Source organism: Acidisoma sp. 7E03 (genome assembly GCF_054665075.1).
On record NZ_BAAFHE010000002.1, the window covers coordinates 277,334 to 501,121 of the forward strand.

General features: G+C 67.6%; 214 protein-coding genes and 3 tRNA genes (2 of these 217 only partly in view). 116 read left to right on the forward strand and 101 right to left on the reverse strand.

What is annotated here, in order from left to right; genetic code table 11:
- The 8 genes in view from bchZ to ACYQ6W_RS04185 are tightly spaced (at most 57 nt apart) and all read left to right on the forward strand, a layout consistent with a single transcriptional unit that may run on beyond the window.
- Positions 1-1,084, forward strand: the 3' portion of a protein-coding gene (gene bchZ, locus ACYQ6W_RS04150) for a chlorophyllide a reductase subunit Z (RefSeq protein WP_459673748.1). It extends 380 nt beyond the left edge of the window; the window shows 1,084 of its 1,464 coding nt (coding positions 381-1,464); its start codon lies beyond the left edge, outside the window; it ends in the stop codon at positions 1,082-1,084.
- A gap of 35 nt (positions 1,085-1,119) precedes the next feature.
- The gene (gene pufB / locus ACYQ6W_RS04155) at positions 1,120-1,374 is read left to right on the forward strand and encodes a light-harvesting antenna LH1, beta subunit (RefSeq protein WP_459673749.1); all 255 of its coding nucleotides are present in this window, start codon (positions 1,120-1,122) and stop codon (positions 1,372-1,374) included.
- Between the two features lie 12 nt (positions 1,375-1,386).
- On the forward strand, positions 1,387-1,590 hold the full coding sequence (pufA, locus tag ACYQ6W_RS04160; RefSeq protein WP_459673750.1) for a light-harvesting antenna LH1, alpha subunit: 204 nt from the start codon (positions 1,387-1,389) through the stop codon (positions 1,588-1,590).
- A 57-nt stretch (positions 1,591-1,647) separates the two neighbouring features.
- Complete coding sequence (pufL, locus tag ACYQ6W_RS04165) at positions 1,648-2,472, forward strand: photosynthetic reaction center subunit L (protein ID WP_459673751.1); 825 nt, start codon at positions 1,648-1,650, stop codon at positions 2,470-2,472.
- A gap of 4 nt (positions 2,473-2,476) precedes the next feature.
- Positions 2,477-3,484: a photosynthetic reaction center subunit M gene (pufM, locus tag ACYQ6W_RS04170; RefSeq protein WP_459673752.1), complete on the forward strand. Its 1,008-nt coding sequence runs from the start codon at positions 2,477-2,479 to the stop codon at positions 3,482-3,484.
- Positions 3,481-4,734, forward strand: coding sequence for a photosynthetic reaction center cytochrome PufC (gene pufC / locus ACYQ6W_RS04175; RefSeq protein WP_459673753.1), 1,254 nt, complete (start codon positions 3,481-3,483; stop codon positions 4,732-4,734). The genes pufM and pufC overlap by 4 nt, the downstream gene beginning before the upstream one ends.
- Complete coding sequence (locus ACYQ6W_RS04180) at positions 4,731-6,323, forward strand: c-type cytochrome (protein ID WP_459673754.1); 1,593 nt, start codon at positions 4,731-4,733, stop codon at positions 6,321-6,323. Before pufC ends, ACYQ6W_RS04180 begins: the two co-directional genes overlap by 4 nt.
- A 2-nt stretch (positions 6,324-6,325) precedes the next feature.
- Positions 6,326-6,529, forward strand: coding sequence for a hypothetical protein (locus ACYQ6W_RS04185; RefSeq protein ID WP_459673755.1), 204 nt, complete (start codon positions 6,326-6,328; stop codon positions 6,527-6,529).
- On the opposite strand, the gene crtI is transcribed toward ACYQ6W_RS04185, so the two are convergent.
- A complete protein-coding gene (gene crtI, locus ACYQ6W_RS04190) occupies positions 6,526-8,040 on the reverse strand; it encodes a phytoene desaturase family protein (RefSeq protein WP_459673756.1) in 1,515 nt (504 codons plus the stop codon). The genes ACYQ6W_RS04185 and crtI overlap by 4 nt on opposite strands.
- A gap of 133 nt (positions 8,041-8,173) precedes the next feature.
- On the opposite strand from crtI, the gene ACYQ6W_RS04195 reads away from it, so the two are divergent.
- Positions 8,174-8,482: a hypothetical protein gene (locus tag ACYQ6W_RS04195; protein ID WP_459673757.1), complete on the forward strand. Its 309-nt coding sequence runs from the start codon at positions 8,174-8,176 to the stop codon at positions 8,480-8,482.
- 35 nt (positions 8,483-8,517) lie between these two features.
- Here ACYQ6W_RS04195 and hemC read toward each other — a convergent pair whose 3' ends face one another.
- Genes hemC through ACYQ6W_RS04225 form a run of 6 tightly spaced genes read right to left on the reverse strand, consistent with a single transcriptional unit; the run spans position 8,518 to position 14,663 of the window.
- Entirely contained in the window at positions 8,518-9,483 is a 966-nt protein-coding gene (gene hemC, locus ACYQ6W_RS04200) for a hydroxymethylbilane synthase (protein WP_459674047.1), read from the reverse strand.
- 53 nt (positions 9,484-9,536) lie between these two features.
- Positions 9,537-10,046: a TspO/MBR family protein gene (locus tag ACYQ6W_RS04205; protein ID WP_459673758.1), complete on the reverse strand. Its 510-nt coding sequence runs from the start codon at positions 10,044-10,046 to the stop codon at positions 9,537-9,539.
- Positions 10,043-11,233: a geranylgeranyl diphosphate reductase gene (locus ACYQ6W_RS04210; protein ID WP_459673760.1), complete on the reverse strand. Its 1,191-nt coding sequence runs from the start codon at positions 11,231-11,233 to the stop codon at positions 10,043-10,045. The genes ACYQ6W_RS04205 and ACYQ6W_RS04210 overlap by 4 nt, the downstream gene beginning before the upstream one ends.
- A 34-nt stretch (positions 11,234-11,267) precedes the next feature.
- Positions 11,268-12,194, reverse strand: coding sequence for a chlorophyll synthase ChlG (chlG, locus tag ACYQ6W_RS04215; RefSeq protein ID WP_459673761.1), 927 nt, complete (start codon positions 12,192-12,194; stop codon positions 11,268-11,270).
- Positions 12,191-13,657, reverse strand: a complete 1,467-nt coding sequence (gene ppsR, locus ACYQ6W_RS04220) for a transcriptional regulator PpsR (protein ID WP_459673762.1) — start codon at positions 13,655-13,657, stop codon at positions 12,191-12,193. Before ppsR ends, chlG begins: the two co-directional genes overlap by 4 nt.
- Positions 13,658-13,712: 55 nt before the next feature.
- A complete protein-coding gene (locus ACYQ6W_RS04225) occupies positions 13,713-14,663 on the reverse strand; it encodes a cobalamin B12-binding domain-containing protein (RefSeq protein WP_459673763.1) in 951 nt (316 codons plus the stop codon).
- Between the two features lie 212 nt (positions 14,664-14,875).
- Between ACYQ6W_RS04225 and bchF the strand changes: the two genes are divergently transcribed.
- The 26 genes from bchF to ccmI are packed head-to-tail and all read left to right on the forward strand — an operon-like array spanning position 14,876 to position 41,496.
- Entirely contained in the window at positions 14,876-15,445 is a 570-nt protein-coding gene (bchF, locus tag ACYQ6W_RS04230) for a 2-vinyl bacteriochlorophyllide hydratase (RefSeq protein ID WP_459673764.1), read from the forward strand.
- Positions 15,442-16,716 (forward strand): ferredoxin:protochlorophyllide reductase (ATP-dependent) subunit N, encoded by a 1,275-nt coding sequence (locus tag ACYQ6W_RS04235; RefSeq protein ID WP_459673765.1) that lies wholly within the window; start codon positions 15,442-15,444, stop codon positions 16,714-16,716. The genes bchF and ACYQ6W_RS04235 overlap by 4 nt, the downstream gene beginning before the upstream one ends.
- A 5-nt stretch (positions 16,717-16,721) precedes the next feature.
- Complete coding sequence (gene bchB / locus ACYQ6W_RS04240; protein WP_459673766.1) at positions 16,722-18,242, forward strand: ferredoxin:protochlorophyllide reductase (ATP-dependent) subunit B; 1,521 nt, start codon at positions 16,722-16,724, stop codon at positions 18,240-18,242.
- Positions 18,232-21,834, forward strand: a complete 3,603-nt coding sequence (locus tag ACYQ6W_RS04245) for a magnesium chelatase subunit H (RefSeq protein ID WP_459673768.1) — start codon at positions 18,232-18,234, stop codon at positions 21,832-21,834. Before bchB ends, ACYQ6W_RS04245 begins: the two co-directional genes overlap by 11 nt.
- A complete protein-coding gene (gene bchL / locus ACYQ6W_RS04250; RefSeq protein WP_459673769.1) occupies positions 21,831-22,751 on the forward strand; it encodes a ferredoxin:protochlorophyllide reductase (ATP-dependent) iron-sulfur ATP-binding protein in 921 nt (306 codons plus the stop codon). Before ACYQ6W_RS04245 ends, bchL begins: the two co-directional genes overlap by 4 nt.
- Positions 22,751-23,449 carry a magnesium protoporphyrin IX methyltransferase gene (gene bchM, locus ACYQ6W_RS04255; RefSeq protein ID WP_459673770.1) on the forward strand — a complete coding sequence of 233 codons (699 nt, stop codon included), beginning with the start codon at positions 22,751-22,753 and terminating at the stop codon, positions 23,447-23,449. Before bchL ends, bchM begins: the two co-directional genes overlap by 1 nt.
- On the forward strand, positions 23,446-24,897 hold the full coding sequence (locus ACYQ6W_RS04260; RefSeq protein WP_459673771.1) for a BCD family MFS transporter: 1,452 nt from the start codon (positions 23,446-23,448) through the stop codon (positions 24,895-24,897). Before bchM ends, ACYQ6W_RS04260 begins: the two co-directional genes overlap by 4 nt.
- A complete protein-coding gene (gene puhA, locus ACYQ6W_RS04265; protein WP_459673772.1) occupies positions 24,894-25,682 on the forward strand; it encodes a photosynthetic reaction center subunit H in 789 nt (262 codons plus the stop codon). Before ACYQ6W_RS04260 ends, puhA begins: the two co-directional genes overlap by 4 nt.
- The gene (gene puhB / locus ACYQ6W_RS04270) at positions 25,679-26,380 is read left to right on the forward strand and encodes a photosynthetic complex putative assembly protein PuhB (RefSeq protein ID WP_459673773.1); all 702 of its coding nucleotides are present in this window, start codon (positions 25,679-25,681) and stop codon (positions 26,378-26,380) included. Before puhA ends, puhB begins: the two co-directional genes overlap by 4 nt.
- 6 nt (positions 26,381-26,386) lie before the next feature.
- Positions 26,387-26,911, forward strand: a complete 525-nt coding sequence (gene puhC, locus ACYQ6W_RS04275; protein WP_459673774.1) for a photosynthetic complex assembly protein PuhC — start codon at positions 26,387-26,389, stop codon at positions 26,909-26,911.
- Complete coding sequence (locus ACYQ6W_RS04280; protein ID WP_459673775.1) at positions 26,908-27,186, forward strand: hypothetical protein; 279 nt, start codon at positions 26,908-26,910, stop codon at positions 27,184-27,186. Before puhC ends, ACYQ6W_RS04280 begins: the two co-directional genes overlap by 4 nt.
- On the forward strand, positions 27,183-28,253 hold the full coding sequence (gene acsF, locus ACYQ6W_RS04285; protein ID WP_459673777.1) for a magnesium-protoporphyrin IX monomethyl ester (oxidative) cyclase: 1,071 nt from the start codon (positions 27,183-27,185) through the stop codon (positions 28,251-28,253). Before ACYQ6W_RS04280 ends, acsF begins: the two co-directional genes overlap by 4 nt.
- Before the next feature lie 24 nt (positions 28,254-28,277).
- Positions 28,278-30,092 carry a putative photosynthetic complex assembly protein PuhE gene (gene puhE, locus ACYQ6W_RS04290; RefSeq protein WP_459673778.1) on the forward strand — a complete coding sequence of 605 codons (1,815 nt, stop codon included), beginning with the start codon at positions 28,278-28,280 and terminating at the stop codon, positions 30,090-30,092.
- Between the two features lie 28 nt (positions 30,093-30,120).
- Positions 30,121-31,323, forward strand: coding sequence for a 5-aminolevulinate synthase (hemA, locus tag ACYQ6W_RS04295; protein ID WP_459673780.1), 1,203 nt, complete (start codon positions 30,121-30,123; stop codon positions 31,321-31,323).
- A complete protein-coding gene (gene bchI, locus ACYQ6W_RS04300) occupies positions 31,320-32,408 on the forward strand; it encodes a magnesium chelatase ATPase subunit I (RefSeq protein WP_459673781.1) in 1,089 nt (362 codons plus the stop codon). The genes hemA and bchI overlap by 4 nt, the downstream gene beginning before the upstream one ends.
- Positions 32,405-34,156: a magnesium chelatase subunit D gene (locus ACYQ6W_RS04305; protein WP_459673782.1), complete on the forward strand. Its 1,752-nt coding sequence runs from the start codon at positions 32,405-32,407 to the stop codon at positions 34,154-34,156. The genes bchI and ACYQ6W_RS04305 overlap by 4 nt, the downstream gene beginning before the upstream one ends.
- A complete protein-coding gene (gene bchO, locus ACYQ6W_RS04310; RefSeq protein ID WP_459673783.1) occupies positions 34,156-35,076 on the forward strand; it encodes an alpha/beta fold hydrolase BchO in 921 nt (306 codons plus the stop codon). Before ACYQ6W_RS04305 ends, bchO begins: the two co-directional genes overlap by 1 nt.
- Positions 35,073-35,339 (forward strand): hypothetical protein, encoded by a 267-nt coding sequence (locus ACYQ6W_RS04315; RefSeq protein WP_459673784.1) that lies wholly within the window; start codon positions 35,073-35,075, stop codon positions 35,337-35,339. The genes bchO and ACYQ6W_RS04315 overlap by 4 nt, the downstream gene beginning before the upstream one ends.
- A complete protein-coding gene (locus ACYQ6W_RS04320; RefSeq protein ID WP_459673785.1) occupies positions 35,336-36,379 on the forward strand; it encodes a phytoene/squalene synthase family protein in 1,044 nt (347 codons plus the stop codon). The genes ACYQ6W_RS04315 and ACYQ6W_RS04320 overlap by 4 nt, the downstream gene beginning before the upstream one ends.
- Positions 36,333-37,124, forward strand: a complete 792-nt coding sequence (locus tag ACYQ6W_RS04325; RefSeq protein ID WP_459673786.1) for a heme ABC transporter permease — start codon at positions 36,333-36,335, stop codon at positions 37,122-37,124. Before ACYQ6W_RS04320 ends, ACYQ6W_RS04325 begins: the two co-directional genes overlap by 47 nt.
- Positions 37,121-37,279, forward strand: coding sequence for a heme exporter protein CcmD (locus tag ACYQ6W_RS04330; RefSeq protein WP_459673787.1), 159 nt, complete (start codon positions 37,121-37,123; stop codon positions 37,277-37,279). The genes ACYQ6W_RS04325 and ACYQ6W_RS04330 overlap by 4 nt, the downstream gene beginning before the upstream one ends.
- A 2-nt stretch (positions 37,280-37,281) precedes the next feature.
- Positions 37,282-37,800: a cytochrome c maturation protein CcmE gene (ccmE, locus tag ACYQ6W_RS04335; protein WP_459674048.1), complete on the forward strand. Its 519-nt coding sequence runs from the start codon at positions 37,282-37,284 to the stop codon at positions 37,798-37,800.
- Between the two features lie 21 nt (positions 37,801-37,821).
- The gene (locus ACYQ6W_RS04340) at positions 37,822-39,807 is read left to right on the forward strand and encodes a heme lyase CcmF/NrfE family subunit (RefSeq protein WP_459673788.1); all 1,986 of its coding nucleotides are present in this window, start codon (positions 37,822-37,824) and stop codon (positions 39,805-39,807) included.
- Complete coding sequence (locus ACYQ6W_RS04345) at positions 39,804-40,400, forward strand: DsbE family thiol:disulfide interchange protein (RefSeq protein ID WP_459673789.1); 597 nt, start codon at positions 39,804-39,806, stop codon at positions 40,398-40,400. Before ACYQ6W_RS04340 ends, ACYQ6W_RS04345 begins: the two co-directional genes overlap by 4 nt.
- Complete coding sequence (locus ACYQ6W_RS04350) at positions 40,397-40,873, forward strand: cytochrome c-type biogenesis protein (protein ID WP_459673790.1); 477 nt, start codon at positions 40,397-40,399, stop codon at positions 40,871-40,873. The genes ACYQ6W_RS04345 and ACYQ6W_RS04350 overlap by 4 nt, the downstream gene beginning before the upstream one ends.
- On the forward strand, positions 40,870-41,496 hold the full coding sequence (gene ccmI, locus ACYQ6W_RS04355) for a c-type cytochrome biogenesis protein CcmI (protein ID WP_459673791.1): 627 nt from the start codon (positions 40,870-40,872) through the stop codon (positions 41,494-41,496). Before ACYQ6W_RS04350 ends, ccmI begins: the two co-directional genes overlap by 4 nt.
- 134 nt (positions 41,497-41,630) lie before the next feature.
- Here ccmI and ACYQ6W_RS04360 read toward each other — a convergent pair.
- Positions 41,631-41,705 (reverse strand) — tRNA-Gly (locus ACYQ6W_RS04360).
- Between the two features lie 214 nt (positions 41,706-41,919).
- On the opposite strand from ACYQ6W_RS04360, the gene ACYQ6W_RS04365 reads away from it, so the two are divergent.
- The 3 genes from ACYQ6W_RS04365 to ACYQ6W_RS04375 are packed head-to-tail and all read left to right on the forward strand — an operon-like array spanning position 41,920 to position 43,779.
- Positions 41,920-42,852: a tetratricopeptide repeat protein gene (locus tag ACYQ6W_RS04365; RefSeq protein ID WP_459673792.1), complete on the forward strand. Its 933-nt coding sequence runs from the start codon at positions 41,920-41,922 to the stop codon at positions 42,850-42,852.
- Between the two features lie 2 nt (positions 42,853-42,854).
- Positions 42,855-43,538: an LON peptidase substrate-binding domain-containing protein gene (locus ACYQ6W_RS04370; protein WP_459673794.1), complete on the forward strand. Its 684-nt coding sequence runs from the start codon at positions 42,855-42,857 to the stop codon at positions 43,536-43,538.
- Between the two features lie 13 nt (positions 43,539-43,551).
- On the forward strand, positions 43,552-43,779 hold the full coding sequence (locus tag ACYQ6W_RS04375) for a Trm112 family protein (RefSeq protein WP_459673795.1): 228 nt from the start codon (positions 43,552-43,554) through the stop codon (positions 43,777-43,779).
- A gap of 6 nt (positions 43,780-43,785) precedes the next feature.
- Here the strand turns inward: ACYQ6W_RS04375 and ACYQ6W_RS04380 are convergent, their stop codons facing one another.
- Both ACYQ6W_RS04380 and acnA read right to left on the reverse strand, forming a co-directional pair.
- Positions 43,786-45,879: an FUSC family protein gene (locus tag ACYQ6W_RS04380; RefSeq protein ID WP_459673797.1), complete on the reverse strand. Its 2,094-nt coding sequence runs from the start codon at positions 45,877-45,879 to the stop codon at positions 43,786-43,788.
- 128 nt (positions 45,880-46,007) lie between these two features.
- On the reverse strand, positions 46,008-48,701 hold the full coding sequence (gene acnA / locus ACYQ6W_RS04385) for an aconitate hydratase AcnA (protein ID WP_459673798.1): 2,694 nt from the start codon (positions 48,699-48,701) through the stop codon (positions 46,008-46,010).
- Between the two features lie 226 nt (positions 48,702-48,927).
- Between acnA and ccmA the strand changes: the two genes are divergently transcribed.
- Together ccmA and ccmB are read left to right on the forward strand one after the other, a co-directional pair.
- A complete protein-coding gene (gene ccmA / locus ACYQ6W_RS04390; protein ID WP_459673799.1) occupies positions 48,928-49,521 on the forward strand; it encodes a heme ABC exporter ATP-binding protein CcmA in 594 nt (197 codons plus the stop codon).
- Positions 49,518-50,183 carry a heme exporter protein CcmB gene (ccmB, locus tag ACYQ6W_RS04395; protein WP_459673800.1) on the forward strand — a complete coding sequence of 222 codons (666 nt, stop codon included), beginning with the start codon at positions 49,518-49,520 and terminating at the stop codon, positions 50,181-50,183. Before ccmA ends, ccmB begins: the two co-directional genes overlap by 4 nt.
- 116 nt (positions 50,184-50,299) lie before the next feature.
- Here the strand turns inward: ccmB and ACYQ6W_RS04400 are convergent, their stop codons facing one another.
- Together ACYQ6W_RS04400 and ACYQ6W_RS04405 are read right to left on the reverse strand one after the other, a co-directional pair.
- Positions 50,300-51,565, reverse strand: a complete 1,266-nt coding sequence (locus ACYQ6W_RS04400) for an ammonium transporter (protein ID WP_459674050.1) — start codon at positions 51,563-51,565, stop codon at positions 50,300-50,302.
- Positions 51,566-51,648: 83 nt separating this feature from the next.
- Positions 51,649-51,987 carry a P-II family nitrogen regulator gene (locus ACYQ6W_RS04405; RefSeq protein ID WP_459674051.1) on the reverse strand — a complete coding sequence of 113 codons (339 nt, stop codon included), beginning with the start codon at positions 51,985-51,987 and terminating at the stop codon, positions 51,649-51,651.
- 258 nt (positions 51,988-52,245) lie between these two features.
- On the opposite strand from ACYQ6W_RS04405, the gene ACYQ6W_RS04410 reads away from it, so the two are divergent.
- Complete coding sequence (locus tag ACYQ6W_RS04410) at positions 52,246-53,460, forward strand: UbiH/UbiF/VisC/COQ6 family ubiquinone biosynthesis hydroxylase (RefSeq protein ID WP_459673801.1); 1,215 nt, start codon at positions 52,246-52,248, stop codon at positions 53,458-53,460.
- A 6-nt stretch (positions 53,461-53,466) separates the two neighbouring features.
- Here the strand turns inward: ACYQ6W_RS04410 and gpt are convergent, their stop codons facing one another.
- Both gpt and ACYQ6W_RS04420 read right to left on the reverse strand, forming a co-directional pair.
- Positions 53,467-53,958, reverse strand: a complete 492-nt coding sequence (gene gpt / locus ACYQ6W_RS04415; RefSeq protein WP_459673802.1) for a xanthine phosphoribosyltransferase — start codon at positions 53,956-53,958, stop codon at positions 53,467-53,469.
- Positions 53,958-54,302 carry a tRNA-binding protein gene (locus ACYQ6W_RS04420; RefSeq protein ID WP_459674052.1) on the reverse strand — a complete coding sequence of 115 codons (345 nt, stop codon included), beginning with the start codon at positions 54,300-54,302 and terminating at the stop codon, positions 53,958-53,960. Before ACYQ6W_RS04420 ends, gpt begins: the two co-directional genes overlap by 1 nt.
- Before the next feature lie 205 nt (positions 54,303-54,507).
- On the opposite strand from ACYQ6W_RS04420, the gene ACYQ6W_RS04425 reads away from it, so the two are divergent.
- The 4 genes from ACYQ6W_RS04425 (at position 54,508) to ACYQ6W_RS04440 (ending at position 59,314) form a co-directional block, all read left to right on the forward strand.
- On the forward strand, positions 54,508-55,599 hold the full coding sequence (locus ACYQ6W_RS04425; RefSeq protein ID WP_459673803.1) for a S1C family serine protease: 1,092 nt from the start codon (positions 54,508-54,510) through the stop codon (positions 55,597-55,599).
- 57 nt (positions 55,600-55,656) lie between these two features.
- Positions 55,657-56,343, forward strand: a complete 687-nt coding sequence (locus ACYQ6W_RS04430) for a response regulator transcription factor (RefSeq protein ID WP_459673804.1) — start codon at positions 55,657-55,659, stop codon at positions 56,341-56,343.
- Between the two features lie 25 nt (positions 56,344-56,368).
- Positions 56,369-57,868, forward strand: coding sequence for a sensor histidine kinase (locus tag ACYQ6W_RS04435; protein ID WP_459673805.1), 1,500 nt, complete (start codon positions 56,369-56,371; stop codon positions 57,866-57,868).
- A 78-nt stretch (positions 57,869-57,946) separates the two neighbouring features.
- Positions 57,947-59,314, forward strand: a complete 1,368-nt coding sequence (locus tag ACYQ6W_RS04440) for an MFS transporter (RefSeq protein ID WP_459673806.1) — start codon at positions 57,947-57,949, stop codon at positions 59,312-59,314.
- A gap of 262 nt (positions 59,315-59,576) precedes the next feature.
- Here ACYQ6W_RS04440 and ACYQ6W_RS04445 read toward each other — a convergent pair whose 3' ends face one another.
- The 5 genes from ACYQ6W_RS04445 to ACYQ6W_RS04465 form a co-directional block, all read right to left on the reverse strand.
- Positions 59,577-60,656 (reverse strand): OmpA family protein, encoded by a 1,080-nt coding sequence (locus tag ACYQ6W_RS04445; RefSeq protein WP_459673807.1) that lies wholly within the window; start codon positions 60,654-60,656, stop codon positions 59,577-59,579.
- A gap of 296 nt (positions 60,657-60,952) precedes the next feature.
- Positions 60,953-61,546 carry a DUF2155 domain-containing protein gene (locus tag ACYQ6W_RS04450; protein ID WP_459673808.1) on the reverse strand — a complete coding sequence of 198 codons (594 nt, stop codon included), beginning with the start codon at positions 61,544-61,546 and terminating at the stop codon, positions 60,953-60,955.
- 5 nt (positions 61,547-61,551) lie between these two features.
- Positions 61,552-61,809, reverse strand: coding sequence for a hypothetical protein (locus tag ACYQ6W_RS04455; protein WP_459673809.1), 258 nt, complete (start codon positions 61,807-61,809; stop codon positions 61,552-61,554).
- A complete protein-coding gene (mlaD, locus tag ACYQ6W_RS04460) occupies positions 61,806-62,330 on the reverse strand; it encodes an outer membrane lipid asymmetry maintenance protein MlaD (protein WP_459673810.1) in 525 nt (174 codons plus the stop codon). Before mlaD ends, ACYQ6W_RS04455 begins: the two co-directional genes overlap by 4 nt.
- Positions 62,331-62,332: 2 nt before the next feature.
- A complete protein-coding gene (locus ACYQ6W_RS04465; RefSeq protein WP_459673811.1) occupies positions 62,333-62,704 on the reverse strand; it encodes an NADH:ubiquinone oxidoreductase subunit NDUFA12 in 372 nt (123 codons plus the stop codon).
- Between the two features lie 173 nt (positions 62,705-62,877).
- On the opposite strand from ACYQ6W_RS04465, the gene ACYQ6W_RS04470 reads away from it, so the two are divergent.
- Positions 62,878-64,416, forward strand: a complete 1,539-nt coding sequence (locus tag ACYQ6W_RS04470; RefSeq protein ID WP_459673812.1) for a TSCPD domain-containing protein — start codon at positions 62,878-62,880, stop codon at positions 64,414-64,416.
- 82 nt (positions 64,417-64,498) lie between these two features.
- Here ACYQ6W_RS04470 and ACYQ6W_RS04475 read toward each other — a convergent pair whose 3' ends face one another.
- The 4 genes from ACYQ6W_RS04475 to ACYQ6W_RS04490 all read right to left on the reverse strand — a co-directional run bounded on the left by ACYQ6W_RS04475 (position 64,499) and on the right by ACYQ6W_RS04490 (position 70,160).
- Entirely contained in the window at positions 64,499-65,278 is a 780-nt protein-coding gene (locus tag ACYQ6W_RS04475; protein WP_459673813.1) for an ROK family protein, read from the reverse strand.
- On the reverse strand, positions 65,263-66,795 hold the full coding sequence (zwf, locus tag ACYQ6W_RS04480) for a glucose-6-phosphate dehydrogenase (RefSeq protein WP_459673814.1): 1,533 nt from the start codon (positions 66,793-66,795) through the stop codon (positions 65,263-65,265). The genes ACYQ6W_RS04475 and zwf overlap by 16 nt, the downstream gene beginning before the upstream one ends.
- Positions 66,792-67,805, reverse strand: a complete 1,014-nt coding sequence (gene gnd / locus ACYQ6W_RS04485; protein WP_459673815.1) for a phosphogluconate dehydrogenase (NAD(+)-dependent, decarboxylating) — start codon at positions 67,803-67,805, stop codon at positions 66,792-66,794. Before gnd ends, zwf begins: the two co-directional genes overlap by 4 nt.
- Positions 67,806-67,904: 99 nt before the next feature.
- Positions 67,905-70,160, reverse strand: coding sequence for a DUF6600 domain-containing protein (locus ACYQ6W_RS04490; protein ID WP_459673816.1), 2,256 nt, complete (start codon positions 70,158-70,160; stop codon positions 67,905-67,907).
- A gap of 257 nt (positions 70,161-70,417) precedes the next feature.
- On the opposite strand from ACYQ6W_RS04490, the gene ACYQ6W_RS04495 reads away from it, so the two are divergent.
- Positions 70,418-70,993: a hypothetical protein gene (locus ACYQ6W_RS04495; RefSeq protein WP_459673817.1), complete on the forward strand. Its 576-nt coding sequence runs from the start codon at positions 70,418-70,420 to the stop codon at positions 70,991-70,993.
- 77 nt (positions 70,994-71,070) lie between these two features.
- Positions 71,071-72,528 (forward strand): dihydropyrimidinase, encoded by a 1,458-nt coding sequence (gene hydA / locus ACYQ6W_RS04500; RefSeq protein ID WP_459673818.1) that lies wholly within the window; start codon positions 71,071-71,073, stop codon positions 72,526-72,528.
- Here the strand turns inward: hydA and ACYQ6W_RS04505 are convergent.
- A complete protein-coding gene (locus ACYQ6W_RS04505) occupies positions 72,518-73,555 on the reverse strand; it encodes an LLM class flavin-dependent oxidoreductase (RefSeq protein ID WP_459673820.1) in 1,038 nt (345 codons plus the stop codon). The genes hydA and ACYQ6W_RS04505 overlap by 11 nt on opposite strands.
- A 51-nt stretch (positions 73,556-73,606) precedes the next feature.
- The gene (locus ACYQ6W_RS04510) at positions 73,607-74,419 is read right to left on the reverse strand and encodes an EAL domain-containing protein (protein WP_459673821.1); all 813 of its coding nucleotides are present in this window, start codon (positions 74,417-74,419) and stop codon (positions 73,607-73,609) included.
- A 276-nt stretch (positions 74,420-74,695) separates the two neighbouring features.
- Here ACYQ6W_RS04510 and rpsB point away from each other — a divergent pair, with 276 nt between their 5' ends.
- The 20 genes from rpsB to add all read left to right on the forward strand — a co-directional run bounded on the left by rpsB (position 74,696) and on the right by add (position 96,668).
- On the forward strand, positions 74,696-75,484 hold the full coding sequence (gene rpsB / locus ACYQ6W_RS04515) for a 30S ribosomal protein S2 (RefSeq protein ID WP_459673822.1): 789 nt from the start codon (positions 74,696-74,698) through the stop codon (positions 75,482-75,484).
- A gap of 177 nt (positions 75,485-75,661) precedes the next feature.
- The gene (gene tsf, locus ACYQ6W_RS04520; RefSeq protein WP_459673824.1) at positions 75,662-76,570 is read left to right on the forward strand and encodes a translation elongation factor Ts; all 909 of its coding nucleotides are present in this window, start codon (positions 75,662-75,664) and stop codon (positions 76,568-76,570) included.
- Between the two features lie 198 nt (positions 76,571-76,768).
- Positions 76,769-77,491, forward strand: coding sequence for a UMP kinase (gene pyrH, locus ACYQ6W_RS04525; protein WP_459673825.1), 723 nt, complete (start codon positions 76,769-76,771; stop codon positions 77,489-77,491).
- A gap of 59 nt (positions 77,492-77,550) precedes the next feature.
- Positions 77,551-78,072, forward strand: coding sequence for a ribosome recycling factor (gene frr, locus ACYQ6W_RS04530; RefSeq protein WP_459674053.1), 522 nt, complete (start codon positions 77,551-77,553; stop codon positions 78,070-78,072).
- A 12-nt stretch (positions 78,073-78,084) separates the two neighbouring features.
- A complete protein-coding gene (gene uppS / locus ACYQ6W_RS04535; protein WP_459673826.1) occupies positions 78,085-78,861 on the forward strand; it encodes a polyprenyl diphosphate synthase in 777 nt (258 codons plus the stop codon).
- On the forward strand, positions 78,851-79,726 hold the full coding sequence (locus ACYQ6W_RS04540) for a phosphatidate cytidylyltransferase (RefSeq protein WP_459673827.1): 876 nt from the start codon (positions 78,851-78,853) through the stop codon (positions 79,724-79,726). Before uppS ends, ACYQ6W_RS04540 begins: the two co-directional genes overlap by 11 nt.
- Entirely contained in the window at positions 79,717-80,880 is a 1,164-nt protein-coding gene (locus ACYQ6W_RS04545; protein WP_459673828.1) for a 1-deoxy-D-xylulose-5-phosphate reductoisomerase, read from the forward strand. Before ACYQ6W_RS04540 ends, ACYQ6W_RS04545 begins: the two co-directional genes overlap by 10 nt.
- A 31-nt stretch (positions 80,881-80,911) precedes the next feature.
- Positions 80,912-82,024, forward strand: a complete 1,113-nt coding sequence (gene rseP / locus ACYQ6W_RS04550) for an RIP metalloprotease RseP (RefSeq protein WP_459673829.1) — start codon at positions 80,912-80,914, stop codon at positions 82,022-82,024.
- 273 nt (positions 82,025-82,297) lie between these two features.
- Positions 82,298-84,652 (forward strand): outer membrane protein assembly factor BamA, encoded by a 2,355-nt coding sequence (gene bamA, locus ACYQ6W_RS04555; protein WP_459673830.1) that lies wholly within the window; start codon positions 82,298-82,300, stop codon positions 84,650-84,652.
- A gap of 31 nt (positions 84,653-84,683) precedes the next feature.
- Positions 84,684-85,523: an OmpH/Skp family outer membrane protein gene (locus ACYQ6W_RS04560; protein ID WP_459673831.1), complete on the forward strand. Its 840-nt coding sequence runs from the start codon at positions 84,684-84,686 to the stop codon at positions 85,521-85,523.
- A gap of 14 nt (positions 85,524-85,537) precedes the next feature.
- Positions 85,538-86,584 carry a UDP-3-O-(3-hydroxymyristoyl)glucosamine N-acyltransferase gene (lpxD, locus tag ACYQ6W_RS04565; RefSeq protein WP_459673832.1) on the forward strand — a complete coding sequence of 349 codons (1,047 nt, stop codon included), beginning with the start codon at positions 85,538-85,540 and terminating at the stop codon, positions 86,582-86,584.
- Between the two features lie 25 nt (positions 86,585-86,609).
- Complete coding sequence (gene fabZ, locus ACYQ6W_RS04570) at positions 86,610-87,110, forward strand: 3-hydroxyacyl-ACP dehydratase FabZ (RefSeq protein WP_459673833.1); 501 nt, start codon at positions 86,610-86,612, stop codon at positions 87,108-87,110.
- Complete coding sequence (lpxA, locus tag ACYQ6W_RS04575; protein WP_459673834.1) at positions 87,107-87,922, forward strand: acyl-ACP--UDP-N-acetylglucosamine O-acyltransferase; 816 nt, start codon at positions 87,107-87,109, stop codon at positions 87,920-87,922. Before fabZ ends, lpxA begins: the two co-directional genes overlap by 4 nt.
- Positions 87,923-87,932: 10 nt before the next feature.
- Positions 87,933-88,766 (forward strand): LpxI family protein, encoded by an 834-nt coding sequence (locus ACYQ6W_RS04580; RefSeq protein WP_459673836.1) that lies wholly within the window; start codon positions 87,933-87,935, stop codon positions 88,764-88,766.
- Positions 88,767-88,895: 129 nt separating this feature from the next.
- Positions 88,896-89,291: a lactoylglutathione lyase gene (gene gloA / locus ACYQ6W_RS04585; RefSeq protein ID WP_459673837.1), complete on the forward strand. Its 396-nt coding sequence runs from the start codon at positions 88,896-88,898 to the stop codon at positions 89,289-89,291.
- Positions 89,292-89,312: 21 nt separating this feature from the next.
- Positions 89,313-90,041, forward strand: coding sequence for a hypothetical protein (locus ACYQ6W_RS04590; protein WP_459673839.1), 729 nt, complete (start codon positions 89,313-89,315; stop codon positions 90,039-90,041).
- Between the two features lie 317 nt (positions 90,042-90,358).
- Entirely contained in the window at positions 90,359-93,976 is a 3,618-nt protein-coding gene (locus tag ACYQ6W_RS04595) for a vitamin B12-dependent ribonucleotide reductase (protein WP_459673840.1), read from the forward strand.
- Positions 93,977-94,195: 219 nt separating this feature from the next.
- Positions 94,196-95,035, forward strand: a complete 840-nt coding sequence (gene olsC / locus ACYQ6W_RS04600; RefSeq protein ID WP_459673841.1) for an ornithine lipid ester-linked acyl 2-hydroxylase OlsC — start codon at positions 94,196-94,198, stop codon at positions 95,033-95,035.
- Positions 95,036-95,064: 29 nt separating this feature from the next.
- A complete protein-coding gene (locus tag ACYQ6W_RS04605; RefSeq protein ID WP_459673842.1) occupies positions 95,065-95,664 on the forward strand; it encodes a nitroreductase family protein in 600 nt (199 codons plus the stop codon).
- Positions 95,661-96,668 carry an adenosine deaminase gene (gene add, locus ACYQ6W_RS04610; RefSeq protein ID WP_459673843.1) on the forward strand — a complete coding sequence of 336 codons (1,008 nt, stop codon included), beginning with the start codon at positions 95,661-95,663 and terminating at the stop codon, positions 96,666-96,668. Before ACYQ6W_RS04605 ends, add begins: the two co-directional genes overlap by 4 nt.
- 3 nt (positions 96,669-96,671) lie before the next feature.
- Here the strand turns inward: add and ACYQ6W_RS04615 are convergent, their stop codons facing one another.
- Both ACYQ6W_RS04615 and ACYQ6W_RS04620 read right to left on the reverse strand, forming a co-directional pair.
- Positions 96,672-97,862, reverse strand: a complete 1,191-nt coding sequence (locus ACYQ6W_RS04615) for a BaiN/RdsA family NAD(P)/FAD-dependent oxidoreductase (RefSeq protein ID WP_459673844.1) — start codon at positions 97,860-97,862, stop codon at positions 96,672-96,674.
- Positions 97,859-99,034, reverse strand: coding sequence for an AI-2E family transporter (locus ACYQ6W_RS04620; RefSeq protein WP_459673846.1), 1,176 nt, complete (start codon positions 99,032-99,034; stop codon positions 97,859-97,861). Before ACYQ6W_RS04620 ends, ACYQ6W_RS04615 begins: the two co-directional genes overlap by 4 nt.
- A 186-nt stretch (positions 99,035-99,220) precedes the next feature.
- Between ACYQ6W_RS04620 and ACYQ6W_RS04625 the strand changes: the two genes are divergently transcribed.
- Both ACYQ6W_RS04625 and ACYQ6W_RS04630 read left to right on the forward strand, forming a co-directional pair.
- Entirely contained in the window at positions 99,221-99,631 is a 411-nt protein-coding gene (locus ACYQ6W_RS04625) for a rhodanese-like domain-containing protein (protein ID WP_459673847.1), read from the forward strand.
- A 23-nt stretch (positions 99,632-99,654) separates the two neighbouring features.
- Entirely contained in the window at positions 99,655-100,200 is a 546-nt protein-coding gene (locus tag ACYQ6W_RS04630) for an ester cyclase (RefSeq protein WP_459673848.1), read from the forward strand.
- Positions 100,201-100,234: 34 nt separating this feature from the next.
- Here the strand turns inward: ACYQ6W_RS04630 and ACYQ6W_RS04635 are convergent, their stop codons facing one another.
- The 9 genes from ACYQ6W_RS04635 to ACYQ6W_RS04675 form a co-directional block, all read right to left on the reverse strand.
- On the reverse strand, positions 100,235-101,095 hold the full coding sequence (locus ACYQ6W_RS04635; RefSeq protein ID WP_459673850.1) for a DUF2272 domain-containing protein: 861 nt from the start codon (positions 101,093-101,095) through the stop codon (positions 100,235-100,237).
- A gap of 13 nt (positions 101,096-101,108) precedes the next feature.
- On the reverse strand, positions 101,109-102,194 hold the full coding sequence (mtnA, locus tag ACYQ6W_RS04640; RefSeq protein ID WP_459673851.1) for an S-methyl-5-thioribose-1-phosphate isomerase: 1,086 nt from the start codon (positions 102,192-102,194) through the stop codon (positions 101,109-101,111).
- Positions 102,195-102,205: 11 nt separating this feature from the next.
- Positions 102,206-102,712, reverse strand: a complete 507-nt coding sequence (locus ACYQ6W_RS04645) for a UPF0262 family protein (RefSeq protein WP_459673852.1) — start codon at positions 102,710-102,712, stop codon at positions 102,206-102,208.
- 871 nt (positions 102,713-103,583) lie between these two features.
- The gene (locus ACYQ6W_RS04650) at positions 103,584-104,465 is read right to left on the reverse strand and encodes a hypothetical protein (protein ID WP_459673853.1); all 882 of its coding nucleotides are present in this window, start codon (positions 104,463-104,465) and stop codon (positions 103,584-103,586) included.
- Between the two features lie 289 nt (positions 104,466-104,754).
- The gene (locus tag ACYQ6W_RS04655; RefSeq protein ID WP_459673854.1) at positions 104,755-105,777 is read right to left on the reverse strand and encodes a glycosyltransferase family 4 protein; all 1,023 of its coding nucleotides are present in this window, start codon (positions 105,775-105,777) and stop codon (positions 104,755-104,757) included.
- 8 nt (positions 105,778-105,785) lie between these two features.
- The gene (locus tag ACYQ6W_RS04660; protein WP_459673855.1) at positions 105,786-106,379 is read right to left on the reverse strand and encodes an N-acetyltransferase family protein; all 594 of its coding nucleotides are present in this window, start codon (positions 106,377-106,379) and stop codon (positions 105,786-105,788) included.
- 14 nt (positions 106,380-106,393) lie between these two features.
- A complete protein-coding gene (gene rpoD, locus ACYQ6W_RS04665) occupies positions 106,394-108,346 on the reverse strand; it encodes an RNA polymerase sigma factor RpoD (RefSeq protein WP_459674054.1) in 1,953 nt (650 codons plus the stop codon).
- 96 nt (positions 108,347-108,442) lie between these two features.
- Complete coding sequence (gene dnaG, locus ACYQ6W_RS04670; protein ID WP_459673856.1) at positions 108,443-110,290, reverse strand: DNA primase; 1,848 nt, start codon at positions 110,288-110,290, stop codon at positions 108,443-108,445.
- Positions 110,291-110,299: 9 nt separating this feature from the next.
- Complete coding sequence (locus tag ACYQ6W_RS04675) at positions 110,300-110,758, reverse strand: GatB/YqeY domain-containing protein (protein ID WP_459673858.1); 459 nt, start codon at positions 110,756-110,758, stop codon at positions 110,300-110,302.
- A gap of 87 nt (positions 110,759-110,845) precedes the next feature.
- On the opposite strand from ACYQ6W_RS04675, the gene carA reads away from it, so the two are divergent.
- The 4 genes from carA to ACYQ6W_RS04695 all read left to right on the forward strand — a co-directional run bounded on the left by carA (position 110,846) and on the right by ACYQ6W_RS04695 (position 117,331).
- Positions 110,846-112,270, forward strand: coding sequence for a glutamine-hydrolyzing carbamoyl-phosphate synthase small subunit (carA, locus tag ACYQ6W_RS04680; RefSeq protein WP_459673860.1), 1,425 nt, complete (start codon positions 110,846-110,848; stop codon positions 112,268-112,270).
- A 4-nt stretch (positions 112,271-112,274) separates the two neighbouring features.
- Positions 112,275-115,517 (forward strand): carbamoyl-phosphate synthase large subunit, encoded by a 3,243-nt coding sequence (carB, locus tag ACYQ6W_RS04685; RefSeq protein ID WP_459673862.1) that lies wholly within the window; start codon positions 112,275-112,277, stop codon positions 115,515-115,517.
- A 128-nt stretch (positions 115,518-115,645) separates the two neighbouring features.
- Entirely contained in the window at positions 115,646-116,119 is a 474-nt protein-coding gene (gene greA, locus ACYQ6W_RS04690) for a transcription elongation factor GreA (RefSeq protein ID WP_459673863.1), read from the forward strand.
- Positions 116,120-116,131: 12 nt separating this feature from the next.
- On the forward strand, positions 116,132-117,331 hold the full coding sequence (locus tag ACYQ6W_RS04695) for a threonine ammonia-lyase (RefSeq protein ID WP_459673864.1): 1,200 nt from the start codon (positions 116,132-116,134) through the stop codon (positions 117,329-117,331).
- Between the two features lie 30 nt (positions 117,332-117,361).
- Here ACYQ6W_RS04695 and ACYQ6W_RS04700 read toward each other — a convergent pair whose 3' ends face one another.
- Together ACYQ6W_RS04700 and ACYQ6W_RS04705 are read right to left on the reverse strand one after the other, a co-directional pair.
- Entirely contained in the window at positions 117,362-118,084 is a 723-nt protein-coding gene (locus tag ACYQ6W_RS04700) for a M24 family metallopeptidase (protein WP_459673865.1), read from the reverse strand.
- A complete protein-coding gene (locus tag ACYQ6W_RS04705; protein ID WP_459673866.1) occupies positions 118,081-119,073 on the reverse strand; it encodes an ABC transporter substrate-binding protein in 993 nt (330 codons plus the stop codon). The genes ACYQ6W_RS04700 and ACYQ6W_RS04705 overlap by 4 nt, the downstream gene beginning before the upstream one ends.
- A gap of 257 nt (positions 119,074-119,330) precedes the next feature.
- Between ACYQ6W_RS04705 and ACYQ6W_RS04710 the strand changes: the two genes are divergently transcribed.
- The 5 genes from ACYQ6W_RS04710 to ACYQ6W_RS04730 all read left to right on the forward strand — a co-directional run bounded on the left by ACYQ6W_RS04710 (position 119,331) and on the right by ACYQ6W_RS04730 (position 124,485).
- Positions 119,331-120,419 (forward strand): LacI family DNA-binding transcriptional regulator, encoded by a 1,089-nt coding sequence (locus tag ACYQ6W_RS04710; protein ID WP_459673867.1) that lies wholly within the window; start codon positions 119,331-119,333, stop codon positions 120,417-120,419.
- 133 nt (positions 120,420-120,552) lie between these two features.
- Positions 120,553-122,310, forward strand: a complete 1,758-nt coding sequence (locus ACYQ6W_RS04715) for a cation:proton antiporter domain-containing protein (protein ID WP_459673868.1) — start codon at positions 120,553-120,555, stop codon at positions 122,308-122,310.
- Positions 122,276-123,460 (forward strand): benzoate/H(+) symporter BenE family transporter, encoded by a 1,185-nt coding sequence (locus tag ACYQ6W_RS04720; protein WP_459673869.1) that lies wholly within the window; start codon positions 122,276-122,278, stop codon positions 123,458-123,460. The genes ACYQ6W_RS04715 and ACYQ6W_RS04720 overlap by 35 nt, the downstream gene beginning before the upstream one ends.
- Before the next feature lie 79 nt (positions 123,461-123,539).
- Positions 123,540-124,160: a PadR family transcriptional regulator gene (locus ACYQ6W_RS04725; protein WP_459673870.1), complete on the forward strand. Its 621-nt coding sequence runs from the start codon at positions 123,540-123,542 to the stop codon at positions 124,158-124,160.
- A 4-nt stretch (positions 124,161-124,164) separates the two neighbouring features.
- Positions 124,165-124,485, forward strand: coding sequence for a DUF2218 domain-containing protein (locus tag ACYQ6W_RS04730; protein WP_459673871.1), 321 nt, complete (start codon positions 124,165-124,167; stop codon positions 124,483-124,485).
- Here the strand turns inward: ACYQ6W_RS04730 and xth are convergent.
- Both xth and erpA read right to left on the reverse strand, forming a co-directional pair.
- Entirely contained in the window at positions 124,482-125,270 is a 789-nt protein-coding gene (xth, locus tag ACYQ6W_RS04735; RefSeq protein WP_459673872.1) for an exodeoxyribonuclease III, read from the reverse strand. The genes ACYQ6W_RS04730 and xth overlap by 4 nt on opposite strands.
- Positions 125,271-125,291: 21 nt before the next feature.
- The gene (gene erpA, locus ACYQ6W_RS04740) at positions 125,292-125,636 is read right to left on the reverse strand and encodes an iron-sulfur cluster insertion protein ErpA (protein ID WP_459673874.1); all 345 of its coding nucleotides are present in this window, start codon (positions 125,634-125,636) and stop codon (positions 125,292-125,294) included.
- Positions 125,637-125,688: 52 nt separating this feature from the next.
- On the opposite strand from erpA, the gene ACYQ6W_RS04745 reads away from it, so the two are divergent.
- From ACYQ6W_RS04745 to ACYQ6W_RS04770, 6 genes are read left to right on the forward strand one after another with little or no spacing between them, the layout of a single operon-like run.
- Complete coding sequence (locus ACYQ6W_RS04745) at positions 125,689-126,837, forward strand: deoxyguanosinetriphosphate triphosphohydrolase (protein WP_459674056.1); 1,149 nt, start codon at positions 125,689-125,691, stop codon at positions 126,835-126,837.
- 9 nt (positions 126,838-126,846) lie between these two features.
- Positions 126,847-128,634, forward strand: coding sequence for an arginine--tRNA ligase (argS, locus tag ACYQ6W_RS04750; RefSeq protein ID WP_459673875.1), 1,788 nt, complete (start codon positions 126,847-126,849; stop codon positions 128,632-128,634).
- On the forward strand, positions 128,635-129,468 hold the full coding sequence (locus ACYQ6W_RS04755) for an SPOR domain-containing protein (RefSeq protein WP_459673876.1): 834 nt from the start codon (positions 128,635-128,637) through the stop codon (positions 129,466-129,468).
- Positions 129,469-129,476: 8 nt separating this feature from the next.
- The gene (gene nagZ / locus ACYQ6W_RS04760) at positions 129,477-130,472 is read left to right on the forward strand and encodes a beta-N-acetylhexosaminidase (RefSeq protein ID WP_459673877.1); all 996 of its coding nucleotides are present in this window, start codon (positions 129,477-129,479) and stop codon (positions 130,470-130,472) included.
- Positions 130,469-131,170 (forward strand): site-2 protease family protein, encoded by a 702-nt coding sequence (locus ACYQ6W_RS04765; RefSeq protein ID WP_459673878.1) that lies wholly within the window; start codon positions 130,469-130,471, stop codon positions 131,168-131,170. Before nagZ ends, ACYQ6W_RS04765 begins: the two co-directional genes overlap by 4 nt.
- Positions 131,171-131,225: 55 nt before the next feature.
- Complete coding sequence (locus tag ACYQ6W_RS04770) at positions 131,226-132,014, forward strand: segregation and condensation protein A (protein WP_459673879.1); 789 nt, start codon at positions 131,226-131,228, stop codon at positions 132,012-132,014.
- Here the strand turns inward: ACYQ6W_RS04770 and ACYQ6W_RS04775 are convergent.
- The 31 genes from ACYQ6W_RS04775 to ACYQ6W_RS04925 all read right to left on the reverse strand — a co-directional run bounded on the left by ACYQ6W_RS04775 (position 131,920) and on the right by ACYQ6W_RS04925 (position 160,054).
- The gene (locus ACYQ6W_RS04775) at positions 131,920-132,375 is read right to left on the reverse strand and encodes a hypothetical protein (protein ID WP_459673881.1); all 456 of its coding nucleotides are present in this window, start codon (positions 132,373-132,375) and stop codon (positions 131,920-131,922) included. The genes ACYQ6W_RS04770 and ACYQ6W_RS04775 overlap by 95 nt on opposite strands.
- A 25-nt stretch (positions 132,376-132,400) precedes the next feature.
- The gene (locus ACYQ6W_RS04780; protein ID WP_459673882.1) at positions 132,401-132,859 is read right to left on the reverse strand and encodes a hypothetical protein; all 459 of its coding nucleotides are present in this window, start codon (positions 132,857-132,859) and stop codon (positions 132,401-132,403) included.
- Between the two features lie 22 nt (positions 132,860-132,881).
- Positions 132,882-134,969, reverse strand: coding sequence for a hypothetical protein (locus ACYQ6W_RS04785; protein WP_459673883.1), 2,088 nt, complete (start codon positions 134,967-134,969; stop codon positions 132,882-132,884).
- A complete protein-coding gene (locus ACYQ6W_RS04790) occupies positions 134,969-136,882 on the reverse strand; it encodes a phage tail protein (RefSeq protein ID WP_459673885.1) in 1,914 nt (637 codons plus the stop codon). The genes ACYQ6W_RS04785 and ACYQ6W_RS04790 overlap by 1 nt, the downstream gene beginning before the upstream one ends.
- Before the next feature lie 63 nt (positions 136,883-136,945).
- Positions 136,946-137,998 (reverse strand): hypothetical protein, encoded by a 1,053-nt coding sequence (locus ACYQ6W_RS04795; protein ID WP_459673886.1) that lies wholly within the window; start codon positions 137,996-137,998, stop codon positions 136,946-136,948.
- Positions 137,999-138,019: 21 nt separating this feature from the next.
- Positions 138,020-140,575 (reverse strand): right-handed parallel beta-helix repeat-containing protein, encoded by a 2,556-nt coding sequence (locus ACYQ6W_RS04800; RefSeq protein ID WP_459673887.1) that lies wholly within the window; start codon positions 140,573-140,575, stop codon positions 138,020-138,022.
- A gap of 187 nt (positions 140,576-140,762) precedes the next feature.
- Positions 140,763-141,254: a phage fiber-tail adaptor protein gene (locus ACYQ6W_RS04805; protein WP_459673888.1), complete on the reverse strand. Its 492-nt coding sequence runs from the start codon at positions 141,252-141,254 to the stop codon at positions 140,763-140,765.
- A gap of 1 nt (position 141,255) precedes the next feature.
- Entirely contained in the window at positions 141,256-142,497 is a 1,242-nt protein-coding gene (locus ACYQ6W_RS04810; RefSeq protein ID WP_459673889.1) for a glycine-rich domain-containing protein, read from the reverse strand.
- A 9-nt stretch (positions 142,498-142,506) separates the two neighbouring features.
- Positions 142,507-143,181 carry a hypothetical protein gene (locus ACYQ6W_RS04815; RefSeq protein ID WP_459673890.1) on the reverse strand — a complete coding sequence of 225 codons (675 nt, stop codon included), beginning with the start codon at positions 143,179-143,181 and terminating at the stop codon, positions 142,507-142,509.
- 12 nt (positions 143,182-143,193) lie between these two features.
- Complete coding sequence (locus tag ACYQ6W_RS04820; RefSeq protein ID WP_459673891.1) at positions 143,194-144,318, reverse strand: baseplate J/gp47 family protein; 1,125 nt, start codon at positions 144,316-144,318, stop codon at positions 143,194-143,196.
- A gap of 27 nt (positions 144,319-144,345) precedes the next feature.
- Positions 144,346-144,711 carry a hypothetical protein gene (locus tag ACYQ6W_RS04825; protein WP_459673893.1) on the reverse strand — a complete coding sequence of 122 codons (366 nt, stop codon included), beginning with the start codon at positions 144,709-144,711 and terminating at the stop codon, positions 144,346-144,348.
- A gap of 6 nt (positions 144,712-144,717) precedes the next feature.
- Positions 144,718-145,290, reverse strand: a complete 573-nt coding sequence (locus ACYQ6W_RS04830; protein WP_459673894.1) for a phage baseplate assembly protein V — start codon at positions 145,288-145,290, stop codon at positions 144,718-144,720.
- A complete protein-coding gene (locus tag ACYQ6W_RS04835; RefSeq protein WP_459673895.1) occupies positions 145,287-146,399 on the reverse strand; it encodes a hypothetical protein in 1,113 nt (370 codons plus the stop codon). Before ACYQ6W_RS04835 ends, ACYQ6W_RS04830 begins: the two co-directional genes overlap by 4 nt.
- Entirely contained in the window at positions 146,386-146,571 is a 186-nt protein-coding gene (locus tag ACYQ6W_RS04840) for a hypothetical protein (RefSeq protein WP_459673896.1), read from the reverse strand. Before ACYQ6W_RS04840 ends, ACYQ6W_RS04835 begins: the two co-directional genes overlap by 14 nt.
- Positions 146,568-147,314, reverse strand: coding sequence for a hypothetical protein (locus tag ACYQ6W_RS04845; protein WP_459673897.1), 747 nt, complete (start codon positions 147,312-147,314; stop codon positions 146,568-146,570). Before ACYQ6W_RS04845 ends, ACYQ6W_RS04840 begins: the two co-directional genes overlap by 4 nt.
- Before the next feature lie 22 nt (positions 147,315-147,336).
- Positions 147,337-148,506, reverse strand: a complete 1,170-nt coding sequence (locus ACYQ6W_RS04850; RefSeq protein ID WP_459673898.1) for a hypothetical protein — start codon at positions 148,504-148,506, stop codon at positions 147,337-147,339.
- Positions 148,503-148,808, reverse strand: coding sequence for a hypothetical protein (locus ACYQ6W_RS04855; RefSeq protein WP_459673899.1), 306 nt, complete (start codon positions 148,806-148,808; stop codon positions 148,503-148,505). Before ACYQ6W_RS04855 ends, ACYQ6W_RS04850 begins: the two co-directional genes overlap by 4 nt.
- Positions 148,796-148,924: a hypothetical protein gene (locus ACYQ6W_RS04860; protein ID WP_459673900.1), complete on the reverse strand. Its 129-nt coding sequence runs from the start codon at positions 148,922-148,924 to the stop codon at positions 148,796-148,798. The genes ACYQ6W_RS04855 and ACYQ6W_RS04860 overlap by 13 nt, the downstream gene beginning before the upstream one ends.
- A gap of 17 nt (positions 148,925-148,941) precedes the next feature.
- Complete coding sequence (locus ACYQ6W_RS04865) at positions 148,942-149,301, reverse strand: hypothetical protein (RefSeq protein ID WP_459673901.1); 360 nt, start codon at positions 149,299-149,301, stop codon at positions 148,942-148,944.
- Entirely contained in the window at positions 149,298-149,729 is a 432-nt protein-coding gene (locus tag ACYQ6W_RS04870; protein ID WP_459673902.1) for a hypothetical protein, read from the reverse strand. The genes ACYQ6W_RS04865 and ACYQ6W_RS04870 overlap by 4 nt, the downstream gene beginning before the upstream one ends.
- Positions 149,730-149,744: 15 nt before the next feature.
- Complete coding sequence (locus ACYQ6W_RS04875; RefSeq protein WP_459673903.1) at positions 149,745-151,304, reverse strand: phage tail protein; 1,560 nt, start codon at positions 151,302-151,304, stop codon at positions 149,745-149,747.
- A gap of 15 nt (positions 151,305-151,319) precedes the next feature.
- On the reverse strand, positions 151,320-152,150 hold the full coding sequence (locus ACYQ6W_RS04880) for a hypothetical protein (protein WP_459673904.1): 831 nt from the start codon (positions 152,148-152,150) through the stop codon (positions 151,320-151,322).
- Positions 152,150-152,803 (reverse strand): hypothetical protein, encoded by a 654-nt coding sequence (locus tag ACYQ6W_RS04885; RefSeq protein WP_459673905.1) that lies wholly within the window; start codon positions 152,801-152,803, stop codon positions 152,150-152,152. The genes ACYQ6W_RS04880 and ACYQ6W_RS04885 overlap by 1 nt, the downstream gene beginning before the upstream one ends.
- Positions 152,803-153,180, reverse strand: coding sequence for a hypothetical protein (locus tag ACYQ6W_RS04890; RefSeq protein WP_459673906.1), 378 nt, complete (start codon positions 153,178-153,180; stop codon positions 152,803-152,805). The genes ACYQ6W_RS04885 and ACYQ6W_RS04890 overlap by 1 nt, the downstream gene beginning before the upstream one ends.
- Before the next feature lie 11 nt (positions 153,181-153,191).
- Positions 153,192-153,500, reverse strand: a complete 309-nt coding sequence (locus ACYQ6W_RS04895; protein ID WP_459673908.1) for a hypothetical protein — start codon at positions 153,498-153,500, stop codon at positions 153,192-153,194.
- Between the two features lie 5 nt (positions 153,501-153,505).
- Positions 153,506-154,828, reverse strand: a complete 1,323-nt coding sequence (locus ACYQ6W_RS04900; protein WP_459673910.1) for a DUF4043 domain-containing protein — start codon at positions 154,826-154,828, stop codon at positions 153,506-153,508.
- A gap of 33 nt (positions 154,829-154,861) precedes the next feature.
- Positions 154,862-155,272: a phage scaffolding protein gene (locus ACYQ6W_RS04905; protein WP_459673911.1), complete on the reverse strand. Its 411-nt coding sequence runs from the start codon at positions 155,270-155,272 to the stop codon at positions 154,862-154,864.
- The gene (locus ACYQ6W_RS04910; RefSeq protein ID WP_459673912.1) at positions 155,259-156,668 is read right to left on the reverse strand and encodes a phage portal protein; all 1,410 of its coding nucleotides are present in this window, start codon (positions 156,666-156,668) and stop codon (positions 155,259-155,261) included. The genes ACYQ6W_RS04905 and ACYQ6W_RS04910 overlap by 14 nt, the downstream gene beginning before the upstream one ends.
- Positions 156,669-156,698: 30 nt before the next feature.
- Positions 156,699-158,051 (reverse strand): phage terminase large subunit, encoded by a 1,353-nt coding sequence (gene terL, locus ACYQ6W_RS04915; protein WP_459673913.1) that lies wholly within the window; start codon positions 158,049-158,051, stop codon positions 156,699-156,701.
- Between the two features lie 142 nt (positions 158,052-158,193).
- Positions 158,194-159,441 carry a sulfotransferase family protein gene (locus tag ACYQ6W_RS04920; RefSeq protein ID WP_459673914.1) on the reverse strand — a complete coding sequence of 416 codons (1,248 nt, stop codon included), beginning with the start codon at positions 159,439-159,441 and terminating at the stop codon, positions 158,194-158,196.
- 25 nt (positions 159,442-159,466) lie between these two features.
- Complete coding sequence (locus tag ACYQ6W_RS04925; RefSeq protein WP_459673915.1) at positions 159,467-160,054, reverse strand: DUF6362 family protein; 588 nt, start codon at positions 160,052-160,054, stop codon at positions 159,467-159,469.
- A 195-nt stretch (positions 160,055-160,249) separates the two neighbouring features.
- Between ACYQ6W_RS04925 and ACYQ6W_RS04930 the strand changes: the two genes are divergently transcribed.
- Positions 160,250-160,690, forward strand: a complete 441-nt coding sequence (locus tag ACYQ6W_RS04930) for a helix-turn-helix domain-containing protein (protein ID WP_459673916.1) — start codon at positions 160,250-160,252, stop codon at positions 160,688-160,690.
- 366 nt (positions 160,691-161,056) lie between these two features.
- A complete protein-coding gene (locus ACYQ6W_RS04935) occupies positions 161,057-161,908 on the forward strand; it encodes a hypothetical protein (protein WP_459673917.1) in 852 nt (283 codons plus the stop codon).
- Positions 161,909-161,952: 44 nt separating this feature from the next.
- On the opposite strand, the gene ACYQ6W_RS04940 is transcribed toward ACYQ6W_RS04935, so the two are convergent.
- Positions 161,953-164,010: a hypothetical protein gene (locus ACYQ6W_RS04940; RefSeq protein ID WP_459673918.1), complete on the reverse strand. Its 2,058-nt coding sequence runs from the start codon at positions 164,008-164,010 to the stop codon at positions 161,953-161,955.
- Positions 164,011-164,390: 380 nt separating this feature from the next.
- On the opposite strand from ACYQ6W_RS04940, the gene pstS reads away from it, so the two are divergent.
- The 3 genes from pstS (at position 164,391) to pstA (ending at position 167,464) form a co-directional block, all read left to right on the forward strand.
- A complete protein-coding gene (pstS, locus tag ACYQ6W_RS04945) occupies positions 164,391-165,491 on the forward strand; it encodes a phosphate ABC transporter substrate-binding protein PstS (RefSeq protein ID WP_459673919.1) in 1,101 nt (366 codons plus the stop codon).
- Positions 165,492-165,589: 98 nt separating this feature from the next.
- A complete protein-coding gene (gene pstC, locus ACYQ6W_RS04950) occupies positions 165,590-166,531 on the forward strand; it encodes a phosphate ABC transporter permease subunit PstC (RefSeq protein ID WP_459673920.1) in 942 nt (313 codons plus the stop codon).
- A gap of 48 nt (positions 166,532-166,579) precedes the next feature.
- Complete coding sequence (gene pstA / locus ACYQ6W_RS04955) at positions 166,580-167,464, forward strand: phosphate ABC transporter permease PstA (protein WP_459673921.1); 885 nt, start codon at positions 166,580-166,582, stop codon at positions 167,462-167,464.
- Between the two features lie 89 nt (positions 167,465-167,553).
- Here the strand turns inward: pstA and ACYQ6W_RS04960 are convergent, their stop codons facing one another.
- Positions 167,554-168,711 (reverse strand): pyridoxal phosphate-dependent aminotransferase, encoded by a 1,158-nt coding sequence (locus tag ACYQ6W_RS04960; protein ID WP_459673922.1) that lies wholly within the window; start codon positions 168,709-168,711, stop codon positions 167,554-167,556.
- A 9-nt stretch (positions 168,712-168,720) separates the two neighbouring features.
- The gene (locus tag ACYQ6W_RS04965; protein WP_459673923.1) at positions 168,721-170,211 is read right to left on the reverse strand and encodes a gamma-glutamyltransferase; all 1,491 of its coding nucleotides are present in this window, start codon (positions 170,209-170,211) and stop codon (positions 168,721-168,723) included.
- Between the two features lie 161 nt (positions 170,212-170,372).
- Here ACYQ6W_RS04965 and ACYQ6W_RS04970 point away from each other — a divergent pair, with 161 nt between their 5' ends.
- Positions 170,373-171,140, forward strand: a complete 768-nt coding sequence (locus ACYQ6W_RS04970; protein WP_459673925.1) for a DsbA family protein — start codon at positions 170,373-170,375, stop codon at positions 171,138-171,140.
- Here ACYQ6W_RS04970 and ACYQ6W_RS04975 read toward each other — a convergent pair.
- Positions 171,137-171,823 carry a DUF1045 domain-containing protein gene (locus ACYQ6W_RS04975; protein WP_459673926.1) on the reverse strand — a complete coding sequence of 229 codons (687 nt, stop codon included), beginning with the start codon at positions 171,821-171,823 and terminating at the stop codon, positions 171,137-171,139. The two genes, ACYQ6W_RS04970 and ACYQ6W_RS04975, sit on opposite strands and share 4 nt — an antisense overlap.
- Entirely contained in the window at positions 171,820-172,959 is a 1,140-nt protein-coding gene (locus tag ACYQ6W_RS04980; RefSeq protein ID WP_459673927.1) for an alpha-D-ribose 1-methylphosphonate 5-triphosphate diphosphatase, read from the reverse strand. Before ACYQ6W_RS04980 ends, ACYQ6W_RS04975 begins: the two co-directional genes overlap by 4 nt.
- A gap of 160 nt (positions 172,960-173,119) precedes the next feature.
- On the opposite strand from ACYQ6W_RS04980, the gene ACYQ6W_RS04985 reads away from it, so the two are divergent.
- Complete coding sequence (locus ACYQ6W_RS04985) at positions 173,120-173,923, forward strand: peptidoglycan-binding protein (RefSeq protein WP_459673928.1); 804 nt, start codon at positions 173,120-173,122, stop codon at positions 173,921-173,923.
- A 13-nt stretch (positions 173,924-173,936) separates the two neighbouring features.
- Here the strand turns inward: ACYQ6W_RS04985 and ACYQ6W_RS04990 are convergent, their stop codons facing one another.
- Complete coding sequence (locus ACYQ6W_RS04990) at positions 173,937-174,620, reverse strand: lipid-binding SYLF domain-containing protein (RefSeq protein ID WP_459673929.1); 684 nt, start codon at positions 174,618-174,620, stop codon at positions 173,937-173,939.
- A 190-nt stretch (positions 174,621-174,810) separates the two neighbouring features.
- Between ACYQ6W_RS04990 and ACYQ6W_RS04995 the strand changes: the two genes are divergently transcribed.
- Entirely contained in the window at positions 174,811-175,713 is a 903-nt protein-coding gene (locus tag ACYQ6W_RS04995; RefSeq protein ID WP_459673930.1) for a lysophospholipid acyltransferase family protein, read from the forward strand.
- A gap of 6 nt (positions 175,714-175,719) precedes the next feature.
- Here the strand turns inward: ACYQ6W_RS04995 and ACYQ6W_RS05000 are convergent, their stop codons facing one another.
- The 4 genes from ACYQ6W_RS05000 to ACYQ6W_RS05015 form a co-directional block, all read right to left on the reverse strand.
- Complete coding sequence (locus ACYQ6W_RS05000) at positions 175,720-176,184, reverse strand: hypothetical protein (RefSeq protein WP_459673931.1); 465 nt, start codon at positions 176,182-176,184, stop codon at positions 175,720-175,722.
- Position 176,185: 1 nt separating this feature from the next.
- The gene (locus ACYQ6W_RS05005; protein WP_459673932.1) at positions 176,186-176,380 is read right to left on the reverse strand and encodes a hypothetical protein; all 195 of its coding nucleotides are present in this window, start codon (positions 176,378-176,380) and stop codon (positions 176,186-176,188) included.
- Positions 176,381-176,506: 126 nt separating this feature from the next.
- Positions 176,507-177,943 carry a phosphatase PAP2 family protein gene (locus tag ACYQ6W_RS05010; RefSeq protein WP_459673933.1) on the reverse strand — a complete coding sequence of 479 codons (1,437 nt, stop codon included), beginning with the start codon at positions 177,941-177,943 and terminating at the stop codon, positions 176,507-176,509.
- Positions 177,944-178,118: 175 nt separating this feature from the next.
- Positions 178,119-178,194, reverse strand: a tRNA-Asn gene (locus tag ACYQ6W_RS05015).
- Between the two features lie 144 nt (positions 178,195-178,338).
- Between ACYQ6W_RS05015 and ACYQ6W_RS05020 the strand changes: the two genes are divergently transcribed.
- Together ACYQ6W_RS05020 and ACYQ6W_RS05025 are read left to right on the forward strand one after the other, a co-directional pair.
- A tRNA-Leu gene (locus tag ACYQ6W_RS05020) sits at positions 178,339-178,422 on the forward strand.
- Between the two features lie 54 nt (positions 178,423-178,476).
- Positions 178,477-179,568 carry a zinc-binding metallopeptidase family protein gene (locus tag ACYQ6W_RS05025; RefSeq protein ID WP_459673934.1) on the forward strand — a complete coding sequence of 364 codons (1,092 nt, stop codon included), beginning with the start codon at positions 178,477-178,479 and terminating at the stop codon, positions 179,566-179,568.
- 55 nt (positions 179,569-179,623) lie between these two features.
- Here ACYQ6W_RS05025 and ACYQ6W_RS05030 read toward each other — a convergent pair whose 3' ends face one another.
- The 3 genes from ACYQ6W_RS05030 to xylB form a co-directional block, all read right to left on the reverse strand.
- The gene (locus ACYQ6W_RS05030; RefSeq protein ID WP_459673935.1) at positions 179,624-179,803 is read right to left on the reverse strand and encodes a CsbD family protein; all 180 of its coding nucleotides are present in this window, start codon (positions 179,801-179,803) and stop codon (positions 179,624-179,626) included.
- A 177-nt stretch (positions 179,804-179,980) separates the two neighbouring features.
- On the reverse strand, positions 179,981-180,238 hold the full coding sequence (locus tag ACYQ6W_RS05035; protein ID WP_459673936.1) for a GlsB/YeaQ/YmgE family stress response membrane protein: 258 nt from the start codon (positions 180,236-180,238) through the stop codon (positions 179,981-179,983).
- Between the two features lie 100 nt (positions 180,239-180,338).
- Positions 180,339-181,799 (reverse strand): xylulokinase, encoded by a 1,461-nt coding sequence (gene xylB / locus ACYQ6W_RS05040; RefSeq protein WP_459673937.1) that lies wholly within the window; start codon positions 181,797-181,799, stop codon positions 180,339-180,341.
- A 329-nt stretch (positions 181,800-182,128) separates the two neighbouring features.
- Between xylB and ACYQ6W_RS05045 the strand changes: the two genes are divergently transcribed.
- The 3 genes from ACYQ6W_RS05045 to nagA all read left to right on the forward strand — a co-directional run bounded on the left by ACYQ6W_RS05045 (position 182,129) and on the right by nagA (position 185,583).
- Positions 182,129-182,980 carry a hypothetical protein gene (locus ACYQ6W_RS05045; RefSeq protein ID WP_459673938.1) on the forward strand — a complete coding sequence of 284 codons (852 nt, stop codon included), beginning with the start codon at positions 182,129-182,131 and terminating at the stop codon, positions 182,978-182,980.
- Between the two features lie 159 nt (positions 182,981-183,139).
- The gene (locus ACYQ6W_RS05050) at positions 183,140-184,435 is read left to right on the forward strand and encodes an NAD(P)/FAD-dependent oxidoreductase (RefSeq protein WP_459673939.1); all 1,296 of its coding nucleotides are present in this window, start codon (positions 183,140-183,142) and stop codon (positions 184,433-184,435) included.
- A complete protein-coding gene (gene nagA / locus ACYQ6W_RS05055; protein WP_459673940.1) occupies positions 184,432-185,583 on the forward strand; it encodes an N-acetylglucosamine-6-phosphate deacetylase in 1,152 nt (383 codons plus the stop codon). The genes ACYQ6W_RS05050 and nagA overlap by 4 nt, the downstream gene beginning before the upstream one ends.
- A 38-nt stretch (positions 185,584-185,621) precedes the next feature.
- On the opposite strand, the gene ACYQ6W_RS05060 is transcribed toward nagA, so the two are convergent.
- From ACYQ6W_RS05060 to ACYQ6W_RS05070, 3 genes are all read right to left on the reverse strand, one after another.
- Positions 185,622-186,965 (reverse strand): GntT/GntP/DsdX family permease, encoded by a 1,344-nt coding sequence (locus tag ACYQ6W_RS05060; RefSeq protein WP_459673941.1) that lies wholly within the window; start codon positions 186,963-186,965, stop codon positions 185,622-185,624.
- 265 nt (positions 186,966-187,230) lie between these two features.
- The gene (arfB, locus tag ACYQ6W_RS05065) at positions 187,231-187,653 is read right to left on the reverse strand and encodes an alternative ribosome rescue aminoacyl-tRNA hydrolase ArfB (RefSeq protein WP_459673942.1); all 423 of its coding nucleotides are present in this window, start codon (positions 187,651-187,653) and stop codon (positions 187,231-187,233) included.
- Between the two features lie 73 nt (positions 187,654-187,726).
- Positions 187,727-188,785, reverse strand: a complete 1,059-nt coding sequence (locus ACYQ6W_RS05070; protein WP_459673944.1) for a glycosyltransferase family 4 protein — start codon at positions 188,783-188,785, stop codon at positions 187,727-187,729.
- 370 nt (positions 188,786-189,155) lie between these two features.
- Between ACYQ6W_RS05070 and ACYQ6W_RS05075 the strand changes: the two genes are divergently transcribed.
- The 3 genes from ACYQ6W_RS05075 (at position 189,156) to ACYQ6W_RS05085 (ending at position 194,314) form a co-directional block, all read left to right on the forward strand.
- Positions 189,156-191,003: an ABC transporter ATP-binding protein gene (locus ACYQ6W_RS05075; protein WP_459673945.1), complete on the forward strand. Its 1,848-nt coding sequence runs from the start codon at positions 189,156-189,158 to the stop codon at positions 191,001-191,003.
- 57 nt (positions 191,004-191,060) lie between these two features.
- Positions 191,061-192,509, forward strand: coding sequence for an alpha,alpha-trehalose-phosphate synthase (UDP-forming) (gene otsA / locus ACYQ6W_RS05080; protein WP_459673946.1), 1,449 nt, complete (start codon positions 191,061-191,063; stop codon positions 192,507-192,509).
- 116 nt (positions 192,510-192,625) lie between these two features.
- On the forward strand, positions 192,626-194,314 hold the full coding sequence (locus ACYQ6W_RS05085; RefSeq protein WP_459673947.1) for a glycosyltransferase family 39 protein: 1,689 nt from the start codon (positions 192,626-192,628) through the stop codon (positions 194,312-194,314).
- 30 nt (positions 194,315-194,344) lie between these two features.
- Here ACYQ6W_RS05085 and ACYQ6W_RS05090 read toward each other — a convergent pair whose 3' ends face one another.
- The 4 genes from ACYQ6W_RS05090 to ACYQ6W_RS05105 form a co-directional block, all read right to left on the reverse strand.
- Entirely contained in the window at positions 194,345-194,908 is a 564-nt protein-coding gene (locus tag ACYQ6W_RS05090) for a NifU family protein (RefSeq protein ID WP_459673948.1), read from the reverse strand.
- A gap of 179 nt (positions 194,909-195,087) precedes the next feature.
- On the reverse strand, positions 195,088-195,894 hold the full coding sequence (locus ACYQ6W_RS05095) for an ATP-binding cassette domain-containing protein (protein WP_459673949.1): 807 nt from the start codon (positions 195,892-195,894) through the stop codon (positions 195,088-195,090).
- On the reverse strand, positions 195,891-196,910 hold the full coding sequence (locus ACYQ6W_RS05100) for an ABC transporter permease (RefSeq protein ID WP_459673951.1): 1,020 nt from the start codon (positions 196,908-196,910) through the stop codon (positions 195,891-195,893). The genes ACYQ6W_RS05095 and ACYQ6W_RS05100 overlap by 4 nt, the downstream gene beginning before the upstream one ends.
- An 80-nt stretch (positions 196,911-196,990) precedes the next feature.
- Positions 196,991-198,091 (reverse strand): substrate-binding domain-containing protein, encoded by a 1,101-nt coding sequence (locus ACYQ6W_RS05105; protein ID WP_459673952.1) that lies wholly within the window; start codon positions 198,089-198,091, stop codon positions 196,991-196,993.
- A 234-nt stretch (positions 198,092-198,325) separates the two neighbouring features.
- Here ACYQ6W_RS05105 and uraD point away from each other — a divergent pair, with 234 nt between their 5' ends.
- The 6 genes from uraD (at position 198,326) to ACYQ6W_RS05135 (ending at position 201,849) form a co-directional block, all read left to right on the forward strand.
- Positions 198,326-199,204, forward strand: a complete 879-nt coding sequence (gene uraD, locus ACYQ6W_RS05110) for a 2-oxo-4-hydroxy-4-carboxy-5-ureidoimidazoline decarboxylase (RefSeq protein ID WP_459673953.1) — start codon at positions 198,326-198,328, stop codon at positions 199,202-199,204.
- Positions 199,205-199,353: 149 nt separating this feature from the next.
- Positions 199,354-199,659: an AtpZ/AtpI family protein gene (locus tag ACYQ6W_RS05115; RefSeq protein ID WP_459673954.1), complete on the forward strand. Its 306-nt coding sequence runs from the start codon at positions 199,354-199,356 to the stop codon at positions 199,657-199,659.
- 21 nt (positions 199,660-199,680) lie between these two features.
- The gene (locus ACYQ6W_RS05120; protein ID WP_459673955.1) at positions 199,681-200,433 is read left to right on the forward strand and encodes a F0F1 ATP synthase subunit A; all 753 of its coding nucleotides are present in this window, start codon (positions 199,681-199,683) and stop codon (positions 200,431-200,433) included.
- Between the two features lie 27 nt (positions 200,434-200,460).
- Positions 200,461-200,694 (forward strand): ATP synthase subunit C family protein, encoded by a 234-nt coding sequence (locus ACYQ6W_RS05125; protein WP_325354058.1) that lies wholly within the window; start codon positions 200,461-200,463, stop codon positions 200,692-200,694.
- A gap of 25 nt (positions 200,695-200,719) precedes the next feature.
- Entirely contained in the window at positions 200,720-201,313 is a 594-nt protein-coding gene (locus tag ACYQ6W_RS05130) for a F0F1 ATP synthase subunit B family protein (protein WP_459673956.1), read from the forward strand.
- A 14-nt stretch (positions 201,314-201,327) separates the two neighbouring features.
- A complete protein-coding gene (locus tag ACYQ6W_RS05135) occupies positions 201,328-201,849 on the forward strand; it encodes a F0F1 ATP synthase subunit B family protein (protein ID WP_459673957.1) in 522 nt (173 codons plus the stop codon).
- A gap of 62 nt (positions 201,850-201,911) precedes the next feature.
- Here ACYQ6W_RS05135 and cls read toward each other — a convergent pair whose 3' ends face one another.
- Together cls and ACYQ6W_RS05145 are read right to left on the reverse strand one after the other, a co-directional pair.
- Positions 201,912-203,336: a cardiolipin synthase gene (cls, locus tag ACYQ6W_RS05140; RefSeq protein WP_459673958.1), complete on the reverse strand. Its 1,425-nt coding sequence runs from the start codon at positions 203,334-203,336 to the stop codon at positions 201,912-201,914.
- Positions 203,337-203,374: 38 nt separating this feature from the next.
- Positions 203,375-204,136 (reverse strand): DUF4410 domain-containing protein, encoded by a 762-nt coding sequence (locus tag ACYQ6W_RS05145; RefSeq protein ID WP_459673959.1) that lies wholly within the window; start codon positions 204,134-204,136, stop codon positions 203,375-203,377.
- A gap of 155 nt (positions 204,137-204,291) precedes the next feature.
- Here ACYQ6W_RS05145 and ACYQ6W_RS05150 point away from each other — a divergent pair, with 155 nt between their 5' ends.
- On the forward strand, positions 204,292-205,764 hold the full coding sequence (locus tag ACYQ6W_RS05150; RefSeq protein ID WP_459673960.1) for an AMP nucleosidase: 1,473 nt from the start codon (positions 204,292-204,294) through the stop codon (positions 205,762-205,764).
- 39 nt (positions 205,765-205,803) lie between these two features.
- Here ACYQ6W_RS05150 and ACYQ6W_RS05155 read toward each other — a convergent pair whose 3' ends face one another.
- The 3 genes from ACYQ6W_RS05155 to ACYQ6W_RS05165 all read right to left on the reverse strand — a co-directional run bounded on the left by ACYQ6W_RS05155 (position 205,804) and on the right by ACYQ6W_RS05165 (position 207,936).
- Positions 205,804-205,968 carry a hypothetical protein gene (locus tag ACYQ6W_RS05155; protein ID WP_459673961.1) on the reverse strand — a complete coding sequence of 55 codons (165 nt, stop codon included), beginning with the start codon at positions 205,966-205,968 and terminating at the stop codon, positions 205,804-205,806.
- An 87-nt stretch (positions 205,969-206,055) separates the two neighbouring features.
- The gene (locus ACYQ6W_RS05160) at positions 206,056-206,994 is read right to left on the reverse strand and encodes a bifunctional riboflavin kinase/FAD synthetase (protein ID WP_459673963.1); all 939 of its coding nucleotides are present in this window, start codon (positions 206,992-206,994) and stop codon (positions 206,056-206,058) included.
- 30 nt (positions 206,995-207,024) lie between these two features.
- Entirely contained in the window at positions 207,025-207,936 is a 912-nt protein-coding gene (locus ACYQ6W_RS05165; protein ID WP_459673965.1) for a tyrosine recombinase XerC, read from the reverse strand.
- A 68-nt stretch (positions 207,937-208,004) separates the two neighbouring features.
- On the opposite strand from ACYQ6W_RS05165, the gene ACYQ6W_RS05170 reads away from it, so the two are divergent.
- From ACYQ6W_RS05170 to atpC, 6 genes are all read left to right on the forward strand, one after another.
- Entirely contained in the window at positions 208,005-210,251 is a 2,247-nt protein-coding gene (locus tag ACYQ6W_RS05170) for a primosomal protein N' (protein WP_459673967.1), read from the forward strand.
- A 225-nt stretch (positions 210,252-210,476) separates the two neighbouring features.
- The gene (locus ACYQ6W_RS05175; RefSeq protein WP_459673968.1) at positions 210,477-211,019 is read left to right on the forward strand and encodes a F0F1 ATP synthase subunit delta; all 543 of its coding nucleotides are present in this window, start codon (positions 210,477-210,479) and stop codon (positions 211,017-211,019) included.
- 1 nt (position 211,020) lies between these two features.
- Positions 211,021-212,556 carry a F0F1 ATP synthase subunit alpha gene (gene atpA, locus ACYQ6W_RS05180; protein ID WP_459673969.1) on the forward strand — a complete coding sequence of 512 codons (1,536 nt, stop codon included), beginning with the start codon at positions 211,021-211,023 and terminating at the stop codon, positions 212,554-212,556.
- A gap of 21 nt (positions 212,557-212,577) precedes the next feature.
- The gene (locus ACYQ6W_RS05185) at positions 212,578-213,468 is read left to right on the forward strand and encodes a F0F1 ATP synthase subunit gamma (RefSeq protein ID WP_459673971.1); all 891 of its coding nucleotides are present in this window, start codon (positions 212,578-212,580) and stop codon (positions 213,466-213,468) included.
- Positions 213,469-213,493: 25 nt separating this feature from the next.
- Positions 213,494-214,915 (forward strand): F0F1 ATP synthase subunit beta, encoded by a 1,422-nt coding sequence (gene atpD, locus ACYQ6W_RS05190; RefSeq protein WP_459673972.1) that lies wholly within the window; start codon positions 213,494-213,496, stop codon positions 214,913-214,915.
- Positions 214,916-214,940: 25 nt separating this feature from the next.
- A complete protein-coding gene (gene atpC, locus ACYQ6W_RS05195; RefSeq protein ID WP_459673973.1) occupies positions 214,941-215,354 on the forward strand; it encodes an ATP synthase F1 subunit epsilon in 414 nt (137 codons plus the stop codon).
- A 67-nt stretch (positions 215,355-215,421) separates the two neighbouring features.
- Here atpC and ACYQ6W_RS05200 read toward each other — a convergent pair whose 3' ends face one another.
- The 4 genes from ACYQ6W_RS05200 to ACYQ6W_RS05215 are packed head-to-tail and all read right to left on the reverse strand — an operon-like array spanning position 215,422 to position 219,343.
- A complete protein-coding gene (locus ACYQ6W_RS05200) occupies positions 215,422-216,045 on the reverse strand; it encodes a LysE family transporter (protein WP_459673974.1) in 624 nt (207 codons plus the stop codon).
- A 57-nt stretch (positions 216,046-216,102) separates the two neighbouring features.
- Positions 216,103-217,218 (reverse strand): glycosyltransferase, encoded by a 1,116-nt coding sequence (locus ACYQ6W_RS05205; protein WP_459673975.1) that lies wholly within the window; start codon positions 217,216-217,218, stop codon positions 216,103-216,105.
- Positions 217,215-218,603, reverse strand: a complete 1,389-nt coding sequence (locus ACYQ6W_RS05210; RefSeq protein ID WP_459673977.1) for an ATP-binding protein — start codon at positions 218,601-218,603, stop codon at positions 217,215-217,217. The genes ACYQ6W_RS05205 and ACYQ6W_RS05210 overlap by 4 nt, the downstream gene beginning before the upstream one ends.
- Positions 218,604-218,617: 14 nt before the next feature.
- The gene (locus tag ACYQ6W_RS05215) at positions 218,618-219,343 is read right to left on the reverse strand and encodes a response regulator (protein WP_459673979.1); all 726 of its coding nucleotides are present in this window, start codon (positions 219,341-219,343) and stop codon (positions 218,618-218,620) included.
- A 137-nt stretch (positions 219,344-219,480) separates the two neighbouring features.
- Here ACYQ6W_RS05215 and ACYQ6W_RS05220 point away from each other — a divergent pair, with 137 nt between their 5' ends.
- Entirely contained in the window at positions 219,481-220,032 is a 552-nt protein-coding gene (locus ACYQ6W_RS05220) for a hypothetical protein (protein WP_459673980.1), read from the forward strand.
- A 96-nt stretch (positions 220,033-220,128) separates the two neighbouring features.
- Positions 220,129-223,146: a glycosyltransferase family 2 protein gene (locus ACYQ6W_RS05225; RefSeq protein WP_459673982.1), complete on the forward strand. Its 3,018-nt coding sequence runs from the start codon at positions 220,129-220,131 to the stop codon at positions 223,144-223,146.
- Here the strand turns inward: ACYQ6W_RS05225 and ACYQ6W_RS05230 are convergent.
- Positions 223,117-223,788, reverse strand: partial view of a YihY/virulence factor BrkB family protein gene (locus ACYQ6W_RS05230; protein WP_459673983.1) — the 3' portion only. Its footprint extends 312 nt past the window's final position; the window shows 672 of its 984 coding nt (coding positions 313-984); the start codon falls outside the window, past its right edge; its stop codon occupies positions 223,117-223,119. The genes ACYQ6W_RS05225 and ACYQ6W_RS05230 overlap by 30 nt on opposite strands.

Genomic DNA, 223,788 nt, shown 5'->3' on the forward strand with positions numbered 1-223,788 from the left:
CGACCGTGCCTTGTTCTGGCTCTACGGCCAGTTCGGGCAGAAAAAGGGCGCGCGCGTCACCAGAAATGCGAAGGAGCCGGCGACCGCGACGGTTGGCAAGCCGCTCGTCAACATCATCGGCGCCATTCACGGCACTTTCAACATGCCTTCCGATCTGGCCGAAATCCGGCGGCTGGTGGAAGGGATCGGCTGTTCCGTCAACCTCGTCTACCCGATGGGCGCGCATCTCGACGACACGCCGAAGCTCGCCGATGCGGTGGTCAATGTCTGCCTCTACCGCGAATTCGGTCGGCAGTTGTGCGAGGAGCTGGGCAAGCCCTATCTCCAGGCACCGATCGGTCTCTTCGCGACGACGAATTTCCTTCGCGCCCTCGGGGACCTCGCCGGCGTCGATCCCGAGCCCTTCATCGAGGCCGAAAAGCAGGCGACGATCAAGCCGATCTGGGATCTGTGGCGCAGCGTGACGCAGGATTTCTTCGCGACCGCGAGCTTCGCGGTGGTGGCGTCGGCAACCTATGAGCACGGCTTGCGTCAGTTTTTGGGGGAGGAGCTGGGCATTCCCTGCACCTTCTCCCAAGCGCGGCGCCCCGGCCTGAAGACGGACAATCAGGCAGTGCGGGCGGCTTTGAAGCAGACCCCGCCGGTCGTGCTCTTCGGCTCCAACAACGAACGCATCTACGCCGCCGAACTCGGCCTCCGCTCGATCTACGTTCCGGCCTCCTTTCCCGGCGCCATCATTCGACGGGCCACCGGCACGCCATTCATGGGCTACGCCGGGGCGACCTACATCCTTCAGGAATTTTGCAACGCACTTTTCGATATGCTGTTCAACATGCTGCCGCTCGGCCGCGACCTCGATCAGGTCGAACCGACGCTGGCGTCGGGCGAATTCGCCGCTCCGGTCTGGGAATCGGAGGCGCGCGCTCTGTTCGACGAGCATGTCGACGCGGAGCCTTTTCTCATCCGCATTTCTGCCGCTAAGACGTTGCGTGATCGGATTGAACGAGATGCGCGGCGAGAGGCAGAGCCGTGCGTCACCGCCGCCCGCGTCGCGAGTTCGCTGGCTGCGATGGCCATGTCGTGACCAGCGTGCAACCGACTTTATGAGGAGACACATCCATGGCGATCGATCCTGAAAGGCGGTCGACCCTCTCGGGTCTGACCGAAGGCGAGGCGAGGGAATTCAACCGAATCTTCGTCATCAGCTTTCTCATATTCGTGGGGATAGCCATCATCGCCCACATTTTGGCCTGGTCCTGGCGGCCTTGGCTGCCCGGCGTCCATGGCTATCAGACGTCCATGCTGCTCGATCATCCGGCAGTTCATGGTCTGGCGGCGGTCGGCAGCCATGCCGCTGCCGTTCTGCTGACCTGAGAGGAGGAGGCCATGTATCGCATCTGGATCCTATACGACCCGCGTCGCGCATTGACGACGCTGTTCGTCTTCCTTCTGATCCTGGCTCTCGTGATCCACTTCATTCTGCTGAGCACGAGCCGCTTCAACTGGCTTGATGGCCCCAATGCGGATCGCTACGGCGGTCCGTCTCAGGTCCAGCAGATGACGCCTCTGCCGTCCTCGAAAACGCCCTGAACATGGGTTCGGCTGGAGGCCGGCAAGCGCCGGTCTCCTCCGAGCGGAGATGCCGCAATGGCCATGATGAATTTCGAGTACAAATACCGCATCCGTGGCGGAACGCTGATCGGCGGTGATCTGTTCGACTTCTGGGTCGGCCCGTTCTATGTCGGCTTCTTCGGCGTCACGACGATTTTCTTCACGCTCATCGGCACCGCCCTGATTGTCTACGGCGCGGCGATCGGCCCGACCTGGAATGTCTGGCAGATCAACATCCCGCCGCCGGATCTCAAATACGGCCTGGGTTTCGCGCCGCTCGCGAGCGGGGGCTTGTGGCAATGGATCACCTTCTGCGCGCTCGGGGCCTTCATATCCTGGGACCTGCGCATGATCGAGATCGCCCGCAAGCTCGGGATGGGGCTGCACGTGCCGATTGCCTTCGCTTGCGCGATCCTCGCCTATTTCACGCTCGAGGTTATCCGGCCCGTCATGCTCGGCGCCTGGGGGAACGGCTTTCCCTACGGCATCATGTCGCATCTCGATTGGGTCAGCAACGTCGGCTACCAGCACCTCGCCTTTCACTACAACCCCGCCCACATGATCGCGGTCAGCTTCTTCTTCACGACCACCTTCATCCTCTCGATGCATGGCGGCGTGATCCTGTCGGCGCTTAATCCGGGTGGCGACGACACCGTCAAACCCTCCGGCTACGAGGACAGCTTCTTCCGCGACTTGATCGTCTATTCGATCGGCCCGCTCGGCATTCATCGTCTCGGCTGGTTCTGTGCCATGAACGCGGGCGTCTGGAGTGCCATCTGCATCGTCATCAGCGGCCCGTTGTGGACGCATGGTTGGCCGCAGTGGTGGAACTGGTGGCTCAATCTCCCGATTTGGGGCTAAGGCGATGTTCGACTATCGGACGGCTTTCGGACTTCAGTATCAAAACATCTTCAACCGCATTCAGGTGCGCGGCCCGTTCGATCCGGGCGCGCCGCTGAACAATAACCAAGAGCACAACCGTCGCGGCAAGCCGTTCCATTCCTATCTGCTCGGCCTCATCGGGGCCGCGCAGGTGGGCCCCTTCTATCTCGGCACCTGCGGCTTGCTCTCGATCGTTTGCGGGTTCATCGCCTTCGAGATCATCGGCCTGAACATGCTGGCCTCTGTGAACTGGGATCCGGTGCAGTTCATCCGCCTGCTGCCTTGGCTCGGGCTGGAGCCGCCGGCCCCTGTCTGGGGCTTGCGCATCCCACCCCTCAACCAGGGCGGCTGGTGGCTGATGGCCGGCGCCTTCCTCACTGCTTCGCTGATCTTCTGGTGGTTCCGCGTCTATCTCCGGGCCAGGGCGCTCGGCCTTGGCACGCATGTCGCCTGGGCTTTCGCTGCCGCCATCTGGCTCTATCTCGTCTGTGGCTTTTTCCGGCCGCTGCTCATGGGATCATGGGGAGAGGGCGTGCCCTTCGGCATCTTCCCGCATCTGGACTGGACCGCCTCGATCTCCATCCGCTCGGGGAACCTCTATTACAACCCCTTCCACATGCTCTCGATCGTCTTTCTCTACGGGTCGACGCTGCTCTTCGCGATGCATGGCGGCACCATCCTCGCCACCAGTCGCTACTGGGGCGAACGCGAGCTGGAACAGGTCACCGATCGCGGTACGGCGGCTGAGCGCGGCGCCATCTTCTGGCGCTGGATCATGGGCTTCAATGCCACCTTCGAATCGATCCATCGCTGGGCCTGGTGGTTCGCCGTTCTCTGCCCGCTCACAGGGGGCATCGGCATCCTGCTGACGGGGACGGTGGTCGACAACTGGTATCTCTGGGGCGTCAAGCACGGCCTGGCACCCGTCTATCCTGCCGTCTATCCCTACATCGCGGCCCCCCTCACTCATTTGCAGGGTGTTGTCAAATGACGAACATCCTTTTGGCCCCCTTCCGCTTCACGGCCAGCCTGATCGTCGGCGCCGTCGCCTCCGCCCGGGCGCATCCCTACAAGACGGGCGGATGGGTCACCGGCATCGTCGTCGCCGCCATCGCTTGGGGGCTTGCGAGCACCCTGCAGACCCTGCCGATGGCGAGCGTGCAGCTCGGCTATCGCGGCACGGGCATGATCGAGCAGTATAACGTGGCGGCCAGCGAGGCGGCGGCACCGCTCAACACGCCGCCCGCCACCTTCCCGTCGGTGACGGCTGCCGGCAAGCCGGCAAGCGCGGTCTACAAGAACGTGCAGATCCTCAAGACGGTGGACGCCAACGACTTCCTGCGTGTCATGGCCGGGATGACCCAGTGGGTCGCACCGCAAGTGGGGTGCGCCTACTGCCACTCGGTCGCCAACATGGCTTCGGACGCGGTCTACACCAAGGAGATCGCGCGCCACATGCTGTTGATGACGCAGTACATCAACGAGAACTGGAAGAGCCACGTGGGCGCCGCCGGCGTCACCTGCGGCACTTGCCATCGCGGCCAGGGCGCGCCGCAGTTCACCTGGACCATGCAGCCGCCGCCCGGCGGGCTGCACGGCTATGCCGCTACCACGACGGGAGAGAATTATCCCTCGGCGGCCGCCGATCTCTCGGCGCTGCCCTCCGATCCCTACACGCCCTTCCTGCTCAATGCGGCGCCCATTTCGGTACAGGGAGCCACGGCACTGCCGGATGGCAACCGCACCTCCATCGAGCAGACCAACTGGACCTATGCGCTGATGATGCATTTCGCGCATTCCCTCGGCGTGGGCTGCAACTACTGCCACAACAGCCGCGCCTTCTCGGTCTGGGACCAGGGCACCCCCAACCGGGTCACCGCCTGGTACGGCATCCAGATGGTGCGTGACCTGAACGCTAACTTCATGGTGCCCATCACCAAACTCCTGCCCCGTGTCCGGCTTGGTGCGCTAGGTGACGTGCCCAAGATCAATTGCGAGACCTGCCATCAAGGCGCCTACGCACCCTATTACGGCGCGCATGTCGTCGACGGTTATCCGGCGCTCACCCATTCCACGGGTGGCAGTGCAGGGACGGCAGAGACCGGGACCCCGCCGCCCTTCGTCCTGCCGACCGCCGCCAAATCGGCGGCGGCGGGGCCGGCGGCCGGGCCCGCAGAAGCCAGCCTGGCTGCACCAGTGTCCTCTGGCGCGGTCGCTCAGTCGGGAGGTGCGACGCCATGAAGAAGAAACTCATCGGCGGGGCGTTCGGCACGTTGCTCGCTGCCGGGCTGCTCGCGGCCCATGGCTGGGGCGCGACGCAGGTTCCGGTGCAGACACCGGGGCAGGGGCCGGCCCAGGCGCCGACTGCGGACGCGGCCCTTCTGGCGAAGGGAAAATATCTGACGACCATGGGGGATTGCGTCGGCTGCCACACCGCCAATGGCGGCACGCCCTTCGCCGGCGGCCAGTATATGGCGATGCCCTTCGGTCAACTCTCCACCCCCAACATCACGCCGGACGTCGCCACCGGCATCGGCAAATACAGTGATGCCGACTTCATCCGCCTAATGCGCGGCGGTGTCACGCCCAGCGGGCAGCACGTCTATCCGGCCATGCCCTATCCCTGGTATGCGACCCTGCAGGATGACGATATTCTCGCGATCAAGGCCTATCTCTTTTCGCTCGCACCCGTCCATGCGCCGCGACTGCCCTATTCGGTCTGGTTTCCGTTCAATCTCAGGCCGGCGATCATGGGCTACAACATGTTCTTCGTCGGCGACCGCTTCCAGCCCGATCCGAAGCTGACCGCCGAGCAGAACCGGGGCGCCTATATCGTCAACGGGCTCGAGCATTGCGGCGAGTGCCACAACCATCGCAACTTCCTCGGCAACAGTGCCGTGGCGCTTTCCGTCCTCGGCGGCCCCATCACGCAATGGTACGCGCCGAGCCTGCGGTTCGATCCGATGACCGGTCTCGGGCGCTACAGTGATGCCGACATCGTGCAGTTTCTGCACGAAGGGCACGCGCCGTCGATGGGTACTGCGGCCGGTCCGATGGCGGAAGTGATCGACTACAGCACCAAATACCTGAGCGACGCCGATTTGCATGCGATCGTCGCCTATCTCCATACCCTGCCTGCAACGCCGAGCTATTACGGCTGGAAGCGCAATCCCGCCAACGCGGCGCTGGTGGAGGGGCAGCAAGTCTATCTCAGCCACTGCGCCTCCTGCCATCAGCCGAACGGCGCCGGCATTCCCGGCAAGATCCCGGCGCTCGATGGCAACGGCATGGTGACGGCGACCGGGCCGCAGAGCGTGATCCGCGTCGTCCTCGGTGGCCTCGAAGCGCGCGGGCCCTATGCGCTGATGCCGGGGGTCGGGGCGACGATGACCAACGACCAGATCGTCGCCGTGACCAACTACATCCGCCAAGCCTGGAGCAACGCGGCTCCGATGAATGCGACGCCCAAGCTCGTCCAGATCATCCGCGAGGATACCCACACCTTCACCAATGGTCAGCGGCCCGATGGCTGCCCGACGTTGGAACAGGCGCAGCTGAAGACGGTTCTGGCCGACAAGAGCAACGGGCTGGAAGATCTGCTCGCCTCCACGACGATGCCCAACTTGCTGAACAACGTGAATGCCATCGTGCAGAAGCTGCACAGCCTGGCGCCCGACCTCTCGCGCGCGGATGCGGTGAACGGGCTGACGATCGCCTATTGCCCGGTGGTCTATGGCGACGCCAGCGTCCCGCCCGATCAGCGCGGTTGGCAGCTCACGCACTTCGCCGATCGGCTCTACACGCAGCTCTCGCAGAATGGGAGTGACTGAGGATGTATGTCTGGTGGTTCATCCTGATCGTCCTGATCTGGGCCTGGCTGACCGGCGGCTCCCTCTACGGCTGGCGGAATAGGCAGCTGGGGGGCTGGCTGACCTTGGGTTCCGTCGCCGTCTGGACCGGCCTTGCCGGCTGCGTGGTTCTCTTCGTGCTGCCCTACTGGCGGGTGGTTTATCTGGTCCTGCTGCAGCCCGGCTAAACCGGGCTGCGGCGCTGCCGAAGCAGCATCTCGACGACTTTGGCCGAGGTCAGGACGCCGGGCAGGCCGGCACCCGGATGCGTGCCGGCGCCCACGAGGTAGAGCCCGTCCAGCTCTTCGGACGCATTGTGGAACCGGAACCAGGCCGATTGGGTGAGGCGTGGCGAGATCGAGAAGCCCGCACCGTAGCGGCTGCGATAATCCTCCCGGAACGTCTCCGGCGTCATCCAGCTTTCGGTGACGATGGCGTCGGAGAGGCCGGGCAACTCCCGCTCCTCCATCATGGCGACCAGGCGGTCGCGCAGCCGCGGTCCGGCCGAGGTCCAATCGATGCCTGCACGCAGATTCGGCACTGGAGCGAGGACGTAGAAGGCATCGTGGCCGGCGGGCGCCATGGCTGGGTCGCTCGCCGTCGGCCGGTGAAGGTAGAGGCTGAGATCCTCCGGCACCTCCGTGCCGCGCCCGAAGATCTCGTCGAGCAGGCTCTTGTAGCGCGTGCCGAGCAGAATCGTGTGGTGGGCTGTCTTCTCGTAGCGACGGTTGGTGCCGAAGTAGAAAACGAAGAGACCCATGGAATAGTCAAGCCGCTCCAACCGGCGGTCCGTCCAGCGGCGGCGCGTCCGATCGGGCAGCAGATCGGCATAGAGTGCCGGCGCATCGGCATTGGCGATGACGATCTCCGCCGTCAAGACTTCGCCTGTCGTCAGTGCAACACCCGTCACCCGCGCCGCGTCGTGAAGGAGCCTTGCCACGTCTGCCTGCAAGCGTATGTGGATGCCCTGGCGCTGCATGAGCGCGCCCAGTGCGGCGACGAGTGCCCCTGTGCCGCCTTCCGGGAACCAGACCCCATGCGCGCGTTCGAGATGCTGGATCAGGGCATAGATGCCGCTGGTGTGAAACGGATGTCCGCCCACCAGCAGAGGCTGGATTGTGAAGACACGGCGTAGGCTTTCGTCGCGAAGATAGTGCTGAACAAGGCCGTAGACGCTGCGATGGCCGCCCAGCCGGATGATCTGCGGAAAGGCAGCCAGCATGGTGGTGAAGGCGTCAAACGGCTGGGCGGCATAGCGCTCATAGCCGATGCGGTAGAGCTCTGCCGCATGTGCCAGCATCTTTTCATAGCCAGCAACGTCATCCGGCGAAAACCGCATGACTTCAGCCCGCATCGCCGCCGCATCGCCGGTGAGGTCGAAAGTTCTTCCGTCCACGAAACGGATACGATAAAACGGCTTGACCGGGAGCAGTGTGAGGTAATCGCGGAGGTCTTCCCCGAAGAGGGCGAAGAGCTCGTCGAAGAGAAAGGGCGCGGTGATGACCGTTGGCCCGGCATCGAAGTGAAATCCGTCATGACGGACCACGCGGCCGCGCCCGCCGAGCTGATCAAGACGTTCGACGAGCGTGACCTCGTAACCCATTGCACGCGCCCGCAAGCTCGCGGCGATGCCGCCGAAACCACCGCCAATCACGATGGCGCGCTGCCGGTTCGGACGAGCTTCTTGAGGTGTCGGCATTTATTGGGTAACGTTCCTGTCAGAGGTTAGTTCGATCGTCATAAAAACAAGAGACCTGACGGCGCCTCTCCCGTTTTGCTCCAGATGTCGTCGGCGTGGACATAGGGGCTTGAGAGCGAACGGATTAAACGAGATGACGAACACCTTAGAGGACGCTTTGTCCGGGGTATCATCGTTCGATCACGACAGTGGTGGCGATGTGTGGTGGGCGCTGCTCGGCAGCGGCTTGCATGGAACCCCACCGATGGAGAATGCAACGCTGACGGCGCTGCTTCTTCTTCTGGTGGCGGCGGCTGAGCGCCGGCAAGCCTTGCCGGCAACTGGGCGCATCGTGAACCTCGTGTGCGCTCTGCGCGAGACGAGCGAGGACGCGACGGTGCGCGCCTCCGTCGTATCGCGGCTGAGCGAGGCCCTGGCCTGCCTGCGTGGCACGCTGAACTGAACGTGCCGCCGCAGCGCGGCGTGCATCCCCCCTCATCACGCAAAGACTGCGGCCGGCGCTCCTGCCTTGAGGCTGGCACCGAGCTCTCGTCCCATCTGCGCGGCATCCGCGGCGGCGCCTTCGATCGCATCCCGCCGGAGGAAGCGGCCGTCGACCGAAGCGAGAAGGCCCGTCAGCCGTAGGCGGCGGCCAGGCAAAAGCTCACCGAAGGCGCCGATCGGCGTGGAGCAAGAGCCGTCCAGCGTGCCGAGCAAGGCGCGCTCCGCCGTCGCCGCCACGCGCGCGGCTTCGTCTTCGATGATCTTGAGCAGGTCGCGCAACTCCGTCGCATCTTCCCGCGCCGTGACGCCGACGATGCCCTGGCAGGCAGCGGGCAGCATGATCTCGGGTCCGAGAGCGACCGAGGCTTCGGCCTCCAGCCCCAGACGTCGGAGGCCCGCCATCGCCAGCAGGCTGGCGGTGCAGTCGCCATGGCGGATCTTGTCGAGGCGCGACTGCACATTGCCCCGCATCATGGTGATGGTCAGGTCCGGCCGAGCCGCCAGCAACTGGGCTTGCCGCCGGACGGAGCAGGTGCCGACGACGGCACCGTGTGGCAGGCTGGCATAGGGATCGCTCGGGTCGACCTCCGCGCAACTGTCGCTGAGAATCAGTGCATCGCGTACATCCTCCCGCGGCAAGGTGCAGGCCAGCACGATGCCGGGCGGCAGGCTCGTCTCGAGGTCCTTCAGGCTGTGCACGGCGAGATCGATGCGGCGGTCCAGCAGCGCCTCGTGAATCTCCTTGGCAAACAGGCCTTTGCCGCCGATCTCGGCGAGGCGCCTGTCCTGGACCGCATCCCCGGTGGTGCGGATCACGTGCTCCTGGAACACGTCCATCTGGTGCAGAACCGGGCATACCCGCGTGAGGGTTTTCAGAAAGCTGCGGGTTTGCTGCAGGGCGAGCGGGGAGGCGCGTGTGCCGACCCGCAACGGCAGGCGGGGATGGTGCGGGGGCGCCATGGGCCGCGCGCCGAGCGGGTCCTCCACCGTCGTCCGCAGCCGCACCGCGTCCATCAGCGTTGCCCCTTGGCGATGTCGCCGCGGTATGCAGGTCCCGGGAAGGGGCCATTCAGACGAACCATGGCGCGGTTGAGGACGGAGGCGATGCTCACCCAGACGAGATACGGCACCAGCAGCACGGCCGCGAGCAGCGCCCGCGGGGCGCAGGCGATGATCAGAGCGAGGATCGAGAGCCAGAGAAAGACCACCTCGATCAGGGCCCAGTCTGGCCGGCGCAGCTTGAAGAAGAACAAGCTCCACAGGATGTTGAGCACGCCATTGACGATGAAGAGGAGGAGGATGAGCAGCCTGCCGCCCTCGTCCGGCGTGGCGCGCCAGGCGAGAACGGCCGCCGCACAGGTCAAGGCGCCGATCACGCTCCAGATTGGCCCGAAGGACCAGTTGGGTGGTCGCCAGGGCGGGCTGCGCAGGCTGTGATACCAGGGGCCGATTTCGGTCAGCGCGCCGCCCGCACCCAGCACGCCGATGGTCGCGACCACGGCGATGACGATTGTCTCGATCACGCGGAGAGAATCCCGGTCAGATGCCCCATGCTCTTGCAGAAGATCCGCAGATGCGTGAGCGGTTTTGTGCGGACAAGTTCCTTGGTCATGTAGGCGGCCCAGGTCAACCGCTGCACGTCGGCGTCGCGACAGATGGTGACGAAGCGCTCGCGCCGGCCGTCGTTGGTGTACCAGTAACGCTGCATGATGCCGAGGACGGCGAAGACCTGACCGTGGCTGCGCATGAAGCGGCGCCGCGCCTCGCGCAGAAGGCGGGCGTCGCCGGTCACCAGAAAGGCGTCCACCGCCTCGGCGGCGAGCTGGCCGCCCAGCATGGCGTAATAGATGCCTTCGCCCGAGGCCGGCGCCACCACGCCGGCCGCATCCCCCGCGAGCAGCACGCTCTGCCCGTCGTCCCAGCGCCGCAGCGGCTTCAGCGGGATGGGCGCGCCTTCGCAGCGCAGGGTTTCAACCTGATCGAGGCCCGTCGCGGCGCGCAGTGCGGCGGTGGCGCGGCGAAGGGCGAAACCCTTCTGCGCACTGCCGAGACCGACGCTCGTCGTCGGCCCATGGGGAAAGACCCAGCCGTAAAAATCCGGCGAGACCTGACCCTTATAATGCACCTCGCAGCGTGCCGGGTCGAAGTCGCCGGGCGTGGGAGAGCGGACGATCTCGTGATAGGCGAAGACGTAGCGCATGCGGTCGGCGCCGCGGACGCCGGCGGCGCGGGCCACGCCCGAGCGGGCGCCATCGGCCCCGACCACGGAGCGGGCGCGCAGCGTGAAGGCAGTGCCGTCCGCGCCCGTCGTCCGGCAGTGCAGATGGACGATGCCATCGGCGTCGCGGCTCAGCCCCTCGAACAGGCCGGTGCGCAGTTCCGCACCATCGGACGCAGCCCGCGCCCGTAGCCAGGCGTCGAACGCCTCCCGGTCGACCATCCCGACGAAGCCATTTTCGATCGGCATGTCGGCGATCCGGTCGGAAGGGGCGAACATGCGCGCCGAGGTGACGCGGGCCATCAGCAAGTCGTCCGGAATGGCGAAATCCTGAATCAACCGAGGTGGGATGGCGCCACCGCAGGGTTTTACACGGCCGCCGCGCTCGAGCAGCAGCACCCTGCGCCCGGCCTTGGCCAGGCGCGAGGCGGCGGTCGCTCCCGCCGGCCCTCCGCCGACCACCACGGTGTCGTACACTGGTTCGCTCGTCATGACGCACCTCCCGTCAGGAAGGGCGCCGCGATCATCACGGCGCCAAGGCGAAGGCGGTGGCCAGCATGCCGAGCACGTAGAGCGTGGTGCCGGTGGCATTGTACCAGGGAGCGCGGCCGCGGGGGTCGTCGAGCAGCCGGCGCATGAGAAGGAGCTGCGCCACCAGCAGAGCGGTGACGAGGCCGGCGGCGATGGGCAGCCGCCAGGAGAACAGCAGAAGCACGACGGCGGCCTGCGCGCCCGCCATCGTCAGACAGGCGAGGCGGCAGGCGCGGGCAGGGCCGAAGCGGGCCGGCAAGGTCGCGAGACCCATCTGGCGGTCGCCCTCGATCGATTTGAAATCATTGAGCGTCATGATGCCATGCGCGCCCAGGCTGTAGAGGAGGGCCACCAGAATGATGGCCGGCGAGGGGCGCATGCCGAGGCAGACGGCGGCGCCCGCAAACCAGGGCAGCCCCTCGTAGGACAGGCCGACGGCCAGGTTGCTCCACCATCCGTTGCGTTTCAGGCGGATCGGCGGGGCGCTGTAGATCCAGGCGAGCAGCAGGCCGATCGCGGCGGCGATGGCAACCATGGGGCCGAGGGCGAGGGCGGTCGCGGCCGTGAGCAGCGTGCCGGCGATGGCGATGCCGAGCCCCCAACGGCCGGGCACGCGCCCCGAGGGGATCGGCCGCTCCGGCTCGTTGATGGCGTCGACGTGCCGGTCGTACCAATCGTTGATGGCCTGGCTGGTGCCGCAGGCGAGCGGTCCGGCCAGCACGGCACCCAGCGCGACGACCGCCCAGCCGCGATGGCCGGGGCCACCGGCGGAGACGACGCCGCAGCCGAAGGCCCAGATCGGCGCGAACCAGGTGATGGGCTTGAGAAGTTCGAGGACGGCGCGCGGGCTCGGCGTGCGGCCAGCGGGAGGACGCTCCGCCGCAGGCCGCATCAGCCCCAGCGTGCCGCCCTGCTCGCTCATGCGGCGGATTCGCCGTCGCCGTCGCCGTCGTTCGGATCACTCAAACCGTATCGGCGAAGCTTCACATAGAGGCTTTGCCGGCTGAGCCCGAGCATTTCCGCGGCGGAGGCGCGGTTGTTACCGGTCAACTCCAGCGCGGACTCGATGCAGAGCCGCTCGATCACGTCGATCGCGTCGCGCACGAGGTCCTTCATGGACACGCGGCCGATCAACTCGGTCAGCTGCTCGATCGAATGGGGCATCGCGCGCGGCGCTTGAGCGCGCGATGCCGTCAGCCGGCGGCCGACGTCGCGGATCACGAAGCCGAAGCACTGCCGGCCGTCGAGCAGCACGGTATTGGCCGAGATCTCGACGTCGCTGACGCCGCCCATCTCACCGCGCACGCTGGTCGCGAACAGCCGCACCACGCCGCGCTGCTTGAGATTGGCGAGCAGAACGTCGACGTCGATGCTGGATTGGCCGATCCAGTTTTCGATGGATTGGCCGAGCGCGCGGGACGGGGAGCCGAGTTGCGCCATGGCGACGAAGGCGGCGTTAGCGTTCACGAGGCCGCCGTCCGGCGTCGTCAGGATGAAGCCGTCCGGCGCCTGCTCCAGCGCCGTCAGCAGCAGCTGGTCGATCTCGGATGCCGCGGGGCGGCGGATCGCGTCGCTGAGACGCAGCACCAGGATCGCGGTCTTCTCTTCCTGCAGCAGCGTCGCGGACAGCGTGACGCTGACCTCCTGGCCCGCGTCTTCGTCGACGGAATCGGGATTGAGGCGCACGACCAGAGATTGCGCACCCCCGGCCTGGCGCAGGTTGCCCAGCACGCGCTGCGCTCCCGCACGGTCCTCCGGATGCAGCAGATCGAGGATGGGGACGCCGACGGCCCGCCGCCCTTGCTCGATCAGCTTGAGACCGGCCGGGTTCGCCTCCGTCACACGCAGGCTATGCGCATCGAGCACCATCAGCGGCTCAGGCGCCGTCTGGAACAGGCCCCTGTAGCGCGCCTGGGTCTGGCGCAGGCTGGTATAGTCCCGTTCCAGCGCCTGCTGCGCATCCACCAGCCGCTGCTGCAGCGTGGCGAGCCGCCGCAGATCGCGGCCGAAGGCGATGACGGAGCCGTCGCTATTGGCGCGGACCGCGGCATATTCGATCGCGACGTCTGGGCCGTCGAGCGCGGCGGGGTGGTTGAGGTGGCGCGGATAGGGCTCGGCGTCCTTCAAGGCGCTGTCGAGCAAGGCTTCCACTTTTGGGCGGCTCTCCACCGTCACCGTGTCCGTCCACCGGCGGCCGGCCCAGGACCCCGCGTCGTCCAGGGCGTTTTCGAGTTCGCGGGTGCGGAAGGCGCAGTCCTGAACGATGCCGTCGGGGCTGACGATCAGGGCGACATCGGCCGCGGCGGCAAGGATCCGCGAAGCGTCCACTGCCGCGAGGGCGCCGATGGAGCCGTTATCCCTGGAAAGCCACTTACTCGCCCTCATAACGGTATTCTTGCATTGGCCCGAGTCGGCGGGCGCGGTTTGAGCAAAACGGTTGTCATCCGGCACTGGATGGAGGCCCCTTCGGCCGGCGGACGCTGGATAGCAGTTCTTCTGCTCGTTCGGTGGCCTCGGCGGCGCTGGCGCCAGTCCCGTCCGCCCCCAGTGTCTCGACGAGCGACGGGGTCGCCAGGATCATCGCCCCGCCGACCATGATGATGACGTTCCTGTTGTGGGACGCAGCGCGGATCGCCTTGATGCAGTGGTCGACGTGACTGACCTGCACATCGGTCGCCATGGACAGCCCGACCACGTCGTAATCGGTTGTGGAAACGAGGCTGGCCACATCGTCTGAACTGGATACCTGGATGTGCGATACCTGCCACCCTGCGCTATCGAAACAATTGGCAAGTAACGAGGCACCGAACCTATGTTGCTCCCCCTGCAAAGTCAACAATAACAAAGTTTTTTGCGCCTCCCCGGGGGGCGGCACGATGCGGCGCGTCATCGGAGCGATGTCGTGGGCCATCCGCTGCAGATGGAACATGCCCAGGGTGACCTCCTCGAAGCCGGCACGGTCTTCGACCCAGAGAAAACCGAGGTGGCGCGCGGCATCGGCGATCAATTCCAGACAGGCGGCATTGCCGGCTTCACCGTCCTTGACGAGGCGCGACAGCACTGACCGTACCGCGCCCTGGGGATCGGGGCCGATGACACCCTCGGCGAGACTGACGGCCTCGTCGTCACGATGTCGTCTGGCCGGGCGGGCAGCAGCAGGTGAGGGGGGCGGCGGTGCGGCCGTTGCGGCACGCGCCCGGTAGCTCGCGAGCAGCCGCGGGATGATGTCGGCCTCGATCACCCGTTCGATGGCAGCCTGCCGCCGCTGCGGCGTGCGTTCGTCGCGCAGGATCCGGACGACGGCGGCTTCGACGGACGAGTCGTTGAGCGTGCAGGCGCCTTGCCCGCCGGCTCCCGTATCCGATGTTCCTTGTTGATCCAGACTGGACATCAGCCGTCCCCTGTACCTCCCGCCATGAAAGCCGCCACCGGCCACGACTGTCAATCCGAATTTACGTCTAGAATGCTTGACAGTGCGAAGGGGGAGTCCTAGCGTTTCCGTCAAGAAGACGACGCGTCCGATGCGGGTCGTGAGAGAAGAACCCCCTCCGGTCGGTCGAAACTTCGGGCCTTCGCCCAGCGAGCGAAGCGTAAGGGGGAGCGATGATCACGAGTTTCAGCGATCTACTCAATACCTTCGACAGCTCGCCCTGGTCGGCGACCAGCGGGCGGTCCTGCTGTGGCCAGCAAAACCAGGTGACAAGCCTGGTTTACACCCCCGACCAGCGCCGTCGCCGTGACGATACGCCCTGGACCCGGGTGCAGGGTATCCTCGCCCCGCTGCAATTCCTGGCCTTTCTCGTCAGCACGGGCCTCGTGCTCCGCTACCTGGTGGTGGGCCATGGCTATGAGGCGGCGACCATTTCGGTCGTGATCAAGACCCTGTTTCTCTACGCCATCATGATCACCGGCTCGCTTTGGGAGAAGGCTGTCTTCGGCCGCTACCTGATGGCGCCCGCCTTCTTCTGGGAAGATATGTTCAGCTTCCTGGTGATCGGGCTGCACACCGCCTATCTCCTGGCGCTAGCAACCGGCGCGCTCACCGGCCGGGAGATGATGCTGCTGGCTTTGACCGCCTTCGCCGCCTACCTCGTCAATGCCGTCCAGTTCCTTCTGAAATTCCGTGCGGTCCGGCGCGAGGCGCCCGTGCACGGTCTGGCGGCGGTGAAATGAGCGCCACGCTCCGCTCCGAGGCCGCTGCCGGCTGCATCGCGCCGCCGGTTCTGCGGGAGCGGGGGCAGCGCGAGGTTTTTTGCGGCCTGACCGGCATCGTCTGGCTGCATCGCCGTATCCAAAACGTCTTCTTTCTTGTCGTCGGCTCGCGCACCTGTGCGCATCTGCTGCAATCCGCCGCAGGCGTCATGATCTTCGCGGAACCGCGCTTCGCTACGGCGATCATCGAGGAGCGCGACCTCGCCGGCCGCGCCGACATGGATGACGCGCTCGATGGCGTGGTGGCCCGCCTGTTGGAGCGCAGACCCGAGATCCGCTTGCTCTTCCTCGTCGGCTCCTGCCCGTCCGAGGTGATCAAGTTTGATCTCGGTCGCGCCGCGGCACGGTTGACGCGGCAATATCTGCCGCTCACCCGGGTGTTGAGCTATTCCGGCAGCGGCATCGAAACCACCTTCACCCAGGGCGAGGATGCCTGCCTCGCGGCGCTCGTGCCCGAACTGCCGGCCAGCGAGGCGCCCCAGTTGATGGTGGCCGGCGCGCTACCCGATGCGGTCGAGGCGGAGTTCGCCGCCATCTTCGCGCAAGCCGGGATCGGGCCGGTGCAATTCCTGCCGGCCCGAGATGCGACGGCGCTGCCGCCCGTGGGGCCGGGCACCGTTCTGATGCTCGCACAACCCTTTCTGACGGAGACCGCCCGCCTGCTGGAAGGGCGCGGCGCCCGTCTCGTCGTCGCGCCCTTCCCGCTCGGCGCCGAGGGAACCCGTCTCTGGTTTGAAGCCGCGGGGGCAGCGATGGGTGCGGCGCCGTCCCGTTTGGCGGCTGCCATGGCCCCCGGCCTCGCCCGGGCGGACGGCGCCATCGCCCGCCATCGGCCCATGCTCGTGGGCCGGCGGATCTTCTTCTTTCCCGATTCGCAGCTGGAAGTGCCGCTCGCCCGCTTCCTCGCGCGGGAACTCGGCATGGAGTTGGTCGAGGTGGGCACGCCCTATCTCAATCGCCAGCATCTGGCGGCCGATCTCGCTCTGCTGCCGCCCGCCACGCAGCTGAGCGAGGGGCAGGATGTCGACCGCCAGCTCGACCGCTGCCGCGCGGCGGCGCCCGATCTCGTGGTCTGCGGTCTCGGCCTCGCCAATCCGCTGGAGGCGGAGGGTACGGCCACCAAGTGGTCGATCGAGCTGCTCTTCAGCCCAATCCACGGCTTTGAGCAGGCTGGCGATCTGGCCGGGCTCTTCACCCGTCCGCTGCGGCGCCGCGTGGCTCTGGAGGTCTGAGGGCCATGCAGCTCACCCTCTGGACCTATGAAGGACCGCCTCACGTCGGTGCCATGCGCATCGCGGCGGCCATGACCGGGGTCCACTACGTGCTCCACGCCCCGCAGGGCGACACCTACGCCGATCTGCTCTTTACGATGATCGAGCGGCGGGACCGCCGGCCGCCCGTGACCTACACGACCTTTCAAGCGCGGGATCTCGGCGGCGATACGGCGGAGCTTTTCAAGACTGCCGCACGCGATGCGGTGGCCCGCTTCCGGCCGGAAGCCCTGCTGGTCGGAGCCTCCTGCACCGGAGAGCTGATTCAGGACGATCCCGCGGGCCTCGCCCGCGGGCTCGACGTGCCGGTGATCGCGCTCCACCTGCCCTCTTATCAGCGCAAGGAAAATTGGGGCGCATCCGAAACCTTCTACCAATTGGTGCGGCGCTTCGCGGCGGGCCAGCCACTGCCCCGTGAAGGCCGGCAGCCCTGCTGCAACCTGCTAGGACCGACGGCGCTTGGCTTCCGCAACCGGGACGATCTGCGGGAGATCGAGCACCTGCTCGGCCGCCTGGGTGTCGCCATCAACGTCGTCGCCCCCCTCAGTGCAAGCCCGGCCGATCTCGCCCGGCTGGGCGAGGCCGATTTCAACGTCGTCCTCTATCCTGAGATCGCCGATACAGCGGCGGCTTGGCTGGAACGGCAGTTCGGCCAGAAGCGGGTGAAGACGGTGCCGATCGGCGTCGGCGCTACGCGGGATTTTGTGGCCGAGGTCGTGGCCCTGGCGGGCCTCGCGCCGGCGGCGTGCGAACACAACAGCCACCTTCCCTGGTATTCCCGCTCGGTCGACGCGAACTACCTGACCGGCAAGAAGGTCTTCATTTTCGGCGATGCCACCCACGCGGTCGGTGCCGCGCGGGTCGCGGTGAAGGAACTTGGCTTCGCCCTGGTCGGCCTCGGTACTTATTCGCGTGAGCAGGCGCGCAGCCTGCGCGAGGCCGCCGCCGCCTACGATATCGCCGCCCTGATTACTGACGATTATCTGGAGGTCGAGGCCGCCATCGCGGCGGCGGAGCCCGACCTCGTGCTCGGCACGCAGATGGAGCGGCATATCTGCAAGCGGCTGGGTATTCCTTGCGCTGTCATCTCTGCGCCCATCCATGTGCAGGATTTTCCGGCTCGCTACTCCCCTCAGATGGGTTTCGAAGGAGCCAACGTGCTCTTCGATAGCTGGGTGCATCCGCTGATGATGGGCCTCGAAGAGCATTTGCTGGCGATGTTCCGCGAAGACAGCGAGTTCGGCGAAGGCGCGGCGCCCTCGCATCTCGGTGTCGCGGCGATGCCGTCGGCCGAGCCCGACCTGAGGGCGGAGGCCATGCCGGCGGAAGCGATCTGGCTGCCCGAGGCCGAGCAGGCCCTGAAGAAGATTCCGATCTTCGTGCGCGGCAAAGCGCGCCGCAACACCGAAAGCTTCGCGAAGGCTACCGGTTGCGCCAGCATCTCGCTCCAGACCCTCTATGATGCGAGGGCGCATTATGCCCGCTGACCGCGCATCCCGGGGCGTGACGCCGATCCGCATCGTCATCGTGACGATGGACAGCTACCTCGCTCATGCGGCGGAGGCGGCCGAGCAGGTGCTGCGGCGGGACGTCCCGGGGCTGGAGCTGCGCGTCCATACCGCCGACGAATGGGGCCAGGACCCCGCCTTGCTCGACGCCTGTCTCGCCGACATCGAAACGGGTGACATCGTCGTCGCGGCGATGCTCTTCCTGGAAGACCATATCCGCCCCGTCATGCCGGCCCTGCAGGCGCGGCGCGCGCAGTGCGACGCGATGCTCGGCCTGATGTCGGCGGGCGAGGTGGTGCGCCTCACGCGGCTCGGCAAGTTCACCATGGACGGTAAGGCCGGCGGTGGCCTTGCCTTGTTGAAGCGGCTGCGCGGCGCGAGCCGCAAGGAAGGCCGGTCCAGCGGTCAGGCCCAGATGAAGATGCTGCGGCGCCTCCCCGCGCTGCTCAAGTTCATTCCGGGCACGGCCCAGGATGCGCGCTGCTATTTCCTCGCGATGCAATATTGGCTCGGCGGGTCCGAGGCGAACCTCGTCAACCTCGTGCGCCTGCTTGTCGATCGCTATGCCGCGGGCGACCGCCAGACCATGGTCGGTACCGTGCGGGCGGCGGCCCCCATCCAGTATCCCGAGGTCGGGCTATTCCATCCTGACATCCCGGGTAGCGTCACGACCGATCTCGCCCGGCTGCCACGCCGCCCGGGCAGCCGCGGCACCGTGGGGCTGCTGCTCCTGCGCTCCTATGTCCTTGCCGGCAACGCGGCCCATTACGCCGGGGTCATTGCGGCACTGGAGGCGGCCGGGCTGCATGTGATTCCGGCTTTCGCTGCCGGGCTCGATGGCCGCCCGGCGATGGAAGCCTACTTCATGCAGGAGGGCGCGCCGGCGGTGGACGCCATCGTCTCCCTCACCGGCTTTTCTCTCGTGGGCGGCCCCGCCTACAACGATGCGAAGGCGGCGCAAGAGATCCTGGCCCGCTTTGATGTCCCCTATGTCACCGCCCATCCGGTCGAGTTCCAGACCTTGGAGCAATGGCAGGGCGATGCGCGCGGCCTGATGCCGGTCGAAGCCGCCATGATGGTGGCGATCCCGGAGCTCGACGGCGGCGTCTGGCCGATGACCTTCGGCGGTCGCTCCTCCAGTGGAGAAAGTCATCGCCGGCAGATGGTGGTGCATGAGGAGCGGGCGCGGATGCTCGCCGCGCGCGTCGCACGGCTCGTTCGCCTGCGCCACGCGGCGCGGGCCGAGCGGCGTGTCGCGATCGTGCTCTTCAACTTCCCCCCGAATGCCGGCGCGACCGGTACCGCCGCCTATCTCGGCGTCTTCGAATCCCTGCACAATACGATGCGGGCCCTCGACGCCGCGGGGTATCAGGTCACCGTGCCGCCGACGGTCGATGCGCTGCGCGACCGCATCCTTCAGGGCAATGCCACGCGCTTCGGCACGGATGCCAATGTCGCCGCGCGCATCCCGGTTGCCGATCATCTGCGGCGGGAGCCCTGGCTTGCCGAGATCGAAAAGACCTGGGGGCCGGCACCCGGCCGCCAGAACAGCGACGGCAGCAGTCTTCATGTCCTGGGCGAGCAGTTCGGCAACGTCTTCGTCGGTGTCCAGCCTGCCTTCGGCTACGAGGGCGACCCGATGCGCTTGCTCTTCGAGCATGGCTTTGCGCCGACGCATGCCTTTTCGGCCTTTTATCGCTGGCTGCGCGAAGATTTCGGCGCGCATGCCGTCCTGCATTTCGGTACCCACGGGGCGCTGGAATTCATGCCCGGCAAGCATACGGGCCTCTCCGCCGCCTGCTGGCCTGATCGGCTGATCGGCGATCTGCCGAACCTCTATCTCTACGCCTGCAACAATCCCTCCGAAGGGGCGCTGGCCAAGCGCCGCTCCGGCGCCGCGCTGATCAGTTATCTCACCCCGCCGGTCGGCCGCGCCGGCCTCTATCGCGGCCTGCTCGACCTCAAGACCTCCATCGATCGCTGGCGCGGGCTGGAGCCTGAGGCGGACCCGGTGCAGCGGGCCGATCTCGAAGCGCTCATCCAGGCGCAGGCGGCGCTGGTCGATCTGGCACCGGAGGCGCCGGCCTGGACGGAGGCGGCGGAGGCGATCACGCAGCTGCGGCAGGCGCTGCTCGAGCTCGAGCTCACCCTGATCCCGCATGGCCTGCACGTCGTGGGCCAGGCGCCGTCCGCCGAAGCTCGGGCGGACATCATTGAGGCTGCGGGGGTGACCGATCCTGCCGAACGCGCGGCGATGGACCGGGCACTGGCGGAGGAGACGGAACTGCCCGCCATCCTGCATGCGCTGGACGGCGGCTATATCCGCCCCGCGCCTGGTGGCGACTTGCTGCGCAATACCGAGGTGCTGCCGACGGGCCGCAACCTGCATGGGCTCGATCCCTTCCGCATCCCCAGCGCCGCGGCCGTGCAGGATGGCGCCCGCCAGGCCGAGCGTCTGCTCGCCCGCCATGCGGCGGACGGTCACGGCTTGCCGGAGACGGTGGCGATGGTGCTGTGGGGCACTGACAATCTGAAGACCGAGGGCGGCCCCATCGCGCAGGCGCTCTGGCTGCTCGGCGCCGAGCCGCGCCACGACAGCTACGGTCGCCTGACCGGCGCGCAGCTCATTCCGCTGGAGCGACTGGGGCGGCCGCGTGTCGACGTGGTGCTCACGCTCTCGGGCATCTTCCGCGACCTGCTGCCCATGCAGGTGAAGCTGCTGGCGGAGGCGGCCCTCCTCGCGGCCAGCGCCGAGGAGCCGCTGGAGTGCAACCCCGTGCGCGCCCATGCGCTCGCCTATATGGCCGAGCATGGCGGCGCGCTGGAGACGGCGGCCCTCCGGGTTTTCGGCAATGCCGAGGATGCCTATGGCGCCCATGTCAACCATCTCGTCGACAGTGGCGCCTGGAACGACGAGGACGAGTTGGCGGAGGCCTTCGTGCGCCGCAAGGGCTTCGCCTATGGCATGGCGGGCTGTGCCGCACGGCAGGATCAACTGATGGCTCATGTCCTGAAGCGTGTCGACGTCGCCTACCAGAATCTCGAATCGGTAGAGCTCGGCGTCACCACCGTCGATACCTATTTCGATACGCTGGGCGGCATTGCCCGGGCCGTGCGGCGGGCCAATGGCGGCCAGGCGGCCGCCGTCTACATTGGCGATCAGACCCGCGGCGACGGGCTGGTGCGCAGCCTGTCGGAACAGGTTGCGCTGGAAACACGCACGCGGGCGCTCAATCCGAAGTGGTATGAAGCCCTGCTGGCCCACGGCTACGAGGGCGTGCGCCAGATCGAGGCGCAGGTCACCAATACGCTCGGCTGGTCAGCGACGACGGGCCAAGTGGCGCCCTGGGTCTACGAGAAGCTGAGCGAGACCTTCGTGCTGGAACCGGGCATGCGGGAACGCCTCTGCGCCCTTAACCCGGCGGCCTCGGCCAAGATCGCGAGCCGTCTGCTCGAAGCCAATGATCGCAAATACTGGAGCCCCGATCCCGGGGTTCTCGAACAGCTGCGCCAGGCGGGCGAAGCGATCGAGGACCGCCTGGAAGGTGTGGGCGTGGGAGTTGCCGCATGACGATCGTCAGCAAGCCCGATCTTCTTCGCAAGGCCGCCGGCTGCTCGACCTGCGAGCCGGATGGCGAGGGCAGCGTGCAGGTGCGGATGGAAGCCCCGCGCCGTACCGGGTCGGCCAAGGTCTTCGCCGTCTACGGCAAGGGCGGAATCGGCAAGAGCACGACCTCGTCCAATCTGTCGCTGGCCTTCGCCCGTCTCGGCCACCGGGTGCTGCAGATCGGCTGCGACCCCAAGCATGACAGCACCTTCACGTTGACCAAGCGCCTGATCCCGACGGTGATCGACGTGCTGGAGGGGGTGGATTTCCATCCCGAAGAGCTGCGGCCGGAAGACTTCGTCGTCGCCGGCACCGGTGGCGTGATGTGCGTCGAAGCCGGCGGCCCACCGGCCGGCACCGGCTGTGGCGGCTACGTGGTAGGGCAGACGGTCAAGCTGTTGCGCGATCATCACCTGCTCGAGGATACCGACGTGGTCGTTTTCGACGTGCTGGGGGATGTCGTCTGCGGCGGCTTCGCGGCGCCCTTGCAGCATGCCGACCAGGCGCTGATCGTGGCCGCCAACGATTTCGACAGCATCTTTGCGATGAACCGCATCGTCGCCGCGATCGCGGCGAAGGCGCGCAACTACGACGTGCGGCTCGGCGGCGTCATCGTCAACCGCAGCGCGGGCACGGACCAGGTGGACAAATACGCCGCCGCCGCAGGTCTCGCGACGCTCGCGCATTTTCCGGATCTCGACGCCATCCGGCGCAGCCGGCTGAAGAAGGCGACGCTCTTCGAGATGGAGAACGCGCCCGATGTCGCGGCGGTACAGGCCGAATACATGCGCCTCGCGGCGCAGTTGATGGCCGGGGTCCCTAATCAGGAGGCCAAACCGCTCCGCGACCGTGACATCTTCGATCTGCTGGGATTCGAATGATGATCAGCCTCACCTACGAGCGCCGGCGCGGCGAACTGGAAACCTATTTCGATCGCACGGCCGCGGCGGCCTGGGCGCGCCTCACCTCCGATGCGCCCGTCAGCCGTATCCGCGCCACCGTCCGCGCCGGTCGGGAGACGATGCGCGCCACGCTGCTCGACTGGCTGCCGCAGGATCTCACCGGTTGCCGTCTGCTCGATGCCGGTTGTGGCACGGGCGCCGTCGCCGTCGAGGCGGCGCGGCGGGGGGCGACCGTCGTCGCGGTCGATCTCGCGGGCAGCCTGCTCGACCTTGCCCGCACGCGTATTCCGGCGGCGCTCGCCGGCCGCGTCACCTTCGTCGCCGGAGACATGCTCGATGCTGCCTTCGGCCGCTTCGATCACGTCGTCGCCATGGATTCGCTGATCCACTACCCGGCACGGGAGATGGTCTCCGCCCTTTCGGCACTCGCCGTGCGCACCGATGTCAGCCTGCTCGCGACCTTCGCGCCGCGGACGCCCGCTCTCTCGGCGATGCACGCGGTCGGCAAGTTCTTTCCGCGCGGCGACAGGGCGCCGGCGATCGAGCCTGTCGCCGAGCGTCGGCTGCAGCGCGGGCTGGATGCGGCGCTCGCGGGCGAGGGCTGGATGCGGCACCGCAGCCGGCGGGTCGCCACCGGATTCTACACCTCGCAGGCACTGGAATTGGTGCGGCGATGAGCAGTTCCTCCTCCTCCACGGGTTCCCGCGCCTTCCGCTTCTGGAACGGGCTTGGCCTCGGCTGGCTGCCGATCGCCGAGGTGGTGTCGGAGGAGTTGCCGCTGTCCCGCCTGCTGCGGCTCGCGCTGTTTCAGGTCTCCGTCGGCATGGCGGTGGCGCTGGTGGTCGGCACGCTCAACCGGGTGATGATCGTGGAACTCGGCGTCTCCGCCCGGCTCGTCGCGATCATGGTGGCGCTGCCGCTGGTCTTCGCCCCCGCCCGCGCACTGATCGGCTTCCGCTCGGACAACCACCGCTCGCTGCTCGGCTGGCGTCGGACGCCCTATCTCTGGTTCGGTTCCCTGCTGCAGTTCGGCGGCCTCGCGATGATGCCCTTCGCCTTGCTGCTGCTCTCCGGGGCAGGCGGCGGCCATGCCGCGCCCTGGGCCGGCTCCTTCGCCGTCTCGATGGCGTTTCTGCTCACCGGTGCCGGGTTGCACACGACGCAGACGGTGGGGCTCGCGCTCGCGACGGACATCGCGCCCGAGCGCTGCCGCCCGCAGGTGGTGGCCGTGCTCTGCGCCATGCTGCTGGTCGGCGTACTGATCAGCGCTTTGCTCTTCGGCGTGCTGCTGTCGCACTTCACCGTTCAGAAGCTCATCCAGGTCATCCAGGGTGCGGCGCTGATGACGATGATCCTCAACGGCGCCGCGCTGTGGAAGCAGGAGCCGCGCCGCGCGCTAAGCGGAACGGCGGAGGCTGCGGGTTCCTTCAGGGTGTCGATGGCCGCCATGCTCGCCGAGCCGCAGGCGCGCCGCCGGCTGCTTGTGGTCACGCTCGGCACCATGGCCTTCAGCCTGCAGGACGTGCTGCTGGAACCCTATGGCGGCCAGGTGCTTGGCCTGCCTGTCGCCGCGACGACGGCGCTCACGGCCCTTTTGGCGGTGGGCGGCTTGTGCGGCTTCGCCATCGGCGGGCGGCTGCTGTCTCGTCATGCCGATCCGCATCGCGTCGCCGCCTATGGTGCGCTCGTCGGGCTCTTTGCCTTCAGTTGCGTGATCTTCGCCGGCCCCACCCGGGCGGCCATCCTCTTCGCGGTCGGCACCACCCTGATCGGCGCCGGCGCGGCACTCTTTCTCGTCGGCACCCTGGCGAGCGCGGTGGACGCCGCCGGCGACAGCCGCGTCGGGCTCAAGCTCGGCGCCTGGGGTGCGGTGCAGGCTTGCGCTGCCGGCGCCGCCATCGCGCTCGGCGGCGTCCTTCACGATGTCATTGCGCAACTTGCCCTGCGCGGTGCGCTGGGCGCCGCCGTAGTTGGCCCGGCAACCGGCTACCAGGCCGTTTACGGCTTGGAGATGGTCATCCTCTTTGTCACGCTCGTCTGCCTTGGGCCGTTGGTGCGCTTCTCGTCACCCTCGGCCCCGCTGACCCCTTTTGAACGCCGTTCCAGGAAGGAGCATCCCGCATGATGACCGGCGCTCTCGGCCACTACATCGACGTCGCCCAGGTCACGCTCTACGCGTTTTGGGCCTGCTTCGCCGCGCTGATCATCTATCTGCGGCGAGAGGACAAGCGCGAGGGCTATCCGCTCGTCTCGGAGTTGCTCGGGCAGAACGACATCGCGGTGACGGAAGGTTTTCCCGATATGCCGAGGCCGAAGACCTTCCGGCTGTATCACGGCGGCCTGTCCTTCGCGCCGCGCCCCGAAACGCCGACGGTGCCCAACGGCGCCCGCTCGGCCGCGCTCTTCCCAGGCGCGCCGCTCGAACCCACCGGCAATCCGCTGATCGACGGCCTGGGACCCGCCGCCTATGTCGAGCGTGTCGATGAGCCGGATCTCACCATCGACGGGCAGTACAAGATCGTGCCGATGCGTGACGGCGTGGAGTATTATCTGCATCCGTCTTCGCCGGATCCGCGCGGCTGGCGCGTGGTTGCCGCTGACAGGCGCAGCCCGGGCATCATTTCCGACATCTGGCTCGACGAGATCGAGGAGTCGGTGCGCTATCTCGAAGTCAGCCTGACCCTTCCGGGCTACGAAGGGCAGCGCGTTCTCATCCCGCATGGCTTCCTGCGCTTTCGCCGGCAGATGCGGGAGGTGTTCGTCAACGCCATCCTTGCCCATCAGTTCGCCGACGTTCCGCGCACCCGCAGCGACGCCTGTGTGACACGGCTCGAAGAAGACAAGCTGGTCGGCTATTTCGGTGGCGGACAGCTTCTGGCGACGCATGAACGGTCGAGGCCCGTGCTATGAGCGCGCCGCTTCGCGTCATTCGCGCGGCCGGCCGCTCCGAGCTCGGTCGAGTGCCCTATGGCTTGCCGGCGCCGCTGCCGAAGGGCGAGCAGATGCTGTGGCAAGGAGGGCCGAGCTGGCAGAGCATCGCTCTCCGCGTATTGCACGTGCGGAAACTCGGCATCTACTTTGGTGTGCTCGCCTTGATCTGTCTGGGCCGCGCCCTGATGGTGGAGACGGCGCAGATGTGGTGGTCGCTCTTCGCTCTGCTGTTTCTCGGCGCGGTCGCGATCCTGCTGCTGGTCGGCTTCGCCTGTCTGGTGGCGCGCACCACCGTCTACACCATCACCGACAAGCGTGTGGTGATGCGGGTCGGGGTCGCCATCAGCATGAGTCTCAATCTGCCTTTCGTGATGATGGAATCGGCGGATCTGCGGCTCTTCCGTGACGGCAGCGGCGACATTGCCCTGCTGCTCTCGGGGGAGACGCGGGTGGGCTACATCACCCTCTGGCCGCACGTGCGGCCGTGGCGCACCCGCCGCGTCCAGCCCATGCTGCGCGCGATACCCGAGGCGGCGCGCGTCGCGCAGCTCCTTGCCCGCGCTCTGGCGGCGAGTGCGGGGCAGCGTGTCGTGGTTTTCGCGTCGGCGAGCGCTGGTGAGACCAGTCCGGCCGCCGCTGGCGCCATCCCTGCTTCGGCCGCGATGACGGGAGATTGAGCGGTCATGAGCGCGACATCGAAGATCGGACGGACGCCGCCTGGGATTCCTCACTACAAGCTGCCTTGGAGCAAGTCCTTCGTGGCGCCGGAAGGCGCTCCGGGCCATCGTCGCATCGCGCTGCCGCCTATCCTCGCGGCCATCATGATGGCCGCCGCCGGCATCGTCATCCTATTGCCGGGGAAGCCCGCACCGAGCGGGGCGACCGTCTCCGAACGCTCGTTCCGGATCGACCAGCAGGCAGACGGGCTGATCGTGATGCGTGACGCGACGACCGGTGCTGCGCTCGATATCCTGCGCAAGGACGGGGACGGTTTCACGCGCGGGGTGCTGCACAGCATCGCGCTGCGGCGGGCCAAGCTCGGCATGAGCCAGGAAACGCCGCTCACCTTGCACGCAACCGCGGACGGGCGGCTGATCCTCGCCGACCCGCCGACGGAGACGGTGATTGATCTGGAAGCCTTTGGTTCGGCGAACGAAGCGGCCTTTGCCGCCTTGCTGCCGCATCCGGTTCGGGAGGTCGCGCCATGAAGATCGTCCAAGCCCGTTGCCTGCTCGACCTCGGGCAGACGCCCGCGAGCTTTCACGCCTATGCCATTCCACTCGACATCGAGATCCGCCCTGGGGACCAGGTTCTGCTGCACGACGCACCGGGCGGCATCGCCTTCAATGAGCAGATGGTGCGGGAATGCCGCATGACGGTGCGGCGCGCCGGCCCGCTGCGGCGGGCCTGGACGAAGGCGGTCGAGATTTTCGCTCTGACGGAACTATACGAAGTCGGCTTTGACGCAGGGGGCGCACAATGAGTACGACGGAGCGCGCACGCGCGCAGGCGATCAATGAGAGCACCAAGTCGGCGGTCGAGAACACGGTGCTGAGCCCGCGCTTCTACACCACCGATTTCGACTATATGGACAAGCTGAACGTCGATCGGGTGAGAGGCGAGTGGGACGGCCTGATCGCCGAGATGCGCAGCGACCCGAACCGCAACCACTTCATCCGCGATCAGCGCTTCGACGAGGATTTCTCGGCGATGGAGCCGGAGCTGAAGCGCGAGTTCCTGGACTTTCTGGTGAGCTCAGTGACGGCCGAATTCTCCGGATGCGTGCTTTACGCCGAAATCAAGAAGCGCATCACCAACCCCGATGTGCGCGAGCTCTTCAGCGTCATGGCGCGGGACGAAGCGCGGCATGCCGGCTTCATCAACGACACGCTGAAGGATTTCGGCGTCGGCGTCGATCTCAGTTTCCTGACGAAGGCGAAAAAGTACCACTACTTCCGGCCGAAGTTCATCTTCTACGCCACTTACCTGTCCGAGAAGATCGGCTATGCGCGCTACATCACCATCTACCGGCAGCTTGAGCGGCACCCCGAGAACCGGATCCACCCGATCTTCCAATGGTTCGAGAATTGGTGTGGTGACGAGTTTCGGCATGGCGAGGCCTTCGCCCTGCTGATGCGCGCCGATCCAAAGTTGACCAGCGGCATCAACAAGCTTTGGATCCGCTTCTTCCTGCTCGCGGTCTTCGCGACGATGTATGTGCGCGATCATGCCCGGCCCGTCTTCCACAAGGCGCTCGGTCTCGATCCCACCGACTATGATTACCAGGTGTTCCACGTCACCCAGGCGATCGCCCGCCAAGTCTTCCCCGTAGAGCTCGCGATCGACGATCCTCGGTTCCGTGCCGGTCTGGAGCGGCTGCGGCGCATCGGCCTCAAGATGCAGGCGGCTAAGCGGCAGGGTTTTCTCTTCGGCCGGGCGCGGCGTCTCGCGCTGATGGGCCAGGCGGCGGTGACCTTCCTGCGGCTCTTTCTCTTGCCGACGAAGCGGAACGCCATGCCGGCGCAGATCCGCATGGCGCCGGCCTGGTAGGCGCGGGCAGGAAAGGAGAGATCCATGGTCCTTTATGTGTGGCCGGCGCTTTACGCTCTGTTCCTCTGGTGGTTCAGCACCGGCGTTATCATGTATCTCGACGGTCTGCCGCAGCGAACCTTCAAGTGGAGCATTCTCGGCGCCACCGCACTGATGGTCTTCTCGCTCTGGGGCATCTTTGCCAGCCGCAACGACGCGAGCGTCTTCGGCGCCTATTGTGCCTTTTCCTGTGGCCTGCTCGCCTGGGGGTGGCAGGAAATCAGCTTCTACATGGGCGTGGTCACCGGGCCGCGCAAGCAGCCCTGCCCGGAAGGCTGCGGCGGCTGGCGCCACTTCGGCCACGCCATTCAGACCAGCCTCTGGCATGAACTGGCGATCATCGCCTCCGGCGCGGCGATCGTCGCCCTCACCTGGGGGGCGGCCAATCAAATCGGCATGTGGACCTTCATGGTCCTGTGGTGGATGCATCAAAGCGCCAAGCTCAACGTCTTCCTGGGCGTGCGCAATCTGAACGAGGAATTCCTCCCCGAACACCTCCAGTTTCTGAAGTCCTTCCTCACCAAGAAGCCGATGAACCTGCTGTTCCCGGTCTCGATCACGGTTTCTACGGTGATCCTCGTCAAGCTGGTGCAGGCCGCGCTACATGCCACCGGCAATGGCTTCGCGGCGGCAGGCTTCAGCTTCCTCGCCATGCTCATGGGCCTCGCCATTCTCGAACATTGGCTCTTGATGCTGCCGCTGCCGGCCGCGGCGCTCTGGGGCTGGAGCCTCAAATCCCGGCGGGCCGCCAAGCCCTTCGACGCGGAAGTGGTCTCGGGCTTCCTCGGTGCCGGCAAGACCACCTTCATGCGGGCCCGGCTGCAGACGGCCGGGCCGCGCACCGTGGTCTTGGTCAATGATTTCGCGAGCGTGGGGGTGGATGGCTCTCTTCTGCGGGAGCGCGGCGCGGACGTCGTGGAACTGCCCAATGGCTGCATCTGCTGCAGCCTCCGCAAGGACCTCGCCGCACAGCTGAAAGCGGTGGTGGCCCAGTGGTCTCCCGAGCGCGTGCTGATCGAACCGAGTGGCGTTGCGGATCTCGCCTCGCTGCTCGGGGTGATGCGTGCCCCCGATCTGGCGCCCTTGGTGCGCAGCCTCGCCGTCACCACCGTCATCGACGGTGGCGCCTTCCTGCGCGACTACGGCCGCCTACCGGCGCAGCTCGATGCTCAGGCGCGGCTGTCCTCGCTGCTCGTGGTCAACAAGGTCGATCTCGTGGGGCCCTCGGAACTCGCGATGGTGGAGACGACGCTGCGCAGCCTCAACCCTATGGCGCCGATCCTGCGCGCGCGTTTCGGCCTGGCTGCGGCAGGGCCGATCCTGCCGCAGGTCCTGCCGGCGGAGGCGCCGGCCCATGACCATGACGATGGCCATCACCACGAAGCCGTGCAGCATCACGACCATGCGCACGGTCACGCCCATCACCATGACCATCATCACGACGACGATCATCATGCCCACGATCATGTGCATGGCGATGCCCTCTCCTTTGACTCGTGGAGCGGACTGATCCAGGCGCCGGTCGAGCCGGAATCGCTGCTCATGCTGCTCGGCCGGCTGGCGGATGGCGTGGCCGGGGACATCGAGCGGCTGAAGGGAATCGCCCGCATGGGTGACGGCTGGGTGCGCTTCGATATCGCAGGCGGGCGGCCCTCCATGGCCGCCTTCGCCCCCAAAAGCGAGGAGACGGCGCGGGTCATCGCGATCGGGCGGCACCTCGACCATGCCGTGCTCTCAGCGCTCTTCGGCGCGCAGGGCGCGCCGGACGACCGGACCTTGCCGCTCTCGGCGGTTGCCTGAACAAAATCCCAGAAAGGGAGACGAGGCGATGGATTACCAGGAGTTCTTCCAGCAGCGGATCGAGGATCTCAAGCGGAACGGCAACTATCGCCGCTTCGCCGAGCTGGAAAGATCGCCTGGAACCTTTCCCCACGTCTCGCTCGCCGGTGGCCGGCCCGTCACCGTCTGGTGCTCGAACGACTATCTCGGCATGGGACAGAATCCGCATGTCATCGCCGCCATGCATGCGGCGCTCGATCGGAATGGCGCCGGCGCCGGAGGCACGCGCAACATCTCGGGCACCAACGCGACCCACGTCGCGCTCGAGCGCGCCCTTGCAAGCCTGCACGGCAAGGAAGCCGCCCTCCTGTTCAACTCAGGCTACATGTCGAACTGGGCGAGCCTCAGCACGCTCGCATCGAAGATTCCGGGTTGTGTCGTCTTCTCGGATGCTTCGAACCACGCCTCGATGATCGAAGGCATCCGCCACAGCCGCGTGCGCTGCGAGGTCTTCGCCCACAACGACGCCGCCGATCTCGACCGCCGCATGGCCGCGTTTCCGGCCGAGACGCCGAAGCTCGTCGCCTTCGAATCCGTCTATTCCATGGATGGCGACATCGCGCCGATCGCGGCCATCTGCGACGTCGCGGAGCGGCATGGTGCGATGACCTATCTCGACGAGGTCCATGCCGTCGGCATGTATGGACCGCGCGGCGCAGGAATCGCGGCGCGCGAGGGGCAGGCGCATCGTCTGACCATCATCGAGGGCACCCTTGCCAAGGGGTTTGGCGTCATCGGCGGCTATATTGCGGGCTCCGCCGCGGTCTGCGACTTCGTCCGGTCCTTCGCCTCCGGCTTCATCTTCACGACTGCGCTGCCGCCGATGATCGCGGCGGGCGCGCTCGCTGCCATCCAGGAGCTGGCCGGGCGGGACGATCTGCGCGCCCGCCATGCCGAGCGCGTCGCCCGCGTCCGCGCGGCGCTCGAGGCGGAAGGCGTGCCGCATTATGCGAATCCGAGCCACATCGTACCGGTGATCGTCGGTGACCCGGTGAAATGCCGCGCGATGACGGACATCCTGCTCGACGAGTTCGGAATCTACGTGCAGCCGATCAACTACCCCACGGTGCCGCAAGGCACGGAACGGCTGCGCATCACGCCGTCTCCCCTGCACAGCGATGCGGACATCGCCCATCTCGCGGCATCGCTGGGTCAGGTCTGGTCCGCCTTCCAGCTGCGCCGGGCCGCATGAGCGCGGTCCTCGCCGCCGCGGGCGAGCGGGCAGCGCCGGCCGCCATGGCGCCGGCGCCGCGGCAGGGTGCCTATCCCTTCAGCGCCATCGTCGGCCAGGCGGAAATGAAGCTCTGCCTGATCCTGGCCGCGGTCGATCCCGGCATCGGCGGCGTTTTGCTGATGGGGGATCGCGGCACCGGGAAATCGACGGCAGTGCGGGCGCTGGCCGGGCTGCTGCCGCCGATGCGGGTGATCGCAGACTGTCCCTACCACTGCGATCCGGCGGGGGATCGCGCGTCTTGCCCCGTCTGCGGGGGCACGGCAGCCGCGCCCCGCCGCGAACATCTGGCGCCTGTCCCGACGGTCGATCTGCCGCTTGGCACGACGGAAGACCGGCTGGTCGGCGCGCTCGATCTCGAACGTGCTCTGGTCGACGGGGTGAAGCAGTTTCAGCCCGGCCTTCTGGCCCGCGCCCATCGCGGCTTCCTCTACATCGACGAGGTCAACCTGCTCGAAGATCATCTCGTCGATCTGCTGCTGGACGTTGCGGCCTCGGGAGAGAACGTCGTCGAGCGCGAGGGGCTCAGCCTGCGGCATCCCGCGCGTTTCGTGCTCGTCGGCAGCGGCAATCCGGAGGAGGGTGATCTTCGCCCGCAGCTGCTCGATCGCTTCGGCCTGGCGGTTGAGGTAACAACGCCCACGGATCTTGCGGAGCGCGTCGCGGTGTTGCGCCGGCGCGATGCCTTTGACGTCGACCCGGCAGCCTTCCGCGCGGAATGGGCGGAGGCGGAGCGCGATCTCGGCCACCGCATTCTGGCGGCGCGCGTGCGGCTCGGCAGCATGGACACGCCGGATGCCGTGGTGGAGCTGGCGGCGCGGCTCTGCATTGCCCTCGGCACCGATGGTCTGCGCGGCGAACTCACCCTGCTGCGCGCTGCCCGTGCGCTCGCTGCCTTTGAAGGGGGGGCCGGCGTGGGTCCCGCGCATGTGCAGCGGGTGGCGCTGCCGGCATTGCGGCATCGGCTCCGGCGCAGTCCGCTGGACGAGGCCGGGGCAGGTCCGCGGGTGGACCGTGCGCTGGCCGAGGTTTTCGGCGCACCATGAACGGCAGCTCCCCTGCCGCCGCGCCCTGGGCGCTGGCATGCACGGTGGCGCAGCTCTTCGCCTCCGATCCCTGCGGCACGGGCATCCATGTCCGCTCGGCCGCGGGGCCGGTGCGAGACCGCTTCCTCGCGCTGCTTCGGGCGCTGCGACCGGCGGGCACGCCGTGGCGGCGCTGCCCCGCCAGCATCGGGGACGACCGGCTGCTCGGCGGCCTGGATCTCGCGGCGACCCTCGCGCAGGGGCGGGCGGTCGTGGCACGCGGCCTGCTGGCCGAGGCGGATGGTGGCATCGTAGTCATCGCCGCGGCTGAGCGACTGGATGGCGGCTCCGCCGCCCGTCTCGCGACCGCTCTCGAGACCGGCCGCGTGGTCGCCGAGCGGGAGGGCGTCGCGCTGAGCCATCCGGCCCGGTTCGGTCTCGTGCTGCTCGACGAAGGCACGGAGGACAGCGTGCCGTCTGCCTTGAAGGACAGGCTGGCCTTTCGCGTCGATCTCGACGGCATCCGCGTCTCCGAAACCGCCACGGCCCTGTCGGAGGTGCAGAGCGCGACCGGACAGGTTACCGCTCCGCTTGTGATGTTAGAGGCGCTGTGTGCGACTGCGGCGGCGCTGGGCGTCCGCTCGCTTCGGGCCGAGCGTCTGGCGCTCCGCGTCGCGCGCACGGCGGCCGCTCTGGCCGGGCGCGCAGCGGTGACGGAGACGGATGCGGAATGTGCCGCCCGCCTCGTGCTCGCCCACCGCGCGACACGGCTGCTGCAACCGGCCGCATCCTCCGGTGACGCCGCGGGGGAGGAGGCGGGCGATCCGCCATCGGCCACGCCCGGCGAGACGGCGGAGGGTGAAACGGCCGAGGCGCCGGAGATGGACGAGGCTTTGGCCGAGGCCGTGCTCGAAACCGCGGTCGCCGCCCTGCCGCCCGATTGTCTCGCCCAGCTCGCCGCGGGCAGCCAGGGGGCGCGGGCAGGGGGGCGGCAGTCGGGCCGGTGCACGGCGCGCGGCGCTTTGGCCCGGCCTGTGCTGTCCCGTCACGGCCGCCCTCTGGCCGCGCGGCGCGGACGGCCCGGTAGCGACCTGCGGCTCGATCTCGTCGCCACCTTGCGTGCGGCAGCGCCCTGGCAGCGCCTGCGCGGCCGGCCGGACGGCCGGGCGATGGCGTTCCGTGTGGAGGATCTGCATCTGCGCCGCACGGTGTCTCTGCCCCGCACCACGACGCTCTTCGTCGTCGATGCGTCAGGCTCCGCCGCCTTCCATCGTCTCGCGGAAGCCAAGGGCGCGGTCGAGCTGATGCTGGGCGAATGCTATCTGCGGCGCGATCAGACGGCACTCCTCGCCTTCCGCGGCACCGAGGCGTCTCTGCTCCTGCCGCCGACCGGTGCCTTGGCACGCGCCCGGCGCAGCCTGAGCGCCCTGCCGGGCGGAGGCGCGACGCCGCTCGCCGCTGGCATTGCCGCCGCCACCACCCTGGCCGAAAGCCTGCAGCGCCGGGGCGAGACGCCCAAGGTCGTACTGCTGACGGATGGCCGCGCCAACGTCGCGCTGGATGGCACGCTGGACCGCACCCGCGCCTTGGCCGATGCCGAGCGTGTGGCGCGGGTCCTCCGCATGCGGGGCACGCCTGCGCTCGTCATCGACATCTCACCGCGCCCGCAGCCGGAGGCCGGGCGCATCGCCCAGGCGCTGGGCGCCCGCCTGCTGGCGCTGCCGCGCGCTGATGCGGCTGCCCTCAGCCGCGCGGTGAGGGCTGCGTGATGATCGGGGCACCGGATTGGACGAGGGATGGTCGGGACTGGCCCAATCGGGCCACCAGCCGTTTTCTGCTCGCAGGCGGCCTACGCTGGCACGTGCAGGTGATGGGGCAGGCGCCTGATCGGCCGCGGCCCGTGCTGCTGCTGTTGCACGGCATGGGCGCCTCCACCCACTCCTGGCGCGGTCTCGCGCCGCTGTTGGCGGAGCGTTTCACGGTCGTTGCCCCTGATCTTCCGGGCCATGGCTTCACCAGCCATCCGGTGGCGGCGCAGATGACCTGCAGCGGCATGGCGCGGTCCGTCGCCGCCCTTCTGAAAGCACTGGGCACGCCGCCTGCGATGATCGTCGGCCATTCCGCCGGCGCCGCGGTCGCCGCCCGGCTGGTGATGCTGCGCCTCGTCCCCCCGGTGCCCATCGTCAGCCTCAACGGCGCGCTGGCGCCGATGCCGCAGCATCAAGGCGCGCTCTATTCGCTCATGGCCCGGCTGCTGACGAACAATCCCGCGGTATCGTGGATTTTTGCGCTGCAGGCACGACAGCAGAAGACGGTGGACCGGCTGCTCTCCGCAACCGGGTCCCGTGTCGACGGCGATGGGCGCAAATTCTACGGCCGGCTGATGAGCCGCCCGGGTCACGTGGCGGGGGCATTGTCCATGATGGCACGCTGGAACTTGGACGATCTCGACCTGCGGCAGCTCACCGTGCCGGTGACCTTGGTCGTCGGTGACAAGGACGGCATGGTGCCGCCGAAGGATGCGCCACGCTTGCAGGCGCTGCTGCCGCAGGCGCGGATCGTCTCGCTGCCGGGTCTCGGCCATCTCGCGCATGAGGAAGAACCGGCGCTGTTGGCCCGGCTAATCGTGGGGGCTACACCCGCCCACCCCACGCAGCCATCGCCGCTGCCGCTGGCGGATTGCGCATGACCGCGCTCTTCGCTCAGGGCCGGGTGATCGACGTCATCCTGCTCCTCGTCCTCGCCGAGGCGATCGGCCTGGTGCTGCTGCGCCGCGCGACGGGCAGGGGCCTGTCCCCCGCTGCGGTGCTGGCCAATCTCGCAGCGGGTGCCTTCCTGCTCGGCGCACTCCGCTTCGGGCTGGCCGGCGCCGGGGCCGGCTGGGTCGCGCTCTGTCTCGCCCTCGCGCTGGTCGCGCATCTCGCTGATCTCCGCACGCGGTGGCTCGCATGATCGCCGCCGCGGACCTTGCCGCCTGCAAGGCGAGCCTGCACACCGGGTCGCGCTCCTTTGCGCTCGCCGCGCATTTCCTGCCGGCGCGTGTGCGGGGCCCGGCGACCGCCCTTTACGCCTTCTGCCGCGCGGCCGACGACGCGATCGATTTGAGCGATGATCAGGCGACGGCGCTCACCCGGCTGCGTGCGCGGCTGGACGGCATCTATGCCGGACGGGCCGCATCGGCGGTGGATCGGGCTTTCGCTGGTGCGGTCGCCGATGCGGGGCTGCCCCGCGCGCTGCCGGAGGCGCTGCTCGAAGGCTTCGCCTGGGATGTCGAGGCGCGGCGCTATGAGGATTTGCCCGCCCTCATCGGCTATGCGATGCGCGTTGCGGGGTCGGTCGGCGTGATGATGGCGCTGCTGATGGGCACCCGTGATCCGGCGATGCTGTCGGCCGCCTGCGATCTCGGCTGCGCCATGCAGCTCACCAACATCGCCCGCGACGTGGGCGAGGACGCGCGGGCGGGCCGGCTTTACCTGCCGCTCGCCTGGCTGCGCGAGGAAGGGATCGACGCCGACGCCTTCCTCGCCGCGCCGTGCTTCTCGCCCGCCCTCGGCCGCGTCGTCGCCCGGATCCTGGCCGAGGCCGCGGCGCTCTATGAACGCGCGGAGCCGGGGATCGACCGCCTGCCGGCGCGAAGCCGCCCCGCCATTCGTGCCGCGCGCCTGCTCTATGACGGGATCGGCGAGGCCGTGGCCCGTTGCGGCCATGATTCGGTCTCGCAACGGGCGGTGGTGCCCGGCATGCGCAAGCTGCGGCTGCTGTCGGCCTGCCTCTTCGCCAGCGGCAAGCCGCTGCTGGCGCCCGCGGCGGCGGGCCGGTTCCTCGTCGATGCGGTGTGGCCGGACTCCCCGGCTGCCCCGGCGCAGCCAGCCTGGCAGAAGGTGGACGACAAGATTGGATGGGTGGTCGAGCTTTTCGCTCGCCTCAATGAACTGGATCGGGCCCATGAACGTTCTGAACCCAGCGCTGCCAAGCACGCGGCAGAAGCCTAGCCGCAGCCTGCACCGCTTCGCCAATCCGGGGCGGTTCCTGCGGCTCTCCGGCCGGGTGTTGCCCTGGCTGGCGGTGAGCGCGGCCGTCGTTACGCTCGTCGGCCTCGTCTGGGGACTGTTCTTCTCTCCCGTCGATTGGCAGCAGGGCGATGCGGTGCGGATCATGTATGTCCACGTGCCTGCCGCCTGGCTTGCCTCCATGGGTTATGGCGCGCTTGCGGTCTGCGGCTTGATCTCGATCGTCTGGCGGCATCCCCTGGCGGATCTCGCCGCGATGGAGATCGGCCCCATCGGTGCGGTCTTCACCGCGGTTTGCCTCGTCACCGGCAGCCTCTGGGGCAAGCCCATGTGGGGCGCCTGGTGGGTGTGGGACGCGCGCCTCACCTCGGTGCTCGTGCTCTTTTTCCTCTATCTGGGCCAGATCGCGCTGATCCGCGCCTTCGACAACGAGCAGCGCGGCTTTCGCGCCGCGGCCATCCTCGCCCTCGTCGGTGCGGTCAATCTTCCCATCATCAAGTTCAGCGTTGACTGGTGGAACACGCTGCACCAGCCGGACACGATCCATCTCTTCGGCCAGACGACGATGCCGCCCTCGATGCTCGACCCGCTTCTGGTCTCGGCGTTGGGCTTCACCCTGCTCTTTGCCGCCCTCGTATTGACGAGGCTACGCGCCGCAGTGATGGAGCGGCGCATACGGTCGCTGCTGATGGCGCGGATGCAGCGGTCCGAGGGAGGTGTTGCATGACCAATCTCCCCTATATCCTGGCGGCCTATGCGGTGGTCGTCGTGTCCTGTCTCGCACTCTCCGGCCAGGCCTGGGCGCGTCACCGGACCGCGCGGCGGCGCCTCGCGGCGCTGGAGGCGGACAGCCCGCGCCGCCGGATGGGGCGCCCCGCATGATGATGAAACGCAAGCATCGCCGGCTTTGGCTGGTCGGCGCCTGCCTGGTCGGCTTCGGCAGCGCGACTGCGCTCGCCCTCTCCGCCTTCAGTGGCGACATCGTCTACTTCATGCTGCCGGGGGCGGTGTTGACCCAGCATCCGCCGCCGGGCCGCGTCTTCCGTCTGGGCGGCATGGTGGCGGAAGGCAGCCTCCATTACGTGACGATCGACGGCCAGCCCGGCGCGCGTTTCGGCGTCACAGATGGGCGCGGCCATGTCGTGCCGGCCAGCTATGTCGGCGTGCTGCCCGATCTGTTCCGGGAGGGGCAGGGCGTCGTCGCCGTGGGTGCGATGAACCGCGCCGGCGCCTTCCAGGCGAGCGAGGTGCTGGCCAAGCACAGCGCCGACTACATGCCGCCCGAAGTGGAGCAGGCGCTGAAGAAGGACGGGCTGTGGAATCCGGCCACGGGCAGGCCGCCACCAGCGGCAGCCTTCAACGGCGGTCTGGCGAAATCCGAAACCAAGCTTGCAGGCGGCTGAGGGCGGGGAGGGAAGAGGCGCATGATTCCGGAACTCGGCCATTTCGCCATCGCGCTCGCCTGCGTCATCGCGGCGGCTCAGGCGGCGCTCTCCATCTGGGGCGCGCATCGGCAGGATGCGCGGCTGATCGCGGCGGCCCCGGCGCTCGCACTCGGCCAATTCATCGCCGTCGGCTTTTCCTTCCTGGCGTTGATCTGGAGCGGCGTCGTCTCCGACTTCTCGGTGATGAACGTCGCCGAATATTCCAGCGCGCTCACACCGCTGATCTACAAGATCACCGGCACCTGGGGGAACCACGAAGGCTCGATCCTGCTGTGGTGCTTCATCCTGGCGCTGTGCGGCGCCGCCATCGCCGTCTTCGGCCGTGGATTGCCCTCCGCGCTCCGCGCCCGGGTGATCGGCGTGCTGGGCGCGGTCGCCTGCGGCTTCCTGCTCTTCACGCTCACCGCCTCCAACCCGTTCAACCGTGTCTGGCCGCCGCCCGCGGACGGGCAGGGCGTCAACCCGCTGCTGCAGGACCCGGGCCTCGCCTTCCATCCTCCCATTCTCTACGCCGGCTATGTCGGCTTCTCGATCGCCTTTGCCTTCGCCGTCGCCTCTCTGCTCGAAGGCCGCGTCGATGCCGCCTGGGGCCGCTGGGTGCGGCCCTGGACGCTCGCTGCCTGGTGCTTCCTCACCGCCGGCATCGCGCTCGGTTCCTGGTGGAGCTATTACGAACTGGGCTGGGGCGGCTACTGGTTCTGGGACCCGGTCGAGAACGCCTCGCTGCTGCCCTGGCTCACCGGCACCGCGCTGCTGCATTCTGCGATCGTGGTGGAGAAGCGCGAGGCGCTGAAGATCTGGTCCGTCTTGCTCGCCATCATCACCTTTTCGCTAAGCCTCTCCGGCACCTTCCTGGTGCGATCGGGCTTGCTCAACTCGGTGCATGCCTTCGCGACCGACCCGACGCGCGGCATCTTCATCCTCGCTTTGCTCGGCCTCGTCATCGGCGGCTCGCTGTTGCTCTTTGCGCTGCGCGCGCCGATCCTCGTGCCGGCGGGCCTCTTCTCCCCGATCTCGCGTGAAGGTGCGCTCGTGCTCAACAACATCCTGCTGTGTTCGATCATGGCGGTGGTGCTGGCGGGGACGATGTATCCGCCCTTCGTCCAACTGCTCTTCGGTCAGCAGATCAGCGTCGGCGCACCCTTCTTCAACAGCACCGCCATTCCTCTGGCGGTGCCGGTGATGGCGGCGATGGGCTTGGGGCCCGTGCTCTCCTGGAAGCGTGCGGCGCTCGCACCCGCGCTGATCCGCCTGTGGTGGGCGGTGTTGATCGCCTTCGTCCTGACCGCGATCACCTTCCACGGCCTGGGCGGCGTCGCCGCCGTGGGCTTCGGTTTCGCGCTCTGGATGGTGCTCTCCGCCGCCGCCGAACTGGTCGAGCGCAGCCGCCTCTTCCGGGTGCCGCTCGGCGTCAGCTGGTCCCGCCTGCGCTTGCTGCCGCGCGCAAGCTACGGTGCGGCCATCGGCCATGCCGGGCTCGGCGTCACGGTCGCCGGCATGGTCGGCATGACGCTCGCGACGCATACGATCCAGCTCGTCCACCCGGGGCAGACGGTGAAGAGTGGCGGCTATGACTGGACGCTGCTATCGCTCAGCGACGTGCCCGGGCCCAATTTCATGGCGCGAGTGGCGACCTTGCAGGTGACGGATCCAAAGACCGGTGCGCTGATCGCCACCATGCATCCCGCCAAGCGCGCCTTTCCCGTGCAGCAGCAAACGACGACCGACGTCTCCATCCAGACGAACGGCCTGCGCGACCTCTATGTCGCCATGGGCGATGAGCGGGACGGCGGGGTGGTGCTGCGCATCCACGTCAATCCTCTGGCACCTTGGATCTGGTTCGGGGCGATGATCATGGCGGCGGGTGGCGCGCTGTCGCTCTCCGACCGGCGGTTGCGGATCGGTGCGCCGGTGCGCTTGCGCCGTCGCGCCCCCCGCGCGGATGCCGTGGTGGCTGCCGAATGAGCGATGTGCCGCACAGCCTGCCGCGTCCCTCTCTCCTGGGCCGGCGCCTTCTGCTGGGCTCGCCGCTCGCCGTGTTGGCGGCAGCGGGCGGTGGCTGGGCGATGATGCTGGCCCGCATGCAGAAAGGCGAGTTCGACCCGCACAGCCTGCCGAGCCAGCTCATCGGACGGAAGGTGCCGGCGTTCACCCTGCCGGGTCTCGCAGGCGGGGGATTCACCAGTGCCGAGCTGCAGGCGCCGGGCCGGCCGATGCTGGTCAACTTCTTCGCCTCCTGGTGCGCGCCCTGTGCGCAGGAAGCGGCCGTGCTTGCCGAAGTTGCGCGCCAGGGGCTGCCTGTCTGGGGCATCGCCTACAAGGATGCGCCCGCATCGACCCGTGCCTTCCTCGCCCAGCATGGCAATCCCTACGCCCGCGTGGCTGTGGACAGGCCCGGCTTGGTCGCGATCAACTGGGGCGTGTACGGGGTGCCCGAGACCTATTTCATCGATGCCGGCGGCATCGTCCGCTGGCGCTATGCAGGCGCGCTCACCGATGCCGTGGTCCGGCGCGATCTCGTGCCGCTGCTGCAGCGGGCGGAGAGGACGGCATCATGACGCGCGGCGCGCTCTCCTTTGCGACCTTGTTGCTAGGTCTCCTGCTGGCGCTGGGCGCCGCGCGCGCGGTGAGCGATCCGCAGGAATTGCTCGCCAATCCGGTACAAGAAGCGCGGGCCGAAGCCATCGGCGAGCAGCTGCGCTGCCTCGTCTGTCAGAACGAGAGCATCGAGGCGAGCGACGCCGACCTCGCGCGCGACATCCGCACCCTCATCCGCCAGCAGGTGGTGGCGGGCCGGTCCGATCGGCAGATCATCGATTACATGGTGCAACGCTATGGGGACTTCATCCTGCTCAAGCCCCCCTTCGACGCCATGACCGCCCTGCTGTGGGCGACGCCGGTCCTCGCCCTGCTACTCGGTCTCGGCGTCGCCTTCTTCGCCCTGTGGCAGCGCAAGCGCCGGCCCCAGCAGGGGCCCATGCCGCTGACCGAGACGGAGCGCGCTCACCTCGAACGGTTGTTACGCCCATGATCTGGATAGGCTTCTTGCTGCTGTCGCTGGCGGTCATGACCCCCTTCCTGGTGGCGCAGACGCGCACCCGTCTGCGCGGCAGGCGGGAGGCCGCGCTCGGTCTCTATCGTGCGCAGCTCGGGGAATTGGCCCAGGAGGCCGATCGCGGCCGCATCGGTGCGGCGGAATTCGCCCAGGCGCGGCTGGAGATCGAGCGCCGGCTGCTCGCCATGGCCGAGATGGCGGAGGAGGCGCTGCCGCGGCCGGGCCGGATCGGCTGGCTGCTGCCCGCGCTCGTGGTAATTTTGCCGCTGGCGGGTTTGGCCCTCTATCTGCCGGGGGCGACGCCCGAGATGCCGGCCGCCCCGCTCGCACCGCGCATCGCGGCGGCCGAGGCGCAGATGCAGCAGGCGCAGGCGATGCGCGCCATGCTGGAGGCGAAGCTCGCGACGCTCGATCCGCATGGCGAACAGGCGCGCCAGGGCTTCGTGCTGCTCGGCAATCTCGCGGCCAGCATGGGGGATCCGGTCGCCGCCTCTGCGGCCTGGGCCAAGGCGCTTGCCATCCGCTCCGATCCGCAACTCGCGGCGTTGAAGGCGCAAGCCGATGCGACCGCGGCAGGGCAGTCTCCGTCCGCCCCGTAGGCTGAGCGGCCTGCCTCCCCTCGAGGCGTCTACTGCGCCACGCGCATCATCTGCGGGCGGCAGCGCGCACTCGACCAACAACAAAAACGGCCCCGAAGGACCGTTCCAGACCGTCTGATTTCCTTGTAGGAAATTGGAGCGGGCGAAGGGATTCGAACCCTCGACCCCAACCTTGGCAAGGTTGTGCTCTACCCCTGAGCTACGCCCGCGCTCCGTTGAGGCGGTTTCTATGCGGGTTACGAAGTGATTGCAAGGGGTGTCCGGCCATGCCGCCATGCATTCGCCCCTCTAGCGCGAATCACCGTTTTCCGATCCGCCTTGCGGCAGGCGCGATGCCGCCCGGCCGTGCGGGCAGAGGTTTGGGCTTGCGCCGGATGGCAGTATGATCATGTGAACCAGCATTCAGAGACGGACGCTCCACCTATGGACCTGACATTCGGCCAGTCCCCGGCCCCCGGTGCCGCCGCTCCCGCCATCATCGACGGCAGCCAGGCGACCTTCATGCAGGACGTGATCGAGGCGTCGCGCACGCTGCCCGTGATCGTCGATTTCTGGGCCACCTGGTGTGGCCCCTGCAAAACCCTCACCCCCGCGCTCGAGAAGGTGGTGACGGCAGCAGGCGGCCGCGTTCGCCTCGTCAAGATCGACGTCGATGCCAACCGCGCCCTCGTCGCCCAGCTCAGCCAGCTCGGCCTGCCGCTGCAATCCGTGCCGACGGTCGCCGCCTTCTGGCAGGGGCAGATTGCGGATCTCTTCCAGGGCGCCCTGCCCGAGAGCGAGGTCCGCCGCTTCGTCGAGGCGCTGCTGAAGATGGCCGGCGGCACCATGCCGGCGGCCGATCTCCTGGCGGCCGCCCGTGCGGCGCAGGAGGAAGGAGACATTGAGGGCGCGGCCGAACTGTTCCAGGCCATGCTGCAGGAAGAGCCCGAGAAGCCGGAAGCCTGGGGCGGGCTCATCCGCTGCTTCCTGGCCGCCGGCCGGCTGGAGGAGGCGGAGGCGCTGCTCGGCGAAGTGCCGCCCAAGATCGCGGAGCACGCCGAGGTCTCAGGTGCCCGCAGCGCCTTGGCCCTTGCCCGCGAAGGGGCGGCGGCACGCGGCCATCTGGCGGAGCTCGAAGCCAAGCTCGCCGCCAATCCGGACGATCTGGCCGCGCGCTACGAACTGGCGACGGCCTACAACGCCACGGACCGGCGCGAGGAGGCGGCCGCCGCTCTCCTCGACATCATGAAGCGCGAACGCGGCTGGAACGGCGATGCGGCTCGGCTGCAACTGCTGAAATTCTTCGAGGCCTGGGGTTTGGAAGATCCGGTGACCATCACCGCACGGCGCCGTCTCTCCGCGCTGCTGTTCAGCTGACGATGGCATCCGGCCTGCGTCCCTTCCACCCCGCCTTTGCCGAATTGCAGACGGCGATCGCGGTCTTCCCGCTGCCGGGCGCACTGCTGCTGCCGGGCGGCCGCCTTCCCCTCAACATCTTCGAGCCGCGCTACCTCGCCATGGTCGAAACGGCCATGGCCGAAGGGCGTCTCTTCGGCATGATCCAGCCGGATGCGCGACGGCCGGAGGGTCCGCAGGGGCCGGGTCTGTTCAGCGTCGGCTGTCTCGGGCGGATCACCTCCTTCGCCGAGACGGAGGACGGCCGGCTGGTAATCTCCCTCCTTGGTCTCATTCGTTTCCGTGTGGTGGAAGAGCTGGAGATGCAGCGCGGCTTCCGCCGTCTGCAGGTTGATTACGCCCCGTTCCAGGAGGATCTGCAGCCCCCCACCGAACCCTGGGCGCTCGACCGGGAGCCGCTGCTCTCGGCCTTGCGCGGCTATTTCGACCGGCAGGGACTGAGCGCGGACTGGGACGCGATCGCCGCCCTGGATGACGAGGCACTGGTCACCGCGCTCTGCATGATCTGTCCCTTCAGCCCCTCCGAAAAGCAGGCTTTGCTCGAGGCCGAGACCGTGCCCCGGCGCGGGGTCATCCTGCTGCAGTTGCTGACTTTCGGGCTGCACGGTCCGGAGGCGGAGGGCGATGGCGCGCCCCGCCTCAGTTGAAGGAAAGATCCGCATGAACGAACGCTTGACTATCGAAGATGCGGCAGCACAGGCCGCGCCCATCCCGCAGCCCGTGGATCCGCGGCTGCTCGAAATCCTGGTCTGCCCGCTCAGCAAGCAGCCCTTGGTCTATGACCGGGAGAAGAACGAGCTGATCAGCCGGGCCGCAGGCCTCGCCTATCCGATCCGCGGCGGCATCCCGATCATGCTGCCCGAGGAGGCGCGCGCCTTGGAGAGCTGAGCCCGCTCAGCCTTCCAGCTTCGGAATGGCGCCGGCGATCAGCTCGATCTGCCGGCTGATGCGGATCAGCGCATCGGCCATCGGCTCCTCCGGCCCGGCCCCGATGGGCGGCCGGGGCGGTAGGGCGATGGGCAGGTGGCTGCCCGGCGGATAGCCGAGCAGCATCTCGCAACATTGCGCGATCCAACTGCGCCAGAGTCGCAGCGTCGCGGGGGAGACGGCAGGCGTGTCCTCGGCCGCCCATGTCACCCGCATCACGGTCAGACGGCCGGATATCCGCCGCAGCGCCGCATCGATCGTCAGCGCCGCATTGAGGTGGCGTCCCGCCACCAGCCGCGGCTCCAGCATGCTGCGGCTCAGCGCGGATTCCAGGGTATTGCTGGCAAGCCCCGCTTGGCGGCGCGCGGCGTCCGATTGGGCGGCATCGGCCTCGCCCAGCAGCTCGGCAAGCACCGTCTCCGCCATCCGCGCATGGGCGCCGATCGCGTCCTGCACCTCCACCACCGCACGCTGCGGCTGTCGACCGGGCCAGAGGGCGAGGCTGCAGAGCAGCGCCAGCACGCCGCCGATCACGGTGTAGAGGGCGCGCAGCATCGCGATCTCGACCTCCGATGCCCCGGGCGTCCCCGATTCCACCAGCAGCACGATCATCGGCGTCAGCGCGGCCAGGAACAGGCCGAAACTGACCTTGCGGAGCATGAAGGCGATGACGGCGAGCGGAAACATGCCGAGGCTGACCGTCAACGGCGTGTGCAGCAGCAGGCCGAGGCCGGCCGCGATCAAGCCGCCCAGCACGGTGCCGCCGATGCGCTCCAGCATGCGCTGCCACGTCAGGCTGAAATGCGGCTGCATGGTCATCAGCAGCGTGATGGTCAGCCAGCGTTCGTATTCGTGCTCGTGGCGCAGGGTGTAGGAGAGGCAAAGCGCAGCCGCGATCCCCGCCATGCCGGCATGGCGCAGATGGGCGGAATGGCGTGTCAGATTGGCCCGGATTGGGCTGACAAGCCGCTCTTCCCAGCCCAAGGCGGGGCGGCCGCCCGGCAGCGCCCCCGGCCGCAGATTGTCCGGCGATGCGAGCGTCACCACGACGGAGAGACGCTCGGTGATCGTCTCCACCAGCTTGCGCACCGGGTCGTAGTCGCTGAGGCCAGCGACATAGCCGCGCATCGTGTCCAGGCTGCGGGTCATGCGGGGAATGTCCGGCGGCACATCCTCGTCGATGCTATGCGCGAGGCTGCGCATTTCGTTGCGCAGGTGGCGGAGCAGGCGCAAGGCGGTCAGGCGATTGCGCACATGGCCCGCTTCCAGGATGTCGGCGAGGCCGCTCAAGGCGGCGAAGGCCTGGTCCGCGGCCTCGAGCCGCAGCCAGGCTCGGGCGACGCGCGGCGTGTTGTTCCCTTGGGCACGGGCCAGGGCAAGGATCTGGTCGCGGGCGGTCTCGATCGCGATTCGCCCGTTGCCGCGGAAGACGCGGGCATTTTCTTCCCAGCGTGCGGCGCGCGCCCGGTCATCCAGTGGGCTCGCCAGGATTTCGCGCATGTCCTGGGTCATGGCGGCGAGCGCGCGGTAGCAGTCCCCAATGGCGTGGCGGAACGGCGCCGTCGTCTGAATGCGCCAGACCAGGCTGGTGAGCACGATGGCCCAAAGGCAGCCGGCGGCGAACATGCCGCCGGCGACGAGCGCCTGGCGCAGGCTCGGCTCCGGCAGATCGACCGCAAGCACGATCCAGACCGACAGCAAATTGCCGACCTGCATGCCGGATGGGCCGTAGATGCGGGCGAAGCTCGCGCAGAAGATGGCGAGGCCGGCCAGCGGCACGGCGATCCAGAGGCCTTGCGCCCGCGCCCAGCCGAAGACGATGCCGATGGCGAAGCCGAAGGCGGTGAAGGCGAAGAGCGGCGGCAACCGCTCCTCGCCCGGCGTGCCGGCGTCGGCGAGGCAGGTGAGCAAGGCGCCGAGCGCCGTCATCAGCAGCAGCGGGAAATGCAGGAAGGCGTGCAGCACCACGAGGGCGGCGACGGACAGGCCGGCGCGCAGGCCCTCCTGCACGCTGAAACCCGTGAAGTCGAGGGCGAAGGAGGAGCGGTTCAGCGCGGTCACGGCAGAGCCAGGGTCGGGGGAGGTCGCGGCTTTTATGAGGCAGGGCAGGGCGGCGCCGGCCTTGGTACACGCAAAGGGCCGCGCGGCGAACCGCGCGGCCCTTCACGAAGTCGATCAGCGGCCTAGGGTCAGGCAGCCTTGGCCATCTCGCGCAGCACGTAATGCAGGATGCCGCCATGCTGGTAGTAGGCGACTTCGTCCAGCGTATCGACGCGGCAGAGCAGCTTCACCTCGTCGGTCTGGCCGTTCGGGCGATGGATGACGAGCGTCAGGTCCATGCGCGGGCGCAGCTCTTCCAGGCCCAGGATGTCCAGGGTTTCCTGCCCGGTGATCTGCAGGGACTTGCGGTCCATCCCATCTTTGAAGGTGAGCGGCAGCACGCCCATGCCGACGAGGTTGGAGCGATGGATGCGCTCGAAGCTCTCGGTGATCACGGCCTTGACGCCGAGCAGCATGGTGCCCTTGGCCGCCCAGTCGCGCGAAGAGCCGGTGCCGTATTCCTTGCCACCGAAAACGACCAGCGGCGTGCCCTCTGCTTTGTAGAGCATGGCGGCATCGTAGATCGGCATGACCTTGCCCGAGGGGTAGTGGGTCGTCACCCCGCCCTCGGTGCCCGGAGCCATCTCGTTCTTGATGCGGATATTGGCGAAGGTGCCGCGCATCATCACTTCATGGTTGCCGCGGCGGGCGCCGTAGCTGTTGAAGTCCTTCTGCTGCACTTGGTACTGCAGCAGATATTCGCCAGCCGGGGAGCTCTTCTTGATGCTGCCGGCGGGGCTGATGTGGTCGGTGGTGATGCTGTCGCCGAGCACCGCCAGGATTTTTGCGCCCCGCACGTCCGAGATCGGCTTCGGCGTCGCCTCCATGCCTTCGAAATAGGGCGGGTTGCGCACATAGGTGGAGCTGTCGTTCCAGGCGTAGGTCTTGCTGCCGCTCTCGACCTCGATCTCCTGCCACTGGCGGGGGCCCTTGAAGACGTCGGAATAGCGCGACTGGAACATCTCGCGGCTCAGCGTACCGCCGACGATCGAATTGATTTCCTCGGCGGTCGGCCAGATGTCCTTGAGGTAGACGGGCTTGCCGTCCGGCGTGGAACCCAGCGCCGAGGTGGTGATGTCCTCGTTCATCGTCCCGAGCAGCGCGTAAGCCACGACGAGCGGCGGGCTCGCCAGGTAGTTCGCGCGCACGTTCGGATGCACGCGGCCTTCGAAGTTGCGGTTGCCCGACAGCACCGAGACGGCGACGAGCTTGTTGCTCTCGATGGTCTCCACGATGTCGTCGTCCAGCGGGCCGGAATTGCCGATGCAGGTGGTGCAGCCGTAGCCGACGGTCTGGAAGCCCAGCGCATCGAGATCGGCCTGCAGGCCGGACTTTTCGAGGTATTCAGTCACCACCTGGGAGCCGGGAGCGAGCGAGGTCTTCACCCAGGGGCGGGGGCTCAGCCCAAGGGCGCGCGCCTTGCGCGCGACGAGTCCGGCCGCCACCAGCACATAGGGGTTGGAGGTGTTGGTGCAGCTGGTGATGGCCGCGATCACCACGTCGCCATGGGTGATGGTGTAGTTGCGCTCACCCACCTTGGCATGCACGTCGACGTCGTTCGCCGGAACGCCGAGGCCTTTGGTGAGTTCGGTCTTGAAGGCGGAAGAGGCGTCTTTCAGGGCCACGCGGTCCTGCGGGCGCTTCGGGCCGGCGATGGAGGGTTCGACGGTGGAGAGATCGAGTTCCAGCGTGTCGGTGAAGACCGGGTCCGGCGTCGTCGTGTCGCGCCACAGCCCCTGGGCCTTGGTGTAGGCTTCGGCAAGCGCGATCGCCTGTTCGCTGCGGCCGGTCAGACGCATGTAGTCGAGCGCCAGCTTGTCGAGCGGGAAGAAGCCGCAGGTCGCGCCATATTCGGGGGCCATGTTGGCGATGGTCGCGCGATCGGCGAGCGGCAGGTGGTCGAGGCCGGTGCCGAAGAATTCGACGAACTTGCCGACCACGCCCTTCTTACGCAGCATCTGCGTCACGGTCAGCACGAGGTCGGTCGCGGTCACGCCTTCCTTCAGCTTGCCGGTGATGCGGAAGCCGATGACGTCAGGGATCAGCATGGCGATGGGCTGGCCGAGCATCGCGGCTTCAGCCTCGATGCCGCCCACGCCCCAGCCGAGCACGCCGAGGCCGTTCACCATGGTCGTGTGGCTGTCGGTGCCGAAAAGCGTGTCGGGGTAGACGAGGGTTTCGCCGTCGGCGTCCGCCGTCCAGGCGTTCTGCGCGATGTATTCCAGGTTCACCTGGTGACAGATGCCGGTGCCCGGGGGCACGACGCCGAAATTGTTGAAGGAGCCCTGGCCCCAGCGCAGGAAGGTGTAGCGTTCGCCATTGCGCTCGAACTCGATGTCGACGTTCTTCTCGAGGCTGTCGGCCGTGCCGCTGACGTCGACCTGGACGGAGTGGTCGATGACGAGGTCGACCGGGATGAGGGGGTTCACCTTGTCGGGGTTGCCGCCGAGCTTGACGATGCCGTCGCGCATGGCGGCGAGATCGACCACGGCCGGCACGCCCGTAAAGTCCTGCATCAGGATGCGGGCGGGGCGGAAGGGCACTTCCTTGGTGGAGGAGCCGGCGGCAAGCCATTCGGCCATCGCCTTCGCGTCATCCACCTTGTAGGAGCGACCGTCCTCGAAGCGCAGGATGTTTTCCAGCAGAACCTTCAGGCTGACCGGCAGGCGGGACAGATCGCCGAGGGTCTTCTCCGCCTCCGGGATGGAGAAGTAGCTATACGTCTTGCCGCCGACGTCGAGGGTCCGTTTGGTCCCGAGACTGTCCTGCCCGCTCATTTTCATGCTGCTGTGTCCCTATAGGAGGAGCCCTCCCGCGCGGGAGGCGCCAAGAATCCTACAGCGGCTTAAACCATACCCACCCGCCGGGGTCCACGCCGCTCACGCATGGAAAGGCCGTGTTTGCTGCGGGGGCGAAGCGCGCTCCGGGCAGGGCGCTTCCCCGCCTTCCGCCGACCCCCTATCCTGCTTCCCAAAAGGCGAGGCCGATGGCCGGAGGGGAAGGGTGACGATGCTGGAAGCCAGGGATCTCGCGGCCTTCCGGGGTACCCGGCTGGTGTTCGAGGGGATGTCCTTCGCGCTGCAACCCGGCGAGGCTCTGATCCTGGAAGGGGAGAACGGCGCTGGCAAGACGACCCTTCTGCGCCTGCTGGCGGGCTTCGTGCCGATGGCCGCGGGCACGCTGCTGTGGCAGGGGGCCGAGGCCTTCGAGGACCGGGTCGCCCATGGCCGACGCATCGGCTGGCTAGGCCATCAGGACGCCGTCAAACCCGGCCTCTCGGTCATGGAGAATCTCGAATCCTGGGGCAGGGGCGGTGCTGCGGCCCGCGGCGCGGCGCTCGAGGCGGTCGGGCTCGGCGATTTCGCCGAGGTGCCTGGCCGCATGCTCTCGGCGGGGCAGCGGCACCGCGTCGCAATCGCCCGTCTTCTCCTCGCCGAGGCCCCGCTCTGGCTGCTGGACGAGCCGACGACGGCCCTGGATAGGGCCTCCATCGCCCGTCTCGGCGCGTTGCTCGCAGAGCATCGCGCGGCGGGCGGCCTCGTGGTCGCAGCGACGCATCTCGATCTGCCGCTCGCGGGCGCCGGGCGGCTGGCTCTGTCATGACGCCGATGCTCGCCCTGCTGCGGCGTGAACTGCGCCTCAGTTTCCGCCATGCGGCAGATACCGTCGCAGTCCTCCTCTTCTTCTTGCTCGCCGTGTCGCTGTTTCCGCTGGGTCTCGGGCCGGAGGCGCAACTGCTCTCCCGGCTGGCCCCGGGGGCGATCTGGATCGCAGCGCTCCTCGCCTCTCTCCTGCCGCTCGACCGGCTCTTCGGCGCGGATTTCGAGGACGGCTCGCTCGACCTGCTTCTGCTCCAGGGGGTGCCGGCCGCGCTGGTCGCTTTCGTGAAGACGGTGGCGCATTGGCTGGCGACCGGTCTGCCGTTGCTGGTGGTGGCAGGGCCGGCCGCCATCATGCTGCGCATGGAGCCCGGACGGGTCTGGCTGCTGCTGGCAAGCCTGCTGCCCGGCACCATGCTGCTCTCGCTTCTCGGGACGGTGGGCGCGGCGCTCGTCATCGGGGCGCGGCGTGGCGGCGTGCTGCTGCCACTGCTCGTTCTGCCACTCGCCATGCCGGTGCTGATTTTCGGCACGGCCGCCGCCGGGGCCGCGGCGACCGGGATTGCCGCGCGCCCGGCGCTGCTGCTGCTCGGCGCCTACCTCTGCCTCTGCCTGCCGCTCTGCCCGCTCGCGGCCGGTGCTGCCGCCCGCGCCGCCGCGGAATAGGCGGCTGGCACGCCCATCACATAAACATATGTTTATGTGATGGGTTTCAGGTAAAGAAAAACCCCCGCACGAGGCGGGGGTTTCCAGGCGAAGCCAGACAGAGGCCAGCCAGGCGATCAGACGATCTGTTCGCCGTGCAGGGTGATGTCCATGCCCTCGACTTCCTCGTCCCGCGTGATGCGCAGGCCGATCGTCATGTCGATGATCTTGAGCAGGATGAAGGACATGCCGCCCGACCAGATGAGGGTCGCGCCGACGCCGTAGCACTGGATCAGCAGCTGATGGGCGCTGCCGCCGGCGCCGCCATAGAGCGGTCCGAAGGCGAAGACGCCGGTCAGCAGGGCGCCGATGATGCCGCCGATGCCGTGCACGCCCCAGCAGTCGAGGCTGTCGTCGTAGCCGAAGAAGTTCTTCACGGTGGTGGAGCAGAAGTAGCAGCCCACGCCGGCGGCGATGCCGATGATGATGGAGGGGCCCGGCAGCACGAAGCCCGACGCCGGGGTGATGGCGACGAGGCCGGCCACGGCGCCGGAGACGATACCGAGCAGGCTCGGCTTACCCTTGGTCATCCACTCGGCGAACATCCAGCCGAGCGCGGCGGCGGCGGTCGCGATCTGGGTCGCGGTCATGGCCATGCCCGCACGGCCGTTGGCGGCGACGGCGGAGCCGGCATTGAAGCCGAACCAGCCCACCCACAGCAGGCTCGCGCCGATCATGGCATAGCCGACGTTGTAGGGGTGCATGTTGTCGTGGCCGTAGCCGACGCGCTTGCCGAGGACGAGGGCACACATCAGGCCGGCGACGCCCGCGTTGATATGCACCACGGTGCCGCCCGCGAAGTCGAGCACGCCCATGCCGCCGGCCCAGCCGGTCGTCGACCACACCCAATGCGCGACCGGGCTGTAGACGATGATCGACCACAGAACCATGAAGATGCACATGGCGCTGAACTTCATGCGGTCGGCGAAGGCGCCGCAGATCAGCGCCGGGGTGATGATCGCGAAGGTCATCTGGAACATCATGTAGACGCTCTCGGGGATGGTCTGGTCGACCGTGCCGCCGAGGAGGAAGTCATTGTTCCAGGTCTTGGCGAAGCCCTTCAGCATGAACTGGGAGAGGTCGCCGACATAGGCATTGCCGGTGGTGAAGGCGAGGCTGTAGCCGACGACGCACCAGACGATGGTGACGAGGCAGCAGATCGCGAAGGACTGCATCATGGTGGCGAGAACGTTCTTCTTGCGCACCATGCCCGCATAGAAGAGCGCGAGACCCGGAATGGTCATCATCAGCACCAGCGCCGTGGAGGTCAGCATCCAGGCGGTGTTGCCGGTGTCGATCTTCGGCGCGTCGGCGGCGAAGGCCGGTGCCGAGAGGGCGAGCATCGGCAAGGCGAGGGGAAGGGCCCGGGCGAGGCGCCGGGGACTCTTGGTCTGCTGCATGGATGGTCCAGTCATCCGGGTTTCCTTCAAAGAGCTTCTGCGTCGACTTCGCCCGTGCGGATCCGCACGACGCGCTCGACATCCATGATGAAGATCTTGCCATCGCCGATCTTGCCCGTATGGGCGGCCTTCATGATGGCTTCGACCACCTGCTCGGCGAGATCGGAGGGGACGGCCACCTCGACCTTCACCTTGGGGAGGAAGTTCACGTGGTACTCCGCCCCGCGGTAGATTTCCGTCTGCCCCTTCTGGCGGCCGAAGCCCTTGACTTCGGAGACGGTCAAACCCTGAACGCCGAGCGGCGTCAGCGCCTCGCGCACGTCGTCGAGCTTGAATGGTTTGATAATGGCCATGACCAACTTCATGTCGGCGTCCTCTGTTCGTGGCTTCGTCGTGGCCGCCCTGGTGGCGAGGGCTCCAATCACGGGGGAGTCCTATTCAAGACCCGTGCCAAGAACGTGATGACGGCGGTGAAGCCGCTTTTTCTTAAGGTTTCTCCATGAAGTGGGAGCCCTGCCTCTTTTTGAGGCATCGCCTGGACGCGCCCGATGCCGAAACGATGAGCAGGTTTCGCCTCGGTGCCGAAGCGGCTTATAGACGCGGACGAACGGGACGAGCGGATGATGAGTGAGCACGAGAGCGTAGACGTTTGCATCCTGGGCGCAGGGCCCGTCGGCGGATCGTTGGCCTGCCGTCTGGCAGAGGGCGGCCTGCGCGTCCTCGTGGTCGATCGCGCGGCGCTTCCCCCCATGGAAAATCCGGATTTCGACGGGCGTGCCTATGCCATTGCGGCGGGCAGCCAGCCCCTGCTGGAGCAGGCGGGGCTGTGGTCCGCGCTGCCCCTGCAGCCCTGGCCGATCGAGACGATCAAGGTGACGGACGGCAAGCCCGGGCGGCCGCCCTCGCCCCTGTCGCTCCAGTTCGACCGTCGGGAGCTTGGGGATGAGACCGGGCCCTTTGGCTGGATGGTGGAAGCACGCTCCCTCCGCGTCGCCCTCAACCGCCGCCTGCACGAGGGGCGCGGCATCATCCTCGCAGCGCCCGCCGAGGCACGCATCGAGCGGGGAGAGGACGTGGTGCGCATCGCCCTCTCCACCGGCGCGCGCTTCGAGGCACCGCTCGTGATCGGGGCCGAGGGGCGGCAGAGCCCGCTCCGCCGCAGTGCCGGCATCCCGGTCATTCGCTACCCCTACCGGCAAAGCGGCGTGGTCTGCGCCATCGCCCATGATCTGCCGCACGAAAACAGCGCGCTCGAGCACTTCCTGCCCGGCGGCCCCTTCGCTCAGCTGCCGCTCGGCCCTCAGCCGGAGGCGCCGCACGTCTCCGCCATCGTCTTTACCGAAAAGACGGCGCTTGCCGAGGCGCTTGCCCGCCTCGGGCCCGAGGCCTTCACCCGCGAGGTCGCGCGGCGGATGGGCGATCAGCTCGGCGGCATCCGCCTGCTGGGCCGCCGCTGGGTCTATCCGCTCTCCGCGCTGCTGGCGACGCGCTACGTCGACCGCCGCATGGCGCTGGTGGGTGACGCCGCCCACGGCATCCATCCGATCGCGGGGCAGGGCTTCAACCTCGGCCTGCGTGACGTGATGGTCCTGTCCGAGCTGCTGCTGGAAGCAGCTGGGGCGGGCGAGGATCTCGGCGCGGCGGGGTTGCTCGCCCGCTATCAGCGGCAGCGCCGGCCGGACAATCTCGCCATGCTGGCGGCGACCGACGCGCTCGACCGGCTGTTCAGCAACGACAATCCGGCGGTGCGGCTGGCGCGCGATCTCGGCATCGCCGCCGTCCATCGCCTGCCGCCGGTGAAGCGCTTCTTCATGCGGCGGGCGATGGGCCTGTCCTGAGCGCCCTCAGTCCGCTTCCGGCTTGGGCGCGCGGGCGATGGGCGCCACGAACTGCGGCGCCGCATCCGTGTCCCAGGGGAAGAGGATCCAGGTCTTCTGGCTGACTTCCGTCACGAAGGTATCGACGATGTCCTTGCCGGCGGGCTTGGCATAGACGGTCGCGAAATGCGCCTTGGGCATCAGCGCCCGCACGACGCGCGCCGTGGTGCCGGTATCGACGAGATCGTCGACGATGAGGAAGCCTTCGCCGTCACCGGCCGCGGTCGGCGCCTTGGTCACCACCGGGCGGCCGATCTGCTCTTCCTGATAGGTCTCGACCGAGACGCTTTCGATCAGGCGGCATTCCAGCTCGCGCGCAATGATGGCGGCCGGGATCAGCCCGCCGCGGGTGACCGCGACGATGCCTTTCCAGGGGCCGGCATCGATCAGCCGCCAGGCGAGCGCGCGCGCGTCGCGATGCAGCTGGTCCCAGGTGACGGTGTAGTACTGCTGTGCCATCAGAAAAGTCTCCCGCCGTCCGGCACCTTGAAATCCGGCCGGATCAGAACGATGCCGCCTTGTTCATCCGGAAGGCCCAAGGTCAAGACCTCGCTGACGAATGGGCCGATGCGCCGCGACGGAAAATTCACCACCGCGCAGACCTGCCGGCCGATCAACCGGTCGGGCGCGTAGTGTACGGTGATCTGAGCGGAAGAGCGTTTGACCCCGATCTCGCCGCCGAAATCAATCCAGAGCTTGATCGCTGGTTTGCGCGCCTCGGGGAAGGTCTGCGCATCCACGACCGTGCCGACGCGAATGTCGAGCCGCTCGAAATCCTCGATGCTCACGGTGGCGCTTTCCATGCTCCGAATCCTCTTGAGGGCGAATCGACGGCCGATGCCAGAATGCCGTGAAGTGCGGCTTCGATGCCAGACTCGGGAAAACGCGGGCGCCAGATGACGCCCAGGATGACGCGAGGTTAAAGCTCGGACACTGCAAAGGGTTTTCCGCCCCGGCTCTGGGCGAGCGGCGGCTTTCTGTGAGAAGAAGTAGCGGATGAATGGCGTCATGAACCTTCCGTCACCGCCCGAGGCCGAGCTGCCGCGCCTGCGCCTCGGGCTGCGGCGCGCGGCCTTGCTGCTGCTCGCCGTGCTCACCGGCTGCGCACAGGCGCCCGGCGCGCTCGCACAGAATGGCTTTCCGAGCTTCCGCAACATTGCGAAGAAGGTGGTGCCCTCCGTCGTCAGCATCGCCGTGACGGAGAGCGCCGCGGCGGCCGCGGCCGACCAGGGCCCGGATGCGACGACCGATGACGGCGAACCCTTGCCGAAGGACGGCCGGCAGAAGGTCTTCGGTGCCGGTTCGGGCTTCATCGTCGATCCCTCGGGCATCATCGTGACCAACGATCACGTGGTGGACGGTGCGAGCAAGATCACCGTGTCGCTTTCGGATGGCACGCAGCTTCCGGCCCGGGTTCTCGGCGTCGACCAGCTTACCGACATCGCGGTGATCAAGGTGACGCCGCGCGCACCACTGACCGCGGTGGAGTGGGGCAATTCGCATGACGTCGAGGTCGGCGACTGGATTCTTGTTGCCGGCAATCCCTTCGGGCTCGGCAGCACGGTGACGGCAGGCATCATCTCGGCGCGCGGGCGCGACATCATGAGCGGCCCCTTCGACGACTTCCTGCAGCTCGATGCGCCGATCAATCCCGGCAACTCCGGCGGCCCGGCCTTCGACATGGCAGGCCAGGTGGTCGGCGTGAACACGGCCATCATCTCGCCCACGGGTGGCTCCGTCGGCATCGGCTTCGCGATCCCGAGCGAGATCGTGCAGCCGATCGTGGCGCAGCTCGAGAAGCGCGGCCATCTGGACCGCGGCTGGCTCGGGGTCGGCGTCGCCGACGAGGACCCGGGTGCCGCGGACGGGGTGCGAGTGACGACCGTGGAGCCGGGAGGCCCGGCGGCCCATGCCGGTATCCGGGTGGGAGACCGCGTGCTTTCGGTGAACGGACGCAGCGTCGACACGGCGCTGTCGCTCATTCGCGCCATTGCAGAAATCCATCCTGGGCAGCACGCACGCCTCGCGGTGATGCGCCACGGGCGCAAGATCAGCCTGGACGTGGTGGTGGGGTTGCGGCCGGTGACGGAAGCGCAATGAGGGCGGTACGACCTGCGGCTCTGCCGCGCGAGACGGATGAGGTGAGGGAGTTCTGAGATGCGCATTCTGCTGGTCGAGGACGACCGCGACGTCGCGGGCTTCGTGGTGAAGGGCCTGCGCGAGGCCAATCATGTGGTCGAGCATGCGACGAACGGCCGGGACGGGCTGTTCATGGCGGCGAGCGAGCAGTTCGACGCAATCATCCTCGACCGTATGCTGCCAGGCGGCGTGGACGGCTTGCGCCTGCTGGAGACGCTGCGCGCCCAGGAGAATACGGTGCCGGTGCTCTTCCTTTCGGCCCTCGGCCAGGTGGACGACCGGGTGAAGGGCCTCAAGGCCGGCGGCGACGACTATCTCACCAAGCCCTTCGCCTTCGCCGAGCTGCTGGCGCGGGTCGAGGCGCTGACCCGGCGCGGCAAATCCGACAGCCCGGTGACGCGCCTCGTCGTCGGTGATCTCGAGATGGACCTGCTGTCGCGGAGCGTTAAGCGCGCCGGGCAGAAGATCGACCTGCAGCCGCGCGAATACCGCCTGCTGGAATATCTCATGCGCCATGCCGGCCAGGTGGTGACGCGCACCATGCTGCTCGAAGGTGTGTGGGACTATCATTTCGATCCGCAGACCAACGTGATCGACGTGCACGTGTCGCGGCTGCGCCAGAAGGTGGACAAACCCTTCCCGAAGCCGCTGCTGCATACCGTGCGCAACGCCGGCTATATCATGCGGCCGGATACCGAGGGCTGAGGCTTATGCGGCCGGGTGAGGGCGGATGCCGCTGAGACGACCCCATCTGCGCCGGCCGCGCCTGCCGTCCCTGGCCGAGCTGCGCGACAGCCCGCTGTTGCGCTCGGCAGGCCTGCGCTTCGCAGCCCTCTACGCCATCATCTTCGGGCTGAGCGCGGTCGCGCTCGCGATCTTCCTCTGGTGGGCGACGGCCGGTCTCCTCAATCGCCAAGTGGAGGCGGCGATCAACGCCGATGCGCAGGGGCTCGGCGAACGCTACCAGGAAGGCGGCATTCCGGCGCTGATCCTGACAATTCAGGATCGCCTGTCTCAGAACGTCGATGAGAACGCCATCTATCTTCTGGTGGACGGTGACCTGCATCCCATCGCGGGCAATCTCGCGGCTTGGCCGAAGGAGGTTTCGGGCGCCGATTCCTGGTTCGAGCTCACCGTGCAGCGCGGCGACCATCAGGCCCTGGCCCGGCTGCGGCGCTATGATCTGCCGGGCAACTTCCATCTGCTCATCGGCCGCGACGTGGGCTCGCGTGCCAAGCTCCGCTCGCTGCTGACCGCTGGGCTGCTTTGGGCCGTGCTCGTCATGGTCGTCCTCGGCATCGCCGGCGCCATCGCCATTCAGAGCCTGTTTCGCCGCAGCCTCGCTGACGTCTCGGCCACCGCGAACGCCATTTCGCGCGGGGACCTTTCCAACCGCGTGCGCATCTCCGGCCGGGGGGACGAGTTCGACCGGCTGGCCGAAACCATCAATGACATGCTGGACCGCATCGCGCGGCTGATGGACGGCGTGCGCCAGGTCTCCAACGCCATCGCGCATGATCTGCGGACGCCGATCACCCGGGCGCGCGCCCGGCTGGAAGATGCGGCGCTGCATGCGCGGGATGCGAGCGACCTGCATGCCGCGGTCGAGCGGGCGACCTCCGATCTCGACGGCATCGTCTCCGTCTTCCAGGGGCTGCTGCGCATCGCCGAGATCGAGGCCGGGGCGCGGCGCTCTGCCTTCGCTTCGCTCGACCTCTATGAGCTGCTGGCCGACATGCACGAGCTCTATGGTGCGGCGGCGGAGGAGCAGGGCCAGCAGATCGACCTGCTGGCCAAGGCGCCCTTGCCGATCTTTGGCGACCGGGACCTGCTGCAGCAGGCGGTCGCCAATCTTCTCGAAAATGCCCTGAAGTTCTCGCCGTCCGGCAAGCCCATTCTCCTCGGCGCCCGTCGCCTGGGGGACCGGATCGAAGTGGTGGTGGCGGATTCCGGGCCCGGCATCCCGCCCGAGGATCGCGCCCGTGTCACCGAGCGCTTCTATCGGGGTGAAAGCGCCCGCAGCACGCCGGGGTCGGGCCTTGGCCTGTCGCTCGTGCAGGCCGTGGTGCAGCTGCACGGCGGCACCCTGCAGATGCAGGACAACCATCCCGGCGTTCGCGCGGTACTGTCCCTGCCGGCGGAGTTCAGCGCCAGCCGCCGCCTGGCCAAGACGGAGCGGCCCGCGGCCGCCATGGAGACGAGCCCGCCCGCCGCCGCACCGGAGTGCTGAGCCCGACCCTGGCCTTCGGCGGCGGCCCATGATCTACATCCCGGCCCGCCGCGAGAGCTGGAGCAGAGGGAGAGCGCCATGACTGCTGCGACCATCGCCGCCCGGCTGGATGCCATGCCGGGGAACCGCCGGGTCTGGATGCTGGTGGTGCTGCTCTCGCTCGGCGGTTGTTTCGAATATTTCGACCTCTTCCTGACGGGCTACATCGCGCCCGGTCTGGTGCGCAGCCACCTCTTCACCGCGACCACAGCCGGTTTCTTCGGCAACAATGGCATCGCGAGCTTCGTCGCCGCCTTCTTCATCGGCCTCTTCATCGGCACCCTCCTGTTCGGCTTCGTGGCGGACCGCTTCGGCCGGCGGCTGATCTTCACCGTCTCGCTGATCTGGTACAGCCTCTGCACGCTGGTGATGGCGTTTCAGACCAGCGCCGAGGCCATCAACCTCTGGCGCCTGCTCGCCGGAATCGGCATCGGCGTCGAACTGGTGACGATCGACACCTACATTTCCGAGCTGATGCCCAAGGCTCTGAGAGGGCGCGCTTTCGTCGTCAATGCGGCGATCCAGTTCGCCATTCTGCCCGTCGCCGCGGCGCTGGCCTGGTGGCTGGTGCCGCAGGCGCCGCTGGGCTTCGACGGCTGGCGCTGGCTCGTGCTGATCGGGGCGGTGGGCGCCGTCTTCGTCTGGTTCCTGCGCCGGCCGCTGCCGGAAAGCCCGCGCTGGCTCGCGGCCCAGGGCCGGCTGGCGGAGGCGGACCGCATCGTCACCTGGATTGAAGGGGGCGGCAGCCAGGCGGCCGCGATCACGCCTGCCGCGGGGGCGCAGGACGTGCCCCTCGCCCGCGGGCAGCTGCGGGAAATCTGGGGCCGGGCCTATCTGCCCCGCACCATCATGCTGATCCTGTTCAACGTGTTTCAGGCCGTCGGCTACTACGGCTTTGCCAACTGGGTGCCGACGCTGCTGATCCATCGCGGCGTCACGGTGACGCACAGCCTGGAATATACCTTCGTCATCGCGCTTGCCGCGCCGGTGGCGCCGCTACTCTTCTACCGGCTGGCCGATGCGGTGGAGCGGAAGACGCTGGTCATGCTGGCGGCAGCGGCGGTCGCGATTTTTGGCCTCTGCTTCGGTACGGTGGGCAGTCCGGCCGCCGTCATCCTCTTCGGCGTGCTCGTGACGGTCGCGAACAACGTGCTGTCCTTCGCCTTCCACAGCTACCAGGCGGAGCTGTACCCCACCCGCATTCGCGCGGTCGCCGTCGGTTTCGTCTATTCCTGGAGCCGTCTTTCCGTCGTCTTCATGGCCTTCGTCATCGCCTTCACCCTGCGTGGCTTCGGCGTGCCGGGCGTCTTCGTGCTGATCGCCGGCAGCATGGTGGTGGTGATCGCGGCGACCGGCCTGCTGGGCCCGCGCACGCGCCACCGGTCGCTGGAGGAGATCGCTGGCTGACCCTCCCGGCTCTCGCCGTTCACCCTGGTGCCCCCCAGCAGGTTAGTCCTTCCTTGAAGCTTCCTCATCCCCGCGTGCCACGGCGATCTTCCCGCGGGCGGCAGGCCTTAGGTCGAGATGACGAGGCGGCCGGATGGTTCATGTGCGAGGCCTGACGCCGACGCACGGTGGCAGCCGCACGGAACGGGCGCCGTCTCCACAAACGAAAAGGGCGCCCCTCGCGGGGCGCCCTCCATCACGGCGGTAATTTCCGGAAGGGAAATTACTTGATGATGATTTCGACGCGGCGGTTCTGCGGCTCGCGAACGCCCGGGCCGGTCGGAACCAGCAGGTGGGTGTCGCCATAGCCCGCGATGGAGATCGCGGAAGCCGGAACGCCGTCGGCGATCAGCTGAGCCTGGACGCTCTTCGCGCGGCGGATGGAAAGACCCATGTTGTAGGAGGCCGTGCCCGACGTGTCGGTGTAGCCGTTGACCTGGATCTGCGTGTACTGCACGTGCGTGGAGTTCGCGGCCGCCTCGGCAATGATCTCCTTGGCGCGCGGCGTCAGGTTGTACTTATCCCAGTCGAAGAAGACGAGGTAGGTACGGGCCGGAGCCGGAGCCGGAGCCACGACCGGAGCCGGCGGCGGGGGCGGCGGGGACGGCGTGTTGAAGGCATAGCGCAGGCCAACCATGATGGTCTGGTTGACGGCCGGGCCCATTTCGAAGGTCGCGGGCGTGCCGTTGTAGACGCCGTTGAACTTCTCCTTCGCGGTCTGCCCGATGTACTCGTACTGAGCCGTCAGCGACAGGCCCGGAGCCGGCGGGATGGGAACCGAGAAGCCCGCAATGCCCTGGTAGGCGAAGCTGCCAGCGGTGTCGCTGATGCTGCTCACACCGGCTTCGGTGATCGCGGAGGACGGCATGCCGGTCCACAGGTAGCCGACGCCAGCGCCGACATACGGGTAGAAGTAGGGCAGGCCGACATCGATGTCGTACAGGGCGTTCACGAAGCCGCCGTACTTCTGGGTGTAGCCATGGAAGTCATACTTGGGCGCGATGTAACCCGGCTTCAGCTGCTTGTCGCTGGCACGGAGATACACACCCTCGACTTCGAAGCGGAGACCGTTGCCGAGGCCGTAACCGACGCTCGCCTCGCCCGCAAAACCGCCCTTATAGAAAGCGCGGCTGCCACCGAGGCCACCCGGGCCACTGGTCATCTTCTGGGTCGCCTGATAGTCGTAGCCGGCACCAGCGCCGACATAGAGACCAGTGATCGGCTGGGCCTTCGCCATGGTGGGAAGGGCGAGAGCCGGTACCGCCAACACAGTCGCCGCCATAAGCGCGCTGCGGAGCTTCATTCTCATTCTCCTCTTTGACCGACGCATACCATTCAGCCTGGGCGGTCGCGCGTAGGCGTTGCCTGCTGTTCGGTTCGCCAAATCTACCATTTTCTTCAGGCTTTCCCAGTCCTGCCGCTGCGTTTCCGTCACACAGTGACAAAAAAGCAACAGAAATGCCAAACTGGGGATAATTCATAAAGCCGCTGACAAGATAAGGGCTTTTACACATGCCGCGATTGGCGGCGAAAGATGTGAGATAGAGGCACTCCGGCACGTCTGAAACACTAACGCGTGAAGTGAAAACTCCTGTCCCGTCAGGAGCAGCCCTTGACGGAGACGTCCGTCGTCGCGTCGGTCACACCGGACAGTCCCGGCTCGGCGGCGAAGATCCAGCCACGGAATTCCGGCGGCGCGCCGGCCGGTGCATGCGAATCCACAACCTGGATGAAGGCGGCCGAATCCGGCGGCAGGGTGGGCGGGCGCGTCCAGCAGGCGAGCAGGGTGATGGTCAGAGAGCGGACCTGGAAGGGTGTGCCCACCGTCGCCTGCAGGCTGCGCGCATTGCCGTAGATCTTGTCGAGCAGGATCAGGTCGGCGTGGCTCTTTTGCACCCAGTCGGAGGAGGCTGGGGTGCCGGGGTTGTTGGTGCCCGGCGGGGGTTCGGGCGCGGGCGGGGTGGGCGCCTCGCCCGCCGCCTGCGGCGTTCCGGCCGCGGACCCACCGGGCGCCGGCATCGGATCCGCACTGGTGTTGGGCGGCGGGGCGAGGGGCGTCCCCTGGATGGTCTGGCTGCCGCTGTCCTGAGACGGGTTCTGGGATTGCGCCAGGGCCACGAGACCGGACGCGAAGAACAGGCCGCTGCCGGCGAGCACGCCGAAAACACGGCCGAGCAGGCGCGTCCTACGCATCGCGGTCAGCGGTCCTGGCCGCGCGCCAGGCGAGGGTCGCGCAGCCCGTCGACCATCGCATGCAGGAGGTGGCGCAGGGCGCGCTCGTCCACCCCCATCAGCACGGCATCCTCGAAGCAGTCCCGCAAGGTCTGGCTTAGCTCGTCATGGTTTTCGCGCAAGGTGCGCAGCTTTTCGCGGCAGTCGATGCGGCCGCCCTCCGCCGTGGGCCACAGATCGGCCGCAGGCTCCGCGGGCAGAGCGGGTACCGCCGCGGCCGTCACGGCGTGCTGCCCTGGGTCTTGCCACCGGTCCCGTTCGCGCCGCCGTTCTCACCTCCCTTCTTGAGGGAGGAGACGAGATCGGTCACGCTGAAGATGAACTTGCCGAGAAGATCTTCGAGGCTGACGGACCCTTGGGTGACGGTGATGTGCCCGCCCGGCTTGATCATCGTCTCGGAGCCACCGGGCACCAGAGCGAGATACTTGCCGCCCAGCAGGCTCTGGCTGGCGATCGCCGCGCTGCTGTCGGTCGGCAGGGCGATGTCCTTCTGCACGGTGAAATCCACCGTCGCGAGATAGGTCTTGGGGTCGATGGAGGTCGCCGTGACGGTGCCGATCTTCACACCCGCCATGCGCACGTCCGAGCCGACGGCGAGCCCGTCGATCCGGTCGAACTCCGCGGAAACCTGATAGCCGGGAACGCCGGCGGTGCCCGATGTGGCCAGGGCATAGGCGAGGAAGCCCGCCGCCACGACCAGAACGATGAAGCCCGCCAGGATCTCGGCGGCGTTGCGCCGCGCCACCCTTATTCTCCCGGCGTCCAAGCGTCGTAGTCACCGGTAGCCCGGTGCCTGCGACCGCCGCTCAGATCATGCCCGGGCGGACGATAGGCATAAGGCGTGCCGGTGCGGTTCGGCAGATGCGGCTTCATCCATGGAAGCCGCGCCGTTTCGGGCAGGGGGGCGTCGGTCGTGTAGTGCAGCCAGGCGTGCCATTCGGGCGGCACCGTGGTCGCCTCGATCGGCCCGGCATAGACCACCCAGCGGCGGTTGCGCCGTCCACGCACGGCCGACTTCTCCTCGAAGTAGCGGTTGCCGAAGCCATCCTGGCCCACCGCACGGCCGCGGAAGCGCGTGAAGAGGGATGTGCCGATGTAGCCGATCTTCGCGAGTTTCATGCCCCTCCTATAGGCGATGGCCGGGCGCTGGTCCATCGGGCGCGTGCCGGCCTCTGGCCCGCCACAGGTGCAGGCGTGCCGTCTTGTGGATAAGCCCAGAGATTGTGGTGGAGCCTGCGGCGCACCGCTAGATCATGCTTTCGCGCGCCGTCCGGATGAATTAGTCTGGGCTCATGAGAACGAGCAAAGCCTGGGCTGGCATTCGTCTGACATGGGTCGAGGCTGCGCCCGACCCGGATTCGGAGACGATTCCGGTGCTTTTGCCGACGAGCTGGGGCGTGCAGGCGGCGTCAGCCCTCGCGGCTCTCGCCCCTGCGGGCGCGCGACGGGTGAGCCTCGCCGAGCGGGCGGATGCCTGGATCACACGCGCGGCCGAGCGTGCGGCGGCCGCAGGGGTGGCGACCGAGGCCGCCTTCGGTCGCGCTCTGCACGATATGGTGATCCGCCGCCGCGGTGCGCCGGGTGCCGCCCTCTGGCGCGACGCGGCCGTCGCGACTGCGGGCATTCCGCGTTTCGTGCTCAACCTGCCGGCCTTCCACGATGCCGAGAGCGGGTTTGACCATGAGGCCTTCGGCGATGCGGCCGAGACCGCCGCGTTGACGCTCGCCCTGCTGCGTCCCGGCGCGCGGCGCATCGCCGTGGGCTTCGCCGATCTCGACGGGCTGCTAGCGCTTCTCGGGCTGGATTACGCGAGCCCGGCCGCGCGGGATGTCGCAGTCGCCATCGCGGCGGTGCTGCGCGGCCGGGCGGAATGCGCCTCTGCGCGGCTGTCCGATGCTGCGGGTCCGCAAATCCTGCCGGACGTTTGGTCTGCCCCCGTCATGGGCCTGGCGCCGGCTGGGCTCGCGGGCGCCGCCGAAGCCGCCTTCCACGCGGCCGCCGGCTTGCCCGGCTGCGCACATGACATGGTGGCCGCGCTGACCCCGGCCGACGAGGCCGAAGTCCTGCTCGGCGTCGAGACCACCGGCTATGCGCCTGCCTTCGCGCGCGTCAGCCCCGAGGGCGGCCTGACGCGCGCCGCCCGCGGGCTGCTCGCCGCCCGCGGTCTCTCCGCGGAAGCGGCCCTGGCCGCGCAGCTTGCGGGGGAGACGCCGCTGGCCGTTGCCGGCCCCACCGCGCAAGCGGCGATGCACGCCGCACTCGCCCCCATTCTGCCGCTGCCGGCCCCTGCTGCACAGTCGCTGCGCCGGCGAGGCGAGACGCCGGCCGCCGCGCCCGTCTCTCCCGTGCCGGCCGTGCCGGTGGAACTGCCGCGTCGCCGCAGCGGCACCATGCAGAAGGTGACCGTCGGTGGTCATCGCCTGTATCTGCAGACGGCGGACTATGCGGATGGGCGTTTGGGTGAGATCGGCATCACCCTGCAGCGTGAAACCCCGGCCTATCGCGCGCTGATGGAGGCCTTCGCGACCGCCGTCAGCATCGCGCTTCAGCATGGCGTGCCGCTGGAACCCTTCGTGGATGCCTTCGTCGGTAGCCGCTTCGGGGTCGCCGGACCGGTCGAGGGCGACCCTGCGGTCCGCTCCGCCACCTCGATCATCGACTATGTCTTCCGCCACCTGGCCCACGCACAGCTGGGGCAGAGCCTGCCGGAGCCGGAGGAGATCGCGGCGACGGCGGCCCAGATGGCGCGCGACGACGAGCCGACCCTGCCGCTCGACTGGCCGGAGGAGACGCCGGAAGCGCGCCGCCGCCGCATTCGCCTCGTCGCCTGAGGCGGCTCGTCACGAACGAAAACCGCGCGGTGCCGATGGCGCCGCGCGGTGTCGTCTACCTCAGAAAACCCTCAGGCGAGTTTCAGCGGCCGATGTCGTATTCCGGATGCCGGCCGCGCCGCGGGGACCAGAGTGCGGCACCGCCGTCGATCCCAGCCTCGTTCGAGACGAGCGAGACGGAGGTCGGCAGATCCAGCGTCACGTGCTTGGAGTTGCCGCCGCCGATGTAGAGATGGTCGAAATGCGTCAGCGCGCGCAGCAGTCGGATGACGCGCTCGACCCGCTTGTTCCAGCGCTTCTTGCCGACCGCCTCGAAGGCTTCGTTCCCGACATAGGTGTCGTAGGTGTATTTCTTGTGCACCGGATGGGTCGACAGTTCGAGATGCGGCGCAAGCTCCCCATTATAAAAGATTCCGGTTCCGCAACCGGTGCCGAGCGTCAAGATGAACTCCAGGCCTTCGCCCTTGATGACCGCAAGTCCCTGCATCTCGGCGTCGTTGACGATCTTGGCCGGAACGCCGCCCAGACGCTGGGACACGAGGGCCGCGAGATCGACCCCGTGCCAGACTTCCTCTCCGAGATGCGGCGCGGTGAGGATGATGTTGCCGCGCACCGCACCCGGAAAGCCGATCGCCACGCGGTCGAAATGCGGCAGCGGCTTCACCAGATTGGCGATTGCTTCCACCAGCACGCCGGGCGGCGCGGGGTGCGGAGTGGGCACCCGCACCTTGTCGGCGATCATCGTGCCGTGACGGTCGATCACGGAGGCTTTCAGCCCCGTGCCACCGATGTCGATGGACAGAATGTTCTGCACCGGCGGCTCTTCGGCCGGCGTCGCCCCTTGCGTCAGATCGGCAGCCAAAAGCGTCCCTCCCGCTCCAGCAACTCGTTCGCTTCCTCAGGCCCCGCCGAACCCGCCGCATAGTTCGGGAAGGCGGCGTCGTGCTTCGCCCAGGCGTCGACCACGGGCTGCACGATCTTCCAGGCCGTCTCCAACTGGTCGGCGCGCTGGAACAGCGTGGCGTCGCCGATGAAGCAGTCGAAGATCAGCGTTTCGTAGCCGGTGGCCGGCGCCTGCTTGAACCAGTCGTCATATTTGAAGTCCATGGCGACGCGCTCGAAAGTCAGCGTCGGGCCAGGACGCTTCGCGTTGAACTGCAGGCGGATGCCTTCCTCCGGCTGGATCGACAGGATCAGCCAGTTGTCGCCGAGCGCATCCACCCGCGTGTCGCGGAACATCGCGAAGGGCGCTTCCTTGAAGCGGATGGCGATCTCCGTCTTGCGCTTGCTCATCCGCTTGCCGGTGCGCAAGTAGAAGGGCACGCCCGCCCAGCGCCAATTGTCGATGCCGAGCTTCATGGCGACGAAGGTTTCCGTCCCGCTATGGGGCGAGACGTCCGGCTCCGCGCGATAGCCCTGCACTGCCTGGCCGTTGATGGTGCCCGCGCCATACTGGCCGCGCACTGCATCGTCCGGCGACAGCTCATGCATCGAGGTGAAGACCTCCGCCTTCTTGGCGCGGATCGATTCCGCATCGAAGGCAGCGGGCGCTTCCATCGCCGTCATCGCGAGCAGCTGGAAGACGTGGTTCGGCACCATGTCCCGTAGCGCGCCGGTCGCTTCGTAGAACTTGCCGCGCCGTTCCACGCCCACCGTCTCGGCGACGGTGATCTGCACGTGGTCGATCCGGTCGCGGTTCCACATGGGCTCGAAGAGCCCATTCGCGAAGCGGAGCGCCATGATGTTCTGAACCGTCTCCTTCCCGAGGAAATGGTCGATCCGGTAGACCTGATCTTCCTTGAGGACGGACAGCACCTGCTTGTCGAGGGCGATGGCGGAGGCGAGGTCGTGGCCGAAGGGCTTTTCGATCACCACGCGGCGCCAGGACTCGCCGGCTTCCACGGTGAGGCCGGCGCGGCCGAGATGCTCGACGGTGGGGCCGAAGAAGCGTTCGGCGACGGCGAGATAGAACAGCACGTTGCCGCCGAGGTTATGCTGCCGATCGAGCTCTTCGAGATGGTCGCTGAGCGCCTCGAAGCTCTGATCCTCCGAGAGGTTGCCCGCCATATAGGTCATGCAGCAGCCGAGGCGGTTCCAGGCCTCTTCGTTGAAGGACTCGCCTGGTTCCGTGCCCTCGCCACCCTTCTTGAGGGTCGAGAGCAGGAAGTCATGCAGGCTGGCCCGCCAGGTTGCCGCGTCCTGCTGGACGAGATCGACGCCGACGAGCGCGAAATTGTCGGGCAGCAGGCCGGAGCAGGACAGATTGTACAGGGCCGGCACGACGAGACGCTTCGTCAGATCCCCCGCCGCGCCGAAGATCACCATCGCGCAGGATGGTGCCTTGGGCGGCGTGCGGGGGCTGGTGCCCCCGGCGCTCATTCCTTCACCACGGGCGCGAAGCTGTGCCCTTCGACATGGCCGCCGAACTTGTTGCGCATCGCGGAGAGCAGCTTCTCGCCGAAGCTGTTGTCGATGCGGCTGCGGAAGCGCGCGAAGAGCGCGGCGGTGAGCACTTCGGCAGACACCGCTTCTTCGATGGCTGCGTTGATCGTCCAACGGCCTTCGCCGGAATCGTCCACCTTGCCGGTGAACTCGTCGAGGTTCGGGCTTTCGTTCAGCGACATCGCGGTGAGGTCGAGCAGCCAGGAGGAGACGACGCTGCCGCGGCGCCAGACTTCGGCGATGTCACCGAGATCGAGGCTGTAACGCTCGTCGGCCGGCAGCTTGTCGGAGTTCTTGCCGCGCATGATGTCGAAGCCTTCGGCATAGGCCTGCATCAGGCCGTATTCGATGCCGTTGTGAACCATCTTCACGAAATGCCCGGCGCCGGCGGGGCCGGCATGGATGTAGCCGTGCTCGGCCCGGCTATCGCCCGTGAAGTCCGGCGTGCGCGGAATGTCGCCGAGGCCAGGTGCCAGGGTCGCGAAGATCGGATCGAGATGATCGACGATCGCCTTCTCGCCGCCGATCATCATGCAGTAGCCGCGCTCCACGCCCCAGACGCCGCCAGAGGTGCCGACGTCGACGTAGTGGAGGTTCTTCTCCTTCAGCGCCTTCGCGCGGCGGATGTCGTCCTTATAGAAGGTGTTGCCGCCGTCGATGATGATGTCGCCCGCTTCGAGCATGCCGGTGAGGGTTTCGATCGTGTGCTCGGTGATGTCGCCGGCCGGCAGCATGACCCAGATGGCCCGCGGCTTGGCGAGGGACTGTACGAGGTCCTGCAACGAATGCGCCGGGATCGCCTTCTCCTTGGCGAGAGCGTCCACGCTCGCGGCATTGACGTCGAAGACCGCCACCTCGTGGCCGTTCTTCATCAGGCGGCGGGCAATGTTGCCGCCCATACGTCCCAAGCCGATCATACCAAGCTGCATTCGAGCCTCCTCTGGCACTGTTCGCGGCGGACGATATCGTGATGAGGAGGCGGAGGCCAGCGGCAGGCGGGGTACAGTTTCGTGTATCTCCGCCTGCGCGCCTTGGGCGGCTGCCGACTATTTCGGCGGCTTTACGTTTTCCGGCTGCCCATGGCCCTGGGGTGCCGGATGCGGTGCGGGGCGTGGGGCCTGCGGCGCCGGGCGGGGCGCTTCAACCCGGGGCGCCGGTCTGGGCGCTTCGACCCGAGGCGCCGGACGCGGGGCCTGCATCTGGGGCGCCGGCCGTGGGGCCTGGGGGGCCTGACGAGGCGCTTCCACGCGCGGTGCTTCCACGCGCGGGGCCTGCGCGCGAGGCGCTTGCATCAGCGGCGCGGGGCGAGGCGCCTGGGGCTGTGGCGCCGGATGCGGCGCTTGCGGCGCGTTCGCAGGATGCGCCTCGAAGGCCGGGCGTGGCGCCTGCGGCGCCGGCCCATGCTGCTGCCCTTGCTCATGCGGTGCCGGGCTGCCTGGCGGTCGGGGGGCTGGAGTACCCGCGGCTTCGCCCCGCGGCGCCTGAGCGGGACCCGGCTGCGGACCGCGCGGCTCGCCCGGGCGGTTGCCCGGCGCGGGTGCGGCCTCGCCATGGGTGAGCGGCGGCAGAGCCTGGGGCCGCGCCGCCCCCGGCTGTCCGGCGCCAGGTTGTCCCGCCCCCGGCATCGGTGCGCCGTGGGCGGCGGGCCCAGGATGGAATTCGGGACGTTCGGCAGCGCGCTGAACCAAGGGCGGCGGTGCCGGCCGTGCGCCCGGGGCAAGATGGGCAGCCTCGGGCCGAATGGCCGGCCCCGGCGCGGGACCGCGCGGGGCGGCGCCGGCCGGCGCCGCCGGCAGATGCTCGCGCTGCGCCATCGCCGGGGTCACGCCCCAGGTCGCCGCGGTCGGACGGGGCAGGGCGGCCTGCGGCGCGCCCGGATGGAAGGCTTCGATGCGCGCATTTTGCGGCAGCGGACGCGCGACCGTCTGAATCGGACGGGAGGCGAGCATCGCCTCGCGCGGGACGAAGGTCGCACCCCGCTGGGCGAAGCCCTGGCCGGGGCCACCGCCGTAATTGTTCACGGTGTTGATGTTGTTGATTTGGACGTTGCGATAGGTCACCCGGTTGTTCACCACCGTGACGTTGCGCTGGTAGAACTGATTGTAGTTCTGCACGAAGGGCCGGTTGTACGCGTTGAAGTAGCGCGGCGGCACGCGATAGGGCGGATAGTAGGGGTCACGTAGCCCGAGCGGCGCCCAGCCGATGTCGCCAGAGGAGAAGGCGCCGGCCGTGGCGATGCCGGCGGCCACGCCGAGGAAGGTGACGAGCGCAGGCGCGTAGACGGGCCGGTACTCGGCGTAGTTCACCTCGGCTTCCGCGGGTGCCGGCACCCAGCCCCAGCGGCCGTCGAACTGCGACCAGCGTCCGTAATGGAAGGGCGCGAAGCCCCAGGGTGAGTTGTCTACCCAGGTCCAACCCCAGGGCTGCACATAGGCCCAGCGGCCATCGCGATAGGGCACCCAGGAGGACGCCACCTGCGGGAACCAGACGGTGCCGACCTGCGGCTCGCTGGACCAGCTGCCGTATTGGGAGAGCACCGTCGCACCCGTCATCTGAGAAACCACGGGCGGTGGCGCGACCGCCGTGGGCGGCGGGGGCGGCGCGATCTGCTGCAGCATGCTGGTCAGGAACGGGTCCTGCTGCAAGGCGCCCAGTTGTGTCTGCACCGGATTGGTGCCCGAGACGACCAGCGTCTGCTGCGGGCCGATGGTCTGCGGCGTGTTGCCGCCGAGTGGCGTGAACTGCGCGGCACCGGTGACGACCGTCACATAGGTCGGCGTGCTCTCGTCACCGGCATAGAGATCGTAGCGGCCATTGCTCGTGATCTGGACGGTGCCGCGGGGGGTGGCGATCACCACGCTCTGCCCGGGCTGCATCGCGACCAAGTTGAGGAAGACTTCGCCCTGGGACAGCTCGGCGCTCAGCGTCGTCTGGTCAAGCTCCTGCGCCGTCAGCTCGGTCCCGCCGTTGAGTGCGATGCGGCTGGCATCGATCATGATCGAGGCCTGGGCCTGCGGCTGCGTCCACACCGCGTCGCCCGTCGCGAAGGGGTAGTTCTGTGTCGCCGTTGCCCACTGGTCCTGGCTCGCGGCGTGAAAGGAGACCGAGCCCGAGAGGTTGGACAGCCAGCCGACGCGCGCCGGCGGGTCGCCCGCTTCGGCAGGTTGCGGTGCTTCCGCGCCCGGCGGGGCCGGCGGCGTTGTCTGCGCATAGGCAGGCCTCACCGCGCCGAGATCGGCAACCAGAAGACCGGCGCTCGCGACCACCGTCGGAAGCAACGACCATTTGAAGAGTTCGCTCATCGATGATGCCTTGCAGTTCCTCGAACAACGATGCCCGCGCCGGCGGGCCGTTTTCGGTGGGCCTCATTTGAGGCGGAATCCGGCCTTGCCTTGTGGCATTAAGAAGGCTCACGGACAGTTGATGGCGCAGCGCCCAAGCGGCGCGCCCCGCTTGTATTGCCCCGGCGCCGCCGCGCGTTTGGCCTGAAAAAGCCCCAGTCCCTTCCCATCTTCGAGGCTGAACACATCCCCATCGTTCGACCGTCGGAGGCTTGGTGATGAGCGTGACACTGTTCCGTCTGGCCCGCCTGAGCCTCGCCGGCATCGCCGTGGTGGCGCTTGCCGGCTGCTACTATCCCGAAGACTCGGGAAGCTACGGTTATGGCCAAACCTACGGCACCTACGCGCCGAGCTATGGCTATGCGCCGGGCTATTACGGCCCGGGCTACAGCTCCGGCGTCGTGATCGGCGGTGGCGGGGGCTACTGGGGAGGAGGGGGTGACGGCTGGTATGGCCGCCCGCCGCCCCCCGGCGGCTGGGGTGGCGGGGGCTGGAACGGCGGCGGACATCCGCCCCCGCCCCCTGGCGGATGGAATGGCGGCGGTGGCCGTCCGCCTCCGCCCCCTGGTGGCTGGAACGGTGGTGGCGGTCATCCACCGCCGCCTCCCGGCGGCTGGAATGGGGGCGGCGGTCGGCCTCCTCCGCCTCCCGGTGGTGGGGGCGGTGGCGGCGGATGGCATGGCGGCGGCGCGCCCACTCCGCCCCCGCCCTCCCAGCGCGGGGGCGCCGGCGGACCGGTTCTTCCTCCTCCGCCGCAGGCGGGCGCGCCCAGCCAGCGCGGCTACAGTCACTGAGGGTGGGTGCCGCGCTTGCGGCCCGGTGGAAAGTGCGGTGCACTGTATCCAGTTCACCGCAGCCTCGGGGGTAAGCCGTGCCTGATTTTGATCGCGTGATCCGCGGCGGCGTGATCGTTACCGGAAGCGATACCGTCCGGGCCGATATCGGCATTCGTGGAGAAACCATCGCCGCCGTCGGCCTCGACCTGGCGACCGGCGGCGCCGAGGTCATCGACGCCGATGGCCTGCTGGTTCTCCCCGGTGGCGTAGACACGCACTGCCACATCGAGCAGCTCGAGCCGGACGGCTCATCCTACGAGGACAGCTTCACCCACGCGTCGCGCGCCTGTTTCGCCGGGGGCACCACCAGCGTCATCACCTTCGCCGCGCAATGGAAGGGCCAGCGCCTCGGCCCCGTGGTGGAGGAATATCATCGCCGCGCACAGCGCGGCATGGTGGACTACGGCTTCCACCAGATCATCAACGATCCCTTCGATGCCGTCGTCACGGAAGACATTCCGGCCGTCGTCGCGTCGGGCATCCGCAGCCTGAAGGTCTTCCTCACCTATGACGACGTGCGGATCGACGACCGGCAGTATCTGCGCGTGCTGGCGGCGGCGCGGCGCGCCGGTGCCCTCGTCACCGTTCATGCCGAGAATTACGACGCGATCGGCTGGCTGACGGAGGCGCTGCTCAAGGCAGGGCTCACCGCGCCCAAATACCACGCCTGGGCGCGGCCGACGGTCGTGGAGCGGGAGGCGACGCATCGGGCCATCGCGCTCGCCGAACTCGTGGACCAGCCGATCCAGATCTTTCACGTCTCGGGGCCTGAGCCCGCCGCCGAAATCGCCGCCGCCCAGGCGCGCGGCCTCAAGGTCTGGGGGGAAACCTGCCCGCAATATCTCGTGCTGCAGGCCTCCGACATGGACCGGCCCGGCTTCGAGGGGGCGAAGTTCATTTGCAGCCCGGCGCCGCGCGGCCCGGCGGAAACGGCAGGATTGTGGGAGGCGATCCGCGCTGGCACGATCGACGTGATCTCCTCCGACCACAGCGGCCACAGCTTCTATGCGCCGGGAAAGGGCAAGCAGAAAAACGGAACCGAGGCGCCCTTCACGCAGATTCCGAACGGCGTGCCGGGGCTCGCGGCGCGGCTGCCCCTGGTGTTCAGCGAAGGCGTTTCCAAAGGCCGCATCGACGTCCAGACCTTCGTGCGCCTGACCGCCGTCAATCCGGCGAAGATGTTCGGCCTCTATCCACGCAAGGGCACCATCGCCCCGGGCGCGGATGCCGATCTCGTGCTGTGGGATGCCGGCCGCCGGGTGACGCTGACCAATGCCCTGATGCAGCACGCCATCGACTACACGCCCTATGAGGGGATGGAGGTTCAGGGCTGGCCGCAGATGACGCTCGCCCGTGGCCGCGTGGTGATGCGGGAGGACGTGGTGACGGCGGAGCCGGGTACGGCGCGCTTCCTGCCGCGCGGCGCCTATGACCTCATCCGCCCGCGCGGCGTGTTGCCCAACGGCTTCGACGCCGCCTCTCTCATGCTGTGACGGGCGCGGCGAGGCCGAAAGCTTCGGCGAGAAGCGCATAGGAGCGAAGCCGTGCCGCGTGGTCGTAGAGGATGTTGACCACCATCATCTCCTGCGCGCCATACGCGGCGGCGACTGCTTCGAGACCCGCGCGCACCTGATCCTGGGTCCCGAGCACCAGGCGGCGCGAGCGTGAGGGCGCGAGCGCCTGATCCTCGCCCAGAAAGCGGATGGCCTCTTCAGGTGAGGGCACGGCGATCAGCTGCCCGCGATGCAGCAGCCGGAAAAGCATGCGCGAAGAGGCGGCCAGCCGCTCCGCTTCGGCTTCGCTCTCCGCCGTAATCGACCAGACGGCGACCATGACCTGGGGCTCCGTCATCCCGCGCGCGGGATTGGGCCTGAAGGCCTGGCGGTACTGGTGAGCGAGATCGGCGCCCTGCGGATTGATAAAGTCCGCGACGCAGTAGGGCAGGCCGAGTTCGGCGGCCCAGGCCGCACTGTCCGGCGAGGTGCCCAGCAGCCAGGGAACCGGCTTTTCGGCCCCGCCGGGCAGGGTCTTCTGCAGATAGGCGAAGGGATGGCTCTCAGGGATCGTGCCGTCGAGATAACCGATCAGCTCGGCGAGCGCCTGCGGGAAGTCGTCCGGCGCGCGTTCCCGCCGGTCGCGCTGAAGCGCGTAGGCGGTGCGACCGTCCGAGCCAGGGGCGCGGCCGAGGCCAAGGTCGATCCGGCCAGGGAACATCCCGGCCAGCATGCTGAAAGTCTCGGCCACCTTAAAGGGGCTGTAGTGGGGCAGCATGATTCCACCGGTGCCGAGGCGCAGCCGCTCCGTCACCATGGCGACGGGCCCGAGCAGCACTTCCGGGCTGGCGGAGGCGAGGCCCGGCGTCGCGTGGTGCTCGGCGATCCAGAAGCGGTGGAAGCCCGACCGGTCGGCGAGCCGCGCGAGATCCAGCACCTGGCGCAGCGCGTCGCCGCCGGTGCGGTTGGCAGCGATCGGCGCCTGGTCGAGGATGCTGATCCGGAGGGCGGAAGGTTCGATGCTCATCGAACGATAACCTGGGCAGGTTGCCCGGCAAACGCAACCCCGCCGGGGGCGTTAGCTGTGCGTCGGGTGCAGCTGTGGCCAGGGAATTTCAGTGGCACCCATCGCCCGCTCCAGGGCCGGCCGGGCGAAGAGAAAGCCCTGCATGTAGCGGGCGCCGAGATCAGCGAGCGCGCGCGCTTCCGCTTCCGTCTCCACGCCCTCGAAGACGGCTTCGATGCCGGTCTCGTTGCAGAGCTGCAGGATCACGCGGGTGATCGCTTGGCGCATCGTGTCCTCGGCTACACCGGTCACCAGCTGGCGGTCGACCTTGATGGTGTCCGGCCGCAATTCGGCGATGCGGAGGAGGCCGGAATGGCCCGTCCCGTAATCATCAAGCGCGATACGGAAGCCGATTTCGCGATAGGTTTTGACGATCCGGGCGAGGTGGCCCGGCGTGGTCTCTTCCGTTTCCACCATCTCGAAAGTCAGTCGATCGACGGGAAAGCCGGTTCGCGCCGCCGCGGCGAGGGTCGCCTGGATGCAGGTCCGCGGCTCGTAGACCGCCTTGGGGAGGAAGTTGATGTTCAGCCGTCCGGGCAAGCCGATGCGCGCGGCGCATTCGATCGCCTTGGCGCGGCAGGCCTGATCGAAGGCGTAGAGCGTTTCCGGGGTGACAGCGGCCAGAATGCTGGCCGCGCTCTCTCCCTTCGGGCCGCGCACCAGCGCTTCGTGCGCGACCACGCTGTGCTGCTGCAGATCGATGATCGGCTGAAACGCCATGGTGAACGGCAGGGTAAAGGCCGTTGCACAGGCGCCCTCGCAGCCGGCTGCAGCGGCCGCGCCGGAGTCAGCCGGGGCGAAGGTCGGGACGAGCGGATGCGACATCGCCGCAGTATTCAAGGAATCGCGAGAAATGTGGATGCACGCCCTCGTGAGCGGGACGGCGCGGGCGCCGGAATGGCAGGCAGGCGGTCAGCCGCTGCCCTTTCGCTTGCAATGCCGGGCCTGATGCGCAATAGGAGCGCCGCTTCCGCTCGGGTCCTGCCGGGGCGGGGCAAATTCGCACACGGGGCGCCTTTCTCGGCCGCTATGGACCGGGTCCGGTGCTTTGAACGGCACGCCCCGTGGAGGATCAACCGGACGATAGAAAGGAGCACGCCCATGGCGATGCCCGAATTCACCCTGCGTCAGCTGCTCGAAGCCGGCGTTCACTTCGGCCACCACACCCGTCGCTGGAACCCGGCGATGGCCCCGTACCTCTTCGGCGTGCGCAACCAGGTCCACATCATCGACCTGCAGCAGACCGTCCCGATGCTGGACCGCGCCCTGCGCGCCCTGCGTGACACGACGGCGAATGGCGGTCGCGTGCTCTTCGTCGGCACCAAGCGCGCCGCCGCCGATCATGTGGCAGACGCTGCCCGTCGCTGCGGCCAGTATTACGTCAACCACCGCTGGCTGGGCGGCATGCTCACCAACTGGAAGACGATCACGGCCAGCATCAAGCGCCTGCGCCAGATCGAAGAGCTGGTGGCCGGTGACACCCAGGGCCTGACGAAGAAGGAAGTCCTCGAGATCACTCGCGACCAGGAGAAGCTGGAGCGCGCGCTTGGTGGCATCAAGGAGATGGGCGGCCTGCCCGACATCCTCTTCATCATCGACACCAACAAGGAAAAGCTGGCGGTTCAGGAAGCCAACAAGCTCGGCATCCCGGTCGTGGCGGTGCTCGACAGCAACTCCGACCCGCATGGCGTGACCTACCCGATCCCGGGCAATGACGACGCCATCCGCGCCATCATGCTCTACTGCGATCTGGCCGCGAATGCGGTGCTCGACGGCATCAGCGCCGAGATGGCGGCCTCCGGCCGCGACATCGGCGCCGCCGAGGAACTGCCCGAGGCGGTTCTTCCCGCCGAGAGCGAGGACGTCGCCGAAGTGGCCGCTGAGGCCTGACGCCTTCTGCCGAAACACCGGGCGCCCTGCGCGGCACCCGGTGTTTCGGCTTGATGACGTGCGAGACTTGAGGGCCGCTGGGCCCTTCTCTGGATGTTCGGGGCCACTATAAAGGCCCGCCTAGAGGATCAGACGGCTGCGCCCGCCAGTGGCGCGCCTAACCACACGGAGACGATGATGGCCGAGATCACAGCCGCGCTGGTGAAAGACCTGCGCGAGAAGAGCGGCGCCGGCATGATGGACTGCAAGAAGGCGCTGAACGAGACGGGCGGCGACATCGACGCGGCGATCGACTGGCTGCGCAAGAAGGGCCTGGCCGCTGCCGCCAAGAAGTCCGGCCGCGTGGCCGCCGAGGGTCTGGTTGGTGTCGCCAGCGCGGCGAACGTCGCCGCCATGGTCGAGATCAATGCCGAGACCGACTTCGTCGCCCGCAACGAGACCTTCCAGGATTTCGTCGCCACGGTTGCGAAGATCGCCCTCGAGGTCGGTGAAGACGTGGAGGCCATCAAGGCCGCGGCTTTCCCGGGCACGAGCCACACGGTTGCCGACCACCTGACGCATCTCGTCGCCACCATCGGCGAGAACATGACCATCCGCCGGGCGCGCGTGCTGCGCGTCTCCTCCGGCGTGGTGGCGACCTATGTGCACAGCGCCCTGAAGCCGGGCCTCGGCAAGATCGGTGTCCTCGTCGCCCTGCAGGCGCCGAGCGAGCTGGATGCGCTGGAGACCCTGGGCCGCCAGATCGGCATGCATGTCGCCGCCACCCGCCCCGACGCGCTCGACGTCGACGCGGTGGACCCGGCGGCGCTGGAGCGCGAGCGTTCCGTGCTCAGCGAGCAGGCGCGGGCCTCCGGCAAGCCGGAAGCGATCATCGAGAAGATGGTCGAAGGCCGTATCCGGAAGTACTACGAGGAAGTGGTGCTGCTGGAGCAGGTCTGGGTGCATGACGGCGAGAGCCGCGTCCGCGCCGTGGTGAAGAAGTCGGGCGCCGACCTCGTCGGCTTCGCCCCCTTCCAGCTCGGCGAAGGCATCGAAAAGGAAGTCACCGACTTCGCGGCCGAAGTGGCCGCGACGGCAGGCGTCTGACGATCAGGGGCGGGCTTCGGCCCGCCCTTCCTTTATGCGGACAGGGCCGGTCCCGGTTGCTGTCTTGCGCCTGCCGGCCTGCGTGCCGGCATCTGATCTTGTGGCGCTGGCACCCTATCTCTAGGGTGCGGCCATCCCATGACGCTGGGCGATGCGGCAGGTGGCGGCCGTGCGTCACGACAGACACCCAAGGATACCATGAACGGACAGCCTCTCTATAAGCGCGTGTTGCTCAAACTCTCGGGCGAGGCGCTGATGGGTCCGGGCGAGTATGGGCTCGACTCCACCACCGTGAAGCAGATCGCCCAGGACATCGGCTCGGTCGTCGCCATGGGCGTCGAGGTCTGTGTCGTCATCGGGGGCGGCAATATTTTCCGCGGCGTCAAAGGGGCTGCGGCCGGCATGGACCGCGCCCAGGCCGACTACATGGGCATGCTCGCGACCGTCATGAACGCGCTCGCGATGCAGAGCGCCCTGGAACTCGCTGGCCTTCCCACCCGCGTGCAGTCGGCCATTCCGATGGCGAGCCTCTGCGAACCCTATATCCGCCGGCGTGCCCAGCGCCACATGGAGAAGGGCCGGATTGTCATTTTCGCCGCCGGCACCGGCAATCCGTTCTTCACCACCGACACGGCGGCCGCGCTGCGTGCGGTCGAGATGGGCTGCGAGGCGCTCCTCAAGGGCACCCAGGTCGACGGCGTCTACTCGGCCGACCCGAAGAAGGACGCCGAAGCCAAGCGCTTCGAAAGCCTCAGCTACCTTGACGTCCTGGCCCAGGATCTGAAGGTGATGGACGCTGCAGCCATCAGCCTGGCGCGGGACAGCAAGCTGCCCATCGTCGTCTTCAACCTGCACCGCTCCGGCGCCTTCGCCTCGGCGATGCGCGGTGAGGGCGCCTATACGATCATTCGCGACGTCTGACGAAGGAGGGGCCGGTGCCCGCTGATCTGAATTCCCTCAAGCAAGACCTGACCCGCCGCATGGAAGGCGCGGTCGAGACCCTGCGCAAGGACCAGAGCGGCCTGCGCACGGGCCGTGCGAGCCCGGCGCTGCTGGAGCCGGTGAGGGTCGAGGCCTATGGCACGATGACCCCGCTGCCGCAGGTCGGCACCATCGCCGTGCCGGAAGCGCGCATGATCACGGTTCAGGTCTGGGACCGTTCCCTCGTCAATTCGGTCGTGGCCGCGATCCGCGACTCCGGCCTCGGCCTCAATCCCGGCGCCGATGGCCAGACGGTGCGTGTGCCGATCCCTCAGCTGACCGCCGAGCGGCGCGTGGAACTGGCGAAAGCCGCCAACAAATACGCCGAGAATGCCCGCATCGCCGTGCGCGCGGTGCGCCGCGACGGGATGGAGCAGGTGAAGGCGGCGGAGAAGAAGGGCGAGATCGGCAAGGACGAAGCCGAAGACTGGTCGACCGAGGTGCAGAAGCTGACCGATTCCTTCGTGAAGAAGATCGATGAGCTGGCCGCCGAAAAAGACCGCGAAATCCGCCAGGTTTGAGATCGCAGGTTGATGAAAGCCTCAGCGTCTCCCGAGCGAGACGCCGGATCCTCCACCGTCGTCGAGACCCCGGCGCCCCGCGCCGCGGGCGTGCCGCGGCACGTCGCGCTGATCATGGATGGCAATGGCCGCTGGGCGAAGGCCCGTGGCCTGCCGCGCATCGCCGGACACCGCGCCGGCGCCAAGGCCGTGCGCCGCTGCATCGAGGCGGCGATCGGCCAGGGGGTGGAGTGGCTGACGCTCTTTGCCTTCAGCAGCGAGAACTGGCGTCGCCCTGAAGGCGAGGTGATGGATCTGACTGCCCTGCTCCGACAGTATCTGCGGAGCGAGGTCTCGGAACTGCTGAAGAACGGTGTCCGCTTCCGCGTCATCGGTGACCGGGACCGCTTCTCGGATGACCTCCGGGCCGAGTTGGAGGCCGCCGAACGGCGCACGGCCGAATGCACCCGGCTCACTTTGGTCCTTGCGCTGTCCTATGGCGGGCGGTCCGAGATCGTGGCGGCGGCGCGCGGGGCGATCGCCGCCGCGGCAGAAGGTGGGATCAGCGCGGCGACGCTGGACGAGGAGGGGTTCGCGCGCTTCCTGTTCACCGCCGGCATGCCCGACCCCGATTTGCTGATTCGCACGAGCGGCGAGCGCCGGCTGTCCAATTTCCTGCTATGGCAATGTGCCTATGCGGAGCTCGTCTTCCTCGACGTGCTCTGGCCGGATTTCGACGAGGCGCATTTCGCGGCGGCGCTGGCCGAATTCGCCCGGCGCGACCGGCGCTATGGCGCGCGTGTCAGCTGACTCTCCGGCGCAGCCGCCGGACCTCAAGAGCGAAGGGGCGGTGAAGCCCATGGCCTCCGCGCGGTGGAACGATCTTGGCAAGCGCGTCGGTTCGGCGATGATCCTGGCGCCGCTGGCGCTGGCCTGCCTGTGGTTCGGGCGGGATGCCTGGGCCGTGCTGGTCGCCATCGGCGCGGCCGGCTGCGCCGCCGAATGGGCGACGCTCTGCGGCGCGAATGCACGGCGCTGGCCCGGGCTGCTGCTGCCGTTCGGCATGGCGGCGATCCCGCTCGTCACCTACGCCTTCGGTGGCACCATCGCTCTTGTTCTGGCGCTGTTGCTGACCCTGGCCGGCGCCCTTCTGTTTGGCCGGGGCGGGCAGTCCCTTTGGCTGAAGGGCGGCTTCCTTTATCTGGCACCTGCCGCGATCGCCCTCATTCTGCTGCGCCACCATCCGGTGGTGGGCCGGTGGGACATGTTCTTCCTGGTGCTCATCATCTGGGCGAGCGACATCGGCGCTTACGTGGTCGGCCGTCTCGTCGGCGGGCCGAAGCTCGCGCCCGCGATCTCGCCCGGCAAGACCTGGTCCGGCGCGCTGGGTGGCTTGCTCGCGGCCGCCCTTGTCGGTCTGGCGGTCGCCGCGAGCGTCGGCGGCACGCTGCCGGTGCTGCATTGCGTCGCCGTCGCCATGCTCCTCGGCTGCGCCTCGCAAGTGGGCGACCTTCTGGAAAGCGGCTTCAAGCGCCACTTCGGCGTGAAGGATTCCGGCCGGTCGATCCCTGGCCATGGCGGGTTGCTGGACCGGCTGGACGGCATGCTGACCGCGGCGCCCGTCGCCGCACTCGTGGCCCTGACGATTGGGGAAGGACTTTGGCTTTGGCAGTGAAGACGATCAGCATCCTGGGCAGCACCGGGAGCGTGGGTACTCAGACGCTCGACCTCATCCTCGCGGAGCCCGCGCGCTACCATGTGCGCGCCCTGGTCGCCGGCCGCAACGTCGCCCTCCTGGCCGAGCAGGCGCGCGCCTGCCGGCCCGACATCGCCGTCGTCCACGATCTCGCGCTGCTGCCGGCCCTGGAAGAGGCGCTCGCCGGCACGGGCATCGCGGTGGCCGCCGGCGCGGACGCCGTGCGCGAGGCCGCGGCGCTGCCCGCCGATTGGACCATGGCCGCCATCATCGGCATGGCCGGCCTCCACCCGACGCTCGCCGCCATCCGCCGGGGCGGCGCCATCGCCTTCGCCAACAAGGAGGTGCTGGTCTCGGCCGGCGACATCATGATGGATGCGGTGGCCGATGCGGGCGCCTGCCTGCTGCCGGTCGATTCGGAGCACAATGCGATCTTCCAGTGCTGGGAGCCGCAAAATCTCCGCCAAGTGGAGCGGATCATCCTCACCGCCTCCGGCGGCCCCTTCCGGGAGACCCCGCGCGAGGCGATGGCCGGGATTACGCCCGAGGCCGCATTGAAGCATCCCGTCTGGTCCATGGGCGCCAAGATCACCATCGACTCGGCGACGATGATGAACAAGGCGCTGGAGGTGATCGAGGCGGCGCGGCTCTTCCGTCTGCCGAGCGAGCAGGTGGAGGTGCTGGTCCATCCGCAATCCGTGGTGCACGGCATCGTCTGCTATGCCGATGGCAGCATGCTGGCTCAGCTCGGCGCGCCGGACATGCACATCCCGATCGCCCACGCCCTCGGCTGGCCCGAGCGGCTGACGACGACGGCAAAGCGGCTCGATCTCGCGGCGCTTGCGCGGATGGACTTCCTTGCACCGGACCCGGAGCGCTTCCCCGCGCTCCGCCTGGCGCGTGAGGTTCTGGCCGCGGGCGGCGGGGCGCCGGCCATCATGAATGCGGCGAACGAGGTGGCGGTTGCGGCTTTCCTTGCCCGGCGCATCGGCTTCCTCGACATCCTCGGCACCGTGGAAGCGGTGCTCGACGCGATGGGCACGCTGCCGGCGCCCGACCTCGACGCCATCATCGCGATCGACGCGGCGGCTCGGCAGGCGGCCGATGCTCTGATATTGTCACGCGCCGCGTGAACACGCCCGGCCAAAGTTAGAAGCCAGGATTATGCACGACCTCGTCAGCCTGCTCCGGACCCTCGTTTCCTTCGCCGTTGTCCTCGGCGTTCTCGTCTTCGTCCATGAAATGGGCCACTACCTCGCCGCGCGGTGGCGCGGGGTGCATGTGGAGACCTTCTCCATCGGCTTCGGACAGGCGATCGCGCGCTGGACGGACAAGCGCGGCACCGTGTGGAAGCTCGCCTGGCTGCCGCTCGGCGGCTACGTCAAGCTGCACGGGCAGGAGCGTCCGCAGGACGTGACGGAAGAGGAGCGGGCGAGCTGGCAGGCGGGTCGAACCTTCCAGGAAAAATCCGTCTGGTCGCGCATGATCGTCATCGCGGCCGGGCCGATCGCCAATTTCATCCTGGCGGCGGTGCTCTTCATCGGTCTCTTCATGGTGGTGGGCAAGCCGATCGCGGAGCCCGTCATCGGCAAGATCATGCCGGGTTCGGCCGCCTCCCAGGTGAAGCTGAAGCCGGGCGACGTGATCACCAGCGTCGGCGGCGTACCGGTGAAGGATTTCCTGCAGATTCAGAAGCAGGTTGAGCCCAACCCCGGCAAGGATGTCGGGCTCACCGTGCTGCGCGGTGACGCGACCTATGTGTTCCGGGTGAAGATCGGGCAGATGCCGGACGGCCACGGCGGCGAGCGTGGCGTGCTCGGCATCGTCGAGGGCCAGCCGCACTTCAAGCGGCTCGCGCCGCAGGATGCGGTGGTGCAGGGCGTGGTCGAGACCTGGACGGTCGGCCGGCAGACGCTGGAGGGGCTGTGGCAGATCGTGGCGCACCGCACCGGCCTGAACCAGCTCGGTGGCCCTCTGCGCATCGCCTCCCTCTCCGGCCAGGTCGCCGCCATGGGGATTGCGAGCCTCGTCTCCTTCATCGCCGTGCTCTCGGTCAATCTGGGCCTGATCAACCTGTTCCCGATTCCCGTCCTCGACGGCGGGCACCTGCTGTTCTACCTGGCCGAGGTCATCCGCGGCCGCCCGATCTCCCCCAAGGCACAGGAATACGGCTTCCGCGCTGGCTTTGCCCTGCTGCTGTGCCTCTTCGTCTTCGCCACCTGGAACGACGTGAACCAGCTCGGCGTCGTCCGCTGGGTCGCCCATCTCGCGGGGTAAGTCCTGCCAAACTCCTGGCTGCGGCGAGAAAGACCTTGCCGCGACGCTGGGGGCTGCGATAGGGCAAAACCGCCGGTCGGCTTTGCCCACGCGGTCGATCGTCGGGACCGTCACGCCCCGGCGTGGCGATGGTGCGTTGTCTCCGCCTTCAGGCTGGGTTAATCCGCTCTCAACGGCGGAGCCTCCGATGGCAGGCCCGCTTGAGTTTTTGCCCGCCTGCTATCGGGCTGGATTGCTGACCGGCACTGGCCGGAACTGAGGGAGACGCGTTCTTTGCTTCGCACCCGTGCTGCGCTGCTCGCAACAGCCTGCCTTCTGCCCGCGCTCATCCCTGGAGTGGCTGCGTCGCAGACGCTCAAGCCCCATCACACCAAACAGAGCCGCGTTGCGGCCGAGCCCGCGCAGACCGGCGACACCGTTCATGCGATCGTCGTCAAAGGCAATCATCGCATCGAGACGGGCACGATCGAATCCTACATGCTGCTCGGCCCGGGCGACCCGTTTGACGAACGCCGCATCGACCAGAGCTTGAAGACGCTCTACGCAACCGGCCTGTTCTCGAACGTCTCGATCAGCCGCGTGGGCAATGACCTCGTCGTCGACGTCACCGAAAACCCGGTGATCGCGCAGGTCGCCTTCGAGGGGAACCATCAGCTCGTCAACAAGGATCTGGCCAGCGTCGTCTCGCTGCGCGCCAACTCGGTCTACACGGCGGACGCGGCGGAGCAGGATCGTCAGGCGATCCTCAACGCCTATGCGGCGAAGGGCTACTACTCCACCACCGTGGTGCCGCAGATCATCAAGCTGCCGGAAAACCGGGTCAACCTCGTCTATAAGATCCATGACGGCAAGGCGAGTTTCATCAGCCGCATCGCCTTCGTAGGCAACCAGCATTTCAGCCAGGGCACGCTGCGCGAGGTCATCAGCAGCCGCGAGAGCGCCTGGTGGCGCTTCCTCTCGACCTCCGATTCCTATGATCCGCAGCGCATCGGCCTCGACCAGGATCTGCTCAAGCGCTTCTACTATCGCAGTGGTTATCCGGACTTCAAAATCGTCAACACGGAAGCGGAACTCGCGCCGGACCGGTCGTCCTTCTACATCACCTTCGTGCTGGACGAGGGGCCGCGCTACCACGTGGGCGACGTCAAGATCGTCTCCCACCTGCATAATCTGGACGCGCAGAGCGTGCGCGGCGACCTGCAGCTCGCCTCCGGCGACTGGTACAACGGTGACGCCATCACCAACAGCGTTCAGGCCATCACCAGCGACGTGCAGGGGCGGGGCTACGCCTTCGTTCAGGTCAAGCCGATCGAGCACAAGCGGATCAATGCCAAGGGTCAGCACGTCGTCGATTTGACCTTCGAGATCACCGAAGGGCCGCGCGTCTTCCTCGAACGGATCAACATCACCGGCAACAGCCGTACCGAGGACAAGGTGATCCGCCGCGAATTCCAGATCGCGGAAGGGGACGCGTTCAACGCCGAGAAGATCAAGCAATCGCGCCTGCGCCTGCAGGAGCTGCAATACTTCAAGAACGTGGACATGAGCACGCAGCCCGGCTCGGCGCCGGACAAGATCGTGCTGACGACGGCCGTGCAGGAGCAGGCGACCGGCTCCTTCACCATCGGCGGCGGCTACTCGACCGACGACGGTGCCCTCGTCAACCTGGGGCTGAGCGAAAAGAACCTGATCGGCACGGGCATCAGCGCTGGCATCACCGGCGTGCTGGCGCAGCGCGCCAGCCAGATCGACCTGTCGGTAACCGATCCCTACTTCCTCGACCGCAACCTCATGCTGGGTGGCGAGATCTTCGACACCACGAACAACAACCAGGACATCTCGCAGTACGACGAGCAGCGGCTCGGCTTCACCATCCGCACGGGCTATGCCTTCAACAACTACCTGTCGCAGACCGAGGCCTACTCACTCGTCGATCGTAATGTCTACAACGTCCAGTCCAACGCCTCGATCTACGTGAAGAACGAGGCGGGCTGGTCCTTGCTGTCCCAGCTTGGCCAGACCCTGACCCTCGATCATCGCGATAGCTCGCTCGATCCGCACAAGGGCTACATCATCCGCCTGGGCACCGACGTCGCGGGTCTTGGCGGCAATTCCAAGTTCTTCCGGGTCAAGCTCGATGCCGGCTACTACATCCCGCTCGACTACTTCACCGGCAACAGCGATTGGACGCTGGCCCTGCGCGCCGGGGGCGGCAGGCTCTATCGCTATGGCAATGGCAACTACTACCTGATCGACAACTTCTTCCTCGGCGGCGAGAACATGCGCGGCTTCGAACAGGGCGGCGCCGGTCCTCATGATCAAAAAACCGGAGACAGCCTTGGCGGTGACACCATCGCGACCGGCACGGTTGAGCTGCACTTCCCGCTGCCGATCTCCAAGGACATCGGGCTCACGGGCCGCGTCTTCTCCGACATCGGCACGCTCTTCGGCGTGACGGACCAGTACGGCGACGTCTATCAGAACAAGTCCCCGCGCGTGTCGGTGGGTGTCGGCTTCTCCTGGAACACGCCCTTCGGCCTCATCAACATCGATCTGGCCGATCCGGTCGTGAAGTACAAATACGATCAGACGCAGGTCTTCCGCTTCGGCTTCGGCACGAATTTCTAGCTTCATCCCGCTTCGGTAAGGTTAAGTCCCCTTGCGATACGTCTCCCGTTCTCTCGCCGCCGCTGCGGTGGCGCTGATCTTCGCTCCCGGCGCGGTCCTGGCTCAATCCTCGCAGGGCTGGTTCGTGCCCGGTCAGTCCAAGGCGAGCGGCACGCACACGGCCCCGAAGGGTCGCGCTGCGGCTGCCTCCGGACCGACCGTGAAGGTGCCTGATCTCGGACCGCCGCTGCCCGCGACGCCGAAGCCGAACCCGGATGCCGAGAAGGCGGCCGAGGCTCAGGCCAATGCGCCGATCCCCAAACTGCCGGATCTGATGAAGGAAGCACCGCCGCCCGCGCCCGTCATCGGCGTGATCGGCGTGCCGGACGTGCTGCAGGCTTCGACCGCGGCCCAGGGCGTGCAGAAGGAAATCGACAAGCGCCGCGCTGAGCTGACCGACGAGGTCAAGAAGGAGCAGGATCTGTGGCGCCAGGTGCAGTCGGCGCTGGCCAATCCGAATGCGCATCTGAGCCAGGACGAACTGCGCAAGCGTGAACTCGCCCTGCAGCAGCGCATCGCGAGCTCCCAGCTTGCCTTCCGCAATCACGAGGCGCGCATCCAGGCGGCGGCACAGGTCGCCCTGGGCCAGATCGAGCGTACGCTCATCGCGGTCATCCGCCAGGTGGCCAATAGCCGCGGCATGAATCTGGTTCTGCACCGTGCCCAGGTCGCGCTGAACCAGAACGGCTTCGACATCACCGACGAGGTGACGAAGCAGCTCAATCAGGTTCTGCCCTCGGTCACGGTTCCGCCGGACGACGCCTTCGCCAAGGTGACGGCTGCCTCGCTGCAGGATCAGCAGCAGGGTGCGCAGCCGCCGCTCGGCCAGTAAGGGAGCGATGAGGCTTGGTTGAGCCTGTCGCTGGGGACCCGCGCTTCTTTCGGCGTGCGGGTCCCTTTCCGCTTTCGGAGGTCCTCGCCGCTGCCGGCCTTTCGGCGGAGAGCGCGCCGCTCGACCGCCTGTTCTCCGGCATCGCGCCCCTGCAGACGGCCGGTCCCGCCGAGGTCAGCTTCCTAACCAACAAGAAGTATCTGGACGCCTTGCGGGCGACGCAGGCCGGCGCGGTCATTCTGGACCCCGCGCTCGCCCACCACGTGCCTGCGGGCACGGTGGCCTTGGCTACGCCGCGGCCGATGACGGCCTGGGCCCTCGTGGCCGGCCTCTTTCACCCATCCCCCGCGGTGACGTCGGGTATCCATCCGACCGCCGTCATCGATCCCACGGCGCAGATTTCGCCGGAAGCGGAAATCGGTCCGCACTGCGTCATCGGGGCACGGGCGGAGATTGCGGCCGGCTGTCGCATCGGGCCGCTGGCCTGGATCGGGGAGGGTGTGGTGATCGGCCGGGATTGCCGCATCGCCGCCCATGTTTCGGTCAGTCACGCGCTGATCGGCGAGCGTGTCACCCTCTACCCGGGTGCGCGGATCGGCCAGGAAGGATTCGGCTTCGATCCGCAGCCGACGGCTCGCGGCTTCGTCAGTGTCCCGCAGCTTGGCCGCGTGATTATCGAGGACGACGTCGAGATCGGCGCCAACACGATGATCGACCGCGGCTCCTCCCAGGATACGGTGATCGGCGCGGGCTCTCGTCTCGACAATGCGGTGCAGATCGCCCATAACGTGCGCCTTGGCCGCTGCTGCGTCATCGTGTCCCAGGCGGGGATTTCCGGATCCACCATCCTCGGCGACTACGTGACGCTGGCGGGCCAGGCGGGACTGACGGGCCATCTTCGCATCGGGGACGGGGCGCGGATCGGCGCTCAGGCCGGTGTCATGGCCGATGTCGCGCCGCGTGCCGTGGTCGTCGGTAGCCCGGCCGAGCCTGTGAAGGAATTTTTCAAGCAGGTCGCGTTCCTGCGCCGGATGATGCGGCGCGAGGATGCGGCCAAGTAGCGAGGCGGATGCGGGCCTGAATTTGATGGATGCAGAGACTGAACAAGGTCACGAGGTGACGCCCGAGACCATCGAGCGGCATGATGTGAGCCTCGCGGAAATCATGCTCGATATTCCGCACCGCTATCCTTTTCTGCTGATCGACAAGGTCGTCGATATCCAGAAGAACGTCTCGGCCGTCGGCATCAAGAACGTCACCATCAACGAAGGCTTCTTCCAGGGCCACTTCCCCGGACACCCGGTGATGCCGGGCGTGCTGATCATCGAAAGCATGGCGCAGACCGCGGGCGTTCTGGTGGTGGAAACGCTGGGGCCGGAATCCCGCGGCAAGCTGGTCTACTTCATGTCCATCGAAAGCGCGAAGTTCCGTCGTCCGGTGGTGCCGGGCGATCAGCTGCACGTCCATGTCAGCAAGGACCGCAACCGCGGCAACGTGTGGAAATTCCACGGCGTCGTGCGGGTGGATGGGGTTTCCGTCGCGGAAGCCAGTTTTTCGGCCATGATTCGCGATCGCGAGCCAACTTGACCACAGTTCATCCCTCGGCAATCGTCGAAGAAGGGGCCGTTCTCGGCCAGAACGTCGAAATCGGGCCCTGGTGCCACATCGGTCCGAACGTGGTTCTGGAGGACGGCGTCCGTCTCCATTCCCATGTCGTGGTCGATGGCCATACGCGTATCGGCGCGGGCGCCGTGCTCTTCCCTTATGCGAGCGTCGGGCTGCCGCCGCAGGACCTCAAATACAAGGGCGAGCCCACGCGCACCGAGATCGGCGCGGGCAGCCAGATCCGCGAGCATTGCACCATCCATCGCGGCACCGCGACGGGCACGGGGCTGACCCGGATCGGCCGGAACTGCCTTCTCATGGCGGTGGTCCACGTTGCCCATGACTGCGCCCTGGGCGATGGCGTGATCATCGCCAACAACGTCGTCATGGGCGGTCACGTCTCGATCGACGATGGCGCGGTGATCGGCGGCAGTGCGGCGCTGCACCAGTTCGTGCGCATCGGCCGTGGCGCCATGGTGGGGGGTGTGTCGGGTGTCGAGGCGGACGTGATCCCCTTCGGCCTCGTCATGGGCAACCGCGCGCGTCTCACCGGGCTGAACATCGTGGGACTGCGCCGGCGCGGCCTGGATGCCGCCGAGATCCGCCGCCTGCGTTCGGCCTTCCGGCTGCTCTTCAGCCATGAAGGCGTCTTCGCCGCGCGCCTGGCCGAGGTGCGGGCGCGCTATGGCGCGGATGCGATGGTGGCGGAGATCCTCAGCTTCATCGATGCGCCGAGCAAGCGCGGCCTCGTCCGCCGCAACCGGCGCGCCGTCGAAACCGACGACGCGGCCTGAGGGCCGGAGCATGGCGCCGGCGCTCGGCATCATCGCCGGCAGCGGCCCGCTTCCGGCCCAAGTGGCGCGTGCAGCGCAGGCTGCCGGCCGGCGCGTCTTCATCATCGGTATCGAAGGGCATGCCGAGCCCGCGGTGCTAGCACCCTTTCCCCATGCCTTCCTGCGTTTCGGCGCGGCGGTGCGCATCCTCGCCCTCCTCAAGGAGCAGGGCTGCCAGGACCTCGTGCTCGTCGGCCCCGTGCGGCGTCCGTCTTTTCGGGACCTACGGCCGGACGCGGAAGGGCTGAAGCTGCTGGCGCGCATCGGGCGCGCTGCCTTCATGGGGGATGACGGGCTGCTGCGCGCCGTGATCCGCGTCCTTGGCGAAGAAGGCTTCCGGGTGCTCGGGGCGCACGAGATCCTGGGGGGGCTCGTCGGCCGCGCCGGGCTGCTCACCAAAACGGCGCCGGACGAGCAGGCGCGGTCCGACATCACCCGTGGGATTGCGGTCTGCCGCATGCTGGGGGCCGCCGATGTCGGCCAGGGTTGCGTCGTGCAGGCGGGTGTCGTGCTGGCCGTGGAAGCCGTCGAAGGCACGGATGCCATGCTCGCCCGCTGCGGATCGCTCGCCTGGCCGGGGCCGGGCGGGGTTCTGGTCAAGCTGGTCAAGCCGGGGCAGGAGCGGCGGGCCGATCTGCCGACGATCGGGACAGAGACGGTACGGGGCTGCTTGGCCGCGGGTTTGCGCGGCATCGCCTTCGAGGGTGGCGGCACGCTGATCGTCGATCAGGCGGCGACCGTGGCGGCGGCCGATGCTGCCGGCTTCTTTCTGCTGGGTCTTGGCCCGGAGGCACTGCGCGGCTGACGCGGCGGTGCGTTATCACGAAACTGATATGTCAGACGGTCGGTGCGGGCTTGGCAGGGTGCGGAGCCCGGCGCAATCTCCGCGCCGTCACGCGGCGGTGCTACTCCGCCTGAGCGAAGGAAAAAGACGATGAGCGAGAATTTCTCCTACCTCCACACCATGCTGCGCGTCGGCGATCTCGAGCGGAGCGTCGCCTTCTACACCCAGTATCTCGGTATGAAGGAACTTCGCCGGTCCGACGTGCCGGACGGGAAATACACACTCGCCTTCCTCGGCTATGGCGACGAGCGGACCCACACCGTGCTGGAACTCACCTATAACTACGGTGTCTCGTCCTATGAGCTCGGCACGGCCTTCGGGCATCTGGCACTCGGCGTGCCCGACATCTACGCGACCTGCGAACAGCTGCGGGCGGCGGGCGTGAAGATCACGCGGGAGCCCGGGCCGGTGAAGTTCGGCACCACGGTCATCGCCTTCATCGAGGACCCGGACGGCTACAAGATCGAACTGATCGAGCGGAAGTAACACGACGACTGGCTTTTCGACGTGACCAAACCGCGTGTTTTCGTGCCGGAGGTGGTGGCGACGGCCGGTCTGCATGGCAGCGCCTCCACCTGGATTTTCAACATCGTGCGTGAGTTGATGGCGCGGGCTCTCGGGTCCGCGCCGCTTCTGACCTTCTATGCCGACGAACTGAGCCTCTTTCCGCCCGAAGCGACGGCGGGTGGACGCCACTTTCTCTTCAAGTCGCATCACGGCAGCGCCGGTCTGGATGCCTGGATCGCGGAACGCCAGGTGCCGGTGCTGCTCACCCTGCGCGATCCGCGGGATGCCGCCACCTCCATGGCGCTGCGGTTTCGGGCACCGCTGTCCCAGACGATCCAATGGCTGGAGCGGGATTGCCGGCGGTTCACGGCGCTGGCCGCCCGCGGCTATCCCGTCTTCCGCTACGAGGAGCGATTCTTCGAGCAGCCGGACGCGGTGGCGGCTGTTGCCACTCATCTCGGCCTACCCTGCGACGCCGAGACCGGGGCCACGCTCTTCGCGCGCTATGAGACCGAGGCCGTCCGCGCCTTTGCCCGGAATCTGAATGCGCTGCCCTCCGAGCGCCTGACCCAGGTCGGCGTGCATCAGATGGACCGGGTGACACAGATTCTCGGGCCCCACATCGGGGACGCGCGGAGCGGAAAATGGCGCAACCTGCCCGCGTCGCTGCAGGCCGAGATGACGCGGATTTTCGCGCCTTTTTTGGAGCGTTTCGGCTATTCTTCCTGATCGGCGCGGGGACTCGTTCCTGCCGCCTGAAGAGAGCGCGCTAAGGCCCGAGTCTTAAAGCAAAGCCTTCGCATCGACTCGTAGGAGCCGCGTCCGGCCCCTCGCGATGCCGGGAATTGCGAAAAATTTTGCGGCACCCGCGGCCGGCCTCGCCTAGGATTTCCCCCGGTTTGGCCGACCGATGACGCTCCGTCGCCTCTGTCAAGCACAAGATGTGGTTGCTCGACCGCCGGGTTCCCTACTAGATTTGGTTAACGACGCGGTCATCAGACCGGCCGGCATCTCCCTAACCGCATCTTTCGGCAGAGGATTCTCGCATGCGCTTCGAACGCGAACTGACGGCTGACGTGGAGACGCGCTACGGCGGCATCGATTTCGTGCGAGCGACCAGCGAGATCCGCAACCCCGATGGCTCGGTGATCTTCCGCCTTGCCGATATCGAAGTGCCGAAGGCCTGGTCCCAGGTCGCCTGCGATGTTCTCGCCCAGAAGTATTTCCGCAAGGCCGGCATCCCGGCGGCGCTGAAGCCGGTGGACGAGCCAGGCGTGCCCGCCTGGCTGCGCCGGCACGAGCCGGACGCGGAGGCGCTGGCGAAGCTGTCGGAAGCGGAGCGCTATGTCGGGGAAACCCGCGCGCAGCAGGTCTTCGACCGGCTAGCCGGAACCTGGACCTATTGGGGCTGGAAGCACGGCTATTTCGACAGCGAGGGCGATGCCCGCGCTTTCCGGGACGAGCTGTGCTTCATGCTTGCCAACCAGATGGCCGCGCCGAACTCGCCGCAGTGGTTCAATACCGGCCTGCATTGGGCCTATGGCATCGACGGCCCGGCCCAGGGGCATTTCTACGTCGACCCCAAGACCGGCCAGGTGGTGGAATCGGCGAGCGCTTACGAGCATCCGCAGCCGCATGCCTGCTTCATCCAGTCCGTCGCCGATGACCTCGTGAACGAGGGCGGCATCATGGATCTCTGGGTGCGCGAGGCGCGCCTGTTCAAATACGGCTCGGGCACCGGCTCCAACTTCTCCCGCCTGCGCGGTGACGGCGAGCGTCTCTCGGGCGGCGGCCGTTCCTCCGGCCTCATGAGCTTCCTCAAGATCGGCGACCGTGCGGCGGGCGCCATCAAGTCCGGCGGCACCACGCGGCGCGCGGCGAAGATGGTGACGGTCGATGTCGATCATCCGGACATCGAGGCCTTCGTCGATTGGAAGGTGATCGAGGAGCAGAAGGTCGCGGCCCTCGTGTCCGGCTCCAAGATGACGAAGCGGCAGCTCGACGGAGTGATCCGCGCGGCGCGCGAGGCGGCGCCCGATCTCGGCGAGGCCGCCTATGACGTCACGAAGAACGGCGCGCTGAAGGCGGCGGTCCGCAAGGCCAAGGATTGCGCCATTCCGGAGAACTACATCCGCCGCGCCATCGACGCCGCGAAGAACGGCAAGACCGAGTTCGACTTCCGTACCTATGACACGGACTGGGACAGCGAGGCCTATCTCACCGTCGCTGGGCAGAACTCCAACAACTCCGTCCGCCTGACGAACGACTTCCTGCAGCGTGTGCTGGACGACGGCGAATGGAACCTGACGCGCCGCACCGACGGCAAGCTGCACAAGACGCTGCGTGCCCGCGCGCTCTGGGACAAAATCGGCTATGCGGCCTGGGCTTCGGCCGATCCGGGCGTGCAGTTCGACACCACCATCAACGAGTGGCACACCTGCCCGGCGGGGGGACGGATCAACGCGTCCAACCCCTGCTCGGAATACATGTTCCTGGACGACACGGCCTGCAACCTGGCCTCGCTGAACCTGCTCGCCTTCCGCCGCGAAGACGGCAGCTTCGACACGGCGCTCTACACGCATTGCGTCCGCATCTGGACGGTGGTGCTCGAAATCTCCGTACTGATGGCGCAGTTCCCGTCCCGCGAGATCGCGCGCCTGTCCTATGACTACCGCACGCTCGGCCTCGGCTACGCCAATCTCGGCGGCCTGCTGATGGCCGAAGGCATTCCCTATGACAGCGACGAGGGCCGCGCCATCTGCGCCGCCGTCAGCGCGGTGATGACGGGCGTCGCCTATCGCACCTCCGCCGAAATGGCGGGCGAACTCGGCGCCTTCCCGGCGCATGAGGCGAACCGGGAGAGCATGCTGCGGGTGATCCGCAACCATCGCCGTGCGGCCCAGGGGGCGACGGAAGGCTATGAGGGCCTGACGGTTCTGCCCGTGCCCTTCATGCGCGAGGATTGCCCCGATACGGGTCTGGCCGGTGCCGTCGCCGATGTCTGGGACGAGGCGCTCGCCCTCGGTGAGCAGAACGGCTACCGCAATGCGCAGGTCTCCGTCGTCGCTCCTACCGGCACCATCGGCCTCGTCATGGATTGCGACACGACGGGCATCGAGCCGGACTTCGCGCTGGTGAAGTTCAAGAAGCTCGCCGGTGGCGGCTATTTCAAGATCATCAACCGCATCGTGCCGCAGGCGCTCGAGACGCTCGGCTATACGCCGGCGCAGACCGACCGCATCATCCGCTATGCCGTGGGTCATGCGACGCTCGTCGGAGCCCCCGCGATCAACCATGAAAGCCTCGCGGCGAAGGGCTTCGGCGAGGCCGACCTCGCCAAGGTCGAAGCCGCCCTCGTCAGCGCCTTCGACATCAAGTTCGTCTTCAACAAGTGGACGCTGGGCGAGGAGCTGCTGACCGGCGTGCTGGGCTTCACGCCGGCGCAGATCGAAGCGCCGGGCTTCGATCTTCTGTCGGCTTTGGGCTTCACCCGCGCACAGATCGAGGCCGCGAACACCTATGTCTGCGGCGCGATGACGCTGGAGGGCGCGCCGGAGCTCAACCCTGCGCATCTGCCCGTCTTCGACTGCGCCAATCCCTGCGGCCGCATCGGCGTGCGCTTCCTCTCTGCCGAAAGCCATATCCGCATGATGGCGGCCTCCCAGCCCTTCATCTCGGGGGCCATCTCCAAGACCATCAACATGCCGAATTCGGCCTCGGTCGCGGATTGCGAGAACGCCTATATGCTGTCCTGGCGTCTCGGCCTGAAGGCGAATGCGCTCTATCGCGACGGCTCCAAGCTCAGCCAGCCGCTCTCCTCGCAGCTCATCGAGGATGAGGAGGATGCGGAGGAGCTTATCGCCCAGCCGGCCACGGCGCAGGCGGTGGCGATGGCCGAGCGGATCGTGGAGCGTGTTGTGCAGCGCGCCGAGCGGCGGCGCCTGCCGGACCGCCGCAAGGGCTATACCCAGAAGGCGACGGTCGGCGGCCACAAGGTCTATCTCCGCACCGGCGAATACGAGGATGGCAGCCTCGCCGAGGTCTTCATCGATATGCACAAGGAAGGCTCCGCCTTCCGCTCGCTGATGAACAACTTCGCGATCGCGATCTCCATCGGCCTGCAATACGGCGTGCCGCTGGAAGAATTCGTCGAGGCCTTCACCTTCACCCGCTTCGAGCCGGCGGGCATGGTGCAGGGCAACGAGGCCATTCGCATGGCGACCTCGATCATCGACTACATCTTCCGCGAACTGGCGATCTCCTACCTCGCTCGCAACGACCTCGCCCATGTCGACCCGGCCGATCTGATGCCGGATACCATCGGCAATGGTGCGACGGAGGGGAACCTGCCGCGCACCGGCAGCGAGACGGCGGAGCAGGCCCGCTCGGTGCTGGCCGATATTCAGCGCGGGGTGAGCAAGGGCTTCGTGCGCGGCACGATCGGCGGTGCGGCGGCGGCCCCGGCTGGTGTTGTGGCCTCCGTGCGCCCCGCCTTCACCGCGGAGGCGGTGAGCGCAGGGGATGACCGGGCCAGCAAGATGCGTGAAGCCAAGGTGAAGGGCTATGAGGGCGACAGCTGCCCCGAATGCGGCAACTTCACCATGGTGCGGAACGGCACCTGCCTGAAATGCGTGACCTGCGGCTCCACCAGCGGCTGCTCGTAAGCCGCGCGGCTTGACCACAGACAAGGGCCGGCCGGTCTCCGCACGGGGACCGCGCCGGCCCTTGTGCGTTTCCGCCGCCGGCTTATCTGCTCACAGCGTCCTGAGCAGTGGCGCTGCGCGGTACCCGGATCACGGCCGCTCTCGCCAAACCTGGCCACGCTGTCGTATCAGAGGAGGGGATGGTACTTGACAGTCCATCCCGCCTGCGGAGATCGAGCGATGAACACAGTCACCCCGACGCAGCCGGCTGACGCCGGCTCCTACGAAGCCAAGCAAAATTTCGGGACCGAAGGCATCAAGCCCATGGGCCGCCCGAGCCTCACCACACGCGTGGTGATGAAGCTGGTTTCCTGGGTCGAACGGCTCAATCTGCGCTGTGCCAAGCTCGGCAATCCGCCGGTCTATGACAATGCGACTTTCCCTTGGGCGGCCGAGATCGAAAAGGAATGGCACCTGATCCGGGCGGAGCTCGACCGCGTGCTGCAGCGGAAGGCCGACCTGCCGAGCTTCCACGACATCTCGGCCGACGTCGCCACCATCTCGACCGACGCGAATTGGAAGACCTTTTTCCTCACCGGCTACGGGCTGACCTCGGAAAAGAACACCCAGCTCTGTCCCGAGACCTGGCGCATCGTGCAGAAGATCCCGGGGCTGCAGACGGCGATGTTCTCGATCTTCGAGCCGGGCAAGCACCTTCCGCCGCATCGCGGCCCCTATAATGGCGTGCTGCGCTTCCACCTCGGTCTGATCGTGCCCAACCATCCCGACAAGATCGCCATTCGCGTCGATCGCCAGATCTGCAACTGGCAGGAAGGCCGCGCGCTCATCTTCGACGACGCCTTCGAGCACGAGGCCTGGAATCATTCCGACGAGACGCGCGTGGTGCTCTTCGTCGATTTCAACAAGCCGCTGCGCTTCCCGGCCAATCTCATCAACGCCGCGCTGCTGCGCATCGCGATCTTCACGCCCTTCATCAAGGAAGGGGCGACCAACCACAACGAGTGGGAGAAGAAGTTCTACGCGGAGGCGGAAGCCCTGCGGAACGCGCCAAAGCACTGATCCGCGTTGCCACGACAGAAGGACGAGCCATGACGAAGAGCGCCAATTCCCGTACCGCCGATCATGAGATCCACGAGGTCTTCCTGCAGCGCTGGTCGCCGCGCGCCTTCACCGAGGAAGCCATTCCCGAAGCCGATCTCTTCTCCATGTTCGAGGCCGCGCGCTGGGCGCCGTCCTCCTACAATTCCCAGCCCTGGGTCTTCATCTACGGTCTGCGCGGCACACCCGCCTTCGACAAGCTGCTCGGCCTGCTGATCGAGTTCAACCAGTCCTGGGCGAAGCGCGCGGGCGCGCTCGTCATCATGGCGTCCAATTCCCTCATGCTGCCGCCGGGCGCCGAGAAGCCCGTGCCGTCCCACAGCCACTCCTTCGACATGGGGGCGGCCTGGGGCTCCTTCGCCCTGCAGGGCGCGATGCTGGGCTGGCACGCCCATGGCATGGTCGGCTTCGACATGCAGCGGGCCTTCGCCGACCTCGGCTTCCCCGAAGGCTACCGTATCGAGGCTGCGGCCGCGGTCGGTCGTCTCGGCGACAAGTCGATCCTGCCGGAAGGCCTGCAGGCGCGTGAGACGCCGAGCCCGCGCAAGCCTGTCACCGCCTTCGCCTTCGAGGGCAAGTTCCGCGGATGACGTCTGGCTCCGCCGACCGGCAGCGTCTCCGGGCTCTGCCCAAGGCGGAGATCCACATCCACCTAGAAGGCTCTCTCGCCCAGGACCAGATCCTGGCGTTGGCTGCGGCAGCGGGTGAGTCCCTGCCGCGGCCAGCCGAGACGCTCTTCTCCTTTCGCACCCTCACCGAGTTCCTCGGCTTTCTCGACTGGAGTTGTGGGCTGCTGCGCTCCGAGGCGCAGCTCGAGGCGATGGCCTATGCCTTCGCTGAGCGGCTGGCGGCGGACGGTACCGGCTATGCCGACGCCATCCTCAACCCGACGCATTGGGAGGCCTGGCGCCATCGGCTGCCGGCGATGATCGCGGCGCTCGATCGCGGGTTCGCGGCCGCCGAGCGGGATGGGCTGCCACCCGTCGGTCTCTGCCTCAGCCTGCTCCGCCAGCAGACGGCGGATGAGGCTTTGGAACTTGTCGACCTGATGACGGCGCTACGCAATCCCCGTGTCGTTGCCTTGTCGATCGACGGCAACGAGGCGGCCGCCGGTCGCACCGGCCCGCGCTTTGCCGATGCCTTTCGGCGCGCAGGCGATGCCGGCTTCTTCCGTGTCGCCCATGCCGGCGAATCGAGCGGGCCTGAAGGCATCCGCGACGCCATCCATTATCTGGGCGTCCAGCGGATCGACCACGGCGTCCGCGCCGTGGAGGATCCGCTCCTGATGGACGAGTTGAGGCAGATGGGCCTGCCGCTCGACCTGACGCCCACCAGCAACGTCCTGCTCGGTCTCTATCCGTCTTACGCCCAGCATCCGATCGAACGGCTGCGCCGCCATGGCATTCCAGTTTCGGTGGGTACGGACGATCCCGCCCTGCTCGGCACCACGCTGGTCGAGGAATATGCACGCGTGGCGGAGGCCTTCGATTGGGACGACGCCACGCTGCGTGCGGTGGCGCGCACCTCGATCGACACCTCTTTCGCGCCAGCCGAAGTGAAGCGCGATCTGCTGGCGGCACTCAGCACCTGGTAGGGGCTAGACCGCCTGGCCCGCGGCGACGCCGGAAGCCCAGGCCCATTGGAAATTGTAGCCGCCCAGCCAGCCGGTGACGTCCACCGCCTCGCCGATGACATAGAGGCCGGGAACGGCGGTGACTTCCATGGTCTTGGAAGAGAGGGCCGCGGTATCGATTCCGCCCCGTGTCACCTCCGCCTTTGCGAAGCCTTCGGTGCCGGACGGCGTGAGGCGCCAGCGTTGCAGCCGTTCGGCCAGTGCCGCGAGCGTGCGGTCGCTGGTCTCGCCGATGGGTGGGGCGCGCTCCTCCTCCGGCGCCAGGGCCTGGGCAAGCCGCTGCGGCAGGTGCAGCTGTTCCGCGAGCGCGGTACGCAGCGCGATACGCGGGCGTGCCCGCTTCGCCTCAAGCAGCAGGGCGCGGGCATCGCGTCCCGGCAAGAGGTCTGCGGTAAAGTCCTCGCCCGCTTTCAGATAGCTCGAAATCTGCAGGATAGCGGGGCCGGAGAGGCCGCGATGGGTGAAGAGCATCGCCTCCCGAAAGCTGGTCTTGCCGAAGCGCGCCTCGATCTCGAGCGCCGTCCCGGAAAGGCCCCGCATCACCGCAAGCTCCGGCTCGTCGAAGCAGAGTGGCACGAGGGCGGGCTCCGGCCGAACCACCGGCACGCCGAACTGCGCTGCCAGTTGATAGGCCAAGCCCGTCGCGCCGAGCTTGGGGATGGAGAGGCCGCCGCTCGCGATGACGAGCGATGGGGCGGAGAGCGGGCCGCGCGACGTCCGCAGCCGGAACGTCTCCTCCCGCCGGACCTCCTCCACCGCCGTGCCGAGATGGAGCGTGACCTGCGCCGCCCGGCACTCCGCCACCAGCATCTCGACGATCTGCCGCGCGCTGCCGTCGCAGAACAATTGCCCCAGCGTCTTTTCGTGCCAGGCGATTCCGTGGCGATCGACGAGGGCGATCATGTCCGCGGGGCGAAAGCGGCTGAGCGCCGATTTGGCGAAATGCGGATTGGCCGCCAGGAAGCGGCTCGCCGGCGTCTCCCGATTGGTGAAGTTGCAGCGCCCGCCGCCGGAGATGAGGATCTTCGCACCCGGCTCCGGACGGTGGTCGAGTAGCGCGACGCGGCGGCCACGCTGCCCCGCGACCTTCGCCGCCATCAGCCCTGCGGCGCCGGCGCCGAGGATGATGACGTCATACTGACGGCCGTCGCTCATCCTTCGAGGAGATGGCCGAAGGCGCGGAAGGGGCGCAGGCGATCGCAGATGATCTTGAGGATGGCGAGCATGGGCACGGCGAGAACGGCGCCCGCCACACCCCACATCCAGTACCAGAAGATAAGGGACAGCATGACGGCAACTGGATTGATCGTGAAACGGCTGGCCAGCAGCATCGGCGTGATGATCTCGCCTTCCGCGACATGGATGCCGAAATAGAGGCAGGCGGGCAGGATCGCGCTCCAGGCGAAGCCGGAAGTGACGATGCCGATGGCGAGGAAGATGAGGATGCCGACGAAGGGCCCGAGAATGGGCACGAAGTTGAGGCAGAAGGCGACGGTGCCCCAGAGGATCGGGCCGGGCACGCCGCAGATCCACATGACGAGGGCGGTGGCGCAGCCGACGACGGCGTTGATGATGGTGATCGTGAGAAGATAGGCCGAAAGATCCCGCTCCATATGCATCGAAATTTCGACGGCTTCGCGCTTGTCGTCGAAACGCGGCAGAACCTCGACCAGGCGGCGCAGGAAAGTCTCCCCGAACACCAACAGGTAGAAGAGGACGAGCAGGGTTTCGAGCAGATTGGAGGCGATGGTGCCCGTGCCGCTGAAGACCGATGTCACCATGCTGACCGGGTTGGACAGCAGGCTGTCGGCGCCGCCGAAATGGACGCCCATCCGGTCGAGCAGATGCTGCAGGCGCGCGATGGGCGGCTGCAGCACGGCGAAACGCTCCTGCAGCATCGGCCAGGCATGCGGCAGTTGCGCCGCCCAGCGTGAGGCGGGGCTTGTGAGCAGTGCGCCGAGCCCCACGAAGATGCCGAGCAGCAGCGCGATGCAGAAGAGGGCGCCTGCCGCCTTCGGGATGCGGATGCGCTCCAGCAGCTTCACCAGCGGCTGGAAGAGCAGCTTGAGGACGAGGGCGAGCACCACCGGCAGCACGATATCGCGCGCGGCATAGAGGCAGGTGAGCACCGCCATGATGGTCAGGATGCCCAGGAAGACCGTGTTCCAGTTCCGCGGCAAGGGCATTTCGCGATTGGCGCGCTGATCATGCAGGGGCGTATCCGCGAGCGGCACGCCGAGAAGCCGCCCGAGGCCCCCGCGCAGCTTCTCCGCGGCCTTGCCGTCAGCCGGCTCGCGCTTCTTCAGACTTTCCAGTGGATCAGACATAGGGTCCTGTTCCGGCGCCGGCGGCCGCGTGAATGCATCCCGTCAGGTGCAGCGCCGGAAGAACGCGGGCGGACCTTTGGATGGATAGGGACATAGGGGCTGATCGGGGGGAAGGGAAGCGCCGCGGCTTGCCATTCTCCGCCCGACGCGGCCTTCTGGCGACTGTTTCAGACATCGAGGACCGAGATGATCGAAGACATCGACCCCGGCAAGGTGTGGCAGGCCCTGCTCGACGACCCCCGCGCGCAGCTCTGTGACGTTCGGACCGATGCCGAATGGGACCAGATCGGCATTCCCGACCTTCAGGCGGCAGGCCGCGCGCCCGTGCTGATTTCCTGGCAGCTCTTCCCCACCATGCAGCGCAATGAGCAGTTCCTGGACCAACTCGCGGAGGCGGGGCTGGAGAAGGAGATGCCGATCTACTTCCTGTGCCGGAGCGGCGTGCGCAGCCTGGCCGCGGCGGAGGCGGCCCGGGCGGCCGGCTATCGGGAGGTCTACAACGTCGCGGACGGCTTCGAGGGGCCCCCAGATGCCTCTGGCCAGCGCGGCACCGTGGCCGGGTGGCAGGCGGCCGGGCTGCCCTGGCGGCAGCGCTGAGCCGCAGCAAGGAGGAGAGGCAGATGGACAAGCCCGATCTGGTGGCGCTTTGGGAAGCGCATTGCCGTCACGAATTCGAAACGCGAGACGTGGATGCGACGATGGCGACGATGGTCGCCGAACCCTACGTGAACCACATCCCGACCATGACCGGCGGCGTCGGCCATGACCAGCTCAAGCGCTTCTACAAATATCACTTCATCAGCGGCAACCCGCCGGATTTCCGGCTGACATCGATCAGCCGTACGGTGGGCGATGATCGCATCGTCGATGAATTCATCATGCACTTCACCCATACGACCGAGATCGACTGGCTGCTGCCGGGCGTCGCGCCCACCGGGCGGGCGGTGGACATTCCGGCCGTCGCCATCATCCAGTTCCAGGGCGACAAGCTGGTGCACGAGCACATCTATTGGGACCAGGCGACGGTGCTGGTGCAGGTAGGGCTGCTCGATCCGCAGGGTCTGCCTGTTGCGGGCGCCGAGACGGCCCTCAAGGTTGCGGACAAAACCAGGCCGAGCAACGCGCTGATGGCGCGCTGGGCGACGAGCGAGGGCCTGCCGATCTGAGGGGCTGGGCGCCGCAGGCGATGCGGCGCCCGCCTTATTGATTATAGGCGATGCGGATGACGCAGAGCCAGTTGTAGCGGGTGTCGACGCTGGTCCCGTCGGGCAGCGCGAGCAGCCCCTGATCGGTGATCGGCACATGGGTCAGCGCCACCGCATCCTCTACATTCCCGCCGATGACGCTGATCTGGCCAGGCGCATGGGCGACGACGATGCCGCAATGCCCCGGGAAGCGACCGACCGGAAGCTGCGCATAGGTCAGCTTCTCCGCGCGTCCCCGGCCGGCACAGATGAGATCGCCCACCTGTGGCGCATAGGCGTTGGGGGCCTCGGCCTGAATGGCATACTGGTTCGTCTGGTTCAGGGCCTCGGCGACGGCGGCATTGATGTAGATGCTGTGGGATTCGGCGTAAGGGAAGGCTGCACCGGCGCCTGACATGCGCATGACGAAGGAGATGAAGGCGGCAGACCAGGCATAGTTGCTGTCGTCCGTGGGTGAAAACTCGGCTCCCGTCCCGTCTTGCTTGCCCGTCCAGCCAGCGCTGCCGTTGCTCTGATTCATGCCGATCCACCAATAAAGCCCGACGCGCTGCCAGAAGCCCGGCTGGCGTTCGGCCTTGGTGTTGGGATCGGCCGGTTGTTCCTGATGCGGGTCCGCGTCGTAGACGACCTGGCCCCAGGCGCGCCATTCTGCATAGGCGATGGCGACTGCCGAGGCCCGGTCGAAATTGCCGAAGCAATTGCGGATGAAGGGCGGCTCCTGCCCGTCGTCGCTCTGCGCGAGGCAGGCGGCTTGGGTCGGAGGGTTAACCCAGGCACCCCGCCGCCCGCCGGGTTTGCCGGCGCAGGCAGAGAGAGCGAGGCCCGCGAGCAGCAGGGCGAGAACCGCCTTGGTCATGAAGGGCGGCGCCTCAGCGTCGTTCGGGGAAGAGCGACAGGAGCCCCGCTTCGTTCGCTTCGGCACGGCCGCGCTCGGTGATGACGCCGGTGACGAGGCGCGCGGGCGTCACGTCGAAGGCCGGATTGGCTGCGCCACTGCCGGGCGGTGTGACCTGGATGGTAGCGAGCGTGCCATTGGCGGTTTGACCGGTCATCAGGGTGACCTCGGCGGCGGACCGCTCTTCGATGGGAATTTCCGCGACGCCATCGGTGATCGTCCAGTCGATGGTGGTGGAGGGAAGGGCCACCCAGAAGGGCACGCCGTTGTCCCGCGCCGCCAGTGCTTTGAGATAGGTGCCGATCTTGTTCGCGACGTCGCCGCCGCGCGTCACTCGGTCGGTCCCGACGATCACGAGATCGACATCCCCATGCTGCATCAGATGCCCGCCGGCATTGTCGGCGATGACCGTATGCGGCACGCCGTGGCTGCCGAGTTCCCAAGCGGTGAGCGAGGCGCCCTGGTTGCGCGGCCGCGTTTCGTCCACCCAGACGTGAATGTCGATGCCTTCGTTGTGCGCCATGTAGATGGGGGCGAGGGCGGTACCCCAGTCGACGGTCGCGATCCACCCCGCATTGCAATGGGTGAGCACGTTGACGCGCTTGCCGGGCTTCACGGCAGCGCGGATGAGTTCGACACCGTGGCGCCCGATGGCCTCGTTCTGTGCCACGTCCTCATCGGCGATCGCCGCGGCTTCCTGATAGGCGACGGCGACGCGCTCCTCGACGCGCGTATTGCGCAGGCGGCTCAGCATGCGGTCGATCGCCCATTTCAGATTGACCGCGGTCGGGCGCGTGGCGGCCAGCATGGCGGCGTCGCGCTCCATTGCCTCACTCGAGGCATCGGCGCGCAGCGCGAGACACAGCCCATAAGCGGCCGAGGCACCGATGAGCGGGGCGCCGCGCACGCGCATGGTGCTGATCGCCTCTGCCATCTCTGCCGCCGTGGTAATGCGCAGGATGGTGAGGGACCAGGGCAGTTTGGTCTGGTCGATGATGCGGACGGACCAGCCGTCTTCGTCGAGCCAGATGCTGCGGTAGGGAACGCCGTCGATCTTCATGATGTCTGACTTTATGTGTGACTTTGTGCCGAAGGGCCGGTGACGCGCTGATGCAGAGCCACGATCAGCGTGAATAGCCGGCGAGCGGTGTCGAGGTCGACCTCGACCTTGCTGCCGAGACGGGCCGCGATCAGCGCGGCCGCCTCGTTGTGCAGGCCTCGCCTGCCCATGTCGATGGCCTGGATGCGGGCTTCGCGACCCTCCTGGACCGCGGCTGCGTAACTGTCGAGCAGCAGCATGTAGTCCTTGATGATGCGACGGAAAGGCCCGAGCGCGAGGCCAATGACCGAGATCGGCTGCATCGCCATGTCGCGGATGTCGAAGATCAGCCGGCCGTCGCGCAGCGCGAGGGCGAGTACGAAGGGGCCTGGGCCTGCACCGCGCGGCGCGAAGAGGTTGCCGGATTCAAGATCTGCCACAGCCTGCGCGCAATCGGCTTCGACCATCGGCGGAAGATTGGCGGGGATGCCGTCGCTCAGAAGGACGCGGGCAAGACGTGGTGGCGTGGCGTCGCTCATGCCGGCTGCAGGCCTCGCGCGCATGGCCCATGCGCACGGTCCGCCGCGCCGTCTGCTGTCGAGCGGTGGGAAGGCAGTATGTCGGCCGGGGCAATTCGGAACATGGCTTTGTTACGACTGAAGGAGGAGAACGGTGCAGTGGCAGAGTCACGAAAGCCGGAGCAGCCAGGAGAGATCGCGGGTGACGCCCGATCACAGCCCGATTGTCTTAGAAGAATTCGCCATTGGAAGGAAGCAGGCTGCAGGCAGCATCCGCGTCGAATCGCCGTGGATGCGCGCAGGACGGCGGGATGCAGCGCGGAGGGGCGCACTCCCCCGGCGAATGGCTGCTTTGCGACAAGTTGTGACTCTCGCGCCGCAGTCGTCGCCTTCCGCTGGCGGCACGGCGCGGCTTGGCACGAAAGATCAAGCCAAAATAAAGAAGTTCGAAAACCTCTGGGATGGTGGTTGAGCCGTCCCGGCAGGAGGGCAGCAGTCTGAAGGACGATCGGGGTCGTAATAAAACGTAAAAGCGATCGCGGCATGATCGCCTTTTTCTTGACAGTTTGATTCGAGACTTGAGATAGCGAAAAAACCGTACCGCTTCACGAGTCGCGTGGGTTGCACGGTGCGGGGGATGATGGGCGGTGATGGTCCGACAATGCTGCGTCGGAAACTTCGCAGCCCGCGGCTGGTGGCGGTGAGAACGCGTGGCGGGAGGGCGGCCCGGCACGAACGTCACCGCAACGTCGAAGATCGGATTGGCTGCGACCGCACCGACATAGGATGCGCCACGCGCAGGGATCGAGAGTGACGGCTGGAGCGTGCTTCGGCCGAAGGCAAGACGAAGACGTCAACGAGACAAAGGAGAGAATGCTGTGAGCAAGGACAATCAGGGCGAAACGGCCGCCGCGCCGCGTAGCCGCGCCCTCGCCGTGCGGGCGACCACGCGTCGCGCGCCGGCGAAGCGCACGACGGCGACGGCCAAGGCTGCGGCAGCGAAGCCCGCTGCGCGCAAGGCCTCGGCCAAGCCGGCGGCGGCCAAGCCGCGCGCTGCGGCGAAGACCGTGAAGCCGGCGGCGAAGACGGCGAAGCCGGCCGCCCGCGCGACGAAGGTTGCGAAGACGGCGAAGCCCGCCACGCGCAGCACGGCGAAGGCGACGAAGCCGGCCGCGAAGACCACCGCGCGCAGCGCGGCGAAGGCGGCGCCCGCCGCCCGCAAGACCGCAACCACCGCGAAGAAGACGGCGGCACCTGCGCGCAAGACCGCGGCTGCGACGACCGGCCGCAAGACGGCAGCGGCGCCGAAGCGCGCCGCCGCGAAGACCACGACGGCGACGCGCAAGACGGCGACTACCCGCAAGGTTGCGGCGACGACCACGGCGCGTAAGCCCGCCGCGGCTGCTCGCAAGCCGGCTGCCGCGCGCAAGGTTGCGACGACGACGGCCGCGCGCAAGCCGGCCGCTGCTGGCCGCAAGCCGGCGGCTGCCACCACGCGTAAAACGGCCGCCACGGCGCGGACCGCAGGCACCACGCGCAAGGCCGCAGCCACGCGTACGCCGGCCGCCCGCACGCCGGCGACGACGCGCAAGGCCGCTGCCAAGACGGTAGCGCCGACCGCGCGCAAGCCCCGTGCCGCCAAGGCTGCGGCGCCGGCCGCTCCGGCTGCGAAGCCGAAGGCGGTGCGTCGTCCGCGCAAGGCGAAGGAAGCGGCTCCGCTCGTGACCGAGAGCACGATGACGGAGACCCCTGCCGAAACCTCCGCCTCCGACACCACGTCTTCCGAGACGGATGCCAGCTGATCCGGGTGACCGGCGGCTGAACGGCGAAACGACGACGGGCCGGGGAGGCATCTCCCCGGCCCGTTTTCGTTTGTCTTCGGGTGACCGCGCAATCGTCCCGAACGCCGTTCGGTAATTCGCGCGGAATCACGGACCACATCGTCGTGCCCGGCCTAGCCAGCTGCGCCCCAAGCCGGGGCCTTCCCGATCGGGCGCTGACGGCGTTCGGGCGCAACAGCGGGTGAGGATGAAAGAAGCGCGTCAGTCCAAAGCTGACGGAGGCTAGGCGAAGCGTTCGAGGAAGAGCGCGGCCTGATCCTCCCAGCGCGGCAGGGCACGCCCGGCTTGCCAAACGACCTCCGCCATCTGGCGGCGCAGGTCGGCATCGAAGATCATGCGGCGCAGCGCCTTGCCGAGTTGGACGTGATCTCCGGCCTCCACCAGCGCCGTGCCTGCATCGGGAATGACCTCCGGTGCGGCCGCACCGCGCGCGAGGGCAAGCGGCAGGCCATGGCGTACGGCTTCCGCTACCGCCATGCCATAGCCCTCGAACTGGCTCGCCGAGACGAAGATATCGGCGGACTGCCACAGCGCTTCCAGCTCGGCCGGCGTGCGGCCGCCGAGGAAGGTGACACGGCCGGCCAAGCCGGGCTCTTCGGCCTGCCGCCGCAGGCTCTCCGCGTAGGCAGGATCGATCGTCGCATCGCCACAGAGGGTGAGCCGCCAATCGAGATCAGGCAGGCTCTGGAGAGCGCGCAGCACGGTGTCGTGCCCCTTCCGAGGAATCAGGCTCGCGACCGACAGGAGATGGCAGGAGGGGCCGCCAGAGCCCGCGCTGCGCGGCGTCTCGGGGATGCCCGGGGTCATCACCGTGATGCGCTCTTCGGGCAGGCCTAGGGCGCGCAGCTGCGCCGCGACGGCGGTGCTCGGAACCAGGAGATGGGCGAGACGCGGCAGCAGCACCTGTTCGAGGGCGCGGAAGCGCTCCCGCTCACCGTCTGCGAGCTGCGGCTCTTCCGACATCGGATGATGGATCAGGCCGATCACCTCGGTGAGGCGCGCCGCTTCCTCGGCAAAGGCATAGAGGCAGAAGCCGTCGATGACGACGCGGCCTACGGGAAGGCTGGAGGCGAGCGCGGCCGCCGCCTGCCTTGCCGCGGCGTCAGGTGCGGGATGGTGCCCATCTACCGGCTGCAGCCTGGTCGGCATGCCGCGGGCTTCGAGCGCCGCCGCGAGCCGCGTGTCGAAGACGATGGCGCCGGTCGTGGACGGGAAATTGCCCGGCACGAAGAAGGTTACGGGCATGGGCGCGGTCACGCCTTGAGATGATCGGGGATGGTGAAGCCGAGGCGGTCCGGGATGTTCCAGACCTCGCGGATCGCGCGCGTGCGGCGGAAGCCCGCCTTCTCATAAGCGGGAAGGGCGCGCGGATGATCGGCGGTGCAGGTGTTCACGGTCATGCCGCGGATAGGGCCGGACCAGGCGTTGTCGATCGCATGGCGCAGGAAGGCGTGGCCCAGCCCGTGGCCGATCGCATGCTGCATCAGGCCGAAATAGTTGAGATTGACGAAGGGCCAATTCGAAGCGTCCAGCTCGTAGAATCCGGCAGGCTCGTCGTCGAGATAGAGGACGTGAATGGCGAGCTGCGGATTGCGCAGCACCGCGGCAAGTTCGGCATCGGGCATGATGCGGCGCAGCCACCAGAGATAGGGGTGGCCCACCTGGCGCTGCAATTCGCGATACTGGTCGTTGGTCGGATGCCGCCATTGCCGGACGGAAGCATGGGCGGGAAGCGCGGGGGCCGGGGTTGCCGGCCGCTCCGTCATCTTGAGGAAGGTGACGGTGACGCCGACGCGGGTGACGCTTTCCGCGTCACGCGCGGTCTGGCCGCGTCCCCGCCCCAGCATCCCGTTCAGCACCCTCAATCGTCCAGGAAGCTGCGGAGCTTGCGGCTGCGGCTGGGGTGCTTGAGCTTGCGCAAAGCCTTGGCTTCGATCTGCCGAATGCGCTCGCGCGTCACGTTGAACTGCTGGCCCACTTCTTCGAGCGTGTGGTCCGTGTTCATGCCGATGCCGAAGCGCATGCGCAGGACACGTTCCTCACGCGGGGTGAGGCTGGAGAGCACGCGCGTCGTCGCTTCGCGCAAGTTCGCCTGGATCGCCGCATCGAGCGGGATGACGGCGTTCTTGTCCTCGATGAAGTCGCCGAGATGGCTATCTTCCTCGTCACCGATCGGGGTTTCGAGCGAGATCGGCTCCTTGGCGATCTTCAGCACCTTGCGCACCTTCTCGAGCGGCATACCGAGCTTTTCGGCCAGCTCTTCCGGTGCGGGCTCGCGGCCGATCTCGTGCAGCATCTGGCGCGAGGTGCGGACCAGCTTGTTGATCGTCTCGATCATGTGCACGGGGATGCGGATGGTGCGCGCCTGATCGGCGATCGAGCGGGTGATGGCCTGCCGGATCCACCAGGTCGCGTAGGTGCTGAACTTGTAGCCACGGCGATACTCGAACTTGTCCACCGCCTTCATCAGGCCGATGTTGCCTTCCTGAATGAGGTCCAGGAACTGCAGGCCGCGGTTCGTGTACTTCTTGGCGATCGAGATAACGAGGCGGAGGTTCGCCTCGATCATTTCCTTCTTGGCGCGCGCGCTGTCCCGCTCGCCGCGGCTCACCGTCATGTAGACGCGGCGGAACTCTTCGATCGAGAGGCTCGCGTCATTGGCGATGCCGGCGATCTGCGTGCGGAGATCCGCGATCTGCTCGGGATACTTCGACACGAAGAGCTGCCAGCCCTTGCCCTTGAGGCCGCCGACGCGTTCGACCCAGTTCGGATCGAGCTCGTTGCCGCGATACTCCTTGAGGAACTCGTCACGCGGGACCTTGCAGGACTCGGCGAGGCGCAGCAGCTGCCCTTCCAGCGTGGTAAGGCGCTGGTTGAGTTGCTTAAACTGGGCAACCAGCTCTTCGATGCGGTTGTTGTGCAGACGCACCTGCCGCACCTTGGCGACCAGTTCCTCGCGCTGCTTGGTGTAGCTCTTCTCCGAGCGGAGGTTCATCTCCTCGCCGCTGGTGATGGATTCCAGCCGCTTGTTCTGAACCTTGTGCAGCTTCTTGTAGAGGTTCTCGATCTCGTCGAAGGTCGCGAGCGTCTCGGGCTTCAGCTTCTCTTCGAGCGCGGAAAGCGACAGGTTGCTGCCTTCGCCCTCTTCGTCGTCACCATCATCGGAGGCGTCGAAGCTCGGCGGCGCCGCGGGCTCGCTCTCATCCGTCTCGCCCTCGCTCTCGCCTTCGGCCGGCGGATTGCCCATGCCCTGCGTCGCTTCGAGGTCGATGACGTCGCGCAGCAGGATCTTCCCCTCCTTCAGCGCCTCGTGCCACTCGACGATCGCTCGGAAGGTGAGGGGGCTTTCGCACAAGCCCCCGATCATCATGTCGCGGCCGGCTTCGATGCGCTTGGCGATGGCGATTTCGCCTTCGCGGGACAGCAATTCCACGCTGCCCATCTCGCGCAGATACATGCGCACCGGGTCGTCGGTGCGGCCGGCATTCTCGGCATTGATGTTGCCGCTCGGCTCGCCGCTCTCTTCATCCTCGCTGTCGATCGGCTTGGCGGCGACGGCTTCGCCTTCCTCGCCTTCCTCGCTCTCGATGACTTGGATGCCCATTTCGCTGAGCATGGACATCACGTCCTCGATCTGCTCCGAGCTGTTCTGCTCGGGCGGGAGGACGGCGTTCAGCTCGTCGAAGGTGATGTAGCCGCGCTCTTTGCCCTTGGAGATGAGGCGCTTGACGGCGCCGGACTGGGTATCGAGCGTGGTTTCGGTGTCGGTGTCAGGCGCGGGTGCCTCGGCAGTCGCTGCAGGCTTGGTTGCCATCATTCACACCTCTTCGCCGTGGATCTGCGTCGTCATTCTGGTCTTCATCATCATGCCCCGGATTATGGGGGATTTATGCGTAGCATGGACCGGCCGTCAGCCTATATCCGCTTCGCCTGCTTCGAGGCGGCGCAACGCCTGGGTGAGGGCGACCAGCTGGTGCGCGGTCTCGGCGTCCTGGTTCTGCTGGTACTCGCGCTGCTTGGCAGCGACTTCTTCCCTCAACTGCGCTTGTCGCATGAACCCGTAAATCTGCCACCAATTCGAGGCCGCTTCTGCCGGTGACGCCTCCGGCATGGCGCATGGCGGAAGGTGCCGGGCCTCCAGCACGGCAGACACATCCCCATCATATCCGAGCCGGCGGAGATGGGCGTTCAGCGCCTCTCTGTCAAGCGGGGGATCAGTCTCCAACCATGCACCCAAGGCATCCCGCAGGCGCATCATCGGCTCTGGCAGGTCGAGCATGCCGAAGGGTTCTTCGAGATCCGGCAGAAGGCCAGGATGGGTTAGGAGAATGGCGAGTAAGACGCGGGCACGTTCGGCGGTCTGCTCTTCCGGGGAGACTTGAGGGCGCGGCCCGATCGGCACCGGGGGCGGCAGGTCGCGCCCGCGCCCGCGGCCGCCCGCGGTGAAGCTGCCTTTGACGGGGCGGGATTGGCGGCCGGAGCGAAATTGGTACCATTCCTCTTTCCACCGGTCCCGCAGCAGGCCCCAAAAGGTGGTCGAGATCGCCTTCTGCGGAATGGCGTTAGCCGCCTCGTCCAGCTTGTCCCGGAACTTCGCCCAGGATTCCGCGCTGGCCGGCGCCACCTCCTCCTTCGTCAGGGCATAGATCGCGTTTTCCAGCGCATCACGGCTCAGTTCTTCTGCGAAGCCTTGCGGCCCGCGCTTGGTGACCAGGCTGTCCGGGTCTTCGCCCTGCGGCAGGATGACGATACCGAGGCTGCGCTCGGGGGTGAGCAGCGGCAGGCAGAGGTCGATGGCGCGGCGGCCGGCGCGGCGGCCGGCGGCATCTCCGTCGAAACAGAAGACCGGCCGTTCCTCGTACTGCCACAGGCTCTCGACCTGTTCCTGCGTGATCGCCGTGCCGAGCGGGGCGACCGCGGCGAAGCCCGCCTGGGCCAGGGCGATCACGTCCATATAGCCTTCGACGACGAGCAGCCCCTGGGTTCGCTCCCCTATACGCTTCTGGCGGGCAAGGTCGGCCCGCGCCGTGTCGAGGCCGTAGAGGTTGCGGCGCTTCGAGAAGAGGCTGGTTTCCGGGCCGTTGAGATATTTCGGCTGGCCGTCACCGATGATGCGGCCGCCGAAGCTGATCATGCGGCCGCGTGCATCGCGGATGGGGAACATCACGCGGTTGAAGAAGAAATCGACGAAGCGGCCGTCCTCCGTCTGCTTCATCAACCCGGCTTCGACGAGTTCCGGATGCTTGACCCCGGCGCGGGCGAATTCAGCGGCGAGTGCGCCGCGGCCGCCGCCCGAATAGCCCAGGCCGAAGCGGCGGATGGTCTCGTCCGACAGGCCGCGGCCGCGCAGATAGTCGAGCGCCGCGCGGCCCTCCGGCGCGTGAAGCAGGGTCTGGTAGTGCCGGGCGGCGGCGTCGAGCAGATCATTGAGCGAGGCGCGGCGCTTCTCGGCGGCGGCGGCTTCGGGGGAAGGGCGCGGCACGTCCAGCCCGGCTTCGGCCGCGAGCTGCTCCACCGCCTCCATGAAGCCCGCATTCTGCGTCTGCATGACGAAGCCGATGGCATCGCCATGCGCGCCGCAGCCGAAGCAGTGATAGTGGTCGGCGTACACGTAGAAGGAAGGCGACTTCTCGTTGTGGAAGGGGCAGCAGCCCTTCCAGTCCCGGCTCGAACGGGTGAGCTTCACCCGCCGCCCGACGAGCGCCGGCAGCGGCGTGCGTGCCCTGAGCTCGTCGAGGAAGGAGGGAGGAAGCGCCATGCTGTCTCGTTAACCCGCGAGCTGGGCTTTCACAATCGCGCCGATGCGCGCCATGTCGAGCGCCGCGCCGTGCTTCTCCTTCAGCGCGGCCATCACCCGGCCCATGTCCTTCATGGCAGTGGCCCCGGTTTCGGCGACGGCGGCCCGGACGGCGGCCTGCATTTCCTCCTCGCCCAAGGCGCGGGGCAGGAAGCGCTCGATCACCGCGATTTCGCTCTGCTCCTTGGCGGCCAGTTCCGGGCGGTTGCCTTTCTCGTAGAGCTCGATCGCCTCGCGCCGCGGCTTGATCATGGAGCGCAGCATCGCCTGCACCTCCTCGTCGGTAATCTGCTCTACGCCCTTGGGGCGGGCGGCGATGTCCGCTTCCTTGAGCTTCGCCATGATGAGGCGAACGGCGGAGAGGGTTTCGGCGTCTTTCGCCCGCATGGCGTCCTTCATGGCGGCGGTGATGTCGTCTCGAATGCTCATGCTCTTCTCCATGGGTGGTTGGGAACTTTTTTCCCATCACCGCGCTTGCCCATTGAACTGGGAAATATCTTCCCGTATGTGGACGCCATGCCCTTAGCAGTCAATGATATCGTACAGCGTCTCGGCGGTCCCGAAGCGGCGGCGCGGCTGACCAATGTCAGCCTGGAAGCCCTGCGCAAGTGGAAGCAGTCGGGCGCCATCCCTGCGAAACACTGGCGCGCCATCATCGCCGCCACCGGCCTCACGCTTGGCGACATGCCCGGCAGCGACGGGCCGGTGGGCACGACCGACCCCGTATCGAAGGACGTTCCGACCATGCCGGATGCCGAAGTGCAGTCCCCGCTCGCACCGCCTGAAGGCGCGACCGCCGTGCTCGTGCTCGCCGATGGCAGCCTGTGGTGGGGGCGCGGCTTCGGCGCCCATACGCCCGAGGGCGGTGCCCGGGTGGGCGAGGTCTGCTTCAATACCGGCCTCACCGGGTATCAGGAGACGATGACCGACCCGTCTTTTGCGGGCCAGATCGTCACCTTCACCTTTCCGCATATCGGCAATGTCGGCGCCAATCCGCAGGATGACGAAGCGGTGACCCCGGCGGCCCGCGGCCTCGTCACCGCGCAGGACGTGACGGCGCCGAGCAACTGGCGGGCAACCCGCCATTTCGTTGCCTGGCTGCAGGCGATGGACCTGCCGGGCATCGGGGGGCTGGATACCCGCGCGCTCACCACCCGCATTCGCGACGGCGGCGCACCCACCGGCGTGCTGTGCTTCCCCGCGAGCGGCCGCTTCGACATCCCCGCTCTGCAGGCCCAGGCCGCCGCTTGGCCCGGGCTGGAAGGCATGGACCTCGCGAAAGAGGTTTCCTGCACGCAAAGCTATGAATGGGACGAGACCGTGTGGCAGTGGGGCGAGCCGCAGGGACACCAGACGGCGCCGCGGCATCACGTCGTCGCCGTCGACTACGGCGCCAAGCGCAACATCCTCCGCAGCCTCGCCTCCGCCGGCTGTCGCGTGACGGTGGTGCCGGCCACCGCGACGGCCGAGGAGATCCTGCGCCACGCGCCGGATGGGCTGTTTCTCTCCAACGGCCCGGGTGACCCGGCGGCGACCGCGCAATACGCCGTGCCCGCGATCCGCGGCGTGATGGAGACCGGGCTGCCGGTCTTCGGCATCTGCCTCGGCCACCAGCTGCTCTCAACCGCGCTGGGTGCGCGCACCTACAAGCTGGAGCGCGGCCATCGCGGCGCCAACCAGCCGGTGAAGGATCTGGCGACTGGCAAGGTCGAGATCACCAGCCAGAACCATGGCTTCGCGGTGGACGAGACGACGCTGCCCGAGGGTGTCGAGGTGTCCCACGTCAGCCTCTTCGACGGGAGTAACGAGGGCATCCGGGCGCCGGGCAAGAAGGCTTTTTCGGTGCAGTACCATCCCGAGGCGAGCCCGGGCCCGAGCGACAGCCACCATTTGTTCCATCGCTTCGTCGCGATGATGGACGCCGAAAAGGCGAAGGGTTGAGTCCATGCCGAAACGTACAGACATCCGCTCCATCCTGATCATCGGCGCCGGCCCCATCGTCATCGGGCAGGCCTGCGAATTCGACTATTCCGGCGCGCAGGCCTGCAAGGCGCTGCGGGAGGAGGGCTACCGGGTCATCCTCATCAACTCCAATCCGGCGACGATCATGACCGATCCGCAGCTCGCGGACGCGACCTATATCGAGCCGATTACGCCGGAGATCGTCGAGCGCATCATCATCCGCGAAAAGCCGGATGCGCTGCTGCCGACCATGGGCGGGCAGACCGCGCTGAACACGGCGCTGACGCTGGACCGCACGGGCGTGCTCGCCAAGCACGGCGTCGAGTTGATCGGGGCCAAGGGCGAGGTGATCGACCGTGCCGAGGACCGGTTGAAGTTCCGGGACGCGATGACCGAGATCGGCATCGAAAGCCCGAAGAGCGCCATTGCTCATACGCTGGAAGAGGCGCGGGAGGCCCTGGCCCTCGTCGGCCTGCCGGCGGTCATCCGGCCGAGCTTCACCCTGGGCGGCACGGGCGGCGGCATCGCCTATAACAAGACCGAGTTCGAGCGCATCGTGGCGGGCGGCCTGGAAGCGAGCCCGACGACCGAAGTGCTGATCGAAGAGAGCGTGCTCGGCTGGAAGGAATACGAGATGGAGGTCGTGCGCGACAGCGCCGACAACTGCATCATCGTCTGCTCCATCGAGAACGTCGACCCGATGGGCGTGCATACGGGCGACAGCGTGACGGTGGCGCCGGCGCTCACGCTGACCGACAAGGAATACCAGCGCATGCGCGATGCCTCCATCGCTTGCCTGCGCAAGATCGGCGTCGATACCGGCGGATCGAACGTGCAGTTCGGCCTCAACCCCGCTGACGGCCGCATGGTCGTCATCGAAATGAACCCGCGCGTGTCCCGCTCTTCGGCGCTGGCCTCGAAGGCGACCGGCTTCCCGATCGCCAAGATCGCGGCGAAGCTCGCCGTGGGCTACACGCTGGACGAGCTGAAGAACGACATCACCCGCACGACGCCGGCGAGCTTCGAGCCGACGATCGACTATGTCGTCATCAAGATCCCCCGCTTCACCTTCGAGAAGTTCCCGGGCACGCCGGCGCTGCTCTCGACCAGCATGAAGTCGGTGGGCGAGGCGATGGCCATCGGCCGCTCCTTCGCGGAGGCGCTGCAGAAGGGCTTGCGCAGCATGGAGACCGGTTTCTCCGGCCTCGACGTGATCGAGCCGCCCGGCGATGGCAGCCTGGAGGCCTTCCGCGCGGCGCTTTCCGAGCCGCGACCGGACCGTCTGCTGATGGCGGCGCAAGCCATTCGCGCCGGCCTCAGCCTCGAAGAAATCCACGAGTGCTGCAAATTCGATCCCTGGTTCCTCGGCGAATTGAAGCGCATCGTCGATGCCGAAGCCGGGGTGCAGGCGGCTGGTCTGCCGCAGACCGCGCTCGGCCTGCGGCGCCTCAAGGCGCTGGGCTTTTCCGACCGGCAGCTCGCGCTCCTCTCCGGCCGTTCCGTCGCCGAGGTTGCGGCTCAGCGCGAGACGCACGGCGTGCGCCCCGTCTACAAGCGGATCGACACCTGTGCGGCGGAGTTCGCCTCTGCCACACCTTATATGTATTCGACCTATGAGACGGGTTTCGGCACGCCGGTCTGCGAAAGTGACCCGACCGACCGCCGCAAGGTCATCATCCTCGGCGGCGGCCCGAACCGCATCGGCCAGGGCATCGAATTCGACTATTGCTGCGTTCACGCGGCCTATGCGCTGAAGGAAGCCGGCTTCGAGACCATCATGGTCAACTGCAATCCGGAAACCGTCAGCACGGATTACGACACCTCCGACCGCCTTTATTTCGAGCCGCTGACGGCGGAAGACGTGATCGCCCTCATCCGCCGCGAGCAGGAGAGCGGCACGGTGATGGGCTGCATCGTGCAATATGGCGGCCAGACGCCGCTGAAGCTCTCGCAGTCGCTCGCCGCTGCCGGCATCCCGGTGCTCGGCACCAGCGCGGACGCCATCGACCTCGCCGAGGATCGGGAGCGCTTCCAGGCGCTGCTGCACAAATTGGCCCTGCGTCAGCCGGAGAACGGCATTGCCCGCTCCACCGAGGAGGCCGAAGCAATCACCGACCGCATCGGCTATCCGGTGGTGATCCGGCCGAGCTACGTGCTCGGCGGCCGCGCCATGGAGATCGTGCACGACAAGGCGCAGCTCGCCCGCTACATGCGCGAAGCGGTTCGCGTCTCGGGCGAGAACCCTGTGCTCATCGACCGCTATCTGAATGACGCGATCGAGGTGGATGTCGACTGCATCGCCGATGGCGCGGACGTCTATGTCGCGGGGGTGATGGAGCATATCGAAGAGGCGGGCATCCATTCGGGGGACAGCGCCTGTTCGCTGCCGCCCTATTCGCTGTCGCCTGCCATCATCGAGGAGTTGAAGGCGGAGACGGTCGCCATGGCGCGGGCGCTGGGCGTCGTCGGCCTGATGAACGTGCAGTACGCCATCAAGGACGAGACGATCTACGTGCTGGAGGTGAACCCCCGCGCTTCCCGCACCGTGCCTTTCGTTGCCAAGGCAACGGGCGTGCCGGTCGCCAAGATCGGCGCACAGGTGATGGCGGGTGCCAAGCTTGCGACCTTCGACCTCGCCGATCACGCGGCCGCGCCGCATGTCGCGGTGAAGGAATCCGTCTTCCCCTTCGCCCGTTTCCCAGAAGTGGACACGATCCTCGGGCCGGAGATGAAGTCGACCGGCGAGGTGATGGGGCTCGACACCAACTTCGCCCGCGCCTTCGCGAAGGCGCAGCTCGGCGCCGGGGTGCGCCTGCCGATGACCGGCACGGTCTTCCTCTCGGTGAAGGATTCCGACAAGGGCGCCATGGTGCCGCTTGCGCGCCGTCTCTCCGAGATGGGCTTCCGCATCATGGCGACGCGGGGCACGGCCGCGCAGATCCGTGAGGCCGGGCTCGAGGTGAAGACGGTCGCCAAGGTGCTGGAGGGCCGGCCGCATTGCGTGGACGCCATCCAGTCCGGTGAGATCCAGATGGTGATCAATACCGCCTCTACCCCGCAATCGGTGAAGGACAGCTTCGCCATCCGGCGCAGCGCGCTGACCGAAAGCGTGCCGCACTTCACGACGATCGCGGGCGCCCGGGCCGCCGTTCACGCGGTAGCGGCTATGAAATTAGGGCCGCTTGAAGTTGCGCCGCTACAGTCCTACTTTCGTTCCCCGTTCTGAGGCCGGCCCCAGCTGTTGCCGGTAATTTTCCGGGAACGGCGGGGCAGGCTGGGGCCGGATCACCCACGTGATCCGGCTCGTTTGCTTTTAAACTGGTCCGCACGGACTGATGACTGCGAGGACGTTGCGTGCAGAAATTTCCGATGACCGGGGCAGGTCTTGTCCGACTTGAGGCGGAGTTGCGCCAGCTGCGCAGCGAAGAGCGGCCGGCGGTTATCCGCGCCATTGCCGAGGCGCGCAGCCACGGCGACCTGAGCGAGAACGCCGAATATCATGCCGCGCGCGAGCGTCAGTCCTTCATCGAAGGCCGCATCCAGGAACTCGAGGAGATCATCTCTGCCGCCGAGGTGATCGACCCGGCGACCCTGTCCGGCGATGCCGTGAAGTTCGGGGCGCATGTCCATTTGGTGGACGAGGAGACCGAGAAGGAAGCCAAGTACCAGATCGTCGGCGTGCACGAGGCGGACATCAAGCTCGGGCTGCTCTCCGTCTCCTCTCCCCTCGCCAAGTCCCTGATCGGCAAGAAGAAGGGCGACACCGTCTCGGTGCCGGCGCCGGGTGGCGACCGATCCTACGAGATTATCGCGGTGCGCTTCGGCTGATCGGAGGGTGCCATGACCCTCTCTTTCGCTGATGTCGAGGCCGCGGCGGCCCGCATCGCGGGCCGTGTGGCGCGCACCCCCGCAGTCCGCAGTGACAGTCTGAGCCGGGCGACCGGGGCGGAGATCGTCCTCAAGCTCGACAATCTCCAGGCCACGGGGGCGTTCAAGGAACGGGGCGCGGCCAACCGCTTGTCCCTGCTGACGCCGGACGAGGCGGCGCGCGGCGTCATCGCCATGTCGGCCGGCAACCATGCCCAAGCGGTGGCGCGCCACGCCCATCTTCTCGGCGTGTCGGCGACGATCGTCATGCCGAAATTCACGCCCTCCACCAAGGTGACTCGCACCGCCTCCTGGGGCGCGCGCGTGGTCCTGCATGGCGAGACCCTTGCTGAAGCCGCGGCCCACGCCCATGCGCTGGCCGAGGCGGAGGGACTGGTCTTCGTGCACCCCTATGACGATCCGGGCATCGTCGCGGGGCAGGGCACGCTCGCTCTCGAACTGCTGCAGGATTTCCCCGATCTCGACGTGCTCGTGGTGCCCGTGGGCGGTGGCGGTCTGCTGTCGGGCTGCGCCATCGCGGCGCGGGCTCTGCGGCCTGGCATCGAGATCCTAGGGGTCGAGGTCGAGACCTACAGCGCGATGGCCCAGCGACTGGCGGGTGAGCCGGTATCCGTCGGCGGACAGACGATCGCGGAAGGGATCGCGGTGCGCGACGTCGGTGAACTGCCCTACCGCATTCTGAAAGACCTCGAGATCGAGGTGCTGGTGGTCCCCGAAGCGGCCATCGAACAGGCCATCGGTCTGCTCGCGGAAGGTGCCAAGCTGGTGGCGGAAGGCGCGGGGGCCGCGGCGCTGGCCGCCGTGCTGCATCGCCCGGACCGTTTCGTGGGCCGGCGCGTGGGCTTGCCCGTCTGTGGTGGCAATATCGATGCCCGCATCCTCTCCAACACCCTGCAGCGCAACCTGCTGCGCGACGGCCGCATGCTGCGCCTCGTCCTCGAAATGCCGGATCGTCCCGGTATGCTCGGCGACATCGCGACCCGCATCGGCAACGAGGGGGGCAATATCCTCGAGGTCGCCCACCACCGGCTGTTCAGTTCGCCCACCGTGCAGGCGGCGCAGCTGGAGGTGATGATCGAAGCGCGCGATGCGGCCCACGGCAGCTTCATCGAATCGAAGCTGCGCGAAGCCTATATCGTTCGGAGATTGTGACGAAAGGGCGCCGCGAGGCGCCCTTTCTGGTCAGAGCAGGCGCAGGCGCCCGTCCTCGAAGCGGTAGACCTCTTCGTATTTGAAGGCGAGCGGGCGCCCGGGCTTCGCGATGTGGGGCTCGAAGGTGAACATCGGCACGCTGTCGAGGCGGACCGTACACTGTGCGTCCATATAGGCGCGGCCGTGCAGGTCATCCCCGATGTTGTGGCCGAAATTGCCAAGAAAATCCAAGTTCTCGAAGCCGAGTTCGGTGAGCTTCGCCGCCATCAGCGCGTGAAGCTCCTGAAACCGCATCTCCGGCCGTGCCACCGCCAGCAGATGGGCGTGCAAGGCCGCTTCCGCGGCCATCCCCTCCGCCTGTTCAGGCCCGGCTTCCTCGGCCGAGACCAAACGCCCGTCCTTGAGAAAGAAGGAGCGGGCGCAGTCCCCCCAGATCCCGTCGATTTCCGGGGCCACGTCCACCGTCACCATGTCGTCGGTCCCGATCGGGATCTCGGCGGGCTTGAAGACGTCCCCCTCTTCCGAAACGCGGAGACGCGGGCCGGCCAAAACGACACAGGGAATGTCGTACCACCAGTAGCCGGTGGCCCCGCGCCCATCCATGATGCGCCGCGCAATCTCCGTCAAACTTGCTTCGGTTTCCCCCGGCCGGATATGGCCGGCGAGGTCTTCGAGGCTGGCCCGGGCCAGGGCTTGGGCTGCCTCGTAACGGGCGAGATCGCCCGCTACGGGGGACGAGGCGGGGGCGCTCACGGCAGGTAGTCGTTCGTATAATAGGTGGAGGCGGGCTTCACCGCCGGAATCTGCCCGATGTCCTTCAGGGCTTCCGCCAGCACCGTCCATTGCTGATCGGTCTGCTTGAAGTAGCCATCCGGCCCCTTCATGAGGCCTGCGGTATAGGTCCAGCCGATCAGGTTGTAATTGGCGCTGCCGGCCGGCGGGTACGCCTTGGTGAAGAGCTCCGCCGCTTCCTTGGGATGGGCGATGGACCAGTCGATCGCATCCGACGTCGCCGCAAGCCAGGCCTTGGCCGTCGCCCCATTGGCCTTGAGCCAGTCGGGGGACGCGGTGAAGGCCCAGACGGGAATGTTCGGCACGCCGATCTGATCGCCGCAAGCCATGGTCGGCGTCTCGTGCGCGCCATCGCCGATTTCGGCGAGGCCGTAGGCGGCCGCATTAGTTGCAATATCGATCTTTTTCGTCAGCAGCATCGGGATGTCGTCATCCGTCGCGATGATCTGCTTGACGTCGCTCTCCTGCAGCCCGGCCTTCTTGAGTACGAAGCCCATCATCGCCTTGGTCCAGGAATCGGTGAAAACGCCGATGGACTTGCCCTTGAGCTGGCTCATGTCGATCGGCTCGTTCGGCCGGCCGATGAGGCACCAGCTGTTGCTCTGGGTGAAGTTGGCGATGGCGACCACAGGCACGCCCTGGTTGGCGGCGAAGACGAGATCTGTCGTGGCTTCGAAGCCGATGTCGGCGCGCTTGGTCGCCAGCATGCGGGCCGTGGTCTGGGCGTCCGGTGGGAAGAGCACGTCCACCTTTAGCCCGTGCTTCTCGTAGAAACCCCTCTCCTGGCCCACCACGATCGGCACCATGTCGAAATCGGCGACCGGCCAGTCATAGACGAAGCGGACGGTTGTGAGGTCGGCGGCGCGAACCGGCGCCACCGCGAGAAAGGCAGGCAAGGCGGCCCCCATGGCCAGAGTAGCGAGGCGCTTGAGGCAGGCAAGCGAGGACATCATGAGATCCTTTCCAGGCCGTCCGGTGAAGCGAATATGACCGTTATGATTACGCTATGATTCGGTGTCGATCCAGTCAGGTAATTTGAAACGTTTCAACGTCTTGTCGCAAGAAAAATCAGTCTGGTTCTAAAAAAGCTATGGGCGTGACCTTCTTGGCCGGTCTATCTAGTGGATACAGTCAAAGTTTAGAGACGCTGCCTTGAACCGATACAAACGCGCAGCGTGCCGCACAGTTGATCAGCATGGGGGATAGGATGAAACGCAAGCTGTCGCCGCTGGTTGCGTTGCCGGAGCCCGCCGGCACGGATGAGCCCGCGCGGCGGCCAACGATCCGAGACGTCGCCCGCGCCGCCGGCGTCGCGGTCAGCACGGTCAGTTACGTGATCAATCGCAGCGGCCAGGTTTCGGCCGAGACTCGGCTGCGGGTGAACAGCGCGATCCACGCACTGCGCTACGAACCGAACCTGCTGGCCCGCAACCTGAAGGCGGGGCGCGCGGGCTCCATCGGCCTGATCGCGCCGGATCTGCGCAACCCGTATTTCGCCGCGGTCTCCTCCGGCGTGCAGGAAATCGCCCAGGCGCGGGACATGCTGCTCGTGCTCTGCACCACCCAGTCCACGCAGCAATGGGAGAATTACTACAGCCAGGTGCTGCGAGCCCGCCGGCTGGATGGGCTAATCTTCCTCAGCGGCAGCGGCATGCTGACCCCCTCTCTGATGGAGCTCATCCAGAACGACAGCGTGGTGCTGGTGGACGAGCGGCTGCCCGGTCTGGAGGTGCCCTCGGTCGTCTCCACCAACCGCCGGGGCGCGCGGACGGTCGCTGACCATGTCTTGAAGAATGGTCATCGCCGCGTCGCCATCGTCGCTGGACCGCCGAGCCTTTGGACCTCGGGGCAGCGCATGTCCGGCTATCGCGAGGCCCTGGCTGCCGCCGCGATCGACCCCGACTCGGTGCCGGTCATGGCGGGAGATTACCAGCAGAAATCCGGCTACGAGGCGGCGCGCATCCTGCTCGGCGTGCCCGAGGCTGAACGGCCGACCGCGCTCATTTGCGCCAACGATCTCATGGCCATCGGCGTCATGGTCTATTGCCGCGAGCAGGGGCTGGAGGTGCCGAAGGACGTGAGCGTTTGCGGCTTCGACGATATTCCGCTTGCGAGCCTCGTCCAGCCCGGTCTCACCTCGGTGGACCAGGGGGCGGAGCAGCTGGGCCGCTCGGCCTGCCGTCTGCTGCTGCGGCTCATCGCGCCGCACAGCCCGGACGATCAGGAGCCGATCGACACCGATCATCCGACGAAGCTCGTGGTGCGCGGTTCCGTAGGTCCCGCGCCGGCCCGGTAGGACCGGTAGGCGCGGTAGGGCGATGCGGGGATTTGCGCGCCGCCCGCGCAAAAATTGCGCCCTGACGCCGGGGCGTGGCATGGGCGAGCGGCGCTTTCGTGGTTAGATGCGGCCTCGCAGAGAGGTTTCGCTGATGCCGCATGATAATCCGCTGATCGCCTTGCTCGTCATCGGACTGGGGCTGGCCTTCGTTCTCGGCACGCTCGCCCATCGCCTCAAAGTGTCGCCGCTCGTCGGCTATCTGCTGGCAGGCGTGTTGGTCGGCCCCTTCACCCCGGGCTTCCGGGCGGATCAGGGCCTCGCCCTGCAGCTCGCCGAAGTCGGCGTCATTCTGCTGATGTTCGGCGTCGGGCTGCATTTCTCGATCAAGGATCTGCTGGCGGTTCGCGCCGTCGCCCTGCCGGCGGCCTTCGCGCAGATGGTCTTCTCCGTCCTCTGCGGTCTGGGCCTTGGTTGGCTAATCGGCCTGCCGACCGGGGGCAGCGTGGCGCTCGGCCTCGCGCTCAGCATCGCGAGTACCGTGGTTCTGACGCGCGGCTTTCAGGAACGGCGGATGGTGGACAGCGAAGCCGGGCGGATCGCCGTGGGCTGGCTGGTGATCCAGGATCTCATCACCGTCCTCGTCCTCGTCCTGCTGCCGCTCTTCTCCCTGTTTCAGGACGGCCAGCAGCCGGCCTTGGGCGCCTTGCTGCTGCTGGTGGGCGAAACGCTCGCCAAGGTCATCGCCTTCATGGCGATCATGCTGCTCGTCGGCCGCCGCGTGGTGCCGATGCTGCTGCACTACGTCGCTCATACCGGGTCGCGCGAGCTTTTCCGCCTGTCCGTGCTCGCGGTCGCGCTCGGCGTCGCCTTCTGCGCCGCGCATCTCTTCGGCGTGTCCTTCGCCCTCGGCGCCTTCGTCGCCGGCATGGTGATGAGCGAATCCCAGCTCAGCCTGCGTGCAGCCGAAGAGACTTTGCCGCTCCGCGACGCCTTTGCCGTCCTCTTCTTCATCTCCGTCGGCATGCTTCTGAACCCGGTGGCGCTGCTGCATGAGCCGCTGCAGCTGATCGGCGTGCTCTTCGTCGTGCTGGTGCTCACACCGGGCGCCGCCTTCCTGCTGCTGCGCGCCTTGGGCCGCAGTTGGAACACCGCCATCACCATCGCGCTCGGCCTGGCCCAGATCGGCGAATTCTCCTTCATCCTGGCAGGCCTCGCGCTTGACCTGAAGCTCTTCGGTCAGGAGGTGCGGGATCTCATCCTTGGCGCCTCCATCCTCTCCATCGTCGTAAACCCCTTCCTCTTCCGTGTGATGCAGCGCTACCGCCCGTGGATTGACCGTAAGGACGGCATCCTGCCCGCAGCGGAAGACACCGCGGAGCCGGCGCCCGCACTGCCCGAGACGGACCTCACGGATCACGCCATCGTCGTCGGCTATGGCCGTGTCGGGCGCCGTGTGGCGGAAGGGTTGCGGGATGCCGGTTGGCCGCTCCTCGTCATCGAAACCGGGGAGGGAACCGCGCGGACCATCGAGGCAGAAGGGGTGGAGGTCATCACGGGCAACGCGGCCGACCCTGCCGTGCTCGCGGCCGCCAACGTCACCGCCGCCCGGCTCGTCGTCGTCGCGATCCCAGATGTATTCGAAGCCGGCCAGATCGTCGTGCAGAGCAAGGCGGCGAACCCCGCCGTGACGATCATCGCCCGCGCGCATTTCGACCAGGAAGTGACGCATCTCGCCAAGCTCGGCGCCGGCATCGTGGTGATGGGTGAAGAAGAGATTGCGCGCACCATGCTTGCCCAGGCGCGCGCCATACCGGCCGAGGTGCCGATCCTCGATGGTGAGGCTGAAGACGCCGGTGACACAGCTACGGATGACCATGCAAAAATTGATTTCGTCGATCCGCCGGGATAGTTCGCTTCAGGCTGCCTCCGCCGGTGCCCTCGCGGCTTTCGTGGGTTTTGGCTCTTCTTTCGCCGTCATCCTCAAAGGTGTGACCGCCGCCGGAGCAAGTCCGGCCCAGGCGGCCTCCGGCTTGCTCGCTCTGCTGATCGTCTGTGGTGTCTTCGGCATCGTCATCAGCATCCGCACGCGCATCCCCATCCTCGTGGCCTGGACCACGCCGGGGGCTGCGCTGCTCATCAGCAGCCCGGCGGTGCACGGTGGCTTTTCCTATGCCGTCGGCGCCTTTCTGGTTTGTGGCCTGCTGATCATGATCTCCGGCCTGTGGCCGGCGATGAGCCGGATGGTGGGGGCCATTCCGCGCTCCCTCGCCAGCGCCATGCTGGCCGGGATCGTCTTCGAACTCTGTCTGGCCCCGGTCCTCGGTCTGCGGGATCGCCCACTCTCCATCATCGTCATCCTGGCGGTTTGGGTGCTGGTCAGCCGGTTGCGCCGGGCGCTTGCCGTTCCGGCCGCGGTGCTGGTCGCGATCGGCCTCGCAAGCTTCGACCTGCACGACACCGCGGCCCTGTCCCTGCACCTCACAGCCGAATGGATCACGCCACGCTTTTCCATCGCGGCCATCATGAGCCTGGCGGTGCCCCTCTTCGTCGTGACCATGGCGGGGCAGAACATTCCGGGCTTCGCCGTGCTGGGCATCAACGGCTACCGCCCGCGCCACGGGTGGCTGCTGGCCGCGACCGGCTTCGCGAGCGTGTTGGTCGCACCCTTCGGCGCTATTCCGGTGAATCTCGCGGCCATCACGGCTGCGATGTGCGCAAGTCCGGAGGCGCATCCCGATCAGCATCGTCGCTGGTGGGCAAGCGTCGTCGCCGGCGGGGTCTACATCCTCATCGGCCTGTTCTCTGGGCTCGTCACCACCTTCATCGCCCTTTCCTCGCCAGTGCTCATCACCGCCGTCGCCGGCATCGCCCTCTTCGGCGCCCTGGCGAGCAGCCTCGCCGGGGCGACGGCCGAGCCGCAGGAGCGCGATGCGGCGATGGTGACCTTCCTGCTCTCCGCCTCAGGCCTCACGCTCTTCGGCATCGGTGGGGCCTTCTGGGGCTTGTTGGCCGGGGGTGTCGTGCTCGGCGTACAGCGCTTTCGACAAAGTATGAGCTAGCTAAGATATATCTTGACTCATCTGAAATAAGATATATCTTGATCCTGTCGAAAACACAGGAGACGACATGTTCAGAGGAATGAGAGAGCGTTTGGGGAGGGGGGATTGCCGCTTCGCCCGGGATGAGGGCTTCGGCCCCGAAGAGGGCATGGGCGGCTTTGGCCGGCGCCATGGCCATCGCGGGCATGGGCACCGTGGCGGCGGCGGCGGTTTCGAAGGTGGCTTCGGCGAAGGCCGCGGCCGGGGCCGCTTCTTCGAGCAGGGGCAGCTGCGCCTCGTCCTGCTTGCCTTGATCGCCGAGGCGCCGCGCCATGGCTATGAGATCATCAAGGCGATCGAAGACCGGCTCGGCGGCGGCTATAGCCCAAGTCCGGGCGTGATCTACCCGACGCTGACGCTGATCAGCGAACTCGGCTACGCGACCGTCAGCGAAACCGAGGGCGGCCGGAAGCTCTACACCATCACGGAGGAAGGCCGCGCGCACCTGGCCGAAAATCAGGCCATGGTCGATGCCATCCTGGCGCGCATGGCGCGCGCCTCCGAAAGCTTCGGTGGTCGCTCGCCGCAGATCGTCCGCGCCATCGAAAACATGAAGACGGCGCTGCGGCTCAGGCTCGCCCGCGGCCCGTTGACCGAGCCCGAGGCGCAGGCCATCGCCGAGGCGCTGGATGCCGCGGCACGTACCATCGAAAGGGTTTGACGCCATGACCGATCAAAGCCCCGTCGTGACCGAGGCGCGGTGGGAGACACCGCTCTCCGCCCGCTACATGGCGCAGCTGTGCAAGCACTTCGCGCATCGCATCCGCGTCACCCTCAACGAGCAGGACGGGCGGATCGAGTTCGAGGGCGGCGTTTGCGATCTTTGGGCCGAGCCTGGGGTGCTGCGGATGCGCCTGACGGCGGCGAACGCCGAGCAGGCGACCCGCTTGCAGGACGTGGTGATGCGCCATCTGCAACGCTTCGCCTTCCGGGACATGACGGAAGAACAGGCGGCGGCCCTGCCCTGGCTGCCGGTCGCCGCTTAGGCCGGCGGCCGTGTCCAGTCGAGATCGACGATGAGCGGCACGTGGTCCGAAGGCTGCGGCTCGCCGCGCTCGGCACGGTCGGGCGCCGCGGCGAGCAGCCGCTCGGCGAGGTGCGGGGAGAGGAGAGCGAAATCGATCCGCAAGCCGCGGTCGCGCTCCCAGCATCCGGCCTGATAGTCCCAGAAGGTATAAGCAGGGGAATCCGGATGCAGCGCGCGCACCGCATCCGTCAGGCCGGCGTAGATGAGCCGGCGATACCGGGCGCGGCTCTCCGGGCGCAGCAGAGCGTCGCTCGGGGAGAGAGCGCCGGCCGCATAATCGAAATCGGTCGGGCAGACGTTGAAATCGCCGGTGATGAGGAAGGTGCGCTCCTCGCGCATCAGCGCTTCGGCCCGCTCGCACAGCAGGTCCATCCAGCGCAGCTTGTATTGGAAGCCCGCCTCGCCGCCGGAATTGCCGTTCGGGAGATAGATGCCGATGACGGTAAGGCCTTCGGTTTCGACCTCGATGTAGCGCGCCTGCGTGTCGTCGGGCGCAAGGCCCGGCAGCGCCCGATGATGCACGGTGATGTCGCGATGAGAAAGCGCGGCGACGCCGTTATACGCCTTCTGTCCGACTACCTCGGATCGGTAGCCGAGTTCCTCGAAGACCTTCCGGGGGAAGGCCGGTTCCTCGCACTTGATTTCCTGCAGCACGACGATGTCCGGCCGGACGCGCTCAAGCCATGCCTTCACATGCGTCTGCCGCACGCGGATGGAGTTGACGTTCCAGCTGGCGATACGCACCGCAGGCGGCCCGGTGTCGCTTCAGTCGACCGAGAAGCTGGCGCCGCAGCCGCAGGATGAGGTGGCGTTGGGGTTCTTGATCGCGAAATGCGCCCCCATCAGCGCATCGCTGTAATCGAGCTGCGCGCCTTCCAGGAGGTCGAGGCTGCTCTGATCCACCACCACCCGGGCGCCCGCCTGTTCGATGACGAGATCGTCGTCGGACGGCGGTGCCTCATCGAGATCGAACTTGTATTGGAAGCCGCTGCAGCCGCCGGCGAGGACGGCGACGCGCAGGGCGGAGGGCGCCTGCTGGCTGCCGAGAATTTCGGCAATGCGGGCCGCGGCGCGGTCGGTCAGGCCAAAATTCGAGGTGTGCGTGCTCATGGCCTGAGATATAGCCGGTTGACGCTAAGGGTTGAAGGGCCACGTCATCGCCATGGAGCTTGCCCCCTATGCCGTTCGGGCAGAGACGTCGCGCGGGCGGCTGACGCCGGAACCGGGCGGCGGCATGCGCGGCCCGTTCCAGAGGGACCGCGACCGCGTCATCCATTCCACGGCCTTCCGTAAGCTGCAGTACAAGACCCAGGTCTTCGTCAACCACGAGGGGGATTTCTACCGCACTCGGCTGACCCATAGCCTGGAAGTGGCGCAGATCGCGCGCTCCATCGCCCGCGCGCTGCGGCTGGATGACGATCTGACCGAGGCGCTGGCCCTCGCCCATGATCTTGGCCACCCGCCCTTCGGTCATGCTGGGGAAACGGGGCTGAACACCGCGCTCGGGGCCTTCGGCGGCTTCGACCACAATGCGCAGAGCCTGCGGGTCGTGACCGTTCTTGAGGCGCGCTATGCCGGCTTCGATGGCCTCAACCTTACCTGGGAGGCGCTGGAAGGTCTGGTGAAGCACAACGGCCCGATCCTGGAGCCCTCAGGCTTCATCGCTGAGTACGATGCGCGCCATTCTCTGGAACTTGAGACCTATGCCTCGGGTGAGGCTCAGGCGGCCGCCATCTCGGATGACATTGCCTATCACAGCCACGATCTGGACGACGGGCTGCGGGCCCACCTCTTTACCTTCGAGGATATCCGCCACCTACCAGTGGTGGGGGATTGTCTCGGCGAGGTGCAGCGTTTGCACGGGGCGCTCGCCGAATCGCGGCTGCGGCATGAGACGATCCGCCGCGTGCTGGACCGGCTGATCCGGGACGTCGTGGCCGAAAGCAGCCGGCGCCTGGCCGCCCTCGCACCCGGCTCGGCCGCGGAGATCCGCGCCGCTTCAGGGCCGGTCGTCGCCTTCAGCCCGGAGATGGCGGAGGCCAATCGCACCATCAAAGCCTTCCTCTTCAAGCACATGTATCGCCACTGGCGCGTGAACCGGGCTGCCGCCAAGGCCCGCAAGGTAACGGCCGGGCTCGCCACGCTGTTCCTGGAGGAGCCGAATCTGCTGCCCGATGAATGGGGGCCCAAGGCGGGCGAACCGAACAGCCCCGCCGCGGCTGAGACGGTGCGGGACTACATAGCGGGCATGACCGATCGCTATGCGCGGGATGAGTTTCGCCGGTTGACCGACCTCGGCGTTCCGGGCTGATACGCGGCTATGAGCCAGAATCTTTTCGCCGATCTTCGGGACCATGTGGTGGCGGCGCTGGGCGCGCTGGTGCCCGATCTGCCTGCCGATCTCCTCGCCCGTGTCGAGGTGACCCCGACGCGCGACCCGGCGCATGGAGACATGGCGACGAACGCCGCCATGGTCGCGGCCAAGCCCGCCGGGCAGAATCCTCGCGCGCTCGCGACGGCGCTTGCGGAAAAACTGGCCGCTTTGCCCGCGCTCGCGAGTGCCGAACCCGCGGGTCCCGGCTTCGTCAATCTCCGTCTGCGTGCGGACACTGTTCTGGCACAACTCCCCATCATCCTGCGGGCCGGCGAAGGCTACGGGGATGGTGCGGTTGGCGCCGGCACACGGGTGAATGTCGAATACGTCTCGGCCAATCCCACGGGGCCCATGCACATCGGCCATTGCCGTGGGGCGGTGGTGGGGGATGCCCTGGCGGCCGTCATGGCCAAGGCGGGCTTCGAGGTCACCACCGAATACTACATCAACGATGCCGGCGGGCAGGTGCAGGCGCTCGCTTGGGCGGCGTACTGGCGCTACCTGCAGGCGGCGGGCAGCGCCATCACCCCGGAAGAGTTCGAGGCGGAGACGCCGAACGGGCTGCAGTATCGCGGCGAGTATCTCATTCCGGTGGGCGAGGCGTTGTTCCGCGAATTCGGCGCCTCGCTGGCCACGCCTACGCTTGGCGTCGCCAACCCCGCCCTCTGGCTGGAGACGGTGCGGGAGCGTGCGCTTGCCATGATGATGGCGGAGATTCGCGAGGACCTGGCGCTGCTGGGTGTGCGCCAGAAGGTGTTTTCGTCGGAAGCGGCGTTGCTTGCCTCCGGCGCCGCCGATCGCGCCATCGACGATCTCGCGGCCAAGGGCCTGATCTACGAAGGCACGCTGGAGCCGCCGAAGGGCAAGACGCCGGACGATTGGGAGCCACGGCCGCAGACGCTGTTCCGGGCCACCGATTTCGGCGATGACGTCGACCGGCCTCTGCGCAAGTCCGACGGTTCGAACACCTATTTCGCCAACGACATCGCCTATCACGCGGACAAGATCGCGCGCGGCGCCGATCTTCTCATCGACGTGCTGGGTGCGGACCACGGCGGCTACGTTTCGCGCATGAAGGCGGTGGTGAAGGCGGTGTCGGACGGGCGCGTGCCGCTCGAAATCGTGCTGTGCCAGATCGTCCATGTCATGCGCGGCGGCCAGCCCGTCCGCATGTCGAAGCGCGCCGGCACCTTCGTGACGCTGCGCGATCTGCTGGACGAGGTCGGGCGGGATGCCGTCCGCTTCACCATGCTGATGCGAAAGTCCGATGCGCAGATGGAGTTTGATCTCGATCAGGCCGTGGCGCAGACCCGGGAAAATCCGGTCTTCTATGTGCAGTATGCGCATGCCCGGTGCCGCAGCGTGCTGCGTGCGGCCGAGGAAAGCCTGGGGGCGGCCGCGGTCACGCCCGAAGCCCTGGCCGCGGCCAATCTCTCCGCGCTTGACGATACCCAGGAGGTGGCGCTGATCCGGGCGCTGCTGAACTGGCCGCGTCTCGTGGAAGGGGCGGCGCTCGCGCGTGAGCCGCACCGCGTCGCCTTCTTCCTGTATGACCTCGCCGGTGAATTTCATATGCTGTGGAACAAGGGCCGGGACGACTCGACGCTGCGCTTCCTGCAGGCCGATGATCCCGAGGGCACATTGGCGCGGCTTGCGCTTGTGGCGGCAACCGCCACGGTCATCCGTTCCGGTCTCCGGGTCTTGGGGGTGACCCCGGCAGAGGAGATGCGCTGAATGCTGGACGACGACCTTCGTATTCCGCCGCCGGGCTACCGGTCCGCGCCGCAGCGCCGTGCCGAGGAAATGCGGCGCATGCTGATGATTGCAGGCGGCGCGGGCGTTCTGCTGCTGGTCTGCATCATCGGATACTTTGCGGCCACGGGCTCTGGCTCCCAAGGCGTTCAGGTCATTCAGGCGCCGACGACCCCGGTGAAGGTGAAGCCCGAGAATCCAGGCGGTCTCACCATCACCACGCCGAGCGGTGCGCTGCCCGGGGACGGCTCGCAGAACGTCGCCATCGCACCTCCGCCCGAGAAGCCGGATCCGGCGGCGCTTGCCGCTCAAGCCAAGCAAGAGCAGCAGCAAGCCATGCCGCTGGGCCAGACGACGGCGGCGAAATCAGCGTCCGGCGCAGCCAGCGGCTCTCAGTCAACCTCGCCCGCGGCCGCTCCGGCGCCCGCGGTCTCCATTCCCTCGGTGCCCGAAACCGCCGCCCCGACCGGCCAGAAGCAGACCGCAATGGCCGTTCCGCCACCCTCCAAGGAATTGGCGAAGCCGCGCAACCTTGCCCAGGAATATACGCCGCCGTCGGGCAGTTCTGCGGGCGGTGTGAAGGTGCAACTGGCGGCGCTTGGCAGCCGGGAGGCGGCGCAGCGCGCTTGGGATCACCTGACCCAGAAGATGCCGGGCATCCTCGCTGGCCGGCATCCGCTGTTCGTTGAGGCGACCGTGAACGGCCACACCTATTGGCGCGTGCGGCTTGCCGGTTTCCGCAGCAAGGCGGATGCGGCGCAGTTCTGCCAGAGCGTCCGCGCCCATGGTGGCGCCTGCGACGTCGCCGCTTTCTGAGACTGTCGGTGAAACCTGCGATTCTCGGCCTGTCCGGGCCTGTTCTGACCGAGGCGGAAGCGGCGCTCTTCCGGGAGATCCCGCCCGCGGGTGTCATTCTCTTTGGGCGCAACGTGGTGGACCCGACGCAGCTTGGCAGACTGGTCAACGATCTGCGGCGCGTCCTGCCGCCCGAGGCGGTGGTGATGGTCGATCAGGAAGGCGGGCGCGTCGCCCGCCTCCGCCCGCCGCACTGGGCCGCGCATCCCGCGGCCGGAGTGATCGCTGCCCTCGCCGAACGGGACGTGAAGGCGGCCGAGCGCGCCGCCTGGCTGCACGGGGCTGCGATCGGCGCCGAATGCCGTGCGGCAGGCTTCGATGTTGTCGCGGCCCCGGTCCTCGATCTCGCGGTGCCGGGACAGGACAAGGTGGTGGGGGATCGCAGTTTCGGCAGTGACCCGGCGGTGGTCGCGACCCTTGGTCTCGCCATGGCGCGGGGCCTTCAGGCGGCGGGCGTCATTCCGGTTGCCAAGCACGCGCCTGGCCACGGCCGCGCGATGGTCGATAGCCACGCGAGTCTGCCGCGCGTTGCCGCCATGGGGCCCGCTTGGTCGGCGGACATCGCGCCCTTCCGGGCGCTCGCCGATCTTCTGCCCTGCATGATGACGGCGCACATCCTGTATGAGGGGCTGGACGATACGCATCCGGCGACGCAATCGCGCCGCGTCGTGCAGTCCGTCATCCGCGAAGCCATCGGCTTTCACGGCCTGTTGTTTTCGGACGATCTCGCCATGCATGCCTTGAGCGGCACGCCGCTGGAGCGGGCGCAGAGGGCGCTCGATGCCGGCTGTGACATCGCCCTCTTCTGTCCTGGAGAAGCCGAGGGCAATCAGACAATTTTGAAAAACCTGCCGGAGGCACCGGCTCTGGCGGTTCGTCTCATGGCTGTGCGGCCGGAACCGCAGCCATTGGATCTCGCCGAGGTGCTTGCCGAACGCGCGGCGCTGCTGGGTGCGGCGGCATGAACCATCTGATTTTGGAGATTCTGCTCGGAGCCGCGGGCGCCATCCTCGCCATCACGTTGCATGAGGCGGCCCATGGCTACGCGGCCTGGGCGCTTGGGGATGACACCGCAAAGCAGGCGGGCCGCCTCTCGCTCAATCCCATCCGACACGTCGATCGTGTCGGCACCATCATCCTGCCCGGCGTTCTCGTGCTGGGCCAGTTGATCGCCTTCGGACGCGTGGAGTTTCTCTTCGGCTGGGCGAAGCCCGTTCCGGTTTCGGCTTGGCGTTTCCGCGATCCGCGCCGCGGTATGGCGCTGGTCGCGGCGGCCGGCCCCGCCATGAATTTCTTTCTCGCGTGGATCGGGGCACTCTGCGGCTGGCTGCTGCCGCACGTTTCGCCGCAGATGATGGCGCCCGCCGCGACCTTCCTGCAGTATTTCATTCTGTCGAACGTCGTGCTCGGCCTCTTCAATCTGCTGCCGATCCCGCCGCTCGACGGCGGGCGCATCATGGTCGGCATCCTGCCCTTGCCGCTTGCCATGCGCTGGGCGCGTCTGGAACGGGCCGGCATCGCCGTCGTGCTGCTCGTCGTTTTCCTGCTACCGGCAGCCGCGCGGGAATTTGGCCTGCAGTTCGACCCGATCGCCGAGGTGCTCAATCGTCTCGTCCCCTGGACGATGCGCCTCGTCTTCAATTTGGCCGGCCAGAGTGTCTGAGCCCGCCTCAGCGCCTTTGTCCGAGGCTGAAAGCGCTGCCTTCAGCCACAGTCTCATGCTGCGATTGGAGGGCTTTGAAGGTCCGCTCGACCTGCTGCTCGATCTTGCGCGCAGCCAGAAGGTCGATCTCGCCAATATCTCCATCCTTGCCCTGGTCGATCAGTACCTCGCCATCATCGAAGGTGCGCGGCGCATCCGGCTCGAACTTGCGGCCGATTGGCTCGTCATGGCGGCCTGGCTTGCCTGGCTCAAGTCGCGCCTCTTGGTGCCGGCCGGGGTGGAGGAGCAGGAAGATACCGACCTGCTGGCCGAAAACCTCGCCTGGCGCCTCGGGGAACTCCAGATCGTGCGGCGCGCGGCGGAGTGGCTCGGCGGCCGTCCGCAACTCGGGATCGATCTCTTCGCCCGTGGCGCACCAGAGGATCTGACGGAGACCGATCGCTCGGGTCTCAAGGTCGATCTGCCGGGTCTGCTCCGTGGCTATATCAGCGCCCTCCGGCGTGGCGCCGCGCAGAGGCGCTACACGCCGAAACCCATGGTCTGGTGGAGCGTGCAGGACGCGTTGCAGCGGCTTGGCAAGCTCATGGGCCAGGTTCCGGAATGGACGGAGCTGTCGAGCTTCCTGCCGGAAGAACCGCCGGCCGAGCCGCTGGCGCGCCGTGCCGCCCTCGCCAGCACGCTGCTCGCCGGCCTCGAGATGGCGCGTGGCGGGGTGATCGATCTACGTCAGGAAGAACTCTTCGGCCCCATCATGGTCCGGCGGGGCCAGGGTTCGCCAGCGGAGGAGCCGCCTGCTGAAGATCCGCCGCCGGAGGAGCAGGCGGAGCCGAAGCCGCAAGCCTAGCCGGCGCGGCCAGGTGCAGCGCCGTCGCCAGCCCGGCCGCGGCTTTCTGGGCGATGGCTTCATCCGTCAATCCAAAATGGGACACTGCTTCCGGGGTCGCCTGCTTCACGTATTCCACCATCGCGGCAAGCGCCGCGTTGCGCACCGGCAATTTCGCCAGCATGGCATCGCCTGCCGCTTGCGCGGTTTGCAGCCCGAGGCCGAGCGCCGTTTGCATTGCCTGCGCGATCGCATCGCGATGGGTCTGATCCAGGTTGAGCTTCAGCATCGCGTTCAGCTTGAGCAGCAGCAGCGGGGCACAGGCGGCGAAGATCGCGGAGACAAGGGTCACAGCCGCGCTCGTCAGAGGAGAGAGATCCATGGTGACCTTTCCTATGTAAGACGGATCAACGGTCCCGCGCCGTGACGGCGCCGAGCTTTTCGATCATCTGGATGACGGAGGCGAGATGCGCTTCGATCGCGGGCAGGCGGTCCACCTTCTGGGCGATCTTCGCGAAATCCGTGCGTGCCTCGGCTTTGAACTCGTTCAGCGCGGCGGCGAGGCGCTGCTCCACCGCGGAGAGTTCGGGCTTGGTAGCGCTGCCTTCCCGCAGGTGATTGACCTGCTGCTGCAGGGATTGCATGCCCGCTTGTAGCGTATTGGCCAACTCCTGCCGGGACTTCGCTTCCTGCATCTGGAACTTGTCGAGGCTGCGCTCGCTGAGCGATTCCAGCGCTTCCAGATCGCGCCGGGTCTCCGTCCGCAGCCGCGTGTTCTGCCCGATCAGCCAGGCGAGCGCCGAGGAATAGAGCGCGAAGAGGGTCAGCATCACCGTCGCGATGCCGATCCAGTCACTGGTGCTCATCAAGCCTTCCTCGGGTCAGGCGTCAACCGGCGGTCAGCGGAATCCCGTAGCTTGTCGCCTGCAACGGCATGTTGACGGACCATGCGGCACCGAGATCGGCCGCCATGTCCCAGTTCGCGGGCCATGGCAGGCTCGCGGCATTGTCCGTCACCGCATTGCCACGGCCGATCTGCGTGGACCCATACGGATAGTAGAGCTGGCAACGCCCAGGTGGCTGCGTCAGCGGCGCGGCAAGTGTGAGGGTGAGATGCGTCGCATCGCGCCGCGTGGCGGCGGTCGCCGTCACGATGGCCCCTGGCGCGGCAGGCGTGCCGCCGTCCATCACCGCCCAGCCGGCGCCTGTCGCCGCTTGAAGTGGCAGTAGCAGATCGGTTCCCTGGTCATGCGCGATCGTCACGGTGATCTCCATCGGCCCCGTCAAAGCAGCGCCGAGGATTCGAGGGCCGCTATTTGGCATGCCGGCGGGGATGGTGGTCAGGCTGTCCCCAAAGCCGGCGGCGAGTGCCACCCGTGCCGCGACATGCGCGCCGCGATGGCCGAAGGCGAGTTCGTCGGTCTCGTCCCGATGCGTTTTGTCACCGCCGCTCCAACTGCCGGTCGTTGGGTCATACGCCGCGCCGAGCGGGAGGCTATCCGCCGTCTGGCCTGCGAAGACCGCGAGGTTTTGGGTCCCATCGGCGGCGAGATCGGCGATGGCTTCGCGCACCATCTGCACGCCGTCATCGGTTTCGTAAGGAATGGCGTTCCACGTCAGCAGCGGCAGGCTCGCGGCCGTGCGGCCCAGGATCGCGCGGGTGAGGGCGGCGAGACGCTTCACCGTGCCGGTGTAGAGTGCCTTTTGCCCATAGGGTGCTGTACTATCCTGCTCCGTCCAAGGCCACACCAGAGCGGCGATATCCGCAAGGTCCTCGGGGGTCGGAATAGCCATGTCGCCGGTCAGATAGGCTTGCAGCGCCAGCCCGTCTGGACCGAAGCTCCAGCTTGCAGGGTCCGATCCGTCTCCGGGATTGGTCAGGAAGGTGCCGTTGCCTGCGCCGGGTGGAAAGAGGGGTGCCGTCGAATTCGAGATGGGATGACCGTTCACCTGCGTATAGCGCTCCGGGCTCACATAGGTGCCGGAGGGCTGGAAAATCACGTTGCCAGCCAATGCTCCGAGATACCAGGAGAGCCCTTGGGCCATCACGGAAGCACCGCCGGAGGCAACAAAATAGCTCGCATTGGATTGTCCCATCACCAGGAGGGACACGCCTCGACGAGAGCCCAGTTGCCAGCGCCGGCCGCAGGCGATCAGGGTCGTCATTTCTGCATCGTCGAGCGCGCGCGCCCAGCTGGCCATTTCATGGAACCAGAGCTGGGCCGAGCCTTGCAGCGTCATGTCGTGCATCAGCACGACAGCCGCGGTGCTTCCCGATGCGATCGGGTTGGGAACGGCGGTCGCCACCTGCGCCCCATCCAGCCAGGCCTCCACGCCCAGGCCGGGCGTGTGGCGGAGGATCACCGCATGGCTGTGCCGCCGTGCCATGGTCGTGGAGAGAGGGACGGCTGCTCCCGTCGGAAACAGCGTCAGGCTGCTGCCCGTGGAGGAGAGCGAGAGAACCACCTGTCCACTGGCTGTGATGAGGGAGACCGGGTTGGCATTGACGTAGTACGTGCCCTGGCGTCGGTTCGGGCGGCTCCAGACCAGCATATGGGTCCAAGCCTCGTCGGGCGCGAAACTCAGGCCGGGCACGGTGAGGCCGGTATCGGGGTCGAGCGTAGGACTATAAGTGCCGCTCGGTGCAATCGGCGCGCCGAGCCCCCCGAGGAGACCGTTCAACCGCGGAGTCGTAAGCAGCGCGGCGGGCGTCGCACGGCTGCCTGTGTAGAAGTGGTAGGGGAGAATGGCTTGGCCCGCGGTCGAGCGGTCGGCGAGGCTTGTCACCGGCAGGTTCCACGCCGCAGCCGTTCCGGCCTCCCACCAGCCCGCAAGTCCAGCGATGGCGGCGGGCGTTGGCAGGCTGCCGCTGCCGTCTCCGGTGCCGCTGCTGCCACCGCCGTCGGAGGCGGCAGTGGTGCGCAGAACGTGCCCTGTCGAGACGAGGAGCGCTCTGCTCGGCGCTGCCAGCAGCATCAGCTTACCACCACGGCGCCGGAGACGGCATGCACGCTGCCATCCGCCGTCGACACCCAGCCGTAATAGGTGCCGGGCGCTGACGGCGCCGCCAGATAGGCACCGAACAGCGCGTCGCCATTGCTCTGGCTGTTGACAAAGAGACCAGGCGTCCAGGTCGTCGGCGCAGTTGTCGCCGAGGTTGACCAGCCGAAGGTGATGCTCGCGGTCGTGCTGCCAGGGGAAAGAACGGCGTTGATGCCGATATCGGTCTGGCCTGCCGCGTAGGGCCCGATGGGCGGCGTCTGAAAGCTGAGGGTCGTCGAGCTGCTCGAACCGCCGCTGCCCGTGCCGGTGCTGCCCGATCCGCCTGATCCGCCCGCTGACCCACCGCTTGCTGCACTGCCTGCGGACGAGACGAGGACGCTGGCGCCGCCATCGAGATTGACAAGAAATTTCTCCGTAATCCCCTGATAGCGGATTTGCACGTCCGCCTGCACGTAGCCGAGGGCAAGTCGGGTTGGAGGATTGTTCGCAGCATCGCACAGAACGGCGAATGGGCGACTGCCATCCGTGCTGCCGAGAAGGCCTTGGTCAAGAAGGGCCGAGAGAAAGGCGAGGAGCGTGCTGCGGATTTCGCGTAGCAATGCAGCGTTGATGACGCGGCCGACATAGAGCCCCATCCCGGCCGCAAGCGTCGCCACGATGTAATTCGTCAAGCGGGTGTAGCTGTCGCCGTAGATCGCCGGATTGCTGGCGCAGTTGTGGCCGAGCCGCAGTGTCCAGAATGTCTGCCCGCCTGCCCCAGGGTTGGTGATGAGATCGATTCCAGCCTCGAACAAGGCCTGAAGTTCCGCACTGCTATAGGCGCGGCTGCGGCCGGTACCAGGCAGGCCCACGCCTTCGCTCCCGGCGATGGCATAGATCGGCTTGTTGAGCCCGGACTGCTCGGGGGACAGGTTGCTCAGTCTCCCGGCTGCGAAGGCTTGCGGGGAGACGAGGCGCTGCGCGGCGTTCGTCGCGTCCCACCAGGAGAGCCAGTCGCCGAAGAGGAGTTTCACCGCGCTGCTGTCGAGCCCGGCGGCGCTTTTTGCCGCCACCGCGTCGGGAATGGTTTCGCCCGCGCCCCCCGCCAGCATGGCATAAAGACCCTCGGACGCGGCGAAGGCCTCGATTTCTGGCCAATGAACCCTCTCCGTCGCATCGCAGAGGTCGAGCAGGGCGCAGCCTTGTCCCGTCAGCGCATACATGCCGCTACGGGAGGTCATGTCGCCGAGCAGGGAGGCGGTGGACACCCCCGCCGCACCATCGCTGCCGCCGGAAAGCTGGAAGGTGGTCGTGCTCGGTGCGGTCGCCCCACCCTCGGTGGTCGCGCGGACGAAGCGTGAGCCACGCGCCGAGAGCTGGCCGGCGCCGGTATTGATGGCGAGCGCGAGGGCGGTCCAGAAACTCGCCCCGTTCCCCTCGACATTGTCGAAGCGTTCGACCGGAAGCCCGGGCAGGCCGATGATGGCGGCCCAACTCCCGGCTTTGCTGCCGGCACTCAGCGTGACGCTCAGCCGGTTGCCGAGGCTGCCGCTATGTATGGCCGTAAAGTGGATGCATCCGGCCGGTCCCTCGGCGGTCGCCGCGCTTTCGGTGCCGTCCGTCACCCGCAGGCATCGGAAAGCGCTGGCCCCCTGCTGCGTCGCGATCGCGACATGGGTGCCCATGTCGAAAGGCCGGTTCATGACCGGGCCGAAACTGGCCGCGTATTCGGCCATGTTCCCGATGATCAGAGGCTTGTTGACCGGGCCCCAGCTTGCCGAACCCACGACGCCGATCAGGTTGCTGGGTACCCCGTTCAGCAGCAGATGGGCCGGGGGCACGAGCTGGACATAAAGATCCGGCACGACGAGCGCCGTCGTGTTCAGGGCACCTTGTTGGGTGATCATGAGGGTTCGATCGCTTTTGGGCCGCCTGTGGCGGTGGGAGGGAATGGTGGCGCTGCGCGCGCGTCAGGAGACGGTGAAGGCGGCACTCACGGCTGTCGTCGCCTCGTCCACCGTTGCCGCCCAGCAGTAATAGGTCCCCGGGGTCGCCGGCATGGTCAGATAAGCCCCCCAGAAGGTGTCGCCGTTCGCCTGGGTGTTGACGAGGAGACCGGCCGTCCAGCTGGCTGGTGCGCTGGTCGGGGAAGCGGAAATGCCGAATTGCACGCCGTTCCCCGCCGTTCCCGGGTCGAGAGTCGCATTCACCCCGACACCGGCTTGGGACGGGGCGTAGGAACCGGACGGTGCGGTTTGGAAGGTCAGCACGGCGGCGTTCCCTCCGCCGTTTGATCCGCCGGAGCTGCCCCCTGATCCGCTATCGGTCGTGCTGCTGCCGGCGCCCACCCAATAGACGAGATTGCCGCCGGAATAGGCCACGGCCCAGAGGCGCGCGCTGGCAGACTTTGGCAGGGCGGCATTGCCCGATCCGACGGTGATGCCGGTGCCCATCGTCACGTCTCCGGATGAGAGATTGATCACCTCGCAGCAGAAGCCGGAGCCCATATTGGCGAAGTTGGCGGTCAAAGTCAGCGGCTGCGTGCAGACGAGCAGGGCGTCGTTGTGCGCGGTTGCGTCCAGCACAGTCGCGCCTGTCAGTTCCACCACACGGTGCTTCGCCTGCGGCAGCTTCGCCATGATGTAGGTCCAAAGGGCGGCGAAGGTCTGGCGCGTCAGAGCCGTGCCGCCCTGGTCCACGGCGATCGCGTCGGTGTCTCGCGCTGGGGCCGCCGCTTGCAACTCGCTCACCGTCTCACCCGCGAGCAGACCGTCCAGTGAACCGCCGAGGCTGAGTGTACCGCCGCTCAGTACCAGACCGCTGCCCAGACTTACCGCTTCCGGTCCGCCTGCACCCAGAGAGACACGGCCAAGCAAGGTGCCGCTCGGCGCCAGGATCGCTGGTTGCTGCCCGCTGAGCAGCGTGCCGAGCGTCACGCCATGGGTGCCGTCGCCTTGATCGATGGCGAGAACGTCGCTGGCGGACAGGCTGTCAGCGGCTGGAAGTTTGGCGATTGTGGGCATGAGTCTGTCTTCCCTCGCTGGTCAGGCGATCGCGACCCAGCCTTGCGCGTTGGTACCGGATTGTTTGATCCAGAAGATGCTGCCGGCCGTTCCGGTGAGGTTGCGGTAATCGGAACCGGGTGGCGCGCTTACCACGCCCGTCGGGGCGCCGCTGCCGATGCTCGTCGTGCAGCCGGTGCTCTGGCTGTCGCTTTGCCACCGCACGGCGCCGCTACCCGTCGGGCGCAGCCGCACGTCGCCTGCGATGCTGCGAAGCGTGACGCTGCCATCGCTTTGCGGGGACAGATAGTCAGTCTGCTGGAAACCGGACGCGTACCAGCTTCCCTGGATCCCGAGCCAGGTGATTTCGGAGTTCGCCGGGGTGGTGATGCTCGTGCCGCTCGGCGTCGTCTGGCTCGGCTTGCTGCCGGTCGACGCCCATTGTACGGCGACGCTACTGAAGACGCGCAGGCGCCGGCCGGTGGGGACGGGAATGCCGACGACCGCCGTTGCCGCGGCACCAGACCCGCCGCCACCGCTGAAGCTGACGCTCGGAACACTGGTATAGCCGGACCCCAGAGTCTGCATGCGAAAGCCGATCACGGCACCGTTGTAGACATAGGCGATGGCGGTCGCACCCGAGCCGCCACCGCCGCTGATCGTCACCGTCGGTGCGCTCGTATAACCACTGCCGCCGGCCGTGAGTTTGAGGAAGGTGACGTAGGGTGCGTAATTGTCTGCATTCAACGACCGGATGCTTTGTATCGCCGTACCGGCGGTCGCCACCGAAATGGCGTCGACACAATCGGGATAGAGCAGCGTATTGAGCCCCGCATAAACACCGGCGGTGGTAACGGCAGCATCGGCGTAATGCATCGATGGCGCGCCGTTGACGAGGTTGTCGGCAATCGTCACGCTGTCCGTGAGCGGAAGCAGGAATAGGCCGATGTCGGCTCCCGATGTGGTCAGAAAGTTGTTGCGCGCCACCTGCACCTGCTGCGGACCGTCGATCAGCAGAATGCCGCCGCCCCCCGCCGGAATGTCGATGACGTTCTCGGTGATGGAGCATCCGACGCTGGGCACGCCGATCACGTTGCCGCCGGCATCCGTTTCGTTGTTGTAGATGACGATGCCGTAGTAGCTCGCGGCGATGATGGAATTGCCGGTGACCCTCGGCTCCTGCGCCCCACCGGCATTGATGCCGATGCGCGAGGTGGTCACCAGATTGTCGGAAATGAGGACGAAGTTCGCAGCACCCGCATCGATGCCAAAACCCAGGTGGTTGCTCACCACGTTGCCCACGATGGCGCTCGCCCAGCAATTGGCGAGAATGCCTCCATTGTCCGGATTGGTGCCGCCGTTATTGTAGACGAGATTGCCCTGGACCAGCAGGTTGTAGCCCTGGGCCACGATCCCGTATTCTCCGTTGTCGTGGCAGATGTTGCCGCAGACCACGCTCAGCATGCCGTCGGCGGTCTGATTGGTGATCGTCGGCGGAGAGGCGTAGGCGGCCGCGTAGTCACCCACCGCAATGCCGATATAGTTGTTCCAGCACTGATTGCCGGTGATGGTGCTGAGACGGGACTTCACCGTATGCGCAGTGTTGACGTAATCGACGGAGATGCCCGTGCCACTGTTGTCGTGCACGTGGCAGGCGCTTACGGTCAGGCCGTCCGCCGCCTGACAGCTGATACCGGTCTTGTTGCCGTAGGCCTCCGAGCAGGAGACGGTGTGCCGCGCAAGCACCGGATCGGAATGCACGTAGAGCAGCCCCGTACCCGTCACCGCATTGGCGAAGGCGCAACGGTCGGTCGTCGAACGCAGGCAGCTCGCGGCGATGGTCACCGCGGTGGTGGCGGTCGTGATGCTGCTATTGGCGTCGAAGATGATGCCTTCCATGTGAATGGCGGGGGCAGTGAGGGTGATCCAGCTGCTGCCACTCCCCTGCGTCAGCCGCCGCACCACCGTCTGCCCCGGCACGCCAATCAGCGTCAGCGCGCTCGCGTGACTCAGGGCCAGCGGCCCGTTGATCACGTAGGTCTTGGGGCCGAGCCGGATGGGGCGCAGGCTCGCGATGGCGGCCGTGAAGGCTGCGCTGTCGTTGGTCGTGCCATCTCCCGCGGCGCCGAAATCTTCGAGGGTCACGGCGTCGCCGAGGAGGGCGCCGAGACTGCGGCGGGTGCTGCCGCCCGTCGCGATCGCCTGCAATGGCGAGGCATCGAAGCTGGCGAGAGTCGTGAGGCCCGAAAGGAAGGTGCCGTAGCTCACGCTTCCTGCGGTCCCGTTCTGGGAAAGCGGGACGAGATCCGTGGCCGCCGGTGTGCTGCCGGAGGGGAGGTTGGAAATGACGAAAGGTGCCGGCGCACTGAGTACGCCATTGGTGAGCGTCAGGTTGCTGCCGACGGTGATGGCGAGCGGGCCGCTACTGCTGCTGCCACTGTTGCCGAGGAGCGCCCCCGGCGGCACCACGATGGCGGGCTGAAGCCCCGCCAGCAATTGCGCCCGGGTCACCTTGCGCGAACTGCCACTTTGCGTGGCCATCAGTTCGTCGGTGTCGGAACTCGCGATCGCCGCCTGCAATTGGTCGATGGTGGGCATGCAGTCAACTTTCGATCACGATGGGATTGCCGTATTCATCCACGAGCGGTTCATCGCTTTCGGGAACGATGAGCAGGTGAGCTCGGATATCCGGGCGTGTGGACAAGGGTGTCACAGTCGCAGCGACCGATGACGCTGTACTCGAACTTGTGGTTCCGGAACTGGTTGTGCTGGTGTCTGACATGTCTCAACTCTCGATGAAGATGGGGTTGCCTCCGTGGTCGAGAATCGCGGCACCCGTTTCGGTCACCAGTTCCGTGCCGAGCGGCGGCAGTGCCGAAAGCCCGATGCAGGGGAGATAGACGGTGCGCTGGAACTCCCGACCGGCGATGGTGGTGATGGCGAGGGTCACGGCGTAGGTGGTGCCGCTTTCGCCTGCGCCGAACCAGAGAATCGCCATTTGCCCGTCCACCGAACTCGCGGTCAGCGTCAGGTCGCCGGCGAGCCCGGGGGTTATGGTGACGTCGAGCGTGGCGATGCTGTCGCCCTCGTCACCGCGGAGGGCGGGCGAGATATCATAGGCATAGTCGAGAAGATCTCCCGGGTCCTTGGGGGGCCATGCGGTCACGGTGGCGGGGCCGGGCAGCGGGCCTGCACCACGCGGGCGGCGCTCGAACCCGGTGATGGTGAGCAGGCGTGCGGCGCTCGGCTTCCAGGAATGGTTTGCCTGGGTTGCCATATCAATACTCCAGGATGACGAGGCCGGCGGCGCCCTGTCCGCCATTGCCGGCGGAGTTGTAGGTGCCGCCACCGCCGGAGCCGGCGGCCTGGCCGTTCAACGCGGTATTGCCGGCGGTGGATGCTCGCCCGCCACCACCGAGAACGCTTTGGCCGCCATGGCCACCAATGACGGTGGCGCCGTTCTGTCCGTCGGCACCATAGCCGCCGAGCGTTGCAAGCTCACCGCCGCTGCCCGCGCCTCCGGCGCCCCCGGGCGTGGAACTCGTGTTTTGAAATTGCCCGCCCTGGCCGCCGCTGGCGCTCAGAAGGGCGCCAAAAATCGAATTGCCGCCATTCCCGGCTGCGCTTCCGGCGGGGCCGCCCACGCCCCCGGCCCCGACGGTCACCGCAATGGTGCTGCCCGGCGTCACGGTGAAGGTGCCACTCGCATAGCCACCGGCACCTCCGCCGGCACCGGCATAGCTGCCGTTCGAGCCGCCGCCGCCGCCGCCACCACCCACAACGCTCGCCCGCAGCAGCGTGACGCCGAGCGGCACTGTGAAGCTCGTCGATGCGCCGAAGGTGATCCTGCGCGAAAAGCCTGGGGTCAGGCGGGGCAGCTTGTAGGAGAGGAAGGGCGCGGCGGGGTGGGTCGCGATCTGCGCCGCGGTGATCGCGGTCTGCCCGTTGTTGACCGTGATGAGATAGAGGCCGGACCAGCCAGCATCCACGGCCGGGGCCGTTTGGCTTCCCGTATTGGCGGCGGCCCCCGCCTTCAACTGCAGCTGCACCCTCTGGATGCGTTGCGTGTTCTGCGAAGTGCCGGAGTTGTCCGGCCCAGAATAAGGCTGGGAGGGGTTGGCCGCATTGACATAGGGCAGAACGACGGGACCGGCGTCCTCCTCGTCGAAGGCGGCTTCGATGAGATAGGTGATGCTCTGGCCCGGCGTTGGCGGCGGGGTCAGCGTAAAGCTCGTAGGATCGAGGTTGATGCCGATCCGCACCACCTGATGGGTGGTGTCGGCGCCGAGGGAGCCGTAGCTGAGGCTGTCGACGGGCCCGAGGGCGGTGATTGACCCGGCCCCCACCGTGACCGTGAGCGAGGCGGGTGTCGTCGGCTGGCACGCCAAGCCGTCGGCCACGGTCGTGGTGCCCAGCACGGCGCGGGCGAGGGTGCCGATCGCCACCATCGCCGCCCGGTTCAGCGAGAGGAAATCCGTATCCAGCGGGATCGCGCCAGGATAGACGATTTGCCGGTCCATGAAGACTCCTCAATTCGAAAGGGCGGTCCAGGCGATCGTGGCGACGGGCAGGGAATCCGCGACCGCCGCCAGGATCTGCGCGTCGGTGACGGCGCCGCGGATGAGAGTCGGGTCCCCCCAAGCGATCGCGCCGCTGTTCCAGCCTCCGAGGGCAACGCTGTCGCCGAGGCTTCCCCAACCGCCGAGATCGGCGATCCCGCCGCCATGCGGCCGATAGGCCAGGACGAAGCATTGATAGGGCAAGGATAGGCTGCCCCAGCCGCCACTGGTGTTCCAGCCGAGGCCCGCGGCGCCCAGGCCGCCGGTGTCGGGTGGAAACGCGGGTTCGAAGACGCGTGGCGCCCGGCCCGTCAGCGCCGTCAGATTGGCCATGAGCGCACCCCGCGTGCCGCGCAGGCGCTGCAGGTTGAGCTGGATGCGGTTGCGGAAGCTCTCGTCCGCCTCGTCGGGCAGGCGGCCCCAGCCGGAGCCGCCGAAATCGGCAGCGATCAGGTCCAGCCATCCGCCGCTCGCCGTTGCGAGCCGGGCCTGCCGGCTGACATAGGCCAGCAGGTCGTAGGTCCAGGCCCAGGCGGAGCCCAGCCCCGCGAGCACGGCGGAGAGGATCGGCGCTTCGTCCGCGAACCAGCCGCGCGGCAGCAGGTCGCGCAGCCGCGCCTGCATATCCTTTTGGTCACCGGTCATGGCGGCGGGCTTTCAGCTGATCGCGAGGGTGCCGAGCTTGATGACCGCGCCGGGGCCGGCCGCGAGATCGGCGATGCCGCCGCAGAGGGTGAGCCCGCTGACGTTCCGCACCGCGGGGCTCGCGTCGTAGGCGAGCTGCGCCAGGCGGGTATAGGGCAACGGGCTTCCGACCGGCAGGGTGTTGACGAAGCCACTCACGGCGGCATTCACGGCGGCGATGGTCCCGGCTGCGTCGCTGCCCGGGACGAGGTCGAGGTTCATGGAGATGTCGGCCGAAACCTGGGATGGCGGCTGCACGGTAAAGATCGAGCCGATAGGCCGCACCATGTCGACTGCCGCCTGAGCGGCCGTGATCAGCGCGCTGGGCGGTGCACCGGAGCCATCGTCCAGGGTGACGAGGAAACGCCCCGGCGCGAAGGCGCCGGCACCGTCCGTGTTTTCTTGCAGGCTGCAGCTGATGCCTTGGCGCAGGCTCGTCACGGCGTAGCGCACGGCCTGCACGGTGGCACGGGACCGGCTGTCGATGAAGCTTTGAAAGCGGCTGCGAAAGCTGGCATCGCTCTCGGCGTCCAGCCCGCCACTCGTAGCCGTGGCGTTGGTGACGGCGTCGATCCCCGGAAGCGTGCTGGTGATCAGGCTGATCGTGCCTGGCAGCAGGTTGCCGCCGCTGCCCGGGGCTACGGCCAGCACAGGGACGGTCACCGAAGCAAGGCCCGCGCCGAGTTGGTAGCCATCCAGGGTCGCGTTCCAGGCGGCATGTTGCGCATCGGCGGTGACGATGAAGTCCGTGGCGCCATCGGCGGTTGCAATTCTCGTCCCGCTCGGCACCAAAGCCGACTGGCCGGGCGTGAAGCGGCTGAAGGTCGCATCGCCGGTGGCTGCCACCGCCGGCAGCCGGCTGAAGCCGAAATCGGCGCCGAAGCTGTCGGCATCGGCGCCGCTGCTGGTAGCGAGGCGCGTGCTCTGCAAGACCTGCAGAATCAGCCACTGCATCCACAGGCCGAGCCCGGCATTGGCCTCGAGAATCGCCCGGAGAACCGAACCAGGGGTGAAATCCAGAAGCTGGGCCGCGCTTGCCTGCACGGCCGCGGCAGACTGTTCGACGAGCGTCGTGAAGTTGCGGAGCGAAAGCTGCATGTGCTTCTCGTGAGACCGAGGGTCGGGTCAGAGGGAGAGCGTGGCACCCACCGTCTGCGTCGTTGCCTCCGCCGCGTCCGTGTAGGTGATCGAGAGCGAGACGATGCCGTTCTCCGTCTGCACGGCGACGATGGGCGCCGGCAGCCGGGCGACGGCGCCCTCCAGGAAAATCTGGTGTCGTACGAGGCCGGTGATTGCGCCGGCATCTGCGGGCGTGCCCACCATGGCCGGCAGACCCGCCCCATAGGGCAGGTTCCAGAGATAATCACCGGCATTGGTCAGCAGGCGCCGCAGCACGCGCTGCTCGCCCAAGGCGCTCCCCGCGGCGGCGGCAAGGTCGCCGCTGGCGGCGATGGTGAGATCGCCACCGATGACATGGAAGAGATCGAACATCCGGATCTACGCCTGAGGAATGGGCAGCCCGGTCTCGGCCGGTCCGCTCTGCACACCGGGATGGACATGGGCGTCGTAAATCGTCCGCAGGCTGTTCAGCGTGCCGCGTCCCCCGTTCCGGTCGGCAATGTCGCCGCCCACGAGCAGATCGCCGCTGACGGAGAGCGTCCCGGTCAGTCTCCACAGCGTCGCTTGCGCCTCTATGCTGCCGTCGTTGCGGAACGTGAGGAAACTGCCGGAGCGATGCACGAGCCAGGCTTCGCCGGCCGCCGCCGCCGGGGCTCGTGCTTCGTTCGAGAAGAGACCGCCGAGAATGATGCCGTGCTCGGCGCGCCCTTCCTGCGCGGCCACCATCACCTGCTGTCCGGGCACGGGCGGCGCTACCAAGCCCCACCCGTCGCCCACCCAGGGGCTCGTGATCGGCAGCCAGCCGGTCAGCACGCCTTCGGGTTGCAGCATCACCTTGGCGCAATAAGTCTTCGTGTCGAGGGATTGCACCACGCCGCAGCGCAACTGCCCCGGAAGGTTCGCCATGGCGCCCGCCTGGGCGCGCATTGCGTTCAGCCATGCCTCCATCATGATGCGGCTCGCAAGGGTGTGTTGACGCAACGCACGGTCTGTATGAAGCCGTCTTGCAGCGAAATGCGGCGAAGGATTTCGTCCACCACGTAGGTCTGGTCGAAATCACTGTCCGTCCCCGTCAGCGTCACCAGGCTGCGGGGCGCAAGCGTCAGTTCGCCCGGCATCGTCGCCGTCACCACCCGCTCGTGCCGGCTGAGGTCGGCAAGCGTCGTGGTGGCGAGCGCCATTGCATCCGCCGCCGACAGGTTGGGCCGGATCAGCACGTAGGTCGCCGCGTTGCCGCCCGCCTGTGCCGCGGCGGATCGCCGCAAGCGGCCTTGCGTGGACGCGCGCACCGTCTGCGTAATCATCCGCGCCGTCCGGCTGTTCCAGCTTTGCACGGTCACCACGATGTCGCGAGCGAGTGCCAGGCTGCGCTCCAGGCGCAAGGTCGTCAGGGTCGTCCCGTCTAGTCCGCCCGGCCGCCATTGCCACAGCGCCGGCGCGGCCTCGGCCAGGGGCGGCGCGAAGAAGAGGCTTCGGTTCTGGACGAAGAGGTCGAAACCCTCCGCCTCCGCCAGTGCATGCAGCAGATCCCATTCGGTCACGGTGGCACTCGCCTGGTGCAGGGAGCTGAGATCGTGGCCATCCTGATAGTAGCGGCCAACAGGCGTGCGGGTCGGGGTGACTTCGGGTGTCAGCCCGTGGCGCATGGCAAGCGTTTGGGCGATTTCGCTCGCCGTGTGGTTCGCGAAGGTCTCGGCGGTGAGACTGTCGATGAACAGGGCGGAGAAGTCTCGCCCGGTCAGATGCGCCGTGGCCTCCGCCATGTCGATGGTAATGCTGTCCACGGGTCCGGTGAGCAGGGATTGCCACAGCGCCGTGGCGGGCGGCAGGCCGGCTTCGGCAAGGCCCACGCGGATCTCCGCAATCGTGTCCGTCATCCCGCTCAGCTGGGCCGGCGTCATGCCTCCGCTGGTGCCGAGCGCCAGGGTCACTCGGAACCAGCCCGCGACCTGATGGTCGCTCGTGCCGATCTCCGCCTCCATGACGCCGGCCACCTCGGTGCCATCGAGCAGTAGCATGACGAAGACGCTGCGGGCCTGGCCGAACTCAGGAAGCGGCAAGGCCGCCTCCGGCATCCGGCGTGACGGGGGGCAGGCGCAGCGTGGTGATACCGCTCAGGCGGAAGTCGCGCAGCCCATTGAGTTGGGCGATGCGGACCCATTGCGTGGCGTCACCCAGCCGCTCGGCCGCGATGCGGAACAGGTCGCCCCCGGCAACCGTAATCGTCGTCATGCCTCTCCTCCCATTTGGGTGAGGGTGGCCAGGCCGCGGCCCAGAAAGGCCGAGACCGCGCTTCGCGTGGCGAGACCGCCGGCCACCTGCGTGGCACCGGTCATGGCAGCCGCGGCGGAAGACGGGCTTTGCCCGGTCAGGCTGAGGTCGAAGCCCGGCAGCGCGCGCCCGGAGGTTGCAAGGTCACCGGTCACCGCGTTCTGCACAGACTGCAGGGAGGACAGGGCCGCCGCATGGCCGGCGGTCCCGGGCGTGAAGGCGTCTGGGTCCGCCACAGCCGTCTCGGCCGCTGTCAGGCCGGGGGGCAGGCTGTCCAACTGGCTCGCCGCCTGGGCGAGGTCGGACAACACGCCCACGGTGGCCAAGGCTGCAGTCGCGACCGCGCCATAGACCAGGTTGCTGCGCACCACGCAGCGCAGCTGGTAGGGGATCCACCAGGGCTTGCAGTAGTCGAAACGGGCCTCCGCGACGATGACGATGAAATACTGCTCGCCCCAGCTGAGCGGCACGCTCGCGCCCGAGATGCGCAAGGCGTCCAGCAACTGCGCCCGCGTATCGGCATTGTCGCCCGAGATGACGCCGCCGAAGACGATGTCGTCATCGGCGCCACCCATTACGTCGATCACGCGGCCGCCGCCGGGCAGGTCGTGTACGGCAAGCCTCTGACGGCCGCCGAAGTGAATGACGGCAGGCACCTCGAAGGATTGCAGCTGCACGAAGCCGAGAGTGACGGTCGTGGCCATGGGCGGTTCCTCGTCCTGCCGGTCAGAAGGTCATGCCGGGCCAGGCCGGCATCATGCGGCTGTTGAAGCGCCGCGCGGCGCGCGGCGGCTGTGCCGCCTGCCGCGCCATGGTCTCGGCGAGCCAGCGGCCGATCTGCGCACCGTCCAGCCAGAGATCGCCTTGCACCGGGGCTGCTGCCGCGGGCGTCTCTCGCGTCTCCGTCGGCGCTTGGGCCGGGGGCGATCCGGCGGCCGGACCTGAAGGCGCCACCGGTGAGGCCGGTGGTGGTGCGGCGGAGAAGGCAGCCTCCGGCGCCCGTGGCGCAGCGGGAACACCGGGGGGCGGCTGCGGCGCGGCGCGTGGCGCGACGGAGACAGGCGCGGTCGGGCGCGGCGGGGCCGTGCGGGGCGCGAAGACGGGCCAGACCGCGGGTTTCGGGCGGGGCGGCGGTTGGGCCGTCGCTTCATCCGGTCCGCCGCGCCGCTTGGGGGGGACCGACACGGGCCGGGGCGTGGTCGCGGGCCGGCTCGGCATCCTCGGCTCCGCAGGGGGCGTGGAGCGCTGGCCGGGCCGCACGACGATCGGGGCGGGTGCCGCAGCGGGTGGCGAAACGGTGCTGGGGCGCAGACCCTTGTCAGCGCCTGCGGGCGGCAAGATGCGCGGCGGAGCGGGCGAGGCCGTCATCTGCACGGTGATCTGCGGGCGCGGGCGTGGCTGCTGCGGCTCGATGATCCTTGGCCGTTGCGGTGTCGTCTCCGGGGGCGATGGGGTCGGCGCGACTGGCCGCCGAGGAGACGCGGCGGCTTGGACGGCCGGTTGCGCCGGTCGGGGCGCGGGGCGCTGCGGTGGCGCCGGAGTCGGCGCGGCGGCGGGTATCGGCTCGGCCGCTGGGGTGACGAGCGCAGGGCGCGGCGGCGCAGCCGGGCGTACGGGCGGGACCTCCACGGGTGGCACCTGTCGCACGGCGTCATCCGCATCCTTTGCGGACGGGCTTGTCTGGGGCACCGGCGGATGGTTCGGCCGTGGTTGTGGTGTCGCCACTGGCGCGGGGCGGGCGGGGCCGAGCGCCCGCTGCGTCAGGCGCTGCAGGGTTGTGGCCCGCGCCGCCACGCCCTGGTCGAACAGGGCGAGGTCCCGGCGCAGCCGCTGCATTCCCTCGGCCACGCCATTGTCCAGCACGAGGGAGATGCCGATGGCTTCGAGCTCGATCATGCCTCCTCCCCACGGAGAATCTGGATCAACTGGTTCCGCAAAATCGTGAGATCGGCAGCACGCGGGGCGAGCAGGCTCTCCGGCGGTCTTCCAGGCGCACCTTGTTCCCGTGCGACGACCGCGGGCGCCGTGGCCACGATGCGGGCTTCAGCACCATCGTGGCACTCGACGTGGAGTGCGGCGCGCGGCACGCCGGCCCGTGTAGCGGCTGCCTCGGCGAGGAAGCCAGCGGCGGCGTCCAGCAGCCTGCGGCCGATCGCATCCCAATCGGCCTCCGTCGGAAGCCGGGTCAGCTTTCCCATGCAAGCGTGCCCCAGTCGTATCGCGCCCCACTCATCTCGCCCAAGGCGACGGCGAAGGCGCGCCGATCGATCGCGGGAAGGGTGAAGGCGATGTCGAAAGGCACCCCGTTCTTCACGAGCCACAGGCATTCGATCAGATCGGGGTGCCGGCTGAGTTTCCCGCCAGCTCTCGCATCTCGTCCGCGGTCGGGGCAGGTTCCAGCACGGCGCCTGCCGCGCGCAACCCGGTATCGCCCAGGCGTAGAACCAGACTCTCGATTTGCTGTTCGTTGCTCGGGCAAGGGACAGGGACGCCGTCGATGGCAACCACGGCGCAGGCGACGAGCGCCATGCCCAGATAGGGCTGGTTCTGCGCGAGCCGCGGTCCCACCGCCTTGAACAGGCGCAGCTGATCTAGCGCATGCGGCGGCCGCACGCTCAGCACGCGGCCTTCCCCGTCCACCGTCTCGATGACGGCGCCCGCAGCCAGAAGGGCGGCGGCCGGCGCGCTCACGAAACGCGGCTCCGGCTGGTCGCGAAGAACTCCAGCTTCTGCTTCACGCTCGCGTCGCCCTTGTAGGCGCCGGCCGAGGCCAGCTTGAACACAACACCGTTGAACTGGTAGGTTGAGGTAGATCCATCAATCTCGTCGATATATTGATAGAGCGTGCCGGCGGCCGGCGTGGTACCGGACAGGTAGCTTTGCTCGATCTGGGACAGCATGTCGTCCACCGCGGGGGAGCCGCGTTCGATGTCGAAAACGCCGTCCCAGCCCTTGGGCAGTTCAGCGCCCAGCATCGTGCCGTCCATCCGGTCGACGCGGACGGAGGCAGTTACCTGCCGGCTTTCGAAGCCGGTGACGTGATCGAAGTCGACGCGGCCGAAGGGGCCGAGCACGACCACTTGGCAGTCCTTGCCCGTCGAGAAGCTGTTGAGAGCCATGATGTCGCTGCTCCGTTACGAATGGGGGCTGGTGGTCAGGGTCTGGCTGCTCACCTGCACCGTCTGGCCGCCCTCGACATTGACGATGAATTTCTCGTTGATGCCCTGGTAGCGAACCTGAACGTCCGCCTGCACGTAGCCGAGCGCGGTGCGGCTCGCCGAATTGTTGGAGAGATCGCAAACCACGGCGAAGGGCTGGCTGCCATCGGTGCTGCCCAGCAAGCCCTCGGTGAGCATCGCCTGGAGATAGGAGAGCAGCGTCGCCCGGATGTTCTGGAACAGCGCGACGTTGATCACCTGCCCGACATAGAGGCCCATGCCGGCGCTGAGCGTCGCCGCGATGTAATTGGTCATCCGCGTGTAGTTGTCACCGTTCACGGCAGCGTTGGAGGAGGAGTTGTGCCCGCAGCGCACGCCCCAATAGCCGCCGCCGGGCTGTGGATTGCAGATGACGTCGATACCGTTCTGGAAGAGCTGCTGCAGTTCGGCGGTGGAATAGGTGGCGCTTTGCCCGCTGCCCGCCGTCCCGCTCTTCTCGCTGCCGACGATGCTGTAGATCTGCTTGTTGAGGCTCGATTGCTCGGGAGACAGGTTGACGATCCGCCCGGCCGCGAAACCCTGCGGCGAGATCAGCCGCGTCTGCGCATTGGTCTGGTCGTACCAATAGATCCAGTCGCCGAACATCAGCTTGGCGGCGTAGCTGTCCAGCCCCGCCGCCGCCTTCGTCGTCACCGCGTTTTCCGGCGTGTCGCCGGAGGGTCCGGTCAGGATCATGTAGATGCCCTCGGACAGTCCGAAGGCTGCCTGGGTCGTGTATTGCGTGCTGTCCGTTGCGTCCGCCAGCAGGGCGACGGAGCATCCTTGCCCGCGCAGCGCATACATCCCCGTCCGGGGCAGGGTGTCGTGCCCGATGAGGGTTCCGGCCGTCACGCCCGTCGCACCATCCGTGCCCGGGGTGCCGCTCGCAAAGCTGTAGCTGCCCGCCACCGGCGCTGCCGTGCCGCCAGCATAGGATGCGGTGACGATTTGGGAGGCGCCGCGCAGGGGCCCGTTGCCGGTATTGAGGGCGAGCACCATGGCCTGCCACAGCGCCGCACCGCTCCCGGTGATGTTGTCGAAGATCTCGGGCGTCGTCCCCGGCAGGGCCACCGTGATGCGCGTGCTGCCCGCCTGTGATCCGGCGGAGAGCGAAACCGAAATGCCGTTACCGTAGCTGCCGGTATGGGCGGCCGTCAGGGTGATGGCGCTCTGCAAGGTCAGGCTCGCCGACGTATCGGTGCCGTCCGTCACGCGCACGCAGCGGAAGTTCTGCGCTCCCTGCTGCACGGCGGCGGCAACGGGCGTTCCCATGTCGTGCAGGCGCGGCATCACGGGCCCGAAGGCCGCTGCATACTGCGCCATGCTGCCGAGGGTCACCGGCGTGCCAACGGGCCCCCAGCTCGCACTGCCGACGACGCCGAGCACGTCCGTCGGCACGCCGTTGAGCAGCAGCGTCTGCGGTGGCACGATCTGCACATAGAGGTCGGGCACCACCAGCGCCGTCGTATTGATGGCGCCCTGTTGAACGATGGGCATGGATGTTCCTTGGGTTTAGCCGAGGAGGGGCGAGAGCGTTCCGGCAGGCGTGGACAAGGTGCCCGTGCCGAAGACCATCGACGGCTGAGCTGCGGTGAGGATGGTGGCGTAGTCCGCGGCATAGAGCAGGTCGCGGCGGTAGAGGGCGGCGTTCTCCATCTGGTCCAGAGTGGCCCCTCCTGCGAGGCTCAGCCGCGCCGCCGTGCCGTCGCCGAGCGGCAGGAAGGATGTATCGGCAAGGGCCGCGTCGATCATGGCGCAGGTCTCATCCCGCAGCGCGGGGCTGGGGCACCAGCAGGTCACGCGGAAGCTCTGCCGCTGCCTGCGGGTTTCGCGATAGGCGTTCTGCGCCTGTTCAACCCGGGCCAGCACCTGGCGGGCGCCCGGCAAGGCGATGGTGACGTTGGAATACTGCGCGAGGATTCCTGCGGCCGAGATCTGCGCGGCGAGGGCGGCGGCCACCAGGGCGGCGCTGTCGCCGGCCTGCACGAGATAGACGAAGGTCTCTCCATTCACGGCCATGCCGGCCATCTGCCCGGCAGCGGGCGTGCCGGTGAAGGTCACGATGTTGCGGCGGATGATCGGCTTCAGCGTGGGCGCCTTCGCCTCCGTCACGTGCCAGCGGCTGGTATAGCGCGTCGTCTCGACGGGCTCGCCCGCAGGAAAGACGCTGACATTGACGATCCCCGCAGCCAGGTCCGCATTCAGCGCCTGCGTTACCGGCCAGCCCCGGTAGATCCGTGCCGTCGTGCCGCCGATCGCTGATGTGCGGTCGGAGCCGGAGGGATAGAGCGTCTGCGCGATGGCGTCGACGAGTGCGCTCTCCACGTCCGATTGATCGGCCATCACGCCACCGCCTGGGCGGCCGCCAGTCGCCAGCCGAGCGTAGTTTCCTCGACGGTGGTGATCACCGCGGTGAACTCGCCACGGTCCTGCAGGAGGTCGCCGGGCTGCAGCCCGCCGCAGGTAGGCTGTGCCGAAGGCGGCAGCAGCACGCTCCAGGTCGGCGGCCCCGGCTCGCCCGGCAGTTCCCCGCCATGATGCGCACCGGCGCGGGCCATCAGCACGCTCGCCGGCCAGTCGTCCAGCAGCAGCATCTGTTGCGTCCTCTGCACGCCGCCATAGCCGTTCACCCCGGGGGCGAGGGCGCCATCAGGCCGCGTCGCGGTCAGGGTCTTGTTGGTGAGCACGCAAAGCGTGGGCAGCAGCGGCGGCTGTGCGGCGATGAAGAAGGTGCCGAGCGGCCCCTGCAGATAGTCGCCTGGCTGGCTATAGGCGGTGTCCAGCACCGCGTTCCACACCGCCTCGCCATAGGCCGGGATTGCGCCCCAGCCGCGCCCGCCGCCATGCAGCGCCGCCTTGAGATGCAGCGCAAGCGTCTCGGGTCGGATGGGCCGCTCCGGTCCCACCGGGCGGAACAGCGCATAGCCGTCGCCCACCGCGAAGGCGGCGCGTCCCATGCCGCGGGCCAGCCTGTCTTGAACACGGGCGAGACGCATCACACCACCAGACGGATGCCAGGTTCTGGAAAGCTCGGCCCGGGCGGGACGCCGAGGAAATTGCACAGCCGGCGCCGCCACTCGTCGAGCAGCAGCAGCCGGTCGTGCAATTCGTCCTTGTTGCGGGTCCAGACGGCGGCCTGATCGGTATCCAGGCTCTCGGCCGATCGCGGCACGCCGGTCTCCAGGCCGCGGAGCGTGCCGAGATAGGTCCGGCACACGGCCTCCTCGGCGGTCGAGAGGTTGTTCAGGCGGAATTCCAGCAAGCCATAGGCCTGGAAGAACCGCCATCCTTGAAAGCCGCCCGCCCCCGCGCCATAGGCCGGATAGCCGCAGAAGCGACGCAGATCCGTCTTCTCGGCATCGGTGAAGGCCATCGGCGTGTTCCTCAATATGCGGCGCCGGACCCGCGGGTGAGGTAGACGCTCCCGCTGCCCGCACTCAGCACCACGGCGGCCGCGGAAACCGTCGCCCCGATGCCGAGCAGGATCTGGCCGCCGGGCGGCACGGGCAGGTCGCCGGTGGTCGCCGTCAGCGCCGTCGTCGCCCCAAGCCGCAGAAAGGCGAGAGCGCCGGTTGCGTTGTAGACGAGGAGTGACGGTCCGGCGCCGCCGAGGGTCACCGCCGCACTCGTCGTGCTGGCGGCAAGGGTCACGGTCGCCTCTGGGTTGAAGGCGGCGATGCTGCCGCTCGCCATGGCCGTTACCCCGCGTGCTCGACCATCACCGCCCGCTTGAAGGCGGCATTGGTCGCGGTGGGCACGGTGAGCGGCGTCGTCGTGGTGTCGGAGGGTGCGCAGAAGCCGCCGATCCAGTACCAGCTCTGGGCGATGATCTGCTGCAGCCGGTCGATCGGCTCCCGCGTCACCATCGCCACCCCGTCGACGATGGTGACGATGGAATCCTTGGGCGCCACGTCATCCGCGCCGATGCCGGCGAAGTCGCCCTCGATCAGGGCGCCCTGGCCGCAGATGATGGGACGGCGCACGTTGAGGCCGGCGATCGTCGGATGCGCCTGGACGAAGGCCTCCGTCGTCGGCACGAAGCGCAGGCCGAGGAAGTCGTTCACCATCCCGTCGGCGAAGACGGCGTTGCTCGAGGTCGCGCCGGTGAAGAGCGTCTTGAAATCCGGATCGGCGAAGAGCTGCCGCGCAGAGACGGGGTCGAGATAGCAGTTGTAGACACCGTCGATCTCCGGCACCGCATTCTTTCGGAGCGTCGCGACGGCATCCAGAAGATTGCCCATGCTCAACGTGTCGGTCGCCTGCAGCAGGGCGGTGTTGCTCCGTCCACCCGGCCGCAGGATGGCGCTTGCGGTCGCCGCCTGCACGCTGCTCGCCAGCGCCCCGTCGGCCACCGTCACGTTGCTGCCGAAGGTCAGGATGCCGGAAACGCCGTGCGGCGTGGTGGAGATGTTGGTCGCATCCGCCGCAACGCCGGTCAGGGTATAGATGTCACCCCCCACCGTCACGGCCAGCGGGTTGCTCACGCTCACCGGCACCTGCGCGCCGTTGACGAACACGCTCTGGAAGCCACGGATGTCGTCCACATGCAGGCTGGGTCCGGCCGAACTAAGCGCCGTCGTAACGCGGGTATTGCCGCCGAAATAGGCGTCGAAGAGGGCGTTGCGCGCCAGTTCGTCCAGGCTGCGCGCCGCCTGCTCGCCATTCGTATAGGCGTTCTGCAGGAACTGGCTCGCAATGCCGACACGGCTCGTCACCATGTTGAGGTCGGCCGTCGCGGCATAGAAGTTGAGCGTCAGCGTATATTGCTCAACACCCCAGCTCGAGGGCGCGAGCCCGTTATCGAGGTTCGTGTTGAGCGACGGTGCGAGCGGTGTCGTCACGCTCGGCTTCAAGCCGGCGCGCGTCTTGGTCAGGGTCTCGCCGATACCCACCGCAATCTCCTCCCGGTCGGCCACGGCCCGGTAGCCGAGGCGCGAACGCAGCGCCTGCTGGAATTCGCGCTCCAGGAAGCCTTGCTGGATGATCGGCTGCAAGGCCACGGGGAAATTCTGGATGCCCATGGCGATCCTCTCGACGGTTTTGGGTGAAGGGGGTCAGAAGCGGCGGGTGATCGCCGCGCGGGCGGCGCGGTATTCCTCGGCGGTCATATCGGTCGCGCGCTTGGCGCGCGGCGGCTGGGCCGGCGGGGGGGATGCGGCGGTGGCGCTGGAGGGGGCGGCGAACAGCCAGGGCTTCTCGCGGCGGAAGCGTTCCATCACGGCGGCGGAGCCCGGAACTTCGCCTTGATCGGTCACCGTTAGCCCAGAGGTGTCGAGCAGCTTGAGACCGTCGAGATCCACCATGCCCGCGCGCAGCGCTTCCGCCTTCAACTCCGCCATCAGCTGTGCGTCGCGTGCCTGCTGGGCCAGGGCGTGCACCTGGCGTTCGAGATCGGCGGCGCGCGCCCGCAAGGATTCCACGGTCTCGGTCTCGCCCTCGGCGGGGGGCAGATCAGCGGGCGTCATGCGGCTTGTCCTTTTCAATCCGGTCGAGTTCGGCCGCGACCTCGGCGATGCCATAGGCATCGGCGAGGGTGCGGACGGCGCTTTCGCGGCTGATCAACCCGGCCTGCCCCAGCGTCGCGAGCGTCTGCGCCTCGGCGAGCTGGTCGGCGGCCGTCGGCGGATACCAGCGCGGCCAGTCGAGCCCGAGGCGCGCGCCAGGCGATACCGGCGGCATCGGCCCGCCTCGAACCAAAAGCGGGTAGCGCTCGGCGGCTTTCAGGATCATGTCGAGCAGCGGCAGCAGCCCGTGCGCGCCGTAGGAGACGCGCAGGTTGTCCGCGAGCCAGATGAGGCCTTGATTCATCAGTTCGAGAGCGCGTCCCGATTGCGCGGCGGCAATCCGGTCGGCTGAGGAGCGGTTGCCATGCACGCTTTCGAGGGCGAATTCCCGCAGCGTGCGCACGTAGTCGATCACGGCATTGGCGGCGGTGCCGCCGATCTCCAACAGTCGGGCGTCGCCATCCTTGCTCACCACCAGCGCGTTGCCGGCGCCCTTGATCATCTCGCGATCGGTCGTCGCCGGTTCCTTGATCAGCAGCGTCGGGTCCGAGCTGTAGGTCAGCCCACGGCCGGCCTGTGACAGCTGGTAGTCGATTTCGATGCTGGTCTCGATCGCGGCGCGGAAGGTGCAGGCGCCGTCCACGCCTTCCCCGCCCGGCAGGTTGCGGATCCACACCAGCGGCACGAAGCCCAGGCCATGGCGGATGGTGCGGCCTGTGTCGACGTCGGGTCCGCCCGGCGGTTCGAAGCCCACGGGCCACGGCAGGAACCAGGTTTCCGCCTCCGTGTCCCAGCGCCGCATGAACCAGTAGTCGAGCCCCGGGTCCTCGATGGCGTAGCCTTGCGCCTGCAGGATCGCGCCGCGCACCTTGTAGCGCTCGGTGACGGTCGCCAACGTGTCCGGCATCTCCGGCTGCCAGGTCGGCGTCAGATACAGCGTCTCCAGCACCGAAACGTGGACGCGTCCTTTCAGGATGCGCAACAGCAGGGCGACGGAGCCGACCGAGCCGTGCAGCGCCGCCTCCACCATCACGCCGTTCAGGCCGATCTCCTGCACGAGGTCGGTCAGCGTCGTGCGCAAGCTCGGATCGGCGCAGAGGATGGCGGGGAAGTGGCCTTCACTGAACAGCAGGGCGACACTGTCCTCCACCACCGTGCGGCACAGGGCATAGCGGATGGAGGGGCGCCGCTGCCGGATCGGAATATACTCCCCGCCTGGGCTGCGCTCCTCGTGGAACTGGTAGGGCAGGCAGTCGTAGAGCGTACCGTTGAGCACGCGACGCAGCAGGTCGAGAGTCGCCGTGCGGGGCGGATAGTCGGGGTCGCACGGCGTCAGCGCGCGGATCGCGTCGAACATGGGCGGGCGGGCTCCGGAAGGGCAGGGCGCTCAGCGCGCGAGCAGGGGCAGGTGCAGCCGGCGCGCGGGCTTGGGCTTGGTCACCAGGGTCATGAAGGCGCGGGAGAGCGCATCCACCTGGTCGTCCTTCTGGCCGTTGGGGAAGTCGCGCAGTTCTTCCAGAAACACGCGGTTCCAACCGCCGCGCAGCAGCTGCAGGTGTCCCGCCTCCACCTGTGCCGCAACCGGCCCGGCGCGGGTGATCTTGGCGCCCGTCTCGGGCGAGGTGCGCACCGTGAAGCCGGCCAGCAGCCGCGTCAGATAGTCCGTCTGCGCGACGCCGGCCTGGCCCGGGTCCTGCGGCAGGGCGATCGTGACACTGTGGCCGTCCGCTTCGGCGGTCGCCAGGATGGCCGCTTCCACTTCGCCCGGCGTCCCGCGCAGGCGCCGCAGGTCGGTCACGATGAAGCGGGCGTCCTGCGTGCGTTCCAGTCGCAGGCCCACCGTCCAGTCCGGGTCACGCCCCGGCGCCGGCAGGCTCGCCGCGAGATCCCAGGCCCGCACTACCTCGCCACCGTCCGGCGGCAGGTCGCAGAGGGCGATGCGCTCCGTCAGGAACAGCCCGCCGGAGGGCGAACGCGGGTCTTGCTGGTAGAGCGCGGCGAAGGCGCGTTCGCCCATCGCCTCGCGCTTGCGGCCCAGGGCCTCGGCATCTTCCCACAGAGGCCACAGGGCGGCGCCTGCGGGCCGACCCAGCGGGTCCAGGCTTTCGGCCAGCGCCGGCAAGCGCAGCACCGTCCAGTGCTTTTCCATTTCCAGAATGCGGCCGCCGAGATCGTCCTGATGCCAGCGGGTCATCACCAGCACCAGGCGGGCGCGGGGCTTGAGACGCGGGATCAGGTCCATGCGGTACCAGTCCCAGGCATGCTCGCGGGCCAGCGGGCTATCGGCCTCCGCCCAGGATTTGACCGGGTCGTCGATGATGGCGAGATCGGCGCGCCGCCCGGCGATGGGGCCGTGGATACCGGTCGCGAAATATTCGCCGCCAGCGCTCGTTCGCCAACAGTGGGCGGCGCGTTCGTCGCGACTCAAGCCATAGTCCAGGGCATCGCCGTGGTCCTGAATCAGGGCCCGCGTGCGGCGGCCGAAATGGCTGGCCAGCCCTTCGGTGTGGCAGGCCATGATGAGGGCGGCGCGCCGGTGCCGGGCCAGGAACCAGGCCGGAAACAGCACCGAGACATAGGTCGATTTCGCCGATCCCGGCGGCATCAGCACCATCAGGCGGTCGATGTCGCCGCGGCCGAGCGCTTCGAGATCGGCGATCAGCCGGCGGTGATGCGCGGCCGGGCTGTGCCCAGCTGCAGCCAGGGCCAGACACGCCCAGTCGGCAAGGCCCAGCTCCATGCGCGGATCAGGGCCTTTCGGTCGGAATGTCGGGGAGGGCATCGGTGGGCCGCGTCAGCGACGCAGCGAGCCATCATAGGAATTTATCTATCGAATTCTGGGGCGTCTGTCCAGAAAAAAGTTACGTTTAGAAAACGAGAACTTAAACCGGAATTTCCTCGGTGACGCCGAAGCGCTTCATGTAGTGGGCGAAGAACCGGCGTTCGCGGCCCGCGTCCAGCCCATGATCGTCGAACCGGTAGACGTTCCGGCCATAGCCGCCGCGCTTGGCGCGATTGACCTCGGCGGTCATGGCGCCCGCCGCCGAGGGGCTCAACTCCATGTCGAAATGACGATAGAGGCCGGTGATGGTCTCTATCGGGGCCGAAGTCAGCGCGTGATACTGGATGTGACAGATGTCGCTGAACCCGGCACGGCTTCCCGCCGTATCGGCGGCCTGCATCATCGCCTCCACGCCCTGGTGCCAGCGGCCTGTCACCTGGGCGCCGATCTCCGGCTTGTCCTGCCGCCGGGTGAAGGGTTGCCGCAGGATCTCCGTCAGCTTGGCGACGGAGGGCAGCACCTTCAGGGGGTCGCGATGCACGAAGACGATCCGTGCATCGGGATAGACGAGGCGGATCGCCTCCAGGGCAAAGACGTGATCCGGGCATTTCAGCACCCACTGCACGCTGTCCGGGTCGTCACCGCTCTGGTGCTGCAGATGTTGCAGGAAGCGCTTGTGGAAGCGGTAGGCCAGATGATGGCCCTCGGCATCCTGCCAGCGCAGGTAACTCGGGATCCGATAGGTCGTGTCGAAGCGCAGGGATTGGAAGATCTGCGCGGTGATCTCCGTGCATTCCTGCGGCATCCGCGCCGTCAGGGGGTGCACGTCGCGGAAGCCTGGCGCGAAACGGGCGAAGGCACGCAGGTCGCGCTCGGCCTTTTCGATGCGGCGATCGGCGCCGTGTTCCGGTGGATAGGGGGCCATCGTCTGCCAGACGCTCGGGCTGCGGGTGCGCGGGTCGCAATCCAGCAGCCGGTGCAGGAAGGTCGTGCCCGACCGTGGCAGACCGGTGACGATGAGCGGGCGGTGGATGGGCGTCGTCGCGATCCGCGGGTCGCGGGCCTCTTCCTGGTTCATGCGCATCAGGTTGCGGATGCAGCGAATGGTGTCGTAGCGGACCGCAACCCGGCCAAAGAGCGAGAGTCGCGCCTCGGTCTCCAGGGCCGAGAGGAGAATGGTCAGTCCGGCCATGAACTGGTCCGGTCCGAATGGCCCGCCCAGGCTGGAGACGGGCGCCCCCGCCAGCGCCTCCTTCAACAGCGCGTCCGCGTCGAAGGGGCGCCGTCCCAGGCCCGTCACGCGCGACATCATGTCGGCGAAGGAAAGCGCGGAGGTTACGAGGGTCACGGTGCGGCCGAAGTCCTATGCAGTCCTAACGGCTGCTAATGGCCCCCTCCCGCGGGGTCAAGCGATGGTGCCGCGCGGCGGGCGCAGCCGGGCCATCCCCGGGCCGGGGGTGATCACGCCCCGCGGCCGCCAGGGCTTCGTGCCGCAGGGCCTGGACGATGAGGCGGATGCCCTCGGCATGCCAGCGCTGAACGGCCTTGTGATCGGCCCCCAGCAGCTCGCCCAGCCGGCGCCAGGAGAAAAGGTGCCGCCCGTTCAGCGGATGCACCAGCGCCCGGCAGCCGACGATCCGGCGCAGCACGTAGCGGTCCGCCGGGATCAGGCCGAGAAAGCCCATCGCCCGGTCCATGCGGCTGATCCGTGCGGCGGACGGCATCGGCGGCCGCAGTTCCGCTGTCGACCATCCATAGGCTTCGGCGGCTTCTCTCAGAACCGGCAGGGTCGAGGTGCGGAGGCGGGGGGAGAAGCCGCTGGGCGGCAGGGACAGCAGGGTGGCGCCCGCCTCTTCCAGGCAGGCGATCACGCCTTCGCATGCGGCGGTGATGTCGGGTTCGGTGGCGTCGGCAGGCTGCAGGCGGTGTTTCTTGGGGATGGACGGGCGGGAAGCGGGCATGGATGATCCTTGCGGCGAAAAAATTGAACGATGGCTTGGGAAAGTTTGCGGAGGGGGCGGATATGGAGCTTGAGCCGTGGCAGGAGGCTCAGCTACCCTGCGCGACGCTCGTCGCCTTCGATCATGCACGTGCGGGCGCATGTGATCGATAAAGAAATGTTACTTTAACTAACACTGTTGGGCAAGCGAAACTTGATGAAGAAGGCGGCTATGGGGGGGCTGGGGACGCGGCGTGTCCAACCGGCATCGCAGCCGGCCCCCGTCGAAGGCGTCGCGACCCGCATTCGCGACATTCGTCGCAGCCTCGGCCTGACGCAGGATGAGCTGGCGTCCCGCATCGGCGTCTCGCGCAGCGCGATCGCCCAGTGGGAGACCGACCGCACTGGCCAGGTGCGGTCCAATCTCGCCCGGGTCGCGGCTGTCCTCGGTGTCTCTGTCGGCTATCTTCTGACCGGCGAACACGCAGGGGCCGACATGGGGGCCGAGACGGCGGACGAGCGCGCCCTGCTCAATCTGTACCGGCAGATCCAGGATGGCGGCCGCGCGGAGTTGCTGCGCCAGGCACGGCGTATTCTCGCGGCTCAGGAAAAGGATCAGCCCCGTCGAAAGCCCCGGGTGAAGGTCGTTAAGACCTAAGCGCCGGCTTTAGGCTTTGGTCAGACGCTGCGGCGGCGCTGCATGTGCGCCCGGCGGATGGGGAAGCGGAAGTCTCAGGGGGCTGCTTCGGCCCCGTTGCATGGCTCTGCACGAAGTTTCTTTCGCAACTGCTTGCGCATAAAAGATTCTTCATCCGAAACTTCTGAAAGAAGTCTGCTGTGCAGGACGTCTTCGGCATGCGCGTTCACCGGACCGATGCTGTAGCAAAATCTTCTTTCATGACAGGCAATTAACGATATACTCATTCCTCCTACAGTAGGTGGTCCGCCCGGGGCGCTGAGAGCAGCGCGTGGGTGATCACACGGGGTGCCATCCGGTAGCCCCGCTCATTGAGGGGCCAAGGGCATGAGCCAGACGACGACGATCGGGGGCGGCAGCACGCCCACGCAATTCACGGGCGCAAGCGGCGCCGCCAGCGCCTATTCCACCTTCTTCCCGGCCGATACGACCTACACGGTCTTCAGCGGCAGCGGCGTCACCACCACCTCGGGCCCGGTCGTGATCGGCTCGACGAATGCCGCTATCACCGTGTCCAGCGCCAGCGCGGTTGCCGATACAACGTCTGGTGGCAACACCATCACCACCACCGGCAAGACCGCAGTCTTTGCGGCGGCCAACGATACGATTTCCGCGAGCGGCGGCGCCACCACCCTCTTCGGCGCGAGCTCCGGCGTCACGCAGTTCGTCGCGTCAGGCGCGAATAGCTCCATCACCGGTGGCTCCGGCGGATTCGTAGGAACGGCCTCGGGCGCAAATACCACGCTCGTCGGCGGCACGGGTGTCAGCATCATGCACGTCACCGGCAGCAACAGCCTGGCGGTCGCCGGTCAGGCGGGCATCACTGGCATCGATCTCAGCAAGAGCACGGGGCCGGAAACGGTCGCAACCAATCCGCTTGGTAATTCCGGCACGTTGGTTGCCGTCCTCGGTTCGGGCGCCGACAGCGTCATCGGCGGCAGTGGCGCCTCCACCATCACCGCCGGCTCGGGGAATGACAGTTTCCTCTTCGTCAAGGGGCATGCGGGCGGGTCCGAGATCATCATCGGCTTCTCGGCCTCCGACAATCTCGGCTTCGCCGGCTACGGCTATACCGCGACCAATCTGCCGTCCGAACATGTCGGCAGCATCGGCGACGTGATCACGCTGAGCGACGGCACCACCATTACCCTGGCCGGCATCTTCCACAAGATTTTCTGACCGTGTGGCAGGGGCGGCGCGGGCCACCGCGCGCGCCCCTGTTGTCAGAAGTAGCTCGGCCGCGGGTTGATGGCCGAGAGTTCGCCGAAATGCGTGAGGATGAGCGCGATCTTGCGGAACAGCTGGGTCACGTCGGCCAGTTCCCGCTCGAGCCTTTCCTCCGGCGCCAGATGAGCGAGTGAAGGCTCGCCTGAAACCAGCCGCGCGCCCGCGGACACGCGCAAAGCAGCGGCAGGCATGCCATCGATCGTCACCGCTACTGGCTGCCCGATGTGGCAGCGTCGGCTGAGCGTGCTCAGCTCCTCCGGGGCGACCCGATCCTGCAGCGCGGGTGCCAGATCGGCGTTCAGCCAGAAATAGACCTTCCGCGCATCGGAAAGCTGCAGGAAGCGGTCAGCGGCCGTGCTGCCGGCGGCCCCTGCGGGCGTGGCGAGCACGAAGCTGCGGATCGTCGCCGTCAGGTCCCATTCCTCCGGGTCCCGCTCCGTCTCCTCTTGGGTGACGGAGGTGAGTCCCGGCGTCTGCGCGATGCAGGCTTCTACATGGCCGACGAAGCGGTGCAGCACGGCCCGCCGGTGCGCCCGCGGCATCTCGGCGAAGGCCTGCATTTCGGCAAGCGCCGCTTGCCAGCGCATCATCAGGCCGACATTGCCGTCGGGCCGGATGCCCTGGCCGCGCAGCGCCTCGGTTCCCGGCAGGTCCGCCGGCCACTCCGCGCTGCCGCAATAGAGCCCGAGCCCGGCGGGGAGGGGCGTCCGCCCCAGCCGTCCGGCGACGGCGCGGGGCGCGAAGAGTGCGCCGGCAAAGGGCGGTCCGGTGAAGAATTTCGAGCCGGTGATCGCCACCATCCAGCCCTGTCCCACGTAGTCGCGGATGGTGCCGGGATTGAGCCGTGCCTGGCAGGCATCGACGATGACGTCCATCCGCTCGGCGAAGCGGCGGCCCAGCAGGCTCGCGGTGCTTCGGCTGGGCGCGCGGAGGCCGGTTTTGGAGACGTCGAGGATATGGAGCACCGGCCGCCGCCCGGCGGCGAGAGCCGCGTCCACGGCGTCGACGCAGTCGCGGTGGATCTCGGCTGGTGGCCGCACCGCGCCGTCGGCGCCGCGCACCGGGATGGCGACGAGTTCGGTGTCGGGCCGGTAGCCCGGAACGGGCTCACCCTTCGTCACCGGCAGCCCGCGCGCCGTATCGGCGGCGAAGTGGCGCCCGCGGGCGGCCAGGGGCACGCCGCTGCCCGTTTCCTCAGGCGCGAGAAGGATGTTGGTGATGGGGCGTGGCTCGGCGGCCTCCGCCAGGGCGAGCGCCATCAGCTCCGCATCGGTGCCGGAGGGTGCCAGGATGATCGCGGTTTCCGCCGGCAAGTCGAAATGGCGGGCGAGGCCGCTGCGTATCTGCGCCGCTTCCTGCAGGATCGCGTCGTCCGCAGAGGTCGCGAAACTTGCGCGGATCATCCGACGCCGCGCCGCTTCCGCGCCGAGATAGCCGCGTTCGGAGGAGGATGAGGCGGTGGAGGAGGCGAAGGTCACGGCCCAGGGGCGGGGCCGGTGGCTGCAGCCATAGCCGTTCAGGCCGGTGAAAGGGTCCACGCCCAGCCGCGCGTCGCCGCCCTGTTCCATCAGCCATTCGGCCGGCCCGAGGATCGGCCAGGCATCGACCAGCCGGGCATGGTCCTCGGGCGTCAGCGCGGTCTCGGCCGCGTCCGGCTGATGTACGGCGAGCTTGGCCCAGATGCGGCGGGCGATGCTGAGATCGGGGGCGCCATAGCCGGTGAGGGGGGCGATCCAGCCGGGCAGCGTCGCGCCGGCCGCCGCATCGGTCTCCAGGGCGATGGCAAGGGCGGCGCATCGCGCGGCAGCGAGTCCCGCCAGCGCAGGCCCCGCCGCCTGCGCGAGCCATGCCAGTTCGATCCCGTGGCGAAGATGAAACAGCGTCTCGCTGGATCGGCTGAGGCAGGGCGTCCCCAGAAGCAGGCGCCCCTGCTGCAGGATGAAGGCGTCGGCCAGCTCCGGTGCGCGCCGGATGTCGAGTCCCGCCGCGAGCAGCCGCAATTCCGGCTGGCGGGGAAAATCTGTGATCGGCGACGATGCCAGTTCAGGCAGCATGGAAGATCCTTTTCCGCAGAAGGAGAGGGCGCCGGCTGGCGCTCTCTCCTGTCACATTCAGGGGCGCCTGGCCCCTGCTTTCGTGCCGCCGCAGCAGGGCGCCGTCTCAGGCCGGGCCTCGCCTGCGGCCTGAATGATGGCCGTCTTGTTCCCGCGACTCCGTCGCCACTTCGTCTCAAGTCTAGGCCGTAAGCCCCTCTCGGATCACGCCTCTTTTGCAGGATGTAGCGGTTGTTGCCGATCCCGACCGTAACGCTCACGATGTCGATGTCACACAACTGCAACGCGACTGTCATTCCAAGCGCGGTTATCCCCACGTAAAGGCCCTCGCGCAAGCGGGCCACCTGTGTGGACCGCCCTCAATCGTCTCGGAGAATGTCATGTCGGATGGTTCCCAGTTTCCGCGCGTCACGCGCGCCCAATTCCTGAAGTCCGTCAGCCTTGCGGCGGTGGGACTGGCCCTGCCGGGTGTGGTCGGCGCGGCGCGCGCGGCGGAGGAAGTGACCATCCTCGAGACCGGCTCCAGCCTGCTCTACCCGCTCTTCAACCTCTGGGTGTCGGGCTATTCCAAGGTTAACTCCAACGTCCGTATCACGACGCAGAGCACGGGTTCGGGCACGGGTATCGCCCAGGCCGTCGCCGGCATCGCGCAGATCGGCGCGTCCGACGCCTACATGGCGGCGCCCCAGGTCAAGAAGAACCCGGGCATGCTGAACATCCCGCTCGCGATCTCCGCGCAGAACGTGATCTACAACCTGCCGGGCCTGAACAATCAGAACCTGAACCTCAGCGGCCCCGTGCTTGCCGGCATCTACAGCGGCAAGATCACGATGTGGAACGACAAGGCGATCGCCGACATCAACCCGGGCGTGAGCCTGCCGGCCAACAAGATCCTGCCGATCCACCGCACCGACGGCAGCGGCGACACCTTCATCTTCACCCAGTATCTGACGAAGTCGACCCCGGAATGGGCGAGCAGCGTGGCCTATGGCACCACCGTCAGCTGGCCCTCCGTTCCGGGCGGCATCGGCGCCATCGGCAACCCCGGCATGGTGCAGACCACTGCGCAGAACCCCTATTCGATCTCCTATGTCGGCGTCAGCTTCGAGGCGCAGGTGCAGAAGGCCGGTCTCGGCATCGCCAAGCTCGGCAACAAGTCCGGCAAGTTCGTCCTGCCCAACCCGCAGACCATCCTGGCCGCAGCCTCCGGCCTGGTTGACCAGACGCCCAAGGATCAGCGCATCAGCCTGATCTATGCCGATGGCGATCTCGCTTATCCGATCATCAACTACGAATATGCGATCGTGAACGAGAAGCAGCCGAGCGCCGCGATGGCCAAGGCGATCAAGAGCCTGCTCGACTGGGCCATCAGCCCGAGCGGCGGCAGCTCGCCCGACTATCTGAGTCAGGTTCACTTCGTGCCCCTCCCCGACAAGATCCGTGAGCAGAGCAAGGCCCGGATCGCTTCGATCCACGCCTGAGCCAGATGAGCCAGGCCGCCACAGACAAGGCACCGGTCGGGTTTCCCCGCCCGGTGTCCGGGGCGAGAGCAGGCCGGAGCAATTCCGGCCTCTTTCGCATGATCCTCTTCGCCCTGGCGGCGGTCATTCCGCTCGTCATCGCGGCGGTTTTGCTCTTCCTCCTGGTCTATGCCTGGCCGGCGATCAAGTTCAACGGCATCGGCTTCCTGCTGACCAAGACCTGGGACATCGGCAATCTTTATGCTGATCCCGTGGAAACCCATGGCGTCCTCGCCCCTGTCGGCGCGACCTATGGCTGCCTCGTCTTCATCGCGGGCACGCTGCTCAGCTCCTTCATCGCGTTGCTCGTCGCCGTCCCCATCAGCCTCGGCATCTCGGTCTTTCTGGCCGAAGGCGTGAAGCCGGTCTTCCGCACGCCCTTCGCGATCGTGGTCGAATTGCTCGCCGTGGTACCGAGCGTGGTCTACGGCCTCTGGGGCATCATCGTCCTGGTGCCGCTCGTCGCCCACATCATCTCGCCGCTCCTGGCCGACGTTTTCCCCTTCATCCCCTTCTTCGCCCTGGGCGGGGGCAGCGGCTTCGGCCTGCTCTCCTCCTCGCTGGTGCTCGCGCTCATGGTCATCCCGGTGATCACCATCACCGTCTATGACGCGCTGACCCGCATTCCGAAGGAAGCGAAGGAAGCCGCCTACGCTCTCGGCACGACGAAGTTCGAGATGGTCTTCTTCACCATGCTGCCGATGATCCGGCCCACCATCATCGGTGCCGTCATCCTCGGCCTCGGCCGTGCGCTGGGGGAGACGATGGCCGTGCTCATGGTCTCCGGTGGTGCGCTCAACTACATGCCGACGACGCTGATGAGCCCGATCAGCACCATGGCCTCCTTCATCGTCTCCCAGCTCGACAGCGCCGAGCAGGATCAGACCGGTCTTGCCGTGCAGTCGCTCGCCGAAATCGCCATCGTGCTGTTCGTCATCACCATCGTCGTCAACGTCATCGCCCGCATCCTGGTGCGCTCAGGCGCCGGCGCCCGTGGCTGAAGCAGGCAGAGCTATGATCTCCTTCCTCCTTCCGTCCGGAGTTTCGTCATGAGCGACATGACCGCGGGCTCCACCTTTTCGACCCATGCCACCCGCATGCGGTCGGTCGGCAGCCGCCGCACGCTCAGCACCCTCGGCTGGGTCTTCTGCGTCATCTGCTTCCTGCTGGTGGCGGCGCCGCTGATCGATATCATCCTGCTGGTGTTGGTGCGCGGGATCTCCGCCCTCTCGCTCTCGCTCTTCACCCAGGTCACGCAGGGTGTCGGCGGCGGCCTGCTCAACGCCATCACCGGCACGCTGGTGCTCTCCATCGGTGCGCTGATCTTCGGCGTGCCCATCGGCGTCGGCACCGGCATCTACCTTGCCGAATTCGGCAACAACAAGTTCGGCGCCGGCGTCCGCTTCCTGGCTGACGTGCTGACCGGCGTGCCCTCCATTGTGCTCGGCTACTTCTCCTACGTGACGATGGTGATCTGGCTCGGCTGGCAGTTCTCCGTGCTCGCCGCCTCCATCACCCTCGCCATCATGGTGCTGCCCTATATGGCGAAGATGACGGAACTGGTGCTGCGCCAGATCCCGACGCCGATGCGCGAGGCCGCCTATGCGCTGGGCGCGACCGAACGCAAGGTGATCTTCAAGGTGCTGATGCCGGTGGCCCTCCCCGGCGTGATGACCTCCGTGCTGCTCTCGCTGGCGATTTCCGTCGGCGAAACCGCGCCGCTCATCTACACCGCCGGCTGGTCCAACTACGTCTGGAACGGCCACCTGACGCATGAGCCCATCGGCTACCTGACCTATGTGATTTGGAGCTTCATCAACCAGCCCTTCGCCTCGGCCCATGCCCTGGCCTTCGCCGCGGCCTTCCTCGTGATGATGACCGTGCTCGCCATCAACCTCGCGGCCCGCGCCATCCTCAAGAAACGCGCCGGCTGAGGCTTCCACCATCGGCGCAAAAGAAAAGGGCGGCACCGCAGGGTGCCGCCCTTTTTCGTCGCGCGCGTCGCGCCGCCCTGCGGCTCGGCTTACCAGCGCAGCAGGCGCTCGGCCGCCGCCGCCATCTCGGCCTCGCCGCCGCAATAGCTGAAGCGCACGAAATCGGCGCCGTGCCGCGCGTCGAAATCGACGCCTGGCGTCGCCGCGATGCTGATCTCGCGCAGCATGCGGGCGCAGAAATCCGGGCTCGGCTCGCCTCGCTCACGGATGTCGGCATAGAGGTAGAAAGCCCCCTCGGCCGCGCTCAGCCGGTTGAAGCCGGCCCGGGGCAGGGCCTCCAGCAACAGGTCGCGCGATCGGCGATAGCCGGCACGCCGCGCATCCAGCTCCGGCGCGCAGTCGAAGGCGGCTTCCGCCGCCACCTGCGAGACGTGCGGCGCGCTGATCGCCATGTTCTGCGCCAGCCGCTCGGCGGGCCGGCAGAGGTCCTCGGGCAGCACCATCCAGCCCACGCGCCAGCCGGTCATCGAAAAGTATTTCGAGAAACTGTTGATGACGATCGCAGAGGGGCTGTAGGCCGCGGCAGTCGCGAGCGCGCTGTCGTAGTGCAGCCCGTGATAGATCTCGTCGCTGATGAGACGGACGCCGTGGGCGTCGCACCACAGGGCGAGGGCGGCCAACTCTTCCGGGTGCAGCATGGTGCCGGCCGGGTTGCAGGGGCTGGCGAGGATCAACCCGTCGGGCCGTGGGTCGAGCGCTTCCAGCATCGCGACGGTCGGCTGGAAGCGCGTCTCCGTCCCCGTCTCCAGCACCACGGGTTGCATGCCGAGCGCCGTCAGAATGTTCACGTAAGGCGGGTAATAGGGGGCGGCGAGCGCGACACGGTCGCCCGGATCGAAAGCCGAGAGGAAGGCGAGGGGGAAGGCGCCGGATGCCCCCGTCGTCACGGCGATGCGGCTGGCCGGCACCGTCGCGCCATACCAGTCCTCGTGATGGCGCGCTATGCGATGGCGCAGGCTCGGCAGGCCGAAGGCCTCGGTGTAGCCGAGCGGATGGCCGACGCGCAGGGCGGCGGCCGCTGCCTCCACCGCCCCCCGCGGCGCACCGAGTGCCGGCTGGCCCACCTCCATGCGGATGACCCGCGGGTCGGAGGGGCCGAGCAGCGCGGCATAGGCATTGGCCGCGGCGATCACGTCCATCACCCGGAAGGGCGGAATGTCGCCGCCGCGGCCGATCTTCAGGCCCATGAGCGGCGCTTACGGCTTCTTCCCGACATGGCCGGTGGCCAGCCCGTCGCCGCGCGGATCGGTGACCCAAACGCAGCTGCCGAAATCGCCAGGCACGCGGGCCGGGCAGTTCACCCCGTTCATGCGGCCCGGCTCGGGCACCGTCGCCCCGAAATTCTCGCCCTGGCGGCGCAGCGCGTTGTCCGCCGCCACGGCCACGGCCAGCGGCGCACCCTCCTGCCCCGAACCGCCGACCGCGGCGCGGAAGGCATTGGTCGGTTTGTTCCAGATCAGCGCGGCGGAAAGCAGCGGCGCCTGGCCATGGTCGGGAGACGCGGCCAGCAGGATGCCGGTGCCCGGCGCGATCCGGCCATTGCCGAACAGGTTGTTCATGGTCAGGCTGCAGGCGACGGCGCCGCCCGATCCGTCCAGCGTCACGAAGCTGGTCGAAGCGGCGAGCGGCGGCAGGTGGCCCGCCGGCAGGTTCGCATCCTTGAGTAGGGCCGCGGGGTCGGAGGCGTCCGTGCCGGCGCGATAGGCGGTTGCCACCGCCTGGGCCGCGGCATTGGCGGCGGCGAGGTCGTTCGGATTGCGGCGCAGCTGCTGGAAGGCGGCGGCGGCGGCCAGGCCGCCATCGGCCGGCGGCGGCAGGAACATCACCACGTTGCCCCCGTCATGCACGGCGAGCGGCGCCATCTCCTGCGGGACGGCACGGTAGAGGTCGGCGGCGCTGATCGGGCTGCCGACGGCGGCCGAGGCCTGCGCCAACTGCTGGGCGAGGTCGCCGTCATAGAGGTCGGTCACGCCCTTTGTGCGCATGGTGTCGAGCGTCTGGGCTAGGTCCGGCTGCGTCATCGTTTGGCCGGCCATCAGCGGCCCGCCGCCCGCGCTGCCGAAGACGGCGCGCGCCGCCGGGTCGGCGAGCAGCGGCCCGGCGACGACCGAGAGATCCTGCGCGAGGGCCTTGGAGACCGGCACGCCGAGGGCGGCCAGCCGCTGGGCGGGGCCGATGAGCTGCTGGAACGGGGTGTAGCCGTAGACCGCCTGCATCAGCAGCAGGCCGCGTGCCGTCATTGGCACGGCGGCGGGGCGGCTGCCGCCATCGGCAGCGGCATGCGGCAGGAAGACGAAGGCCTGCGGCGTGGCTTCGCCATGCGTCTTCACGAAGGGCGAATAGGCGATGCAGGCGCCGCCGCCGCCGAGCGAGGCGCGGGAGGGCAGGGTCACGGTCAGCGCCATGCCGACGGCGGCGGCAGCATCGGCGGCAGTGCCGCCGGCCGCGAGGATGTCCCGGCCGACCTGCGCCGCCACCGGTTCGTCCGCGATGACGACGCCCGACCAGTTGGGCTTGGCGACACCCGGCGTCATCTGGTCTGCCGGGTTCGGCCCCGCGCCCGGAAGCGGATTCTTGAGGAAGCCGCATCCGCTCAAGGCGAGCGCCGTTGAGGCGAGCAACGCGGTCGAGCGGAGAAGGGCTTTCGCCTTGGAGAAGCGGGGGAGCGAGACCGGGGAAAATGCCATCATCATGTTTGCGCGGAGGCGCACCACTCCAGATTGGGTCACGTGCCGATTTGGTACATGCTCTGGATGGGTGCCATAAACGGCTTCAAATGCATCGGCAACCGCAGGCGCGCCTCGGGCGTGGATATCCGGTCGCCGCCCACTGGTGAAAGTGCTTCCCCATGCTCCTTCGTCCCCTCGCCGCCGCCGTCGTCTCGCTCGCGGTCCTCGCCGCCTTTTCGGCCCCGGTGCTCGCGCAGCAGAGCATGCCGGCGCCCTCCGGCGCGCTCACCCCGGCGCAGCGAGCGGAGGTGATCGGCCTCATCAAGCAGGAGCTGGAGCAGGATCCCTCCATTCTCCGCGCCGCCATCGCCGCCCTGCAGGCGGATGACCAGGCGAGCCAGGCCTCGGCGCAGAGCAAGGCCATCGCCGCCGCCAACCAGTCGCTGTTCCACGACGCCGCCGACCCCTCCATGGGCAATCCGCACGGGTCGGTGCAGCTCGTCGAATTCTATGACACCCGCTGCCCCTATTGCCGGGAGATGCGGCCGGAATTTGCCGCTCTCGTCGAACGGGACCCGAACGTGCGGGTGATCTTCAAGGACATCCCGATCCTCGGCCAGAACAGCGTCATCGAGGCGCGGGCGCTGCTCGCCGCCCAGCGCCAGGGCCACTACGTCGCCATGCAGAGCGCACTGATGAGCCAGGACGCGCCGCCGACGGAAGCCAATCTGCGCGCGATCGCGAGCCGCCTCGGGATGGACCCGGACCGGCTGATCCGCGACATGAAGGATCCGGCCATCTCCTCGCGGCTCTCCGCGAATACGGCGCTCGCGCAGACGCTGGGCGTCACGGGCACGCCCGCCATCGTCGTTGGCGACCAGCTGGTGCCGGGAGCGGTCAGCCTGGAGGATCTGCAGAAGCTGGTCGCCCAGGCGCGCGCGGGCTAGGCGCCGAAAGGCAGGCGGCGGGCCAGCCGGAAGGGCGCGCCCGGCGCCGGCTGGGTGAAGACCGCGAGGCTGCGGCACATCCGTGGCCGCGCGAGGGCCGCGGCGAAGAAGGCCTCGGCGCGGGGCTGCCACAGCCCAGCCTCCGCCTCCGTCAGGCGGCGGCTGAGCGTCAGGTGGAAGCGCCAGAGCTGGAACACGTAAGGATAGCCCCAGCGCTGCAGCATGGCTTCCTCGGCCGGGGTCAGCCCATGACGTCGCCGCCGTGCAAGCTCCGCCTCCGAGGGCGGTTCACGAAAATCGTCCAGCGTCGCGACCGTGACGTCCGCCAGCGCCTGCAGGGCGGCGCTCGGCTCCTTCTCCCGCACCGCGAGAAAGCCGTGCAGGATCTGCACGGAGAGGGGCGGCATCGGGAAGGCGCGCAGGGCGCGGGCAAGCGCTTCGACCGCCGTCAGGAAGTCGGAAAACTCTCGTCCCGCCGCAAGGCGCATCGGGGGTTTCAGCGTTCCGTGCAGGCCGTAGCCCGCCGCCTCCGCGGTCATCTCGCCCGCCAGCCCATCCGGTTGAAGCCGGTCTTCGCCGGTCTCCGGGTCGCACCCCAGCCAGCGGGTGCCCGCGTCCCACAGCGGGTCGTCCGCCTCCGGCGCGTAATAGACGGCGACGCGATGAGGCGCGGCATCGCTCATGCCTCGCGCTCCCCGCAGAGCCAGACGCCGCGAATGATGGGCATGCCCTCATGCAGGCGCACCCGCACCAGATCGGCGCGCAGACCGGGCTCGAGCCGCCCGCGATCGGCCAAGCCCGCCATCCGGGCGGGCCGGTCCGTCACCAGGGCGACCGATTGGGCCAGGCTGAGACCACCCAGGCGCGGGCACAGCATCGCCGCTTCCAGCAGGCTCGCCGGCACGTAGTCCGAGGCGAAGGCGTCGATCAGCCCGGCGCGCAGCAGGTCGACGGCGGCGACATTGCCGGAATGGGAGCCGCCGCGAACCAGATTCGGCGCCCCGGCGATGGTGTGGATGCCGCGCGCGCGGGCGGCTTCCGCCGCTTCCATGGAGACGGGAAATTCCGCAATGCCGATCCCATCGGCGGCATTGGCGGCCACTTCCTCGGCCGTGCGGTCGTCATGGCTCGCGAGCGCCACGGGCCGGCCGCGCATCTGCTCCAGCACCAGGGCACGGTTCGGCGCGCGCCATCGGCGGCGATTGTCCAGATGCTGCCTCAGCCGGTCTTCGATCTCGGCTTCGGCGAGGCCGTCACGGCGCAGCAGGTCACGAAACTGCTCGAGGTCGCCCCACTGCCCGACGCCCGGCGAATGGTCCATCAGGCTGACCAGGGCCAGCCGTGGGTGCGTCACGTAGCGTGCGAAGAGGTCCGCCATGTCCGCGGCGGGCAATTCGCAGCGCAGATGCAGCAGATGGTCGGCTTTCAGCAAATCAGCCGCCGCCAGATGGTCGAGATCGGCCACGCCCTCGATCAGGGTGCGCGTCCGCTCCTCCTGAAAGCCGAGATCGCCGACGCAGAAGGAATCGAAGACCGTCGTCACCCCAGCGCCCGCGCATTGCGCGTCATGCGCGATCATGGCGGAGCGGGAGGGCCAGCGGGCCGTGGCGCGGGGTTGCACCTGGCGTTCCAGATTGTCCGTGTGCAGATCGACGATGCCCGGGATCAGCAGGTCGCCGTCGAGGTCGATGGCGCCCGGGCCGTGGCTGCGGTCGTCGGAGAGGGCGGCGATGCGCCCCGCGCGGACGACGAGACTCCCCGCCATCGTTCGGTCCGCCAGGACCAGGGTTCCGCCGGTAAAGATCGTCTCAGCCGCCATGCGCTCGCTTCGGTGTTTCCGTGTGCCGGGAGGCTAGACCGTACGGCGGCGAAGAGTAACCCCGGGGCGGTCTCCACGTTTCTTGCTCTCGTCATTCAATTCGATTAAGAAACGATAAACGGTGTCAGACCGTTCCCCCCCCTCCATTCATCGGTGCGCCATGTTGACCCAGACCATGCTTGCGGCGCTTTGGCCTCGGGCGGAAGACAGCCTGGTCAAAGCCGTCGCCCAATCCGCCGACTCGGTCTTCGCGCGGAGCGGACTCATCCCGCCCGCGGCCGTGGCACAGACTATGGCGCAGATCAGCCACGAATGCGCGGCCGGCACGATCCTCGTCGAAAACCTGAACTACTCGGCTCCTGGCCTCCTCGCGACCTGGCCGCGCCGCTTCACCGCCGACACAGTGGCCGCCTATGCCCATCAGCCGGAGACGATCGCCAACACCGTGTATGACGGGCGCAACGGCAACCGCCCGGGCACCGGCGATGGCTGGACCTATCGGGGAAGGGGCGGCATCCAGGTGACCGGCCGAGGCAATTACGACAAGCTCGGTCAGCGGCTTGGCCTCGATCTCGTGGACAATCCTGATCTCGTCCTGGCGCCGGAGCATTTCCTCGCTGCGGCGGTCGGCCAGTTCCTGCTCTGCGGTTGCCTGCCCTTCGCCCTCGCGGATGACGTGCGCGGCGTCACCTATCACGTCAACGGCGGCTATACCGGCCTCGAGCAGCGCCTGGCCTGGCTCGGCCGCTGGAAGGCGGCGCTCGCCGGGTCCGCCGCCGTGCCGCACGGCACCGCCTGGATTCAGGCGCGGCTCAATGCGCTGGGCGCCGAGCCGAGCGTGACGGTCGATGGCGATTTCGGGCCCGCAACGCTCGCCGCGGTGCGGGCCTTCCAAGCCGCCCACGGGCTTGCCGTGGACGGCCGGGTCGGCCCTCTTACCCTCGCCGCGCTGGAAGCCGGCTAGGGGGCTCGGAGGCTCAGAGCCGGTTCATCGTGTGGACGAGCGGGCCTGCGGCCGGGTTCCGCGCGGCGTGGTCGATCACGATCTCCCGGCTGGTAATCGGTCGGCCGTAATAGGCTTCGTTCGCATCCGTCTGCGGCTGCACCAGCGTGCCGTCCAGGCTGATGCCGGCATAGGCGCCGGAGGAAGAGGCCCAGACGATGATGTCCGGTCCGCCATTGCTCGTCGTTGCACCGGCGACGGTGGAGCCCAGGGTGGCGACGGCGATACCGGCATTGGCGCCGATCTGGAACTTGTTCGTCATCAGGGCGGCCAGCGCCCGCTGGCTCATGACGAACATGATCATCTCAGACTGCTGGGCGCCGATCTGCAGGCCGAAGCTGGCCGAGGCGATGGTGTAGAAGGCGGGCTCGCTCCAGCCGCGCGGGCCGCGCGCCATCAACACCGCGCGACCGCCTTCGCCGCCGACGAAGAAGCCGGCCTTGAAGATGCGCGGTGCGATCAGCACCGCTTCGGCGCGGCGGAACAATTCCTTGGCATTGCCGAATTCCTTGTCACCCTGCAGATCCTGCAGCGTGCCGAGCGCGTGGTTGACGGTATCCTGCGGGCCGCTCGCGGCCTGGGCAGGAAGGGTTTCCAGCCCCGTGGCCGCAAGCAGGCCGAGGGCGCCGAGGGGAAACAGGGCTCGCCGAGTGACCACGTTTGATACTCCTCAAGTGGGTCCAACCGGCCCCTCAGATATGAGCGAAGGTCGTGCCCGCAACCGGCGGTAGCGATGTGCCTCCCTGTTCTGGATTCGCGGCTGCCTTGTCCGCTCGCCTCTTGCTGCACTGCGAAAGCATCCTTCATTTCGATATCTTCCTCATCGACGGTGGGTAGCGGAGCGGCGGATGAGCAAGATGACGGGTCTCGTGGAGCGGGGGGCCTTCCAAACGGTGCTCCGCACCGTGCGGCGGCTCGATCCGGTTGCCGCTTCCAATCTCGGCGGACGGATCGCGGCGGCGATCGGCCCGCGTCTCCCCGTCTCGCGCGTGGCCGACGCCAACCTCTCGCGCGCCTTTCCGGCCCTCGACGGCGCCGCGCGACGCCGGATTCTGCGGGCGGTCTGGGACAATCTCGGCCGCACCGCCGGCGAATTGCCGCATCTCGGCCGGCTTCAGCGCACCGCCTCGGGACCGGGATGGGAGATCAAGGGCGAGGAGATCCTGCGCGAGCAGGCGGCGCGCGGCGGCCCCGCGATCTTCTTCTCCGGCCATATCGGCAACTGGGAAATGCTCCCGCCGATTCTTGCCCGGCTCGGCATCGCGATGTCGAGCTTCTACCGGGCATTGGCGAATCCACAGGTCAATGCTGAAGTAAATCGCTTGCGCCGCGACGCCCTCGGGCTCGACCTGCCGATGTTTCCGAAAGGGGCGCAAGGCGCGCGCGGTGCATTGGCCCATCTCGCCCATGGCGGCTATCTCGGCATGCTCGTTGACCAGAAGATGAACGATGGCATTCCGGTGGAGTTCTTCGGCCGGCCGGCAATGACGGCGCCGGCGCTCGCCGCCCTCGCTCTGCGCTTCCGTTGTCCGGTCATCCCGGGGCGGATCCGGCGCCTTGGCCCTGCGCGGCTGCGGCTCGAGGTCGAGCCGCCGCTCGCCATGCCCGACAGCGGTGATCGGCAAGCGGACATCGCGACCCTCATGCGCACGGTCAATCGCACGCTGGAGCGGTGGATCACCGAGGAGCCCGGCGCTTGGCTATGGCTGCACCGGCGCTGGCCGAAGGAGACCGCGGCCGCGCGCGGATGAGCCTGTTCAGTCGCCGGTGGAATGGCCGCTGCCTGGCCCTCCGCCGGGTCCGGCCCCGCCCTCGCTTCCCGCGGCGCCAGGCCCGTCCGCGGGTGCGGGGCTGGAGGCCGGCGCCGGCGCGCCGAAGCCCCACCCCCAATCGAAATAGGGCCAGGGGAAGGCCGTCGGATAAGAGATGTAGGTGACGGCGGCCGGCGCCGCGCCGGGCGAGGCAATGAGGTTCCCGCGGCCGGCCATGCATTGCAGATAGCCGGAGGTTGCCGTCGTGATCGCGCGCGTGGCAACTCGGCATAGCCGGTCGTCCTCGGCAAAGGCCTGGGCGGTTTTGCCCGGTCCCGGTTCCGCCGCGAGCGGCGCCGGCGGCGGCCCTTCCGCGCAATTCGCAAGCAGCAGGAGGAGGGCGCCCATGCCGAGCATGCGGCAGGCCCGCATGCCGATCGGCCTGAGCCCAGGATAAGGGCTCCCTCTCACCTCAGTGGCTCCCGCCGACACCGGTGAAGAAGTCCATGCGGCCGTCGAGATGGGTGGTGATTGAACCCGGCGGTTGCGCCCCGGCCTGCGCTTCGTCGGCGGGTGCGGCACCCAACGGCGCGCAGGCGGCCACCAGGGCCGCGGTCAGCGACAGCAGCAGGGCGGCGCGGAGCCGCGGGCGCTGGGATTGGATCATGAATACGTCTCCGGCGGGCGGCGACGCGCAGCCCGCCCCCGCGAGAGATATGTGGGAAAAATTCCCACGTCAAACGGAAGTTGCGCCGGCCAGGCCGCCTCTGGGAGATGGCCCGGCGATACCGCCTCAGGGGCTCGGCGTCTTGCTCGTGTCGGGTTTCACCGCCGGCAGTGCGGGGAGCAGCGGAGCCGGCGCCGAGGGCGCGTTCTTCGCGGCCACGAGGGCGGCTGCCTCGCCCGCGGCGGCATAGAGGTTCAGGCGGGAGTAGACGCCGAACTCAGAGCCGTTATCCAGAAAGCCCCCGCCCGGGCCTTCCGTTTCGGTCAGAATCTGGTCGGCCTCGTCCAGGCTCAGAGAGGGGAAGGCGACCGTCAGCAGATAGCCCGCTTCCGGGGCCAGGACGTGAACGTCTTCCGTGGCGTTCGCCCGCGCTGGGAACACCACCGGCAGGCCGTAGGTCTGCGTCGCTGCATAGAAGGCGGCGTTGTTGCCCGCATTGTTGAAGCGGCCATGATCGTCGGCCGCGCAGGCGGCGATCGTATTGCCGCAGGACGTGGCAAGGACGTGCGAGAGGTCGGCCCGCGCCATGGCGACGGCGTTGCGGAAATCCTTGATCGTCGCGGCGTTGCCCTTCATCGGCTGGTTCACATAGTCCGGGTCGTTGGCCAGCAGATGGGCCATGTCGTGCAACGCGAGCGTGCGGCCCCCCAGCACGTCCATCGCGTAATGCGCGCCGAGGATGATCCGGTCGTTCCCGTATTCGGCCGCGCGGGTGATCATCTCCTGGTAGCGGTCGGGCACCAGCAGGGCCAGCAACAGGCCGCCCGTATAGCCATAGGTGGTGTGCCCGCTCGGGAAGGAGGGGCTGTCGGTCAGATCCATGACCGGGCCCTGATTGTAGGTCGTGTTGTCGGAGAGGTCGTTGAAATAGTCCGGCCCCTGGATCGTCGCGATGTGCGGGATGGTCTGGAAAGGCCGCGAGTCGCCGAGTTTGTTGGCGCCCGCGCTGCCGGCGGGCAGGCGGTAGGCCCGTCCGAAGACGTCGGGCGTCGCCTGCATGCCCTTCAGAATGCTCGCAGCCGCGTCCGAGGCGGCCGTCGTTCCATCCGTCGTGCCATTGGCGAAGAAGAACTTCGCGGCCTTTGCGTCGCTGCCGGCGATGGTGAGGGCATAGGCGATCAGCTGATGTACGGCCGGTGAAATGTTCGTGTAGTGGGTGCTGTCGCTGTAATGCGCGCGCGCCTCGTAGGCGGCGCCGAGCGTCGTCCCCAGCCCGTCAGTGAGATCGACGAGATTGCCGTGCGTGATGAAGGCGTCGCGTAGCGCCTGCTGCTGCTGTTCCGCGAAAGGCAGAAGCGTGGGCTGGTGCAGGCTGCCGGACTGGATGCCAGCCGTCACCGTGTAGTTGGCGCCGAGTGCCGCACGGCCCGTCGCGGTATTGGGTAGTGCGACGAGAGGCGCCAGGCCGTGCAGCGCTGCGAGGTTCGTGTCGCTCTGGGCGAAGGCCGGGGGGGAGAGCAGGGCGGCCATCGCGATGGCACCGGCGAGCAGTCTCAGCGTCACGGTCATGTCCTCGGCTGGGTCGGTCGGGTCGTGATCCGATCTAGCACTTGGCGCGCGCGACCTGAACCGTGCAGCCGTGTCAGTCGGCACGTGAACACGGCGGTAGAACAACCGCGCGCGTAGGGCCGCAGAGATCGTGCAGGCCTATCGCGTTCATAAAAAGGGGGAAGACCCGTGGCTCCCGGAGTAGGACTCGAACCTACGACCGAGCGATTAACAGTCGCTTGCTCTACCAACTGAGCTATCCGGGAACAGCGGGCGGGGCACCCTATAGCGGAGGTGTCACGGGCATGCAACGCCACCCGGGCGGCATTTTTGCGCCGCTGAAGCAAAGCTCCCTCCCGCTCTTGTCCTGCCTTCTCCTGCGGTTCCCGGCATGCTAGAGCGCAGGCGAGGCGAGAGTGGCGGAACGGTAGACGCAGTCGACTCAAAATCGACCGACGCAAGTCATGGGGGTTCGAATCCCCCCTCTCGCACCAAGGCTGCCGCGCCCCAAATGACAGGATCATTCGTGTCATCTGAGGCAAAGCGCGATGCAGCTGTTCAACTGCCAGAATTGTGGCCAGCTTCTCTATTTCGAAAATCGCTCCTGCGAGAGTTGCGGGGCGCGGCTCGGCTACGATCCGGCCATCGGCCAGCTGCGGGCGCTGCAAGCCGCGGCGGAAGACGCGCTGTGGCAGCCGATCGGCGAGGCTCGCACGTCGTTCTTTTTTTGTGACAACGCGCAGCATGATGCGTGCAACTGGCTCGTCCCTGGGGAGGGGGAAGACCATTTCTGTCTCGCATGCCGCCACAACCGCACGATTCCCGATCTCACGGTCGATGATCATCTGGCGCGCTGGCAGAAACTCGAAATCGCTAAACACCGGCTGTTCTATCAGCTGATCAAGCTCGGCCTGCCGCATCCGACCCTCGCGGAGCGCCCTGACCACGGTCTCGTCTTCGACTTTCTGGCGGACGCCCCGGAACCCAGTGGCCCGCGCGTCCTCACCGGCCACGACAATGGGCTGATCACCCTCAACCTCAAGGAAGCGGACGACGCCGAACGCGAGCGGCGGCGGACGGAGATGCACGAGCCCTACCGCACGCTGCTCGGCCACTTCCGCCATGAGATCGGCCATTTCTACTGGGATTTGCTGGTGCGGGACGGCGGCCATCTCGAGTCCTGCCGGGCGGTGTTTGGCGATGACCGCGCCGATTACGGACAGGCGCTGCAGCGCCATTACGACCAGGGAGCGCCTGCCGACTGGCAGGAGCGCTACATCTCTTCCTACGCCACCGCTCACCCGTGGGAGGATTTCGCCGAAACCTGGGCCCATTACCTGCACATCGTCGACACGCTGGAGACGGCGTCCGTCTTCCGGCTCGGCGTCCACCCGCGGAAGGCGCAGGATCCGGAGCTGCATGCCGACATCACCCTCAATCCCTACGGGCAGGGACCGATCGAGGGGCTGATTCAGGCCTGGTTGCCGCTGACCTACGCCATGAACAGTCTCAACCGCAGCATGGGCTTGAACGATCTCTATCCGTTCATTCTGAGCCCTGCCGTGATCGAGAAGATGGGCTTCATCCACCACCTCGTGCAGGGCACGCTTCCGGCCGATCAGGCGGCGGATCCGACATGAAAAAAGCCGGCCAGGCGGGCGCCTGGCCGGCTTTTCCGTGGGGCGGAACTGCCGCTTACTTCAGCGCGTCGCGCACGCTGTCCTTGGCGCCGCCATAGGCGTTCTGCGCCTTGCCGCCGAGCTTTTCGGCCTTGCCCTCGGCCTGCATCTTGCGGTCGCCGGTGACCTTGCCGGCCAGTTCCTTCGCCGTGCCCTTGATCTGGTGGCCGATGCCGGCGGTGCGATCCTTGTCCATCGTCGCGTCTCCTTCGTCTTTTTGCGGGCCACGCGCCGATCGCGTGGTCTGTTGAAAAAGGAGATGGGGGATGGCGATCACGGAGAAAGAGAGGCCGCGATCACGTCTCCGCGCGAAGCGGGCGCAAAAAAGGCCGCGCTCCCGGGGGAGACGCGGCCTTCCGGGCTCTGTTCTGCGTCAATAGACGCGGCGTCCGAACAGCGCGTGGTAGATGACCAGCAGGACGATCGCGCCGATGATGGCGACCACCATGCTGTAGAGGTTGAAGCCGGTGATCCCGGCCGCGCCGAAGGCGTTGAAGATGAAGCCGCCCACGAGGGCGCCGACGATGCCGAGCACGATATCCATGAAGAAGCCTTCGCCGGCACGGTTGACGATCTTGCTCGCAACGAAGCCGGCGATGAGGCCGAGGATGATCCAGCCGAGGATGGACATGGCAAATTCCCTTGTCTGAAGCGGTCCGTCCTGTTCCGGACGGCACTTGATAAGAAGGAGAAGGGGGCGGCTTCTCCTTCTTCAAGGGAGGTGGCTCCGATCAGCCTTTCGTGGCTGCCCGGATGGCGGGGTAGAGCGCCCGGTAGATCGGCAGTCGTGCTTCGTAGGCCTCCTGCAGGCGCGGATCCGGCGCGATCGCCGAGATGCGGCGCGGCGGCGTGCAGATGGCCGCCGGGTCTTCCCCGGTTGCGGCGAGCCGTCCCAGCCGCGCCGCGCCGAAGGCCGCGCCATGCTCCCCATCCGCCAGGCGATGCAGGGTGAGGCCCAGCACGGAGGCGAGGATCGCGATCCAGGTGCCGCTGCGGGACCCGCCGCCGATCACATCCGCTTCCGAAATCTCGGTGCCGGCGGAGCGCAGGGCGTCCAGGCAGTCCCGGAAGGAGAAGGCGACACCTTCGAGCACCGCCTGGGTCATGGCGGCGCGGCTCGTGTCCTGAGAGAGGCCTAGGAAGCCGCCGCGGATCGTGCCGTCGTTATGCGGCGTCCTTTCGCCGGAGAGATAGGGTAGGAAGGTCGCTTCGGAGGGAGCGACCGGCACATCGGGCAGCGCCTGCAAGAGGGCCGCTTCCTTGTCGCCGGTCACCCGGCTCCACCAGGAGAGGCTGGCCGCCGCCGAGAGGGTGACGCCCATCTGGTGCCACAGGCCGGGCAGGGCATGGCAGAAGGCGTGCACCGCCGCGGCCGGATTCGGCCGGAACCGATCCGTCGTCACCCACAGCACGCCCGAGGTGCCGAGAGAGAGGAAGGCGCTGCCCGGGCGGATGGCGCCGAGGCCGACGGCGCCCGCCGCATTGTCACCGGCGCCACCCGCGATGACGGGCGCTTGCGCCATGCCCCAGCGGGTGCGGAGCGCCTCGGTCAGCTGGCCGGCCGGCGCGCTGCCCTCGACCAGCTTCGGCATGGCGTCGAGCGACAGGCCGGTCGCGGCCAGCACCTGCTCCGACCAGGCGCGGGCGCCCACGTCCAGCCACAGCGTGCCGGCGGCGTCCGACATTTCCTCGATCATCTCGCCGGACAGGCGGTAGCGGAGATAGGCCTTGGGCAGCAGCACCTTGGCGGTGCGGGCGAAGATCTCGGGTTCGTGGCGGCGCACCCAGAGCAGCTTCGGCGCGGTGAAGCCCGGCATCGCCGGGTTGCCGGTGATCGTGCCGAGTTCGGGCAAGGCTTCTTCCAGCAGCCGGCATTCCGCTTCCGAGCGGGTGTCGTTCCAGAGAATCGCCGGCCGCAGGGGCGCACCGGCCCCATCGAGAAGGACGGCGCCGTGCATCTGGCCGGACAGCCCGATTCCCCGCACTGCAGCGAGTGCGGCCGGGTGGCTCTGCGCCAGGGCGTCGATCGCGCACAGCGTCGCCTCCCACCAGGCCTCCGGTGCCTGCTCGCTCCATCCGGGGTGAGGGCGGGAGACCTCGAGCGTCTCGGTATGAGACGCGATGACGGCATCGGTGTCGTCGACGAGCACGACCTTGATGCCGGAGGTGCCAAGATCGATGCCGAGATACATGCCGTTGCCTCCTCAGGATTATGCCGCCGCTGATAGCAGGAAGCGCCGCGGCCAGCGAGGGCAGCCGCACCTTGTCCTCCCGAGCGGATTTTCTTTCATTTCGGTTAATGGCATACGAGCCACGCTGCTTTGGAAAGCCATGCGTGCATGTGGCGCATCCATCACAGCCGCGCGAGTTTTGCGCATTGCGACATTTTTCACGCAATTTCTTGTTGCTGCGCATCATTTGGGCGGTTAGAGATGTCTTAAGGTTAATTTGAATTCGATCTGAGTGGGGGCCATCGGCGCCGTTCGGGTCATTTTTTGGTCATTTTGCGGGGATGACGGCGATGAGCGGAACTTCGACGACGGTTAACGGGGGTACCACCCCGAACAATTTCTCTGACGCGAGCGGCGCTGGTGCGGCGTACAGCACCTTCTTCGGTGCAGGCACCACCTCCACGGTGTTCACCGCCGGCGGCGTGGTCTCCGTGCCGGGCTCCGCAATTCTGAGCGCATCCAACACCGCCATCACGGTGAGCGGCGGGACCACGGCGGTCGCCGATACCTCGGCGGGCGGCAACAGCATCACCGTGGATACGAACACGACGATCTTTGCGGCGGCGAACGACACCATTTCCGCGGCGACCGGCTCCACCACCCTCTTCGGCGCGTCCACCGGCCAGACGACCTTCTCGCTCGGCGGTAGCGACTCCTCCGTCACCGGCGGCGCGGGTTCCATCGTCGGCACCGCTTCGGGCTCCAACAGCACCCTCGTCGGTGGCTCGGGCACCAGCCTCTTCTCCGTCACCGGCTCCAACAGCCTCGTCGTCGCCGGCCAGGGCGGCACCACGGGTGTCGACCTCAGCAAGTCCACTGGCCCCGAGACGATCGCGACCAACCCGCTCGGCAATTCCGGCACGCTGGTGGCGACTCTGGGCAGCGGCGCCGACAGCGTCATCGGTGGCGGCGGCGCTTCCACCATCACCGCGGGCTCCGGCAACGACGTCTTCGGTTTCGTCAACGGCCATGCCGGTGGCAGCGAAGTGATCATCGGCTTCAACTCCAAGGACACCCTGGCGTTCGGTGGCTACTCGGGCAACTTCCTGACCGAGAGCGTGAGCGGCGGCAGCGACGTGATCAAGCTGTCCGACGGCACGACCATCACCCTCGTCGGCATCGACCACAAGCTCTTCTCCTAATCGGGTCGCCCTGGCATCTGCCAGGGCATCCTGGGTTTCAAGAGCCAGCCGCCCGCAGCGATGCGGGCGGTTTCTTTTTGTCCATGTTTGTGCTGCCAAGCTCTTCGCGCGTGCAAAATCGGGCATTAGGCTGAGCGCCTCTCGGACCTAATGGGCGCCATGTCTCAGCATCTCGACAAACCGCTTCCTCCAAGCCTCTACGCAGACACGGCGATTCCGCCCCTGGCGCTGCCGCGCCTCGAAGGACAGGCGCGCGCCACGGTCGCCGTCATCGGCGGCGGCATCACCGGCCTCTCTTCCGCCCTGCACCTGGCGGAGCGTGGGATCGACGTTCTGTTGCTGGAAGCGCAGGAGCCGGGTTGGGGCGCTTCAGGCCGCAACGGCGGCCAGGTCAATCCGGGCCTGAAACCCGACCCAGCCGAGGTCGAGACCACCTTCGGCGCTCTGGGGCACCGCATGGTGCGGTTTTCCTATGCCGCACCGCAGGGGCTCTTCGATTTGGTGGAGCGTCACCAGCTTCGCTGCGAGGCGCAGCAGGAAGGAACGCTCCGGGCGGCGGTCAATGCCCGCAGCCTGGCCGGGCTCGAAGCCCTGGCCGCGCAATATGACAGGCGCGGGCTGAACGGTGCTCGCATGCTCGGTCGGGCGGAAGCGGCGGAGGTCACCGGCACCGATCGGTATCACGCCATCCTGCGGGACCCGTCGGGCGGTTCGGTCAATCCGCTCGGCTATTCCCGCGGATTGGCGCAGGCGGCGATCGCGGCCGGCGCGCGCCTCTATGCCCACAGCCCGGCGACCCGATTGGAGCGGCTGGCCGACGGCTCATGGCAGATCACGACTCCGAAGGGACAGGTCGTGGCCGAGCGCCTGGTCATCGGCACCAATGGCTATACGGATGATCTCTGGCCCGGGCTTCGCCGCTCGGTGGTGCCCGTCTGGTCCGGCATCACCGCGACCGAGCCGCTGCCGCCCTCGGTACAAGCCCAGATCATGCCGGGCAACGGCGTGCTCTACGAACTCGGCTCGATCACCGTCTACTACCGGCGCGACGTGGGGAATCGCCTTCTCATGGGCGGGCGCAGCAAGCTGCACCACATGGCGGGCCCGGAGGGCTTCGGCTTCCTGCAGCGCTACGCGGAAAAGCTGTGGCCTTCCCTGCGCGGCATCCGCTGGACGCATGGTTGGAACGGCCAGCTCGCCATGACGCCGGATCACTATCCGCATCTGCACGAGCCCGCGCCCGGCGTTCTCATCGCCCTCGGCTATAACGGCCGCGGTGTCGCCATGGCCACCGCCATGGGCGGGATCGTCGCGCGGCGGATCGCCGGCGAATCGGAGGAGAGCCTCGACATGCCGATCACCGGACTGAAACCCATTCCCTTCCATGCCCTGTGGCCGCTCGCCGTGCAGGGGCGGATCGTCTGGGGCCGTATTGCCGATCGGCTGGGGCTATGAGCACCCGCCGGCTTCTGCGCGGCGCCCGCATCCTCGGCGACTCCGGCTTCGAGGAGGGGCGCGCGCTGCTCATCGAGAATGGGCATCTGATCGACCTGCTGCCGGACGGTGCAGCCCCGGCTGAAACGGTGGTCGACACCCTGCCGCCTGGCTCCATCCTGGCGCCCGGATTCGTCGACGTGCAGGTGAACGGTGGCGGGGGCGTGCTCTTCAACGAGACACCGACCGCCGCCGGCGCCCGTGCGATTGCGGCCGCACATCGCCGGTTCGGCACCACCGCGATTTTGCCGACGATCATCACCGACCGGCCGGAGGTGATGCGTCAAGGCGTAGACGCCGTGCGCATTGCCATGGCATCGCCCGGCAGCGGCGTCGTTGGGATTCATCTCGAAGGCCCCTTCATCAGCCCCCGCCGCCCGGGCGTGCATGATCCCGCGTTGATCCGACGCATGGATGTGGCCGACGTGGATTGGCTCTGCCTCGCCGCCGCCGATCTGCCCGTGCTGCTGACGGTCGCTCCCGAAGAGGCGACGGATGCGGATCTGCGGCGTCTCGCCGAGTCCGGCATCGTGCTCAGCGCCGGCCATACCGCAGCCAGCGCCGAACGCATCGCCGAGGCGCTGGCGCTCGGCCTGCGCGGCTTCACCCATCTCTACAACGCCATGCCGCCGATCGCCGGGCGTGAACCTGGGCCTGCCGGCGGCGCGCTCGTTGATCGCTCAGCCTGGTGCGGGTTGATCGTGGATGGCGTGCATGTTCATGCCGCCTCCTTGCGCCTCGCCCTCGCGGCCCGCCCCGAAGAGCGGATGGTTCTGGTCACGGACTCGATGTCGGTCCTCGGCACGGAGGCGGACAGCTTCATGCTCTACGGCAATCGCATCCTGCGTCGTCATGGACGGCTGGAGCGGGAGGACGGGACGCTCGCCGGCGCCGATCTCGACATGGCGCAGGCGGTGCGCAACACGGTCACGATGCTCGGCTGCACGCCGGAGCGCGCCTTGCGCATGGCCTCCACCTATCCTGCGGCCTTCATGGGTCTTGCCGATCGCGGCCGCATCGCGCCCGGTCTGCGCGCCGATCTCGTGCTGCTGTCGGAGGATCTGACGGTGCGCGGCACCTGGCTGGAAGGCGGCTTCGCCGCCGCATGAGAGAGGAGGGGCGGCGCTCACCGCCCCTCTTCGGCGAGTCAGACGCCGACGGCTGCCAGCAGCAGCACGAAGATCAGCCCGCAGACGGAGATGATGGTCTCCATGACCGACCAGCTCTTCAGTGTCTGCGACACGCTCATGTTGAGATACTGCTTCACCAGCCAGAAGCCGCCATCGTTGACATGGCTGAAGATCAGAGAGCCGGTGCCGGTGGCAAGGACCAGCAGAGGGGCGGAGATGCCGGGCGTATGGGCGGCGATCGGCGCCACGATTCCGGCCGAGGTGATCATGGCGACGGTCGAGGAGCCGACGGCGAGGCGCACGACGGCCGCGAGCAGCCAGGCGAGCACCAAAACCGGTACATGGGCGCCGAGGGCCAGCGTCACGATGGCGTGGGAGACGCCGCTGTCGATGAGGATGTGGCCGAAGCCGCCGCCCGCACCGATCAGCAGCGTGATCATCGCCGTCGGCGCCAGGCACTCGTTGGTGAAGGTGAGGATGGTCTCGCGCGACATGCCGCGGCTCAGGCCGAAAGTGTAGAAGCTCAGGATCGTCGCCAGCAGCAGCGCGATGTCGGTATTTCCGAGGAAGGTCAGCAGGTCGAAGAGGCCGGAGCCTTTAGGCGTGAAGAGATTGGCGAAGCTGCCGAGCAGCATCAGGATGACGGGCAGCAGGACGGTGAAGAGCGTGATGCCGAAGGGCGGCAGGCTGCGGCCGGCCTCCGCGTGCAGGAACTGCTCGGCCATCGGATTCTCCGCCGGCAGCGGCGTGCGGGGACCGATGAACATGGCATAGAGCGGGCCTGCGATGATCGCGGTCGGGATTCCCACGATCAGGGCAAGCAGGATGGTGTGGCCGATGTCGGCGTGGAAGGCCTGCACCGCCAGCATCGCCGCCGGGTGCGGCGGCATCAGCCCATGCACCACCGAAAGGCCGGCAATGAGCGGTAGCGCAACCAAGAGCAGAGGCGTCCCCGTCTGCCGCGCCACGTTGAAGGCGATCGGGATCAGCAGGACGAAGCCGACCTCGAAGAAGACGGGCAGACCGACGATGATGCCGATCGCCACCATCGCCCAATGCACGTTGCGCGGTCCGAACCACCGGATGAGCGTATTGGCGATTTGTTCGGCCCCGCCCGATTCCGCGAGCATCTTTCCCAGCATGGTGCCGAGGGCGATGATGATGGCGATGTGACCCAGGGAATTGCCAACGCCGACTTCAAAGGATTTGACGACCTTGTCGGCCGGCATGCCGGCCGCAAGCGCCAGCACCAGCGAGATCACGAAGATGACGATGAAGGGGTTGAGCTTGAAACGCGCGATGAGGATGATCAGCGCGAGCACCGCGACGATCGCGAGCCCGAGGGCATAGGCGGGGGGCATGGACGACACTCCGTCTCTTGAGTTGTCGCCAACCTCTCTGCTCTCGCCATCGAAAGCAATGGCTGGCGCGATTGCCGGTGTGCCCTCGCGCGGATGCCGCCGCCTCAACAGCGTCATGCCCGCGTAAGCGCGTATCTCTGGCGGTCGGGCGCCATTTACGAGCGAGGGGGTGCCTGCGACGGTCAAGAAGCGCGGCTGGCCAAGCCGAGGGTGGTTAAGCCCGGCGATGACGGCAGGGAGTGTGCTTCAATCAAAACCTGACAGGCTAATCTTCCGGCCGGCCGCGCAGCCGTTTGACGCCGCTGCGCTTCGCCTTGGAGGTCAAGCGCCGTTCCTGGCTGCCACGGGTCGGTCGGGTGGGGCGCCGCTTGCGCGGCGTCTCTGCGGCGGCTGTCAGCAGTTCCGCCAACCGCTCCATGGCTTCCGTGCGATTGCGGATCTGGCTGCGAAAACTCTGCGCGAAGAGAACGATGACGCCGTCCTGCGTCATGCGCTGCCCGGCGAGCCGGGTGAGGCGGCTCCGCATCCCTTCCGGAAATTCCGTCTGACCCCGCGTGTCGAACCGCAGCTCGACCGCGGTCGCCACCTTGTTGACGTTCTGGCCGCCGGGTCCGCTCGCGTGCACGAAGCGGACCGACAGATCGGCCTCCTCGATCGCGAAGCCTGGGGTGATGGAGATGCGCGCCATGGGTCGCTCGACACGAAAAAGGGGCGCCGGATCGCTCCGGCGCCCCTCTCTAGCATCGCCTCTGGGGCAGGTGTCAGCCGGCCACGGCGCGAAGCTGGGCCGCGCGGGGCCTTTCGGCGAGTTCCTCGAACACCGAGACGTAATCCATCGCCATACGGCGCGCGCTGAAGCGCTCTTCGAAGCGCTGGCGCACCTTGGCCCGGTCGAGATCGCCGATGCGATGAACCGCGCGGACCGCATCTGCCTCGTCGCGGCAGATGAAGCCGGTCAGGCCGTCTTCGATCACTTCCGGCACCGAGCCGCGCTCATAGGTGATGACGGGCGTGCCGCAGGCCATCGCCTCGATCATGACCAGGCCGAAGGGCTCCGGCCAGTCGATCGGGAAGAGCAGCGCATGCGCCGCGGACAGGAAGTCCGGCTTCTGCATCTCGTTGATCTCGCCGATGAACTCGACATGCGGCAGCTTCAGCAGCGGCTTGATGACGGCTTCGAAATAGTCCTGGTCTGCGGTGTCCACCTTGGCCGCGATCTTCACGCGCAGCCCGGCCTTGCCGGCGATGTGGATGGCGCGATCCACACCCTTTTCGGGGGAGACGCGGCCGAGCACCGCCAGATAGTCCTGCTTCACGTTGCGCGGGGTCAGAATGTTCGTCGGCAGGCCGTGATGCACGGTCCGCACCCAGTTCAGGTTCGGCACTGGGGCGCGCTGGCTGTCCGAGATCGAGACCAGCGGCACCTTCGGGAAGGCGCCGTAGATGTCGACGAACTCCGGCAGGTCGAGGCGCCCGTGAATGGTGGTCACGAAGGGCGTCGGCTGGCGGGAGAAGAGAGAGAAGGGCAGGTAGTCGTTGTGGAAGTGAATGACGTCGAACTCTTCCACGCGCTCGCGCACCGCTTCCATCATGATCATGTGCGGCGCCATGCGGTCGCGGATGTTCGGGTCGAGGCGCAGCGCCTCGGCGCACATCGGCTCCAGCTTCGCGGCGGTGCGGCTGTCGCCGCTCGCGAACAGCGTCACCTCGTGGCCCATGGCGACCAGTTCTTCGGTCAGGAAGGAGACGACGCGCTCCGTTCCGCCATAAAGGCGCGGCGGCACGGCTTCGTAGAGAGGGGACACCTGGGCGATACGCATCTCGTCTAACTCTCCTGAGGGCCGACATGCCCCGAAGCGGTCGTGGGGTCGCCGGGGCGACATTCGTTAACTTTGAACAGGATAGAAAACTTGTCTCATGCTGCAGCTCAACCTGCGAGCCTGAGCGTGCAACTTCGCCGCTGAATGTGGCGAAATCTCGGCGCTAAAGCTTTGAAATATAGGCAAACCAACCAAACCCGCCCTATTTCCGCGACAATCGCTCTTTAAGTCATCCTTCAACCTGAAGTGATGGTCGCGTCACGGCGACGCGCACCATCTGGGAGTTCGCAAGGCTCCTGACGAGATCATGCGGATTGATCAGCATCTTTCTTCGGAAAGTTGATCGGTCCGCCGAAGAGAGGGTGACGGCATGGACGGTTACACTCGTTCCGGATCGGATCGGAACACGGCGAGCGCGGAGTTCACGCTCGCCTCCCCGAAGCATACCGAAACGCTGCTCGGCCTGCGCGGCAAGCCGATCCGCTTTCTCGCCCATTTCGTGGCCCGCCACCCCTGGGCGCATGCAGGGGTAATGGCCTCGGTCCTCGTCGCCGTGCTCTGCTCGGTGCTGACGCAATACGGCCTGAAGAACCTCGTCGATGCCGTCTCTCACGGGCATGGCGCCGCTGCCGTGCGCGGCGTCTGGATCGCCTTCGCGGTGCTCGCGGTGCTGATCGCGGCGGACAATCTGATGTGGCGCGTCGGCGGCTGGATCGCGGCGCGGCTCTTCGTCCAGGTGACCGGGGACGTGCGGCGCGATCTCTTCAACCACCTCGCGGGCCACAGCCCGAGCTATTTCGCCGATCGTCTGCCCGGCACGCTGGCCGGCCGCATTACCGCGACTGCCAACGCCATCTTCACGACGGAAAACACGCTCGCCTGGAACATCACGCCGCCGGTCGTCGCGGTGATCTTCTCCATCGCGCTCGTCACCTCGGTCAATCCGATGATGGCGCTCGTCATGTTCGGCATCAGCGCGAGCCTCGCCCTCGTCATCTTCTTCCTCGCCCGCCGTGGCGGCCCGCTGCACCGCTCCTATGCCGGCACGGCTGCCCAGGTGGACGGCGAACTCGTGGATGTCATCGGCAACATCGCCGTGGTCCGTGCCTTCGGCGCTACCTTCCGGGAATCGAAGCGCATCGCCGCCACCATCGGCGAGGAGATGGAAGCCCGCCACACCAGCCTGCGCTATCTCGAGAAGCTCCGCCTGCTGCATGCCGTCATCACCGCGCTCTTCTCTGCCGGTGTCATGGCCTGGGCGGTGCTGCTCTGGAGCCGCGGGCAGGCGACCCCGGGCGACATCGTCCTCATCGGCTCGCTCTGCTTCACCATTCTCCACGGCACGCGGGATCTCGCGGTCGCCCTGGTCGATCTCACCCAGCACGTGGCGCGTCTCGAAGAGGCGACAGCGACCCTGCTCATCCCGCATGCCCTGCCGGATGCGCCCCAGGCTCGTCCGCTGCTGCTCACCGCAGGCGGTGTGAACTTCGAAGACGTGCGCTTCGCCTATCCGGGCCGGCCGGAGGTGCTGAAGGGCGTTAACCTCACCATCAAGCCGGGTCAGCGCGTCGGCCTCGTCGGCTCCTCGGGCGCCGGCAAGTCCACCATCCTGAGCCTGATGCAGCGCTTCTACGATCCGAATGAAGGCCGCATCACGGTGGACGGGCAGGACATCGCCCGGGTGACGCAGGAGAGCCTGCGCCAGGGGATGGCCGTCGTGCCGCAGGACATCTCGCTCTTCCACCGCTCGGTGCTCGAGAACATCCGCTACGCCCGCCCCTCCGCCTCCACCGCGGAGGTGCTGCATGCGGCCGAACTCGCCCGCTGCCGCGACTTCATCGAAGCGCTGCCGGAAGGCTTCGAGACCATCGTAGGCGATCGTGGCACCAAGCTCTCGGGCGGTCAGCGCCAGCGCATCGCGATCGCGCGGGCCATCCTGAAGAATGCGCCGCTGCTGCTGCTCGACGAGGCCACCTCCGCGCTCGACACCGAATCTGAGCAGGCGATCCAGGGTGCGCTCGATACGCTGATGGAAGGCCGGACAGTCGTCGCCATCGCCCACCGCCTGTCCACGCTGCGGAACTTCGACCGCATCGTGGTCATGGATAACGGCCAGGTGGTCGATGACGGCTCGCCGGCGGAACTCTCCTCGCGCCCCGGCCCCTATCGCGACCTGCTCGCGAAACAGAACGTCATCCCCATGGTGCGGGCGGCCTGAGCCGCCCCACCATCTTCTTTCTCTGATCCTCGCGCCTGATCACAAGGAACGATCACGATGGATGAGACGATCTTCGGCCAGGCTCTTGGCGCGTTGCGCGATACGGCGGCTGGCTCCGGCGTGGCCGCGGAAGCAGGCCGCCTCGTCGTGGTCTCCAACCGGGTCGCGCCGATCGAAGAAGGCCAGCCCACCGCGGGGGGACTCGCTGCCGGCGTTCTCGATGCTCTGCAAGAAAAAGGCGGGCTCTGGATCGGCTGGAGCGGCGAGATCGCGGAGGGGCAGAGCCGCATCCAGGTGGAGCGCCAGAAAGGCCGCATCCGCCTGCAGATGCTGGACCTCGCGCAAAACGACTACGAGGAATACTACCGCGGCTTCGCCAATTCCGCGCTCTGGCCGGTGCTGCACTACCGCTCGGCGCTCGCCCGCTTCTCGCGCGCCCATTACGCCGGCTACCGCCGGGTGAATGCGCTCTTCGCCCAGGCGGTGGCCCAGGGTCTCGCGCCGGACGACATCGTCTGGGCGCATGACTATCATCTGCTGGACCTGGCGGCGGCGCTGCGCGCCCAGGGCGTCACCAACCGGCTCGGCATCTTCCTGCACACGCCGTTCCCGGCCGCCGCCGTTTTCATGACCATCCCGGTTCATGCCGAACTGGCACGGGCGCTCTGCCAGTACGATCTCATCGGCTTCCAGACCGAACCCGATCGCCGCGCCTTCGAGGATTACGTGCTGCGCGAGGCGGACGGCCATCTGCTGCCGGGCCGCGCGCTGATGGCCTTCGGCCGCGTCGTCCGCACCGGCGTCTTCCCGATCGGCGTGCAGACGGAGGAGATCCGCGCCCAGGCCGAGCCCGCCGTCGACTGCCCGCAGATGACCAAGCTGCGCAGCTCGATCGGCGACAGCAAGCTCATCATCAGCGTCGACCGGCTGGACTATTCCAAGGGCCTGAGCGAGCGCTTCCTCGCCTATGAGCGTTTCCTCGAGCAGAACGAGACGCGGCGCGGCGCCGTCACCTTTCTGCAGATCGCGCCGCCCTCCCGCTCGGATGTCGAGACCTACCGGGAAATCCGGCTCGAGCTGGAAGGGGAGGCGGGCCGCATCAACGGCCGCTTCGCGGAGCTGGACTGGACACCGCTGCGCTATCTCAACAAGGGCTTTGCCCGGCAGACGCTGATGCCGATGTATGCCCTGGCCGATGTCGGCCTGGTCACGCCGATGCGGGACGGAATGAACCTCGTCGCCAAGGAATATGTCGCGGCGCAGGACCCGATCGACCCGGGCGTTCTCGTGCTGTCGCAATTCGCCGGCGCCGCCTGCGAGCTGAAGGCCGCCCTGCTCGTCAATCCGCATGATCCGGACGAGATCGCTGACGCGCTGGAGCGTGCGCTTTCCATGCCGCTCGCCGAGCGGCGGGAACGGCATGCCGAGATGATGGCGGTGCTCCGGCGCAATAGTCTGGGCGCCTGGCGGGATCGCTTCCTTGCCGATCTCGGGGGCCGCGGCTGAGGCAGTCCGCCATGCGGGGCAGCGAAATGCCGCAGAGTGTTAAGGTTCGGTTGCAAATCCGCCGCAATTCTTGGGCAGAGTGAGCGATTATAACGCTTGCCGGCTTCGGAGAGACCATGTCCACCGTATCGCCTCGCTCAGATGAGTCTTCTCTCCACCGGCTGAAGGCATGGGCGCAGGCGCAGCCGGAACCACGCATAGCCCTGGCGCTCGCGCTCATCGTCTGCATGATCGGCTTTGTCGCCCGTCTCTATGACATCGACGCCATGCCCTTCTGGCTCGATGAGGTGACGACGGTGCACAGGGCCAGCCTGCCCTTCTGGGACATGGTGGCCGATTCCCTCGCGAACCATCACCTGCCCTCCTATTTCGCCCTCGTCGGCGCCTTCGGTCGTCTCGGCGAGATGTCCGAGTATTTTTTGCGCCTGCCCTCGGCCGTCTTCGGGGCGGCCTCCTGCGGCGTTCTCTTCTTCATCGGGCGCGCCTTGGGCGGCACGCGCGCCGGGCTCGTCGCCGGCATGCTGCTCGCCCTCTCGCCCCTGCAGGTGCAGTACGGCCAGGAAGCACGCTCCTACACCTTCGTCATTCTCATGATGGCGATCGGCCTGCTGGGCTTCGTGCGCATTGCGCAAGACCCGCGGGGAGCGAGCCTGCCCTGGCGCGATCCTGCCGCACGTCACGCCCCTTGGGTCATCTACACACTCGGCACGGCAGCCAGCCTCAATGTCCTCAGCACCGGCTTCTTCTGGCTGATCTCGGCCAATGTCGGCGCGCTCGTGATCCTTCTGCGGGAGCGGGAGATGGATCGCGGCCGCTTCCTGCGCCGCTGGCTGGTGGCGCAGGCCCTCGTGCTGCTCGCGACCCTGCCTTGGTTCGCCGCCATGGACGTCTTCACCCATGGCAAGATGACCAACGCCACCAACTGGGTGCCGCAGATCACCTGGCACAGCTTCCTCTCCGTGCTGGGTTCGCTCTACCTGATGCGGGTCACGCGGCTGATCAACTTCCACACCTTCCCGGCTGCGGTGCCCGGCTTCGGGCTGCTCGTCGTGGTACTCGGCGTGCTTGGCCTGCTCTATCTCCGCCAGCTGCGGACGGCGGCGCGGCCCGGCGCCCGCGCGCGCGCGCTGATGCCGGCCCTCGTCGTCGCCGCGGCCGTTCCGCCCGCCCTCATTCTGCTGATCTCCATCGTCAAGCCGCTCTGGATGCCGCGCTACCTGCTGTGGAGCACGGTGCCCTTCCTCGTCTTCGTCGGCCTCGGGGTGAATGCCCTGCCGCAGCGTTTCCGCAACGGCGCCGTCGCCGCGGTGCTGCTGCTCGCAGTCGCCAATCTCCTGCCCTACTACAAGGCAGAGACGAAGCCGCGCTGGGATCTCGCGGCCCGGGTTCTGACGCATGAGATGCAGCCCGGCGACGTCGTGCTGATCTCGGACGAACTGCCGGTTTATATGATGAACTTCTTCCTCGACCGCCGGGGCGAGGTCATCCCCGCCTCGAACTGGACGACGGATGTCTTCACCGCCGCGCGCCACCTTCAGGATGGCGGCCGGGTCTGGGTGCTCTTCGGTCGTGTCGGCCAGGCGGACCGCACCTCGGTGCCGAACTTCGCCCGCATCGTGAAGCCGCTGGGCACGCCGGTGGCCGATGTCGAAGTCGGCGACCTGATCCATATGAAGCTCTATGCCAAGCCGCCACAGCCTGCGCCCATTCTGACGACCGCGTCGGCGGGGGATTGCCTCGCCGCCGTGCATGAAAAAACCGGCAAGGAGGTCCCTGCCGGTTGTCGCGCTCTCGCCCTGCAATAAGCCGGGCGTCTGTACAGGGGGAGGGAGGTCTCAGACCTCCTCCACCTGCTCCACCGCCACCACTTCCGGCACATAGTGCCGCAGCATGTTCTCGATGCCGTGCTTGAGCGTGGCGCGGGAGGAGGGGCAGCCGCTGCAGGCGCCCTGCATGTGCAGCTTCACGACGCCGTCGCGATAGCCGTGGAAGACGATATCGCCACCGTCGCCGGCCACCGCCGGACGCACGCGGGTGTCCAGCAGCTCCTTGATCTGGTCGACGATCTCCTGATCTTCCGGAGAGATATCCTCGGCCGCGACCGTCGCTTCCGAGGCGTCCACGATGGGCCGGCCGGAGACGAAGTGGTCCATCAGCGTGCCCAGCACCTGCGGTTTCAGCTCCGCCCAGTCCTCGGCCTCGCTCTTGGTCACGGTGATGAAATCGTGCCCGAAGAAAACGCGGGAAACGCCGGGTAGGGAAAAGATGGCGCTGGCGAGCGGGCTGCGCGCGGCGGCCTCCGGGCCCGCGAAATCGGCCGTGCCCTGGCCCATCACGTCCCGGCCGGGCAGGAACTTCAGGGTGGCCGGATTGGGGGTGCCTTCAGTCTCGATGAACATGAATTCTGGCCTGTTTTCGCTCGGGATGCCGCTCTTATACAGGACGAGAGCGGTCCTGTAATCTGAAAGCCCCCCGGGCCAGGGTTGCGCTCCGGGAAAGGGCATGCCTGGTCGGCGGACAAAAAAATGGCGGCCGGAGGCCGCCATCGAAAGTCGCGAAATGGGAAGGAGGGAGGGGCTCAAGCCCCGCCGCGCACCACCTTGTAGTTGCGCCGCACGACGTCGAGCAGCTCCGGCACCGAGGTTTCGGCGGAGGCCCGCTCGAAGGTCACCTCGCCATGCTGGAACATCATGATGCGGTCGGCCACTTCCAGCGTCTGGGCGTAGTTGTGGGCGATCATGATCAGCGACAGGTCGCCGCGCTTCTTCAGCCGGTCGATGAGGTCGAGGATGAGGCCGGACTCGCGGGCACCCATGGCAGCCAGCGGCTCGTCGAGCAGCAGGATCTTCGCCTGGGAATAGACCGCACGGGCGATCGCCACTGCTTGGCGCTGGCCGCCCGAGAGCATAGCGACCTCCTCGTTCACGTTCGGGATGTTCACCCCGATGTCTTCCAGCGCTTCCGCGGCGCGGCGGCGCATGGCGCGGTTGTCCAGCAGGCGGAAGGGCCCTGGCCGCAGCGGTTCCCGGTTCAGGAACATGTTGTGGTAGATCGACAGGCCCGGAACCAGCGCCAGATCCTGATAGACGCATTCGATGCCGAGCGCGCGGGCATGGTCGACGGATTTGAGGGCGACCTCTTCGCCGTTGATCGCGAGGGTGCCGCTGGTCGGCGCCTGATAGCCCGTGAGGATCTTGATCAGCGTCGACTTGCCGGCGCCGTTGTCACCCAGGATGCCCAGCATCTCGCCCTTCTTCAGGTGCAGCGAGACGCCGTTCAGTGCCGTCACCGCGCCGAAGCGCTTGACGATGTTGGTGGCGCGGAGCGCCTCGCCGGCCATCATGGCGGGGGCGGTCGTGGCGGCGGTGTGTTGTGCCTGGCTCATTTCCGCTTCCCCATCGTACGCAGCCGCGCAAAGTGGATGTTGAAGACCATCGCGATCAGGATCGCGGCGCCGATGATGATGTTGAAGGTGAAGGCGTTGATGCCGTTGATGGTGAAGCCGTCCTGCAGCACGCCGAGCACGAGGCCACCGAAAAGGCCGCCGATGATGGTGCCCGAACCGCCCATCAGGGAGGTGCCGCCGATGACGGCCGCGGCAACCGCCAGGAACATCATGTTGGCGCCGCCCGCCAGCGGATCGGTCGAGCCGATGCGCGAGGCTTCCAGAATGCCGGCGAGGCCCGCGAGCATCGCGGTCAGAACGAAGTTGCCGATCTTGATTTTGGCGACGTGAATGCCCGATTCGGCCGAGCCGATCAGGTTGCCGCCGACGGCGACCGTATGCAGGCCCCAGCGCGTGTTGCGCAGCATGCCGTGCATGACGAGGACGATGACGACCGCCCAGATGATTTCGGCGAAGCCCTGGTTGCCCATCAGGAAGGTGAAGAGCCCGTCGGTCGGCGTATCCACCGGGAAGCCGCGCGAGACGGTGAGGGTGAAGCCGTTGATCAGGAACATGGTGCCGAGCGTCGTCACGAAGGAGGGGACACGCAGCTTGACGGAGACGACGCCATTGAAGAGGCCGACCAGGCCGACGCCGATGAGGGCGAGGGGCAGGCAGATGATCAGCGGAAGTCCGGCCTCATGCGCGAAATACATGAGGAAGGGCGCGAGCGCGAAGGTCATGCCGGCCGAGAGATCGATCTCGCCGCAGATCAGCAGCATGATTTCGCCGCAGGCGATGATCACCGGCGCCGCGACGAACTGAGACAGGGTCTGCAGGTTCGGGCGGGTCAGGAAGTTGCTGTTCGAGCTCTCGAAGTAAATGATGAGAAGGATCGCGACGACGAGGATGCTCGCTTCGCGGATCTTGAGGAAACCATGCAGGCTGCGGGTGCCGATATGCGGACGGGGGGCACTTGCATTGGCCTGCGCTGGTTTCTGGGTATGTGCGCTCACGGTGGTTCCAGTGTGACAAGGGGCGCAGGAAAGACCGGCGGGCGCGGCAAGCCGCCACCCGCCGGGAAGCCTGTGCCTCGTTAACCGATCGGGCCGGTGTGCGGGACGATTTGGGGCGCGCCGGAGTTACCCTCGTAACGAGTCTTCGTCTTGAGGTAGGGGCCGACGCTCTCCTTGGTCACGAACTTCAGGCCGGTGTTGATGTCGGCCGGGCCGACGAGGCCGCCGGAGGCCTTGAAGAGGAACATCTCCATCACCGTGTAGAAGCCCTGCAGATAGGGCTGCTGGTCGATGGTGAAGTCGCAGAAGCCTTCGCTGATGATTTCCAGCGTCTTGGGCAGCAGGTCGAAGCCGCCGCCATGCACGCCCTTCTGGGTCAGGTTGTACTGCTTCATGGCCTGGGCGACGCCCTGGGTGGAGCCGCCGTCGACCGCGAACATGCCCTTCACGTCCTGATGGCCGAGGTAATAGGCCTGAACCTTGCCGATTTCCTCGTTCAGCGTGGCGCCGGTCGCGATGGCGTCGACCGTGATGGACTTGCCGGACTTGGCAATCGCGTCCTTGGCGCCGTCGAGGCGCGGCTGGATGTTGAGCTGGCCCGGGGTCGCGATGAAGATGACGACCTTGCCGGAGTCGACCAGGCTCACGATGTGCTCGCCCATCGCGTAACCCGCCTTGTAGAGATCCTGCCCAATATAGGCGAGGCGCTTGTTGTCGGAGCCCGGCGGCACGTCGGCGTTATAGGCGAAGACCGGGATGCCGGCTTCCAGCGCCTTTTCGGTCGGGCCGTTGAAGGCCTTCGGGTCGACGAGGCAGGAGGCGATGGCATCGGCCTTGGAGGCGATGGCGGCGTTGAAGGCATTGACCATCTGGCCGGCGTCGCTGGTCTCGGAGCCGGTCCACTGATAGCTGCAGCCGAGGATCTTGCAGGCGTCGGCGATGCCATACTGGGTCGGCACGAAGAAGGGGTTCGTCGTCACGTGGTTGACGAACACGAACTTCCAGCGCGGATGCTCGGGGAAGGCGCCGCTCGCTGCGCGCGCTTGGCTCGCGAGGCCAGCGAGCATGGTGGCGGCTGCACCGGCCGTCGCGCCGGTCAGCAGGCCACGGCGGCGCAGGGCGGACGTGGAGAGATTGGCCAGGTCGGCGGAGACCGCGTCGCGGTCCTTTTCTTCGGTCATGGAAGGCTCCCCAAATCGAGCCGCGCCTGTGATGCCAGGCGGCCCGATCATCGTTATTGTGGTGTCGTGGCTTGGTCCGCGGCACACTCGCGCCGGTCGGCGCGCGCGCCCCTATCTGAACAGGCCCTTTTTCACTGTCAATGGTCTGACCTATGGGAAAGCGCGTTCGAACGCTTTCTTCCGAAAAATTCCTGTCCCTGGCGAAAACTCGACAAAAGACTTGGAGAAAGACAAATGATGCCCGCCCCTGAGAAGTCCGGAAAACTGTCGCTGGCCGCGGCCAATGCGCTCTCTCCGGCCGCCTTCCAGGACCATCTTCAGGGGGTTTTCGAGCATTCGCCCTGGGTCGTCGCGGGCGTCGTTTCCGCCCGGCCTTTCGCCTCGCGCGCGGCCCTGCTGGTGGCCATGGCGAAGATCGTTGCCGAAGCGGAGCCGGATGCGCAACTCGCGCTCCTCCGTGCGCATCCGGTTCTCGGTGGTGCGGCCGCACGCCGCGGCGGCCTCACGGCCGAATCGGCTTCCGAACAAGCGGGGCATGGGCTGGACCGCATGAGCGGCGAGGAGGAGCAGGAGTTCGCGGCGCTCAACGCGGCCTATCTCGAGCGCTTCGGCTTTCCGTTCATCATCGCCGTGCGCGGTCAGCGCGATCGCCGGGCGATCCTCGCCGCCCTCCGGCAGCGCCTCGGCCATCCGCCGGAGATCGAACGGCAGGCAGCGCTGGGCGAGGTGGTGAAGATCGCGGGCTTCCGTCTCGACGGTCTGATCGAGGAGGCGCCGCTCAGCCTCAGCCTGCACGTGCTGGACACGGCTCGGGGCGGCCCGGGTGTCGGCCTCGCCTTCACCCTGCACGCGGTGGCGGGGGAGACGCCTAGCGTCGCCTTGGCGACGGGCGAAACTGATCATGCCGGGCGCTGGGCGCTCGATCGGGCCGTCGCCCTCCCGCCTGGCCTGTACGAACTGCGCTTCGCCGCAGGTGCGTATCAAAACCGGTTCGGCACGGAGGGTTTCTACGAGGAGATTCCCATCCGCTTCCGCCTTCGCGCGGACGGGGGACATTATCATATTCCGCTGATCCTCTCGCCCTTCGGCTACAGCACCTACCGCGGTGGCTGAGGGGCGCGGGCGATTCCTAGCGACTGAGTGCGAAAGAACCTCTGTTAAGATGACGTTGCTTTCTTGACACCAAAGGGGGGGGTCGGTAGCAGACGTCTGCCCCGGGCCGGCAGGAGTTTTGCGCGGGCCTGTTGAGGTTGGGGGCAAGGATGAGCGACGGCCGCGAAGAGAAATCGTTCGAGGAGCGCTTGGCTGAGGCGCGCGGCAGCGCGGGGCTCGATCGGCCGGTCCGCAAGGGCAGGGGCGAGAAGGCAGCGGATGCGAATGCCATCCGCCTCGCGATGCGCCTCGGTGTCGAGGTTGTGGCGGCGCTCGTCATCGCCGTGGTGATCGGGTGGGGCCTCGACCGGGTCTTCCGCACGCAGCCGTGGTTCATGATCGCCTTCGTGCCCTTGGGTGCGGCGGCAGGGTTACGTAACGTTTTCCGGGCCGTCGGTCCGGGGAACAACCGCTAGTCTGGCTACTGGGAAACGTTCATGGCTGGTCCATCGATTGACGCGCTTGGCCAATTTCGGCTGACCCCGGGCCTCGGCCCGATCGGGCAGGCCGTCAATTTCACCAATTCCAACGAGATGATGCTGGCCGCGATCGCCATCATCACTGCGCTGTTCTGGTTGGCCCTGCGGCGCCGTGCCATCGTGCCGGGCCGCACGCAGTCTCTCGTCGAGACCCTGTACGAATTCGTCCACGGGATGTGCCTGGATACGATCGGCGAGGAGGGCCGGAAGTTCTTCCCGCTCGTCTTCACGCTCTTCATCTTCATCCTGCTGGGCAACCTGCTGGGCCTGTTCCCCTACTTCTTCGCCTATACCAGCGGCATCGTGGTGACCCTCACCATGGCGCTCTTCGTCTTCCTCTTCTCGACGGCGGTGGGCTTCTACATCCACGGCTTCCGCTTCCTGAAGTTCTTCGTGCCCGCGGGCGTGCCCGGCTGGATGCTGCCGATGCTGGTGCCGATCGAGATCATCTCCTATCTCTCGCGCCCGGTGTCCCTCTCCGTCCGACTGTTCGCCAACATGACGGCCGGCCACGTGATGCTCGAGGTTTTCGCGGGCTTCATGATCCTGCTGACCGCCGGCCTCGGCGTCTTCGGCGTCGTCGCCTCCATCATCCCGCTCGGGCTGAACATTGCGCTCTTTGGTCTCGAACTGCTGGTCGCCTGCCTGCAGGCCTATGTGTTCGCGATCCTCACCTGCCTGTATCTGCACGACGCCGTGCATATGCACTGACTTGAAATCCTGAAAGGACAAAGGATTATGGATATCACTGCTCCGCTGCTCGCCAAGGATATCGGTGCGGGTCTCGCCACCATCGGCGTCGCGGGTGCCGGCGTCGGTATCGGCAATCTCTTCGGCAGCTTCGTCTCCGCCGTTGGCCGCAACCCGGCCGCGCGTGACCGCATGTTCCGTGACGTGCTCCTCGGCTTCGCGCTGACGGAAGCGGTCGCGCTCTATGCGCTCGTCATCGCGCTCGTCATCCTCTTCACCTGATCAGAGACGGACGACGAAGCTGACCATGCGCCGTCTTATCACCACGGCTCCGCTGGCATGCGGGGCAATGTTCGGGGCGCTCCTCTGGGGCGGCCCCGCCCATGCCGGTTCGAACATGCCGCAGATGGATTTCAGCAATCCGCTGAACGGCAGCCAGGTGGTATGGCTGGTCATCCTTATGATCGTCCTCTACCTGATCCTGTCGCGCTGGGCGCTGCCCGGTGTCGGCGGCATCCTGGCCGAGCGGCACACGCGCATCCAGGGCGACCTGGATGCCGCGCACGCTGCAAAGGTCGAGGCGGATGCGGCCGTCGCCGAACTGCACGAGGCGATCCGCACGGCGCGTGACGAGGCGAATGCCCAGATCGCGAAGGCGACCGCCGAAGCCAAGGCCCAGGCCGAGACGCAGGCTGCAGAACTCGCGGCCCGCCTCGACGCCAAGCTCGAACAGGCGGAAACCGAGATCGCCGAAGCCCGGACCCGGGCGATGGCGGCTATCCGGCCGATCGCGGCCGAGACGGCGCAGGTGCTGATGGCGCGTCTCGCGGGCGGTGCCGTGGCACAGGCGACGCTCGATCGCGGGATCGAGGATGCACTGGCCGCCCGCGGCCTCGCCTAAGCAGGAATCCCAGGATGCAATATGAATCCCTGATGTCGATCCCCTGGTCCCACGGGACCTTCTGGGTCTTCATCGCCCTGCTGATCTTCCTCGGCCTCTTCGGCCGCAAGATTCTGACGCCGATCCTCGGTGCGCTCGACCAGCGTGCCGTGACCGTCCGTCAGTCGCTCGACGAGGCCTCGCGCCTCAAGGCCGAAGCCGAGGCCATGCTGCGGGATGCCCGCAAGAAGCGGGCCGAGGCTTTGGAAGAGGCCAAGGACATTCTGGACCGCGCCCGCGAGGAAGCGGCGCGGACCGCGGCCGAACTCGCGGCCGAAGCGGAAGCCCGTGCCGCAGCGCGCGAGCGCATGGCGCAGGAGCGCATCGATGCGGCCCGGGCTTCGGCCATCGCCGAAGTGCGGACCACGGCCATTGAAGTCGCGATCGCCGCCACCAGCGAGGCGCTGCGCCAGGGCCTGTCCCCGGCCGAGGACGCGAAGCTCGTCGACCATGCCATCGCGGAAGTGCCGGCCGCCTTCACCCGCCGCGCCGCCTGACAGGGTTCATTCCGGGACTATGTTGAAAAACCCGCGGCTTTCCGCGGGTTTTTCTTTTGCCGTCAGAGGTAGGGCAGGGCGAGCCGCGCACCGGCGTCACGCATGCGCAGCAGCAGGTTCCGGCTCTCGAGTTCCTGCATCGTCAGGGCATTACCCTGGTTGTCCGTGACCAGTTTGGACAGATCGGCGGCCAAGGCCTTGTCATAGGCCTCGATGCACAGCTCGAAATTGAGCCGGAAGCTGCGCATGTCCCAGTTGCTGCTGCCGATGAGGGACCACTCGTCCTCGATCACCATGATCTTGGAATGGCGGAAGGGCGGCGGGCAGCGCCAGATGCGCACGCCGCTTTCCAACAGCGGCGCGACATTGGCCCGCACCGCCCAGTCCAGCAGCTGATGCACGCCCTTGCGGGGAATGACGATGTCGACGGAGACGCCGCGCTGCGCGGCGAGGGAGAGGGCGGTGATCACCCGCTGGTCCGGCAGGAAATAGGGGGTCATTACGCGGATGCTCTGCCGCGCGCAGGCGATGGCTTGCAGCACTGCATATTCGATCTTCTCCACATCCTCGTCCGGCCCTGCCGTCAGCACGCGGCCGATGATGTCTCCCTGAGGGGTCAATGAGGGGAACCACGCCTCACCGTCCAGCTCTTCGCCCGAGACGAAGTCCCAGTCGCGGGCGAAGGCATAGGTGAGCTGGCCGACCACCGGCCCCTCCACGCGGAAGTGGGTGTCCTGGATCGGGTCTTTCGACTGCTTGGCGAGGATGTTCTGGTCGGCGATGTTGACGCCGCCGGTGAAGCCGATGCGGCCATCCACCACCAGGATCTTCTTGTGGCTGCGCAGGTTCAGGAAGGGCATCCGCCAGGGCATGGAGGAATGCATGAAGCGTCCGGCGGGAATCCCGGCCGCGCGCAGCCGGTGATAGGCGGGGGAGCGCAGCCAGCCGCTGCCGATACCGTCCACGATGACGCGCACGGCGACACCGCGCTGCTGCGCCGCGGCCAGCGCGGTGACGAAACGCTCGCCGATCTCGTCCGCCCGGAAGATGTAGCTCGACAGGCCGATGCTGCGTTCCGCTGCGTCGATCGCGGCCAGCATGGCGGGATAGGCCTCGTCCCCGTCATGCAGGATGTCGATCCGGTTGCCCGGCTCGATCGGCCGCCGGCAGATATGGCCGATGCCGTGCTGCAGGGCGGAGAGCTTGTGGTCCTCCGCCGCCGCGCGCCCGTGGCGGCGCCGGCTGCGGCTGGAGGACGGGCCGCGCAGCCGCAGGGCACGCCGCCGCACCCGGTTGATGCCGAGAAGGAAATAGGCGAGGCCGCCGAAGAAGGGCGCGAACCAGGCAAGGCCGATCCAGGCGGTGGCCGAGGCCACGTCCCGCTTCGTCTGCAGGACGTGGATGGTAACGGCGACGGCGATGATCAGGCCGAGGGAAAGCTCCAGCTCCGGCCTGATGCGTGTCAGAAACTCAAACCACTCGATCATGCGTGCTCGCGGTTAAGACGTCTCGGCGGAAGATGGCGTCAGTTCGGCGCAATCCATCCCTCCGAGGCGAAGAACGCGCCGATATTGGTGGCGACCTTCTTGGCGAGGTTCACCCCGTCCTGGCCGAGGCTCGACCGCTGCCGCTTGACCGTGCCAATGGCGGCGCCGGCGACGGCGGTGGCGACGTGACCCGCTGCGGCCCCCGCGGCACCCAGCGCGAGGCCCGGGGTGCGGCCGCTATTGGCGTCCGCGCTATAGCTCTGGAGCGGATGTGCCTGGCCATCCGGGCCGATTTGCAGCACGGAGGCGCTGCCATAGACGGCGCTCTTGCCGGCGCCGAAGCCAATCACCGCCCGACGCGCGGAATTGCCGGCATCGACCCGCAGGATCTGCCCTTCGATCAGCACGTCGCCGGGGCGGGGCGTGGCGCTGCCGGCGGGGACCGCGAGCAGCCCCATCTTGTTGACGGCCGAGATGAGGGTCTCGCTGATCGCCTGCTGCACCTCCGCGGCCAGCGCCTGCCGGGCGGCGGCGGGGTCGGGCGAGGAATTTTCGAGCGCGTCCAGCTTCGCCTTCATCCCCGAATCGAGCTGGATGTTGGTCGGATCGACGGTGAAATCATAGACGAAGACGGTCTGCGGCCGCGGCAGCTGAGCACCGCCCTGGCTCGGGGGGGCCACGTAATTCGCCGTCTGTTGGGCGGAATGTCCGGCGCAGCCGGCAAGCGCGGTAAGGCTGGCCAAAGCCAGCGGTAGGACGAAGCGCGCGCGGCGCGGCAAAAAGCGGAAGATTTCGTTCATGATCAGACCCTTCTGAAGGTCCGCCACCAGACCATGGCGCGCCTTCGCCGTCGATGTCCTTTCCTGGTGGTAACGTCCGGTCTCGGCCCCGGGGTGGTGCCGCCGCGCCTAAAGGTTTAACGCCTGCTGGCATCATTCCTTCCAGGACGGCTGCCATGGACGATTTCAGCGCGACGCAGAATCTCACTCCGGAACAGGCGGTGGCGCGCCTCGAATTCAACTACGACCACGCCTGCGGCGTGCTGCGCGAGGCCCTGGCGCGCTTCGCGAAGACGGGCATCGCCCCGACGGCGGCGGAACGCCGCCATTTCCGCTATCCCCGGCTCGACCTGACGTGGCGGCCGACCGGCCCCACCCCCTTCACCACGCGGGCCTGGGCCAAGGTGCAGACCCCCGGCGTCTATTCCACGACCATCACCCAGCCGGGCTTCTTCCGCGGCTATCTTCTGGAACAGCTCGAGCCGCTGGTGCGCGACTACGGCGTCTCGCTCTCCGTCCATGTCAGCGATCTCGAAATTCCGTACCCCTACGTCACCGAAGGGGGCGACGAGTTCGTCCACGGCGCGGTGGAGGTCGCGGAACTCGCCCGCATCTTCCCGACGCCCCGCCTCTCCTCGGTGGGGGACGAGGTGGCCGACGGCCTGTGGCATTTCGATCCGGGCCAGCCGCGTCCGCTCGCCCTCTTCGACGCGGTGCGGACGGACTTTTCGCTCAAGCGGCTGCAGCACTACACCGGCACCAATTGGCGGACGCTCCAGCCCTGGATTCTGCTGACGAACTATCAGCGCTATGTGGATGGCTTCGTCCGCTATGGCCTCGCCGAATTGCAGCGGGAGGGCTCGCCCTATGTCGCCCTGCATCTGCCGGGCGGCGTGTCGATCGGGCGGGACGTGGGCGCGGAGGAGGCGGCTGCCATCGCGGCCCGCGCGCCGTGGCAGAGCTTCCAGATGCCGGCCTATAGCCTGGAACGGGCGGACGGGCAGGGCGGCACCACCATCGTCAACATCGGTGTCGGCCCGTCCAATGCGAAGAACATCACGGACCATCTCGCCGTGCTGCGCCCGAATTGCTGGCTGATGATCGGCCATTGCGGCGGGCTGCGGCAGAGCCAGGTGATCGGTGATTACGTGCTCGCCCACGGCTATCTGCGGCGGGATCGGATTCTCGACGACATCCTGCCGCCGGAAGTGCCGGTGCCGGCCCTCGCCGAGGTGCAACTCGCGCTGCAGGAAGCGGCGGCACGGGTCACCGGGGACCGCGGCGATGCGCTGAAGCGGCGGCTCCGCACCGGCACGGTCGTGACCTATGACGACCGCAACTGGGAGCTTCGCTGGTCGCACGAACGGCGGCGGATCAACCTCAGCCGCGCCATCGCGGTGGACATGGAAAGCGGCACGCTGGCGGCCCAGGGCTACCGGCTGCGCGTGCCCTACGGCACGCTGCTCTGTATTTCGGACAAGCCGCTGCACGGCGAGATCAAGTTGCCGGGTGCGGCGACCTCTTTCTATCAGCGAGCGGTGGGTGAGCATCTGGCGATCGGTCTCGAGACCATCGACCTGCTGCGCGGGCAGCTCCATTCCCTGCATTCCCGGAAGCTCCGAGCCTTCGACGAGCCGGTCTTCCGCTGAAACGGGTGGGGGAGGGCATGCCCTCCCCCACGGGCGCCATCAGCGCCAGTAGTAATGCGGCGGCGGCGGGGGCGGCGGGCCGCCCGGGCCACCATAATAGCCGTGATGGTGCCATCCGTAGCCGCCGTAGGGGTAGTAACAACCACCGAGCGACAGCGCGACGAGCGCACCGGCGGCAAGGCGGAACAGCGTCGTTCGGCTCATGCTGAAAACCTCCCAGTCATCGTTAGGAAGATGGGGAGGGGCCCCGGCCGGGCCAGGGCCGAAACCTGACGGAAACAAGGTCTTCTGTTACAAAGGATAACCGGCCAGGAGCTGCCGGGCGACCTCCGCGTCCGTCACGATCTGCTGGCGCAGCGCGTCAAAGCTCGGGAATTTCTGCTCGCCCCGGATGAAGCTGTGGAGCGCGACGCCGATCTCCTGGTCATACAGATCGCCGTCAAAGTCGAAGAGATTGACCTCGAGCCGGCTTTCCACCGCGTCGGAGACGGTCGGACGCAGGCCGATGTTCGCAACGCCGCGCCGCAGGCTGCCGTCGGGCAGACGCACCGTCACCGCATAGACGCCCCGGGCCGGTTCCAGATGCCGGCCGAGCGGCAGGTTTGCCGTCGGGAAGCCGATGGTCCGCCCCCGCTTGTCGCCATGGGCGACCGTGCCGCGGATCGTCCAGGGGCGCCCGAGCAGGGCATTGGCCCGTTCGGGATAGCCGTCCTGCAGCAGCCGGCGGATGCGGCTCGAGGAAATCGGCCCGGAGGTATCGGCGAGCGCCGGGGCGATGGATAGGCCGATGCCGAGCGCCTCCGCCTGCGTCGCGAGAAAGCTCACGTCGCCGCCGCGCCGATGGCCGAAGGCGAAATCGGCCCCACAGACGAGGTGGCTCGCCCCCAGCCGCTGATGCAGCACGCCATGCACGAAGTGTTCGGCGGGCTGCTGGCTGAAGGCATGGTCGAAGCGCAGCACGAAGAGAAAGCCGACCTGTAGGTCGCCGAGCGCCGCCGCCTTCTCGGTCAGCAGCGTCAGCCGAAAGGGCGGGTCGTCGGGGCGGAAGAATTCGCGGGGATGGGGCTCGAAGGTGAGCACGGCGAGGGGCGCGCCCGGCCGGGCCGCATGGGCGGTGCGCACGACGGCCGCGTGGCCGAGGTGGACGCCGTCGAAATTGCCGAGGGCGACGGTCGCGCCCCGCGCCTCGGGGGGGACCGGGTCGTCGGCTTCGATGATCTGAATGCTCATGGCTCCGACTTGCCGCATGAGGCGGCCCTGTCAAGCGCGGGGGTGGGCACGGCGCCAGGTCTCCATCAGCTGGGCGGTGTCCACCGCCGTGTAGCGCTGGGTGGTCGAGAGGCTGGCATGGCCGAGCAGTTCCTGGATCGCCCGCAGGTCGGCGCCCTGAGCCAGCAGATGGGTCGCGAAGGAATGGCGCAGCGCATGCGGCGTCGCGTGTTCCGGCAAGCCGTTCAGGCGCCGGAAGTCGCGCAGTGCCTTCTGCGCGATGGCGGGGTCCAGCCGTTTGCCGCGCGCGCCGAGGAAGAGGGGCGCGTCCGGTTCCGGCTGCCAGTGCAGGGCGATCCAGCGCGCCATCAGCTGGCGCGCGATGCCGAGGACGGGGACGATGCGCGTCTTGCCGCCCTTGCCCGTCACCCGCAGCGGCGCATCGCTGCCGGGCAGCGGCGCATCGGCGCGGTTCAGCCCGAGAGCCTCGGAAATGCGCAGGCCGCAGCCATAGAGCAGGGTGAAGAGGGCGGTGTCGCGCGCCTGGATCGCCGCCTGGTCCGAGATTTCGCCGATCTCGACGGCGACGGCCTGGGCGGCTTCGACACTCAGGGCGCGGGGCGCCGGCTTGCGGGCGCGCGGGGTCGCGACGAGGCTGATCGCCGCATTGGCGATGCCGTGGGTGCGCTCGACATAGCGCAGGAAGGCGCGCACGGCGGCGAGCTTCTTGGCGCGCGTCGCATTGCCGCGGCCCGCGGCCGCTTCCTCGGCGAGCCAGGCGCGAAAATCGGCGGCGGTGAGGGCGGCGAGCGCCGCCGCATCGGGTTCGGCGCCGAGATGGCGGGTGAGGAAGCCGAGAAAGCCCGCGACATCCGGCCCATAGGTTTCGAGCGTCAGCTTGGCCGCGCGCCGCTCTCCCCCCAGCCAGCCGAGCCATTCCTGCCGCAGCGCCTCGGCCTGCATTCCCGTCTCCGCTCTCCCTGCGTCGCTTACCTCTAGCCCTCGGCGCCGCGCTGTGCGAGGGGCGAAGCATGGACGAGACCGAGCTGGATCTGAGAGGCGGATCGGCGGAGGACCCTGGCGCGCCGGCGCTGGGCGGGAAGGGGGCGCGCGTCTCCGTGCTGCTGCCGGTGCCGCTGGCGGGCGTGCTCGACTATCGGCTGCCGCCGGGTGTGGCGGCCGAACCCGGTACCATCGTCGAGGCGCCCCTGCACGGCCGCATGCTGCATGGCGTGGTCTGGGACGCACCGGCCTCCTCCACCCTGCCGCTCGGCCGTCTGAAGGTCGCGCAGCCGGTGCCCGATCTGCCCCGCCTCCAGCCCGGTCTGCGCCGGCTCGTCGATTGGGTGGCGAACTATACGCTGTCGCCCCCAGGCGAGGTGCTGGCCATGGCGATCCGCACGCCGCTGCTCGCGGCGCCGGCGCCGCGCGTCCAGCAGGGATTTCGCCTGGGTGAGAGCGGGCCCGAGGGGCGGGAGCGTACGCCCGCCCGCCTCCGCGTGCTGGAGGTGCTGGCCGACGGCCGGGCGCGAAGCGCCGGCGATCTCGCGACCGAAGCGGGGGTCGGCGCCGCCGTCATCCGCGCCATGGCGGAGCGCGGCTGGCTGCGGGCGGAGACCCTCGCTCCGAAAGCCGATTTCGCGCGACCCGACCCCGATCATTACGGCGCGCCGCAGTTGTCCGCGGATCAGGCGGCGGCGGCGGCGGCGCTCGTCGCGGGGGTGCGGGCGCGGCAGTTCGCCGTCACGCTGCTCGAAGGCGTCACCGGCTCCGGCAAGACCGAGACCTATCTGGAAGCGGTTGCCGAAGCGATCCGCGAAGGCCGCCAGAGCCTCATCCTGCTGCCCGAAATCGCCCTCTCCGCCCAGTGGCTGGAACGCTTCGCGCGGCGCTTCGGGGTGCCCCCCGCCGTCTGGCATTCGGAACTCTCGCCTGGGCTGCGCCGCCGCACCTGGCGCGCGGTCGCCGCCGGGGAGGCCCTGGTCGTCGTCGGCGCGCGCTCGGCGCTCTTTCTCCCCTTCGCCGATCTCGGCCTTATCATCGTGGACGAGGAGCATGAGAGCGCCTTCAAGCAGGAGGAGGGGGTGATCTATCACGCGCGGGACATGGCGGTGGTCCGTGCCCGGCTGGAGAGCCTGCCCATCGCCCTGGTCTCGGCGACGCCGAGCCTCGAGACCCTGACCAATGCCGAGGCCGGGCGCTACGGCAAGCTCGTCCTCTCCGCCCGCCATGGTGGGGCAGCGCTGCCGCAGGTCGCGGCCATCGACCTGCGCCTGCATTCGCCGGAGCGCGGCAAGTTCATCGCGCCCCCCTTGGTCCAGGCCATCACCGAGACGCTGGCGCGGGGCGAGCAGGCGATGCTCTTCCTCAACCGGCGCGGCTACGCGCCGCTCACCCTCTGCCGCCATTGCGGGCATCGTTTCGCCTGCCCGCATTGCACCGCCTGGCTGGTGGAGCATCGCCGCAAGCGCATCCTGCAATGTCACCACTGCGGCCACGTGGCGCCCGTGCCGGAGGCTTGCCCGGCTTGCGAGACGGAGGACAGCCTGACGGCGGTCGGCCCCGGCGTGGAGCGGATCACCGAAGAGGCGACCGCGCTTTTCCCCGAGGCGCGGCGCCTGGTGATGGCGAGCGACACCATCGCCGGGCCCGAGGCCGCGGCGCATGCCGCGCAGAAGATCATGGACCGCGCCGTCGATCTCGTGATCGGCACGCAGATCGTCGCCAAGGGCTGGCACTTCCCGCATCTGACGCTGGTGGGCGTGATCGACGCCGATCTCGGCCTCGCGGGCGGGGATTTGCGCGCGGGCGAACGCACGCTGCAACTGCTGCATCAGGTTGCCGGCCGTGCCGGCCGCGCGGAAGCGCCGGGCCATGTCCTGCTGCAAAGCTTCTCGCCCGAGCATCCCGTGCTGCAGGCCCTCGTCTCGGGCGACATCGCGGCCTTCATGGAGGCGGAAGCCGACAACCGCCGGCCGGGCCACTGGCCGCCCTTTGGCCGCTTGGCGGCCCTGATCGTCTTCGGCGAGGATCTGGCGGAGACCGAGCGGACGGCGGCCGCACTCGGCCGCGCGGCGCCGCAGGGCGAAGGGATCGAGGTTCTAGGGCCGGCGCCCGCTCCGCTCGCCATGCTGCGCGGCCGGCACCGGCGCCGCCTGCTGCTCCGCACCCGGCGGGACATCGCGGTGCAGCCGATTCTCCGCGCCTGGCTCGCGGAGGTGGCGGTTCCACGCGGCGTGCGTGTTGATATCGATGTCGATCCGGTCAGCTTCATGTAACGGCCGGGGCGGGCCGCCGGTCAAAATCGTGAGGTCGACCCATGCAGAAGGTGCAAAAGCCACCGAACCTCCGTTGCTTCGACGCAACCCCTATGATAGTTCGGCGCCATTGATGACATTGTACGTAGGCGTCTCGGGAAAACGTTTCTCGGACAAACGTCGCGGGAACGTCTCGACAACTGATGACGGGTAGGACACGTGGCCTCGGGCGCCGGTAATCAATCGTTGAACCAGATCCTCGCGGGGCGTTACGCCGCCGCTCTCTACGACCATGCGGAGGAGATGGGGTGGCTTGACCGCGTTATCGAAGAGATGGACGCGCTGGGCCGCCTGATCGACGAAAGCGCCGAATTCCGCGCTTTCCTCGCCAATCCGCTGATCGACGTGGCCGAGGGCACGAAGGCCGTCCGGGCCATCCTGCAGGAGCAGGGCTTCGGCAGCATCGTGCAGAATTTCGTGGGTGTGATCTCGCGCAACCGCCGCCTGTTTTTCCTGCGCACGATCGTCCGCGCCTTCGCGGCCCTCGTGGACAAGAAGCGGGGCGTCGTCCGCGCCGAAGTGATCTCGGCCCATCCGCTGACGGACCTCCAGTCCACCCAATTGCGTGCGCGCCTCACCGAACTCGGCTATGGCCGCGTTCAGATCGACGAACAGGTCGATCCGAGCCTGCTCGGCGGCCTCGTCGTCAAGCTCGGCGCCCGCCTCTACGACACCAGCCTCAAGTCGCGCCTCCAGCGACTGCAATACGCGATGAAGGGAGCAGCCTGATATGGAGATCCGCCCGGCAGAGATCTCGGAGATCCTGAAGAAGCAGATCGCCAGCTTCGACTCCGACGCCAATGTGACCGAGACCGGTCAGGTGTTGAGCGTCGGTGACGGCATCGCCCAGGTTTTCGGGCTGCAGAACGTCATGGCAGGCGAACTGGTCGAATTCCCTGGCGCCGGCCTCAAGGGCATGGCGCTCAACCTGACGGAAGACAGCGTCGGCGTCGTCATCTTCGGCGAAGACAGCGGCATCCGCGAGGGTGACACGGTCGTCCGCACCGGCGACATCGTGGACGTGCCGGTCGGCAAGCAGCTGCTCGGCCGCGTGGTCGACGGTCTCGGCAACCCGATCGACGGCAAGGGCCCGATCGGCGCCACCGAGCGCCGCCGCGCCGAAGTGAAGGCCCCGGGCATCATTCCGCGCAAGTCCGTGCACGAGCCGATGCAGACCGGCATCAAGGCGATCGACGCCCTGATCCCGATCGGCCGTGGCCAGCGCGAGCTGATCATCGGTGACCGCCAGACCGGCAAGACCGCCGTGATCCTGGACACCTTCATAAATCAGAAGACCATCAACGCGGGTGATGACGAGAGCCGCAAGCTCTACTGCATCTACGTCGCGATCGGTCAGAAGCGCTCCACCGTCGCCCAGCTCGTGCGCACGCTCGAGGAATACGGCGCGATGGAATACTCCATCGTGGTCGCGGCCACCGCCTCCGACCCGGCGCCGATGCAGTTCCTCGCGCCCTATACCGCCTGCGCCATGGGTGAGTATTTCCGCGACAACGGCATGCACGCGCTGATCGCCTATGACGATCTCTCGAAGCAGGCGGTCGCCTATCGCCAGATGTCCCTGCTGCTGCGCCGCCCGCCGGGCCGCGAGGCCTTCCCGGGTGACGTCTTCTATCTGCACTCCCGCCTGCTCGAGCGTGCGGCGAAGATGTCCGACGCCATGGGTGCGGGCAGCCTGACGGCGCTGCCGGTGATCGAAACCCAGGCGGGTGACGTTTCGGCCTATATCCCGACGAACGTGATCTCCATCACCGACGGCCAGATCTTCCTTGAGACGGACCTCTTCTTCAAAGGCGTCCGCCCGGCTGTGAACGTCGGCATCAGCGTCTCGCGCGTCGGCTCCGCTGCGCAGATCAAGGCGATGAAGCAGGTCGCGGGCAAGATCAAGCTCGACCTCGCCCAGTATCGCGAGATGCAGGCCTTCAGCCAGTTCGCCTCCGACCTCGACGCCTCGACCCAGCAGCTGCTGGCCCGTGGCGCGCGCCTCACCGAGCTTCTGAAGCAGCCGCAGTTCCATCCGCTGGCGGTCGAAGAGCAGGCGGTGGTGATTTTCGCCGGTGTCCGTGGTCTGCTGGACCGCGTGCCGGTGAACAAGATCGTCGAGTTCGAGCGCCGCTTCGTGAACGACCTCAAGAGCCGCGAACCCGGCATCCTCGAGTCGATCCGCACCAATCGCGAGATCAAGAAGGAAGTCGACGAGCAGCTGACGGCCTTCATCAAGAAGCTCGTCGACGAATTCGTGGCTTAAGGCTGGCGGAACCCATCAATCATGCCGAGCCTGAAGCCACTTCGCACCCGGATCAACAGCGTCAAGTCGACGCAGAAGATCACCAGCGCCATGAAGATGGTCGCGGCCTCCAAGCTGCGCCGCGCCCAGGCGCAGGCCGAAGCGGCGCAGCCCTATGCCGACCGCATGGAGCGCATGCTCCGTGCCCTGGCCGCCAGCATGGCGGACCAGCCGGCGGGCAGCGCCCCCGTGCTGCTGGCCGGCACCGGGCGGGACCAGAAGCATCTGGTCGTCTCCGTCACGGCCGATCGCGGCCTGGCGGGCGGGTTCAACGTCAACTCCGCCCGCATGGCCCGCAACCTCGTCCGCCGTCTGATGGGCGAGGGCAAGCAGGTGAAGATCCTCGCCATCGGCCGCAAGGGCCGCGACTATCTGCGCCGTGAATTCGGCAGCCAGATGATCGACAACCCGATGCCCGGCGGCCGCAAGCGGCCGGAATTCGCCGATGCCGAACTCGTCTCGGGCGTCATCCAGGAGATGCTGGCGCGCGGCGAAGTCGATGCCGTGACCATGGTCTACAGCCACTTCCAGGGCGTGATGTCCCAGGTGCCGACGGAAGTTCGCCTGGTGCCCATGGCCTCGGAAGAGCCGTCTTCGACCGCGAAGGACAGCGACCGCGCGTCCTACGAGTTCGAGCCGGACGAGGATGAGATTCTCAGCCGCTTGCTGCCGCGGGCGCTCAGCATCCAGCTCTACCGGGCGATGCTCGACAACGAGGCGGGCTTCTTCGCGGCGCAGATGACCGCGATGGACGGCGCGACCCGCAATGCGGGCGACATGATCAAGCGCCTGACCTTGAACTACAACCGCGCCCGCCAGGCGAACATCACGTCTGAGCTGGTCGAAATCATCTCCGGCGCGGAAGCCGTTTAAGCAGCGCACAGAGCAGGATACGAAAATGGCAAACAATTCTGTCGGTCGCGTCACGCAGGTTCTGGGCGCAGTCGTGGACGTGCAGTTCGAAGGCGAGCTTCCCTTCATCTACAACGCGCTGACCACCAAGGTCGGCGATCGCACGCTGGTTTTGGAAGTGGCGCAGGAGCTGGGCGAGCACACCGTCCGCACCATCGCCATGGACACGACCGACGGTCTCGTCCGCGGCCAGGAAGTGACCGACACCGGCACGGCAATCGCAATGCCCGTGGGTCCCGGCACGCTCGGCCGCATCCTCAACGTCATCGGCGAGCCGATCGACGAGCGGGGCGAGGTTCCGGCGGTGCGCACCATGCCGATCCATCGCGAAGCCCCGGATTTCGAGGACCAGGCGGCGAATGCCGAAATCCTCGTCACCGGCATCAAGGTCGTCGACCTGCTGGCGCCCTATCTGAAGGGCGGCAAGATCGGCCTCTTCGGCGGCGCGGGCGTGGGCAAGACCGTGCTCATCCAGGAACTCATCAACAACATCGCGAAGGAGCACGGCGGCGTGTCGGTCTTCGCGGGCGTCGGTGAGCGCACGCGCGAAGGCAACGACCTCTATCACGAGATGATCGACGCCGGCGTCATCAAGACCGAAGGCGAAGGCTCCAAGGTGGCGCTGGTCTATGGCCAGATGAACGAGCCGCCGGGTGCGCGCATGCGCGTCGCCCTCTCCGGCCTCACCATCGCGGAATACTTCCGCGACGACGAAGGCCAGGACGTGCTGTTCTTCGTGGACAATATCTTCCGCTTCACCCAGGCGGGCGCCGAGGTGTCGGCGCTGCTCGGACGCATTCCCTCGGCGGTGGGCTATCAGCCGACGCTGGCCACCGACATGGGCGCGCTGCAGGAGCGCATCACCTCCACCAAGAAGGGGTCCATCACCTCGGTGCAGGCGATCTACGTGCCGGCGGACGACTTGACCGACCCGGCGCCGGCCACCTCCTTCGCCCATCTTGACGCGACCACGGTGCTGTCCCGCTCCATCGCCGAGCAGGGCATCTACCCGGCGGTCGATCCGCTCGACTCCACCTCGCGCTCGCTCGATCCGCGGATCGTGGGCGAGGAGCACTACCAGGTGGCGCGCGACGTCCAGAAGATCCTGCAGACCTACAAGTCCCTGCAGGACATCATCGCCATTCTCGGCATGGACGAGCTTTCGGAAGACGACAAGCTGGTCGTCGCCCGCGCCCGCAAGATCCAGCGCTTCCTCAGCCAGCCCTTCCACGTCGCCGAAGTCTTCACCGGCTCGCCGGGCGTGTTTGTGCAGGTCGCCGACACCATCAAGGGCTTCAAGGAAATCGTCGCCGGCAAGTATGACGATCTGCCGGAAGGCGCCTTCTACATGGTCGGCACCATCGAGGAGGCCATCAAGAAGGCCGAGTCGATGCGTGAGAAGGCCTGATCGGTCTTAAGGTAAGGATAGACAGGTGCCCGTCTCCCTCGAGATCGTCAGCCCCGAGAAGCTGCTCGTCTCCCAGTCCGTGGACATGGTCGTGATCCCCGGTTCGGAAGGCGACATCGGTGTGCTGCAGGAGCATAGCCCGATGATCACCCTGCTGCGCGGCGGCGAGGTGATCCTCTATGAGGGCGACCGCGTGACGGCCCGCTATTTCGTGACCGGCGGCTTCGCCGAAATCACCGAAGAGCGGGTGACGGTGCTGGCCGACACGGCCGAGCCCTCCTCCAGCCTGAGCCAGGCCGAAGGCGAGCGCCAGCTCGCCGAAGCCAATCGCGCGCTGAGCGAGGCGGAGCGCGCCGGCCAGGTCGATCAGCTGGTGCCGCTGATGGAGAAGGTTCAGGTCGCGCAGGCGATCGTGGACGTGACCTCGGCCCCGACCTGACACCCGGTCAGAAGACGAATGAAAAGGGCGGTCTCCATGTGAGACCGCCCTTTTCATTGGGACGCGCTCAGAAATGGGCGAGGGCCGCGATCCGTGCGCCGAGGGCGATGAAGACGGCGCCCATCACGCGTTCGATCCGGTGGCGCAACCGGCCGTAGAGGGCCTGCACCGCGCTACGTGAAAAGACGGTCGCAACTGCCGAATACCAAAGGAATTCCTGGGTGACGACGAGGGCGAGCGCAGCCCCGCGCAGCCAGAGTGGCGCCTGTGCCGGAAGCAGGGTCACGAAGATGCCGCCGTAGAAGAAGACGATCTTGGGGTTGCTGAGGCTGAGCCACAGGCCGCGGCGGAAGGCCTGGCCGCCCGCCACGTCCGGTGCCGTCGCGCGCATCTCGGCCGATGGGTCGTCGCGCCAGGCGGCGAGACCGAGGGCGATGAGATAGACGGCTCCAATCAGCTGGATTGCCGCATAGAGCACGGGGAAGCGCGCGAGCAGCCCGGCGACGCCGGCGGTCGCCGCCACCGCCCAGAGGGCCGCCGCCGTCGCGACGCCCATGGCGGTCGCAAAGGCGGTCGGGCGTGGCCGGCTCGCCGCCGTGCGGCTGACGAGGAGGAAGGCGGGCCCGGGGGAGACCATGGCGAGCCCCTGGGCGAGGGAGATTTCGGCGAGCGTCAGCAGCGCGGCGGTCATGGGTTTCCTCCCATTTTGCCCGCGAGACTATTCCTTCTTCGCCGGTCGGCCAACCCGCTACCCGCGGACCAGCGACAGCAGCAAGGCTTCCAGGCTGCGGGACTGCGCGCGCGCGTCGAAGGCACCCTGCGCGAGGGCGCGCGCGGCGGTGCCGAGGCCGATGCGCCGGCAGGGTGCCCCCATCAACTCGGCAATGGCGTCCGCCAGTGGTTCCGCCTGGCCGGCCGGCACGATCTCGCCGGTGCGGCCGGGCAGGATGGCACCCTCCACGCCGGCCTGATCGGTGCTGAGCACCGGCAGGCTCTGGGCCATGGCCTCTACCACCACGCTCGGCAGGCCCTCCGCGTCGCCGTCCGCTGCCCGCACGCTGGGCACGACGAGCAGCGCCGCCTGCCGCATCAACGCCGCGACCGCCTCGGGCGTCTGCCAGCCGAGGAAGCGCAAGCGGGTCAGGCCGGCCGCCGCATCGCGAAGGGCGGCCGCCTCCGGCCCATCGCCGACGATCAGCGTCTCCGGCTCCCGCCCTTCGGCGCGCAGGATCTGCAGGGCCCGGATGAGCACTGGCAGTCCCTTCTTGGGAACGAAACGGCCGACGAAGAGGAGAGGGCCTTCGGCGCGCGGCGGGGGCACGTCGGGCGGAATGTCGGTGCCGATCGGATGCACCACCAGCTTTGCCGGGGGAAAGCCGCGCTGCAGCAGCTTCTGCCGCACGCTTTCGGAGACGCAGATGAAAAGCCGCGCCTCTGCCTGAAGGCTGGCCAGCCGGCGGGCGAAGACGCCCTGGGTGAGGCCGGTGCGGTAGTGCTTGTCCTTATGCGCATCGCCGCCATGGAAGGTGACCGCCAGCGGCAGGCCGAGGCTCCGCGCAAGGGGCAGGGCCAGCGCGCCGCCGCGGCCGAATTGGGCATGGATCAGCACCGGCTGCTGCGCAGCGAGGGCCGCCCGGTCCGGCACTAGCCCGAAATCTCGGAAGGCAGCGCGCGCGACATCCCCCAAGGGTCCGGCGCCGCCGAGCCGGTGGGTGACCAGCCCCATGTCATCCGCGACCGGCGTCACCCGCCGCCCAACCCAGAGCGGTGCCAGACGCGAGAAGCCGAGATATTGCCGGCGCATGAAGGACCGTTCCGAGGCCGGCAGGATAACGTCCCGATAGACGAGAAAACGGGCGCTCATACCGGCAAGGTCAGGGTGACGCGCGCCCCGCCTTCCGGCCGATTGCCAAGGATGAGATCCCCGCCATGGGCGCGGGCGATGTCGCGCGCGATGGCGAGGCCGAGGCCCACGCCACCTGTTTGCCGGTTGCGGCTGGTTTCCATCCGCTGGAAGGGCTGGAGCAGCCGCGCCATGTGCTCTGCCGGGATGCCGGGCCCTTCGTCGCAGACCTCGATCCGCAGCGTGCCGCCGGCCTTCTCCGGCGGCTGCATGCGCACCTGGGCGCAGTGGCCGTATTTGATGGCGTTGCTGACGATGTTGGTCAGCGCCCGCTTGAAGGCCTGCGGCCGAACGCGGACGGTCCAGTGGTCGGGCCCCTCGTAGCGCAGCCGGTCGGCGATTTCGGGCGCGGCATCGCCGGCCTCGTCCAGCACCGTGCGCAAGAGCTCTGCCAGATCGATGGGAGAGACGGGCTCGTTCGGGCTCGCGATGCGGCCGAAGGCGATGGTGGCGGAGACCATCGCCTCCATCTCGTCGAGATCGGCCAGCATCTTCGCGCGCTGCTCGTCGTCTTCCATGAACTCGGCGCGCAGCCGCATGCGCGTGATGGGCGTGCGCAGATCATGGCCGATCGCGGTGAGCAACAGCGTGCGGTCGCCGACGAAGCGGCGGATGCGCCCGGCCATGGTGTTGAAGGCGCGGGCCGCGGCGGCGATCTCCGCGGGCCCGTCTTCGGGCAGGGGCGGGGCATTCACGTCCCGCCCGAGCGCTTCCGCGGCGGCGGCCAGCGTGCGCACCGGCGCGGTGAGGCGGCGGACCGCCCAGAGGGTGAGGGCCGCGGCCAGCACCGTCATCAGGATAAAGGCGATGAGGAATTCCGTGCCCTGCAGGGAGCCGGGGCTGGGCAGCAGGCTCGAAATCACCAGCCACCGGCCGTCCGGCATTTGCAGCGCCGTGTATTCGTGCCGGGTCTCGGGGTTGAAGCCGAAATTGACCGCCTGCGGCCGCAACTCCGGAGGCATGGGGAAGTTGTCCATGTTCAGGAGGATCGCGTGCCGGATGGGCGGCGGCGTCGGCAGCAGGTTCTGGAAGAGACTGCCCGTGTCGTTGACGAGACGGACGGAGAAATGCGGCGGCAGCACGATCTTCTGCAGGCGCGCCTCGCGATGCTCGGGCAGCACCTCCACGAGGTCGCGGTAGATGCCCATGAGCCGGAAGCTGAAGACACGCACCGCGGCGAGACGGACGAGATCGTTGCGGTCGAGCGTGTGAATGCCGAGCCCGATGGTCTGGACGACGCCGAGGCCCACGATCAGCACCAGCGCCGTTCGCGCGGCAAGGGTGCGCGGCCATAGTCTGATCCGCCCCAGCCAGCTCTTGCCGGGCGGGCCTTGCGGCCGCGACACGCGGCCTGCCGACGTCACGTTCGTTCGACCGTTGCGGCCAGCACGTAGCCGCCACCGCGCACCGTCTTGATCAGCTGGGCGCCGCCCCCCTGGTCATCCAGCTTGCGCCGCAGACGGCTGACCGCGACGTCGATCGCGCGGTCGAAGGGTCCGGCCTGCCGTCCGCGCAGCAGGTCGAGCAGCATGTCGCGTGTCAGCACGCGGTTCGCGCGTTCGAGGAGCGCGAAGAGCAGGTCGTATTCGCCGCCGGTCAAAGGCACTTCCACTCCGTCGGGGTTGAGCAGCCGGCGACGGGCGGGCTCCAGCGTCCAGCCGGCGAAGCGCAGCGGGCGTGCGGTCCGATCCCCATTGGTCGCGCTGCCCTGCGTATCCGTCGCGCGCCGCATGATCGCACGGATGCGGGCCAGAAGCTCGCGGGGATTGAAGGGCTTGGCGATGTAGTCGTCGGCGCCGAGTTCGAGGCCGATGATGCGGTCCGTATCCTCGCCCATGGCGCTCAGCATGACGATGGCGACGTCTTCCTGGTCGCGCAGCCAGCGCGCGAGATCGAGGCCGCCTTCGCCGGGCAGCATGAGGTCGAGCACCACGAGCTGGAAGGCGCCGCGCGTCCAGGCGCGGCGGGCTTCGCGCGCGTCGCGCACGGCCGTCACGCGAAAGCCGTTCTTCTCCATGAAGCGGGTGAGAAGCTCGCGGATTTCGTGGTCGTCATCGACGACGAGAAGGTGCGGACGGATATCCATGCGCAGAAGATAAGCGAATCATAACGGATCGTGCAGATGTCTTGCGGCGTTGTTGCACTTTGTCGCGTACCGGTCCTGTGCCCGTCACACAGGCAGGGCAGGGTGCGGGTGTTGCGATAACCAGAAAGGACATTCCGATGGGACGCATCACCACAGCGGCAATCATTACCCTGGCCCTGGCCGGCGCCACGGTGCAGAGCTTCGCGGGCGACCTGCCCAAGACGGACCCGGCGGCGAGCCAGCCCAAGGCGGGCGAGCCGATCGAGCAACTCCTGGCCGATGCCTCCGCCCCGGCGGCGCCGGATGCCGGTCCCGCGGCCGACGCGCCGCCGCCCATGGGGCAGATGCCCCCGCCTCCTCCCGGCATGGGTCCGGGCCCGCATGGCATGGAGGGGATGGGCATGCCCCCGCACCCCGGCATGCCGGGCCCCTTCATGGAGCACATGCGCCACATGGCGGCGACCTGGGGCCTGTTCTTCAATCAACCCGACAAGAAACTCAGCACGGGTGACGTACAGACCCTGGCTCAGGCGATCCTGCTGATCCACGGCAACCACAGCTGGAAGGTGGCGGACGTCGCTCCGGCGGCAGACGGCGCCATCACCTTCGCCTACACGACGGAGGATGGCGCCGTCATCGCGCGCTTCTCCGTCGATCCGCATAGCGGCCGCCTCAACCGCATCGGCTGAGGCCCTGAGCGAGACCCCGCCCGCCCCCCGCGGCGGGCGGGGCTTGATCATCGATGCACGAACCGGCGATAGAAGACGGAGACCGGGGGTGTATCGATGGCGAAGACGTCCAAGCCTGCTCGTCCTCGCACGGCGGCGGCCACCCGGCCCGCTCGGGCTCGGGCTGACGGCGGGCTGACCCTTCTCGACGGCGTCGCAACCCTCAGCGCGGATGATGGCGCGCTTTTCGCGGCCGGCGTCTACAACGTTCTGCTGGATGGCCATGCGCTGGCGCAGGTGTCGCTCGCCGCGCCCGCGGCTCAGCTGGCCTTTTCTCTTCCGCCCCATATCCTGCCGCAGCGCGTCGACCTGATCTCCCGCGAGACCGGGCGCAGCCTGCTGCCCGAACCCATCCAGCTGGACCGCGTGCTGGCGCTTCTGGTCGAGCGCGTGGCCCTCGAAAAGGCGAGCCTCGCCGTCTCGGCCACCATGGCGGGGCGCCCGGTCGCCTCGCTCGCCGTCGTCGCGGTGGACGAGGAGGGCCAGGTGCAGGCCGCAGGCCTCGCGCTGCCCGACGAGACGATGGAGGCGGGGCGGACGCGCTACAGCGCCATCCTGCCCCTGGTCACCCTTCTGCCCTTCGGCGAGCCGCGGCGCTTGACCGTGCATCTGAGCGGCGTGCGCGTGGAGCCTGCCATGGAGGCGACGGCTAAGGCCGCGGGGATCGCGGGCTATGTCGATCAGGTCTCGCAGACCCGGATCACGGGCTGGCTCGCCGATCTGCGCGACCCATCCCATCCCCTGACGCTTTCGGTCATGGCGGGGGAGCGCCTGGTCGCGACCGTGATGGCGAACAAGCTGAGGCCCGATCTGCAGGTGCATGGCTTGCCCGCCGCCTGCGGCTTCACCGTCCCCGGGGAGGTCGTGGGCCATCTGCGGGACGGTGAAACGCTCTCCATCCTGCTCGCCGGCACGACGACGCATCTCATCGGCAGCCCGCGCCGGCTCTCCGTCGCCGCCGACATCCGCGGCCTGTTCGACAACATCGACGGCAATCTCGCCTGCGGCTGGGTGATCGACATGCGGCGGCCGGACGAGCCCTGCACGGTAGAAGCGGTCTGCGACGGCCGCGTGGTGGGGGAGGCGGTGGCGAGTGGCCTGCGCCGCGACGTGCTGGAGGCAGGCATGCCGACGGCCCGCTGCGGCTTCCGCATCCCCTTCAACCAGCCACTGCACACGCTGTTCGACCGCGACATCACGGTGCGCATCAAGGGCACCGAAATCGTCCTCAACGGTGGTCCGCAGCAGCCCACCCTCAATCCCAACATCCGCCGCTATCTGCTGCCTGATCGCGGCATCGCCCCGCGCAGCCTCGAGCGTTTGCGGCGCCACATCAACCACGCCGCCCACGGGCAAGGGCTCTCCATCGTCATGCCGGTCTACAACACGCGGCGGGAATGGCTGATGGAAGCGCTGCGCAGCGTGTGCACCCAGTGGTGCGACGCCTGGGAGCTGATCTGCGTCGATGACTGTTCAACGGAACCGCAGGTGAAGCAGATCCTGGGCTGGTTCGCGCAGACCGACCGGCGCATCCGCGTCTTCAGCGCGCCGCGCAACCTCGGCATCGCCGGGGCTACCAGCCTCGGCATTCGCGAGGCACGGCATCCCTATGTGGCGCTCATGGACCATGACGACGTGCTGGAGCCCGATGCGGTGCATCACCTGCTCAAGACCGCGCGGGAGACGGGGGCGGACTTCATCTACAGCGACGAGGCGATCACCACCGAAGACAGTTCCGTGGTGCTGGACGTGCGCGCGCGCCCGGCTTTCTCGCACGACTATTACCTGTCGCATCCCTATTTCGTGCACATGCTGGCGCTGCGGACGGAGATTGCGCAACGGATCGGCGGCTTCGACGAGCGGCTCGCAATCTCGGCAGACGTGGATTTCGTCCTGCGCGTGATCGAGGAAAGCCGGGTGATCGCGCATGTGCCGCGCGTGCTCTACCGCTGGCGCACCCATGAAACGAGCACGGGCCATGCCAAGCAGGCGCAGGTGATGGACGCATCGGCCGCTGCCCTGCAGCGCCATCTCGACCGCCTGGAGACCGGTGCGCAGGCGAAACCGGCCGCCGAATTCAACCAGTTCGAAATCACCTGGCCCGATCCCGGCGGCCGCGTGCTCATCGTCATCCCGACGAAGGACGGGGTGGACGTGCTGCGCCAATGCATCGCCTCGATCGAACGCACGACGCCGGCGGAGGAGTATCGGCTCGTCGTCATCGACCATGAGTCGAAGCAGGCGCAGTCGAAGAAATACCTGGCGGAGGTGGCGCGGCGGCACAGGGTGATGCCGTACAAGGGCGTCTTCAACTACGCGCTGATGAACAACCGGGCGGTGCGGGAGGCAGGGCAGGGCGAACCCTTCGTCGTCTTCATGAACAACGACATCGAGGTGGTGGAGCCCGGCTGGCTTGAGCGCATGCGCTCCCTCGCGGCACGGCCGAAGACGGGCATCGTCGGCACCGCGCTGATGTACAGCGACAAGCGCGTGCAGCATGGCGGCGTCATCGTCGGCATCCACGATCTGGCCGACCACGCTCTGCGCTTCGAGCCGGTCTGGCAGGAGGACGGCAGCCGCACCCTGGGCTACAACGCGACGCTGCCCGCGGTGCGGGATTTCTCGGCCGTGACGGCGGCCTGCATGATGATGCGCCGCGCGGTCTTCGACGAAGTCGGCGGCTATGACGAGAAGTTCGTCGTGGGGTTCAACGACACTGATCTCTGTCTGCGGGTGGGCCGGGCCGGATACAAGATCATCTATGACGGCCGCACCGTGCTCTACCATCATGAGTCGGTGACGCGGAGCGCCAGCGGCGAGCTCAAGCACCCGCAGGACAATGCGCGCTTCAAGCGCCACTGGGCGGAGCTGCTGCGCCGGGGCGATCCCTATTACAACCCGATGCTCGAACTCTTCCTCTACGATCACCGGCTGCGTGCGGAGGAAGGCTGCGGCGACGCTTCGCCGCGCGTCGTCATCCGGACAGAGGCGGCCGGTGCCACGCAGCCGGCGCCTGCGAAGCGCCCGCGCCGGCGCAAGGTCGGGTCAGCGGAAGGCGTCGTCGCGGCGGAGTGAGGAGCGTGCGGCCTCGGCCTTCTCCTCCCGCTGCAGCATGTCGTGCGGCAGCATTTCCTGCCTTTCCGCCTCCTCTGCCGGGTGGTGGCGCCGCATGCGGTCGATCTGCGCGTTCAGTTCCGCCCCGAAGAGCACGACATAGGCGCTGACCCAGAACCACATCATGACGCCGACGGCGGCGCCCAGCGCGCCATAGGCCGCGCTGTAACTCGCGATGTTGCTGACGTAGAGCGAGAACAGCACGGAGACGAGCAGCCAGAGGACGGAGGCGGTGAGCGCGCCGGGCAGCACCGGCCCCACGCCGTTGGGGTGCGGGGCCGGGCCGAGCTTGTAGAACAGCATCAGCATGCCGAGGATGAAGACGAAGAGTCCGGCAAGGCCCGAAAGATGGGCGAGCTGCGCGGTGTATTTCGAGAGGCCGAGGGCGGAGAAGGCGGTGGGCAGACCCACCAGCACGCCGATGCCGAGCACCGCCGCCAGGATGGCGCCGAAGGTCATCACCATCGCCTGCGCCTGGAATTGCAGCACGCCCCTCGTCTCTTTGCGCCGATAGGCGAAGTTCAGCGCCCAGATGAGGGATTTGGTGCCGGAGGCGGCGGACCAGAAGGCGATCATCAGGCTGACGACCAGGCTGATGCTCAG

Coding starts and splice junctions, on each gene's coding strand:
- ACYQ6W_RS04675 (WP_459673858.1), bottom strand. CDS start 110,758: ATGAGCATTCGAGACGACATCACCGCCGCCATGAAGGACGCCATGCGG.
- ACYQ6W_RS04790 (WP_459673885.1), bottom strand. CDS start 136,882: ATGATCACCCAACAAGGTGCCCTGAACACGACGGCGCTCGTCGTGCCG.
- atpA (WP_459673969.1), top strand. CDS start 211,021: ATGGAGATCCGCCCGGCAGAGATCTCGGAGATCCTGAAGAAGCAGATC.
- ACYQ6W_RS04325 (WP_459673786.1), top strand. CDS start 36,333: ATGAACGTTCTGAACCCAGCGCTGCCAAGCACGCGGCAGAAGCCTAGC.
- ACYQ6W_RS04925 (WP_459673915.1), bottom strand. CDS start 160,054: ATGCCCGCTTCCCGCCCGTCCATCCCCAAGAAACACCGCCTGCAGCCT.
- puhB (WP_459673773.1), top strand. CDS start 25,679: ATGAGCGCGCCGCTTCGCGTCATTCGCGCGGCCGGCCGCTCCGAGCTC.
- pufM (WP_459673752.1), top strand. CDS start 2,477: ATGTTCGACTATCGGACGGCTTTCGGACTTCAGTATCAAAACATCTTC.
- chlG (WP_459673761.1), bottom strand. CDS start 12,194: ATGAGCGAGCAGGGCGGCACGCTGGGGCTGATGCGGCCTGCGGCGGAG.
- ACYQ6W_RS04580 (WP_459673836.1), top strand. CDS start 87,933: ATGGCGCCGGCGCTCGGCATCATCGCCGGCAGCGGCCCGCTTCCGGCC.
- ACYQ6W_RS04430 (WP_459673804.1), top strand. CDS start 55,657: ATGCGCATTCTGCTGGTCGAGGACGACCGCGACGTCGCGGGCTTCGTG.
- ACYQ6W_RS04280 (WP_459673775.1), top strand. CDS start 26,908: ATGAAGATCGTCCAAGCCCGTTGCCTGCTCGACCTCGGGCAGACGCCC.
- ACYQ6W_RS04660 (WP_459673855.1), bottom strand. CDS start 106,379: ATGCTGGGGCGGGGACGCGGCCAGACCGCGCGTGACGCGGAAAGCGTC.
- uraD (WP_459673953.1), top strand. CDS start 198,326: ATGATGCCCGCCCCTGAGAAGTCCGGAAAACTGTCGCTGGCCGCGGCC.
- bchM (WP_459673770.1), top strand. CDS start 22,751: ATGATCAGCCTCACCTACGAGCGCCGGCGCGGCGAACTGGAAACCTAT.
- ACYQ6W_RS04995 (WP_459673930.1), top strand. CDS start 174,811: ATGAGCAAGATGACGGGTCTCGTGGAGCGGGGGGCCTTCCAAACGGTG.
- puhA (WP_459673772.1), top strand. CDS start 24,894: ATGATGACCGGCGCTCTCGGCCACTACATCGACGTCGCCCAGGTCACG.
- pstC (WP_459673920.1), top strand. CDS start 165,590: ATGATCCTCTTCGCCCTGGCGGCGGTCATTCCGCTCGTCATCGCGGCG.
- ACYQ6W_RS04505 (WP_459673820.1), bottom strand. CDS start 73,555: ATGAGCATCGAACCTTCCGCCCTCCGGATCAGCATCCTCGACCAGGCG.
- carB (WP_459673862.1), top strand. CDS start 112,275: ATGCCGAAACGTACAGACATCCGCTCCATCCTGATCATCGGCGCCGGC.
- ACYQ6W_RS04730 (WP_459673871.1), top strand. CDS start 124,165: ATGACCGATCAAAGCCCCGTCGTGACCGAGGCGCGGTGGGAGACACCG.
- ACYQ6W_RS04465 (WP_459673811.1), bottom strand. CDS start 62,704: ATGAAACTCGCGAAGATCGGCTACATCGGCACATCCCTCTTCACGCGC.
- ACYQ6W_RS04885 (WP_459673905.1), bottom strand. CDS start 152,803: ATGCGTCTCGCCCGTGTTCAAGACAGGCTGGCCCGCGGCATGGGACGC.
- ACYQ6W_RS04820 (WP_459673891.1), bottom strand. CDS start 144,318: ATGCAGCTTTCGCTCCGCAACTTCACGACGCTCGTCGAACAGTCTGCC.
- olsC (WP_459673841.1), top strand. CDS start 94,196: ATGAACACAGTCACCCCGACGCAGCCGGCTGACGCCGGCTCCTACGAA.
- ACYQ6W_RS04845 (WP_459673897.1), bottom strand. CDS start 147,314: ATGGCCACGACCGTCACTCTCGGCTTCGTGCAGCTGCAATCCTTCGAG.
- ACYQ6W_RS04940 (WP_459673918.1), bottom strand. CDS start 164,010: ATGCTGCCTGAACTGGCATCGTCGCCGATCACAGATTTTCCCCGCCAG.
- pstA (WP_459673921.1), top strand. CDS start 166,580: ATGAGCGACATGACCGCGGGCTCCACCTTTTCGACCCATGCCACCCGC.
- add (WP_459673843.1), top strand. CDS start 95,661: ATGACGTCTGGCTCCGCCGACCGGCAGCGTCTCCGGGCTCTGCCCAAG.
- ACYQ6W_RS04695 (WP_459673864.1), top strand. CDS start 116,132: ATGACCCTCTCTTTCGCTGATGTCGAGGCCGCGGCGGCCCGCATCGCG.
- ACYQ6W_RS04345 (WP_459673789.1), top strand. CDS start 39,804: ATGAGCGATGTGCCGCACAGCCTGCCGCGTCCCTCTCTCCTGGGCCGG.
- ACYQ6W_RS05060 (WP_459673941.1), bottom strand. CDS start 186,965: ATGCCCCCCGCCTATGCCCTCGGGCTCGCGATCGTCGCGGTGCTCGCG.
- arfB (WP_459673942.1), bottom strand. CDS start 187,653: ATGGCGCGCATCTCCATCACCCCAGGCTTCGCGATCGAGGAGGCCGAT.
- argS (WP_459673875.1), top strand. CDS start 126,847: ATGAGCCAGAATCTTTTCGCCGATCTTCGGGACCATGTGGTGGCGGCG.
- ACYQ6W_RS04800 (WP_459673887.1), bottom strand. CDS start 140,575: ATGCCCACCATCGACCAATTGCAGGCGGCGATCGCGAGTTCCGACACC.
- ACYQ6W_RS04825 (WP_459673893.1), bottom strand. CDS start 144,711: ATGTTCGATCTCTTCCATGTCATCGGTGGCGATCTCACCATCGCCGCC.
- ACYQ6W_RS04195 (WP_459673757.1), top strand. CDS start 8,174: ATGACGAACACCTTAGAGGACGCTTTGTCCGGGGTATCATCGTTCGAT.
- ACYQ6W_RS04725 (WP_459673870.1), top strand. CDS start 123,540: ATGAGAGAGCGTTTGGGGAGGGGGGATTGCCGCTTCGCCCGGGATGAG.
- ACYQ6W_RS04895 (WP_459673908.1), bottom strand. CDS start 153,500: ATGGCGAGCGGCAGCATCGCCGCCTTCAACCCAGAGGCGACCGTGACC.
- frr (WP_459674053.1), top strand. CDS start 77,551: ATGGAAGGCGCGGTCGAGACCCTGCGCAAGGACCAGAGCGGCCTGCGC.
- ACYQ6W_RS05045 (WP_459673938.1), top strand. CDS start 182,129: ATGAGCGGAACTTCGACGACGGTTAACGGGGGTACCACCCCGAACAAT.
- ACYQ6W_RS05105 (WP_459673952.1), bottom strand. CDS start 198,091: ATGACCGAAGAAAAGGACCGCGACGCGGTCTCCGCCGACCTGGCCAAT.
- ACYQ6W_RS04635 (WP_459673850.1), bottom strand. CDS start 101,095: ATGACCAAGGCGGTTCTCGCCCTGCTGCTCGCGGGCCTCGCTCTCTCT.
- ACYQ6W_RS04765 (WP_459673878.1), top strand. CDS start 130,469: ATGAACCATCTGATTTTGGAGATTCTGCTCGGAGCCGCGGGCGCCATC.
- carA (WP_459673860.1), top strand. CDS start 110,846: ATGCCCTTAGCAGTCAATGATATCGTACAGCGTCTCGGCGGTCCCGAA.
- ACYQ6W_RS05090 (WP_459673948.1), bottom strand. CDS start 194,908: ATGTTCATCGAGACTGAAGGCACCCCCAATCCGGCCACCCTGAAGTTC.
- puhC (WP_459673774.1), top strand. CDS start 26,387: ATGAGCGCGACATCGAAGATCGGACGGACGCCGCCTGGGATTCCTCAC.
- ACYQ6W_RS04810 (WP_459673889.1), bottom strand. CDS start 142,497: ATGGACCGGCAAATCGTCTATCCTGGCGCGATCCCGCTGGATACGGAT.
- dnaG (WP_459673856.1), bottom strand. CDS start 110,290: ATGGCGCTTCCTCCCTCCTTCCTCGACGAGCTCAGGGCACGCACGCCG.
- ACYQ6W_RS04755 (WP_459673876.1), top strand. CDS start 128,635: ATGCTGGACGACGACCTTCGTATTCCGCCGCCGGGCTACCGGTCCGCG.
- ACYQ6W_RS04490 (WP_459673816.1), bottom strand. CDS start 70,160: ATGAGCGAACTCTTCAAATGGTCGTTGCTTCCGACGGTGGTCGCGAGC.
- ACYQ6W_RS04905 (WP_459673911.1), bottom strand. CDS start 155,272: ATGACGCCCGCTGATCTGCCCCCCGCCGAGGGCGAGACCGAGACCGTG.
- ACYQ6W_RS05215 (WP_459673979.1), bottom strand. CDS start 219,343: ATGGATATCCGTCCGCACCTTCTCGTCGTCGATGACGACCACGAAATC.
- ACYQ6W_RS04910 (WP_459673912.1), bottom strand. CDS start 156,668: ATGTTCGACGCGATCCGCGCGCTGACGCCGTGCGACCCCGACTATCCG.
- ACYQ6W_RS05075 (WP_459673945.1), top strand. CDS start 189,156: ATGGACGGTTACACTCGTTCCGGATCGGATCGGAACACGGCGAGCGCG.
- ACYQ6W_RS04785 (WP_459673883.1), bottom strand. CDS start 134,969: ATGCTGCTGGCAGCGCCGAGCAGAGCGCTCCTCGTCTCGACAGGGCAC.
- ACYQ6W_RS04705 (WP_459673866.1), bottom strand. CDS start 119,073: ATGTCCTCGCTTGCCTGCCTCAAGCGCCTCGCTACTCTGGCCATGGGG.
- ACYQ6W_RS04510 (WP_459673821.1), bottom strand. CDS start 74,419: ATGTCGCATCCGCTCGTCCCGACCTTCGCCCCGGCTGACTCCGGCGCG.
- uppS (WP_459673826.1), top strand. CDS start 78,085: ATGAAAGCCTCAGCGTCTCCCGAGCGAGACGCCGGATCCTCCACCGTC.
- ACYQ6W_RS05130 (WP_459673956.1), top strand. CDS start 200,720: ATGCGCCGTCTTATCACCACGGCTCCGCTGGCATGCGGGGCAATGTTC.
- ACYQ6W_RS04595 (WP_459673840.1), top strand. CDS start 90,359: ATGCGCTTCGAACGCGAACTGACGGCTGACGTGGAGACGCGCTACGGC.
- ACYQ6W_RS04375 (WP_459673795.1), top strand. CDS start 43,552: ATGAACGAACGCTTGACTATCGAAGATGCGGCAGCACAGGCCGCGCCC.
- crtI (WP_459673756.1), bottom strand. CDS start 8,040: ATGCCGACACCTCAAGAAGCTCGTCCGAACCGGCAGCGCGCCATCGTG.
- nagA (WP_459673940.1), top strand. CDS start 184,432: ATGAGCACCCGCCGGCTTCTGCGCGGCGCCCGCATCCTCGGCGACTCC.
- ACYQ6W_RS05120 (WP_459673955.1), top strand. CDS start 199,681: ATGGCTGGTCCATCGATTGACGCGCTTGGCCAATTTCGGCTGACCCCG.
- ACYQ6W_RS05170 (WP_459673967.1), top strand. CDS start 208,005: ATGGACGAGACCGAGCTGGATCTGAGAGGCGGATCGGCGGAGGACCCT.
- pyrH (WP_459673825.1), top strand. CDS start 76,769: ATGAACGGACAGCCTCTCTATAAGCGCGTGTTGCTCAAACTCTCGGGC.
- ACYQ6W_RS04425 (WP_459673803.1), top strand. CDS start 54,508: ATGAACCTTCCGTCACCGCCCGAGGCCGAGCTGCCGCGCCTGCGCCTC.
- ACYQ6W_RS04340 (WP_459673788.1), top strand. CDS start 37,822: ATGATTCCGGAACTCGGCCATTTCGCCATCGCGCTCGCCTGCGTCATC.
- ACYQ6W_RS04965 (WP_459673923.1), bottom strand. CDS start 170,211: ATGGCATTTTCCCCGGTCTCGCTCCCCCGCTTCTCCAAGGCGAAAGCC.
- ACYQ6W_RS04450 (WP_459673808.1), bottom strand. CDS start 61,546: ATGCGTAGGACGCGCCTGCTCGGCCGTGTTTTCGGCGTGCTCGCCGGC.
- ACYQ6W_RS04235 (WP_459673765.1), top strand. CDS start 15,442: ATGAGCGCCACGCTCCGCTCCGAGGCCGCTGCCGGCTGCATCGCGCCG.
- fabZ (WP_459673833.1), top strand. CDS start 86,610: ATGGATGCAGAGACTGAACAAGGTCACGAGGTGACGCCCGAGACCATC.
- ACYQ6W_RS04775 (WP_459673881.1), bottom strand. CDS start 132,375: ATGGATCTCTCTCCTCTGACGAGCGCGGCTGTGACCCTTGTCTCCGCG.
- ACYQ6W_RS04420 (WP_459674052.1), bottom strand. CDS start 54,302: ATGGAAAGCGCCACCGTGAGCATCGAGGATTTCGAGCGGCTCGACATT.
- ACYQ6W_RS05005 (WP_459673932.1), bottom strand. CDS start 176,380: ATGATCCAATCCCAGCGCCCGCGGCTCCGCGCCGCCCTGCTGCTGTCG.
- ACYQ6W_RS04830 (WP_459673894.1), bottom strand. CDS start 145,290: ATGATGGAGGCATGGCTGAACGCAATGCGCGCCCAGGCGGGCGCCATG.
- ccmA (WP_459673799.1), top strand. CDS start 48,928: ATGCTGGAAGCCAGGGATCTCGCGGCCTTCCGGGGTACCCGGCTGGTG.
- ACYQ6W_RS04210 (WP_459673760.1), bottom strand. CDS start 11,233: ATGACGAGCGAACCAGTGTACGACACCGTGGTGGTCGGCGGAGGGCCG.
- hemA (WP_459673780.1), top strand. CDS start 30,121: ATGGATTACCAGGAGTTCTTCCAGCAGCGGATCGAGGATCTCAAGCGG.
- ACYQ6W_RS04370 (WP_459673794.1), top strand. CDS start 42,855: ATGGCATCCGGCCTGCGTCCCTTCCACCCCGCCTTTGCCGAATTGCAG.
- ACYQ6W_RS04970 (WP_459673925.1), top strand. CDS start 170,373: ATGCTCCTTCGTCCCCTCGCCGCCGCCGTCGTCTCGCTCGCGGTCCTC.
- ACYQ6W_RS05145 (WP_459673959.1), bottom strand. CDS start 204,136: ATGAACGAAATCTTCCGCTTTTTGCCGCGCCGCGCGCGCTTCGTCCTA.
- ACYQ6W_RS05155 (WP_459673961.1), bottom strand. CDS start 205,968: ATGAGCCGAACGACGCTGTTCCGCCTTGCCGCCGGTGCGCTCGTCGCG.
- bchI (WP_459673781.1), top strand. CDS start 31,320: ATGAGCGCGGTCCTCGCCGCCGCGGGCGAGCGGGCAGCGCCGGCCGCC.
- ACYQ6W_RS04625 (WP_459673847.1), top strand. CDS start 99,221: ATGATCGAAGACATCGACCCCGGCAAGGTGTGGCAGGCCCTGCTCGAC.
- ACYQ6W_RS04620 (WP_459673846.1), bottom strand. CDS start 99,034: ATGTCTGATCCACTGGAAAGTCTGAAGAAGCGCGAGCCGGCTGACGGC.
- ACYQ6W_RS04470 (WP_459673812.1), top strand. CDS start 62,878: ATGAGAACGAGCAAAGCCTGGGCTGGCATTCGTCTGACATGGGTCGAG.
- terL (WP_459673913.1), bottom strand. CDS start 158,051: ATGGAGCTGGGCCTTGCCGACTGGGCGTGTCTGGCCCTGGCTGCAGCT.
- ACYQ6W_RS04855 (WP_459673899.1), bottom strand. CDS start 148,808: ATGGGAAAGCTGACCCGGCTTCCGACGGAGGCCGATTGGGATGCGATC.
- ACYQ6W_RS04605 (WP_459673842.1), top strand. CDS start 95,065: ATGACGAAGAGCGCCAATTCCCGTACCGCCGATCATGAGATCCACGAG.
- ACYQ6W_RS04850 (WP_459673898.1), bottom strand. CDS start 148,506: ATGATCGAGCTCGAAGCCATCGGCATCTCCCTCGTGCTGGACAATGGC.
- ACYQ6W_RS05220 (WP_459673980.1), top strand. CDS start 219,481: ATGGGACGCATCACCACAGCGGCAATCATTACCCTGGCCCTGGCCGGC.
- ACYQ6W_RS04615 (WP_459673844.1), bottom strand. CDS start 97,862: ATGAGCGACGGCCGTCAGTATGACGTCATCATCCTCGGCGCCGGCGCC.
- ACYQ6W_RS04805 (WP_459673888.1), bottom strand. CDS start 141,254: ATGGCAACCCAGGCAAACCATTCCTGGAAGCCGAGCGCCGCACGCCTG.
- gpt (WP_459673802.1), bottom strand. CDS start 53,958: ATGGCACAGCAGTACTACACCGTCACCTGGGACCAGCTGCATCGCGAC.
- ppsR (WP_459673762.1), bottom strand. CDS start 13,657: ATGAGGGCGAGTAAGTGGCTTTCCAGGGATAACGGCTCCATCGGCGCC.
- tsf (WP_459673824.1), top strand. CDS start 75,662: ATGGCCGAGATCACAGCCGCGCTGGTGAAAGACCTGCGCGAGAAGAGC.
- ACYQ6W_RS04900 (WP_459673910.1), bottom strand. CDS start 154,828: ATGGGCATCCAGAATTTCCCCGTGGCCTTGCAGCCGATCATCCAGCAA.
- ACYQ6W_RS05115 (WP_459673954.1), top strand. CDS start 199,354: ATGAGCGACGGCCGCGAAGAGAAATCGTTCGAGGAGCGCTTGGCTGAG.
- ACYQ6W_RS04720 (WP_459673869.1), top strand. CDS start 122,276: ATGCAAAAATTGATTTCGTCGATCCGCCGGGATAGTTCGCTTCAGGCT.
- ACYQ6W_RS04435 (WP_459673805.1), top strand. CDS start 56,369: ATGCCGCTGAGACGACCCCATCTGCGCCGGCCGCGCCTGCCGTCCCTG.
- bchF (WP_459673764.1), top strand. CDS start 14,876: ATGATCACGAGTTTCAGCGATCTACTCAATACCTTCGACAGCTCGCCC.
- zwf (WP_459673814.1), bottom strand. CDS start 66,795: ATGAGCGCCGGGGGCACCAGCCCCCGCACGCCGCCCAAGGCACCATCC.
- ACYQ6W_RS04770 (WP_459673879.1), top strand. CDS start 131,226: ATGCTGCGATTGGAGGGCTTTGAAGGTCCGCTCGACCTGCTGCTCGAT.
- pufL (WP_459673751.1), top strand. CDS start 1,648: ATGGCCATGATGAATTTCGAGTACAAATACCGCATCCGTGGCGGAACG.
- ACYQ6W_RS05135 (WP_459673957.1), top strand. CDS start 201,328: ATGCAATATGAATCCCTGATGTCGATCCCCTGGTCCCACGGGACCTTC.
- ACYQ6W_RS04305 (WP_459673782.1), top strand. CDS start 32,405: ATGAACGGCAGCTCCCCTGCCGCCGCGCCCTGGGCGCTGGCATGCACG.
- ACYQ6W_RS05125 (WP_325354058.1), top strand. CDS start 200,461: ATGGATATCACTGCTCCGCTGCTCGCCAAGGATATCGGTGCGGGTCTC.
- xylB (WP_459673937.1), bottom strand. CDS start 181,799: ATGTATCTCGGCATCGATCTTGGCACCTCCGGCATCAAGGTCGTGCTC.
- ACYQ6W_RS04185 (WP_459673755.1), top strand. CDS start 6,326: ATGTATGTCTGGTGGTTCATCCTGATCGTCCTGATCTGGGCCTGGCTG.
- ACYQ6W_RS04225 (WP_459673763.1), bottom strand. CDS start 14,663: ATGTCCAGTCTGGATCAACAAGGAACATCGGATACGGGAGCCGGCGGG.
- ACYQ6W_RS04715 (WP_459673868.1), top strand. CDS start 120,553: ATGCCGCATGATAATCCGCTGATCGCCTTGCTCGTCATCGGACTGGGG.
- ACYQ6W_RS05165 (WP_459673965.1), bottom strand. CDS start 207,936: ATGCAGGCCGAGGCGCTGCGGCAGGAATGGCTCGGCTGGCTGGGGGGA.
- ACYQ6W_RS04780 (WP_459673882.1), bottom strand. CDS start 132,859: ATGAGCACCAGTGACTGGATCGGCATCGCGACGGTGATGCTGACCCTC.
- ACYQ6W_RS04890 (WP_459673906.1), bottom strand. CDS start 153,180: ATGGCCTTCACCGATGCCGAGAAGACGGATCTGCGTCGCTTCTGCGGC.
- ACYQ6W_RS04980 (WP_459673927.1), bottom strand. CDS start 172,959: ATGGCGGCTGAGACGATCTTTACCGGCGGAACCCTGGTCCTGGCGGAC.
- ccmI (WP_459673791.1), top strand. CDS start 40,870: ATGATCTGGATAGGCTTCTTGCTGCTGTCGCTGGCGGTCATGACCCCC.
- puhE (WP_459673778.1), top strand. CDS start 28,278: ATGGTCCTTTATGTGTGGCCGGCGCTTTACGCTCTGTTCCTCTGGTGG.
- ACYQ6W_RS04495 (WP_459673817.1), top strand. CDS start 70,418: ATGAGCGTGACACTGTTCCGTCTGGCCCGCCTGAGCCTCGCCGGCATC.
- ACYQ6W_RS04400 (WP_459674050.1), bottom strand. CDS start 51,565: ATGCTCGCCCTCTCGGCACCGGCCTTCGCCGCCGACGCGCCGAAGATC.
- bchO (WP_459673783.1), top strand. CDS start 34,156: ATGATCGGGGCACCGGATTGGACGAGGGATGGTCGGGACTGGCCCAAT.
- ACYQ6W_RS05185 (WP_459673971.1), top strand. CDS start 212,578: ATGCCGAGCCTGAAGCCACTTCGCACCCGGATCAACAGCGTCAAGTCG.
- ACYQ6W_RS05200 (WP_459673974.1), bottom strand. CDS start 216,045: ATGACCGCCGCGCTGCTGACGCTCGCCGAAATCTCCCTCGCCCAGGGG.
- ACYQ6W_RS04365 (WP_459673792.1), top strand. CDS start 41,920: ATGGACCTGACATTCGGCCAGTCCCCGGCCCCCGGTGCCGCCGCTCCC.
- ACYQ6W_RS05150 (WP_459673960.1), top strand. CDS start 204,292: ATGGACGATTTCAGCGCGACGCAGAATCTCACTCCGGAACAGGCGGTG.
- ACYQ6W_RS04975 (WP_459673926.1), bottom strand. CDS start 171,823: ATGAGCGATGCCGCGCCTCATCGCGTCGCCGTCTATTACGCGCCGGAG.
- bchL (WP_459673769.1), top strand. CDS start 21,831: ATGACGATCGTCAGCAAGCCCGATCTTCTTCGCAAGGCCGCCGGCTGC.
- ACYQ6W_RS04795 (WP_459673886.1), bottom strand. CDS start 137,998: ATGCCCACAATCGCCAAACTTCCAGCCGCTGACAGCCTGTCCGCCAGC.
- atpD (WP_459673972.1), top strand. CDS start 213,494: ATGGCAAACAATTCTGTCGGTCGCGTCACGCAGGTTCTGGGCGCAGTC.
- ACYQ6W_RS04880 (WP_459673904.1), bottom strand. CDS start 152,150: ATGGCCGATCAATCGGACGTGGAGAGCGCACTCGTCGACGCCATCGCG.
- mtnA (WP_459673851.1), bottom strand. CDS start 102,194: ATGAAGATCGACGGCGTTCCCTACCGCAGCATCTGGCTCGACGAAGAC.
- ACYQ6W_RS05035 (WP_459673936.1), bottom strand. CDS start 180,238: ATGTCCATCCTCGGCTGGATCATCCTCGGCCTCATCGCCGGCTTCGTT.
- ACYQ6W_RS04930 (WP_459673916.1), top strand. CDS start 160,250: ATGAAGAAGGCGGCTATGGGGGGGCTGGGGACGCGGCGTGTCCAACCG.
- cls (WP_459673958.1), bottom strand. CDS start 203,336: ATGATCGAGTGGTTTGAGTTTCTGACACGCATCAGGCCGGAGCTGGAG.
- otsA (WP_459673946.1), top strand. CDS start 191,061: ATGGATGAGACGATCTTCGGCCAGGCTCTTGGCGCGTTGCGCGATACG.
- rpoD (WP_459674054.1), bottom strand. CDS start 108,346: ATGGCAACCAAGCCTGCAGCGACTGCCGAGGCACCCGCGCCTGACACC.
- ACYQ6W_RS05085 (WP_459673947.1), top strand. CDS start 192,626: ATGTCCACCGTATCGCCTCGCTCAGATGAGTCTTCTCTCCACCGGCTG.
- ACYQ6W_RS05025 (WP_459673934.1), top strand. CDS start 178,477: ATGCAGCTGTTCAACTGCCAGAATTGTGGCCAGCTTCTCTATTTCGAA.
- ACYQ6W_RS04445 (WP_459673807.1), bottom strand. CDS start 60,656: ATGAAGCTCCGCAGCGCGCTTATGGCGGCGACTGTGTTGGCGGTACCG.
- ACYQ6W_RS05070 (WP_459673944.1), bottom strand. CDS start 188,785: ATGCGTATCGCCCAGGTGTCCCCTCTCTACGAAGCCGTGCCGCCGCGC.
- ACYQ6W_RS05205 (WP_459673975.1), bottom strand. CDS start 217,218: ATGAGCGCCCGTTTTCTCGTCTATCGGGACGTTATCCTGCCGGCCTCG.
- pufA (WP_459673750.1), top strand. CDS start 1,387: ATGTATCGCATCTGGATCCTATACGACCCGCGTCGCGCATTGACGACG.
- ACYQ6W_RS04840 (WP_459673896.1), bottom strand. CDS start 146,571: ATGACGACGATTACGGTTGCCGGGGGCGACCTGTTCCGCATCGCGGCC.
- hemC (WP_459674047.1), bottom strand. CDS start 9,483: ATGGCGCCCCCGCACCATCCCCGCCTGCCGTTGCGGGTCGGCACACGC.
- gloA (WP_459673837.1), top strand. CDS start 88,896: ATGAGCGAGAATTTCTCCTACCTCCACACCATGCTGCGCGTCGGCGAT.
- ACYQ6W_RS04960 (WP_459673922.1), bottom strand. CDS start 168,711: ATGGGCCTGAAGATCGGCCGCGGCGGCGACATTCCGCCCTTCCGGGTG.
- ACYQ6W_RS04440 (WP_459673806.1), top strand. CDS start 57,947: ATGACTGCTGCGACCATCGCCGCCCGGCTGGATGCCATGCCGGGGAAC.
- ACYQ6W_RS04405 (WP_459674051.1), bottom strand. CDS start 51,987: ATGAAGTTGGTCATGGCCATTATCAAACCATTCAAGCTCGACGACGTG.
- ACYQ6W_RS04655 (WP_459673854.1), bottom strand. CDS start 105,777: ATGCCCGTAACCTTCTTCGTGCCGGGCAATTTCCCGTCCACGACCGGC.
- ACYQ6W_RS04330 (WP_459673787.1), top strand. CDS start 37,121: ATGACCAATCTCCCCTATATCCTGGCGGCCTATGCGGTGGTCGTCGTG.
- bchB (WP_459673766.1), top strand. CDS start 16,722: ATGCAGCTCACCCTCTGGACCTATGAAGGACCGCCTCACGTCGGTGCC.
- ACYQ6W_RS04245 (WP_459673768.1), top strand. CDS start 18,232: ATGCCCGCTGACCGCGCATCCCGGGGCGTGACGCCGATCCGCATCGTC.
- ACYQ6W_RS04260 (WP_459673771.1), top strand. CDS start 23,446: ATGAGCAGTTCCTCCTCCTCCACGGGTTCCCGCGCCTTCCGCTTCTGG.
- ACYQ6W_RS05050 (WP_459673939.1), top strand. CDS start 183,140: ATGTCTCAGCATCTCGACAAACCGCTTCCTCCAAGCCTCTACGCAGAC.
- acnA (WP_459673798.1), bottom strand. CDS start 48,701: ATGAAAATGAGCGGGCAGGACAGTCTCGGGACCAAACGGACCCTCGAC.
- ACYQ6W_RS04815 (WP_459673890.1), bottom strand. CDS start 143,181: ATGACCGGTGACCAAAAGGATATGCAGGCGCGGCTGCGCGACCTGCTG.
- rseP (WP_459673829.1), top strand. CDS start 80,912: ATGCACGACCTCGTCAGCCTGCTCCGGACCCTCGTTTCCTTCGCCGTT.
- ACYQ6W_RS05030 (WP_459673935.1), bottom strand. CDS start 179,803: ATGGACAAGGATCGCACCGCCGGCATCGGCCACCAGATCAAGGGCACG.
- ACYQ6W_RS05160 (WP_459673963.1), bottom strand. CDS start 206,994: ATGAGCATTCAGATCATCGAAGCCGACGACCCGGTCCCCCCCGAGGCG.
- ACYQ6W_RS04870 (WP_459673902.1), bottom strand. CDS start 149,729: ATGGCTCTCAACAGCTTCTCGACGGGCAAGGACTGCCAAGTGGTCGTG.
- ACYQ6W_RS04410 (WP_459673801.1), top strand. CDS start 52,246: ATGAGTGAGCACGAGAGCGTAGACGTTTGCATCCTGGGCGCAGGGCCC.
- pufC (WP_459673753.1), top strand. CDS start 3,481: ATGACGAACATCCTTTTGGCCCCCTTCCGCTTCACGGCCAGCCTGATC.
- ACYQ6W_RS04630 (WP_459673848.1), top strand. CDS start 99,655: ATGGACAAGCCCGATCTGGTGGCGCTTTGGGAAGCGCATTGCCGTCAC.
- acsF (WP_459673777.1), top strand. CDS start 27,183: ATGAGTACGACGGAGCGCGCACGCGCGCAGGCGATCAATGAGAGCACC.
- rpsB (WP_459673822.1), top strand. CDS start 74,696: ATGGCGATGCCCGAATTCACCCTGCGTCAGCTGCTCGAAGCCGGCGTT.
- ACYQ6W_RS04320 (WP_459673785.1), top strand. CDS start 35,336: ATGATCGCCGCCGCGGACCTTGCCGCCTGCAAGGCGAGCCTGCACACC.
- ACYQ6W_RS04315 (WP_459673784.1), top strand. CDS start 35,073: ATGACCGCGCTCTTCGCTCAGGGCCGGGTGATCGACGTCATCCTGCTC.
- ACYQ6W_RS04875 (WP_459673903.1), bottom strand. CDS start 151,304: ATGCCCATCGTTCAACAGGGCGCCATCAATACGACGGCGCTGGTGGTG.
- pstS (WP_459673919.1), top strand. CDS start 164,391: ATGTCGGATGGTTCCCAGTTTCCGCGCGTCACGCGCGCCCAATTCCTG.
- ACYQ6W_RS05095 (WP_459673949.1), bottom strand. CDS start 195,894: ATGAGCCAGGCACAACACACCGCCGCCACGACCGCCCCCGCCATGATG.
- ACYQ6W_RS04710 (WP_459673867.1), top strand. CDS start 119,331: ATGAAACGCAAGCTGTCGCCGCTGGTTGCGTTGCCGGAGCCCGCCGGC.
- ACYQ6W_RS04935 (WP_459673917.1), top strand. CDS start 161,057: ATGAGCCAGACGACGACGATCGGGGGCGGCAGCACGCCCACGCAATTC.
- ACYQ6W_RS04180 (WP_459673754.1), top strand. CDS start 4,731: ATGAAGAAGAAACTCATCGGCGGGGCGTTCGGCACGTTGCTCGCTGCC.
- ACYQ6W_RS04350 (WP_459673790.1), top strand. CDS start 40,397: ATGACGCGCGGCGCGCTCTCCTTTGCGACCTTGTTGCTAGGTCTCCTG.
- erpA (WP_459673874.1), bottom strand. CDS start 125,636: ATGAGCACGCACACCTCGAATTTTGGCCTGACCGACCGCGCCGCGGCC.
- ACYQ6W_RS04985 (WP_459673928.1), top strand. CDS start 173,120: ATGTTGACCCAGACCATGCTTGCGGCGCTTTGGCCTCGGGCGGAAGAC.
- ACYQ6W_RS04745 (WP_459674056.1), top strand. CDS start 125,689: ATGGAGCTTGCCCCCTATGCCGTTCGGGCAGAGACGTCGCGCGGGCGG.
- ccmE (WP_459674048.1), top strand. CDS start 37,282: ATGAAACGCAAGCATCGCCGGCTTTGGCTGGTCGGCGCCTGCCTGGTC.
- ccmB (WP_459673800.1), top strand. CDS start 49,518: ATGACGCCGATGCTCGCCCTGCTGCGGCGTGAACTGCGCCTCAGTTTC.
- ACYQ6W_RS04645 (WP_459673852.1), bottom strand. CDS start 102,712: ATGAGCGACGCCACGCCACCACGTCTTGCCCGCGTCCTTCTGAGCGAC.
- pufB (WP_459673749.1), top strand. CDS start 1,120: ATGGCGATCGATCCTGAAAGGCGGTCGACCCTCTCGGGTCTGACCGAA.
- ACYQ6W_RS05225 (WP_459673982.1), top strand. CDS start 220,129: ATGGCGAAGACGTCCAAGCCTGCTCGTCCTCGCACGGCGGCGGCCACC.